Here is a 230,686-nt window from a genome sequence, read left to right on the forward strand (position 1 = left end):
AGCGAATGATTTAATCGGACTCATGCCAATAACCGTTTATCGAAAGAATTGGATCAATCCCATGATAATGCGGAAGGTGACTTGTAAATCAAAACGAGGGGCACCACTATATCTTACAGATAGAGGCTTAAAATACGTCACTAGGCTGTGCTATAATCATTGATTGGTCAGTGACCACATGAACGCAATACATTGCGACTTGGCTTCATGATGAAAAGCCATCAAACATAGAATACGTAACCAAAAAGACGTTAGCAGTAAATATGTCAGGACTATCCTGACCGATGAACGATTAAGCTAGTGCCAGTAGGACCTGTTAGCAGCCCTATTGTAAACCGAATTAGATATCAGTGAGAGCCGAAAAAGATGAGTGATTCACAAACCTCCACCTCGCAAATTGCCGCGCTCATCACCAAAGGAAAAGAGCAAGGCTACCTCACCAACGCCGAAGTTAACGACGCCCTGCCCGATTCGATTACCGAAAGTGAGCAAATCGAAGATATTATTCAGATGTTGAATGACGTCGGTATTCCGGTGCATGAACGTGCACCTGAAACTGACGAACTGATGCTTGAAAGTGCCCCTGAAGCTGGCGATGACGAAGTCGCAGCTGAAGAAGCTGCAGCCGTGCTTGCTGCTGTTGAAACCGAACCTGGTCGCACTACAGACCCCGTCCGCATGTATATGCGAGAAATGGGTACTGTTGATTTGCTAACCCGTGAAGGTGAAATCAGCATCGCGAAACGTATTGAAGATGGTATTCGCGATATTCTCCATGCCATGGCGTATTGGCCGGGTGCAGTTGAACTGGTCTTGAAAGAGTATAACGAAGCCGTCAATGGCGAACGTCGTCTCTCTGATATTTTGTCAGGTTACCTCGATCCAGAGACCGATGACATTCCAGAAGTCATCGAAGTTGCCGATGATGAAGAAATTATCCCAGAACTTGCTGTTGCTGAACCCGTTGCAAAATCAGATGATGATGAAGAAACTGCTGCGGATGAAGAAGAAGCTGAATCAGGTCCAGATCCAGAGATCGCTCGTGTGCGCTTTGCTGAACTGACCGAGCGTCATGCACTCTTGCAAGAAGCCCTTAAATTAGGTCGTCATTCTGAGCAAGCCAAAGCGGCTCTGCAAGAAATGGCAACCGTATTTATGATGTTCAAGCTGACGCCACGTCTCAGTGAAGAAATCAGCGCTATGGTCCGGTCGACGATTGATCAGGTTCGTGCGAATGAACGTGAAATCATGAAATTCTCGGTCAAAAAAGCCCGTATGGATCGTGATCACTTCCGTAATCACTTCCCAGGTAACGAATCTAATTTAGCGTGGATCGATGAACAAATTGAACGCGATAGCTTGCTTGCGACTGGTTTGAATGCTGCACGTGCGGATATCCTCTCTTTCCAACAAAACTTGCTGGATCTTGAAACCCTACTGAGCTTACGCGTTGCGGATATCAAAGATATTTCCAAACGGATGTCGATTGGTGAAGCCAAAGCACGTCGTGCGAAGAAAGAGATGGTTGAAGCCAACTTGCGTTTGGTTATTTCAATCGCCAAAAAATACACCAATCGTGGCCTGCAATTCTTGGATCTGATTCAAGAAGGTAATATCGGCTTGATGAAAGCGGTTGATAAGTTTGAATATCGCCGTGGTTATAAGTTCTCAACTTATGCAACATGGTGGATTCGTCAGGCGATCACTCGCTCAATTGCTGACCAAGCCCGTACCATTCGTATTCCTGTGCACATGATCGAAACGATTAATAAAATTAATCGTGTATCGCGTCAATTGCTTCAGGAAATGGGACGTGAACCTACTCCAGAGGAATTGGGTGAACGTTTAGAAATGGACGAGATTAAAGTTCGTAAAGTTCTAAAAATCGCCAAAGAACCTATTTCGATGGAAACCCCGATTGGCGATGATGAAGACTCTCACTTGGGTGACTTCATTGAAGATACCAACATCACCTCGCCTGTTGAAGCGGCGACCGCTGAAGGTCTCCGTGAAGCCACTCGCGAAGTGTTGGCGAACCTGACGCCACGTGAAGCAAAAGTATTGAAAATGCGTTTTGGTATTGATATGCCAACCGATCATACTTTGGAAGAAGTTGGTAAACAGTTCGACGTGACGCGTGAGCGCATTCGTCAGATCGAAGCCAAAGCCTTGCGTAAACTTCGCCATCCTTCTCGTTCTGAGCACTTGCGCTCATTCCTTGAGAATGATTAATCCCGCAATGTGACGCCAAATGTATAAAAGAATGCCTCAGCTAAACTGAGGCATTCTTTTTATAAGAACATCATTTATTTTACGTGATTCATTAATATTTCTACACAATATCACAAGCGATACTGATGAATACACACATTGTAATTCGATACAGTGGACACAATAATATATTCCAGATTAAATGAGGATTCACGAGGAGAAGATGATGACTGACCATACTGAGACAACTACCCCGATCGTTGAGAAAAAATCTACAGATATTCACAATGAAGAACTGTGGCAATTTCCAATGCAATACCCAATCAAGATCATCGGTCATGCCTCCCCAGAACTGCTTGGTGCGGTGAGTGATTTGCTTAAGCAACACTTCCCACTTCTTGATTTAGCCCACCTGACAGTGACGCAATCCAGCGGCGGGAAATATCATTCGATCGCAGCGGTACTGCCTTTTGAAAACAAAGAGCAAGTCAATGCTGTCTATGCTGATCTTGCTGCGTCAAAGCATGTTAAAACTGCGCTGTAATAGGCGCATATGCTTTACCGAATCCATATAAAAAAGCCGCCCATTTAGGGCGGCTTTTTATTCAACAGCTCAATCAAGAGTGATTAACATCTACACTCGGCGCAGTCTCTTTAGGCTGCTTGGCATACCAGCGCATTTCGTTATAAATCACAAAAGATGACAACGCACAAAGTACGAAGAAACCGGATGTAATCGGCACCAGCGTATTGTCATAAAGTTGACCAATAATTGTCGCCAAAACCAGTGATAAAATGGAAGATACTGCACCGATAATCGCAGAAGCCATGCCTGCAACATGGCCCATCGGCTCCATAGCAATGGCATTCAAATTCCCAAACATCAACCCAAAAGCAAAGAACAGGAGCGATGCATAAGCGATAAACATCCAAAGATCAATATGCACACCCGTGATCTGTACGAGTAAAAACAATAATGAGACCAATGTGATCACCAGCATCGCGCCTATACACACCGTACGCATCCCAAAACGCGCAACAATCCGTGAATTCACAAAAGAAGCCACGCCCATGAAGAAAGCCAGCAATGCAAAATAGAGGCTAAAACGCTGCCCAGATAAGCCAAACTGCTGCATAAAGATTTGTTGTGAACTTCCTAGATAGGCGATTAGCCCACCAAAACAAAGACCCGTACACAGTAGATAACTCATGGTGGTGCGATTGCTAACAACCTCTATAAATCCATGCTCAAATGCTTTGAGTTTGAGGGGAATACGATGACTCGGTGGCAACGTTTCCTCAAGACGCAGCGCAATCCAGCCGCCTACAGTTAATGCATAAATAATATAAACCAGAAAAATGGTGTGCCAACCCGCAAGGGAAATAATCAATTGACCAATGCTCGGTGCAATCGCCGGTGCGACCATAAACACCATCATGATGATCGACATCACTTTCGCCATTTGTGCGCCGCTGTATTTGTCTCGCACCACGGATATTGCAGTAATATACGGACCGGACACGCCCAGTCCCTGAATAAAGCGCCCAAGCAAAAACAGCTCAAAACTCGTCGTGAAATAACACAATAAGCTGCCCAAGAAATAAATCGCTATACCCGAAAACAAAATGCGTTTGCGGCCGATCGCATCCGATAATGGCCCTGCAATCAATTGCCCAATAGTCATTCCCGCAAAAATACAAGTTATGACCCATTGAATACGGTTATCCTGTACACCGAAATTCAGCCCAATTTGCCCTAAAGCAGGCAATGTCGCATCAATAGAAAATGAAACAACAGACATCAGCAATGCCATGAGCAGCGCGAATTCTCTAGAATGGATACCAGACATTAAAAAACCTCTAGGAAATAGGTGACTTTAAAATCATTAACAGGATGATCGTTATGATCAATTTAGATTCATCAAGTACAGTAGAGCAGCAGTCTCAAAACTGATGATGAGCGCTAGCCCCATCATAAATAACCGTTCGGTCAAATGCTATAAAAATACACAAGCATTCCCACTCTTATCAAGCCGTAAATTCTAAGCGCTTTTCTTAGATCAAAATTACGCGAAGTCCACAGATCAATAATCGTACCAGTACTACCATCAAAGTGAGATATCGATGAACTCATTTTTTTAATCTTAATGCGAGTATCTTGCATCACTGCTTCAATCTTATTGACAAGATCGATCTCTCGCACACTCTGGAGCATCTCATGTCAAAAAAGAAAGTCTCTGACATCATCATTGAAACATTGGAAGCTGCTGGGGTTAAACACTGCTACGGCATTGTTGGCGACACACTAAATCATATCACTGACTCTATCTCACGTAGCCAGATCAACTGGGTTCATATGCGCCACGAAGAAGTGGGCGCATTTGCCGCGGGCGGTGAAGCCTACATCACTGGAAATCTGACCGCATGTGCAGGCAGCTGCGGTCCCGGTAGTTTGCATTTCATCAATGGCCTTTATGAATCTCATCGTAATCGTGCGCCCGTCATTTTAATTGCAAGCCAAGTTGCAACCGCCGAAATGGGCATCGATTTTCCGCAAAACGTCGACTTTATGCCGATTTTTAAAAATTGTAGTGTCTACTGCGAGACACTCATTAACCCCAGTCAAGCACGCCGTATGACCACGCTTGCAGCACAAATTGCATTAACACAACGCGGCGTCTCCGTACTCATCGTACCTGGTGACATAAGCGCGATGGAGGTTGAGGATGGCCCCGGATTTCATGTCCACCTGCCCACACCCACTATTCAACCCAATGAAATCGAACTTGAGAAGATTGCAGATATTCTGAACAGTAGTCATAAAGTCGCTGTCTATGCCGGATTCGGCTGTGATGGTGCGCATGATGAGCTCGTCGCGCTCTGTGCTACATTACAAGCCCCAATGGCACATACCTCTCGGGCCAAAGACTTTGTGGAATATGACAATCCTTATAATGTCGGCATGACAGGCATATTTGGGTCAAGTTCAGGGTATAAAGCTGTGCTGGAGTGCGAAACATTGCTTTTACTAGGTGCTGATTTTGCATGGCAGCAATTCTATCCCAGCCATGCACGCATCATTCAAATCGATATTGATGCGACGCATCTTGGTCGTCGTCATCCCATTGAATTGGGTGTGGTCGGAGACGTTAAAGCGACGTTAAAAGCATTGCTCCCGCGCTTGCGGCCTCATGCGGATAAAGGCTTTCTGAATGAGTGTAAACATGAATTAGAGCGTGTTCATCAACACCGCACACATGAAGAGCGTGAAGGCAAAGATGGTGTGATCCACCCTCAGCAATTGGCGATGCTGATCGACAAGCATGCGCAACACGATGCTATCTTTACGGCGGACGGTGGTAGTCCAATGGTGTGGCTGTTGCGGCATGTCCATACCAATGGACAACGTCGCACCCTACTCAGTCTACTGCATGGGACAATGGCAAATGCCATGCCACAAGCGCTCGGGATTAAAAAGGCGTTGCCTGATCGACAAGTCATCTCCTTCAGCGGGGATGGCGGACTCACGATGTTGCTGGGCGATATGATCACGGCGGTTCAGGAAAATATTGCGATCAAAATCGTTGTCTTTAACAACGGTACGCTGGGTTTTGTCGAGTTAGAGCAGAAAGTTGAAGGGCTGCTGGATGCGTATACCGAACTTAAAAATCCTAACTTCGCCAAGCTTGCAGAAGTGATGGGCTATTACAGCGACCGTGTAGACCACAGTGATGATCTTGAAGAAGCAGTCAAGGCCTTTTTAGCCCATCCCGGACCTGCATTACTGGATGTGACCACCAACCGTATGGAACTCGTTATGCCACCCAAGATTGAACCAGCTTATGTCTATTCCACTGCACTCTCATCAATGAAAGCGATTGCTCATGGGCGTAGTGGTGAGGTCATTGAATTGCTAAAAAATAATTTTTTGAAATAAATTATGGATGATTTTTCAGCGGAAAAGATAAATTTATAGATCAGGATTTATGCGATAAACAATGATGATGACCCATAAAAGATCGATTTTATTCTGGTTTGATTTTGCAAGCACATATTCATATCCCGCAGCAATGCGCATAGCGACTCTTGCAGATTCCAGCAATATTCAGGTGATATGGCGCCCTTTCTTATTGGGTGCTATTTTTCAACAACAAGGTTGGAATGACTCGCCATTTAATATTTATCCTGCCAAAGGCGCATATATGTGGCGAGACATGGCTCGATTATGTATGCGCGAAAATCTTGATTTTAAGCGTCCGACCGTTTTCCCGAGAAATGGGCTGATGGCATCCCGTATCGTCTGTGCAAATCATAATGAATTATGGATCCCTGCCTTTGTACGTCATGTCTTTCAAGCCAACTTTAAATATGATTTAAATATTGCCGATCTGGATGTCATCACTAAAATCTTAAACGATTTAGACCTAGATGCAGACAAGATTTTAAACCAGATCAAACAACAGGAAATCAAAAATTTACTTAGGCAACAAACTGATGAAGCCATTCAATCGGGAGTTTTCGGTGCGCCTAGTTTTATCGTGGAAGGAGAACTATTTTGGGGTAATGATCAGTTAGAGCATGCACTTGATTGGTGTATAGACCACTAGATCATGACGAACATCATACTGTCCACCTGTCAGCATGGACACTTCCCCACCTTGCCACCCTTACTTGGATAACGCGCCTCTAAACAATAGCGATGAAACTCACGCTCGCTCATAGGCACTTTGTCAGGATGCTTTGAACGCATGTGCAGACAATAATTCTCGTAGTCTTGCACGCCGACCATCAAACGAAAACTCTGCGCAAAACGCTTCATAAGCAATAGAACCCATTGCCACTTTGTTTCAGGCAAAGTGGGCTCTGAAGTGGAATTTAACGGTATTGGGACGCACTTCTGGATAATCGGTAACGTCACTCTGGCTTTTTGATAGTAGACACTATTACCCATTTTGATGTTCCTCACGATACACGGTCGGCGTTTCATGCACTGTCGGCACTTTAGACTGAAGTGCACGGCGAATGGCAAAGCATGCGGAAATCAGCATCGTCACGGCAACAAGCATGAAGAAAGCACACAGTACGGCATTGATCTGGTTGCTAAAAACAATCTTTTGCATATCTGCAAAGGATTTGGCTGGCGCGATCAGCACACCGTGTTGAATACCATCAGCAAATTTATGAGCTTGCGCAAGGAATCCTATGCGAGGATTGTCACTGAATATTTTCTGCCAACCCGCAGTCATTGATGTAATAAACAACCAAACCGTCGGAACGATAGTGACCCAAGCGTAGTGCTGTTTTTTCATCTTAAACAACACCACGGTCCCTAGAATTAAAGCCATCGCCGCCAGCATTTGATTACCAATGCCAAACAGTGGCCACAACGTATTAATTCCGCCTAATGGATCGGTGACGCCTTGATAGACAAAGAATCCCCAGCCTCCAACGGCAATCGTCGTACCTGCCAGATTACCCAGCCATGAGCGATTATTGGCAAGACGTGGGATAACAACACCGACCAAATCCTGCACCATGAATCGACAGGCACGTGTGCCCGCATCGACCGCAGTCAGAATAAACATCGCTTCAAATAAAATCGCAAAATGATACCAGAACGCCATCATGGCCTTACTGTGAAAAACATCGGTAATAATATGCGCCATACCTACAGCAAAGGTCGGTGCACCACCCGCACGGGATAATATTGAATGTTCACCGACATCCTTGGCAATCATTGCCAGCGCTTCAGGCGTGATGACAAATCCCCAGCTATTAATCACTTGAGACGCACTCTCAACGGTCGTTCCAATCAATGCTGCTGGGGAATTCAGCGCAAAGTAAACTCCGGGCTCGATTACCGATGCACAAATCAGTGCCATGATAGCCACAAAGGATTCCATCAACATCGCGCCATAACCTATAAAGCGAATATGACTCTCTCGCTCAATCAGCTTTGGCGTGGTGCCACTGGCAACCAAGGCATGAAAACCAGAAATCGCACCACATGCAATGGTAATGAACAAAAACGGAAATAAGCTGCCTGCAAACACAGGACCACTGCCGTCAATAAACTTGGTTACTGCTGGCATCTTCATTTCAGGCATAGCAAAAACAATCCCGATCGCCAGCCCAATAATGACACCGATTTTAAGAAAGGTTGATAAGTAATCCCGTGGTGCCAACAGCAGCCACACTGGTAGAACCGAAGCGATAAAGCCATAGATCACCAATACCCACGTCAAAGTTGTTCCATGTAACGTAAATAGTGGTCCTAAAACAGAGTCTTGGGCAATCTGTCCGCCATACACGATCGCCAGCATCATGAGGACAAAGCCGATTAGAGAGACTTCGGCAATCTTTCCGGGCCGGATAAAGCGCATATAAACGCCCATAAATAATGCAATGGGTACTGTCGCAGCGATGGTGAATAATCCCCAAGGGCTATCAGCTAGGGCTTTAACCACGACCAGCGCCAAGGCGGACAGGATGATAATCATGACACCAAATGCACCCAGCATCACGATCACACCCGCAAACGAACCCAATTCCTGCTTGGCCATCTCCCCCAGTGACCGACCATCGCGGCGGGTTGAAATAAACAAAATCAGGAAGTCTTGAACCGCTCCTGCCAGCATTACGCCCACGAGAATCCAGATTGTGCCTGGTAAAAAACCCATTTGTGCAGCCAAAATAGGACCAACCAAAGGACCTGCACCCGCAATCGCAGCAAAGTGATGTCCAAAGAGCACCCACTTATTGGTCGGGACATAGTCTAAGCCATCGTTATTGCGCTCAGCTGGCGTCAGCCTACGATCATCCAGTTCAAATACTTTCTGGGCAATGAAAACACTATAGAAGCGATACGCAATGCTATAGCATGCAACAGATGCCACTACGAGCCATACGGCATTGACATGCTCGCCTCGACTTAAGGCCAGCATTGAAAAAGCAAAAGCCCCCACCACCGCAACCAATAACCAAGTTAATCCAGTTTTAATACTCTTCATTGAGGACGGCTCCATTTTATCTGCACACAGGGTGGATAGCTTTTTTTAAGATGCTGCATAGTGGCATAGTTCAGAATCGGTGACAATAAAAGACCCATCGAAATGGGCCTTTTTTTACACTTCAACACAATCAATCCATGACGGATTAACGTTTTTTTGCACGCTTTTTAAAGGCTTGTACCAAGCGACGTTGACGTTCAGCATCGCGATCACTAATTTTGTTCTTTTTATCCGCAAATGGATTTTCACCACTCTTGAACTCGATACGTACAGGCGTACCTTCCATCTTGAAGACTTTGCGGAAAACGTTCTCCAAATAACGACGATAGTCGTTAGGAACCTGATCCACTTGGTTACCATGGATAATAATCAGGGGTGGGTTTGATCCGCCCATATGCGCATAACGCATCTTAATACGACGACCCGATACCATCGGTGGCTGATGCTGCTCTACGGCATCTTGCAATACTTGCGTCATGCGATTCGTTGTGACTTTAAGCCATGCAGAGTTATATGCCTGATGGATCGAGGGATAAAGCTCGCCAACACCCGTTCCATGTAACGCAGAAATTAAATGAATTTTCGCCCATGGGATGAAGTCAAAGCGACGTTCAATATCCGCTTTGACTTGTGAGCGCTCATAATCAGTCATGCCATCCCATTTATTGATCGCAATGACAATGGCTCGACCCGCTTCCAGTGCAAAGCCCAACATATGCAAATCTTGCTCAACAATCCCCTCACGAGCATCAATAACCACAACGACAACGTGGGCATCTTTCATGGCTTGCAAAGTTTTAATGACCGAGAACTTTTCAACCGTCTCAAAAACTTTACCACGACGACGTACACCGGCAGTGTCAATCAACGTGTATTGACGACCTTGTCGCTCAAAAGGAATATAAATACTGTCACGTGTGGTCCCCGGTTGGTCATAAACCACAACACGCTCTTCACCTAACAAACGATTAACAAGTGTAGATTTACCGACATTTGGGCGACCAATAATCGCCATACGCAGACCCGGTGCGACCTTTTCCTCATCGAGAGGAACATCTTCAGGTAGATCGGCCAAAATGTCTTCAAGCAACTGTGATACACCACGCCCATGACTTGCAGCCACATGATGTGGCTCGCCAAAACCGAGTTTAAAGAACTCTGCAACGGCGGCTTCAGCGTGTACCCCATCCACTTTGTTGGCAACAATATGAATTTTCTTACCTAAAACACGCAATTCACGCGCTACTTGTTCATCGGATGCCAGCAAGCCCGCCTTTGCATCAACGATAAACAAAATGATATCGGCCTCTTCAATCGCCGTACGCGACTGTTCAGCCATATAAGAATCGATGCCTTGATCGTTCTCACCGATACCACCAGTATCAACGACAATAAACGACTTATTCTCATAGGTCGCATCACCGTACTGACGGTCACGGGTCAGACCAGGCAAATCCGCAACCAAGGCATTACGCGTCTTGGTAATTTGGTTGAATAAGGTGGATTTACCGACATTCGGCCGACCAATCAAAGCAATTACAGGTTTCATGAACACTCATTCATCTAAAAAATTCCCTTTTAACGATTGATACACATGCATGTAAAAAAAGTAAGGGACAAAAAAAGGGTTTGCATTGCAATGATAACAAAGATCAGCAACGCAAACCCTATATTATAACTGACTAATCATCTCTGTGAACGCCTAACCGCTCATCAAGATGAATTAACGCGCTTGCCAGATGCTCAAGTTTCCTTTCGCACTATTCACCAGCAAACGATCACCAACAACACGTAAAGTCGAGACTGCACCAGATGTACTAACGCGGCCAACAATCTTACCTTCGGTTTGCTCAATCAGATGTAGATAACCATCTTGATCACCCACGACCAAATAACGACCCAACACAACCGGATTACTCAACCCACGATACGCCAGACTATCTTGTGTCCAAGCGACTTTGCCAGTTTGCTCATCGATTGCGAGGATTTTACCTTCAGCAGTACTGACGTAAATATTACCCAGTCCTTCGGCAGGTGTTTTTAAACTACTGGCATCAACAATCCAATTCACTTGTTGATTGTCGATGTTCATCGCTGTTAACTGACCTTGATAACTGACGACATACAGCTGACGACCGGATACCAGCGGATCACCATCAATATCAATCAACCGCTGAACTTCAGAAGTTCCCGCGCTGACCGCCACACGACGCTCCCACTTTGGAACACCTGTCGCTAAGTCCAATGCATAAATTCGACCCGAAGCACCCGCAACAATCACTGTGTTGTCATCAAACAAAACTGGAGCCGAAGTACCGCGGACACTCAATGCTGGCATTGGAATATCGTAGGTCCAAACGGATTGACCTGAGGTCGTATCTGTCGCAGTTACCGTACCGTCATTGCCCAGTGCAACAACACGACCACCACTCACCAGTGCAGGAGACAAAATAGATGCCCCAGTGCTACGTGACCAGCGTACTTTTCCATCTTGAGCATCCAGTGCAACAACAGCACCTTTGCCAGTGCCAAACACCACAATGCCATCCGCAGCGGTCACACCACTGGTGATATCTTGCTTGGTTTTCACTTGCCAGAGTTGCTTGCCTGCGGCATCCCATGCATACACACGGCCAGAATGGCTTGCGGCGTAGACATTGCCATTTAAGACATCCAATTGCGGACGCAAAGGATCAACTTTATCTTCACCACCGATAGAATCTTTCCATACCAAACCCAACGACTGTGCTGGTGCAGTTAACGTCGGCAATTTGCTTGGCTTATGGACTTCAGGTTTAAAGTCTTTACTACTTCCACACCCTGTGAGTACCAATGCACTCACAGTCACCAAAGCCATCGCAGTTTTACTTGCACTGGACCACGACATTAGATTCGTTGGCAATGAAGCCTGTTTCACAGCACTCACAGTCGGCAATTTCATTACGAAGCAGCTCCATTTTCAATATTGGTAGTCTCGACAGGCGTATCACGAATCGGACTTGGTTCTTTGATCTCTTCTGGAGTCAAACCAAGTGCATTCATTTTAACCTTGAGAAGCTCGCGAGATTGTTGGCGTTTTACAAGTGCCGCCCAAGCTGACTCATAAGCTTTCTTGGCGCCTGCTTGATCATTTTTTTGCAAGAGTACATCACCCCGTAATTCATCGCGAGTTGCAACAAATGCAGGATCAGTCACATTGTTAAGTGAGGCGATTGCAACATCAAACTTATTTTGCGCAAATTGGGCACGTGCCAAACGAATCCAGGTGATCGCAATTAAACCGTCATCTTTAACTTTCAAGGTCGTCGCTTGCGCCAATGCCTTCTCAGCACTCGCCCACTCCCCTTGTGAACCTGTTACTTTTGCTTGAAGTAACAAGGCTTGCAGGGAAAATACGCTATTCGGGTCAGACTTGACCAAAGCTTGCACATTTGAAATAAAGCGTGATTGAGCTGCCTTATCACCGTCCAACTTTGCACTGTCATCAACAATACTTTGATATTGATTAATAGCCTGAAAACGTTCAACATCCTGACGATTTTGCCAGTATCTCCAACCGAAAAAAGCGATCAGAGCCAATAACACACCAGTGAGTGCTGCGCCTCCATACGTTTTAATGAGCTTCTTCAGGCGCTCAATTTGTTCCTCATCACTCAAATACTCACTCATTACCGATTCCTTTACACTTAATCTGAAAAACTATTTGTTTTAAAAAAAATCAATGACTCAAAGCCATCATATCCTTATTGGCGGCTTTCAAGGCGCGCGATTAGCTGTGTCGCCAAATCCTGTTGCGACCATGTTTCCTGCTCACCCGTTGCCAAGATTTTTACGGTGACTTGCCCCAATTCAACCTCACGCTCCCCCAGAATCAGCGCTAAACGCGCACCGGATTGATCCGCTTTTTTCATCTGGCTTTTAAGACTACCCAAAGAGCCCGTCTTCACCCGTAGTCTTTGCTTCTGTGTTGCAAAACTATCACGCAATGACTCGGCAAGTAATAGTGCCTTAGCTTGCTGCGCAGGATCCGCTAACAAAAATACATCACAATCGGATGGTGTGGTACTGCCTTCACCTAACTCTAAAAGGAGGAGTAACCGCTCCATCCCCATACCGAATCCCACGGCAGGAACACTTTGATCAGCTTTACCCTTGAGTTGACCGACCAGACCATCATAGCGACCACCCGCACAAACAGTGCCTTGAGCGCCCAAGTGCGTCGTTGTCCACTCAAAAACGGTCTTATTATAATAATCCAGACCTCGAACCAGTTTTTGATTGACCACATAAGGAATGTTGGCCGCATCTAAATACCCTTTCAATTGCTCGAAATGCTGCAAAGACTCCTCATCAAGGAAGTCATGCAGTTTCGGTGCATCAATTAACAGGGCCTGTGTTTGTGCATTTTTGCTATCCAAAATCCGTAAAGGATTCGTCGTCAAACGGCGTTGGCTATCTTCATCCAATTGATCTTTACGTGCCGCAAGATACTCAACCAGCGCAGCACGAAAACGTGCGCGAGACTCCACTTCCCCAAGCGTATTTAACTCAAGCTGGACTTTATCGAAGATATTAAATTGCTTCCAAAGACGTGCAGTCAGCAAAATCAGTTCCGCTTCAATATCGGGTGTCGCCACACCGAAGGTTTCTACACCAAACTGATGAAATTGACGATAACGGCCCTTTTGCGGTTTTTCATAGCGAAACATCGGACCGGTATACCATAAGCGTGGCGTGGTACCCCGTAGCAGGTTATGTTCAAGCATGGCACGCACACAGCCTGCTGTGCCTTCCGGACGTAAGGTCAACGATTCTGGCGGCTCACCTTTATCAAAAAAGGTATACATTTCTTTTTCGACGATATCCGTCGCATCCCCAATCGCACGTTTGAAAAGTGCTGTTTGCTCAACCAGTGGCAAGCGAATATGCTGATACCCATAGGCATCCATTAATTCAGCCAATACACTTTCTAGTTTGCGCCAACGACTGGCTTCACTCGGTAAAATATCATTAAAACCACGAATTGCATTAATTGTTGAACTACTCATACTGCTCATCTACTACTTATCTGACTTAATATCTATTTGTTTAAGTGATGCGAATAATTTCTTTCGCTTTGGCAACAGCTTTATCAGCTTCAATCACGGCAACTTTATTACGCACCATTTTTTCAATTTCATCGACCAGGTTATTGGTATCGATGAGATGACTCTTCTCACCATTGAGATACACCAGAGAACGAGGAGCCGCGCCGACCACACCAATATCGGCCTCTTTAGCTTCACCCGGACCATTTACCTTACAGCCAATCACAGATAGATCCAGAGGTGTACGAATATCCTCTAAACGCGCTTCTAAAGCATTCATGACCCGAATGACATCGAACTCTTGACGCGAACAACTGGGGCAAGCAATGAAATTAATGCCATTGGAGCGAATGTTCAAAGATTTTAAAATATCAAAGCCGACCTTCACTTCATCTTCAGGCTCAGCGGCAAGAGACACCCGTAAAGTATCGCCAATGCCATCCAGCAATAATCCACCCAGCGCAATCGCAGATTTCACGGTACCCGAACGAAACACCCCGGCTTCAGTGACTCCCAAGTGCAGCGGATTATCAATCTGTGCTGACAATAAGCGATAAGCATCTAATGTCAAAAACACATTACTGGCCTTTACACTGACTTTAAACTCATGGAAATTCAGACGGTCTAAAATATCAATGTGACGCATTGCTGATTCAAGCAGTGCCTCACCTGTAGGTTCTTTATATTTGATTTGCAGATCTTTTTCCAAAGATCCCGCATTAACCCCAATACGCATTGAAATGCCGTGATGACGTGCTGCGGCAACCACCTCACGGACTTTGTCATCACTGCCGATATTACCGGGATTAATTCGCAAACAATCCGCACCATAATCGGCAACGGCCAGCGCAATTTTATGATCGAAGTGAATGTCAGCAACTAATGGAACGCTGACTTGTTTACGAATTTTTCCAAAAGCCTCAGCTGCTTCCATACTAGGCACAGAAACCCGTACGATATCTGCGCCAGCATTGGCGCAGCGATTAATCTGATCTACAGTCGCAGCGACATCGCAGGTTTCCGTGTTCGTCATCGTCTGCACACTAATCGGTGCATCCCCGCCAACATAAACAGACCCAACCCGAATTTTACGCGTTAATTTACGAACGATAGGCGTATGGTGCATGAATACAATTCCTAATTCTCATCAAGCTTTAATCGCAGTACAGCCCATCCGTTTAGCGGGACAAACGAAATGCTGCACGACCATTTACAGTATAGGGTTTAAGATCAACTTGTTCGCCATTTAAGGCCAGTGAAACAGACGGCGCATCAGCCAACGTAATGCTAAATGGTGAAGTACCACTCAACGTTAAAGGCTCATCAGTATTATGTACGCCGCTCGCCAATGTTTTCCCACTCGCATCCTGCACGATAACATCGCTCGACTTATTAAAAGTCAGTACAAGCTGATCATTTGCAGGAGCAGCCGGACTAGGCAGGGCAGACAACGGTGCCTGGCTGGTAGGAGATGTAATGATATTACCTGTCGAATTTGAATCTGTGTGGGTATTTTCATTCAACACAACCGCATGAGTATCACTGCTAGATGGTGAATTCATCACACGCTTTACGAGTGGGCGGAGTAATAAGACGATGATCACCAAGACGACAGGTACAAGCAGCCATAGCATCCAGCGTTTACTCTTACGTGTTTTACTTTGCAACTTCGCTAATTGCTGGAGGGGTGAGTTTTCTAACGAATGGTTACTCGATAATCCGGTTGCACTGGTATAAATCTCATTAAACTGAGTGATCAAAATATCAGAATCTATGCCCAGCACACGTGCATAGCTACGTAAATACCCACGAATAAAAGCAGGCTCGGGTAATGACTTGTATTCATCTGCTTCGATTGCAACCAACAGACGCTCAGGAATATTAAGTTCACTGGCAATATCTTTTAACTCACGCTGTTTAAACAACCGAGCCTGCCTTAACCGCTCACCAGGTCGCTGGGCATTAGATGGTGCTTGCGCTTGTGTATTTGACAGTGATGAAGTGGGTGTAGACATCGTATTACCTGAAGAAGAATCAAAGACCGGGCTGGCATTGATGCCAGCAGTGTTTTCATGTGAACTATTTAAAGAATCTAGAGTCGCATCTTTTTTATCTAAACTATTTTTTTCAATCAAAGACGCTGTATCTGTTGTCATCGCGGTATGCGCTGGCAGAACGTCATCCTTCTGCGCACTTTCAGACAATGGATTATGATCCGCATCAGGTGTTTTAATCACGTCTGATTCTAACGGATTAGGTGTATCAGATGGTTTTAATCCCATGCCGCCCCCGTTTTCAACAGTTCGTTATAGTGCTGATATTCAGGACTATTTGGGTATGACAACTGCAAGCGCTCGGCCAAGGACTGTAAACGTCCCATATCTTGTGTCTGATGGGCAATCCGCATCCCCAACCACAATGATCGCGCACTTTGTGGTTGCCCGCCTAATAACTGTAAATATTCATCGTAAAGGCTACGCGCAGCTTGAACCCGATTCTGGCCCAAGAAGATTTGAGCCAATTCAAAGCGTGCAACCAAGGAGTTTCTATTGGCTTGCAGGGCTTGAGTGAAAGCTTGCTGAGCCTCGGCGGGTTTACCCAGTACCTCTGCCGTCAAGCCAAGATTTTCTAAAGCGGCATAGCGCTCTGTATAACCCAACTGCGAACCCGCCAGTTCGAACTGGGTATAGGCCTCGGCATAACGCTTACGACTACTCAAAAATACGCCATAGTTATTGCGCGCTTGGGCAAAATCATCTTTTAAAGCAATTGCCTTCTTAAAATACTCTTCCGCTTTGATCTGATTCGGCTCACTGCCCTCTTGCTGCAATAGTACGCCCATCATGTTATTTGCTTCAGGGAGTCTGGGTTCCGTTTTCAAGGCAATTGCCAGACTACGCTGGGCCGCATCGAGATCTCCACTTTTAATGTACTCGGCTGCCATAGCAGTTCGTGCACGTGCAGCAGCCTCTGGATTAGGCGGTGATTGTGCAGCCTTCATCATGGAGCCAGGCTCAGAAACAGTTGATTGGCATCCAGTAAGCACCGCTATAGACAGTAAAAGTGCAGAAACCACTCCCACAGGTACATTGTTACGCAATGAACCATTCCCTTCGCTGATTCGGCGTATATGCTGATTGAATGCAACCACTCTCTAACCTCGCGTTCTCAATATTTCACTCCGCCGTCCCTGATTGGAATGAGCGGTCTTCTGTTCGGTACTTTGTTGATCTTTATTCTTTTGCTCAACCACTTTTTGTTTCCAACGCTCCGCACGACGCGTCCGATCCGCAACCTGCCCCACCAATTGACCACAGGCGGCATCAATATCATCACCACGAGTCGCCCTAACTGTACAGACAAACCCAGCATCTGCTAATGTTTTCTGGAAGGTCATGATCCGCTCACGGCCAGAGCGCTCATAGGGTGCGTGTGGAAACGGATTAAATGGAATGAGGTTAATCTTACTGGGTAAATCACCTAAAAGTTGTATCAATTGTTTGGCGTGCTTTTGCTGATCATTGACCCCATCCAGCATCACATACTCAATCGTCACATGTTTCTTACGTGAAGGCTCAAGCACATCATCCAATGTGTCGTCATCATCTTCGAGTAAGGCACTGCTTTGCAATAGCTTATTTGTAGGGTTTGTTGCAGTATGCTTACTATTTTTTTGCGCCGCTTTGGTTTGAGCGGTTTTTTCAGACTCAGGTGCACCGCGCGCAACGTAACGACGAGCCGCCGCAATCAACTCCGCCAGAGGATATTTCTTATTAATCGGTACCAATTCATTGCGCAATTCATCGTTCGGCGCATGCAATGATATGGCCAAAGCAACATCAATCTCATCACCCAACTTATCGATCATAGGCACAATGCCAGATGTCGACAACGTCACACGGCGCTTCGACATGCCGTAGGCATGATCATCCAGCATCAACTGCATGGAGGAAACGACAGGTACAAAGTTTAATAAAGGCTCGCCCATCCCCATCATTACCACATTGGTGACGGTGCGGGTACGATCACCAACGGGTACATCTTCCATATAGGATTGGTTAGCGACCCATAGCTGGCCAATAATTTCTGCTGGCGTCAAATCGCGTTGAAAACCCTGTTTACCCGTACTACAGAAACTACAATCCAGTGCACAGCCCACTTGAGACGATATACACAACGTCTTGCGCCCCTCAGCTGGAATGAGTACGGTCTCTACCAAAGAGCCAGCGCCCTCACCGACACGAAACACCCATTTACGGGTTCCATCTTTGGCAAATTCGCGATGCACAACTTCCGGCGCAGCCACATAAGCCAAGCGGGATAACTTTTCGCGTAAAGGACCTGCTAAATTGGTCATTTCATTGAAATCAGTTACACCCAGTTGATGGATCCATTTCGTGACTTGCGCTGCACGAAACTTCTTTTCGCCAATACTTTCGAAATAGCCTTCAAGTTGCTTACGCGTCATCCCAAGCAGATTTACTTTCTCGTCTGATGCTTGATTTAAGCCCTTTGTATCCTGCTCGCTACTGGGTGCAAAAGGCTGAACAGCGTCACTTGCGGAAAACGACAAGGTATCGGCTTGCGCAAGTAAGCTGGGGGACTCAGGGGAAATCTGCGACTCTACAATCGCACTCACGTCTGAAATACTCATTACTTTTTTCCAAACAAAAACGGGGAATATGAAAACAGCAAAAACCAGATGTCGAAAAACATCTGGTTTCTTAGCAAAGTGCTATGCTAAACCTAACGCTTTGATTTTAACATGCAGCACACTCTAACAGTCATACAATTAGAGCAAATCACACATTAAAGCCAATCGTTATCACCGCAGATTAACGAGTACGTGTAGTCACTTCGTCTGCAGTGAAAAAGTAAGCAATTTCACGGTTTGCAGACTCTACTGAGTCTGAACCATGCGCAGCATTTTCATCAATGCTGGTTGCGAAGTCAGCACGGATTGTGCCTGGTGCAGCTTCTTTAGGGTTGGTCGCACCCAAGATATCACGATGTGCAAGAACTGCATTTTCGCCTTCAAGTACAGAAACCAATACTGGGCCTGAAGTCATGAATGCAACTAAATCACCGAAGAAACCGCGTTCTTTGTGTTCTGCGTAGAAACCTTCTGCGTCTGCTTTAGACAGTTGTTTCATTTTTGCTGCAACGATTTTCAAGCCGCCTTTTTCAAAACGTGCATAGATGTCGCCAATGTGGTTTTTGCCAACTGCGTCTGGTTTAACGATAGACAGGGTACGTTCGATTGCCATGCTGCAATATTCCTTAAGTAGGGGTTGAGTAGATAAAGCTAAAAAGTCAGGCGCGTATTATACCGACGCCTAGGCACAAAGATAGGGCATGTTTTGTTTTACAGTTTTTTATCTGACCAAAACCAAGATCAATCCGCAGAATAGTCACTGTAGACTGCAAAATAATGACGATCCTCGCAAAGATGAATTAATCGACTTCATCGAGCCATTGCATTTGAATCGCTTCAAGGATTTTTTCATTAGAACGATTAGGGTCATCTTGAAAATCAGGTAACTCGCGTACCCAACGATGTAAATCGGTAAAACGAATGGTCTTTGGATCAACATCAGGATGAGCATCGATCAGTGCTAAAGCGATATCCAGCGAATCAGTCCAACGTAACGGCATGATTTATTTCCAAGCTAAAGTTCAATGGCGGAACTTTAGCAGGTTTTTTGTTTTTTTAAAGTATTAAGACTGCCCGTTGGCATCCAATACTTGTCGGTTTTCAAGACGAACAAGCATTTTTGCAGACTTGCTGACTACTCATCTGGCCAATTTAATACGATAAAAGATCCACATGAGTAGCAGCCAAAATGGCATGACATAGACCGATATCGCCACACCGGGAATCTGAGTCATAATGCCGAGGATCAGCATCACAAATGCCAGACACAGATAATTTGTCCACGGATACCAAAACGCCTTGAAGTGTGGCGTGATACCTTCACGATTCTTTGCTGCGCGGAATTTCAGATGCGCCAAACTGATCATCGCCCAATTGATCACTAATGCTGCGACAACCAGTGACATCAACAGCTCCAGAGCTCGCTCTGGAATCGTATAATTGACGAGTACACAGACAAAAGTCATGAGCGCCGATACACCAATGGCCAGTGCAGGGACACCACGACGATTAACATGCAAAAATGCTTTAGGCGCATCACCTTGTACTGCCAGTCCATACAGCATCCGGCTATTGCAATACACACAGCTGTTATAGACTGACAATGCCGCAGTTAACACCACAAAATTAAGGATATTGGCAGCTAAATCACTGCCAATGATTGAGAAAATACTGACAAATGGACTACTTAAATAATTATCACCGCCCGCAGATAGACTTAATAGCAATTGATCCCAAGGCCGTAAAGACAGTAAAACAACTAAAGCACCAATATAAAAAATCAAAATCCGTAAAACGAGCTGGTTTATCGCTTTCGGAATTACTTTTCTCGGTTCGGAAGCTTCAGCCGCAGTAATGCCCACCAATTCTAACCCCCCAAAAGAAAACATGATCAAGGCCAGTGCCATCAAAAGACCATGCCACCCATTGGGCAAAAAACCACCATGCTGCCATAAGTTGCTAAAAGAAGCATGCGGCCCACCAGCTCCACTCAACAACAAATATCCACCTAGAATGATCATGCCAACAATGGCCGCGACTTTGATAATTGCAAACCAGAATTCAGACTCGCCAAACCAACTGACCCGCGTCAAATTAATCAGATTAATCAATACAAAGAAAACGGCAGCTGTGGCCCACGTCGGAATATCAGGCCACCAATAATGGATATACTTACCCACCGCGGTTAGCTCTGACATCCCCACCAACACATACAAAACCCAATAATTCCAGCCCGAAAGAAACCCGGCAAAACCGCCCCAATACTTGTGTGCAAAATGGCTAAATGAGCCCGCTACAGGCTCTTCAACAATCATTTCGCCAAGCTGACGCATGATCAGGAAGGCAATCAATCCGCCAATAGCATAGCCCAAAATCATCGCTGGGCCAGCCATCTTAAGCACACCAGCAGAACCTAAAAAGAGCCCAGTCCCTATGGCACCACCCAACGCAATGAGTTGGATATGGCGATTTTTCAAGCCCCGATTTAAGGACATTTCCGTTGGGTTATTCATATAGTGGAATCACAAGTTAATCTTGACGGTATCATAAAGGGAAAAAGGGATCATAAGGCATGTCGGATTAAGAATCAGATATACCTAAAACCCTTGTACGGGAATCATTGAATGAGAATATCATGCAGAAATCACTTTATCACTTAGGTAGATAACCTAAGCAAAAATTAGACCGATTGGATTAAACAACAAAGCTGCTTACCAGTCGAGACTTTTTAATGCCACGCCAGACCCAATGAACCTGACTGTCTTCAAAACGATCACCATCAAACCACAGAAATACGCCCTCCATCATTTCCGGCCAGTCTTCTGAAGTAATCTCAGGCTCGTCTTGCATCACCGCCAAAAATGCCGCCAAAATCGTATCATGGCTCACTGCAAGCAGAACGCTATTCTCAGCACTGGGTAAGTAGTCATACAGCAGACTCAGAATATCCAATACACCTTGGGCAGGGTGTTTCATGCCCTCAACTTGCTTGGATAGGAAGGCATTAATAAATTTAAGAGCGCCATATTGGCGAAAGACTGCGCTTAAACGCGCGGCATCGAGTACAAAGCTTCCAGGCTCGACGAGCAGTGTAGTTTCAATAATATCAGTACGATTTTCTTCATTTTCGTCCAGACTGCCCCCCAACATGCGCAGTGCCGTGTCCACACAGCGCCCGATAGGACTGGATAAACACGCACGAAACTCTCGTCCCGTCCAATTGCATAGATACTCACCCCACGCATACGCAAGCTCCCGCCCGACTTCAGTCAGAGGGAGGGCATAACTTGCAAAACCCTGCCCGTCTGCCGCGACACGCAGAGAGTGACGGGTAAGCAGCACGATCGGCTGCGCTACAGGCAGTTGCGCAAGGCTCGCATGCATGGATACAGGGAGATGCGTCAGTGTTTGGGTGAGTTCATCAGACATACAATATTCTAACACGCCACAACTCGTTCGTAGATCACTTGATCGCCTATCTTTATCTGATCGTCGCTTGCTAAAAAGATTTTAACTGCTCAGTTTGCCTTACCAGATCATTAAAAACATCAGCCGAGGATACCCCTGTACCCCTATAAACAGACTGTCCCGACCAAAGGTTCGTGAACTGGGCATTATTTTGCTTTTGTGACTCGGCTCTCAGAGCCGTCGTCAAACTATTCTGGATGGGATACTGAGGAATGATACGACCTGATTGCTTGACCTCAACATCCACTTCACGCATAAATTCATTTTGAATCCCTCGCGCGAAACGTCCCGAAAAATTCCGCGTCAGTACGGTATCGGTGTCTTTTGCAACCTTCAATGCCGCTTTATATGCAGGAATTGCACTGCTCTCACTGCTTGCAATAAAAGCCGTGCCGATCTGTACCGCAGCGGCCCCTAAAATGAATGCTGCTCGTATAGTACGACCATCATTGATACCCCCAGAAGCCAAGATTGGGATAGAAACCTGATCAGCCATTTGCGGAATGAGCGCTATAGAGCCGATCTGCGGTAGCTCCACGTCTGCCAAGAAACTTCCACGATGCCCACCCGCTTCGATGCCTTGTGCCGTAATGGCATCGACACCTTTTTCCTCTAAGATTTGTGCTTCTTTGACACAAGTTGCCGTACCGATGAGAACCACGCCTTTTTCTTTAAATAATGCGATGATTTCGTCTGCCAAAATACCAAACGTAAAACTCACGATTTGAATCTGCTCATCCAGCAACACTTGTACTTGATCGCGATATGAATAAAATTGGAAGTCGCTAATCGGCTGACTTTGAAATGCAACGCTATGCTTCTGTGCTAATTCTTCTAAATATTCCGCCATGCTTTGTGCATGAGCAAATGCTGAGGCGTCCGTTGGGACATCATGGGCAAAAAGATTAACCGCAAAAGGTCGCTGGGTCAGTGACTTGGTTTTCTTTATGAGGGCTAATGTTTTCTCGGGAGATAAGCCTCCAACAGGTAATGAGCCTAAACCTCCAAGATTTGAAACGGCAGCGACCATTTCAGGTGTAGTGACACCCAGCATAGGGGCTTGAATAATCGGATATGTAATACCTAATAATTGTGTTAACCCATTTTGCCAATTCATAACTCACCCCAGACCTCAGACGTATGCGATATCACAGGTCTAAACTTTAGTGTTTACACTATCTCAAAGTTATAGACCTAAAAAATAATAATCCATTCCTATCCCTAAACCTCATTCCAAAAATAAATAATGAATATGGATCGTAATCATAAAAATTAATCCATTCTTAAGTTAAGATTTTTTTGGGTATAATATCGTTCATTGACCCCACCCTACTCATCAAAAAGTATTCCATTGACCCAGCAGCTTAAATACCTCAATCACTACCCGACTCATCTTCAAGATCAAATCAGACAAATGCTGAATGAAGATAAGCTAGGACATTACTTGCAAAAGAAATATGCTGAATCGCATCAGATTCAAACGGACAAGGCACTTTATGGCTACGCCTTAGAGCTGAAACAAACCTATCTGAAGAATGCGGCGGCGATCGATAAAGTGATTTTCGATAATCACCTGACGGTGGATCATCATGCATTGGGTTTGAATACTGCGATTAGTCGAGTACAAGGTGGGAAGCTGAAAGCCAAGAAGGAAATTCGTATTGCTGCGCTATTCAAGCATACGCCCGCCGCTTTTCTACGCATGATCGTAGTCCACGAACTAGCGCACCTCAAAGAACGCGACCACAACAAAGCCTTCTATCAATTGTGTGAGCACATGCTGCCCGACTATCATCAATTGGAATTTGATCTCAGGGTCTACCTGACCTATCGTGATGCCATAAAAAACAAACCCTCAATATCATCATAATATTGAGGGTTTCATGCTGGCATGGAATGTTAGCGCCAGTAATCATCCGGTGGCGGCGGTAATGCCGCCAATGCAGAGCGCATACTGTCCGACCACTGCTGTCTAATCATAGAGAAATACGGATCGTTTTCAGTCAAACGACGGCCTTCCGGGAAGTCAAAACTGTCGTTTTTGTAAACGACCAAATCCAGTGGCGTACCTACTGAGAGATTAGAACGAATAGTCGAATCGAAAGAAATTAAGGCACAGCGCAGTGCTTTATCCAGCGGCGAGTCATAACTTAAAGCCCGATCGAGGATTGGCTTACCGTATTTGCTCTCACCGATCTGGAAATAGGGTGTATCTGATGTCGCCGCAATAAAATTACCTTGCGGGTAAATACTATACAACTCAGTCGGTTGCCCTTTAATCTGACCACCAAGCAGAATTGAGCTTGAAAACTCAAGCTCATCAGTGCCGGCAAGAACAGAAGCTGAGCTTTTCATAATGCTCGTCAAATACTGCCCAACCAAGCCTGCTGCATCAAAAATCGTTGAGACGTTGTTTAAGTGCGTACCGATATCCGCTTGAATACTATGAAATAACTTGGTCACCACTGCTTGCGATGTTGCCAGATTTCCAGAACTTTGGATCACAATCATCCGTTCGCCGGGCACGCCAAATCGATGCAACTTGCGGAACGTTGCAATATGATCCATCCCTGCATTAGTTCTTGAATCACTGACAAAAATTAGACCTTCTTTCAGTCGCATAGCAACGCAATACGTCATTTCATACCCCACCAAATCGCTCAAGCAATACAGCTACAACATCACTCATAAAGACAGAAAGACCAGATCATGCGTCTTTCCACATATCGTTATTTTAGTACATTATAGGTGTCTTTAGGGCATTAACTTGCCAGGACTTGCACCATCGCACTTAAACTTTCATTCCCTCCACCTTGGCGAACACCTCGAACTGGCGCTGCATCCAAATAATCCCGACCAACTGCGGTCTGAATATGCTGTCTTGGCGTAAAGATCTGATTACTGATATCAAACAAATACCAACGCCCATCTAATAACACTTCCGCCCAAGCATGGCTCGCCATGTGACTCGAAATCGGCGTGTATAAATATCCTGAAACATAACGCGCAATCAAACCACGATCACGCACACAGGCTAAGAATACATGGGTATGATCCTGACAAACCCCGTGTCCCAGCATAAATGCTTCACTTGCAGTTGTTCGCACCCCTGTTGCGCCTGGGGTATAAGGCATCTTGGCGACAACCGCTTCAGCAAAAGCAATCAGGCCACTCCGATCCAATGACTTCAGATGCTTCGCTGTAAATTCACGCATCGGCTCATCAATCAGCGTCATGTCCGTCGGATGTAAAAATATCTCAGGGGCAATACGCTCATCGACAATGTAATCAGCACTGTCATCAATCTCGATCTCACCCTGCGCCAATAAAAATAAATCACGATGTGGCTGATCAAGATAAAGTGTGGTCCAAACATTGCCAAAGCCATCCGCTTGTTCCAGTGTCTTGCCCGGCAAAGACAACTGCCAGCTCAAAACTTTCTGATGCGCAATGGTTTGTGGACTCATTCGAAGGTACTGCACACTGCGGCGCACCATTTGGTCATAGCGATAAATTGTTTGATGGTTAACTATTAACTTCATACGCCATTCCTAAAAAGCTCTTGCACACGATCACTCAAATCATAAAAAGCAACGCGATCATAGCGCTTGTTCAGCAGCATAATTGGCTCTTTCAAACGCTGCCAACCGATGGGGAGTGCATCCAAAATATCACTCAGCGCCTTAATATCGACCGCCGGACTTTTAATCAGTCGTAGCGCGATATCGATACGCTCGACAGCCTCACCCATTCGGCAGAACAACTGCACCATTTCACTTTCATATTTAAATGCCGACTGACAGTTCTGCAGCATGATATGCATGTCTTCAACGGACAGACGATTGAATCGGCCTAATGCATTAAACGCCTCGAAGGTTGGCGCCGTAAGTACGCCACGCGCCGCTTGAATATTTTGTTTAACGGCATCTAGATTTGAAGGCAGCGAACCTGATTGATTGGGATCGTGAATCAGGGCATTCAGCGTTTCAGCATTCCAAGCAGGTAAACTGAAAGCATGAGCAAAGGCCTGAGCCTCACCATCATCCGTAAAAGGTAACAAATGGAATAAACCATCGACACGGACCAAATAGCGGCCTAACCAATAAAGATTGGATGCGGTTGATAGAGGTAAAATCATACGTCTGCTCCTGTTAGAGTGGCCGTTTCTTTCCCTAAATCAGCACCAGTATGAGTATCGGAATCAAGATCAATAACCCAAGTATCTTTAATACCACCTCCTTGAGATGAGTTCACAACCAGCGAACCCGCTGTGAGCGCAACACGTGTTAAACCGCCGGGCGTGGTCCTGACTTGCGTTGGACTACTGAGTACAAATGGACGCAAATCAATATGGCGCGGTGCAACACCCTCTTCAACCAGAGTCGGGCACACCGATAATGCCAGTGTTGGCTGTGCGATATACGCATCAGGTTCAGCAATGAGCTTACGACGGAACTCCTCAAGCTGAGCCTTGCTCGCCTTAGGACCGATGAGCATGCCATAGCCTCCAGAACCTTGCGCCTCTTTGACGACCAGTTCAGGCAAGTGCGACAGCACATATTTGAGATCATCAGGTTTACGGCATTGCCATGTCGGCACATTATGCAAAATCGGCTTTTCACCTAAATAAAAATCAATCATATCCGTCACAAAAGGATAGACTGACTTGTCATCAGCAACCCCAGTACCCGGTGCATTGGCCAGCGTCACATTGCCCGCACGATAAGCAGACATCAGCCCTGAAACGCCTAACATGCTATCAGGCCTAAACGCCAATGAATCAAGGAACGGATCATCGAGTCGACGATAGATCACATCCACTTTTTGTTTGCCTGCGACACTGTTTAAGAAAACCTCCGCACCATCTACAAACAAGTCTTGCCCACTGACCAACGGCACACCCATTTCACGTGCAAGAAAAGCATGCTCATAGTAAGCACTGTTAAAGCGCCCAGGAGTCAGGACCACAATCATTGGATCTTCAACGTGTGTTGATTCGATTAAAGTTTGCTTAAGTAATGCAGGATACTGCTCAACCCCGAGAATATTGTTCTTGGCAAATAAACCGGGCATCAGTTGTTGACTGATAGAGCGCCCTTCTAGCATATAAGACACCCCTGACGGGGTACGCAAGTTGTCCTCAAGGACGTAATACATGCCATCGCCATGGCGGACTAAATCAATGCCGCTGATATGGGCATATATATGACCTGGTAAATCAACGTTGAGCATCCACGGCTGGAAGCAATCGTTCGCTAAAATCTGGGCGGCGGGAATAATCCCTGCACGGATAATATCCTGCTTGTGGTAAATATCATGCAAGAACGCATTGAGTGCACGGATACGCTGTGCGCAACCCGCCTCCATAACACGCCATTCTTTCAGCTCAATAATGCGGGGAATAATGTCAAACGGGATAACACGCTCAGTATTGCTAGCGTCAGTATAAACGGTAAAAGTGATCCCTTTTTTATAAAAACTTTCCGTTGCTTCATGATTGAGCGCAACGACTTTATCTGCACTCTGCGACTCGATCCACTCAACGACTTCTTTATATGTCGGTCGAATCGATCCATCGGTATAGCGCATTTCATTAAAGAACTCAGGGGCTTTATTGACTTCACCGATGAGATCATTTCCTGACTCATTTGAGGCTTGCACCTCTAGTGTGTCTTCCACACTTAAAAACGGAGAATTTCCCATAATGATTACGCCTCTTTAGAACATACAACTTAAATCATTATCAGAATGATGTACTGTTAACACTATGCAAAGTCAGTACCAGTCTTGACCTGTTATACCCCATTCTTGAGCAAAGACCGCGATGAAACACCAAATTTTACAAAGCATCGACGTTTCAAGGACGCCAAATCACGCAAAGATGTAGATGAGAGACGGGATGACATGCTGATCCGGTCAATTAAATACCCGATAAAGATATCATGAAGGAAATGAACAATAGACTTGTTTAGAAAAGAAAAATTGATTAAAAAAATAACTCGCACCAAAACAGCGCAATAAAAATAATAGTGACGCACCAGACTCTGCGGTACGCTACCCGAACCGCACTGTTTAAGTACAGTTCAGGATATCACGAGAGTAAACTCTTCTTAAATAATGATTAATTGAGCGCTCAATTAATCATGTAATTGAATAACACCTTCAAAAACTGTTGCTGTTGGACCTGTCATCCATACGACATCATTGGGACGCCAAGCAATCGTCAAATCGCCACCCTGCAAATGAACCACAACCTCTGGATCAAGCAAACCTTGACGAATTCCACTGACAACCGCCGCACAAGCACCCGTTCCACAAGCCAACGTCTCACCGGTTCCGCGCTCAAATACACGCAAGCACACTTCATGGCGACTGAGTACTTGCATAAAACCCACGTTCACACGCTCAGGAAAGCGTGCGTGCTTTTCAAGCAGTGGACCTAACGTCTCAACAGGCGCCTTCAAGATATCATCCACAACAATCACGGCATGGGGATTACCCATATTCACGACATCAAGCTGAACCTCACCCGTACCTACTTCCACTTGATAGACAGCAGCGTCAGCCGCTGCAATAAACGGAATCTCTGCAGGACGGAACTTAGGCGCCCCCATATTAACGCGTACCCAGCCTTGCTCATTGATCTCTGGTTCAACTATGCCGCTTTTGGTGGATACGCGAATTAATTTTTTACGGGTTAAGCCACGTTCATGGACAAAACGCGCAAAACAACGCACACCATTGCCACACTGCTCAACTTCAGACCCGTCGGCATTGAAGATACGATATTTAAAATCGACATCCGGTTGCTCAGGAGGTTCGACCAACAACAATTGATCAAAGCCAATACCAAAATTACGATTGGCCAGGCCACGAATCAGCGCAGGCTCCAGATTGACCTGCTGGCTGACTAAATCGATGACCATAAAATCATTACCCAATCCGTGCATTTTGCTAAATTCAACACGCATATTGGACTCCTCTTTCAATTGATGTTTACGATATTTTTTCAATGACTTAATTCAACGATCAAGGAACGAGAGACTCTAAGGCCCATAGCTCATTCACAATTTCACGTTGACGCACCACATAGGCCTGATCACCATCGACCATCACTTCTGCTGCACGTGCACGGGTATTGTAATTACTTGCCATGACAAAACCGTACGCACCCGCACCCATCACCGCTAAAACATCACCCGCCTCAAGCGCAAGCTCTCGCTCTTTACCAATAAAGTCAGTCGATTCACATACTGGACCCACCAAATCCCACACTTTGACGTCATCATGTCTAGGCTTTGCTACAGGCTGAATGTCCATCCACGCACTATAAAGCGAAGGACGAATCAAATCATTCATCGCCGCGTCCACAAGGGCAAAGTTGCGATAAGTCGTAGGCTTAAGCATATCAACTGTGGTTAACAGCACACCCGCATTTGCACTAATCGCACGACCCGGCTCCATGTAGACCTTCAGCCCCAGCGCTTGTAACGCAGGACGCAGAGCAGCCGCATATTCTGCCGGCGTTGGTGGCGTTTCATCACGATAGGTCACCCCTAAACCACCACCGATATCAATATGTTTGAGGGTAATGCCTTGTGTCTTCAAGGTATTAATCATCTCAATGATTTTATCAAGGGCATCATGAAACGGCGTTGTGGTCGTTAACTGTGAACCGATATGACAATCAATACCCACCACTTCAATCCCTTTTAGGCTTGCCGCAGTCGCGTAGATCTCATACACCGTATCATTCGGAATCCCGAACTTATTCTCTTTTAAACCTGTAGAAATATAAGGATGGGTCTGTGCATCGACATCAGGATTCACCCGCAAAGAAACCGGCGCACGCAGACCTAAACGTTGTGCCACTTGGTCAATACGCACAAGCTCAGCAGCTGACTCGACATTAAAGCAGGCAATACCCAATTTCAATGCACGTTCAATTTCTTGCTCAGTTTTACCTAAACCTGAAAACACAATCTTTGCAGGCTCCCCCCCTGCCGCAAGAACACGCTCGAGCTCACCACCGCTGACAATATCAAACCCTGCGCCTAACCTTGCCAAAACACCGAGCACGCCAATGTTTGAATTCGACTTCACGGCAAAGCAAACTTGATGATCAATAAAACTAAATGCTTGATCAAAAGCCAAATAATTCGCGGTCAAAGCTGCACGAGAATAAACATAAAGCGGAGTCGCATATTGGGCAGCTAAAGCCCCCAGTGATAATTGCTCAACACATAACGCACCATCGACACGACTAAAACTCATGACGCACTTCCTACAACTGAACTTGCAGGAACATCTTTTACCGGAACAGCAGGTGCAGCATCAGTTTTTTTATTCTCTTCAGACGCAGCATCAGAACCCAAAATAAAATGAGTTTTCTTGGCGTTTTGGGTGGTATTAGTATTGGGCAGATACAACGCCCCTTTTTGACCACAACCCGCCAAAACAAGACAAGCAGCTAGAGCAGTCGCAATGACGACAACGTTACCATGAGACATAAAAGACATCCTAAAACACGTTCATATATAAAAGACAGTATAGCCGAGTCAAACGACCAGCGCTGACCCGTTCATGGGAATAATTCATGCAAAAAAAACCGCCTCCAGTGAGACGGTTTTTTATCATCTGATTAACTTAAATCAGCTACCGAATCAACTTAAGCACTCGCTTCTTGCTTCGCCTTGTGCAGCGCAGCAACCAGTTGCGCTTTACGATCGCGTAATACCTGAGGCAAGTGAGTGCCGATTTTGGCAAACAGTTCTTCGTGGCTTTCTAACTCAGTGACCCATTGATCATGGTCTTGAGCCGCAACAAGATCAAACTCTTCGCGAGAGAAGTTCGTGCCAGTCCAGTTCAGATCTTCGTATGCAGGTACAAAGCCCATTGGGGTTTCTTCAGCATGGATACGACCTTCACAGCGATCAATAATCCACTCGAGTACACGGGTGTTTTGACCAAAGCCAGGCCATACGAAGTCACCATTCGCATCACGACGGAACCAGTTGACGTTGAAAATCTTCGGCATTTTTTCACCGCTTGCCGCAGTTGCTGCTTGCAGTTTTTCACCGATATTCAACCAATGCTGGAAGTAGTCACCCATGTTGTAACCACAGAATGGCAACATCGCAAACGGGTCACGACGAACTACACCCTGCTGACCTACTGCTGCTGCAGTGGTTTCAGAGCCCATCGTCGCAGCTTTGTACACGCCATCAACCCAGTCAAAGGCTTCAGTAACCAGTGGCACGGTATCAGCACGGCGACCACCGAAGATGAATGCAGAGATTGGCACGCCAACAGGATTTTCCCAATCAGCATCGATAGATGGACATTGGCTAGCAGCAACGGTGAAACGTGAGTTTGGATGTGCAGCTGGGGTACCTTTTTCAGGAGTCCATGCCTCACCTTTCCAATCTGTCAGATTCGCTGGTGCTTCTTTGCTTAAACCTTCCCACCAAACATCGCCATCCGCAGTTTGGGCAACGTTAGTGTAAATCACATTTTTGTAGAGCGTTGCCAAGCAGTTCGGATTGGTCTTTTCACTGGTGCCGGGTGCCACACCAAAGAAACCGGCTTCAGGATTGATCGCATACAAACGACCATCAGCACCTGGTTTCAGCCATGCAATGTCATCACCAACAGTTTCGATCTTCCAGCCTTCAAAACCAGCAGGAGGAATCAGCATGGCAAAGTTGGTTTTACCACAAGCAGATGGGAATGCCGCTGCAACGTAGTGCTTATCACCACGTGGACTAGTTAAGCCCAGAATCAGCATGTGTTCAGCAAGCCAGCCTTGATCACGGCCCATTGCAGAAGCAATACGTAGCGCTAAACATTTCTTACCGAGTAGCGCATTACCACCGTAACCTGAACCGAAAGACCAGATTTCACGTGTTTCAGGATAATGAACGATATATTTAGTGTCATTACATGGCCATTTTACATCTTCTTGACCATCGGCGAGTGGTGCGCCAACTGAATGCACACATGGAACGTATTCGCCATCAGTACCCAATACGTCGTAAACTTCTTTGCCCATACGCGCCATGATACGCATATTAACAACAACATAAGGAGAATCGGTCAGTTCGATACCGATATGTGCAATATGGCTACCCAATGGACCCATTGAGAATGGCACTACATACATGGTACGACCACGCATAGAACCTGCAAATAAACCATTTAAGGTTTCACGCATTTCTGCAGGGGCTGCCCAGTTATTGGTTGAACCGGCATCTTCTTTTGTTTCAGAACAAATATAAGTGCGCTCTTCAACACGCGCAACATCTGAAGGGCTTGATAAAGCTAAATATGAGCCAGGGCGTTTTTCTTCATTGAGTTTGGTCATCATACCAGTGCTGACCATTAAATCGAGAAGACGTTGATTTTCTTCTTCGCTACCGTCAACCCACTCGATACGATCAGGTTGAGTCAATGCGGCAATTTGCTCTACCCAGGCAATCAGCTTTGGGTGGCGGACAAATGTTGGAATATTAGAAGCTATCACTTGGGTCATGGTGAGGCCTTTCGTAAAAATACGAGCAAAGACAGTCCCGGATCACGGGCACTGCCGTAAAAAAATGAGGCTGTATTAAAGCATAATTGTGTTGCATTTAGAAGTCTGTATAACAGGCATAAATTTTCGTGATAGTAGTCACATCAGAAAATTATTTTGTTACACAACAAGGATTATTTATTAAAATATGTTTTGTTTTCAGAACTATTCACAATTTGACAACATAGCCCAATAAACAAAAAGTCGCACTGCAATGAGTGCGACGACTTCATTTCTCACCAGATACGTAGTCTTCGGCTGACAGAAGAACCTAATTCGTCATACCCAGTTTGGCGCGATATTTATTCAGCAAGTCATGGGTATTATGCTGCCAAGGATGAAAATTCGGACGGAAATAATCCCAAGTTTCAGGAATAATCTGCGTAAAGAAGCCTTCTCTGCCCCAGAACAATGAAAGCCCTTTTTTCCATGAGCTGAAATTGGTTAATTGACCATCACGATACATTAATGTAGTCAGGAAGCCGAACTTCACAGCGATAATCAGCGTAATTGCAATCGCCATGATCACCACACGATTTAAGTATGCCGCAGGACCCGTCCCATAGATTTTCTCATAGACATCATAGGCAACGGCTTTATGCTCGTTCTCTTCAACCGAGTGCCATAGCCATAAATGCTTCATGGTTTCATCTTGCATCATGTTTTGAATATCTTCGCGACGCATCAATTGCGCAGCGATCGTTCCAGTGAAATGCTCCAATGCACACGTCACCGCAAGCCGTTGTTGCTTACCATTTCTAATAATCAGTTTGGTTGCTTTATCTAATAAATTAAAGGTGAAACGCTCAAGCGACTCAGGATCTAAGCCATGCACCTCAGCGTTCAAATGAAATGAATGATGCTCTTTGGCATGCATTGCTTCTTGACCAATGAATGCGCTGATATCTTTTTGAAGTTGAGGATCATCGGTAATCATATCGCGGACTGCACGAACGCTATCGACAAAGTAACGTTCGCCATCTGGAAACATGACCGACATCGCACTGAACATATGCGTTGAGCAGGGATCACCATTAACCCAATACTTGAGAACATTCTTGAACTCAAAGTCCATACGACGGACTGGGAATGACGCTTTCAGTGTAGTTAAGAGATCAACTTTTGCATTCATGGAGTAAACTCCCGTTAAGATAGATAGTGATACCTACTGCTATATAGATGTATGGGGGCAGTAGATACCGTATCCAAGAATAGTAGTAGCCTGATTTATCGAATGGAAGTTGACCAGTGTCACAAAATGCCACTCCTTGATACTTTAGGCACATCGTTGTTTTTTATATCAATATAATTCATATATTTATAAGAATATCGACTCTAAAAAACAGACTCATATTTTTTTAATAAAATGATGGTTTTAAGTATCTACTCTGAACTTAAAATGATACCTAAAATGCAACTATCGCCATAAATATCAATATCTTATTTAATTAGAAATCAAACCCACACCCTTTAGAAATTGTCCTACATGATTATTTTATGTAGATGGATGTAATATTTGCCTCAACCCCAATAAATTATAGATAAAACAATAGGATAAATAAACATTAGAATTTACTTCTCCCAACGATTAACTACACACAAATACTCAAGTCATTACACTCACTCACAGATGAACTTGTCCACAACAAATTTCAACTCAAAAAAGTCATAACAATAAGATACTAAATGATAAAGTTGACTCCACTCATAACCTATCTCCTTTCTAAGGTTAATTATGTCGCAAGCATCAATCCAACAACAAAACGATCATCGCAAAAAGCTAATTTCAATCATCATGAACAAGGGATCAGGACATCGAACTCCTGAAGCGGAACCGATCCATGAGTTATTGGTTAATTACTTCACCAAACATGGCTTTGATGTTCAACTTCATCTTGCTGAACAGCCTCACGACCTGACTCGAATGACGCAAAAAGCTGTGGCACAACATCAACAACGCTCAGGTGTGATCGTAGCTGCAGGTGGTGATGGGACGCTCAATACAGTGGCACAGATCCTGCTCCATGGCTCTATTCCCATGGGCATTATCCCACTGGGCACGTTTAACTATGTTGCAAGGGCATTAGACATCCCTTTAGCGCCTCTTGATGCCGCGCATGTCATCGTGCAAGGGATACAAAGTGCCATTCATGTTGGCTGCGTCAATCAGTACATCTACCTAAACAATGCCTCTATTGGCCTCTACCCGCGTATGATTGAACAGCGTGAGCAAGACAATAGTCGCTTCGGACGCTTTCGCGCTGTTGCCATGCTCTCAGGCTTTGCCGTCCTGATGAGAGAACATCAAAAGCTAAAACTCAAGCTCTCTGTAGATGGACAAATTGAACCTATCGAATCTCCTCTCGTTTTCTTCGGAAACAATCAACTACAGCTTCAAGACTTTAAATTAGAACTGGCAGAATGTGCAGCGCAAGGTAAACTCGCAGCCGTAGCGATTACGGAAGTCACCCGCTTTCAAATGCTTACACTGATTGCACGCTTACAACTCGGAACCTTTGAACAAGCTCCGGAAGTCACCGCTTTTTGCGCGGAACAGATACGTATTGATTCAAAAGCAAGACAAATGAAAGTGGCAATCGATGGGGAAATCATTCAAGTTAAGACACCACTACATTTCTCTGTCGCACAAGATGCTTTACTTGTAATTATCCCTGAGCATAAAGCTCAATTAAAAAAATAAATGGCCGAATCCTATGCTTCTTCATCTCTCTGACGTGCACTTCGGCGCGGAACAAGACGCCGTCACGGATGCGTTACGTAAACTGTGTGACTCATTGCCACTTGAAGCCATTGCTATTAGTGGAGATTTAACTCAGCGTGCAAGACGTTCGCAGTTCCAGGCTTTTTTTAATTTCTTTAATACTCTCGGCGTTCCTTGGTTGGTCGTTCCCGGCAATCATGACATTCCGCTCTATCATTTACCCAAGCGCGTTTTCTCGCCATTTGGACATTATGAAAGTGTCTTTGGTGATACCGAAAAAATGTTGGAGACAAAGCACTTTCATCTGGTTGGGGTCAATAGCATTAGCCCTAAACACCATACCCGTGGACGCCTCACTCCCCACCAGATTGAGCGTATCGGTGAACGGTTAAAACTCGGTGCAGTGGGTAAGCATCGCGTGATCTTGTCTCACCAACCCTTCCGCGTCTTAAGACCTTACCAAGAGCGTGATATACCCACGCTGGTTGTTCATGCAGCACAGCATTGGGCAGACTGTGGGCTGGATGCACTCCTCCATGGGCACTTTCATGTCCCGGTCGTTTTGCCACTGCAAGCGCATTTTGACTTATCCAAAGAAGTTCTTGATATCCAAGCAGGAACTGCCGTATCGCATCGCCTACGCTATGATGTTCCGAACTCGGTCAATATTATTCATCCTGATTTAACAGTAGATCGCTACGACTATAATCTGCACACCAAGCAATTTGAACGATCCGGACAGCTTTGGCCTCTACAACATGACGCACACCAAGAATCCGCATAATGTCAGAAATTTACGGGTCTATAAGGTTCTGTTTTTTGAGCTTAAAATACCGCAAAACATCGCTTCACATGATCAAACGTTGCTATGCGAGCAAAAAAACGTCAAATAAGATTTATTTTGTCAAAAAAAGCCCTTGAAGCAAGTCATTCCACCCCCACTCTTTTGAGTAAGCATTTTACTGTGCGGCATAAGCAGTGCCATTTCGCACGCCTGCTGCACACTTTCACTCAACTAAACCATTAATCAAGGAGAAAACTGCATGAACATCCGTCCATTGCATGACCGTGTTGTTGTCCGTCGCGTTGAAGAAGAAACCAAAACCGCTGGCGGTATCTTGCTCCCAGGCTCAGCAGCAGAAAAACCATCACAAGGTGAAGTTCTTGCCGTTGGTAAAGGTCAAATCACTGACAACGGCGTACGCGCTCTTGATGTCAAAGTGGGTGACAAAGTGCTGTTTGGTCAATATGCAGGCTCAACCGTTAAAGTTGACGGCGAAGAATTGCTGATCATGAAAGAATCAGACATTTTTGGTGTTCTTGAAGCATAAGTCTTAAAGCATAAAGTCCAAAAGACTCACTGTTTAAATCATTAGATGCCTATTTCATGCCCATTTGAATGGAATGATCTCTAGGCATTAAACGTATATTAAATTTGAAAGGAGCGATTCCATGTCTGCTAAAGACGTAAAATTCGGCGACTCAGCCCGCGCAAAAATGATTGTTGGTGTAAACATCCTTGCAGACGCAGTTAAAGTCACCCTTGGTCCTAAAGGTCGCAATGTCGTTATCGATAAATCATACGGTTCACCACACATCACCAAAGACGGCGTAACTGTAGCGAAAGAAATTTCTCTGAAAGACAAATTCGAAAACATGGGCGCACAGCTCGTTCGCGAAGTTGCCAGCAAAACTGCTGACATCGCTGGTGATGGTACAACTACCGCAACCGTACTTGCACAATCCATTTTGAACGAAGGCATGAAAGCTGTTGCAGCTGGCATGAACCCAATGGATCTTAAGCGCGGTATCGACAAAGCAGTTCGCGTTGCTGTTGGTGAAATCAAAAACATCTCTACTGCTGCAAGCGATAAAAAAGCGATCGCTCAAGTAGGTTCAATCTCTGCAAACAGCGATACCACCATCGGTGATTTGATTGCAGAAGCAATGGAACGTGTAGGTAAAGAAGGCGTTATCACTGTAGAAGAAGGCTCAGGCTTTGAAGATACATTGGACGTGGTTGAAGGGATGCAATTTGACCGTGGCTATATCAGCCCATACTTTGCAAACAAACCAGACACCCTGACTGCTGAACTGGACAACCCACTGATCCTGCTCGTTGATAAAAAAATCAGCAACATCCGTGAATTGATCCCTACTCTTGAAGCCGTTGCAAAATCAGGCAAACCACTGCTGCTGATCGCTGAAGACATCGAAGGCGAAGCACTGGCAACGCTGGTTGTAAACAACATGCGCGGCATTATCAAAGTTTGTGCGGTTAAAGCACCAGGCTTTGGTGACCGTCGTAAAGCAATGCTGCAAGATATCGCAATCTTGACTGGTGCAACCGTCATCAGCGAAGAAATCGGCATGAGCCTTGAAACTGCACAACTGACCGACCTCGGTTCAGCACGCAAAATCACTGTTGGCAAAGAAAATACTGTGATTGTTGATGGTGCAGGTCAATCTGCTGAAATCGAAGCTCGCGTACAAACCATCCGTCATCAAATCGAAGAAGCTACTTCTGATTACGACCGCGAAAAACTCCAAGAGCGCGTTGCAAAACTTGCTGGTGGTGTTGCCGTGATCAAAATCGGTGCTGCGACTGAAGTTGAAATGAAAGAGAAGAAAGACCGTGTTGATGATGCGTTACATGCAACACGTGCTGCGGTTGAAGAAGGTGTTGTTGCTGGTGGTGGTGTTGCACTGGTTCGTGCAGTTGCTGCACTTGAAGGCTTAAAAGGCATCAATGATGACCAAACTGCGGGTATCAACATCCTCCGCCGTGCAATGGAATCACCACTGCGTCAAATCGTCACCAACGCTGGTGAAGAAGCATCTGTCGTTGTTAATGCTGTTAAAAATGGCAAAGGCAACTTCGGCTATAACGCTGCGACTGGCGAATACGGCGACATGATCGAAATGGGTATCTTGGATCCAGCCAAAGTAACACGTTCTGCACTTGAAAATGCAGCATCAGTTGCTGGCTTAATGCTGACCACTGAAGCCATGATCACCGACTTCCCAGAAGAGAAATCTTCAGCACCTGATATGGGTGGCATGGGCGGCGGTATGGGCGGCATGATGTAATTTGCTGCTTTAAATCGTTGTAAAAAGGCCCTCATCATGGTGACATGATGAGGGCTTTTCATTTAGATTAGAAATTAAAGTGGGATTATAAATTCAGGGAATATCAAATAATGAAAAGCATGCTCTTCATCTTACTTTTTATAACTACTCAAATCGTATCTGCAAATGAAAGATTGACTTCCCCTCAGGACCGAGAAAGTCGAGAAATTCAAATGGCAGAATCTGCTGTCTTGTTATCAATCATGATACCTACTAATGAAGAAGGGCGACTATATTTAGACAATACAGCCAGCGCAGGCGAACTTGGATTAGCATTGATAGCAGCAAAAAACTCCAAAGCATCATTGAACAGTTTGGCTAAGCTTTTAAGATATCGATTAGATGGTTCACTTGCTGAAGATTATCACTGTTTTATTCCTAAGAAAGGGAAACGCGTAATTAAGTACCTAAAGCAAATCAATCCTACGAAACTTGAGACACAGTGCTTAGGCGAGGTTAATAAATTGCTTACACTTCATCCAAGTTTACTGAGCGGTCAATCAATAATAAAATGTACACCCGAAGTAGAAATTAAAAGACAAGTCAAAGAACTCATTGGCTCTTTAGATATTCAATGTAATTCAGAAGATTTTTAAAAGATAGATAGGACTAAATATAAAAATCCGAATCTTAACTTGCTCCGTTGTGTTTATGTCACCGCCCGATCTGTATTCAATGATCACTCATCCATACCAATGTCAAATCTCCTATAATCAAATGCCCAAAAACTTCTTCAGTTAAGGACATTAGCAATGGCATCAGTTCTATTAGGCGGTAATGAAATCCCCTTGATCGGCAATCTGCCAACCCAAGGATCGCCAGCACCAGAATTCACCCTGACAACCAAAGATCTTAAAGACGTAACGCTTGCAGACTATGCAGGTAAGCGTAAAGTTCTAAATATTTTCCCAAGTGTGGATACACCGACTTGTGCAACTTCAGTGCGTAAGTTTAATGAGCAAGCTGGCAAGGTTGAAAACACAGTGGTGTTGTGCATCTCTGCGGATTTACCTTTTGCACAAGCCCGCTTTTGTGGCGCGGAAGGTTTAAACAGTGTTGTTACCCTCTCCACGTTCCGCCATCCAGAATTCATCAGCAACTATGGTCTGACCTTCTCTGCTGGGCCACTGGTAGGTTTAACCGCACGTGCAGTGGTCGTTTTAGATGAAAACAACCAAGTCCTGCACTCAGAGCTGGTTCATAACGTCAGCGATGAACCCAACTACACCACAGCATTAGCTGCGCTGTAATACTTGTTTGACGCAATTCTATCGCGGCACTAAAAATGCCACGATAGAATTGAAATCCCCACCGTCACATATCAAAACCAAGAATAATTAGAAACTTAAGCAAACCACACCAAATCCCTATATATTATTTCCCAGACTTGTTCGCATAATCTTGATCTCTTATTTCGTTCCGAGGAAATCAACATGAAAGCACCAATTAAAGGTCTCATCATTGCGGGTACGATGATTTTCGTTGCACAAAGCGCGAATGCCATTGGCTGTCTCAGTGGCGGTGCTGCTGGCGCAGTCGCTGGGCATTACGCCGGACATCATGCCGTACTCGGCGCAGTGGGTGGCTGCGTTGTAGGGCATCACTACGCCAAGAAACAAAAAGCAGAAAAGAAAGCCGCCGCCGCCGCAGAAGCCAATGCGCAACATGCCCCTAGCCACACTTAATCAGTACGCCGAATCTATGCCTAAAACCGTCACCAAAACCGAAGCGCTGATCTTAGAACGTCAACTCGCAACATATGCCAACATGATGGATAGTCTGGTACGCATCCCCTTTACCCGTCAGGGGGTCGGTCTGGATGGTGCCATTGGGACTATCCCAGTCGTAGGTGATATCGCAGGTTTAGGACTGACCTTAGTTGCGATCTTTAGAGCATGGCAAATCGGTGTGCCCATCAGTAAACTCCTTCCTGCACTTAAATTAGCGTTAGTCGATTTAGGTGTGGGCTGGATTCCGGTGATTGGGGACATCTCCGACATCTTTATCCGTCCAAGTCGTAAAGCACTGGACATTGTTCATGTCCATCTTCGTGAAGTCCACGGTATCCAAACTACGGATCACATTGACCACCCCATACTGCACCGCATGCTTGAAAAACGGCAACAACATTCAGCCTTTTGGCGCAATCCCGTCATCAGTTGGCTGTGGCTTAGAATCCCTGACTTGCTCGGTGTTTTTGTTTTATTTTGGCTGTGTGTCGTCATGTACTTCAGTGCTCGATTCGTGTGGGGACTTTTTCCACATTAGACGCAACGACTTTGTAAATCTTGCGAACTGCGCGCAAAGCATTCCAAGTGGTACAAAGTTACAAAAAGAAACAATCCAATTCACTGCTTTGATACGTTTTTTATATACTTATTATTATGATCAAAATTCGATTTTTACCATGAAGGTTTAAAATGAACGTCCACCCACAGCTCTCTGATCGTCATGATCAGCAAGAACTGGTTGAAACTGCATTAAACAATTCCTTAAGCTTAAATACCTCACATCCAACAGCGTTCATGCGCAGCGCCGATGACCATCAGATTGGAACACTCACAAAACTCAATGCACGAATGCATTTCACAGTTTCTGAGGATCAAGCGTTAGTCATGCGACGGGTATTGGTGAATGCTGCGGGTACGTTTTTGAAAGATCTGCGAATTACCCCGATTAAATCCAAACACATCGTTCAGATTGCATTGGATCTAGATTCAACCATCATTGACCATGTGATTCGTACAGTAATTCGATCAATGCAAAGCGCAGAAATGGGACGAATCATTCAGTTTTAATGATCTAAATTAAAAAAAGATATTTATAAGCAAAGCTCTAGTGAATGAACGCTCTAGAGCTTTTTGATTTTTGATATAAAAAATTACCGACTCTTCTAGACATGAAATCATGGTGACATTCTCCACTCGATACTTCGCTATAATGTCAGTTCTACATCCAATACAGTGTCATCATGCAACGTGAGTCTTCAGTATCGAGCCCCATACCACTCCGTGCGGGTCTAAGTCCCAGCTGTGTCTGGTTACCCAACGCCTCTCATACCCTTTTGCTCGACTTTCTCACGACACGTTTTAACGAAATTCCGCGTTCAATCTGGCAGGATCGCTTAGTAGAGGGCCTGGTCTTAAATCAACAAGGTGTGCCTTTTGATTTAGACAGCCCGTATATCGCTAATCAACATATTTATTATTATCGCCATATCGAAAACGAGCCTCAGATCCCGTTCATTGAACAAGTACTCTATCAAGATGAACATTTATTAGTAGCAGACAAACCCCACTTTCTACCCGTCATCCCGTCTGGCAAGTATGTCCAAGAGACACTGCTTACACGTCTTAAAAACAAGCTGGGTCTAGATGATTTGGCACCCATTCATCGTATTGATCGTGAGACAGCAGGAATCGTTTTATTCTCGATCAATCCAGAAACGCGAGATGCCTACCAAGCGTTATTCCGCAACCATAGCATTCATAAAACCTATGAAGCGATTGCATCGAATCGGGAAGACTTAATGCTTCCGATGACTTATCAAAGCCGGATGGTTAAAGGTGAGCCATTCTTTCGGATGAAAGAAATCGAAGGGGAATACAATGCAAAAACGGATATTGAACGTTTAGAAGTTAATGGGGATTTTGCCAAGTATCGCTTGTCACCCATCACAGGCAAACAACACCAACTGCGTGTGCACCTTGCTGCACTTGGCATCCCCATTCTCTTTGATCCTTTTTATCCCGCTCTGTCTGACTGGAAATCGGATTACAGCAAACCCTTACAGCTCCTTGCAAAAGACATAGCCTTCGTTGATCCAGTCAGCCAGCGATCTCATCAGTTTACGAGTGAACAGCGGTTATTGGATTGGGAATCGATTGTGCAATTGATGCATCGGCATCACGACTGATTTGCTCAAACCAAAGCTCATGACGAACCTCAGCAAATTCAGGATATTGCTCCAAACCTTCAAAGACAGGTTTCGACTCCATACGCTTTAAAACTTGCAGCCAACGTGTGAGCCAATGCTTGGTCAGCGCAGGCTTATTAAGTGCCGCATCCAAACGCGCCAACTGCATGAAAATCGGAGGATATTCTGCATTGGAGTGCGGTCTTAATATTTGCCCAGCCACGACCAAATATCGTGCTTCATGGGTCACGATATGGAATTGCAAATAAACCGCAGCCAATTGTGCCGAAAGCAAAACACTGGTCTCTTGATCTTCGATCTCCGCACCAGCCAGTTCTAAAATCACAGCGGCTTCGCTTAAAAAATGCAACTGCTCATTTTTGCTATTACTCAGCTTCACAAGTTCAAGACGAAGATAAGCGCGTTCAATGGCAAGCGTTGGCGTTGGTTGCGTCAAAAACAATTGATCCGTTTCACCGACACGGGCAATCAATTGGCTTACATTCATACGATCACTCATCATCTAACCCTCTTCACATTCATTTAAACGGTTGTATCTCTTCGTAACCATCCTGCGATAGAGCGACGTACCACCGTCGCAGGCAATACTTCATGGGGGAGATCACTCTGAAATACAACCAAACGATTACCGATTGGTAGAATATCCTGCACGGCATCACTTGCATCGACCAACCGCAGTGCACCCCCCCACTCTGCGCGCCAGTTGTTTGAATCAACTTGATTTATTCCATGATTTAAATACAAAACGGTAGAGATTGCACGTACATCAGAACCGGACGCATTATCACGATGCTGCGCATAGAATTGCCCGACTTGGTAACAGGCATAGTGCGCTTCGACCGAACGAATCCCTAGATATAACGCGCGATTAAGCACTAAGCTTAAAGCTTCTAATGCTTCTAAATACTCTGCGCCAGCCTGTCGATTTACAGTCGGGTCAGACTCAATCCAACGCGTAGAATCACTACGTACCGTCTCTAAACGTCCGCCAGTGCTGATCTTTGCCGCTTGATAGTGCTCATCCTCGCGACTTTCTAACACCAAAGCCATATAAAGGGACTCTGGCAAAGCATGATCAAGCACGACAAAACCTTGCTCGACCAAAGCCTCTAAATATTGAGAATCCTCAAAGTATTGTTGCCAATGCATCATCCAATTCATTCAATTTGAATTCCGTAAAACATCAAGGTTCATGCTAACATGTTGGCAGGAATTTGCCTTTTTTGCATTCCGCACTTTTTTATTTTGTTTTAGAGCGAAGTTTTATAACTTTCTGCTGTATTGACTGTGGGTTTTGAATTTACTGTATGAATTATCGTCATCATTTCCACGCTGGCAACTTTGCCGATGTGATGAAACATGTGCTTCTCCTCGAACTGCTCGAACTTTTGGGGCAAAAGGATAAACCTTATCGCTATATCGATACGCACGCAGGTGCAGGAATATACGACTTAGCGTTAGCACCCGCTCAGAAATCGGGTGAGTATCTAGACGGAATTCATCGCTTAAGTCAGCTTGAAGCCAGTGTCACGCGCCTTGCGCCACCGATGATCCAACGCTATTTAGAACTCGTTGAAAAATTGCGTAGTGAAAAAAGCCGTGGCTGGTATCCGGGCTCGCCGTGGCTCGCTCTCCAACAAATGCGCGACATCGACACAGGGACAGCATTTGAGATGCATCCTGATGTTTACGACCAACTCCGTCATTATGTTTATGATCGCCGCTTGGGTGTACATGAACGCGATGCTTATGAAGGGTTACTCGCGGTCATTCCACCGAAGGAAAAACGCGGTTTAGTCATGATCGACCCGCCTTATGAAGTGGAGCGCAAAGACTTCCCTCAATTGGTTGAGTTATTAGCGGCTGCACATCAAAAATGGCCAACAGGCGTTTTTGCAGTCTGGTATCCCATCAAAGATCGCCCGATGATTGAACGTTTTGAAAAGAAAATGATGAAAACGGGCATTCGCCGCCAACTGATTTGCGAATTATGCGTATGGCCAGATGATACCCCAGTCGGCTTAAACGGCTGCGGTTTGTTGGTTATCAACCCACCCTATCAGTTTGCTGACCGTGCTGACGCACTATTGCAGTGGTTATTCCCCCAGCTCAAAATGAGTGAGAATGGCGGACATGCTGCCGTAAGATGGCTCGTCGGAGAATAAGCCTTTTAGGTTTAATGGGTATACATTTCCCCACTGAACCAAAATGAATTAAATATATTAATATCTTGAGAAATGAGCTGTTCATAACAGCTCATTTATTCGTATCATCCAACTATCTCTTCATTTGCCTTTCATGGAGTCTGCCGTGGCTATACCAGAAAAACAACCAGAACGCCGTTCAGCGGAGCAGCCCGACTTACTATCAGTTGACAATCTTGCCTATGAAGATGATCTTCATGATGGACTGACTTTTGAAATTATTGAAGAAGAACGTACACGTGAAGGCAGTAAGGTTCGCAGTAAAGGGATCTACCTATTTCCAAATCTGATTACAACAGCCGCACTGCTTTGCGGTTTCTACTCCGTCATTGCCAGTACCAGTGGGCAGTTCGAAAAAGCGATTTATGCCATTTTCTTAGCCGCATTGTTTGACGGTTTAGATGGTCGTGTTGCACGTTGGGTCAATGCACAAAGTGCATTTGGCGAGCAATATGACTCTCTTTCGGACATGCTGTCCTTCGGCGTCGCCCCGGCCATTCTTGTCTACAGTTGGGCATTGCAACCCTTGGGCCGCGTTGGCTTAGCCTGCGCATTCATTTATACCGCTTGCGCCGCATTCCGCTTGGCACGATTTAATGTACAAATCGCTGTTGTCGATAAGCGCTATTTCATCGGACTTGCAAGCCCCCTCGCCGCACTCGTCGTTGCCAGTGGTATTTGGGTCGGCATCGACAATCCAGCATGGATTGATATCAGTATTATTGGCTGGAAAATTCTGTTTGCCGCGTTAGTCGTATTCGCTGGCTTGCTGATGATCAGTAATGTGCGTTATTTCAGTTTTAAAGAAATGGATCGCAAACGTGTTCCTTTTGCGATCATGCTACCGGTTGTTTTGCTGTTAATTGGCATTGCGTACAATATTCCGCTCGGTCTATTTTGCGTAGGTTTGATCTATGCCTCCTCAGGAATAATTGCACTGATCATGTCCAGAACCAAAAAAACCAGCGTCCAAAAAGAATCTGTCAACGACGCAATATAAGAAAACAATACGACTTCGCAAGGCGACACACCGCCTTGCGAAGCTCGAATACTTCAAAACCACAGCTCCCTTTCCCTTCTTTTATCTGACTAAATTCCTTATAGACGCAAACATTTTAAAAATGTTACAACCCTGTACGAATCCACCGTAAATCTCCTCAAAATCACAGCTAAATAATTCGCAGCTTTAGCTTAAAAAGCGCTACATTATATTCAGCGCGTTGTGATGATAAACGCAAACAAAATAGCTAAATATGTGAGTCGGGGAATACCGAAATGCTTATCCTAAATCGTAACCAAAACACGCCTAATCCCAGCGAAATAACACCCGAATCTCACTATTTAAATCGGCGTGCATTTTTAAAAACTGCGAGTTTGACCGGAGTCGGAATCGCAACGGGTACGAGCAGTTTGATCCTCCCCGCATCCGCACAAGCTCTGGCACTCCCTTATAACGTCGCCCCCGAGCGACCAGATGCGCCTGCATATATCAAACAGAAAATCGCGGCACGTAAAGTAGCGACTAGTAATCCAACCGGTGAAACGCTGACACCCTATGAATCAGTGACGACTTATAATAACTTCTATGAATTTGGTACGGATAAATCCGACCCCTCACAAAATGCTGGCACCATTAAAGTCTCGCCTTGGAGTGTCAAAATCGATGGGCTATGTGACAAACCGGGTACATACAGCCTTGAAGACATCCTCGCTCCGCATACTCTTGAAGATCGAATCTATCGTTTCCGCTGCGTCGAAGCATGGTCAATGGTTGTACCTTGGCTAGGCTTTCCTCTTGCAGACTTACTCCGTCGATTTGGACCCAAGACAACTGCAAAATTTGTAGTCTTTCACACCCTCATGGATCCTAAACAGTTACCGGGTGAAAGCGGCTCTGCACTGGAATGGCCTTATGTCGAAGGATTACGCATGGATGAAGCCATGAATCCATTAACCCTGATGGCTATGGGCTTATATGGCCGCAGCCTGCCCGATCAAGATGGTGCCCCCCTTCGTCTTATCGTGCCTTGGAAATATGGCTTCAAGTCGATTAAATCGATCGTACGCATCACTTTCTCGGATCGTGCGCCTGTCACCACATGGTTGGGCCGTGCACCGCAAGAATACGGCTTCTATGCCAACGTTAACCCCAATGTCGATCATCCACGCTGGACGCAAGCAACTGAAAGACGCTTACCAAGTACCCTACTCAATCCAAATCGACGCAAGACCCTGATGTTCAACGGCTACGAAAAAGAAGTCGCGGGTTTATACAAAGGCCTAGACTTAAAACGTTTTTATTAAACGTTTTATGAGGAAAGTTAATGACCATAAAAACACTGAAGATAAGAAGTGAAGAATGAGTGCAAGAAGCATAAAAATCGCCCGTAAGCTCAAACCGGCCGTGTTTGTATTACTACTCTGTCCGGCCTTATGGATGCTCTATCAAGCAATTTTTGCCCAGCAGTTACTTGGCGCTGATCCTGCCAAAGAATTGGTCGATCAAAGTGGTTCATGGGCAATTAAGGGTATTTTATTGGCATTAGCCATGACACCACTACGGATTGTTACTGATCAAACCTACTGGATTATCTTTAGGCGTATGACCGGATTGTTTGCATTTTTTTATGCAGCCTGCCATTTCCTCATTTACAGCGTACTGCTGCTCGGATTAGATTTATCACTCTTGACGACAGAGTTGACCAAACGTCCTTATATTATTGTCGGTTTCATCGCCCTCCTTTGTTACATCCCGCTTGCCATCACCTCGACTCATGGATGGCAAGTGCGTCTCAAGCGAAATTGGGCGCGCTTGCATAAACTGGTCTATGTCATCGGCATACTTGCCGTGATTCATATGACTTGGCTTAAAAAACTAGGACTAACTACGACATGGCCCTATGCTTTGGCATTGGTTATTTTACTTGGTATTCGTATCATCAATTGGCTACAGAAAAAGTGGCATGCTAAAAAAGTTACCCATATAAACAAGGCATTGTGATTAATGTTTTCTGGGCAACTGACGATTCACGCTGAACGGTTTACAAGATTTATTTGACCAACTGGTTCCATTAAATCTCAAATATGATAATCTGCTTGCAGTTTCAGCTCTTTGCAATCCTTTGAGTTGGTGCTACACATCCGCCCTGACAGCTCACGCTCTCGGGGCGTTTTAATAGATGGCTATTACGTATCAAACGACGAGCATCTACGTGAGATAACGATTATATCTCATGATATAAGCACCTTAAGCTTGAGCTAGTGCTTTAGAGTTGCTGCTTTCTACGATGGTTTTGTTGCATTCGATCAAAGATATCATCGGGCTCATCGATGGGTTTCCCTTCAAAGTCAACCCACAAGAACCCACAAATAGCGCAGAGCGTGAGCTTCTTCTCACCTTCTTTGCACAGCCCTTTCAGCGTATTTTTTTTGCCGTTAAACGATGCGCAGCTATAACAAAAATCCATTTTTGTAGCCTCATATATTGATTGAAGTTATTTGCCAAAAATCCTATTCGGCAAAAAAATTATAAAACAATCTATTGCACACTTAATCACACTTTCATGGATTTTAGTTTACATATTTGTTAAAAAACGAACAATGCCATGTCCAAAATCTGTTCAACTATGTTTTCTATTTTGTGGCGCGTTGGCAACTCATATCGGCCGTGTTATATACTGCATGAGATTATTTATAGTGAAATTGCATATGCGCGCTTTATTGATGCTGCTGATAGCTCTCTGTACAACACGTACAGCGCTAGGGTCTGATTGGCAGCAAGTCTCAGTCGATGAAGATGGCTACTATTTCCTAGATGCGGATTCGATCCAAGCCGTTAAGGGTAACTCGGGCATGATTCAAGTCTGGGTGAAGGCAATGTTTGAGGATAGTGACAAATTAAAAAATCCTGACGGACACCCCTATGAATTGAACAAAATTGTTGCTCAAGAAATTTTTGATTGTACGAAATCGCAGTACCGGATGGTGCAGGTGATTTCATATGACGAAACGGACACCATACAAGACAGTAATTACAGCAAAGATCCGATGAAGAACATTACTCCCAACTCCAATGATGAAGATGCTTATAAAGTGGCATGTAATCTTTGGGGGCAACGGAAAGCGGGCTAAGAATCTCTTTTAGAATAAATAAAACCACCTGTAGGGTGGTTTTTTAATTGGTGCGCCTGGCGGGATTCGAACCCACGACCCCTGCCTTCGGAGGGAAAGGGGCAATGGGAAAAGTAAAAAATAATTGTAATTTTATGTTAACAACCGTCATAAATTTGGCAGTTTTTTTACGGCATCGTGTAATTGCGGGTTTGCAAGATGAGCATATTTTTCTGTTTGCGTAATTGATGAATGACCGAGTAAATCTTTCACAACATACAAACTGACTCCTGATTGAACGAGCCAACTTGCGAAAGTATGGCGTAGATCATGAATCCTAAAATCAAAAATATCCGCTCTATCACATGCACGTCTAAAACTATTTTTCATACATTTGATGTGACTTTCACCATCTAAACCAGTCAGAACATAACGTGAATGTGGTGCGTTCACTTTATTCCAATACTGTAAATTCTCAAGTACTAACCTAGTATTTTCATTAATTGGTACATATCTTCTTTTAGCAGTCTTAGTATGTTGAGAGCCTAAAGTAATGATATTGTGATGAAAATCTACACGCGACCATTCAAGTTTAAACAATTCATTTTTACGGCATCCTGTATTCAATGCAAGGCTGATAAAGCAGGGAAGATGTGGACGTTTAGCATATTTTGAAGCCGATCTAATCAAGTCTTGAGCTTCAATAGGCGTGATAAAACGGACTCTTGAATCTGGTTCTTCAAGACTTAGGCTGGAAGCAGGATTTATGAAATCAAGCTTAAATTCTAATTTATAAAAATTGATAGCTGCCCTCATATAACGTAATTCACGATTAATAGTAGAGTTGCAAACACCTTGAGAGAGTCTAAGCTTCATATATGCACGAATATCAGAGCGTGATAATTCTAATATGTCAGTATTTTGAAAGAATGGTTTTAGACGTTTTAATGAGCTAATATCCCTTTGTTTGGATTTATGAATGGATTCTTGATCATAGAACAGGACAACATCATCAAACAGAAGCATATTAAATCCTTTTTAAACATAGATTTAATATAGGTCACAAGTTAAGTTTTTGCAAAATATTTTGGGGGAAATTATGAAATATATTAGTATATTTTTAACAAGTAGTCTTATTTTGAGTGGATATCTAATTAACTCAGCAATAGCCGAAAGTTACCAAGGAGTTTATCGTTGTCAAAATGGAAACAGTACTACCTTTAGTGATAAAGCATGCAATAGTAGTGGTCAAAGAATGAATTATATGAAAATTCAACAAGCTAATACTTTGAATAATGCTCAACCAGTATATGGACAATACAAAAATAACAGCCAAACTTATGCAAATACCAGCTATGAAAATAACAACTATCAAAACTATAGAAGACCTTGCCCAAACGTTTTTGAAGTAACTGAGCGGTATAACAAAGCAATTCAAGACCTACGATTTAATACAATGAGAAATGCTGATCAGGACTATCAAAAACAGGAACTAGAGAGGCTAGAGAGAAACAAACAAGCAGAATTACACGGATGCTGAAACGTATACAATTCTATATGACATTAGTGCTGCTACTTGAATGTGTCTAAATATTTCTTATCGATGCACTCAAAAATTGATCAATTACTGCGATCGCCAGAGAAAACACTATATCTAGTGGCTATGGATCTGAATCAGGTCACTACATATTGTATTTAACGAAAAACCCCATCAGATCTGATGGGGTTTATTTTATGTGAGAATCACCGGAAATCGTCGTTAGTCCATGCATAGTGAATACGCAAAATCATCATGACAACGAAACACAAAAGCACGAAGCCAAAATAAATGCCTAGAAATATTTGAATAACAGTATCAACGGAATTTTGCATAAACACCTCTTGATCATTTGCCTGTTCGACACTCACAGGCTGCATTTTGAGATCTCAGTTGAACTTAACACAAAAAACGGTTCACAGAGGGAAATTGAAGGATCGTTGAGCTGGGTTAAAACGGTTCACACCATGTGTTAATCCATGCGGCCGTTCAAAGCGTTTTAGTCGTAACAACAGGTTGTTGGGATTCGTGGCGCCACGGTTGATCAGGTTGAGGCATTCGAGAAAATGAAAGCATCGAAGGATGATCAGAATATTGCTTACAGGTGAGCATATCGATAGGCAGAATCTCACCGTAAGAGTTTTTGGCTACACAACCGCCACCGTTATAGATTACGAAAGCAACACGCTTATTCTCGATGGCTTGTAAGTCAGATTTATCGTCTTTTACCTCTTGTTTAACCTGACTATCAGGCGCTTTAACAGGATTAGCAACGATAGAACCTTTAGCAATTTCAGCTTGAGTCTTAGCAACTGGAGGTGTTGAAGATGTGGCGAAAGCTTTGTGATACAGATATGCAATCATGATAATAACAACAACAAGCATCCAGACAGCGTTGATAACCTTCATCGGTATAGCCAGCTTCTTTAAGCTATGATTATGAGCCGATTTATACAAAGCAAACAAATGCTTAGGATACGGGAAAAGAAATACATTCTCCGCTTCACGTTTAGCAGATTTAGTATGTGGATTATCCTGAGCATTACGCCAGAGCCAGATATTTGACATTTGAGCATTCATAGCACGTGCAACGTGATAATGCTCACCGACAACAGCGGTAACGTCGGTATTAAGGAATTTAGGGTGCTGTGTAATGATGATGATGTCATAACCGTAATGACCATGCGTTTGCAATGACTCGATAATGTCGTTTAAACCCCGAAACTTACGAGACCAGATATTACGCTTTTGAACCTCATCATAAACGATTACAGAGCCGTGAGGCGTTGTACGGTAATCGTCAGGCGCAGGCTGTAAACCAATGATATTAAGCCCTTCAATGTCAGAATAGACCGTCCTACCCTCACCGATTAAATCTATGATTTTTTTAACGGTAAACAAGGATTTGCCCGACCTAGGAACACCAGTAACCAAAGTAAGAGCCATGATAAAACCTCATCAACTAGACTTACGAATGGATATACCAGTTGAACTCATGGTCGCACGAGCAATTAAAGCGCCCATGATGACCGATAAGCCCTGATCAAGCCCAGAAACACCAATCAAGGCAGCAACATCACCAGCACCCGATAGACTGGCTTGCATTTGACCTAAAGCATAAGTAACGAGTGTCATGATGACGGCACTAGACGCAAGACTAAGACCCGCACCAGTTAGCACACGTTTAATAAGACCATCACCACTCGAATCTAAGGCTTTCCGGAAAAGTGATTGAATACCCATAATTAATTCCTCACTGCACCGACAAGTATGTAAGCAGCAGACAGATAGCTAATGCCCAAAAGCGCAGGACGTGCACGCGCTAAAATCTCGCATAAAGGCGATAGATCAAAACTAAAGGAAACTGTTGTACCGCCAACATCAAGTGATGACTGTGTCGGCGCTGGACACTGCGAAGGCATCTTAAAACGACCTGTATCAAAGACTTTAGCGACAGATAAATCAGGATTATCGCTGTCGTCTTTGGTCGGAGGCTTTGTATCCTCAGCAGCCGCAGTATCAGGCTGAAACTGGGATTTTGACCACGTAATTGCATCACATACAACAGACGCCCAAGTACAAAAAGCGGGTAATTTAGCATCTGTTGGTGTAGTTGGATTGTTAGGATCAACTGGAACACAAATACCGTCAGCTCCAGCAGCATAGCCTTGTCCGCATGTTGGCGAATCTGTTTTAGTACATAGACCTGATTGAGCATCAAGCTTAAAACCAGACGTACAAGTACGAGTCGCTGGAGGATTAGCAGCAGCAGCGGCGGCAGCAGCATTAGCAGCAGCGGTTTGTGCAGCAGCATCAGCACCAGAAGCAGCGGCAGCAGCGGCAGCAGCGGCAGCAGCACCCAAAGCAGCAGCAGCAGCAGGATTAGAACCAATGGCATTGCCAACATCAGAAGGAGAAGCAGGTTTAGTTTTAGCAGGTTGACCTTCAGTAACAGCTACAGCTATAAGTGTTGCCGCAGTTAGACCACCTGAAGTACTACTGCGTGCGTAAATCTTACTATAGGGTTCATGATCGCCTTGAATAGAATCAAATGTATATCGTTCTTGTGACGATTGATTAACGTGTGAATTAAGGTATTGCAAAAATGCAGCTATGAGAGCTGATAACGGTGCAGGGTTAGATGGACCAATGCCAAAAGCTGTACCATTATCACCAGCAAAATAATAGTAATAAGCACCAGATGTTGGCGGTGTATTAGGGTCAACAGATGTATCCGGAATATTAAAAGAACCATCTGAATTTGGAGAACAAGAAGTGACATGAATAGCACGTAAAGCAGAACAGATAGGATTATTAGGATCATTACAGGAATTGCCAACGAGTTCACTAGCGATGCAATAAGAACCAACACCAACAGCAACAGCAGCCGCAGCAGAAGCCAAACCAGCAGTACTAGAAGCAAAACCACCAGAACCACCAGCACCTAACGATGCCGCTACATCACCAGCACCAGCAGCAGATGTAAAAGGTGGGATAATTGGATCGATCGCAAAAACGGCAGCAGGCGCAAATGCAAGCACCAAAGACATTAAAAAAATATTAACTCGCTGAATAAACATGTTTTTAATCCTTCAATAGCCACATGAATGCAACGGTGACAGTAATCAAATAGAACCAAGCCATGAGAAGCCCCTAAAATAGAAACCGTGATGCGCTAACATCACGGTTGTATTGCAAAACGCTATTAACGTCCGAAAGCCTGCTTCACGTATCCCCAGACGGCAAGAGTCGCTTGGGGTGCGATTTTGGCAGCGCCAACAAGAGCAATTGCAGCAACAGCAGTACCGAGGACAGCTACACCAGCAGATACATCGATAGCGTCAGCATGAGCAAACATAGGCAAAGCAGCAGCAGTACCAATTGCTAATGCATTACCAAGACGAGCAGACTTGTTAACGGTTTTTACTTCTTGAACTTCAACAACTTCTGATTTATCCATGATGGATACTCCTTTATTTACGAGCCATAAACTTGCCGACAATCTTCCATGCAAAGACCACACAGAACATTGTGACAACAGGACCAAGTAGCTCATTAGCTTGGTCATTCGTTAAGTCTGGGAGAAACGGTTGATCGACCGCCCAGACGGTACATGTTGATATGCCATTGCCATCAGGAGCCGATAGCTGTGAGCAGACGTAGTTACTCATTTATAGGCACTCAAATAAGCCAAGACATGAGAGCAATGATCACCAGCTTGAAGCAGATCGATATAGCCGCCGATGATCATTAATCTCATGACCCAACAGCTCCACCAGCTACTTGATAGATCACTGTAGCTAAGATAATTAATCCAAAAATCATGATTTAACCCTCGTATATAAATTGGACTGTCCTAAATAAACTTCAAAAGCTCAGGTGCATAGCCATCCAGTTCAGCTAACCTAATCCAAGCATTTTCACGCTGGGCTTTACTGAAATAGACAGGCTTAGAAAGCACGTACATACAGTGAGAACGAGTCGTTAAGATACCGTTGAGTGCATCAATGCGAATTTGCTCACGCTGGAGGCGCTTGTAGTCAGTAGAACTCTTAGTCAAGCCTAAATTCGGTCTACCCGGGACTTTAGGAATCCCAGCTAAATCCATCGTCTTAAAGTCACGCTTATCTTTAGCCATTATTTGGACAGTCCAAAAAATTAAGATTGTTTAGGTGATGGTTGTGCCACAGGCTTAAGATCAACGATGATCATGCGAGTTGATTTGCCAGTGGTGATGACTTCGAGAGTTACATCGGCATTGAAAGGCGGGATAAGCCCCTGAATGCTTTTGTAGTTGTCAGATGTACCCCATCGATAGTCCGATCCAGCCGAGCCAATGGCATCACCATTTTTTTGATCTAATGAATCTTGCGTGTAGATCGTAGTGTGATCGTATGGCTTGCCTTCCATTTCGCCCTTAGAGCGTTTAGCACCGATCACAGTGATTGTTGATTTCAATTGCATGTTAGTGACTCCTTGATAGCGACCTGTGAACGTGCCCCCGATGCGGTCAAATAATCGGACGTTGATTGCATAGCCTCTTCAGTCCAACGCTTTGCGAGAATCTCGCAAGGAATCAGACGTGCAGGTGTTTGAGTGCGTTTATGAGTGAGGATGTCTAATAGCTCTTCGTCGCTATAGACCTGCCTGAACATGTTTATATATTTGCCATAGGAATGACGCGCGTTATGGACAGCCTTTTCCCATGTAATCTCGGCTTCTATCTGTTTGGTATAGATTTTTACAGGCTGAATAGAGTCTTGATTAAAGACGTTAAGACACTGATATTGCGCTAGAAAGTATTGACTTGGTGAAAGCAAAACTTCAAAAGGAATAATGCGATCAGTACTAGAAATCTCTATTTCTGAGCGCACCCAAGGCGATGATGGATCACCTAATTGCTTGCCTTTCTCATAAAAACGACCACATTTGCCATTTTCGCGTTTGCCTAATTGAAGGGTGCGCCCTTTGCCATCTGGACGTTTCCAGTTGCCAAAGTGTTGTACTGTAGGGAGGCGACCACCATTGCCAAACATCCCAAGAGTGTCTTGTTCATTAAAGAAATCAAGGTCATATATGCCTTCGAGATCATCATGGCATAGGTCTATGCGCGTTATTTTTGCACGCTCAAGCTCATTAACCATATAATTATAAAGACGTTTTTCCCATCCTTTAGAGGCGTAAGCTGTACCTGTACCATTAATTTGAATGGTGAAACGTCCAGTAGCATGACCGATCAACAACAAACCGAAATTATCTTCTAATTCCCATGAGTACTCATGAAAGTGCATGCCTTTGTCACGTTTCTTCAGTATGCCGAAACCGAATATATGCTTAAGGTCAGCATCAATCAGGTCAGCCATATAGTCGAAGGCTTTTTCACGTTGGGCAACATCAAGACCAAGATATTTATCGCCATAGGTTTCATAGCCACCTGAAACAGATATCCAGTCAATGGCGGCAATCTCATTCTCAGTAGGGCGGCTGATCAGTACAGGGAATGATTCTTTACCATTATGCAAAATCACATAGCGGTCGAGTTCCAGACTCGGTTTAGCTTGGCTACTTCCTAACTTTCCCCCCGTATTACAAACGGGGGAGAGAAAATCGACAGCTTCGCGCTTGCCGCGTACTGTCTCGTCGTACCTCCTCGGCAGTACTTGCGCGCGCTTAGACTGTTTTTTTACTACTGGCGAGATCACATCCGTGGTGTTAGTCATGATTGACACCAATTTCCTTTTCGTAGTCGCTAATGCGCTGATTCTCTTCAGCAAACAATTCATGAAGTGTGCTGATGTCTGATGAGTCGTAACCCCATGTAGAGCAGACACGCATTAATTGTTCTAGGCATTGCTCAGTATTAGGACTAGATGAGCCGCTAACGATGATCTCTTCACCGTAGGCTGCAACAATATGAGCCACTGTGATAAAAGCGGCTTGATTGAAGGTATGCTGATCTGGAAAGGTCAGTGCTGACATTAGGAGTAAACCTCACGTAGCTTGAAAGAATTCATCTCAGCTTGAAACTGAATGCTAGAAATGGTGATCCTGTCTGTATATGACTTGGCTTTTTCATAGCCGTAGCGCCACATGTAAAAATCTGGTGTGTTTTCTGGATGAGGATTAACGGTAGGTAAACGCTTAAGAAGATGATCTAAAAATGCGGCATTAGCGCCTTCACGCTCCATAACAAAGAAATACGGATGGTCTGAATGGAATTCAGCCTTTAATTTCGTATGAGCTTTATTTTTAGCCGTGTCCATCACACCACCTGACTTGAATTGTCACCAAAAAGGGCTTAATTTAATAAGCAACCAATTATGGAAGTTCTTCCAAAATTGGTAGATTAAATTTACCTTCCAAATATGGAAGAAGTCAAGGCAGCCAAATATGAACATAACTCAGTTAATCAGTCATGCTAAAGAGGCAAAAGGGAGTATTAATGAAGTAGCAGCGGCTATGGATATTAATCCAATAAGGCTCGCAGATTGGAAAGCTGGACGCAGAAAACCAGATGCAAATGAAATTGCACAACTAGCTGATATTGCAGGATTACCGATACTAATAACAGTCGCAGATGTGCAACGTGCTATGGGAGAAGAACACCAAGATATATGGGAAAAAGCGATACAACAAGAAGTGGTGCGCCTGGCGGGATTCGAACCCACGACCCCTGCCTTCGGAGGGCAGTACTCTATCCATCTGAGCTACAGGCGCATTTCGATGCGGCGCTCATGATAGGCAAAAAGCTGCGCAAGGTAAAGCAACGATTGTTATTTGAGTAAATGTTTATCCACAAATGACTATATATTCACCTGCTCACATTGTGGTGATGATCATATCGTTGCTTGCAACGCTAAGTTTCCCATTTAAGACATTTTATTTGCTCATTGCCTTGCATTCTTCGTTTAAAATACCATTTCTATATCATTCATTAGTAAATCAGATTGGCAGCTGTTTTGCCCTCATGCATGCATATTTAAAGAGAGATCGTAATGACGGATGCACTGGTTCTTCGTAACCTCACCAAAACCTATAAAAGTGGACTGCAAGCCCTCAAAGGAATTGATCTCACAGTTGCTCAAGGTGATTTCTATGCCCTGCTTGGCCCTAATGGTGCCGGCAAATCAACAACGATCAGCATCATCAGCTCGCTGACACTCAAAACCAGTGGAAGTGTAGAAATCTTTGGCTACGATCTGGATAAAGAGGCATCAAAAGCCAAACAGTGCATCGGTGTTGTTCCACAAGAATTCAACTTCGGCATGTTTGAAAAAGTATTTGATATTCTGGTCACTCAAGCGGGCTATTACGGCATCCCTCGCCCGCTGGCGATGCAGCGTGCCGAAAAATACCTGACCCAACTGGGTCTTTGGGAAAAGCGCAATGTGCAAGCACGTCTCTTGTCAGGCGGTATGAAACGTCGACTGATGATTGCCCGTGCAATGGTGCACGAACCACGGATGCTGATTCTTGATGAACCGACCGCTGGTGTTGATATCGAATTACGCCGTTCAATGTGGGATTTCCTAACCACCTTAAATGAACAAGGTACTTCAATCATTCTGACTACACATTATCTTGAAGAAGCCGAAGTTTTGTGTAAACGCATTGCGATCATCGATAAAGGTGAGATTAAAAAAGACACCGATATGAAGAGTCTGTTGGCGTCACTTTCAGTCGAGACTTTTATACTGGATCTGCGCTCACCGCTTGAAACATTGCCGCAAATCAATTTAGCCGGGATCACCCTTGAACAAATTGATGCCAATACTCTTGAGCTCTCCTTAGAGAAAAATCACTCGCTCAATGATGTCTTTGACGTACTGACCGCCCAAGGCATTACGATTTCAAGTATGCGCAACAAATCCAATCGCCTCGAAGAACTGTTCGTGGGTCTCGTCGAAAAGAACTTAAAAGGATAAGTCATGAACCGCTCACAACTTTGGATTGCCTTTACGACGATCGTGATTAAAGAAGTTCGTCGTTTTATGCGAATTTGGTCGCAAACTTTATTGCCTCCAGCAATCACGATGACTTTATATTTCGTTATTTTTGGAAATTTGGTCGGTAGCCAAATCGGCTCTACGCATGGCGTCTCTTACATGCAGTACATCGTCCCAGGTCTAGTGATGATGGCGATCATTACCAATAGCTATTCCAACGTCGTTTCCAGCTTCTTCGGTGTCAAGTTCCAGCGCTCTATTGAAGAACTCTTGGTGAGTCCTGTATCGCATCATGTGGTCTTGCTCGGTTTCGTCATGGGTGGCGTCGCTCGTGGGCTTCTGGTTGCTATCATCGTGACGATTTTGTCGCTGTTTTTCACCCATCTGGGTATTCAACATGTGGGTATCGTTGTCTTTACGGCCTTTGTGACCGCCGTCTTGTTCTCGCTCGGTGGCTTTATTAACGCCGTGTATGCGCGTACTTTTGATGATGTGAGTATCGTCCCGACATTTGTGCTCACCCCTTTGACCTATCTGGGTGGTGTGTTCTACTCCATGGATCAGTTATCTCCATTCTGGAAGACGCTATCTCTGATCAACCCTATTGTTTATATGGTCAACGCCTTCCGTTATGGCATCTTGGGTGTCAGTGATGTAAACGTTTGGGCATCACTAGGGTTCATTAGTATTTTCTGCGTGGCAATGTATTTCTTTGCTTATCGCTTACTGCATAACGGTACAGGAATGCGTGCATGAGTGTTAATGATTCTGCGCTGGGTCAAGAAACAGTCTATCCAGATCACTACAACCCCACTTTGCTTTTCCCGATTGCGCGTGCCGAAGGGCGCGCGTTATTAGGCGCTACTTATCCAGAGACCGTCAATCAAGGGGTAGATATCTGGCATATCTTTGAACTCTCTTGGTTAGATCGATCTGGTAAACCTGTTGTGGCGGTGGGTCGTATGACCTTGCCCGCAGACTCGCCCTATCTGATTGAATCAAAGTCTCTGAAACTCTATTTTAATAGTTTAAACTTTGAGACCTTTGCTGATCCTGATGCATTCCTTGCAGTCGTGATTAAAGACCTCTCTGCAGCAGCGCAGGCACCAGTGCAACTAGAACTTCTGGGTGTTGATGAACTTACCACTCACTTACCTCAGGGTATTTATCTTGATGGGTTAGCCACCACGCAATCACCCTCTCCCACTGAACCCGATGCCAGTTTATTGATGCTGGCTGAGGGTACATCCGAGATCGTTGAGGAAACGCTCTACTCGAATCTATTGCGTAGTAACTGCCCTGTCACTGGGCAACCCGATTGGGGCACCGTTTTTATACGTTATCGTGGAGCAAAGCTCTGTCAAAGTAGCTTATTGACCTATATCATCTCGTACCGTAAACATAGCGGTTTTCACGAGCAATGTGTTGAGCAAATCTTTGCTGACATTTGGCAATATCTAAAACCCGAAGCACTGGCAGTACACGCCCAATACACAAGGCGCGGTGGACTCGATATCAATCCTTGTAGGACCTCAGATTTGCGCTGGCTTCCGCAAGTGACTCGACTGGCTCGGCAATAATTTGACTCGACAAGCTCAGCTTGAAACAACAGAATAGCGTGCGCTTAAAAAGCTACCGTCACCAATAGCGAGGGGGCTCTATTTTTATTTGATACTTTTTATTTAAAATCAAGTATCTAAATTTAGAACAAGCTATATTTTTTATAAAGACATCTTTAAGAGGAAAGACTTATGACAGCTTATTTTGGTTTTACACCGTCAGAAACACTAAAAAGCAATATCGAAAAAGCGTTGGTACAGGCCAAAACACCGTCAACCGAACCTTTATATGTCATTCGTGACCTCGTATCACTCGGCATTACGGATGAACTGATTGACAACGTTCTCGTGCAATTGGTTCATATGCTTCCGCCTAGCGACAAAAAAGAAACCATGGAAAAGCTCGCTAACTTTATTAAAAGCACTGTTCACGTCCTCATGAAACAACTCCTAAATAAAGACCCGAATGAACAAGTGCTCAAATCAACTGAATTCCTGGCACTCAGCAGCAATACCCATGAAGGGCAACTTAAAGTGGGTACCGTTCTGCCAGATGCATTAGTTGCACAGATGAAAGCTTCATTTGCTGAAGTTTTTGCAGGCAATGGCAAAGCGGTACGTCCAGCTCTTGCGGAACAATTCAAATTGTTCTCTGATGTCATGATCAAGCACTTCATGGTTGATTTTAACCAAACGCTGGATCTGGGCATGTTCAAACGTAAAGCATCTAGCCTTGCACAAAGTGGGATCACAAAGGCATTGCACGTTGCGATCGATAAACTCGTTCCTAGCTTAACCCAAGACGAACTACTGGCATTCACTAAGCATTACGATGCGTTGATCTACACCGCGTAAGAACTCACCCACGGAAGTCGCTTTAGGTTGCTCAAACATGTCTGATTATCATCACTACCGCTTTTTGCGTTACGCGCCGCGCGATGGTACAACCATGCAAATGCAGCCTGGGCGATGGACGCGAATGCATCTCGACCCATGGCTATTGGGATTACTCTTAATAGCAGCAACTTTTGGTTTGATTGTCCTTTATAGTGCTTCTGGACAAGATGCAGACATGGTCACACGCCAAGCCATTAGTTTCGGCATGGCATTTGTGGTCATGATTACACTGGCCCAAGTACCGCCCAAGATGTATGAAGCTTTTTCTCCGTGGTTCTTCGCCATGGGGCTCGTTCTATTGATTATGGTCGCATTGATTGGACAAGTCTCTTTAGGTGCAAGGCGCTGGCTAGGTGTCCCCGGTTTATTTCGCTTCCAACCCTCTGAGTTTCTCAAACTCGCCATGCCGATGATGATGGCGTGGTATTTATCTGGGCGAGTTCTACCTCCCAGTTGGAAGGTCGTACTGACTGGCTTACTGCTCATCGCTATCCCTGCGGGTTTGATTGCCAAGCAACCCGACCTGGGTACAGCTATTCTGGTGAGCGCCAGCGGCTTGTTTGTGCTTTTCCTCGGTGGACTGCCTTGGTGGATGATTGGCGGCTGTGTCGTCGCTCTTGGCGCAGCATTACCCATCGCATGGGAATTCCTACTCCATGATTATCAAAAACAACGCGTTTTAACCCTATTCGATCCAGAAGCGGACGCCTTAGGTACGGGCTGGAATATTATTCAGTCTAAAACCGCTATTGGCTCAGGCGGTTTAATGGGTAAAGGTTACCTGCAAGGTACCCAATCTCACCTGCAATTCCTGCCTGAAGGACATACCGACTTCGTTATCGCGGCCTTTTCTGAAGAGTTCGGCTTAGTCGGCGTCACCCTCCTTCTTCTTCTATATAGTGCATTAGTAGGCCGCGCACTATTTATTGCTTTTGAAACATCCAGCACCTATGGCCGTTTGCTAGGGGGTGCGATTGCTATGTCGTTTTTTGTCTATGTTTTTGTGAATGTCGGTATGGTGAGTGGTATTCTGCCTGTCGTAGGTGTACCACTGCCTTTTATTAGCTACGGCGGTACGGCATTGATTACATTGATGAGTGGGTTTGGACTACTCATGTCCATTCGAACTCACCGCTAGTCATCGAAAAATCTCTAGTTAAGATTTTCATACGATATTTACAGCTTATTAATAGATACAGATAGCGGTGCTCGCCGCCTTTGAGGGATTCCAAATTGAATCACATTAAATTTATAACAACTATGGTTGCATCCGTTGCGCTTAGCACTAGTGCTTATGCTGGGGATTTTGATTCAGATCCCGCATATCCCGCCTTTCGCGATCAGATGGTCCGCCAATATCAATTTGCACCAGAAGATGTTGATAACATCATGATCAATGCCCATCTGAAACCCAATATTCTGGCGGTGATGGCAAAACCTGGCGAAAGCAAAGAATGGTATCAATACCAACCGCAATTTATTACCGAAGCCACAATTAATAAAGGCCTCGCATTTCAGACAACCTATATAGAAGCTTTAAATCGTGCTGAAAGCACCTATGGTGTACCTGCTGAGATCATTTTAGGGATATTAGGCGTAGAAACTGGCTTTGGCGGTCATAAAGGCTCTTTTCAAGCCTTAGACGCCTTGTCGACCTTAGCATTTAAGGATACACGTCGCCCCGACTACTTTAAGCAGGAACTGGCTGAACTCCTCGTCTTTGCACGAGATGAAAAAATTGATGTGACCACAATCAAATCCTCCTATGCAGGCGCGATTGGCTATCCTCAATTTATGCCCAGCAATATTCGCCAGTATGGTGTTGATTTTGACGGTAGTGGGCGTATAGACCTCGTTAATAGTCCTATCGATGCAATTGGCTCTATCGCTAACTATTTAGCCTCCCATGGATGGCAAAAAGGAAAACCGATCGGTTATCGCGCCAAGTATGAAGGCACTGATGATAATCTCATCATTACCAAGGATCTGACCCAGCCTCGTCCAGCAAGTGAGCTATTTGCACTGGGACTGACACCGATTACCGCACCAGTAGCACCGACCGATCTCGTTTGTGGCGTGCGCTTAATGGGGGATACAGGCCCGCTATACTGGTTTACCTATCCAAACTATCAAGTGATTACGACTTATAATCGCAGTCGCTTGTATGCAACAGCGGTTTGGCAGTTAGGTGCAGCCATCCGTGCCAGAGGAGCTAAACTGGTCATGCCTGACCTAGATGCGGCGAAAACGCCATAAAAATCTTCTCGCAGTCGGCCAAAAAATCAACAAATTTTGATTTTTGAAATATATTGTTACTATTTTGTTCAAAAAAACAGCACAAATGATGCCGTTATGTAAAAACATCCCATATTCGGGCATTTTTTTAGACAATTTCGGATTTGGACAGTAGGATGTGTCTTCATTGCTACATTTTATATTAAGCCAAACTTGAAGATGGTGGTTGATAGCAACATCCAGCAACCGCCTTCCAAAGGAGCATGTTTATGCGAATAACACTGACAACGCTAGCTGTACTCGTAACACTGACTACTTCTGCTCATGCAGAATTAGTACAATCGCAATCGCTGACAACGCCATTCGATGTACCGAGCCTTGCGTCCAATGCACTTTCACGTGATAGCAAAACCGTGAATGCAACTACACTCGCTCTCGCAACGACACCAACGCTTGCCACCACACGCGATACAACGAGTTCAGACAACGTCGCAGTTGCCGCAAATGCAAATACTGTGGTTAAAGTCACTAACATTGATTCATCATCCGATGACAATGATCAACGTAGCGACAATCTCAGCGTTTTAGATCGTTTGAGTTCTGTGGCTAACGACACCGTTCGTAAGTTTAAACAAACCGGTATTGCTTCATGGTACGGTCATCAGTTTAACGGTCGTAAAACCGCTACTGGTGAACGTTTTGACATGAATGCAATGACTGCTGCGCATCGTTCGCTGCCTCTTGCCTGTTTTATTCGTGTCACCAACAAAGACAATGGTAAAAGCGTTATTGTAAAAGTCAACGACCGTGGCCCTTACTCAGGTAACCGGATCCTTGACCTTTCTTATGGCGCTGCTGAAAAACTGGGTATCGTCAATAAAGGCATGGGTAACGTCACCATTGAACGTGTAAGCGGCCCTAACCAATAATTCAATGTAATAAGCGATTATCACGAAAACCGCCCTTTAGAGGCGGTTTTTTTGTATATGCGCTATGATAGAGCACTAAAGAATATAGGGATAGGGAGAATCACATGCGGACCTTACAGAACTGGCTTGATGAATACAGTATCAGCCACCAGAATTCGCTCAATAAAAAAATCCACTGGGTCTGCGTGCCGCTCATCACTGCAAGCTTAATTGGGATCATCTGGAGCATAAACCCCGTTGCAACACTCCTCATCCTCGTTTTGATGATGATATTCTATGCTCGCCTCTCTATCCCTTTATTCTTCGTTATGGCGGTGTTTTCGGCAATCGTTGTGGTGTTCATCACCATACTCGCTGGGCCGCTGATTACAGCCTTCTCATCACCAATTTGGTTTTATATCGGTCTATTTGTTATCGGCTGGATTGGACAGTTCTACGGCCATAAAGTCGAGGGCAAAAAACCCTCTTTCTTTAAAGATCTACAATTTTTGTTGATTGGACCGGCTTGGTGCGCAAGCTATCTCATGAAAAAAATTAAACTCACGCCCTAACTCCTAGAAACAACATTTGCAACCATAAAAAAAGACATCTAAATGATGTCTTTTTTATGCTCTGTACAGGCTATATATTAATTTGTTCGATGTGATGTCGCTTCAATACGAACAACTTGAGGTTTGGTCAGATAAAACTCCGCATCCGCACCATAAACACTCTGTAGATAATCGATATTCGTTGGTGGAGCGACATAAACCTGATCGACGTTACCCGCCCATTTAAAACTGTAATTTTCGGCACCAAATGGAATTTCTATACCGGAGTTAGCAACCCCATTAGGGACACCTGCGACATCAGAAACACCTAATGAACGAATCCTTTGCTCAACACCCGATAAAAGTGGGTTATTTAAGCCCTCTGGGGACTCTACCAACACTGACTGTGCATTTTCAAAAGCGGTCGCAGACGTAGCGTCTGAATTGCCAGCCGCAGCAGACTGACGGTCAGCTTCTTTCTTGGTGAGATAGGGAGACTTGATCGGCACATCCAGAAATTTGGTATCTAATTCAGCATCGGTCAATTGTGACGCAGCGTGAACGGGTGCGAACGTGGTTGCAGAAGCAATCATGACGGCGATAGATAACTTTTTCACGAATACGGAGTAGTTTTTTGATTTTAGAAAATCACTCTCCGCGTCCTTCATTCGAGGGGACACTTCCATTTTGCTAGACTCCTGTCCAAGCACAACAACGCTGAGGAATTATTATATTGTTTAATGAATCTATCAAATATTATACAAACACGCAACCGAAGAGATCATTATTAATGTAGCGTATTCTGAAAATAAAAAAAGACGAAGATCACTTCGTCTTTTCATTTGCTTCTAATCACTTAACAAACCAAATAGTTAACCATTTAGTTCATTAATGGAATCGAGCGCGTTCAAACTTTAATGAATTACTCTGATCCGAATCAGCACTGACAGTAATGGTATCACCAGCACCAAACTCACCCGATAAAATACGCGAAGCCAGCGGGTTTTCAATCTCGGCTTGAATCGCGCGTTTCAATGGGCGGGCACCAAACACTGGGTCATAGCCAACCTTAACCAATTGATCAAATGCAGAATCATCAAGCACTAAATCAATCTCACGATCCGCCAAACGCTGACGTAAACGATCCAGTTGAATATCCGCAATCCCTCTGATCTGACTTTGGCCCAATTGATGGAAAACAACCACTTCATCAATCCGGTTGATAAACTCTGGGCGGAAATGTTCCCCAACCGCCTCCATAACAACCGCTTTGACCTGATCAGCAGGAGCATCGTCTCCCAGCTCGCGTATAGCAGCCGAACCTAGATTACTGGTCATGATTATCACAGTATTTTTGAAGTCTACAGTACGGCCTTGTGAGTCCGTCAAACGCCCATCATCCAAAACCTGCAATAAGATATTGAAGACATCGGGATGAGCTTTCTCAACCTCATCAAGCAGCACGACACTATAAGGCTTACGACGCACTGCCTCAGTCAGCGTCCCACCCTCTTCATAACCGACATATCCTGGAGGGGCACCGACCAAACGACTGACAGAGTGTTTCTCCATAAACTCACTCATGTCGATTCGAATCATGGCATCATCGCTGTCAAACAAAAAGTTCGCCAAGGCTTTGCTAAGTTCGGTTTTACCCACACCCGTTGCTCCCAAAAAGAGGAACGAGCCACTAGGACGATTCGGATCTGACAATCCAGCACGTGAACGACGTACCGCATTAGAAACTGCAACAACAGCTTCGTTCTGCCCTACGACTCGTTTATGCAGCTCAGTTTCCATATGTAAGAGCTTCTCGCGCTCACCCTGAATCATTTTACTGACAGGAATACCCGTAGCCGCACTAACGACTTCCGCAATCTCCTGATCAGTCACTTTATTGCGCAGCAGGGTTGGTTTTTCTGCATCTTCATCTTTTTGCCCTTGTGCCAATTGTTTATTCAGCTCAGGAATCACACCATGTTGCAGACGAGCCATTTCGGCATAGTTGCCTTCCCGCTCAGCCTTTGCAAAAGCAATACGCGCATTTTCGAGGTCTTCGAGAATTTGTTTACCACCTTTATCAATTGCCTTTTCTGCAAGCCAAACCTCATTTAAATCTGCATACTCTTTTTCCAACTGTTCAATCTGAGTATCGATCAAACGCAATTGACTACGTGCATCCTCATCATTTTTGAGGACTTCACGTTCCATCTTTAACTGAATTAAACGGCGCTCAAGCTTATCCATAACCTCAGGTTTACTGTCCATCTCCATACGCAGACGACTCGCCGCCTCATCAATCAGATCAATCGCTTTATCCGGTAAGTTGCGATCGGTAATGTATCGATGCGACATCCGTGCAGCTGCAATAATCGCCGAATCTTGAATTTCGACTTTATGATGCAATTCATAACGCTCTTTTAAACCGCGTAAAATTGCAATCGTATCGGCAACGGAAGGTTCATCAACAATCACTTTTTGGAAACGACGCTCAAGCGCAGCATCTTTCTCAATATACTGACGATATTCGTCCAAGGTTGTGGCACCAACGCAGTGCAACTCACCACGTGCCAGTGCGGGTTTGAGCATATTGCCCGCGTCCATCGCACCATCGGCTTTACCAGCACCAACCAAAGTATGCAGTTCATCAATAAACAAGATGACCTGCCCTTCTTGTTTGGCCAAATCGTTTAAGACTGACTTTAAACGCTCTTCAAATTCACCGCGGAATTTTGCGCCTGCAATCAAAGCACCGAGATCTAAAGACAACACCTTCTTATTTTTCAATCCTTCCGGCACTTCACCATTGACGATACGTTGGGCAAGACCTTCCACAATTGCTGTTTTACCTACACCTGGCTCACCAATGAGCACAGGGTTATTTTTGGTGCGACGTGCAAGCACTTGAATGGTGCGTCGAATTTCATCATCACGACCAATCACCGGATCAAGTTTCCCTGCTAGAGCACGCTCAGTCAGATCAATCGTATATTTAGAAAGAGCCTCACGTTGATCTTCTGCATTATTGCTATTCACTTTGCTATCCCCTCGAACTTGCTCAATCACAGCACGTAAACGCTTGGCATCACTACCAGCAGCCTCAATGATTTTCTTGGTTTCACCTTGTTCAGCGAGTGCTAGCAGTGCCCACTCACTGGCAATATAATCATCACCAGCTTTTTGGGCAAAGCTATCCGCAAGATTCAAGATTCTGACCGCTTGAGGGGTCAAGTTAATATCGCCATTTGGTGTTGCTAATTTTGGTGCATCAGCAATGGCTTGACGCAAACGCGACTGCAGCGTTTGTATATTTGCACCCGCTTGAGTGAGCAAACTGACATTCGCTGGCTCGTCCAGCAGACTTGCTAAAATGTGTATTGCTTCAATCCCTGTATGATCAAGACCTGCCGCAAGGGATTGAGCATTGGATAACGCTTGTTGCAACCGATCTGTAAACTTTTCAAAACGCATATATTTTCCTCATCAGCTGTGAAGCGGTGCCACAATTGGACAACCGCACTCTTTTATGATTTGAGATAATCTATAAATGCGTAGTAATAGTGCTTTTTTCAAGCACCTATATATAAAAAAATTCAAATTTATACAAAAAAAAGAGCCATTGCGGCTCGATTACAGACTATAGATTTCGAAAGTAAAATAATGATTTCACGTATGAATAAAGATTAAATGCATTCAATATGTAAAAAAGACTGTTCGGTTCAACGAAGACTCATGACATAACGTTTTTTATCAATCTCAGGCTCGGTTGTTGTCGAGGCTTGACTTGGCTCTGGCTCTTTTGCACTCATCGCAGAAGCGACAGAATTGCCTATGGAACGTAGCAATGACACTGAATTCGTCGACGCAGTCGACGCAGCAGTTGGCTCAGGTGCAGGCTGATGAGTCGGGTGAGCATGATCCGAAGCAGGATGGTGTAGTACAGGAACAATGGATGCATAAGCCTCATCACCATGCCCTAAGCGACCAAACCGAGACCGTAAAGTAAGAGATAGCATGATCAACTCATCGTTCTCTAAATCCGTGTCATCAAACTCCTCAGCAATATCCAGCATTGCTGATTGATATTCAAAATCAGTCAGAAACCGTTCTATTTGTACTGATTGATTGTGCATCTTGCGCATCAACAACTTGAATCGTCCTAGTTCTTGCAATTGATCACGATTTAACATCAATATCCCCTAAATTTTGTTTATGAAGGATAAACAGTGCGTTACCCACACAAAAAATTTATATCACGGGAAACAACAAGCAATTCACATACCAACTATTGACTTTCTGTAATTAGTGATAATTAGTTCACAATTTCTCATAATTAACCACGACGATAGGTCATAATCTTGCCTTTAAAAAGCAGTCTATCGGTTTGCTCGATTGATGCTTTTGCCATGCTATAAATATAATTTAACCCCTCCATCGCACGCGTAAACTCACGCTGCTGACGACGATCAGGATCAATAATAATCACCTCAACTTGAGGCTTAGAATGGCGGTGGATAAATGCAGACAATAAAGCGGGATGATTTGGCTCATACAGCAAATCACTACCAATAATCAGATCGAATAAACCTAACTCAGGCTGTAACTTTTCCCAGTCACACAGTGCAAAGTGCATAGGCTCAAGATGATTAAGCATCACATTAATCGCAAAGAAATCTTGTGCAATCGGATGATAATCACTGGCCGTAATGTCTGCACCGCGCTGATGGGCCACTAAACTGGCAAGCCCTAACCCACAGCCCAACTCCAAAATACGTAATCCATCCAATTCATGAATACTGATTAATTCAGCGAGTATTACACCAGAAGGCCATAAGCTTCCAAACAGCGGCCATGTGGATGATGATATGCCTGCACGTTCAGCCACGCCTTCTGGATCTGAAAATTGTTGTTTATCTTTGAGTGATTGAAGGGTAAAAGCGTGATCACCTACAATAACTGTACTAATTTTGACTTCAACAGGAGGCGTCGGAGGGAGTATGGGCAGCAAATGCATAATATGCTCAATGATTTATAAAAAAGTTTATGAATCATGAGCACATCGGAAGGGGCAATGTGGATGCGATACGGCTGCATAACAATCACGCCCGCAAAAATGAACACATCCACAGAAGAACTGTAAGCGTACAGGATTATGCACCCAGCAGCCATGTTTGAATTGTTGTCACAACCTGTGGCCACAGACAGAGGGATCGCAGCTAGAAATTAAATTAAAAAGAAAATACGCTAACATAATGAATTTTAATAATGAATAAATGAAAATTTATCATCTCTAACGCCATAAATTAAATTCAGTCGTTCAAATCCTGTCATCCTAACTTGGCACTCTTCATGCTATATTAATCAAACTAATTACAATTAACGATGAATCAGCATTGATTGCTGCATTCCTAACAAGGAGAAGGGGTTATATATGCGTGCGCTAGGCCCAATTGATTTACTATTTTTAACACTAGAAAGCCGCAAACAACCCATGCATGTGGGTGGCTTATTTTTATTCAAACTGCCTGAGCATGCGCCTTCAGATTTTGTTTGGCAATTCGTACAATCTATTCGAGCATCCACAGAAAAACCAGTCCAACCTTTTAACCAAGTCCTGAATGGATATTTTTGGGACAAGGATGATGACTTCGATATTGATCAACATTTTAGACATATTGCATTACCGCAGCCTGGACGTATTCGAGAACTCTTGACCTACGTTTCTCAAGAGCATTCAGCACTGCTTGACCGTGCAAAACCACTATGGGAATGTCATGTCATTGAAGGTATTGAAGACAACCGCTTTGCCATGTACTTCAAAATCCATCATGCACTCACCGACGGCGTCGGCGGTATGAAGCTAATTCAGCGTGCTCTCTCCCCTTTCCCTGTCACCGAAGATATTGTTCCCCCTTGGGCAGTCAAAGATACACGGCATAAGAAAGTTGGGATTACTTTGAGTAAAACCACGCAATTTCTGAATACCATTGCCAAACAAATTCAAATTGCACCCAATGTCACCCGTGAAGTGTATACAGCCATTACTCAGCGTAGCGACCCAAACTACGTGTCAGTTTTTCAAGCACCACGTAGTATCCTGAATCAGCCTGTATCTGCATCACGTCGTTTTGCTGCACAATCCTATGATTTACAGCGCCTGCGCGATATCGCAAAAAAACTCACCAAGTTTCTAGGCGAAAGTGTGACGATTAACGACATCATATTGGCGATCTGTTCAGGAGCGATGCGTGCTTACCTCAGCAATCAAAATGCCCTGCCAGCCAAACCTTTAATTGCGATGGTTCCGGTTTCAATCCGTCAAGAAAATGATGACAGCGGTAATGCGATTGCCATTATTCTGGCCAATCTCGCTACGCACCTGAATGATCCACTTGAACGACTGAATGTGATACGCGCCAGTATCAACAATGCCAAACAGCGCATGAAACGAATGACCAGTGGAGAGCTGTTAAATTATACCGGCATCGTATTTTCCATGGCGGGTCTAAATCTGGTGACGGGTGCTGCACCCAAACTACAATCCTTCAATATCGTAATCTCAAACGTACCGGGTCCTAAAGAAACTTTATACTGGAATGGTGCCATGCTGGATGCGCTCTATCCGGTATCCATTGTTATGGATGGTCAAGCGACCAATATCACTTTGACCAGTTATCGCGATAAGCTAGAAGTCGGCATTATTGCATGCCGGAAGACACTGCCAAGCATCCAAAGTTTGCTGGGATTGCTAGAATATGAAATCGTGATTTTGGAGCGGCTCACTTCAGACATCTCTCTAGATGAGTAATATTTTGATTTTTAAATGAAATAACCCCAAGGTCATCAAGTATGCCCTTGGGGAATGAAATTCATAAAATGTTGTAAAAACCCCAACATTTGTCGTATTTTTTTGGTAGAATGCGCGCCAAGCTACAACTGCCAGGAATCCCCTAATGAGAGCTGATATTCATCCAGACTACCGTCCGGTACTGTTTCACGATACAACTGCTGACAAATTCTTTTTGATCGGTTCAACCGTCAAGACTGCAAAAACCCATACACATACCGATGGCGAAACCTATCCATATGTTTCTTTGGATATTTCCAGTGCATCGCACCCATTCTACACTGGCGAAACTCGTCAGATGAAGACTGAAGGCCGTGTCGCTAGCTTCAACAAACGCTTTGGTCGTTTTGCGAAGAAAGGCGCTGAAGGCGCAGCTGAATAATGTGACATGCTGCATTGCAGCATAAATCATAAAAAGCGCATAAAAACCGGACCACTTGAAGAAAGTGTCCGGTTTTTTTATTTCTCTGAAAACTTCAACTCTCCAGCCCAAGCAATCACCCTACATGCTAATCTCGTATATCCTACCGCTGAATTAACTTCCCCTCCTCTATTTCATCTCAATACGGATAATTGAAATGAATATAAAAGGCATTCAGCCAATTATAAGATTTTTGTCCTGTATACAAATTCACATCCTGTGTACTGTCTCGAATGCATCCCCGAGGACCACACAATGGCCCATAAGGTCCACTATATCCTTTCGGTGGTAGGATTGTTGCACGCATAGCATACGACAACCGCACGGATTTTCCTGATGGTGCAGCAGAAAGATTAAATTGCAAGCTATGATCACCGACTACAGATATAGAGGAAATTCTTGAAGAGAAATCTGAATAATCATCGAACCAAAAGCCTAAGCCTCCGCCCAGACCAATGGTCGAAACCTGAGTTGATGATGTATCGATTACAATGGGTAGGATCGGAACATCAAATTCTAAAATAAATTGCTTCTTACTGATCCAACGCAAAGAGTCCCTAATCGGCTTAAATGCACGCCAACCAGAACCAAAGCACTCTGCCAAAATTGCTTGAGCACAGCGCTGCCCTAATTCATTTTGCCCTTTATTATCCATATGAATCTGATTTAAGCCATTTCCACTAGTCGGCATCTGATAAAAAGGCCCAGCTAAGCGATTGTTACCATCCCCATCCATCTCGATAGAAGCCTGCTTGACGTGCTGATTAAATGCGCCGTCTGGCTCGACACGACTATTCACCGAACCCGCAATTTGTACCTCAAAAAAAATAATATCCTGAGTCTGACCTGTGATGGCCTTGATATCCGCAGTCATATCACGCTCACGCTGCTTAAGCATAGCCCTGCGTGCATTAACACTCAGATTAAGCGTATTTGCGTTATCACTTTCACCTTGGATCCAAAGCATGGCCAATTGTATATATTGCCTGCCTTCAGATTGTGCGATATCAAAAGCACTTTGAATCGCAATGAGCGTATTGGCATACCAACGCGAACCGCGCTTCAGATCGGCATATGAAGCCGAACCTTGTGCACAAACAAATGCTACAAACGTGGGGAGAAGATTAGTAGCCAGACTCATTTTTTGAAGAAGATGATTAACCAGACTTGTACATAGGGTCTCCCCGCCGATATCCGTGCGCGATTCTAGAAGAGGAATAAATTTTGTCGATATGGCACCAGACTGACGAGGATTCACGCCATCCAGCATCAGTGCATTCAAAGGATAGATCGGTTTCGAGGCCAATATAGGGTCATGGGCCAATAGCCACTCAGGATAACCTGCTGGCTGAGTTTCCAAATGCCCATTACTGGAACCATAGGCATTCGACTGGCCATTAACACCAATACCATAGATCACATTGTCCGAACTGATCGAAACGCGTGTCGGTTCCCCATATAAAGAGATGAGTGCGGATAGATCATAAGTGGGTGTCTTGCGGCTGGCTGCCATGAGTCATATTCCATATCAGCAAATGATTGACGATAAAGATAGGAGCTTTATCGATTGCATAAGTGCCAAAGCCCTATCCGTCAAACCATTGCTGAGTAGCCTAGCACCCCTGACGCACTTATCAAATATTGCATTTGTATGCGCTTGATCATCGCAACATGAGATGAAGAAAAAGAAATAATCCCCTCAAATCAACCGAAAACACCACTCATGGGTAAATACTCAATAAGATCACCAACATCAAATGTCTGACCAACCTCAACAACAGCAAAACCATCAGCCCAACTTGCAGACATCAACGCACCACTGCTTTGCATGCCGTGGGGTATCAATTGGCCATCAATCAAGCGCACCCGAAGATACTCACGCCGGCCTTGGCTTTTTAGACGTGCAAAACCCGCTGGCACTTTCACGCTTTGCGGAATTAATCGAACACGCTGGCCCTGCAAAGCCTTTAAATATGGTAAAACAACAATCAAAAAAGTAACCCAAACCGACTGAGGGTTTCCGGGTAAGCCAACCAAGGGAACGTTTCGCAGCCTAGTATTCACTTCGCCCCATACCAACGGTTTGCCAGGTTTGATAGCGATCTTCCAATTCTCAATACGACCAATTTGAGTCAGCACCGATTTTAAATGATCTGCATCACCGACAGACGCACCACCCGTAGTTAGAATGAGATCGCTGTCCGTCGCAGCAAGACTTAATATCTCTTGGAGCCGTTCAGGCTGATCCGGCACATGTTCAACCCGCATCAATTGAACGTTTAAAGATTTGAGCAATGCGGCAAGCATCGGGGCATTACTGTTATAAATCTGCCCTTCAACAAGAGGCTGACCGACTTCGATCAGTTCATCACCTGTTGCAATCACACTCACTTTAAGTCTTTGATACACATTAACAGTTGCTATGCCAAGGCTTGCCAGTAAGCCAATTTCTGCTGCACCTAAGCGTGTCCCTACAGAAAAAACCAATTGCCCCTTTGCAATGTCCTGTCCTGCACGACGTATATTCTCACCTTGAGCTGGTTGTTGATTGATTTGAATCGTAACCACATCATCTGTCACAGAATGCGTAACGTTCTCCTGCATAATCACCGTATCAGCACCACGCGGAATCGACGCACCCGTTAATATCCGCACGGCACTATCAGGCATGATTTCAGCTGATGCTTGACCTGCGTAAGTGGTATGACTCACCGTGAGAATTTGGTCTTGTAACTTGGTACTCCAAGCCAGTGCATAACCATCCATAGCGCTATTATCAAATGGGGGAACATCCATCCCCGAAATAATCGACTCCGATAAAACACGCCCTAAAGCAGCATCTAATGGACAGTTCTCATTTTCAGGTGCAGAAAGCTCCGCACTCGACAAAAGCTGAGCAATTAGGTCATCAACTGGTAGTAAATTTTGTGGGGAATAAGACATATTAAAAAAAGCATTATTTTAAGTGTGATTCAATTATAACGAGGTTTGTTTCACTTCATCAGCCATTTTGATCTAGGCATAAAAAAAGACAGGCTATACCTGTCTGATTAAATTAATTCTGAGTACACATACACTGAATACATTCACATCTTTAACTTTTCTATCCTTTTGCGTGACCCGCAAAGAAAAGTAAATCTTGATTGATATCAGTCGTATGGATTACTTATGCAGCGGCTTGATTGCAGCAACGCTTTTTCAATGACGCGAAAGCATCTAAAATCATCGCTTCGGTGATTTTGATTTCACGGCCTTGTTCATCGACCAAATGGCATACACCATAAGCGGCTTGCATATGAGTCACGCCCACTTGGACACTGTGGTTCGAATTACTTTGAACTGACTGTTGCATGATGAATCTCCTAAACTGGTGGAAATAACAAACTCTGTATTTCCGCTTCAAAGTCAGTATAGAAGTGATTCACCAAAGTGTACCGTGTTTTCGCATCGAACCTGTAACAGACTATAATAGATGAGAACAATTCCTAATTGCTTAAATTATCTCACTTTTCTATTTTAGTCCATTTATTTCAATAAAATATCAAACTAAAACAATATCATACTGCTCTTGCGTATAGAGGCTTTCTGCCTGAAATTTAATTACACGTTCAATAAAGTGCTCTAAATCAGCAACAGCTGCTGCTTCAGTCGATAATAATTTATCAATAATGGCATTGCTTGCAACTACAGTATAGCCACTAGGCGCTTGGTAAGCCCGTGCATAGCGCATGATTTCGCGGAAAATTTCATAACAAACCGTATCAGCAGTTTTCACATAGCCGCGTCCTTGGCAAGTGGGGCACATTTCACAGAGTAAGTGTTCTAATGACTCACGGGTACGCTTCCGTGTCATTTCCACTAAGCCAAGTTCAGAAACTTGCGTAATCTTTGTTTTGGCGTGGTCACGTTCAAGCATTTTTTCGAGTGCAGCAAGCACATCAGCTTTATGTGCCTCTTCCTGCATATCGATGAAATCGATAATAATAATCCCACCAAGGTTTCTGAGCCGTAACTGACGGGCGATAACATGCGTCGCTTCTAGATTGGTTTTGAATACGATGTCTTCGAGGTTACGTCCATTCACAAAGGAACCCGTGTTGACATCAATGGTCGTCATGGCTTCCGTTTGGTCGATCATCAGATAACCACCTGACTTCAAATCGACGCGCGATTGTAATGCCCGCTGTAGATCCTCTTCCACATTATGCAAATCAAAAAGTGGTCGTTCACCCGGATAGTGACTAATACGATCAGCAACCACGGGGACAAACTCTTTGGCAAACTCCATGATTTTGACATGTGCTTCGCGTGAGTCAACATAGATCTTAGCCGTTTCCTCACTGGCCAAGTCTCTCAAAATTCTTTCCGGCAGAGGTAACTCTTCGTAGATCAACGCTGTCGTTGCAGAAGTCCTACGCTCTTGAACATGTTTCCAGAGCTGCGCCAGATAGCGCATATCGCGTTCGATATCGGCATGACTCACCCCTTCAGCAGCGGTGCGTACAATAATACCGCCCGGAAGCTCACTGGCTTGTTGAATTTCTTCAATGGTCAATTTTAAGCGGTCACGCTCTTCGCTTTGTTCAATCCTTTGGCTGACACCAATATGCTGACCATACGGCATGAGTACTAAATAGCGCGAAGGAATGGATAAATCAGTGGTTAACCTTGCCCCTTTCGTCCCGAGCATATCTTTCATGACTTGCACTGTCACTTGTTGACCAGCATGCAGAAGTTCAAAAATATTCGGCGCAGGCTGGTTACGTGGCCAAACCATATCATTAACATGAAGAAAAGCCGTACGACTTAAACCAATTTCAACAAACGCGGCTTGCATACCTGGTAACACACGTACCACTTTACCGTTATAAATATTACCGACCAGATCGCGGCGAGTTGTCCGCTCGACAAATAGCTCTTGTGCACTTCCATTTTCAATGAGTGCAACACGGCACTCCATGGGCGTCACATTGATCAAAATCTCTTCGGTCATAACTTATTCAAGCCTTCGTTTCGCAACAAAAAATAGCAGCGTTAACAGTCCATATCACCTTTCTAAAGGTCTTTTAAAATGACTGATGAGTGCCAATGTCTCCACTAAAGGTAAACCCACAACATTACTATAACTACCATTAATGCGTGGAATATATGCAGCACCATAACCTTGGATGGCATAGCCCCCTGCTTTACCTATAGGTTCACCCGTATCCCAGTACTCTTGCATTTGCAGCTTATTTAACATCATAAAATCAACATCAGTTACAACGTTACATGTCACAATCTCTTCGCCACAAGCCACGGCTACACCCGTCATAACCTGATGTGTCCGCCCAGCCAGCAATTGCCACATCGAGAAAGCATGATCCCGATCAGTCGGCTTCGCAAGAATTAACCCATCAATCGTCACCGTTGTATCAGCAGCAATGATCAGCGTTTGTGATGAAAAATCAGGAACAGCCGCGAGTGCTTTTTGTTGTGCAAGACGAACCACATAATCTGCAGAAGACTCATCCGTATGCACTGACTCATCAATATCAATTGCTGCTGTCGTAAAGATAAGCCCAACTTGTTCAAGCAAGGCTTTACGCCGTGGAGAGGTCGAAGCGAGAACAATTAACCGTGACTCGCGATCAATATCAGCATCTGAACTTTGTATCGAGTGAGGCATTACACGCCTCGCCAGCGTTTGAGAAAAGTATAAATGAGCGGCCAAACAATGATACTGGGTAGCAAAGGGCCCCAGAACCAAAGGGATAACACATTACCGCTAATTCGCTGGAAAATAAAAAGGAGAATGAGATTCGAAAGCACGGCAACCGTCGAAATAATCCATAAATTCAAGAAAGTCAGCATACGCTTATTACGCATGAAAAACTTAGCAAGGAAGCTTAAGACCACAAAAACAAACGCATGCAGGCCCAACTGACTGTCCAGCATAAAGTCAGTCAATAACCCCACAAAAAAAGCGAACCAGATTCCACACCATTTCGGCTGTACCATCACCCAGAACAATGTGAGCATAAGCATCAGCTCAGGACGCCAAGCAAGCCAAGTATAAGGGACGGGATAAACAGTCAGAATTGTTCCAATCAACAGACTGACTGGAATTGGCAACATGGGGTCAGGCTTACTGAGCGAGCGACTGTCCTTGATCGAAGATGAGGGATTATTGCGCGACATAACGCGGTCCACTTGATTGCTGTTTAGTCGATTTAGGCTTAGCGGGTTCCGTATGCGGCTGCTCCTTTGCAAGCGGTGCTGAGAACAATAAGATCACATGATGTCCTCCCTCTAACTGAGCCAAAGGCTTGATCGCAATATCCGCAAATTCACTACTGCCATGATGCTGGATGGCGGACACGACACCCACAGCATAGCCTGCGGGAAAACGCTCGCCCAAACCAGATGTAAATAAACGATCACCGACTTGGACATCAGCAGTATTAGGTACATATTGTAGACTTAAGCGCCCACTATCCCCAGTACCCGCTAATATTCCGCGCATCCCAGTCCGCTCAATCCGCACGGATACAGCATTCTCTTTATCTGAAATCAGCAGGATACGTGCGCTATGCGCCAGCACCTCAACAACCTGCCCGACGACCCCTTTATCATCCAAGACCATTTGTCCAATAAAGACACCATCAACATCCCCGCGGTTAATCACGAGAATATGACGTAAAGGATCGGGGTCAGTACCGATAATTTCACTGATAATCATCCGACCATCAATAATCAACGGGGTATTAAGAAGACCGCGTAAGCGTGTATTTTCTGCAGAAAGTTCCGCCAATTTTTGCAAACGGACATTATTTTGCAAGCGCTCTGCTTTAAGTGCCGCATTTTCACGGCGCAGGACTTCTTCTGATTGAGCTTGCTCACTCAACCAATCGCCAGACAACACCGGGTAACTTGCAAAGACGTAGAGGGGATCAAGCGCAGCACGCGTCAACCTTCGGGCTGGGTCAAACCATTCGGGATGTTGCCAATCTGCAATCATCAGTACAATTGCAGCGACAGTCGCCAATACCAAAGGCCTAAAAGACTGGGCATCGCGGGCAAAAATATTCTGTTCCAACGATGAACGGCCTCACTTGCTATAAATCAAATTCGATTGAATAGCCTACTCAACGTGTAAACATACCGTTCAGTAGGCCCTACCTTGATCAATAAAAACGATCAAATGTTGTTTTTGTTTCTAATTAACCCACAAACAACATATCGTAGTTCGGGTTATCAAAGTGCTCCAGTACCTTGCCGCCACCACGTGTCACACAGGTCAGTGGATCTTCAGCGACAACAACAGGTAAGCCCGTTTCACGTGACAATAACTTATCTAAATTACGCAATAACGCGCCGCCGCCTGTCAACACGATACCACGCTCTGAAATATCAGCTGACAATTCAGGAGGCGTTTGTTCGAGAGCTGTTTTTACAGCGCTGACAATTGAAGACAATGGATCAGTCAATGCTGCTAGCACTTCATTCGATTTTACGATAAATGATCGTGGAACGCCTTCAGCCAAGTGACGTCCACGGACTTCGATTTCACGAATCTCGCCATCAGCATCTGGAAATGCCATCCCAATCTGTTGCTTGATACGCTCTGCAGTGGTTTCACCAATGATGCAGCCATGTTCACGGCGCACATAGTTGACGATACACTCATCAAACAGATCGCCGCCTACACGCAAGGAATCTGAGTAAACCGAACCGGACAATGAAATAATTGCAATTTCTGTGGTACCACCACCGATATCAACGACCATTGAACCTAATGCTTGCTCTACTGGCATCCCAGCGCCAATCGCAGCCGCCATTGGCTCTTCAATAAGGCGGACATCACGGGCACCCGCTTGCAATACCGCCTCACGAATCGCACGACGCTCGACAAGTGTAGATTTACACGGAACGCAAACCACGATACGTGGTGTCGGCGGAATCAAACGCTTTTCATGTACTTTATGGATAAAGAACTGAAGCATGGTTTCGGTGACTTCAAAGTCAGCAATCACACCGTCCTTGAGAGGACGAATCGCAGAGATATTGGCAGGCGTACGACCGAGCATTTGCTTGGCATCGAGACCTACGGCCGCAACGGTTTTATGGTGACCATTATGACGAATCGCCACAACAGTCGGTTCGTTGAGCACAATACCTTTGCCCGGCGCGTAGATCAGTGTATTGGCAGTGCCAAGGTCAATGGCTAAATCGGTTGAAAACAACCCAAACAGACGCTTCAGAATCACAGGACTTTCCAGAAAAATAGAGGCAAACAAGCAAGGTCGCAACTGTAACTAAAACTGGGCATTTGAACAAGACATGACTTGTGAATGACGTCTAACAATATCATCTTTTTTTATGTTTTTTTTAAAGCGAACTGAACAAGTCTTGCCAGAAAGGCTGATAAATTTGATGAAGTTTTATCAAAAAACAACAGCAAAGCCCCCAAAATACTGCTTAGATCACGCATAATATCGCATAATTTTTATTTCAATCATTTTTCTTAAATTTTAGGGAAATGATGTTTCACTCAATTGGTTTGTAAACAAGAGTATCGTATGACGGATTCAAACAGCGCTTCAACGAACAGCGCACTCAGCGCCACTGATATCAATAAAATTGCAAAACTGGCTCATCTGCAAATTACCGATGATGAATGTCAGCGTTATGCCGCCAGTTTGAATAATATCTTATCCCTGATGGATCATTTGCAAACCGTCGATACGACCAATATTGAACCGCTTAAAAATCCTTTCGATACCCCCCAACCACTACGTGATGATGTGGCCACGGAGCCCAATCGCCGTGATGTCTATCAAAGTGTTGCGCCTGCAACGCAGGATGGACTGTATCTGGTTCCCAAAGTACTCGACTGATTTTATTTTTCAAAGAGAATGCGATTTAAAACCAACTTCTCCAGTGAAATCTTTTATTTCTGCTTTTATTAAACGCATTAGACGAATTGGTTATGACTGAATTACATCGATTAGATATCCGCGAGCTTGCACAAGGACTCGCTAGCAAACAGTTCTCATCACTTGAGCTGACCCAGCATTTTTTAGCGCGTATTGATCGCCTAGATGCCAAGCTGAACAGCTTTATCACCGTAACACATGAGTCTGCACTCGCCAATGCACGCAGTGCAGATGCATTACGTGCTCAGGGCAATGCAGGCGTGTTAACGGGCATTCCTATTGCTCACAAAGATATTTTTTGTACTGAAGGGGTAAAAACCTCTGCGGGCTCAAAAATGCTGGATAATTTCATCTCCCCTTATAACGCCACTGTAGTGGCACAAGCCAATGCGGCAGGTCTCGTCATGTTGGGCAAAACCAATATGGATGAGTTCGCGATGGGCTCCAGTAATGAAAGCTCTTTTTACGGTGCAACACACAACCCCTGGGCCTTAAATCGCGTACCGGGTGGCTCTTCAGGTGGATCAGCAGCAGCCGTTGCAGCCGACCTTGCCCCCTTTGCAACCGCAACCGATACAGGTGGCTCAATTCGCCAGCCTGCGGCATTCTGCGGTCTCACAGGGCTTAAACCCACCTATGGCCGTGTCTCCCGATTTGGCATGATTGCGTATGCCTCTAGCCTAGATCAGGGTGGTCCCATTGCTCGAAGTGCAGAAGATTGTGCCTATTTACTTCAAGTGATGGCAGGGCATGATGCCAAAGATTCGACCAGCGTAGATCACCCCACTGAAGATTATGTGGCGGGTATCACTACAACCACCAACCCTGACAAACCGCTCCAAGGTTTACGCATCGGCTTACCGCATCAATACATCAAAGATGGCCTAGATGCAGATGTCAAAGCACGCGTGCTCGATGCGCTCAAAGTCTTAGAGGATTTAGGCGCAACACTGGTGGAGATCAATCTCACCACCTCCGATGCTGCGATTCCAGCCTATTACTTAATTGCACCCTCTGAAGCATCCAGCAACTTGTCGCGTTATGACGGCGTGCGTTTTGGACATCGCTGTGAGAACCCGAAAGACTTGATGGATCTATATACACGCTCACGCACAGAAGGTTTTGGCGATGAAGTGCAGCGCCGGATTTTAATCGGCACCTATGCGTTATCAGAGGGTTACTATGATGCTTACTATCTCAAAGCACAAAAAGTGCGTCGTTTAATTCAAAATGACTTCCTCAAAGCATTTGAACAATGTGATGTCATCGCAGGACCCACCGCGCCTACCGCAGCCTATGCCATCGGTGCCAAACAAGATCCGGTTGCGATGTACTTAGGCGACATTTACACCATCGCAGTCAACCTTGCGGGTTTACCTGCGATCAGTGCGCCTGTTGGATTTGATACCAGCTATAGCGGCCATGACAACTGCGCTCCCCTGCCTGTGGGACTGCAATTGATCGGGCCATACTGGTCTGAAAGCAAATTACTGTCGATCATTCATCAATATCAACAACGTACCGATTGGCATAAACAACGTGCGCCAATAGCAAGTGATGCAGGAGCAGCCCTATGAGTCTATTAGTCCAAGGCTGGGAAGTCGTCATTGGTTTAGAGATCCATTGTCAGCTAAACACACAAAGTAAGATTTTCTCGGGTTCGCCAACTGCATTCGGTGCAGAGCCCAACACCCAAGCCAGTTTGATTGACCTTGCCCTACCAGGCACACTGCCAGTGCTAAACCGTGAAGTGGTCAATAAAGCCGTACGCTTTGGTCTCGGTATCGATGCGGAGATTGGACGAGCATCGGTATTTGCACGTAAAAACTACTTCTACCCTGACCTTCCTAAGGGCTATCAAATCAGCCAGATGGATGATCCTATCGTCGGCAAAGGTCATGTCGATATCGTGCTGGAAGATGGCACAGTCAAGCGTGTCGGTGTGACCCGCGCTCACTTAGAGGAAGATGCCGGTAAATCATTACACGAAGACTTCGCAGGCATGACGGGTATTGACCTTAATCGTGCGGGAACGCCCCTGCTTGAAATCGTCAGCGAACCTGATATGCGCTCTAGTGCAGAAGCGGTTGCCTATGTGAAGACCATACACGCGCTGGTACGCTGGCTTGGGATCAGTGATGGCAATATGGCCGAAGGCTCTTTCCGCTGTGATTGTAACGTCTCAATCCGCAAACCTGGTGCGCCCGAATACGGCACACGCTGTGAGTTAAAAAACATTAACTCATTTCGTTTTATTGAACGTGCAATTGAAGCCGAAGTTGACCGTCAAATCGATTTGATCGAAAGCGGTGGGAAAGTCAAACAACAAACCCGCTTGTATGATCCAAACAAAAACGAGACGCGTGCGATGCGCAGCAAAGAAGAAGCGAACGACTATCGCTACTTCCCAGATCCGGATTTACTGCCAGTCGTCATCAGCGAAGCACAAATTGAACAGATTCGTAGCGAGCTCCCAGAGCTGCCAGAAGCTCGTAAATCACGTTTTGTCTCTGAATATCAGCTCAGTGATTATGATGCACGCATTCTGAATGGTGCACGAGAACTCGCTGATTTCTATGAAGATGCCGTCAAAGCGTCAGGCAACATCAGCCAAGCGAAAATCGTTGCCAACTGGGTCATGGGCGACTTGCTTGGCGCACTCAACAAGGCCGAGAAAGAACTGGCAGATTCTCCTGTGACTCCTGCTCAATTGGGCGGTTTGGTTGCGCGTATTGCCGATAACACCATCAGTGGCAAGATTGCAAAAGTGGTCTTTATCGACATGATGCAAGGCAATGGTGAATCAGCAGATGACATCATCGCAGCCAAAGGGTTGAAACAAGAAACCGATACCGGTGCCATTGAAGCCATCATTAAAGAAGTTTTGGCTGCCAATGAAAAAATGGTGGAAGAATATCGTGCAGGCAAAGAGAAAGCGTTCAATGGTTTGGTCGGCCAAATCATGAAAGCGTCTAAAGGCAAAGCGAACCCAAGCCAAGTCAATTCACTTTTGCTTGAAATGCTGAAGAACTAAGTCTTTTATTTTTAAATAGTTAAAAATAAAACCCGATTTAGTAAAAACTAAATCGGGTTTTATTCAATGGGGTTTGGTCAATAACAAATACACAATCATCTATGGACGAAGTGCAGGATGTTTTAAGGAGTGCCCTATTTCATAGACTTGCTCTTGATAGGCCGCTTTGTCCCGTGACAATCCCATTTCTCCATTCTGATAGGCCAATGCGAGTGTCTGAATCGCTTCAGGTAGCTCTAGCTCCGCAGCTTGTTTATATAAACTGAGTGCATCACGATCACTCTGCGGTACGCCTTCCCCATCACGATACGCGTTGGCTAACATAAACAAACTCACAGGCTGTTTCTGGTCTGCACCCACCTTAAACCACTTTGCAGCTTCTGCAGCATCCACAGGGATGCCATAACCATTTTTATAGATGACACCAAGGTAATAAGCCGCTGGTGCATACTTCTCCTCAGCAGCAGGTTTCAACCAAGTAAAAGCCTGATGATAATCCTGCGGCACTGAACTGCCTTGAAAGTACAACTTACCCAAGGCAAATCGTGCAGCATTATCCCCTTGAGCAGATGCTTGTTTAAGCCACTGAATTCCTTCAGCAACTTTATTCTGCTGAATAAGCGCTAAACCGAGGACACGTTGAGCCATCATCTGGCCGTCTTCAGCTGCGCTTGACAGACGCTTTACAGCCTCACTGTCTCGCCCGGCAATCGCTCTGACTTGCAGCTCTTCAATATCATTCGCGGATAATAGCGCTTCATGATGTTGCCATCGCCAAACAACTACAGCCATGACAATGAATGCCATGGCTGTAATGAAACTCATCCAACGTTTTTTTTGAAATCTCACTCAATCCATCCTTACTGTGCTTTAGATAGATCTAGTCCGTATACAGACAAGCCCTTGCCGCTGCCATCATCGTTCTGCAACACACTGATATAGTTCAAGCCAGCAGCCTGAGCCAATGCCAATTTATTTTGTGCAGAAGTAAAGGTAACAGGTCCAGCGGTCGTCACTTTAGTAAAGCTCCAGCTTCGATCCAGACCATTCTTCGCCCGTGTAATATTTTTGGCATTTTTGATATATGCAATCAACACATCGCGATTGGCATCAGGCGATGCATAGATGGTTTTACTCCCATCAATACCTGGGAAGTTGCCGCCACCACTCGCGCGGTAATTATTGGTTGCGACAATAAACTCTTGTGCTGAATTAATCGCCGCACCCTTATAGGTTAGGTTTTTAATCCGGCTATTAACGGGTTGAGTAACATCAATTTCATAATGGATGTCTGGGCTTGTAAACATATCAAAGTTATAACCGGGGAAATTACTGATTAAAGCTTGTGCTTGAGTTTTAGTTGGATCAATGGTATTAAAACGTTTTGCCGCTGTTTCAAGCCAATTTTTAATATCGCTTCCAGTTACTTTCACCGCATATACTGTATTTGGATACAAGTACAAGTCTGCAGCATTATTAATTGCAACAGGGCCCGCCATCACATCCGTGTAATCAGTCCCGCCTGCGAATCCGCTCTTGAACGGAGCACTCACCGATAGGACTGGTAGGCTGGCATATTGCGGCAGGTTTGCTTTGACATAGGTCGCCACATAGTCCGCTTGGGCTTGATTGACAATTTCAATGGCACCTGGATCGCCAACATCGGCAAAATAACTATTCATTTCATAATCAGAAGAACCGATCGGTGTCTTCACATAGGCAATCGTCGCCTTATGTTCAGCATCAATGGTCGCTCCGACTGTCGGATCAACAGCAACATAGGTCTTATCTGCGTTAATAATATTTCGTGCCTGAGTGACGGTCTTGGTCTTATCAACAACCCATGCCTTCCCATCATAATTCAATTCTAGTTTGATCAGACCTAGTGTCTTACCCCAGAAGTTCCCCATGACTGTCGGCACACCGTTTACAGTTCCAGCAGCCTTATCCACACCCGGTAAATTAAACTGACTGACCGTACTTGCTGCATCCGGGAAGGTTTGATGTGAATGACCAATCAACATGGCATCCACGCCAGCAACTTTCGATAAATAATAGCTGCCGTTTTCCATCGTCGGTGAATAAGGACCATTGTCCAAACCACCGTGAGAAATCACCACAATCAAATCTGCGCCTTTGGCTTTCATTTCAGGAATAAACTGTTCTGCCGCTTCCTTCACACCCACGGTATAGACTTTGCCATCCAACCAGCGCTTGTCCCAGCTCAGAATCGTAGGCGGTGTGAAACCAATGATTCCCACTTTGATTTCAGCATCAACGGTTTTGCCATCAGGCGTGGTTGCACTGACTTTCTTCGTCAGGATCTTATAAGGCTGAAATAAAGGTTGTTTTGTTTTAGCACTATAGACGTTTGCCAATACTTGCGGGAACTTTGGCCCTGCACATGCTTTTTGTTGACTTGGGTCAGCGATTCCATCGACATTAAACGTATTACCCGTCACTTGGTTCAAATAAGGCAGACCATAATTGAACTCGTGGTTTCCGATGCCACCACCCTCATAGCCAAATTGATTCATCACTTTGTAGATGGCCAATGTCTGATCGCAAGGGATAGGATTAACCAGCGCCTGATAATCAGACAATGCCGTTCCTTGTATGGTATCGCCATTATCAAGTAATAAGTTGTTTGGAAACTCCTTTCGTGCTGCGGAGATCAATGTCGCTGTACGCTCAAAGCCCAAAGATTTATCTTCGGCGAGTTTGAAATAGTCATAACTCATGACATTAGTGTGTAAATCGGTTGTTTCTAATAAGGCTAAAGTTGCTTTTGTTCCAGTTGCTGTTGTGCTTGCAGGCACTGGCACGCTCACAGGGCTATCATCACTACTTCCACAACCATGCAGCATTAAGCTTGTCACCATGAGGGCAAGGGGTAACAAAGGGAATTGGCGATTCATCATTGAATACTCAAAAAATATGGATGCAAGGAATGTAGAGAGTATTGATTACAACGCGATTACAATCACATTAAATATTCATGATCAAATGGATAATAAAAAAATGATTAAATTTACAAATAATTATTTATTTTCAGTAACATAAAAATACAGATAGATCAAATACAGCCAGACACTCACAATTACTTTCAACTTATTGGTAAATTTTACAACAACCTCCTTCACCAACGTAGACAACAAGATACTTGTCAAAATTTGTTAACCATTGAGTTATAAGTGACTCATGAAACCGTCATATTTTTAATGCACTATCCTATCTCTAGTTCACCTCCTTTGATGGAACCCTATCCTGTGCTCAAATATAATTTCCTCTTAGAAAAACAAGAAATTTCATTACTCAAAACCACTCTGCTGAGTGCTTTTATCTTTGCTCTGACGACACTCACAGGATGTGATGGTGAAGATGATATAAGCAGCGTTGCAAAAGATCCGATTTCCACACCCACCTTAACTGGCTTTGCAAGTCTTGCCGCTGCAACCTCTGCAGAAGGTCCAATATCGGGTCAATTTCTTGGAGGAACTTTATTTAATGGTGAGAAAGCGCCATTTGCCCAGCAGCCCGTTCAAGGCTTCTCAGGTGCCATAAAAAATCCAGATGGTACTTATACCGTACTGGCTGATAATGGCTATGGTACCCTACAGAATTCCGCAGACTTTCTCTTACGTCTCTATATTATCCAAACCAACCTGCGTACAGCGACTGGTGGAAGTGGATCGTTAAATGTACTGCGCCATATCCGCTTGCGAGATCCTAACAAGCGTATTCCATTTGCCATCGTCAACCACTTCACATCGGATCGTCTGCTCACAGGTGCAGATTTCGATCCTGAGTCCATTCAACGTGCGCCAGATGGCACATTCTGGATTGGTGATGAATTTGGACCATTTTTATTGCATTTCAGTGCGGATGGCATACTACTGGATGCACCCTTTGCACTACCCGATCCAACACATGAGGGAGAAATCCTGCGTTCCCCACAAAATCCCTATAGTGAAGAAAGCAGTGCCTTAAGAATCATGAATGCCGTTACGGCACATGCCAAAGCACATGGTGCCAAGTTCACGCCAGTATTCTCACCAGATGCAAGCTTACTCAAGTTCTCTTTTAAAGATGCCGCAGGAAATACAATAACCTCAAGTTCAGACGCACATGGTGCCCGCGGTAAAAACACCCCTGCGGGTATGGTCGTTGCTAATTCAGATATTTTTGATGTGACACAGATCAGAGCGGCTGGTTACGGGATTGTTCCCTACACCGTCAACAAAGAATCCGATATGCAAAAACTGCTAAAAGCAGGTGTTACAGGGATCATCAGCGATCGCGCGGATCTACTGTATAAAGCTGTCAGTGAGTTTGATGCCAATGGCGATGGAAAAGCTGGAGACTACCTCCTTGCCGATGGTCGTATCGATCCCGCCAAATTTGATGCACAAGGTCATCGGGGTAGTCGCAACTTACGTCCAGAAAACACCCTACCCGCTTTTGAAGCAGGTTTGGATAATTTAATGAACACGCTAGAAACAGATAACGGAATTACCAAAGATGGCGTTCCTATTATTAAGCATGATCCTTACATTGATTCAGTGAAATGTCGTCATGCCGATGGCTCACCCTATACAGTCACGAATGAAGTTTTGATTAAAAGCTTGACCCAAGCTCAAATCCAAAGTCAGTTCATTTGCGACTTAAATCCTGGACGAGGAGCGACACAGCTCAACGAGTTGTCACTCTCTCCAGTAGCCGTTCAATTTGCCACAAGTAAAGGCTATATCAGTCCTTATGTCATGCCAACCACTCAAGATCTCTTTGATTTCGTCAATGCCTATGTGGCGTACTATGAATTGGGTGCCGGAAAATCCGATCCTAAGGCCGCCGTACGTGTGGCCAATGCCAAAACCGTACGCTTTAATATTGAGACCAAGCTCAACCCACGTAGTGACAAAGACTATAAAGGAAACATCTACAAAGACCGTACCGTTGGATTTGAGCAGATGACCGATGCATTGGCGCATGTGATTATTAAAAATCACATGGAAAATCGCGCTGATATTCAGAGCTTTGATTTCCGTAGCCTTATTCGCACTCAAGAGTTGTACCCACAAATCCCTACCGTTTATTTATGGGGTGATTCCGTCCGCATGAATAACGGCTTGGGAACCGATGGAGATGGCGGCAATCTGCAAGACGAAGACGGCAAAAATACCCCCTGGCTTGCAGGCCTCTCTTGGCCCTATCGCGTTACTGCATTATCTGTACCTCAGCGCGTTCAAAGCAGCGGTGGCTTTGAGGGTATGGCAATTTCCCCTGATGGTCAGTTCCTCTATCCCTCGCTTGAAAAACCGTTAGTAGATAGCCCAGCCCGAGAAAATATCATTAGCCAATTTAATATCCATAAAAAAACAACGACGGGCAATTTCTATCGTTTCCCTTTGGATAGCACGTTGTCTGCTACACCAGCAGTCTCGATCTCAGACTTCCAGCTATTCAGCGCAACCGATGGTGTGGTCATTGAACACGACCTAAAAACAGGTAAAGATGCGGGTTATAAAAAAATTATACGCATTCACTTAGAGAAATCAGGTGATCTCGTCAGTAAATCACCAGTCATCGACCTCCTTAATATTGCTAACCCTCATAACCTGTACGGCCCCACCCGTTCTGGTGATATAGGTACTGGCAATCCCTTTAGCTTCCCATTCAATACTGTGGAAATTGTCGTGATTGAAAATGATCGTGAACTAACACTCATGGACGACAATAACTACCCCTTCTCAAATAGCCGTAATCCTGCATTACCGGATAATGATGAAGTGATCCGCGTACGTCTGCCACAAGCTTTGGTATTGAAATAATCATAGCTAAACGCCCTAATAAAAAAATGCTTGCCGTTACAGGCATTTTTTTATGCTTTGCATTTTGCTACAACTCTACTTTGCATGGAGTGTTAGTATCAGCGCCATCCAGAGAATCCTAATTTCACCCAGCATATTAATAATAAATATGAGGATATTATTTTGAAAAATTTAGCATTAACAACGCCTATAGCACTTATTCTGGCGTCAAGCATATTGCTCGTCGGATGTTCCCGAGCGCCATCTGAGAGCGATATTAAAACGGCATACACCAACGAAGTCGAACAAACAAATGCATTGACCCGCAAATTTGGTGGCGACAGTATGACCATTAAAGTCAACGGACTCAAAAAATTAGATTGCAAAGCATCTAGTAACAAAGGGCAATTTATTTGCCAAGTCGAAATTGATACCACGCTCCCAATTATCGGTGTCCACCATCAAAATACCCAACTCACACTGGCACAAGGGGATACGGGTAACGGCCAAGGCTGGGTTATCGTCCGAGGCGTAGATGCAGCACCCTAATTCCATTATTTAGTTTGATCGTTTAAAAGCTGAACACTGCCGCACCCAAACCCTCTCTCCTCAATTTTTTTTAAGCGGCATGTTATGAACAGCACTCTGCGTTTCTTCGCACACTTCCCCCTTTGGCTTTTGCGTGCGTTTGCACATTGCATCGCTACGCTCATGGTTCTCTTTCCCCATGGTGGAATGCGCTGGACCGCTCGAGTGAACCTATTACTGACGATGCCTAATCTCACGCTAAACCAAAGATTGAAACTGGAACGTCAAAGCGTGCATAGTCAATGTCTAACTGCGATGGAATCTTTAAAATGCTGGGGCATGCCCGCCTCATATAGCATCGCGCAGATCCGTCATGTTCAAGGCTTGGATATACTTAAAACAGCATTAAATGATGCCAATGGCATGATTGCCGTGGTGCCCCACTTCGGGACATGGGAGATGATGAATGCGTGGCTTAATCAATTTGGCGCACCAACAATCATGTATAAACCTGCAGGACATGCTGGACTCAATCGTTTTATGTTTGATGCCAGACAACGTCTCAATGCGACGCTCGTACCAACTGACGAGCGTGGTGTACGCGCTATCTTTAAAACACTCAAAAAAGGCGGATTTACGATCATTTTACCCGATCATGTTCCAGAGCCTAGTGGTGGGATTTTTGCGCCTTTTTATGGTCATGAAGTCATGACCTCAACCCTCGTATCAAAACTGGCGCAAAAAACACAATGCGCAGTGGTGGGTTTGAGTTGTAATCGACGGGCTGATGGGGATGGTTTTACGGTGATTTGCGAGCTGCTTTCTGACTCAATCCATAATCAGGATTTGAAAACCTCAGTCACCGCTTTAAATGATGGCATTCAATCTATGATTCAGCGTGCACCTGAGCAATATGTTTGGTCCTATCGCCGTTTTAAAGATGCGGCTGATTTTAAGAGAGTCTATCGGCTGGATGAGGCAGCGATTAGCAAGATTGCGACTGATGCCGTATTAAAGGCAGCAGGCTAATCCTAAGCTTAACGTTGCTCGATCTGCTGTAACCACTGCCAATGTTTGCTCATCCCTTGGGTTAAGGAAATTTCGGGCCGCCAATCAAAAGTTTCGCTGACATGAGCGACATCCAGAACGACAGCAGGGATGTCAAAATTACGACTAGGCAGATAATTCACTTGCGGGGTCTTTTCAGTAATTTGTTGCGCAGTGGCTAAAATATCGAGCAGTGAATGTCCTACCCCACTGCCTACATTGAAAGTTCCCACCGCTTGGCTATCCGTCACGAGTAAAAGTAAACGGACTACATCCTCAATATAAATATAATCGCGAATCACTTTGCCATCACCCCAGATGGTGATTGGTTTATCTTGTAAGATACTCATGAGCACGGTCGCAACCACGCCTTGCACGCCAATTTTCATTTGCCGTGGGCCATAGGGATTGGCTAAACGCAATACCACCGAGGAGACACCATAGAGTTCCCCATACATATGCAGATATTTTTCGATAGCAACCTTCACAATCCCATAGGAGCTTTTGGGGTCTAAAGGATGATTTTCTGCGATGGGAATATGTTGCGGTGTGCCGTACACCGTGCCACCCGAAGAAAAATAAATAAAGCGTTTAGGCGGTAGATAGCGCAGAATTTCTAATATTTTTACTGTGGAAATTAGATTTTCTTGAATATCTACTACTGGATATTGATTCGATGTCGCTGGAATCATCGTTGAAACCAAATGATAAATCACATCTGCTTGTTCAAGCAGTGGTTTTAAAGCATTCGTATCAACAAAATTAACCTGATAGTATTTAACCAATGCATGAGGAGGTTGTATTAGATCAGGATTAAATAAAGTCGGCGCACGCCCGACAACATCAACGGTATCTCCACGTGCAAGTAGCGCATCAACCAAATGTGATCCCAAAAAACCATTGCCACCTAAAATTAAAACTCTCATTAATGTTGACCTTGCTCAAAACGACTTTTCACTATCGCGTTATAGACATTCTCAACACGTAAGACCATATTCTCCAAAGTGAGCTCAGCATCCGCTTTGGCCCAAACCGGTTGCATCAGTCGGTCCCACTCTTGTGGTTCATTTTGAATAAAGTTTAGTTTTTCAGTGAGCGCGGCAACATCATCTACAGGCACAATCACTTCCCGTGGCAAGAAGTCCTGCACCATGGGAATGTCCGTGGCAATAATGGGACGATGAGCCAGCATGCCTTCGACAAACACATAGGCAAAGCCTTCATTACGCGAAGAAATCAGCATGCCGTCGCTCACACTGAGTAATGACATCCCGTCTTTGCGATAGCCTGAAAAGACGACCTTAGCGCCTGTTTTCTGCACTAAAGCTTCAAGTTCTGCACGCTCAGGTCCATCACCAATCAACAAACATTGCACGCCCGACGCTGCTATGGCCGGAATCAAGATATCAAAACCCTTGGCAGGAACAAAACGCCCAACCGCACAGTACACGAGGGACTCGGAATTAAAACCAAACTCTTGCACAAGCCTGTCACGCGTCCAACCCTGAGTGCCACTGGGAACAATGCCATTATAAATACAACTGACGGGTATCGATAACGTACGCCCACCCAGCAGTCCATCATTACCGCCCAGAATCAAATGATCCATCCGCGCAAAAGCCCACAGCGCAGACTTCTGATTATGCATGGATGCGACAAAACCTATTGTCTTCGGCAAGAAAGGACGAATCCGAGCCAGCAGGATCGTTGCCTTACTGGCTTGTGCATGCACAATATCAAAGGGATTATTTTTAAGGATTGACCAAATGTCATAGAGCAGAAATGGGTTCTGACGATTACGATCCATATTGACAGGAAAAACCTGAATGGCCTTTGCGAAGCGATCAATCATCACCGGATGGACAATGACGGAAACCTGATGGGTTAAAGACAGCGCATTCGCAAGCTCGATTGCATGGCGCTCAAGCCCACCTTCACCCCAACTGGCCAACACTAAACAAATACGCATCAATCATTCTCTAAGCTTATATTTTTAAAAAAAAATTTATGAATTTGTGAACAACGTCAATCACTCCATTGACCCTGCCCTATCCAAGTGCCCTCAATCCGATGGGTCAGGCAATCAGTGCATCCCGTGCCGCATCCAAGTGTTCAATTTGTACAGGTAAAGAAAAAACCTCACGCGCCCGTTGCTGACAACGATCAGCACACAACTGGCGTAAGCCGCTTTGCTGCATCAATGGAATGATGGCATCCGACAACGCCTCAATAGTCACCTGTGGAATCACGATTGCTGCATCACCCGCAACCTCTTTCAATCCACAACTCATTGAGGTCACCACAGCACAGCCCGCATCCATCGCTTCAAGCGTCGTCCGCCCAAAAGCTTCAGCACCTGTTGAGGGGCTGACGGCTATAGAAGACTGATTAAACACACTCATCACTTCGCTGTGTGGCACATGACCACGAAAATCGATCTGATCCGCAACATCCTTTAACGCCGCATAGACAGATTGCTCATAAGCGGACTTACCCGCTTCATGTCCAAACCCCCACGCTCCTAGAAATACGACACGCCAATCCGGAAACTGAGGCAGAATTTTGGCCAGTGACTGAGCAAGTTCGAGTACCCCTTTTTCAGGGATAAAACGTCCCGCGTAAACAATCCACGGCTGACGGACAGTGGGCGGAGTTAGTGTCAATTCATCATTGTTTTGTTGAGAAAGGATTGCATTGTAAACCACTTCGACCCGTGCACCGAGGGCAGGATCAACGCCTTCGAGTAAACGCATCTTAACGAACTTACTCACGCAATAAACATGGTCTACGGTACGCAAGAGTTTTTCACGGTCTGCAACCGTTTTGACTCCGGCCATCCCTTGAGGATCATTATGTAGATGGATGGTCACCCGACGATTCGGCAAGACCTTCTTCAATGCTAATGCTAAACGCGCTCGATTATGGACTTCAATGAGCTTAATCTCTGAGTGTTCACGAAGAATCTCAAGACACTTTAGACCATATGCCCGATTACGTCCGCGTAACCAAGCGAATGAAACAGCCACATGCTGATATCGAACCTCAGGGAAATGCTCGGCACAGCCGCCAAAAACAACGAGCTCATCCGCATAACGACTGGCTTTGCAAAACTCGTAGACCGTCAATGCCACAGCCCCCGCATCGCCGCTACGAAAACGCTCGCGCGAAGGCAAGATGATTGCAATTTTTGGTACCACGTTACTCTGCATAAGCCACTCAAATAATCTAAGACGCTGTTTTAGGTAACAGACGCTGAGCATCCATTACGGCAATCCCTGCTTGCCAATCCAGATGATGAATCGCACGCATGCCGATCTCATCACCACTGACTTTCCATACCAAGGACTCTTGATAAGTCGTCGGTGTTAATACGGTAATCTCACTCAAATTCAAGCCGTGTCCATAGCGGCGTAAACAATCCTGCGAAGGACGCAATAATCGACCTAATCCATCCCGAAAAATCCGACCCGCAGGGCGACCTAGACTAAAATCACGCACCAAGGGATTGGCTGCATGGGGTGTCCACTGACTCGATAATGGGCTATCCGCATAGTAAGCGAACAACGATTCATTAATCCGAATCTGGCCTTTTTTAGCCGCGCAGAATAACCACCAACGTCCCTCATGCTCGAACAATGTCGGGTCGGCAATCTTGACACCATCAATCAATGTCTTATGGAACTCCCATTTCAATGGGAACTCCACACAGCGATACAGATCAACCCGCTTCACTTCTGCCTTCTCAGGCATCATATACAGCTCACCCTGATATTCAAATAGAAATGGGTATGATAAATGATGCGTTTCGTCAACCACGGGTACAGGCTCAGTGATGCGCTGACCCGTCTCATCGATCTCAATGACGCTGATTCGCCCACGCCAAGTGTCAAAAGGAAAATCCTCAAAAAACACATAACGCTTACCATCTTTTACCCAGACAAAAGGATCGGCCCAAAATGCATTATCAGGCGGATAAATCGCTGTTAGATTTTGGGGTTTAGGGTGATCAACAATCTGATCTTTTGTCGCACTCCCCGCCAACAAAAACCACTGCTGACGAAAACCCTGCTCTTCGACCTGATCTGCTTTACGTCCCAGACGCCGAATACGGTTTTGCTGAAACTGGCTCCAAAGACCCAAAAAATAACGCACCAATGCTGTCATCACGGTAATCTGATTTAATCCTGTATTATTGATCCTGAAGGTCTGGCTTATGATCCAATACTTTTGAATCTACTGAAATATTTTTTAGATGATACTCATATAACTTTGCTTCTTTAAGAAAAGCATAAAAAGCATTAATCATGCTACTGATAAAACCACGCTGACCATTTAAAAAATCACGGCGCAGTACATACGATTTAAAGAAGACTAAAGGCATGACCAGTACAAGCTTGAGCAGCGAAGGTCGCTTGCCTTTTGCGTTCTTTTCTTTGGCTTTTAGGTCTGAATAACGATTATTCTTATCAACCTTGACACTGATATCGGTTAAACCATAGTGATAAATCACACCCCGTGCCGGCTGTACAATGCCATCCACCTGAACCTTTTCATGGGCTTCAATAGCGGTATCATAGCTGCCCTTTTCACGTCTAAAAAAACGAACCTTGGCGTGTTGTTTAGTATAGGTATTCGCGACCTTACCCATAAATGAATCTAAAATCGGCGTGATCAAGCCATCGATTTCATTTTGGGCAATGACACTCTGAATTTCATCGCGCAACTCTGCGGATAATTTCTCATCACCATCTAGGTTCAACGCCCAAGGCTGGCGGCATAAACTCAATGCTTTTGCTTTTTGCGCAGCATAGCCCAGCCAATCCTGATGCTGAATCGTGACATTATTGAACTGCTGTGCAATCTCATAGGTTGCGTCAGTACTGCCCGAATCCAGAATAATCACTTCGGCAAAATCACGCACACTTTCAAGCAGCGCTTTTAACCAAGGTGCACTGTTTAAACTAACAATATAGACACTACAGGCAATAGTCATAAGCGATAGCGTCCTCGGGCAAGTGCAATTCTCATTTGTAAGGCAGACATCTCTCCGTGTGTGCTGACACGTGGCAAACGATAAATATTCTCCGTAGATAAGGGCTCGATCTTCTTACGTGTACTGACCGCACTAGTAAACCCTAGAGACTTCACCATCGCTTCATGCTTTTCATTAAAACGCCCAAAAGGATATGCAAAGCTTTGGCATGAACCTACCAACTGCTGTACCAATTCTCGAGAGTGCTGAATCTCTTGGAGTGCTTCAGCATCATCCAATGTCGTCAAATTCACATGATGGACACTATGCGCACCAAACTCAATCAGTCCAGAATTTGCCATTTCCTGAATCTGCGCAGCACTGAGTTTTGCAATACCGGAAATATCTGGCGCTAAATAAATCGTCGCTTTGGCGTTGTATTTCTTGAGTAGTGGATACGCATATTCATAATTATCTGCAAAACCATCATCAAAGGTCAGGGCAACCTGAGAGGCTTTATTAACTGTTTCAGGTGATGCCGCTAATTCGGATACCGTCACAAACTCCCGGTGTTGACGCTGTAATAACTGCAGTAATCGCTCAAATTGCTGAGGGGGCATATTCATACCCGATGCAGGCGCATGCGGTGTTACTTGATGGAGCATGACTAATCGAGGCAAACGTCGATCCCGTATTGGCAACCAAAAGGTATGCCGACCCAGCGCAAATAAAACCAGCGCAGCAATCAACACACCCAATAGTATATAAAACAGCATCAACATAATGACTACCTCAATGGCGTTACTGATTAGACTTTAGTAATCGCAACCGTTGATCGACTTTGAACCATCGCCCGTGCCAACGCCCAGCCCAATAACAACCAAACCAGTCCAGCATAGTTATTGGTCTGCATACTCATTGACGAAGTCAATGGCCAAAACAACATGATCGGCGCAACAAAAACCACGACCGATTGCAGGAGATTATTTTTAAAATCTAAACCACGCCAAAGTACTCTAAAGATCAGGAATAAAATAATCAGAAAGATCGCCAAACCGATCACGCCGTTTTGTGACAACCATTCCAGATAAATATTATGGGGATGGACTTCACAACCCTCATCTGGATGGAGTACACGCGGTAATGCTTCGCAACCACGATTAAAATAACGCGTACCAATCCCAACGATCGGCGATTGTTCCCACAGAATTATCGCCGTATGAAAGACCTGATAATACGAACTATTCTGAAAATTAGACAATTGATCGAAGAAGCTCATCACGGTACGCGCGAACATTTTTGGCGCAAGAACCACCGCCGACACAGCAAGTGCAATGAACGCAACTGCTGCTCCACCGATAAATTTAAACGATAATTTTTCTTGGTAAATCAAGGCAATCAACAAAACAAAATTGATCATGCCAAATAATAAGAAAACGATACGCTCTCCAGTCAAGAAAGCAAAAACCTGCGATAGTGCAATCATACCCACCACTAAAGCCAAGAAGCGCGGCTTGGGCAGTTTGCTAGAAATCAATAGCAAAGCAACCAATGCCATCGGATAAATCCGCAAAGCATAACTACCCGGCATAAGCTTTGAGAAGGGTCCAGTCAAACGCGTTCCCACTGGCTGATGACCAAAAATATCCCGACCAAGGCAGTACTGCAAAATCGAATCCAATGCGATAAACAAAAAGAAAAAGAGTGCGGAACGTTCAAATATTCTCAAGCGATTGGCATCGGTAAACACCAGACAACACAATACCAGTCCAAACGCGGGCCACCGGATAAAGATGAGGGATTGCTCTAATGAGTAAAGCTGGTCAACGGAAAAGAATGAGGTCACGAAAATCATGAACGCCCATAACACCAACACCGCTTTGAACCACGCCTGTTTTCTCACGAGGCTTTCTGGACGCATGAACCAGAATACCGCGAGGAATAGTGCTGCAATTGATGCAGTTGCATCGGAAGTAACCCGCGAACCCAAAATCAAAAAAGGTAATAAAATCAAAAAAGCCAAACTCCACCGACTGATCGGTTGGTTGTCTGCCGATGGATGATTAATCGTTGGCGCTATTTGACCCATACAAACCTCAAGTAATTTTTTATAACGTTCATAATAAATGAATAACTTTCATTTAATACGACTATTTAATGAAGTACATCAATTTATCCTGTCTAATTTTGTGAGCAACCAATCGACTGCACGATCGGCCTCACGCAAAGGTTCCGCATTGTTAAAACCTTCACCTTTTAAATACTCTGCCAGCGGTAAAAAAATATGCTGCTCGGCCAGTAAATCCGTTGCTTGTGTCACGGTATCTTTTTTGATTTGTGGCATCTTTAACAAACCAACCTGACATCCTGCGGTCAATGCCTCAAACAACATGGACCCGCTATCTTGTGTCACCCAAACGATCTCGGCAAGTTGCAGTTGCTCAAATAGCCAACCCTGCGGTGTTTCAGAGACGGGAAAAATCTGAAGATGAGGAAGATTTTGCTGTGAAAGGTGTGATACGAAGGAATCCGGTGTACGTCTTGAAGTCGTCAAAATAATCGTTTGAGCTTGGTCTTTTTGACTTAAATTCGACACTAAATCATTAATCTGCTTGATGAGCTGCGCTTCAGACCAATCATAGCGCTTTGATGCACCACCAATTAAGATCAAATGGCGATGCGCAATATGACGGTGTTCGTTGATCAGAGGATTTAATACCCCTTTAGAAATCAGCACATGGTCGGGTACTGACGGATTTTGGTCAGAATAATCATGTGCAGGAACGATGGCATAATCAAACCAATTCGCAGGCAAGGTCGGTCTCATGAGAACGACACTTTTAGCAGCCGGAAAACATTTTTGCAGTAGGATTAATATCCAATGCGTTGCATGACCCACGCCAACGATCAAATCAGGCTCATGGAGTCTCATCAACGATTGAGGGAGCTGCCCTAAGCGGCCATGTGATAACCAATAAAGTAATAATGAAAACTTAGAAATGCCTTTGACCGAGATATCTTCGACATGAATCGTTATATCGCGACGCTCTAAAGCCACAAATAGACCACGTGCTTGTGCAACATGACCGGCTTTACCATCGGAGAGATGCCAGATATTCATAACCATGGAGATTTGTCGTTGTTATTGAAATCAGATGTGATGAATAAAATCATGTCATTCACCCAAAACCCTTCACTTTTAGTATACCAAGCTATCCATATTAAAAAGATGTGATTTGATCTTCAAACACACTGATCAAATCACATCCTATAGGCTTTTCTTTGACATGAAGTGAACGGTATTCGCTCACTTCATGTCGATCATGATGACTTATACGTAAGTCAGCCAATCTTGATGCTTCGGATTTTTTCCAGCAACCGTATCAAAGTACAGCTGTTGTAATTGTGCAGTAATCGGACCACGTGTGCCTGCACCAATTTGACGACCATCCACTTCACGAATTGGTGTCACTTCAGCAGCAGTACCGGTAAAGAAGGCCTCATCCGCAATGTACACCTCATCACGCGTTAAACGTTTTTCAATCACTTCAAAGCCTAAGTCATGTGCCAAAGTAATTAAAGTTGCACGCGTAATTCCGTTTAAGCAGCTAGTGACTTCTGGGGTATAGAGCACACCATCACGAACGATGAAAATATTCTCACCTGAACCTTCAGCCACATAACCTTCCGGATCAAGCAACAACGCTTCATCCGCCCCTGCAGAAAGTGCCTCTTGCAGTGCAAGCATGGAGTTACTATAGCTACCAGTCGCTTTTGCACGAGTCATGGTGATGTTGACATGGTGACGTGTGAAAGAGCTTGTGCGAACCACGATTCCACGCTCTAATGCCTCTTGACCCATATAGGCAGGCCATTCCCACGCGGCTACGCTGACACGTACAGTCAGACCCGTAGCACGGAGTCCCATCGCTTCAGAGCCATAGAATGCCAGCGGACGGAAATAAGCAGATTTCAGCTTATTTTCACGGACCACACTGATATGCGCAGCATTGATTTCATCTTGAGTAAAAGGAATCTTCATACCCATGATATGCGCCGACTCAAACAAACGACGGGTATGCTCTTTCAATTTAAAAATTGCAGTTTTCGGTGCTTCGTCTGTGCCCGTGTTATACGCACGCACGCCTTCAAACACACCCATACCATAATGCAAAGTATGTGTTAATACATGAACTTGCGCATCACGCCAAGGAACTAATTTACCATCAAACCAAATAAAACCATCACGGTCAGCCATACTCACGGCAGAATCTCCACAAAATTGAGAAAACAAAAAAGGTACTACTCCAAGGCAGCCGCTAATCAGCTGTTGGATCAATTAATTGTTGCCAGAGGGCGCGAACCGTCGTGCGGGTATCCAGCCAATCCGCCGCTTGGACTTGCAATGATTGATTTGCAAGAGCGAGACGATGACTTTCAAAACGTTCGCGTAAATACGCATCCGTCAAGGCATTCGCATCGGCGCGGGATAAGCGGCCAGCTGTTGCCAAGGCGTCTAATATACGTACATTGTCTGAGTAGTGGGCTAAAGCAGGTTCAGCATTAGCCCAAGCCAACACCCCATATTGTGCCATAAACTCAATATCGACGATACCGCCAGCATCTTGCTTTAGATGAAAAAAACCATTTTCTTGTTGTGTTTTTGATGATCCGAGATGATCTTGCATCTTTTGACGCATCGCCCGCACCTCTTCGCGCACAACCAGTGGATCACGCGGCAGTGTCAAGATTGCCAGTCGAATCTGCTCAAAAGCATCCCGTACAGTTTGATCCCCAGCCACACTTCTAGAGCGCGCCAGTGCCTGATGCTCCCATAGCCAAGCACTTTTCTGCTGGTAAAGCTCAAAAGCATGCAGACTTGAGACCAAAAGTCCCGCCTGTCCAGACGGACGAAGACGCGTATCCACTTCATAAATCCGTCCATCCAAAGTCTGGGTGGATAACATTGTCATCATTTTTTGTGCAAGACGCGCGCAGAACTGAAAACCGCTCAATGGTTTTTCACCATCGGTATCCGCCTGTTCATCCACATCATGCAAGAAAACCAGATCCAGATCGGAGCTATAGCTCATCTCAATGCCGCCCAACTTGCCATAACCGATGATGGCAAATTGCGGATGAGCACTGTTGGCCCGCTCGCCATTGAGGTTCTCTCGATAATTGGATGCACGTAGCGGCCAACCATGTCTTGCCACCAATGGCGCTAATGCCAGTTGCAATACGGTCTCCAGTACCACTTCAGCGATATCTGTCAATGCATCACTGATTTTCATGAGTGGCCTTTCAGCAAGCACATCACTTGCAGCGACTTGTAAAACATGACTCTTTTTAAATAAACGCAAAACACGCATCTGCTCTTCGACATCGTCGCGCTCAATACGCAGTAGCTCTTGACGCAGTGAATCCGACAAATCCTCACGGCTTGGCAATTGATACAGATCAACGGCCAAGAACTCATCCAGAAGAACCGGATAACGCGTCAGCTCCTCGCAAATCCATGGACTGGCGTGCACCATCCGAACAAGGTTCAGTAATGCTTTCGGATTTTCTAGTAAGAGCACCAAATACACACTGCGCCGTACAACCGCTTCAATGAGCGGCAATAAACGGAGCAAAGTCGTTTGGATTGCTTTTGGCTCACTCAATGACAATAAAGCATCAAGTAATTGCGGCCAAAAGGCCTGTAAGCGCTCACTCGCAAGCGTAGGCAAACCTTGAATCAAGCGACTATCCCAGAACGCTTGTAATTGAACTCGCGCCTCATCATCTAGATGACGATGTAACGTTTGACTAAGTTCTTCTAAATTTAAGCTTCGTTGCTGCACCCGTCTATCTGCAACAACATCAGCAAACTGAGCACGCACGCTATCGCGTACCTGTTCAAGAGACTCAAGCAACGATGCCCAGTCCGAGAAGTTTAGGCTTTCTGCCAATCGCTGCTGTAAAGCATGATCCACAGGGAGATGCTGGGTTTGTTGGTCATTTTGAGCCTGAATACCATGTTCAAGACGACGCAAGAACAGATATGCCGAACTGAGCTCTTCGACATCGTCAAGCGGCATGAGCTCTAACTGCCCAAGTTGATCAAGAGCAGATAAGCAATTGGCAACGCGTAATTCACGCCATGTACCGCCATAAATGAGCTGAAAAGCCTGCACAATAAACTCGATCTCGCGAATCCCACCTGAGCCCAGCTTGATATCACCTTGAACATTTCGTCTGATTTGCTCGCGCTCAATCAAACCTTTCATCTCACGTAATGCTGCAAATGCCGAAAAATCGACATAACGGCGATAAACAAAAGGTCGTGTCATTCTGAGTAAATTGTCACCAGATACGCCGCCCGTAATTATCCGTGCTTTGATCCAGGCATAGCGCTCCCATTCGCGACCATGTTGTTCAAGATAACGTTCAAGGGACACATAGTTACATGCCAGTGCGCTGCCATCGCCCCAAGGACGCAAACGCATATCTACCCGAAACACAAAACCATCTGGGGTAACCGTATCGAGTAAACGAATGACCGCTTGCCCCCACTGAACACAAAACTGCTGAATGCTGGTCGACCGTCGTCCGGTGGTTTCCCCAGACTCGTCAAAAGCAAAGATAAGATCAATATCACTGGATAGATTGAGTTCTCGTGCGCCAAGCTTGCCCATGCCAATGACAATTAAGTCCTGCACCTGACCATCATCACCGACAGGCTCACCATACTTTTCAACAAGCTGTGGTCGAGAAAAGTTAACGGCTTCTTGAATGGCAACATCAGCAAAATCAGATAACTCACGGGTCAAGGTCACCACATCAGTCAATTGATTGGCATCCTGCCATATCCAGCGAAACATCAAGCGTGCACGCAGACGACGGATGACTTGCATCCACTCAGGCTCCGTTGAGATGTCTTTTAAAACCTGCTGAGTGAGTGCACGAATGTCCTCAAGACTCAAACTTAGCTTGAATTGATCGATATTAAAATCGGATTGAATGGCTTCAGGCTGTTGTTGAAGAACTTGATTAGCGTAGTTACTTGCTACTAAAGTTTTACGTAACTCGACATCAGGAAGATGAGCAGGTGCGTTAATAGTCATATCCGTATGGTTTTCAATGTTGAATCAGCACTTACCATAACGTGAGGCGCTATGAGCAAGCAAGTGTAAAGTAGTGAGTTACACTTAAAGACTACTTCAAAATCTGCCAAGCTGCATTTTGAAGAACGACACGATATCCATCAAAATCAATAAACGTTAGACCTCTTGCATCCCAATAAGGATTGAATGAAGAAGCCTGTTTAAATCCTGCATCCAGCATCCGATCACAAGCACCTTGCCACTCCTCACTGTCATCAATATAAAAAACGATAAGATCTTCGTGGGTTGGCGAAGGATATACTGGGCTCTGGAGACAATGAGTAAACTCAAAATGGTAATCCATTCCAGGCATACCGAGCATCACGCCATCGAAGCCCTCATGATCTTGAAAGTCGCCAATAACATGCAATCCCAAACCACGGGTATACATTGAAATCGTTTGCTTAAGATTACTCACAGGACGAGCAAGCCTCAGATGATAAGGCATGGGGAATCTCTCACATATTTAAACAAGATTAAATTCGCGGTAATGATTGGAACCCAATCAAAAAGAATCAATTCAAGCTTGAAGCAAATCGCTCAAATCTTGGCTGCCAATTCTGGGTGATATCAGCCGATGCAATCACACCCACAGCACGACCAATTAAAAGTTCACGAGGAACCATGCCAAAATAGCGTGAATCCGCACTGTTATCCCGATTGTCACCTAACATTAAATAATGATCCGCTGGAATGACCATGGGCGCAAAACTATCGCGGGCATCACCTTGTTGTGGGCGGAGCCACTGAATCACATGCTTGGCTTGTCCGTCGCTCTCATCTAAACGAAGTGCATTCAGCGTCAGATTCGGCTTCACCTGTTCACTGACAATACCAATAGGCGCATATGTTTCTGGTTTTCCATTGACGATGAGAATCTTGTCTCGCATTTCAACGGTATCACCGGGTACTGCAACCAATCGCTTGATTAAACGTTTATCGTCCTTTGGCGAAAAGAAGGTGACGATATCTCCCCGTTTTGGATCACCGGTATGGGCTAACACCACGTTGGTCAGCGGGAATTTTAAATTGAAGGCTAAGCGATTCACCAAAACTACATCACCTTCAAGTAATGTCGGTCGCATAGATCCTGAAGGAATGGGATTCCAGTCTGCAACAGCCGTGCGAAACAAACCAAAGAGCATCAAAAAAATTAAGAATCCGCGATTATTTCGAATAAATGCCTGCATACGAACCTCTCGAAAACTGGAAACTATCTGCATCAAAATCGACTCATTCTTTATTACGGAATTGTGCTGAGCCACTGCAGGCAAGACTGGTAAGAAATAATCATGAATCACCATGCGCTTGAGCATGTTGTATCAAATTTAAAATGAAGTTTTGTGATTTTTTATACAGGATATGACAGCGATCATGTAAGCACTGTGAACTGATCTTTTATAGATTCTAAATACTTAAAAATACTGGATGATCAACTGATATACAGATCAATTCAAGAAAAAGCATGGCATCCCTAAACAAGCGCTCAATACTTAATGAGCACTTGTTATCTATTAGCAAATTAAGACTCTAACGAGATAGGCAATGAGGGGCGAAATTTAGGCAAGGGTACAGCAACAACTCCACGCAACGTTCCTTTTGCAATATTGAACCAATCAAAATAATCACGCCACAACACAATCTGGCCTTGCTCTACGCGAAATGTGCCGCAAACCCAAAATGCAACATGCAATGGCCCCACTTCGATCACATCAGTACGCTCGGTCATCACAACATTTCCATTGGTTGCTATCCGATGGATTTGAACTTGAAAGCCCGTTTTTTTGCCGAGCAACCGCTTAAATAAATTTGATACAACTCGCCCACCTTTGATGGTGGGTAGAGATACATTGGTATAGCGTAAATTTGGAGCCAAAAGTGCTGCAATCCGATCATGGTCCTGCTCCTCAAGCGCATGTAGGAAACTGGTCACAATCTCTTCTGGAGAAACCGTGGGTGCCGTATAAATAGTCATTTAAATTACCCTTTATGAAAATTGGCTATTGGATCAAAAACGTCTAAGATCCGAGCTGTTATTAACTGACCGCCTCAACTACGACAGCCATACCATTTAATACAGACATCCCTGTAATCGCATCAATGAATTGATCATCGGTAATATCATTCAGACTCACGCCTGATACTTTTCGCGCCGTATCTAAACGCACACCTTTCCGATCATGCCCCCAGCCATGAGGGACACTGACCACACCTGCCATCACCTGCTGCGTTATTTCCGCAGGTAACTCAATACTGCCCACCCGCGAACTGACGCGCACATGCTGCCCTTCACTAATCTGTAAACGCACGGCATCATCCGGGTGTAGCATTGCGGTACAACGCCCTTTACCTTTGATCAAACGATGTGAATTGTGCATCCATGAGTTATTACTCCGGACATGGCGACGACCAATGATTTGCATTTGATCAGTTGGCGTTTCTGACAATTTAATACGTGCGCGGTCTATATCCTTCAGGTATAAATCGGGAATGATGTTAATTGCTTGTTTACGCGCAGATAATATATTCGCTTTCAAAGCGCCTAAATCAACGCCATGAGGGTTTAAACGCAGCGTGTTTAAACTTAAGCCTTGCTTATCGGGAGACAGCACTGTTTTGATTTTTTGTAGCAACGTACTCTTCGGACGCAGTAAGGGAGAATGACTGCCATAAGGTCCTGTCCGTAAAATCAAATCGATTCCGGCATCAAGACCCAATCGATCAATGACTTGAAATACTCTGTCACGTACAAAACGTTTAGCCCCACTAGAATCTTTCAAACGCTGAGTGAGAGCCAATAGAATCTGCCAATCATGTTGACTGCCTGCTGGGGCTGCAAACAAAGCAGGCGACCACTTTGCGACATTGCGTACCGTCAGTGCGGCTAAGCCCACTTCCATGTGGGAGCGCTCAAGCGCACTTGTTGGTGGTAAAATAATATGGGCATGGCGCGTCGTTTCATTGATATAAATATCTATTGAAACCATAAAGTCTAGTGAGGCCAATGCTGTATCCAACTGGCGTCCATTGGCTGTGGAAAGAACTGGATTACCGGCATGGGTAAATAAAGCCCGAATTTTTCCTTTTCCTTCGGTTAATATTTCCTCCGCTAACGCTGAAGAGGGTAACTCACCGCCAAAAGAAGGCAATTGACGTACTCTAGAACGACGACGGCCATACTCTCCTTTTGAACCAAATTTCAACATATCCATGGGTGGTGTCGCGAACATCATCCCACCTTCCCGATCCAGATTACCCGTTAAAACATTGACAACATGCAACAACCAAGTGGTCAGTCCACCAAACTCCTGTACACAGGCACCTATCCGACCATAACAAGCCGCACGCTCTGCTTGAGCAAACGCACGCGTTAACTCGCGGATTTGATCCGCAGCAATTCCAGTCAAAGCCGACACGGCTTCAGGTGTAAACTCGGCAAGTGCTGCTTGTAACACGTCTAAATCGTCATTAGGAATCGACAAATCGCGTAAGCGAACTAATTTTTCGGCAAACAAAACTTGAATCATCGCCGCCAAGAAAAAGAAATCAGTCCCTGGACGAATAAACAGGTGCTCATCCACTTTTTCAGCAGTTTCGGTTTGTCGTGGATCAATCAGTACCACCCGGCCACCGCGCTCGCGAATCGCTTTGATTCTCCCCATAGGATCACCCGCACTCATCAAACTACCATTTGACGCTGCTGGATTGCCACCGACAATGAGAAAGAAATCAGTGCGGTCTAAATCAGGTACAGGGAATAAAAGCTGATGATTAAACATCTGTAAATTGGCCAACATCGTTGGCAACTGATCAGCGGAGGTCGCACTAAAGGTCTTCTTGGCCCCAAGGGCATGAATGAAAGAGGGTACAAGCAAAAGTGCGGGTGTATGGACCGTTGGATTCCCTAGATACGCGGCAATGGATTCACCACCATAGGTCTTACGAATTTTCTTCAGATTGTGCTCAATGGTCTCATAAGCCTCTTCCCAAGAGATTTTGACAAAGTCATCGCCCACACGTTTGACAGGATGTCTGAGGCGATCAGGATCCTCATGCAAATCTTTTAATGCGACTGCTTTAGGGCAGATATGGCCACGAGAAAAGCTATCGTCTTTATCCCCTTTAATCGACAGAATCTCGCCATCTTGGTGGGTAATCACAACACCACACATCGCTTCACATAAATGACATGTACGAAAGTGCTGCTCAGGGGCTTTTAAAACAGTCATGGCCTTGGCTCCGTGCTGTGGCTGAGTCGTTATATGACGACTAATATAGATATTGAACTTTAAGCATCATATATTGACAACAATTACTGTCAACATAATTTATCGACGCAACAGACATAGATTCCAGTAAAAAATTTTTATCAGAAACTCTATCATTCAGAAAACTAAATACGAATAAAGGCCAGATCCATTCACTGATCTGACCTTTATTCGTTTGAAATCCATATCAAACACGGCACAGCGCACTCAAGCCAAAATAAGATAAACATGCGCCATAAAGTACTATTAATCGACTTTTTCTGCACCCTTCAGCATACGAACCCCCAACTCATCAAGATCGATATCAGAGCGTTTCAATAAAGGAAAAAAGCAACTTTCCATATCACCAACATAGATCTCAAATCGCTGAGAAAGTACCTTAATGGTCGCATCAAAAAGCTCATCGTCAGGACTCATATTCTGCAACTTTGCAATCAGCTCTTTGAAACCGACATGAGCCACGATTGCCTCATCAATCAGGTCTTGTCCACGCGTAATTTTGGTTGCGATGAATGGAAAAAAAACATTCTCCTGAATAATCATATATTTTAATAAATCCCGACGTAAGAACTTGGCAAATTTTTCTTTTAATCGGGAGTCCCCTTCACCTAATTCTAAATAATCAGTAAATAGTTCACCAATTTTACGATGATCCGTTATCAATACATCAATCGCATTGGGCGAATTAACGATAACTTGAGTATTCATGATTGATCTCCTCGATTTCTTTTTAATCCAGAATATTGAACTACCCTTCATCCTATTGGCTCTATGGATCAATTCACGCCTGTTTATGTTTTCTATTATTAGGTTTAACGTATATTTCAAGACTTCAGTGCGCTTACCAATTCACATTTTGTACTTCTGCAACGCAATAGAGACACAAAAAAAGCGCAATCGTTAGCGTAATAAGTGAGTTCTGTATACCTTACTCGACTACATATTGATCAGTCGGCAGGGTCTGTAGATACTGTAAATGCCAGCTTGTTTTGGCAATTATGAAAATTAGTCCAATGGAGTTTCACATGAAAAGATTATTACTCGCAGCCCTCGTCGGTATTTCAATCAATGCTTTTGCCGATGATCCCCCTGCAACAACCAATCAAAGCCCTGTAAGCCAATCAAGTCCTACAGATAAATCCGCTTCCGAGCCCGCCCAAGAATCAAGCTCTCCTTATCAGAAAAAAGCTCACCAAGAGCATACCCCGCCTAGTTCGACTTTTCCTCGTCAAGATTCCACCACCTCACCTAATCCTCCGCCTATAAACCCGGAGCAAGCACCTCCCACTCCACCAGATACTCCGCGCGCTAAATACTAGTTGATATAGACGTAACGCTAGGATCCCGTCAATCTGGTTCTTAGCGTTAATTTAATATCAAATTAAACATATAGAAGGGAGATACATCATGAAAAGCATACTTATCGCTGTACTTATCGCATCCTGTGCGCTAATTCAAATCTCTTGCAAATATGATGGCAAGCCAACAACAGCAGAGCCTACAGCTCAAACTCCTGCAACTAGTACGAGCTGATCTAGTCACATCAATAAACCAGCACAAAAAAGCCCTTAAGCAATACTGCTTAAGGGCTTTTTTATCTACGGAAGTAGAGTACAACAATATGGCGCAGCGGACGGGACTCGAACCCGCGACCCTCGGCGTGACAGGCCGATATTCTAACCAACTGAACTACCGCTGCTAGGTCTAGCTAAACTTTACTGATATCACAAACTTGAGCAATATTGGTGGGCGTTGACGGGCTCGAACCGCCGACCCGCGCCTTGTAAGGGCGCTGCTCTACCAACTGAGCTAAACGCCCAATAATTGCTGACGTTGTTTGTGTTTCAGTACTCATTCAACGTGGGGGTATCATAGCATTAAGTTACTAATATTGCTAGTTTTTAATGCTACTACTTTATAAAAGAAAAAACCCGCTCAAGGCGGGCTTTTTCTTTTATATGGCGCAGCGGACGGGACTCGAACCCGCGACCCTCGGCGTGACAGGCCGATATTCTAACCAACTGAACTACCGCTGCTAGGTCTAGCTAAACTTTACTGATACCACAAACTTGAGCAATATTGGTGGGCGTTGACGGGCTCGAACCGCCGACCCGCGCCTTGTAAGGGCGCTGCTCTACCAACTGAGCTAAACGCCCAATATTGCTTACGTTGTTTGTGTTTCTGTGTTCGTTCAACGTGGGGTGCATTATAGAGAGTTCTTAGACAGTGTCAACGGTTTTAAAAGCTTTTTCCTAAAAAGACGCCTGACTGTTCAAAAGCCGTACAACTCGACATTCAAATGAACCATTAAATATACAATCGCCTGTTTTATATGCATTTTATTTAAACTTTCGTTTTAAAAAGAATATTGCCACTTCTAGACTAATTATTGACCACTCGGTGTACGTAGACTTTTCTAGCCGTTTGATGATGTCGCTCCGGCCACCGAACCAATGGCTTTTTCACCACCTAACGCTACTCTATAATATTAACAGTGACTCCCTCTTCGACTCGCACAAATAAATCAATGAGCTCGTGATTATGCATACGAATACATCCATGTGACTTAGCAACACCCATAGGTTCACTGTCAGGCGTACCATGAATATAGATATAGCGCTGATGAGAGTCCACATTGATGCCGTCATCATTCACGCCATGATTAAATCCCGGTTCACATCCCGTCAACCAAAGGATTCTGGTTAATATCCAATCCCGATTAGGGTGGGCTTCTGCAAGCAACGAATCATAAATCTCACCTGTAAATTGCCGACCACGCAGCACAGCATTGATTGGCAAGTCCTCGCCAATTTTTTCACTAATGACATGCAAGCCTCTCGGTGTTCTTTCACTGCCTTCAATTTCGCCCACACCATTTAATGCCGTAGAAACTGGATAAACCAATGCCTGCCCATCACCAAAAAAAGTCAATGTTTGCTGTGCGATATCAATCTCAATGTGGGGCATAGGACACTCTTTAAGACTCAATGAATAACAAGGTTAAAAATGGGGATACACCCTCTTCATTTCATCAATGTGGTAGGCTTTGCCCGCTATGAGATGCATACTTTTAAGAATTAAATATTCTCAAAAAATGTCTTCATCATACTGACCGCGAACAGCTATACTCATAGGTACATTAAATATGAAGAGGCACAAGGATAGCCATGAACAGCCCATTTTCACAAGAGCCGCTACAGGCCGATACTACAACTATCCAACACGCTTTTGCCGCTCAAGCAGCAACAGCTATTCGCTTACGCCAATCGACTAAGGCTGAGCGCATCGAGAAGATCAAAGCATTAAAAGCCGCGCTACTCACTCATCAACAAGAAATCATCGCGGCAGGTTTTGCAGACTTTGGTAAGCCTGCTACTGAAGTTGAACTGACAGAGATACTGCCCGTCGTCGCCGAGGCCAACGATGCCATTCGTAAATTAGGCGGCTGGATGAAACCCAAAAAGGTTTGGCCGTCACGAATGATGGTCGGTACGACTGGTTATACCCAATATGAGCCTAAAGGACGTGTGCTCATCATATCGCCATGGAACTATCCCGTGAACCTGACTTTAGGCCCCCTAGTTTCTGCGATTGCAGCGGGCAATACCGCGATCATTAAAACATCTGAAATGACCCCACACCTGTCGAGTGTGATTACACAGATTATCAAGCAAACATTTGATCCGAGTGAAATCGTAGTGTTTGAAGGCGATGCCAGCGTTGCACAAGCGTTACTTGAACTCCCCTTCGACCATATCTTCTTCACCGGATCGCCAAACGTTGGCAAAATCGTCATGGCAGCTGCCGCGAAGAACCTTACCAGCGTCACGCTAGAACTAGGTGGCAAGTCACCAACAATCATTGATGAAAGTGCTGATTTGGCTGTAGCTGCTCAAAATACTCTATGGGCAAAATACACCAACAACGGTCAAACATGTATTGCGCCAGATCATATCTACGTCCACAACAAGGTCAAAGATAAATTTTTAGAGCATTGTGTCGCCACCTTAGAAAAGACCTACGGCAAAAACACACTTCAGATTCAAAGTCCTGATCTGGCCCGCATCGTCAATGATCGTCATGTGAGGCGTGTCAAACATCTACTCGATGATGCAGTCACCCGCGGTGCCAAAGTGGTTACCGGCGGCCAAATCGATGAAACACAGCGTTATATCTCACCAACCATCCTAGATGGTATTCCGCAAGATGCAGATATTATGCGTGAAGAAATTTTCGGCCCCCTACTTCCCATTATCGGTTTTGATCAACTCGATACTGTCATTGCCAAGATCAACGCAGAACCCAAACCACTTGCGCTTTACGTCTGGAGCAAGAATAACGACAATATTCGTAAGGTCCTGCAACAAACGTCTTCTGGTGGTGCCTGCGTCAATCACAGCGTGGTTCAATTCCTACATGGCAACCTGCCATTTGGAGGCGTCAATAACTCTGGAATTGGCAGTGCGCACGGCTACCATGGTTTCCTTGCCTTCTCTCATGAGCGTGCGATTGTGCGTAACTGGCTGATGCTGGCAAAAATGTTCTTCCCACCCTACACCAACTTGACACGCAAACTGATTGCGCTGTTCATCAAAACGGTCTAATAGCAAAAATTTAATAAAAACAAGCCTCCATATTTGGAGGCTTTTTTACACTCCCGCCCCAAAACTCACGAATTGTTACGGAACTCTCTGCAAACTCGGGTGTTTTTTCATCAATACCAACCTCATGATTAATACAGGAGGCTGGTAAAACATTAAAAATATTTATTTTTATATGATTTGAACAGCCAAATACACATCATCAAAGATGCTCAGCTAGAAGAAATATGAATGCTGACTGGGCAGAGAATGATTGGAAATAGTGCGTTTCAATTGGAAACGACACGATCCACTTTATAAAAGGAATATCTTATGAGCTTTCTCTGGTTCTTATTGATTGGTCTAGTCGCGGGTTGGCTAGCTGGCTTACTGGTTAAAGGCGGTGGTTTCGGTATTATCGGCGATATGATCGTTGGTGTACTTGGTGCCTTCATCGGTGGCTTTATATTCACCAAACTGGGTGTTTCTGCTGGTGGCGGTACGATTGGCAGCATCATCGTGGCCACGATCGGCGCAATCATTTTGATCTTCATACTGCGCTTGATCAAGCGAGCCTAGCAAAGACCTAAGATCACATTCACTTAGTATGTGATTCTCATATTCAACAGATTCAAAAGAAAAAAAAGCGAACCTAAAGGTTCGCTTTTTTTAAGTTCCAAAATGGATTAATCCATTTTGCGACCTTTGCTTGCTGCGATACGTAAACGTAAACCATTCAAACGGATAAATCCTTCCGCATCTTTTTGGTTATAAGCGCCACGATCATCTTCAAATGTTGCAATATTGGCATCAAATAATGAATTATCAGACTTACGGCCAGCAACAATAACGTTGCCTTTGTACAGTTTGACACGCACTACACCATTAACCGGTGCTTGTGACTCATCGATCATCACCTGTAGCATTTTACGCTCAGGGCTCCACCAGTAGCCGTTGTAAACGAGGCTAGCGTAACGTGGCATCAATTCGTCTTTGAGATGAGCAACTTCACGGTCCAGTGTAATGGACTCAATCGCACGATGTGCACGCAGCATGATGGTACCCGCTGGTGTCTCGTAGCAACCGCGTGACTTCATACCCACATAGCGATTTTCAACCAGATCTAATCGACCGATACCATGCTTGCCGCCCAGTTCATTCAATTTAATCATCACTTCTGCAGGCGTCATGGTAACACCATCAATCGCAACGATATCACCCGCTTGGTAGCTGAGTTCAACGTATTGCGGTGCATCTGGTGCTTTCTCAGGACTCACTGTCCAGCGCCAGATATCTTCTTCCGGCTCCCAGTATGGGTCCTCTAAGCCGCCGCCTTCATAGGAAATATGCAGAAGATTAGCATCCATAGAATAGGGCGATTTTTTGCCTGATTTTGCAAAATCAATCGGGATATTACGCTCTTTTGCATAGGCCATCAGCGTTTCACGAGAGGTCAAATCCCACTCGCGCCAAGGCGCGATGGTCTTAAGATTTGGCGCAAGCGCAAAAGCGCCTAACTCAAAGCGTACCTGATCATTACCTTTCCCAGTTGCGCCATGGCTGATGTATTCAGCACCATGCTCTTTTGCAATCTCAACCAGACGCTTAGCGATCAAAGGACGCGCAATCGATGTACCCAGTAGGTATTCACCTTCATAAATCGCGTTGGCACGGAACATAGGGAACACATAATCGCGTGCAAATTCTTCACGCAAATCTTCAATGTGAATCGATTTCACACCCATTTGCTGTGCTTTTGCACGAGCAGGTTCAACTTCTTCACCCTGCCCGATATCTGCGGTGAACGTAATCACTTCCGCATCATATTTCTCTTGCAGCCATGTCAGAATGACTGAAGTATCCAAACCGCCCGAATAGGCCAGTACGACTTTGCGTTTTTCCGCCATGAATAATGTTCCAGTATGCATTAGAAAATTTAAACAGCACGACGAGCAGACTATCCCAGCGTATAAGAAAGCCCTGCTCTAGTATCAAATTCAGAATCGACGCATTCTACATGAAACCAACATGCCGCGCAGCACATCCAAGGCGCTTAAATCACATGATGGAGAAGAATATTGTACAAAGCGAGGCGTTACATTCGATGATATTCACGAACCCGGTGGCGACCATCAGCTTTGGCTTTATAAACCGCTTCATCGGCTTGATTGATTAACTCAGCAATCGTTACTTCAGAATCAACAAAGCTACAGGTCGATACACCAATACTGACGGTCACAAATTTAGCAGTTTTAGATTTTTTATGTTCAATGTTGAGTGCATCAACCGCAGCAAGCACTTTATCAGCAACAGTCTTTGCACCTGCGACAGGCGTATTGGGTAACAATACCAAGAACTCTTCGCCGCCATAACGCGCAGCCAAGTCGGTACTGCGATGCAAAAACAACTTCAGCGTCTGTGCCACTTGATGCAACGCTTCGTCACCTTGTAAATGTCCATAGGTGTCGTTATAAGTCTTGAAATGATCAATATCAATGAACAACACAGACAGCGGCTCGCCGGAGCGCTGTGCCCGCTCCCACTCTTCATCCATTCGTTCATTAAAATAGCGACGATTTGCAAGTCCTGTGACAGGGTCTTCGCGTGATAAACGCGTCAACTTATCACTCATATCTTCTGCTTGCAGTTTATCCAACTCAAGCAAGCGTGACTGAAGAAAGCTGACACGCTCTTTAGCAATATTCACAGTACTAACGACTAATCCGACTAAATTAATCAGCCCAACATAGTAGACATAACGCACTAACTCTTCGTTGGAATACCAGATAAAGTCAAAATTTGCAGTTCGGAAATAAGCGATTGCCAACGCGAGCAACCCGGCAGATAGCCCCACAGCAAAGATAAAGCGCGGTTTCATCCCAATGATGAAATAGACCAAAATATAAACAAGAACAACATCATAGGTCGCAGCTTGAGAGACCCACGGCGTTTTAAACTGTAATGAGAAATAGGACGTTGAGAGCACACCAAAGAAAGAAATGGTGCCCATAATGGCGTAGAAATACTGATGAAAAAAAGATCGCTTCAAAAGTGCAGGGAGCGTTCCTAAACATAAGATGCCAATCGCATACATATAGGCAAGGTTGTATAAATCCTGCGTCCGAAAATAGCTCCAACTGAAGTAATAGACGATTGGAAGGTTAAGCACTCCTAAAATGAGATAAACAATGGCACCAGGGAAAATAAAACCATTGATCATACTTGTCGAACGTTCGGCAAGGGTACGCCAGAATGCAGACTCCATTTCAGGTTGAAATGAACGCATGAGAAAACGTTGACCTGATAGCAATTCGCGTATCAGTACATCTTCTTTAGGTATTGGCGTGGCGGGTGGTTTATTTTTCAAGTCCGTCTCATCTAAAGAACTGAATCCTTATAAATCAATTTTTCATATTTCCTTGTTCACACATTAACAAAAAAAACGCCCTACCGATAGAATATTTGATAGCCCCGCAGCATCAAATTACTTGTTTTTTTTAGTAGCAAATGAATATCTTAAAGTTAATGCATCGATTTTGCCGTGTTTTACGGCGCTATTTCGACTATCATGATACAAAAGTTTTATGAGTATTTTCACCCGTGACAACACCTCGCACTGCCAATCTAACAACACTAACGATTACTCAACCAGACGACTGGCATATTCATTTACGGGATGGATTAGCACTCGAACGCACTGTGCCGGATATTGCAAAAACGTTTAATCGTGTCATCTGTATGCCGAATCTCGTGCCTCCTGTCAAAACAGTCGAAGAAGCGGAGTCCTATCGCGCACGCATCATGGCACATGTGCCTAAAGCCCATGGAGCAGAAGTCGCATTTGATCCTCGTATGGTGCTCTATCTCACAGACCATACTGATCCTGCTGAAATTCTAAAACTCAAAAACTCAAGCCACGTACAAGCAGTCAAACTCTACCCAGCAGGTGCAACAACTAACTCACACTCGGGTGTCAGCGACTTATCTAAAGTGTATGACGTGATTGCTCAAATGGAAGAACATGGCGTACCGTTCCTTCTACATGGTGAAGTGACCCATAATCATGTTGATATTTTTGATCGCGAAAAACGTTTTCTCGATGAAGTGCTTGAGCCACTTCTTAAACGCTTCCCGCGTTTAAGACTCGTCCTTGAGCATATTACAACGGGTGATGCTGCAGCTTTTGTGCAAGCACAAGGCGCCAATGTTGGGGCAACGATCACCCCGCAACATTTACTATTTAATCGTAACCACATGCTGGTTGGCGGTATTCGACCACATTTTTATTGCTTGCCCATCTTAAAACGTCAAAGTCATCAAACCGCTTTGATCGAAGTGGCGACAAGTGGTAATCCTAAGTTTTTCTTAGGCACAGATAGCGCACCACACGCACAGGATAAAAAAGAAAATGCTTGTGGCTGTGCCGGTTGCTACACTGCACCTTTTGCCATTGAACTGTATGCAGAAGCCTTTGAACAGGCAGGAAAACTGGATAAATTAGAAGGATTTGCCAGCTTCTTTGGTGCAGACTTCTATGGTCTACCGCGTAATACCCGCACAATCACCTTAGTAAAAAATGAACAGATTGTTCCTGAATCCTTTGCATACTTCGGGGATCAAAAACTGGTTCCACTCCGCGCCGGTGAAACACTCACATGGTCTATCCAACAAGATGCAACGCATGGATTCAGCTCATGAGTGAATTAACACAACCAAATAATGACGCTGCGCCAAGCAAACCACGCCCGATCATTGGACAGCGTTTTAGAGGATTCCTGCCTGTTGTGGTTGATGTTGAGACTGCAGGAATGGACGCCAAAACCAATGCATTGCTAGAAATCGCATGTATCCCGATCCTGTTTGATGAAAATCACCAGCTTGTTCCCGGTGAAGCCGTTCATGCACACATTAAACCGTTTGAAGGTGCCAAGCTTGATCAGCGCTCACTAGACTTCATTGGCATTGATCCCTTCAACCCTTTCCGCATGGCCGAAGAAGAAAAACCAGCATTACTACGAATTTTCAAATCCCTAGAAAAAACACGCCGCGAACAAGGTTGTAATCATTGTGTTTTAGTGGGACATAATGCCCATTTTGACCTTGGATTCTTACAAGCTGCTGTCGCACGTACTCATACCAAGAATCAAACACCGTTTCATAGTTTTTCGGTCTTTGATACCGTGACCCTTGCAGCGGCAGCCTATGGCCAAACTGTTTTGGCACGCGCCTGTCAGGCCGCTGGGATTCCATTTAGCAATGGCGAAGCCCATGCAGCACTGTACGACACCCAAAAGACCGCTGAGCTATTTTGTAAAATCGTCAATGCTTGGCCAGTCATGCAAGTGCTGGGTGCCGCAGAAGGCACTGAAGAAAATGCAAATGATGAATCGGAATAATCCATTTCCAGCAAGTATTCATAGTCGACTATTTTAGCCGCGTATGAAACCTGAATCTTTGATGGCGCTTACTGCTGAGGCTGGTTTTGTTTTTAACCAGCTATTAGATCTTCACGACTCACATGACGGTATAGACGACCTCAATCTTGATGAATTTCGCTATAGCAAAGATATTGCAATGCCTATCAAAGAGCACCTTCAATCTTCAGATCTATCAAAGATTGATGTGCTGCCTGAATACCTGCTGATCAAGCAGCTAATAGATCGAAACTTTCCGCTAATCTTTGTTACTGGCGGTGCAGGTACAGGCAAAAGTACCTTTATTAAATGGCTCATGAAGCAGTTTCGCGGCTCAGCACTGCTGAGCGCCCCGACGGCAATGGCAGCCATTAATATTGATGGCAAAACCCTGCATTCCCTTTGCCAACTCCCCCCTGCTTGGATTGTTAAAAAAGACATCAAAAGCACACCGCATCGGACTGACATCAAAGAAGCAAAGCTCCTGATTATCGACGAGATCTCGATGGTCACGGCTAACCTCTTGGACGGCGTCAGTGCTTTTTTAAGGCAAAATCGTGACGGTAATAGTGCATTTGGCGGAATGACCGTAATCATGGTCGGTGATCTCTTCCAACTCCCGCCAGTCGTTAGTGAGTCTTCAAAGCCATTATTTGATCGCATTTATGGCTCAGCCAAATTCTTTAAAGCCCGCTGTCTACGCAATACACCGTATTATGCAGTTGAACTTAAAAAAACATTCCGTCAATCCGATCAGGCATTCGTCAATATTCTGACCAAGATTCGTGAGGGAATTGACCTTAAAGAGTCTCTCGCACTGCTGAATGCTGGATGCACCATTACCGATACACCGCCTATAGATGCCGTTTGGCTCTCTCCGCGTAACGCCGAAGTTGATACGCGCAATCATCGCGAACTGAGTAAATTGGATGCCTCTGTACAAAGCTATACGGGACAATTAACAGGTCAATTTAAAGCGGACCGACTCCCCTCGCCGATGGAGCTGGTTTTAAAGATCGGCGCACAAGTCATGTTTACCAAGAACGACCTGAATCGACGCTGGATCAATGGTTCTGTCGGAACGGTTAAAAAGATGACCGCTGATAAAATTACAGTCGTCATGTCTGTTTCCAAGCAAACCGTGGAAGTCGAACGCGATGAATGGCAAGAATATCAATACCGTTGGGGGATGATCGACGAGGAAATTGAGCGCTATGAAACCGGAAGCTATATCCAGTTTCCACTAGTCTTGGCTTGGGCCATGACCGTGCATAAAAGCCAAGGGCGTACACTTGAAAAAGTTCACTTGAATCTCGGTGCTGGTGCCTTTGAAACAGGACAAACTTACGTTGCGTTAAGTCGCTGCCGCACACTTGAAGGTCTATCACTCGCAAGACCATTGACCGAAGCAGACATCATGGTAGATCAAGAATCCAAAGACTTTTACCAACACTTACGTGCAGTGATTCATAAGCTCCCTGCCGAAACCATGCTGGACAAAATCAAAGAGCAGACGAAGAAACCAGCGGATGCAAAAGACGATTCAATACCTGACTAATCAACCTCGGCATGGCGCTCGCAGTCAGGCCAATATCCCCTCGCGCTTGCTCGACATATAAATCACCCGCAAGCCCATGAATATAAGCGCCTAAACTTGCTGCTTCAAAATGATCAACACCTTGGCCCAACAATGCTGCAATCACGCCAGTCAAAACATCACCCTGTCCTGCAACAGCCAATGCTGGCCCGCCACTGGAATTAACAACATATTCACCGCTGGGATGAAAAACGATACTCTGATCGCCTTTCAATACAACAATACTGTGATAACGCTCGGCAATTCTTTCAGCGGCTTTCAAACGATTGTCTTGAATATCTGCCGCATCGCACCCTAGCAACCGCCCTGCTTCTGCTGGGTGAGGCGTTAAAATAGCCATAGATGTCCGATTGTGTAGCTGATTGCGATAGTTGTCTGAGCGTGAAATCATATTTAAAGCATCGGCATCGAACACAGTCGGAATATGACTTTGCATAAAACTGCGCTCAATGGCAGTGTGAGCAACGGTATCTGCACCCAATCCCGGACCTACGGCTAAAGCAGTCGCTTGTGTTAAATCTCCATCATAAGATCGAATCATCAACTCTGGTGCAAAAGGATCAACGGCAAGTCGCTGATCAACCACATTTAGCCAAACCTTCCCTGCACCCGCAGCAAAAGCAGCGCGTCCACTGAGTAACGCAGCGCCCAACATCCCGATGTTTCCTCCAATCACAGCAACACTGCCGTGACTGCCTTTATGACTATCAGGCGTTCTAATAATCTGCTTCAGTATCAGTATATTGACATCGCGCTGAGCCATCCGTCATTTCCTTGTTTACGCTTAGAGCATCAAAATCTGAGTATAACTGCTTTTAAATTAAGCAAAATTCAATTATTTTAGGTTAATTTCATTAAACGTTCATATCCTGATCAGCATTCTCTTGACTTCCCCCCGTATTTCTCTAAAATACGCGCCTGTTGTATGCATTGCCTTTAGTCCCCATCGTCTAGAGGCCTAGGACATCACCCTTTCACGGTGAGTACCGGGGTTCGAATCCCCGTGGGGACGCCAAATTCGAATGATGTTTAAATCGGCAGTATCAAAGCACGATTTAAAATCAGAAAAAAGCCTATCAGTTTAGCTGATAGGCTTTTTTTTATGGCCTAAAACCACCATCATAACAACCAGCTCTTTTTAATATTTTTAGATGATAGCCATGCTGCTGTATTTTCAATCATTCCCAATGAGTTCAACATGAGCAAAGTAAAAACCATCTATATCTGCCAACACTGTGGAACCAGCCATCCAAAATGGTCTGGGCAATGCAGTGATTGCGGTGAGTGGAATTGTTTGGTCGAGGCCCGACCAGAACCCACCACGACTCATCGTGCGAAAAGCATGAATAATGGGGGCTATGCTGGACAGGCAGCAACGGTGACGCGATTGGATCAAATTACAGTGAGCCGTGAATCACGACTGACTACAGGTATAAGCGAGTTTGATCGTGTGCTGGGCGGTGGTGTTGTGAATGGCTCAGTGGTGCTCATCGGAGGTGATCCTGGCATTGGAAAATCAACCATCCTTCTCCAAACAGCCACCCATATGGCACAAGGTGAAAAAGCTCTCTATGTCACGGGTGAGGAGTCTTTATCTCAAGTCGCCATGCGTGCCAAACGGTTAGAGCTTCCAACGGATCAACTCAAAGTGATGGCAGAAACATCTGTTGAAACGATCTGTGCGACCTTAACTGCAGAAAAACCCGCTGTTGCTGTGCTGGACTCTATCCAAACGCTTTTTACCGAAACCTTGCAATCCGCACCGGGCGGCGTCGCCCAAATTCGTGAGTCTGCAGCCATTCTCACTCGCTATGCAAAGCAAACAGGTACTGCCCTATTCCTCGTCGGTCACGTCACAAAAGAAGGTGCCTTAGCTGGTCCGCGTGTGCTTGAACATATGGTCGATTGCGTTCTTTATTTCGAAGGCGAATCGGATTCGCGATTTAGGATGATTCGTGCAATAAAAAATCGTTTTGGCGCAGTCAATGAACTGGGCGTCTTTGCCATGACCGATCGCGGTCTACGTGAAGTCGCTAATCCTTCCGCCATCTTCTTAAGTCGCTACGATGAGGCGATTCCCGGCAGTATCGTGATGATCAGTCGTGAAGGAACTCGTCCACTGCTTGTTGAAGTGCAAGCCTTGGTAGATGACACACAAGGCCAGCCACGACGCGTAGCATTGGGATTGGATCAAAATCGCTTGGCCATGCTGCTTGCAGTCATGCACCGCCATGGCGGAATTCATACCAATGGACAAGACGTCTTTGTCAATGTGGTCGGCGGAATCAAAGTTTTAGAGACAGGCTCAGACCTAGCCGTACTCCTTGCGATCGCATCAAGCCTCAAAGGTCGTGCGCTGCCGCAAGAACTCGTAGTCTTTGGTGAAGTCGGGCTTTCTGGTGAAATCAGACCTGTGCCGAACGGTCAGGAACGCTTGCGTGAAGCAGTTAAGCATGGCTTTAAAAAAGCCATCGTTCCAAGAGGCAATGCGCCGAGGCAAGCGATAGATGGAATGGAAATCATCAGTGTAGGTCGCCTACATGAGGCGCTAAGCGCTGCATTTGATTAAACATCTCCCACATGGGATTTGAATATGCTCTCTGGGTCGTATACATGTATTTTTCAATGGTCTGATTCAAATTCATACCAATTGCAACTTCATCACTACGATATTTTTTAAATTATATGTTAGGTTATGAACGGTATGAGGGAGGCTTGCAAAAGCCAAATCCCCTATGCGCACTACAACATTGTAGTCTTAGACTGTATTCAATAAATATCACATCATTTTTAGGAAATGATTAACATGAAATTAAATACTCGCACCGTTGGATCAATGCTCATGATGGCGACCCTTGCGTTGTCACCATTGGCTGAGGCGAAACGTATCGGTGGCGGTAGTAGTTATGGGATGAGTCGTTCTTCTTCAAGCCACTCATCAAGTTCATATGGCAGCTCAAACAACAGTGGCGGCACTGTAAGACCCTACCAGCAGCCTGCTCAACAGCAAGCCGCTCCACAGCGCTCAGGTCCCGGTTGGGGTGGCGTAGCGGCGGGTGTTGCTGGTGGCGCATTGCTCGGTTCCATGATTGGACACTCCAACAATGCCAATGCAAATACCACGGCAGCTCAACCCGCACAAACCGAAAATGGTTCTGGTGCTTGGAATCAAGCTCAGCCTGCTGAAAAGAAAGGTGGATTTCCTTGGTTTTTGCTGATCGTCTTGGCAGGTGTTGGTTATTTTGTTTATCGTCGTTTTGCAGCAAAAAAGCCCGCACTGGCGAGTAACGCCCCAGCTTCAGCAAGCCCATTTGGTTTCGGCAATAGCAATGCAACACCGCAACCGTTTCCATCAAGCGGTAGCAACACCAACATTTTTGGTCAAGCGGTAGGTGGTGGTGCAAGTAACGCTGGTTTCGGTTCGCCTGCACCGTTCACCAGTAACGGACAAACCCTGCCTGATGGTACTGAAAATGCGGTGTTCTTGCGCCAAGCACGTGCAACGTTCTTGCACATGCAAACCATGAACAGCTCAAGCAACTTGGAAGAACTCCGCCGTTATTTCACTCCTGAAATGTTTAATGCGGTGCAATCTGACATTGCGAATAACCATGACACTGCGGAGTTTCCACAGTTAAATGCTCAAATTGTGGACAGCGCTCAAGAAAATGGTCAGTACGTTGTCAGTGTCTTGTATAGTGGAACTGTCAGCGAAGATGTTAACTCTGCGCCTACGCCATTCAGCGAAACATGGCACTTCGTACAAACCATTGGCAGTACTGATCGCAAGTGGTTAGTGGCGGGTATTCAGCAAGGCTAAACCAAGCCTTCATCAAGCACTACTACTAAAAAATCCTCGTCAAGCATATCTTGGCGAGGATTTTTTTATGAGCGTTATAAAGAAAGATCGAGTCAATCGGATTGCCCCCGTTTATTCTTTCTACCCCCCAATAAGAAGCCCATTTTTAAAAATATGCTGTCTAAGCAATTTTGATGCCCACGTTATTTTTCCAATTGAAATAATTTTGTCATATTTAAGCATTATTCTTAGCCAGATTTTATTAAAAAAATACGGCTAAACATTTGATCTACAAGTAAAGATGATCACCACAAGCCCTCCACAGAACCTCCATCTTGAACGATTAAAATCGCCAGCAATCCAAACCCTGATAATTTATTGACCGTGATTAATCGAATGTCAAAAAAATATCGAAATCATTGATCTACTGAAAAACCAGTAGTGGAGATCCTAATGAATATTCGAGCATTCATTCACAGCATCTACAACTCACTGATCACTAAAAAAACAGCATTGATGTTGAGTTCAGTTGTCGTCGCCGTCCTGATCGCTGTTTGGATTATCAATCCAAATGCAAAAGCATCCAGCCCTGCTAAAGCGACGGCAGATGAGCCCATGTTCACCCATAAAGGCGATCAAATCATTGTTGCCAAAGACTCCCCCCTTCAATCCAGACTCGTAGTTACTCCAGTTTCAGATGCTGCATCCTCGAATGTCATTACCGTGCCCGGCGTCGTTGAAGCAAATCCTGCATCGACAGTGAATATCTTATCCCCGCTAACGGGTCGCTTAGTTGCACTCCATGTCAAACTTGGCGATGTTGTTAAAAAAGGGCAAGTGCTTGCCGTGATCAGCTCACCAGATCTGGCACAAGCACAAACAGACGCCGTTAAAGCCAAAGATGCGCTGGATCTTGCTAATCGCACACTTGTCCGCGCAAAGGGCATCAATAGTATTGGGGCCAATGCAACTAAAGACATCGAAGCAGCAGAAAGTGGTCGTGTACAAGCGCAGGCCGAATACGAGCGTGCTCAAGCACGTCTGACGACGCTGGGGTCAAATACCCATGACAAAGGTAGTCAATCCGCGTTGCTCACTATTACTGCCCCCACTTCAGGTGCTGTAACCGCGTTGAATGTGGGTAGCGGTGCATATTTGAATGATAGTACGGCAGCACTGATGACCATTTCCAATCTGGATCGCATCTGGGTCAGTGCAAATATTCCTGAAGACCTCAGCGCAAATATCCGCCAAGGTCTGAGTGCAGATGTAACTTTACCCGCATATCCAGATCAGACTTTCCACGGCACGATTGACTCTGTCAGCGCCGTACTTGATGCAGATACTCGACGCTCCAAAGCACGAATCTCCTTTGCAAATACCGATGGAAAACTAAAACCCAATATGTTTGCGGCGGTCAAAATTGCTATCGCTGCACAAAAGCAATTGAGTGTTCCCCCATCTGCACTGCTGATGAACAATGATGACACAACTGTTTTTGTTGAAGTACAGCCAGGTGTTTATAAGCGCCGTGTCGTAGAACTGGGCGTGGAAGATGCCAATAGGGTGCAGATTCTGTCTGGACTCACAGCAGGTGACCGGATAGTGATCCGCGGTGGAGTCTTGCTGAATGATTAACCAACTGATTACACTTTTTTTTCGTAGACGTCATCTTGCTTGGGTGATTGCCATCCTTGTTACATGTTACGGTTACTACTCATGGAAAATGATGGCGGTTGAGGCTTATCCAGATATTAGTGATCTCACCGTTCAAGTGACGACACAAGTCCCTGGCCTTGCCGCTGAAGAAGTGGAGCAGCAGATCACAGCCCCACTAGAACGGGCGCTAAGTAATACACCGGGAGTGGTAACAATACGTTCAAGCAGTACTTTTGCGTTATCGCTAATCACGATGGTCTTCAATGGATCGGATAATTACTTTGTTCGTCAGCGTGTGCTGGAGCGCATTGCGGGCGTAACACTCCCCGCTGGTGTACAACCGGGACTGAACCCAGTAACCAGTCCTTCAGGTGAAATTTATCGCTATACCTTAGAGTCCGATTCCAAAAACCTGATGGAGCTATCTGAAATCCAGCGCTGGATTGTGATCCCAGGCTTCAAACAAGTTCCCGGCATTGCCGATGTTAATAACTTTGGTGGATTTACCAAGGAATTTCGACTCGAACTCGACCCCATCAAACTACAGCAATATGGCGTTGTTTTGAATGATGTCGTTAGTGCAATTAACAGCAATAGCGCCAATGCTGGCGGTGGTCGTATTGCGCGCGGTGAACAAAGCTATGTCGTACGCGGTATCGGTCAGATTCACTCGCTGGATGATCTGGGGACCGTCGCCGTCAAACAAAGTAATGGCACGCCAATTCTAATCAAAGATCTGGGTAAACTCAGCTTTGGTCACCAAGAACGTGAAGGGATCTTAGGCAAAGACCGCAATCCAGATACACTTGAAGGCATCGTGCTGATGCTGAAATCAGAGAATCCATCACGTGTACTTGAAGGGGTACACGCGAAAGTCGCTGAAATGCAAAAGCAACTCGCACCTATGGGCGTGAAAATTGTTCCCTATATCGATCGCGATGATTTAGTGGAGTTGACTGTACACAAAGTCGCTCATACTGTGATTGAAGGTGTGGGACTCGTGCTCATTGTTCTGATTCTCTTTCTAGGCAGCCCACGCAGCGCCATTGTTGCAGCGGTTGCCATTCCAGCCGCGTTGGTTGCCGTATTCATCATGATGAATCTGTCCAATATGCCAGCCAATCTCTTTTCACTTGGGGCCATCGATTTCGGGATTATCGTCGATGGCGCGATTGTGGTCATGGAGGCCGTGCTCAAGCGACGTGAAGAGCAGCCCAATGACGAATTAACCGAGCAAGATATTTTAGAAACGCTGAGTTATGTAGGGCGCCCGATCTTCTTTGCCACATTAATTATTATTACCGCGTATCTCCCTCTCTTTGCTTTTGAACGCGCAGAAGGCAAGCTTTTTACTCCGATGGCTTATACCGTCGGCTACGCATTACTTGGTGCATTAATTTGTGTCATTACTCTGATTCCAGGACTTGCATTTACCGCACTGCGCAAACCACGTAAAGTCTTTGTTAATCGTCCTTTAATCTGGCTCACTCGCCATTACCAACGCATTTTGGTCATTCTACTGGCCCGCCCGTCAATCACCTATGTAATTGCAGGCATTTCACTCATCGCAGTCGTCGCACTTGGCGCGACCACGGGAAAAGAGTTTCTTCCCGACATCGATGAAGGGGCGCTCTGGTTACAAGTGCAGCTCCCCTCTGGTATTTCTCTCGATAAATCCAGTGAAATGGCCACTGAGCTGCGCCGCACCCTGCTCAAATACCCAGAAGTTTCTTATGTGGTGACTCAGTTGGGGCGAAATGATGATGGCACAGACCCTTGGACGCCTTCACATATCGAAGCCCCCGTCGGATTAAAGCCCTATAACGAATGGCCCAGTGGCGAAACCAAAGCAGCATTTATCAATCAATTGAATGCTGATCTTAAAAAACTACCAGGATTTGATATTGGCATCAGTCAGCCGATCATCGATGGCGTGAACGATGCTGTTGGCGGTGCGCATAGTCCACTCGTGCTGCGTATTTACGGTCCAGATCTCAAAGAAAGCCGCCGAATTGGCAACCAAGTCGTTGATATTTTAGATACGATTCGTGGCACGGCTTCTGCCTCCCTATTTCAAGAACCTCCTATTCCTCAAGTCGTCATCAAGGTGGATCGTGCTGCGGCAGCTAGATTTGGCGTGAATGTCGCAGATATTATAGCCATCATTCAAACAGGTGTAGGCAGTGCGCCGATCATGCCCGTTTATGTCGACGATAAAATCTATAACGTCACGGTTGGCTTCCCTAAAGCCGATAAAAGCAGCCCTGCTTCACTGGGTAGCTTACTATTAAATAGCTCTACAGGTGCAAAGATCCCCCTGTCGCAAGTCACCACAATCAAGCTCCAGACTGGTGAGAGCACCATCTCTCATGAGCATGGAGAACGACAAATCACGGTTCGTATCGATAACCGAGGCCGTGACCTGACTTCATATCTAGCAGAGGCGCAAGCGCGCATTAATAAAGAAGTTAAGCTTGATTCCGCTCACTATCGCTTTGAATGGGCGGGACAATTCGAAAGCCAGCGCCGCGCTGAAAAGCGCCTCGCGTTTATCTTGGCTCTGGTATTGATCTTGATGGGTGCCCTGCTCTTTTTCCAATTTGGCAAGATTCGTCAGGCGTTGCTCATTCTCGGCATCGTACCGCTTGCTACTTTGGGCGGCTTGATTGCGCTTCACGTTACAGGTAACACTTTGAACGTGGCGAGCGCTGTTGGATTTATTGCACTGTTTGGCGTCTCGGTACAAAACGGCATCATCATGGTCGCTAACTTTAGACGGATTAAAGGTGAAGGCTTACCGCTAAGCGAGTCGGTTATTGTTGCCGCAACTGAGCGCCTACGCCCTGTCTTGATGACCGCTACTGTAGCGTCTATCGGTATGTTGCCTGCGGCACTGGCTACCGGTGTCGGTACGGATGTACAGCGCAATCTTGCAACCGTCGTGGTTGGTGGACTTATTGTCTCGACGTTGCTCACGTTGTTCATTTTGCCTGCATTTTATTATGCGATGGAGCATTTGTTCGAGAAAAGACAATGGAGTCTGCCAAGATTACGGAGGAACCGTTAATGGCTATCAACAATCCTTCGCCACGCCTCGGCTATTCCATCACATTGCTTGCGGCGGCACTGTCTTCTTTACAGCTCAGTGGCTGCGCTGTTGGGCCGAACTTTGTTCGTCCTTCGACAGCATTGCCCAGCACCTATACCGAAAAACAAATCGGCACCGCCCAACGCGATGGATCGCAGCAGTTGATCGAACATGATATCCCCGCCCAATGGTGGGAGGTATTTCATTCACCGGCTTTAAATCATCTGGTTACAGCAAGCCTTCAGCACAATCCCAGCATCGATGCCGCACAGGCCGCTCTGCGCGGAGCACAAGAAAATGTAAAAGCACAGCAAAGTGCTTACTTCCCCACTGTCGGGATAGCCTATTCAGGAGCGCGTCAGAAAACACCAGCAGTGCTCGCAAGCCCACTAGCGTCGAATAGCTATATCTACAACTTGCATACGGCTCAAGTCAACGTGTCCTATAACTTAGACTTGTTCGGTGCCAATCGTCGTCAAGTGGAGTCCTTGAAGGCTCAAGCTGAATCCGAGCAGTTTCAACTTGAAGCAACTTATCTGACGCTTACAAGCAACGTCGTTAATGCTGCGATCTTGGAGGCCATGCTGCGCGAGCAGATTCGGGTTACCGATGAAATCATCGGCAGTCAACAAAAGCTATTAGACATGGCTCATCGACAATTTGATCTGGGACAAATCTCAACGGCTGATGTTGCAACTCAGGAAGCCTCATTGGCATCGGCTCAAGCGACACTACCGCCACTGCAAAAACAATTAGCCATTCAACGCGACCTTTTGAAAACCCTAGCGGGTCAGTTTCCCAGTGAAACACTAGATGCCGAGTTCACTTTAAATCAGCTCGAATTGCCGCAGCAATTGCCTCTGAGCCTGCCCTCAACCTTAGTTGACCATCGCCCAGATGTCCGCGCAGCAGAAGCCGAGCTACATGCCGCCAGTGCAGATATTGGTGTTGCGATTGCAAACCGTTTGCCCAATATCACATTAGGCGTAAACTCCTATGGAACATCGGCCAGTCGTTTATCTGATCTGTTCAAATCAGCAACCGACTTCTGGACCCTTGCAGGGGGTATCACTCAGCCTTTATTTGACGCGGGGGCACTCAAACATAAACAGGGTGCAGCAGAAGCAGCTTATGACCTTGCCAAGGCACAATATCGTCAAACGGTTCTTGGAGCATTTCAAAATGTAGCGGATGTCCTCCAAGCCATTCAGGCAGATACAACTGGTCTACAGGCAGCCGAAAAATCAGTCAACGCGGCAAGTCGTAGTGCGGGGATAGCCAGACAACAATTCAAATTTGGCGATATTAGTGCTTTGACTTTACTCGTTATTGAGCAGAATGAACAACAAGCTAAGTTGAACTTGACACAGGCTAGAGCCAATCAACTCCAAGATACTGCTGCGTTGTTTCAAGCATTAGGGGGCGGCTGGTGGAACCGCACAGACTCACTTGCAAGTCATGTCCAAAAATGAAAATAATTGATGAATAAAGGAGACGCTTTAAATGGAAATTACACGACACGAAATGGGACCCCGCTTTAGTGAGATGACCGTCGCTCATGTTGGTACGGCCAATCTCATCTTTATTTCAGGTCAGGTTGCAGAAAATACATCGCTGGATGTTACAGGACAAACCCGTGAAATTTTGCGATTTATTGATCGCTTACTGGCACATGTCGGTGCGGATAAGACCCATATCACTGCTGTGCGTATTTATCTTGCTTCTGTTGGTGATTATGCAGCAATGAATTCAGTCTGGGATGATTGGGTCCCCCAAGGTCATACACCTGCACGCTCAACGCTAGGTGCAAAACTCATTGACCCTGAGTATAAAATTGAAATCGAAGTGACTGCCGTAGCGGATCGTATTGTGACCAACCATCAGGCAGATGCAAATTGTGAAAAAGACGATCATCACAACCATCATCATGCCCATTAAACATTATCTTTACTTAGATGATTTAGGAAGCTGGAAACTAAAGCCGACCGTATATGAATTGGCATCTTTGTTGAGCTCTAAATCTTTGCCGTAGGTGAGGTCCATTTGCATAAGATCAGGGATTACGCTCATACTGATCCCTGTATGGAGTTTTGGATTTATAGCAAGATGTCCAAAAAGCTCAGCAAACACCATCAGTCTCGAATTGATGTTGTATGACGTCCCTGCTCCCCAAGTCAGTCGGTTCCTCCCGCTGGCTTCCTCGCGGATAAAACCGACATTGACGTTCGAATTCCATACCTGACTGGATGAAGCGTAGCTGATCGGCACATAAGCATATTCTCCACCATTCTGCCTGTGGTCAGAACGTGCCAACCCAAAAGCAACTGCAATTCCGTACTGATGATCAATCTCCATAGAGCGCAGTACTGTTTTGCCTTGCAGGACATAACCGCGTTCCTCCCCATTCCCGCCTTGATGGCTCAACTGCGTATAGCCTGCAGTAACCTCAAAATTGCCCGTCGGATTACAGGCTGGCATAACAGACAGCATGTCAGACTCCTTGGTTCCTTGATACCAAGTCTCAAGCTGACAACTGTGTGGATCAGTGAGTGATGCATCGTCGGTAAAAAAGGGGCGCCCTGCCCACGCCGCAATGGACACGCAGGACAACATTAATAACCAAACTATTTTCATCATTTTTTATACTCAGGAAAAGGCAGGAGCGCTTTTGTTCAGATCACTCGGCCTTCCATAATTAAAGGGAGACTAAATCCCTCCCAGTCATCTTTATAGTTATCGTGAAACTATTATCGCCATAAATCCTATAGATTATGCCGCTGATTTGATGAAGATTAAATGAATCGATTTTAAAACCCAATCCATTGGTATGATCTTTTATATAAAAACTCCCATTAAAACCAGCACCAACAGACTGTTTTTTTTCGGTATCATGGCACGAGCCCTTTATCGTAAAACTGATCATCCTCATGTCCGAACAAGAAAGCCTGCAACAAGACGCCATCATTGAACCCAGTAGCGACTTTGCATCCCACACCCCGATGATGCAGCAATATCTCAAAATGAAACGTGAACATGCACATGCACTCTTGTTTTATCGCATGGGCGATTTTTATGAATTGTTCTTTTCCGATGCCCATCGCGCAGCCAAACTGCTCGGCATTACCCTCACCCATCGAGGCAAATCGGGTGGCGAACCAATTCCCATGGCGGGGGTTCCATACCATGCGGCTGAAGGTTACTTGGCACGATTGGTAAAAGCCGGCGAAACCGTCGCCATTTGCGAGCAAGTGGGTGAAGTCACGGGTAAAGGCCCTGTAGAACGTAAAGTCGTTCGTGTGCTTACTGCTGGAACATTAACGGATGAAGCTCTAATGCCCAGCCATCGCGCAGTGCGTATGGCTGCGCTTTGTCTACAAAAAAATCGGATCGGCATTGCCGTACTTGAACTAGCGGCTGGCACGCTTACTGTGCAGGAGCTTGGATTTGATCAAACGCGCCTCGCCATTGAATTGGCTCGCATTGCACCCGCAGAACTATTGATTGACGAAAATACTGTTTCTGAGAGTCATGGCTTAAAAGATAAAATCAGCTTTGATGAACTAAAGTCTCTTGCAAACTCATCCACAAATACGGCAACGATTACGCGTCGACCCAACGTTGATTTTGATCTTAAAAATGCCAATGACACACTCTGCCGACAATTTGGTGTCAGCACCTTATCTGGATTTGGGGTAGATCACTTACCGCTTGCACAGGCAGCCGCTGCAGCACTACTCCACTACGCCCGCGAAACCCAGCAAAGTAATCTGCCGCATATCCGCAGCCTACGTTTAGAGTCCATGGACTCCTTTATCGCACTGGATCCGGTCACACGGCGTAATCTGGAAATTGTGGACCCCTTATTCGAAAATGGGACATCGCTACTTGCACTGGTTGATGACTGTCAGACGGCTATGGGCAGTCGCTTACTTGCCCGCACACTTATGCAGCCACTGCGGGATACCAAAATACTTGATTCGCGGCTAGACGCAATTGCACGTTTAAAAAATGGCTTTCATGATGAACCGATTCGGATCGTACTCAAAAATATCGGTGATGTGGAGCGTATCCTAGGCCGCATTGCCCTAGGCACCGCCCGTCCACGAGACTTAGTGCAACTCCGGCAAACCTGTGGTCAGCTTCCACTCCTCCACCATGCCTTAAAGCCTGCACTTCAAGGTAAAGGCTGGGAGCAACTGGATGACAAAAGCCTACTGGATGACCTCGCCAGTCAACTTGGACAGTTCAGCGAAGTCTATGATTTACTGACCAGAGCCATCCACGACCAACCGCCCGTGCTCTTGCGAGAAGGTGGGGTGATTGCAGATGGTTTCGATGCCGAACTTGATGAACTGCGCCAGATTCGCGATCATGCCAGCCAATATCTGCTCGATATGGAAACACGTGAACGTGCCGCAACGGGGATCAACACTCTAAAAATCGGTTATAACCGGGTCAGTGGCTACTTTATTGAGCTCACACGTGCACAAGCCGAATCTGCACCAGCACATTTTATTCGTAGACAAACCCTAAAAAATGCAGAGCGCTATATCACCCCAGAGCTTAAAACCTTTGAAGATAAAGTACTCTCCAGTGATTCACGTGCCCTGATTCGTGAAAAAGTCTTGTTTGAACAAATTCTTGATTATTTAAAACAACAGCTTGCCCCCTTACAAATGATGAGCTCCGCCATCGCTGACTTTGACGTACTCAGCAACTGGGCAAATCAAGCACGCTTGCGAAGCTGGGCACGCCCGACATTTACAGCTGAATCGGTGATTGATATTGAAGGTGGACGACATCCTGTCGTTGAAGCGCTTAGTCGTGCGCCGTTCACACCCAATGATGTGTTTTTAAGCCAGCAGAATCGTTTAATTCTCATTACTGGCCCGAATATGGGCGGTAAGTCGACCTACATGCGTCAAACTGCTTTGATTGCCCTACTGGCCTACTCTGGCAGCTATGTCCCTGCAAGCAAAGCCGTATTAGGACCCATCGATCGTATCTTTACCCGCATTGGTTCTGCCGATGACTTATCTAGCGGCAAATCCACCTTTATGGTTGAAATGACCGAAACTGCTCAAATCTTGCATCATGCTACTAGTCAGTCACTGGTGCTCATGGATGAAGTAGGACGTGGTACCAGCACCTATGACGGTTTATCCCTCGCTTGGGCATGCGTTTTAGACTTAGCAAAACGAATTAACTGTTTATGTCTTTTTGCGACGCACTACTTTGAACTCACTGAACTTGGCGAACAAGCTGGTATTGAAAACCGCCATGTCGCAGCGCGAGAAATTAATGGTGAACTGATCCTCTTGCACCAAGTCCAAGATGGCGCAGCCAGTAAGAGTCATGGGTTACAAGTCGCTAAACTTGCTGGAATTCCCGCTCCAGTTATCAAAGAAGCACGTGGGCGTCTCCGTGCACTTGAGCGCCAGCAAGCGTTGCATTTGGGTCAAAACGATTTATTTGATCAAATAGAAGAACCCTTCATCGCTTATGAGAAAAATGAAGATCTAAATCAGCAAAATAATATTTCACCCGAAAACACTCAGGTTTTGGATGAAATTGATGCCTTAAATGTAGATAATCTCACTCCTAAACAGGCGCTTGATATCTTATATCAGCTAAAGGAATTGGTATCGACTGCTAAAAAAGATTAAACTACTGCACATCCGATGAACCCACCGTTTTGATTCACGTTCCAAGTTTGGCGTGTGCAACGGTTTTAAGACCCATTTTTGACTTTTAGGTAGCCAGCCGCCATGACCTTTGTTGTCACCGAAAACTGTATCAAATGTAAATACCAAGACTGTGTTGAAGTCTGCCCAGTAGATTGCTTCTATGAAGGTCCAAACTTTCTGGTCATCAATCCTGATGAATGTATTGACTGTGCACTTTGTGAACCAGAATGCCCTGCCAATGCGATTTTCTCTGAAGATGAGTTGCCTAAAGGTCAAGAAAAGTTCCTCGAACTCAATACTGAACTTTCAGCAATCTGGCCAAACATCACTCAAATCGGTGAACGTCCTGCGGACGCTGCTGAATGGGATGGCAAACCGAATAAATTGGCACTGCTTGAGCGCTAATACTTAGACTCGCTAATAAAGTCTTTTAGCCAATGCTCGCTTAGGCTTGTTCTATAAAAACCGATCACCTTCTATGAAGTGGTCGGTTTTTTTATGAGCATTCCATGAGGAATTTTTACAATTTCTGACATAGTTGACGCCTTGATCAAGCAATTTATCCGAGTATTGATCGCAATTCTGCTAAGCTCAAACCATTGAATAAACAATGTAAACAGCTCAGGAAGGCCCATACATGTTAAATCCCTCTACCTACAACAAACCTAAAATTATTTTTTTCTCAGTCATTGCTGTGATCATACTGATGGTCATCTGGGGCTGCTTCTATACCGTGACTTCAGGACAACGCGCATTAGTCTTGCGCTTTGGGCAAGTACAAGAAGTAGTGTCGGATGGGCTTCACTTTAAACTCCCATTTGTTGAGCGAATCATTTTGGTCGATGTCCGAACCCAAAAAGCTCACTCACCCGCCAGTGCAGGCACTAAAGATCTGCAAACGGTCACAACTGAAGTCGCGCTCAACTACCATTTAAACGCGAATGCATTGCAGGACACATACAGTCGGATTGGCTTGGATGTCGAAGATAAAGTTATCGAACCCCGTATCCAAGAAATCGTCAAAGCCGTGATTGCCCGCTTTTCCGCAGAAGAACTGCTGACACGTCGAGATGCCGTAAAAGGTGAGATTGCTGCTGGCCTACGCAATGCCTTGGCAACCTATAATATCAATGTTGAAGATATTCAGATTACCAACTTTAAGTTTTCTCGAGCATTTGATGAAGCGATTGAAGCCAAACAAACTGCAGAACAAAATGCGCTAAAAGCCAAAAATGACCTTGATCGTATCAAGGTTGAGGCTGAGCAGAAAATTACCATGGCGCAAGCAGAAGCCGAGACCATTCGCATTCAAGCACAGGCCATTAAGGAACAGGGCGGTGAAGAGTATGTGAAAATGAAAGCTATTGAAAAATGGAATGGGACTTTACCGCAATACACAGGCGGCGGTGCAATGCCGTTTATCAGTATTCCTGTACAGAAGTAATATACGATATGAGAACCCGTCTATATCAAGGAAGGGTTCTCTGTGATTATGATTAGAAAGATAGAATTAACGAACTTGACCTGACAGCAAACGCCACAAGCTTCGTTTTTTTAATGGCGCTTGTAATAACTCGTCAAGAGACGGTAAACGTTCCAGATGTTCTGGAATAATGCTATCCGGCAACTCTCCCATAAGCCCTACGCGCCGATCTGTACCAAATCGTGTCAGGAACCCCATCAAGGCAGCTTGGGCACCGACATTATGCTGCCAGCGCGTGCCTTCAGCCAAAGGCCAATCTAAACGAAAAGCTTCCGAGCTACTTGAACTGTCGGCACGCTGAAATGCTTGATTGATGTTTTGCCACAAGGTACGACGATCAGGATGATTCAATGCTTGCACTGAAACCAGTACGACCCACTCCCCAATCACGCGCGCCTCTAAACTAAAACGCAGCACCTGCTCGACATGAACGGCCTCACTCGCAGCGATGGTTTGTGCAAAGGGCTGACGGGTTGGTTTTTCTGGGGTCGTCACTTTAATTTGAGGTGTGTTGGATGTCTGAAGCAATGACTCAGTACGGGCAATATGTGCTGATGCAGTCGCTTGTATCGACTGAATTGGCTTTGCTTCGGGAGTAGAAGATATAGGCTGGGACGCTATGGCTATACTTTGCGTCTTAGCTAAGATAACAGGCTGGACAGGGTCGATATGATTTTGTTCATTGGATACCCCAATCGCATCATCACCCCGTTTCCCCCAAAGCGACATGGCGGTGATGCTCTGAATGGATTCAGTACGTTCAGCCCATACAGAAATACCCAGTGCAGCAAGAACTGCCCGGGTATGTGCTTGACGATGCATCGGTGACACGGACAACTACATCACCTCATCAGTTTGCGGATTGGCTTTGCCTTGGGTAGCTAACCAATTCAGTGCATCAAGATAAGCTTTGGCACTGGCAATCACGATATCGGTATCAGCCCCTTGACCCGTAACGATACGTCCTTGCTGGTTCAAGCGCACGGCCACCTCGCCTTGGCTGTCAGTACCACTGGTAATGGCATTGACTGAATAAAGCTCGAGCAAAGCACCAGATTTGGCAACCACTTCAATCGCTTTAAAAGTGGCGTCCACAGGACCTGAACCACTGGCACTGACAGGGTGGATTTTGCCATCAACATTGAGTACCAAATGCGCGCGCGGTACTTGACCTGTCTTACTGGTCACTTCCAGCTCTTCTAACACATAACGATTGACGACATCGTCACCCTGATGACCACTGACCAGTGCGTGTAGATCTTCATCGAAGATTTCACTCTTGCGATCCGCTAGCTCTTTAAAGCGAACAAATAATGCGTTAAGAGCCTCATCAGAGTCTGGTGTAATGCCTAAAGCTTCTAAGCGTGAACGGAACGCAGCGCGACCAGACAATTTGCCTAAAGTCAGCTTATTCGCATTCCAGCCAACATCCTCAGCACGCATAATTTCATATGTTTCACGATGCTTCAGAATCCCGTCTTGATGAATCCCGGACTCATGTGCAAACGCATTGGCACCCACGATTGCTTTATTCGGCTGTACCACGTAACCCGTAATTGCGGAAACCAGACGAGATGAAGGCACAATTTCTTCGGTCCGGATATTGGTCGTCACATTGTATAAATCTTTACGGACACGGGTCGCCATCACCACTTCTTCAAGAGCAGCGTTACCCGCCCGCTCACCCAGCCCATTGATGGTACATTCGACCTGACGCGCACCCGCTTGCACCGCAGCCAAGGAATTCGCAACAGCCATACCCAAGTCATTATGGCAATGCGTAGACCAAATAACGCTATTGGCATTTGGGACACGTGCTATCAATTGCTCAAATCGCTGGGCATACAACGCAGGGTTTGAATAACCCACGGTGTCTGGAACGTTGATGGTTTTTGCACCGGCACGAATCACTTCATCGAAAATACGAACCAAGAAATCTATTTCAGAGCGTACGGCGTCTTCTGCAGAAAACTCAACATCATCGGTGAATTCGAGTGCGGTTTTAACCGCCCGCACAGCAGCTTCCACAACTTGATCTTCATTCATTCGCAATTTGTATTGCATATGAATCGGGCTGGTTGCAATAAATGTATGCACCCGCCCCCGTTTCGCATGGCGAATCGCATCACCAGCACGACGTATGTCTTTATCATTGGCGCGTGCAAGAGAACAAATGGTTGAGTTTTGGATAATGCTTGAAATCGTCGAGATAGAATCAAAATCACCTTCACTTGCAGCTGCAAATCCTGCCTCAATGACATCGACTCCCAGTTTTTCTAACTGGCGTGCAATACGAATTTTTTCTTCTTTGGTCATCGATGCGCCAGGGCTTTGCTCACCATCGCGTAATGTGGTATCAAAAATAATGAGTTGGCTAGGTGGATTAATGATTGAGCTACTCATAAAGCAATTCCTAAACTTAAAATAATCTAACTGCCTTGCTGCTTTATTTTTCTCTATGATTTCAATAAAAACAGCAAACAATATGCAAAAATAAAAACGTACGGCTCAGCAAAACTGTACGCTAAGTTCAATAAAAAATGATGGGTTTATTGTGAGCCAATCTGAGAGAAACGTAAACTTAAAATGTATGGTTTGCGTGCGTTTATCAAGTCTGATTTAAAGAGAAATCCTCATTGACCGACAAACGCATAATCACTCATTGAATGATGTGCCGTGAAAAAAAATTGAATCGTGATCTAGCAAGAGCTTGATCTGCATTTAAGAAAAATTTGCCCCAAGTGCCAACTTAAAAGCTTAATGCCCTTTAGCAAAGGGATCATTGGACAGCTCAGACTCGCGATGTTGCTGCGCAAGCATTTGATGCTCAGGCACAGCTGGCTTTATGCCTAAGAAAACCATAACCCCTAAAACGGCAAGCACCCCGAATACAACAATGATTAACCACATGATCATACTCCCTTGACGCTACTTATATTGGTTTTTTGCTCTGATTGTGTTGATTATCAATACCATAACCATACAGCAAGAACATAACTACACCAACTTCCAAATTCCTTTAAGAAAAGCAGCTTTTTGGATAAAGCCACGCTTAACTCAAGAAAAATACTGAACATCCCCGATCACAGCTTAGTCACTTAAGCTACCAATATAATATGCACCTAATTCTAAAAATTTACCAGAGACGACAGCACAAATTTAATGATTAAATCTTTAAAAACATTCTCTTTAGTTCAGATTCAATATTTGCCAACTAGTCATCTTTCTCTTGTAAATTCGTCTTAAAATTAGACCGTGATCCATTTCACATTTTTGCAATGTCCTCTATTTATTCTGACGGAATACATGATGACTTTTGTAGATGCTGTATTTTCGATTGAACTTGTAGGTTATATGAACACTGTAAGTGTGAAGGGTGTTGGAGATGGATTAGTTTTAAGTTTTAAAACAACAAGCTCCTATGACTACCCAGAGCAATGTTGTCTAAAACACTATCGTTGTAATTATGTGAACCAGTTCACATAAACTATATACCGATTTTCATTTTCTCCATAGAATCAGGCAACAAGCGTAACCGCATGTAAAAGATATTATCGATATATCGCTTACATACTTAAAAGTAGATCATCGATCCTCTACAGACTCATTAAAGGACATTAAAAAATGAAAAAATATGGTGCAGAGTTCTTCGGAACATTTTGGCTGGTGTTTGGTGGCTGCGGAAGTGCAGTCCTCGCAGCGGGTTTCCCTGAACTGGGAATTGGATTTGCTGGCGTGGCGTTGGCATTTGGTCTAACGGTTCTTACAATGGCCTTTGCAGTCGGTCATATCTCAGGTGGTCACTTCAATCCTGCGGTTTCTATCGGTCTTTGGGCGGGTGGTCGCTTCCCCGCAGGTCAACTCCTTCCTTACATCATTTCCCAAGTACTTGGTGGTATCGCTGCGGCGGCAGTGCTATGGGTTATTGCCAGTGGCAAAGTCGGTTTTGATTCTACTCAAGGTTTTGCTTTAAATGGTTATGATGCAGGCTCGCCAGGTGGATATTCACTGACATCAGCATTGGTTGCTGAAATCGTTCTGACTGCGTTCTTCCTGATTGTGATCTTGGGTGCAACAAGTAAGCGCGCCCCTGCTGGTTTTGCACCAATTGCGATTGGTCTGGCGCTGACACTTATCCATTTAATCAGTATCCCAGTGACGAATACTTCTGTAAATCCAGCTCGTAGTACAGCAGTGGCTGTTGTCGCAGGGAATGCACTGGCGATTAAACAATTATGGTTATTCTGGGTTGCCCCGATCATCGGCGCGCTTCTGGGTGCAGGTGTTTATCGTTTTATTGGCAATAGTGACGACTAATGTCTTGCGATCCACAATAAAAAAAGGCTGCCAAAAGGTGGCCCTTTTTTATTATGGGTTCTTATTGGTGATTAGATTTATTATTCACTACTCTTTTTTGTCTACAACCCATCGCTTCTTCATACGATTCCATGCATATAAACCCGCAGCAAAGCTATTGTATAACAACCGCGATAGAATACTCAGAACCGGAAACCGAACTAACCTGGCAAGCCATTTTTGTCGAGGAGTTTCGGCCCATAAAACAGCAAAAGCATCCGCTCCAATTTTAGTAATACCCTCTTGATCAACAACATGTAGTCGCTCTCTCACCGACTCTTGCTCGGCATCAATGTCCTTAACTACATCCGGATTCTCATCAATATCAATCCACTCAACCTGCGCTGAGCAGGACTCCATGCGACGACGCTGATCCTTAATCCCCGCATCGCAAACGGGACATGCACTGTTGTAGTAGACTTTGACTTTACTCATGCTTCACTCCCAATTCGCTATAGATTGAATGTAGTGTTCCAAACATCGATGCAGCAAGCCTAGGTGCATCATCAGTCGATAAAGCTTGATGCACAACTGGAAGATGGACACTTGGGCATTGTGGGAAAAGATGATGCTCACGATGAAAATTAAAATTTACATCATGCAGTAAAATCTGATCTAACCAACTGACTGCATGAGATCGAACGTGACCAGATTGCTGAGCAACATCCACTAAACCGTGTTCAGCAATACCACGAAGCTGGCTAAAAAAAAGTCCAAAAGTGATAGCTGAAACAAATGGCAGAAATGCCAGAATGAAATGGCGACCAAACCCTGTGACAATGAGCAAAATCAAGATTTGAACTGCTGCAATAATAAATATTTTTCCAGTCCGTACGAGTCGAAATAAATTATGCGGTGCGCCGATACTCTCATGGAAGGTATCTCGCAAATTAAAACCCAGCAATGGTTTAATGATATGGATACGCATTTTTGAAGGGGTCATTGCACCAAGGTTATAATAATGAAAGCCCTGTGGATCGTCGGATGTTCCGAAGGTTCGATGATGTATCCAATGTTGGTGAGCAAACTCTTGAAAATCTATCCCTGCAACGGCGCCGAGGATCAATCCAACTTTTTTGTTTAAATGTCTGCTTTTAAATAAAGTGTAGTGAACACAATCATGCATGATGAGTGTAATACGATAAATCAATAAACCTATGAGTGGCATAATTAGCAGAGGAGCCATGGGAGACCAATCTGCAATATAAGGGCTAAACCATAATAATAAGAAAAGAGGCACGACATTTCTAAAAATGGCTAACCAACCAAAACGATCTGATGGGATGAGCCAATCTGGGTGTATAGCACTCATGTTTTCTTGCATCCTATTTTTATTAAAATTTTCCACAACCAATATCGCATAATAGTTAGCTACGGCACTAACAATCAAAGAAAATTTCTTCAAATATTAGCATCAACAACACATGCAATTAATGTTTCTTGGCGCTATTAAAGCGATAAAAAGGCCACCCAATAGGTAGCCTTTTATTCTAAAGTGTAAAAAATGGATCAATTCTGATTAAGCAACTTTCTCTTCAGCAACTGGTGCCCCAGAATAAATCCCCTCCAGCCCCTTATCCTCCCGATAATACTGTTCAGGACTAAAGACATCGACCTCAATAGCCTCCAGTCGTGCAGCAAGCGCCAAAGCGACTAAACCAGCTTCAGTTTCACTGATAATACCGAGTTTCTGCGCTTCGTCTGCCAACTCTTCAACAGATCCTCTGCGCAGTTTGTGCAGTTTTTGAGCCTCGTGAATCCGAGCCAAAATAGGTTCAACTTCACTCAACAAACGGAATGACTTCAGCAGACGTCCCAATCCTAGACTCTGGTTATCAGGTAAATGAATGCCCTCAATTAAACGCAGATACTGTTCATTATAGCGTTGGATGGTTTTGGCAGCTTCATGACTCATCGCATCACTTGGCGGGGTCGCAAGTGGATTTAGGCGCAGTGGTAGCGTCATAAAGAAACGTAGAATGCTGCCTATAAATCCATCAAAATTGGCATAGATCCCTTCAAAAGCTTTTTGTGTCTCAGACAGCGCATGGGTCAAAGCATAATCCACCAAAGGTAAATCTTCCTGCTTACGTCCTTCAGCTTCAAAGCGGCGTAGTGTTGCAGTACCCAGTAACATCCAAGCAAGGGCATCCGCATAGCGCCCCGTCAACTTACCACGGGCTTTAAGCTTGCCCCCTATCGCAAACATCGCCATATTGGTGAGGAACCCAAAGCGTGCACCTGCCCAGATCAAACGGCGATAGTAGGTTTTAGTCTCGGGTGCTACGTCTGGCACACTCGCAAAAATACCGCGAGTTACGCCATGGAAAAGCACGCGGAAAACACCAACAATAAACTGAATCATCCACGCGACCAAACTGCTTCGGAACTGCTTCACATCATCTTTCTCGACCGCATCGACAACTTTAAGCGCATAAGGATGACAACGTGTCGCCCCTTGACCAAAGATGATCAAGGTTCGAGTCAAAATGTTCGCACCTTCCACCGTAACGCCTACTGGCGCTGAACAATAGGTCTTGGCAAGGATATTGTTGGGCCCTTGCATGACACCGGCTCCAGCGCAGACATCCATACCGTCTTTACCCAATGCTTGAGAAATCTCAGTGGTATAAGACTTAAGCACTGCGGAAACAACTGGGGGATGAATGCCAGCATTGAGCGCGGAACAGCTAAACACGCGAGAAGCTTCGAGCAGATAGCTCAGTGCAGCAATCTTACCGACCTTCTCCTCTACGCCTTCCATCAGGCCAATCTGAATACCAAACTGCTGACGCACCATCGAATATGCGCCTGTTGTTGCAACGACAGCCTTTGACGCACCAATCGCACCAGCAGGTAAACTGACAGCACGCCCTCCTGCCAGCTGCTCCATCAGCATCCGCCAACCATTACCCGCATTAGCTGGACCACCGATAATATCGTGGACAGACACAACGACATCTTTACCGATCAGAGGCCCATTATCAAAGGACTCGCCCACGGGGTCATGATGATCACCTGAGCTAAAGCCCTCCACGCCTTTATGAATCAGCACTGTGGTAATCCCGATATCTTCGCCTTTGCCCAATAGGTTGTTCGGATCCGTCAACTTACATGCCAATGTCACTAAGTTAGATACGGGCGCCAAGGTAATATAGCGCTTACGGAAATTAAGTCGAATCTTGATATCACCGTTATCATCACGGAAAACTTCACCTTCGGCCTTAATACTGGCTGCATCAGAACCTGCGGTCGGTTCGGTCAAGCCAAAGCAAGGAACGTATTCACCACTGGCCAGCTTCGGTAGATAATTATTTTTCTGATCTTCAGTTCCATAATGCTTAATCAGCTCTGCGGCACCCAGCGAATTGGGAATAACGACATAAGTCCCTACCGTGAACGAATGAACATTGATCTTCGCCATAATGGTTGAGATAGCGAGTGGTGAGAATTCTTTTCCACCATACTGTTTTGGAATCAAAAAGCTCATAAAGCCTTGTGCTTTGATAAAGGCCAATACGTCGTCTGGAACTTTTTTGGTTCGCAAAACTTCATACTGATCGACCATGGCGATTAATTCTTCACATGGACCATCCAGAAAAGCCTGCTCCTCGGCATTGAGTAAGGAATAAGGCTGACGCAAAATCTCGTCAAAATCGGGCTTACCCGCAAAAAATCCACCGTCTATCCAAACATGCCCCGCTTCAAGCGCCTGACGTTCTGTATCGGAAATTTTGGGTAAGATTTTATTAGACTGCATCCACTTCATGATGAGAGAGAACATCGCTACACCTCTATGTTGAATCACTAAGTCACAAGAAAAAACTTTTATTGCTAATAATAAAAACTTAAAGACCAAGGGTTGATCAAAATGAAGACTATGCTTGGTGCACGCCGTGTATATCTGGAAAATGTCACTCAAGCAGAGTACACACCACCGTGGGTGGTTTAAAGAATAAAGCGGGGTTACAGTATCTATAAATGTAAGAAATTCTGTCGAATCAATTGAAAGTATACTGCAATTGACTAAAGACTAGCCGACTTGATTGTATAGCTTAGGAAAATTGTTGATGTTTGTTGTATCAGATGGTCAATGAAGTCAATTTGAATATCTAAGGCTGTGCATGCTGATTTTCAATCTTGTATGCTAGGCTGTGCTCCTTCTTGATCATCATAATGCTTACCATGTCCCGATATCGTCCTCTTGTTCTTCTTGGCGGTTCATTCGATCCGATTCATAACGGCCATTTATGGATGGCACATGAGGTTAATCAAGAGATTACAACTCAAGGCATACAAGCTGAAATTAAATTTCTGCCTACAGCAGGTTCCCCTTTTAAAAATACGGCAACGAGTACCAAACATCGCTTGGCTATGCTCAGACAAGCCCTGCGTGACACACCATTTTCAATTGATCGTACCGAAGTTAATTCACCGCCGCCGACTTACACGCTTGATACACTCACACTAATTCGTCAGCGTATTGGTCCCGATCGCCCGCTTATTTTCGTACTTGGTCAAGATAGTTTCGATAGTCTGCCACGCTGGAAAGGCGGCTATGAACTCCTTGAAATGGCACATTTATGGGTCTTTCCTCGCATAGAACACCAAGAGCAAGCGGTCTTGACGCTACCTGATGCACTCTTAGAAAAAAAAGCTTTAACAACGGAACAATTATTAAAAAAACCTCAAGGACTTCTTTTTATTGATGAAAAAACGCCCCCAGAAATCAGTAGCACGCTGATTCGTCAACATCTTGCAACATCTGAGCAGGTAAAATTGCTTAAAAAATCGCTTCCAACGCGTGTTATGGGGTATAATAAGAGCACCAAACTATATGGATTTACCTCCCCGTATGAATCTTGAACCTACTACAGGTCATTCATCCCCTGCCTCGCAAAGCAATTTAAACGCGGGCAACTTGAAACAAAACTCTTTAAAAGATCGCACCTTAAATGAGTCTGCAGCACCTGCAACAAATACTGCAAACCAAAATTCTTCAATGACAAGCGCACAAGAAGTTGCAGCTTGCCTTGAGGTTGTTCGTCTCGCTCTGGCAGATGTCAAAGCACAGAATGTCGTTGAACTGGATGTCCAAGGCATCAGCAATGTGTCTGATGTTTTGGTTATTGCCAGCGGCACATCGACCCGTCATGTCAAAGCATTGGCCAACAATGTCTCTGAAGAATGCAAAAAAGCAGGCTTCCGACCAATCGGCATGGAAGGTGAGCGTGATGCTGAGTGGATTCTAGTCGACTTCGGTCTAGTTGTCGTTCATGTGATGCTGCCTACTGCACGCACATTCTACGACCTTGAGAGTCTCTGGAAACCTAAAGCCTAATCAAAGCGTTATCTTGATCGCTGATATCAAACATTGATTGTCATACGAGCCGCACACGCGGCTCGTATTGTTTTATATTGCCTCTTTAATTCAAAAGATTCCTTACTAGAGAATATCCATGAAAATTCGCTTACTCACTATTGGTCAAAAGATGCCAGACTGGGTTCAAACGGGTTTTGATGATTACTTTAAGCGCGTTCAGCCACTCATCACCGTGCAACTGGTCGAGTTGCCTATGGCTAAACGGGGAAAGTCCGACTCAGCGGCGGAAATACACAAGTATTGCCAGATTGAGGGTCAAACAATTCTGAACAGTTTACAGCCTAGAGAGCGCCTGATTGCACTCGAAGTCGGTGGGCGCAATCTGAGCACCGAGAAGCTTGCAACGACAATGCAAAGCTGGATGCTGGACGGTTTAGATATCGCCTTAGCTGTTGGTGGTCCTGATGGGCTATCTGACGAAGTGCGACAAAAAGCGGAATGGCATTGGTCATTATCACCACTCACCCTGCCTCACCCGTTGGTCCGCGTGATCATGATCGAACAACTCTATCGCGCCATGAGCATCAATAATGGTCATCCTTATCATCGTGCTTAACTGCTGAGATCGCCCTTATTATGACTTACGCAACACTACCCGCCCTTTTTATCTCTCACGGCTCACCGATGATGGCGGTCGATGCTGGGCAGGCCAGTGATGCCATGTTTCGACTCTCCAATAATTTGCCACAGCCCAATGCCATTGTGGTCGTATCAGCGCATTGGCTCAGTGATACACTGGAAATCTCAACGGCCATGCGTCCCGAGACCTGGCATGACTTTAGCGGTTTTCCACCAGAGCTCTATCAAATTCGCTACCCTGCGGCAGGAAGTCCTGCGCTTGCTGAGCGGATTATTCATATTTTGGATTTAGCAGGAATTACTGCACACGGCAATGCGCTACGTCCTCGCGATCATGGTGTTTGGGCACCGCTACGACATTTATATCCTGATGCCAATATCCCTGTCGTACAGATTTCTATTCCAACCCACTACAGCCCTGCACAGCTTCGTGATCTGGGTAGAGCCTTAGTCAGCCTACGTGGCCAGCAAATTTTATTGATTGGCTCAGGCAGCATTACGCATAACCTGCGGGCTTTGTCTTTCCGTGATCCTCATGCAATGCCTGAAGACTGGGCTAAAAATTTTAAAAACTGGATGATTCAAAAACTCGGATCTCACAGTTATGACGATGTGTTGAACTGGAAAAATGAAGCTCCCTATGCCAAGCAGAACCACCCTACGGATGAACACCTTTTGCCTTTATTTTTCACCATGGGCGCGGGTGAACGTTTTAATGTGGTGCACTCCAGTTTCTCTATGGGGTCACTAGGTATGGATATTTATCGCTTTGATTAAATCCGAAAATGAAGCCCCAAAAAACAACACACAAAAATTTCCACATGTAAAATAATCCCCTGATCAAAGCTGAACTCGTTAAAATACTCCACCTTAAATAACAACCATCGCTTAACCATAGGCTCAACGAACCATCATGCACGCCGACCAAATTCAGCTCATTGCCCTTATCGATGCCGCACTACCACAATGGCAATGTGCACAATGTGGCACTCCCGGATGCTTGCCTTATGCTGAAGCAATCGTCAAAGGTGAAGCGATTAATCTCTGTGTGCCTGGTGGCGATCCCATGGTCAAAACCCTTGCGGCATTGACCAATCGTCCCATTGAACCCGTGGCTCTAGGCAGTTATCCCCTACTTGAAGATGGTCGCCCACAAGCAGTCCGCGCTGTCATTCGTGCGGATGAATGCATCGGCTGCACCAAATGTATCGATGCATGTCCGGTTGATGCCATCCTTGGCTCAGGAAAAATGATGCATACAGTGCTCACAGACTTATGTACAGGTTGTGAGCTCTGTTTACCGCCCTGCCCAGTTGATTGCATTGATATCATTCCTGTTGATCTCAGTGCATATCAAGGCAGTGCATTAACAGAATTGCGTGATCAACAGTTTAAGCAAGAACAGATTGATTTACGTCAGCGCTTTACGGCTAAACAACTCCGTGAAACTGCGAAACAATCCATCAAATTGTCTGCCTCACGATTCGCAAATCAGAATGCCATCTTGCCGACTGTCGTTCCAAATGCTGACGTGCTCCCTGCTGTAAAAGAGCACATTGCATCTGCTGAAACGTTCTCGACAGACAACAGCACGTCATCTATTGTGTCTGATCCAATCACTCAAATTCAGCTCGCAACGCTGCGTAGCCAGATCAAAAAACTAGAGAAACAACTCAGTGTCATGCCCAATAACGAGAAGAAAAAATCCGATTTAATCCAACTGCAGACCAGGCTCAGTCAGCTTACTCAAGAGTCGACATGAGTACCGCATTATGAAAAAAGCCAATATTGAAGAATTTTTTGCACGACTCAAAGCCCAGCGTCCTGAACCTCGCACTGAGCTTGAATACACCACTGCCTTTGAATTATTGATTGCCGTTTTACTGTCTGCCCAAGCCACTGATGTCGGCGTCAATAAAGCCACAGCAATCCTCTATCCTATTGCTAATACGCCTCAAGCTATTTTGGACATGGGATTGGACACACTCAAAACGTATATAAAGACGATTGGATTGTTTAATACCAAAGCGGTCAATATCATCAAAACCTGTCAAATCTTGGTTGATAAATATCAAGGCGAAGTTCCCAATACGCGCGAGGGGCTTGAAGAACTCCCGGGGGTAGGACGTAAAACTGCCAATGTTGTCCTGAACACCTTTTTTGGACAGCCAACCATGGCTGTCGATACGCATATCTTTCGCGTCAGTAACCGCACCACGCTTGCTCCCGGCAAAACCGTCGAGCTGGTCGAAGATAAACTCATTAAGGTCATCCCCAAGCACTACATCATGGATGCACATCATTGGCTCATTTTACACGGTCGCTATACCTGTAAAGCCCGCTCACCACTCTGCGGCGAGTGTATCGTCAGTGACTTATGCGGCTGGAAAGAACGATTTGATTATGGCGTTTCTAACCCTATTGAATCTTAAGCTTTAGAAATAATAAGGCCTGTAGCCAAAATCAATGACTACAGGCCCGAGACTTACAATGGTTGTATTAACCCTCTTGCAGTTGCTTGATAATCGCTGGATTTTCCAGTGTAGAAATATCCTGCGTAATCGCATCACCACGCGCAATCGACCGCAATAAACGACGCATAATCTTGCCACTACGTGTCTTCGGTAAGGCATCACTGAAACGTATATCCGCAGGGCGGGCAATCGCACCAATCTCCTGACCGACAAAGGCTTTCAGGGTCTTGATCATTTCAAGGGCAGCATCACCCGTTGGTCGCTCACCTTTCAGCGTCACAAATGCAACAACCGCCTCCCCAGTCACCTCATCAGGACGACCAACAACAGCCGCTTCTGCAACGAGTGGATTGGCAACCAATGCCGACTCTATCTCCATTGTCCCTAAGCGATGACCCGAAACATTCAGCACATCATCTGTACGACCGAGAATCCAGAAATAGCCATCCTCATCGCGCATGGCACTGTCACCCGCGACATAGCGACCGCCAAATTCCTCTGGGAAATAGGCGGTTTTAAAGCGCTCGGGATCACGCCACAATGTCCGTACCATCGATGGAAACGGACGTTCAATCACTAAGGTACCTGCTTCGCGAGGTGCCGTTGGGTGCAAGGCTTCATCCAGAATGTTGATCGACAGGCCAGGCAATGGGAACGCGCAAGAGCCGGGCTTGGTTGCCACAGCGCCCGGTAAAGGCGTCAACATTTGACTTCCAGTTTCGGTCTGCCACCACGTATCCACGATTGGACAACGGCCACCCCCTACCACATTGTAATACCAGATCCATGCTTCAGGATTAATCGGCTCACCCACACTTCCCAGCAAACGTAGCGAAGATAGATCATGCTTTGCAGGTAAATCGGCACCTAACTTAATCAGTGAGCGAATGGCTGTCGGCGCGGTATAGAAGATCGAAACCTTGTGTTTCTCTATCATCTGCCAGAAACGTGAAGCATCTGGAAAAGTCGGAACCCCTTCAAAAACCACCTGCGTGGCACCTGCTGCCAATGGCCCATAGGCCACATAGCTATGACCTGTAATCCAGCCCACATCTGCCGTACACCAAAATACATCATTGGGCTGCTGATCAAAGGTCCATTTAAAGCTTTGCAGTGCGCCAAGCAAATACCCTGCGCTAGAGTGCTGTACGCCTTTAGGCTTACCCGTTGAACCGGAGGTATATAAAATAAATAATGGATGCTCTGCAGAAACCCACACCGGCGGACAATCTGTCGTTTGTTGTGCAGTTAAATCATGCCACCAGATATCACGTGCTTGCATGATTGTTTCGGTTTGATCACGCGCCCAGACCACCACATGTTCAACCAAATTATTGGACTGTGCGACCGCCTCATCCACGGTCTTCTTCAGCTCGATGGGTTTACCGCCGCGATAGCCAATATTGGCCGTAATGACCACTTTGGCTTCCGCATCGATGATGCGTTCTGCAAGGCTCTTGGAGGAAAATCCTCCAAAGACCACAGAATGGATGGCCCCTAGTCGCGCGCATGCTTGCATGGCAACCACAGCATTGGCCACCATCGGCATATAGATAATGACCCGATCACCAGCAACCACGCCCAAAGACTTAAGCCCATTGGCAAATAGGCAAACACGCTCGTAGAGTGTTTGATACGTAATATATTCGGCAGAACCATCATCCGCTTCAGCGATTAAAGCCACTTTGTCAGGTTGTGTCCCGAGATGACGATCCAGACAATTGAAAGAGACATTAAGCGTGCCATCCGCAAACCACTGATAAAAAGGGGCCTGTGTTTCATCCAAACCTTGAGTAAAAGGCTTCTCCCATGTCAGTAACTCACGTGCACGGTGACTCCAAAATGCATCCAGATCAAGATCGGCTTCACGCTTGAGCTGGGCAAAGGTATCGGCATTAAGCGTTGTTTGAGCAAGGTAAGCTGCGCTAGGTGGAAACACGCGGTTTTCATGAAGTACGGAGGCATGGCTTTCAGTATTGGCTGTGCTGCTGACGGCTGTCATTGTTAAATATCCCTTGTCGACGAGTCGTTATCGATTGGTTATAAATTACCATAAAAAAGCACGCTGAATGGCGTGCCCAATAATAAGACATCATGACATAACAATAACTCAACAGCAGTCGCAAAAACTGACAATTTGAATGACTTAGCACATTAAACTAGTGCGGATTTGCCAATTTTGGAGGCACATCGGACTGCCCACGCCAGCGTAGAACACGCTGACGAATACCATCCATGCCAATAAAGACAATGGGCGTGGTATATAGGGTCAAAAGCTGACTCAAAATTAAACCACCCACAATCGCAATGCCCAATGGCTGACGCATCTCTGCACCATCACCATGACCAAGCGCAAGCGGGACTGCTCCAAGCATTGCGGCCATGGTTGTCATCATGATCGGCCTAAAGCGTAACTGACAAGCTTCATAAATCGCATCCCGCGCACTTAAACCTTGCTGGCGCTGCGCTTGCAATGCAAAATCGATCATCATGATGGCATTTTTCTTCACAATACCGATCAAGAGCAGAATTGCGATTAAGGCAATAATGCTAAATTCAGTGTTGAAGAGCATGAGGGCTAGTAATGCCCCAACACCTGCCGAGGGCAGGGTCGATAGAATTGTAATCGGATGGATATAACTCTCATAGAGCACGCCGAGCACGATATACATCGTGAGTAATGCCGCCAAAATCAACATCGGCTGAGAGTTGAGTGAATCCTGAAATGCCTTGGCATTGCCCTGAAAACTACCATGAACTGATGTGGGAACGCCTAAACGCGCCATCGTATCGTTAATCACAGCCGTTGCATCCGATAACGACTTACCTTGAGGTAAGTTAAACGAAATGGTTGTGGCAACAAATTGACCTTGGTGATTTACGGTAAGCGAAGTAAATGTCGGCTCATAATGGGCTACGGCAGATAGAGGAACCTGCTTCCCTGATGATGTAATCATGTAAATACTTTTCAAGGCCTCAGGGCTTTGCCAATATTCTGGCGCGACCTCCATAACCACATGATACTGATTCAACGGCATATAAATAGTCGATACCTGACGTTGACCAAAGGCATCATTGAGCGTTGAATCAACTTGTGAAACCATCAAATTAAGCCGCGCCAGCTCATCCCGATTCATTACCAGCGTCGTTTGTGAACCTTTTCCTTGCTGATCTGTGTTGACATCGGCAAGCACTGGAGACTTCGCTAATTCGGCTTGAATCTTTGGTGCCCACTCATTCAAGGTCGCAATATCATCCGCTTGTAAGGTGTATTGATACTGTGCCTGACTTGCTCGTCCACCTACTCGAATATCTTGTACGGCTTGCAAAAATAAGGTCGCACCCGGCTCATGGGCCAGTTTCTTACGTAGCCGTGCGATTACGGCATCCGCACTATCAGTGCGCTCGGACAGCGGCTTTAAGGCAATAAACATATTGCCGCCATTCACTTGCCCCCCTCCGGTAAAACCGACTACCGTATCTACATCGGGATCTTTTTTGACGATCAACATGAAGTCTTGTAGTTTCTGACGCATGGCCTGAAACGAGATACTCTGATCCCCTTGAATCTGCCCCATCAACCGTCCAGTGTCTTGCTGGGGAAAGAAGCCTTTGGGCACGATCACATAAAGATAGACATTCAAACCGACAGTAATGAGTAAGATCAAAAGCATAATGCCACGGTGCACAAGCGCCCAGGCCAAAGACCTGCGATAGCCATCGAGCAGATAGTTAAAGAAATTTTCACTAGCCTGAAAAAGCTTACCGTTTGGCTTCTTTTCCTTAATTGGGCGTAACAGCCGTGAACACATCATCGGTGTCAGTGTGAGCGACACAATGAGTGAGACCAAAATCGCCGCCGATAACGTCACGGCAAATTCATGGAAAAGCCGACCAATGATACCGCCCATCATCAGAATAGGAATAAATACGGCAATCAAAGAAATGCTCATCGAAACCACGGTGAAGCTGACTTCACGGGCGCCTTGTAAGGCAGCCGCCATCGGTTCCATCCCCTCTTCAATGTGACGGGTAATATTTTCCAAAACCACAATTGCATCATCGACCACAAAACCAGTGGCAACCGTCAACGCCATAAGTGACAGGTTATTCAGACTAAACCCTGCCATATACATAATGCTGAAGGTCCCGAGCAATGAAATGGGCACAGCCATGCTGGGAATTAAAGTCGCACGACCATTACGCAGGAATATAAAGACCACCATGATCACCAGACCAATCGAGATGATCAGCGTCTCCTCAACACTCTCTAACGAAGCTCGAATGGTCGGTGTGCGATCATTGGCAACTTTGACTTCAATTGCAGCTGGCATGGACGCCTGCATTTGCGGCAACAAGTCGCGGACACGTTGTACGGTCTCTAAAATATTTGCACCGGGCTGGCGGTTAATAATCACCAGAACTGAAGGTTCGCCTGCTGACATCCCCGCATTACGGATATTTTCAACCGAGTCGGTCACATTAGCGACATCCGATAGCCGGACAGCATTACCATTTTGATAGCTGATAATCAGAGGCACATATTCTTTTGCAGTTTTCGCTTGATCACTGGCATAAATCTGCCAATGTTGATCACCTTTTTCCAGCGAACCTTTAGGTCGATTGGCATTGGCACCTGCAAGTGTGGTGCGAACGGTCTCAAGCGCAATACCATATTTATTCAGCGCTGTTGGATTAAGCTCTACCCGCACGGCCGGCAGTGAACTCCCGCCCACACTCACTTGCCCCACCCCTTGAACTTGAGCGATCTTTTGCGCAAGAATCGTAGATGCCGCATCATACATTTGACCTTGGCTCATGGTTTTTGAGGTCAGCGCCAAAATCATGACCGGGGCATCGGCCGGATTAACCTTACGATAGCTTGGGTTACTCGGCATCCCTGAAGGCAGTAAGCTGCGTGCAGCATTAATCGCTGCTTGCACATCCCGTGCGGCACCATCAATATCACGATTGAGATCAAACTGCAGCGTCACACGGGTTGAACCCAGCGAACTGCTCGATGTCATCTCTGTAATACCCGCAATTCGCCCAAGCGATCGCTCTAGCGGGGTCGCAACCGTTGAGGCCATCGTTTCAGGTGATGCGCCAGGCAAAGACGCTTGCACAGATATGGTCGGATAATCGACCTGTGGCAGCGGGGAGACAGGCAGTAAATTAAAGGCCACAATCCCCGACAATGCGATGCCGAAGCTCAGCAGTGTAGTTGCCACTGCCCGCTTGATAAAAATCGCTGAAAAACTCATAGTGCGCTGCCGCCTGATCGTACCTGAGCATTTGATCGTTTCTCACGCCATGCGACAACACGTAAGCGAGCACGCTCAAAGGTCAGATAAATCACTGGGGTCGTAAACAAGGTCAACACTTGACTCACCAGCAGACCACCAACCATGGTAATCCCAAGTGGATGACGCAATTCTGATCCCACACCACTACCAATCATCAATGGCAAGGCACCAAGCAATGCAGCTAAAGTCGTCATCAAAATAGGACGAAAACGTAATAAACATGCCTGATAGATCGCCTCCCGCGGGGATTTCCCTTCGACACGCTCCGCCTCAACGGCAAAGTCGATCATCATAATCGCGTTCTTTTTAACAATACCGATCAGCAGAATCACGCCAATAATAGCAATGACGCTTAAGTCAGTCCCCGATAATAATAATGCTAACAGCGCACCAATCCCCGCCGAAGGCAATGTCGAAAGAATAGTCACTGGATGAATATAGCTTTCATACAATACGCCAAGCACGATATACATCACCACAATCGCCGCAAGAATCAGCCACAATTGATTGGAGAGTGCTGCCTGAAAAGCCAACGCTGCGCCTTGGAACTCCGTTTGAATGCTGGTCGGCATTGCAATCTCTTTCTCAGCGGCTTCGATTGCTTTGACGGCATCCCCAAGTGATGCGCCCTTGGCTAAATTAAAAGAGATTGTATTTGCTGGGAACTGACCCAAATGGTTAATGACCAGCGAGCTAGGCTGCTCAACCACGTGAGCAACAGTAGACAAGGGCACTTGACGACTGGATACACTCGTCGTTGTGCTGGTGGTCCCTGTGCTTCCCGATGAGGCGGATTGATTTGATGTTGTCGTGGTATTTGCAGTGACATACAGATCATTGAGTGAAATGGGACCGTTTCGGAATTCAGGCTTCACTTCAAGCACGACACGATACTGATTCGACTGTGTGAAAATTGTCGAAACCAGACGCTGTCCATAAGCACTGTACAGCGCACTATCAATGGTCGCTGGGGTAATCCCCAAACGCCCTGCGGCGTCACGATCAATATCGATATATGCTTGTAAACCTTTGTCTTGCTGATCGCTTGCCACGTCAGCCAGTTCTGGGATCTGACTTAAACGATCAACCAGCTTAGGCACCCAAGTTGCAAGTTCTGCTGGATCAGCATCCTGCAACGTGAACTGATACTGTGTCCGGCTCACCCGATCTTCAATGGTCAAATCCTGCACGGGCTGCATAAACAAGGTAATGCCTGAAACCTCGGCAATTTTAGGTTGTAGGCGACGGATCACATCCGATGCTGAGTCACGCGTACCATGCGGTTTCAGATTAATGAGCATCCGACCGCTGTTAAGCGAGGTATTGGTCCCATCGACACCAATAAATGAGGTCAGGCTGTCTACCGCTGGGTCTTTGAGGACTACATCCGCCAAAGCCTGCTGCCGTTCAGCCATTCCTTCAAAAGAAATAGATTGCGTGGCATCAGAAATGCCTTGGATGACACCTGTATCCTGTAAGGGAAAAAATCCTTTAGGTACGACAACATAGAGTAATACCGTAATCAACACGGTTACCGTTGCGACAATCAAGGTGAGCCCTTGGCGATCCAGCACCCAGGTCAACATCTTGCCATAACGGGCAATCACACGATCAAAGAAACGGCCACTGGCATGATAAAACCGCCCCTGCTCTGCCTCCGGCACATGACGGAGCAGCTTGGCACACATCATCGGTGTCAGTGTCAAAGATACAACCGCTGAAATTAAAATCGCTACCGCAAGGGTAATCGCAAACTCACGGAATAAACGTCCGACCACGTCACCCATAAAAAGCAACGGAATCAAAACAGCAATCAAGGAAATGGTCAGAGAAATAATCGTAAAGCCAATTTGCTTGGAACCTTTGAGTGCGGCTTCAAGCGGCGTATCGCCCTCTTCAATATAGCGAGAGATATTCTCGATCATCACAATAGCATCATCGACCACAAATCCCGTTGCAATCGTTAGTGCCATTAAAGTCAGGTTATTAATGGAAAAACCTGCCAGATACATGACACCAAAGGTACCGATCAAGGATAAAGGCACTGCAATACTGGGAATAATAGTCGCTGAAACGCTTCTTAAAAAAACAAAAATCACCATAACCACAAGCACAACAGCCAGCATCAACTCAAACAATGTATCCGTGACTGATGCACGAATAGTCGTGGTTCGATCGGTTAGGACTTCAACATCCAGTGACTGTGGCAAGCTTTGCTTGAGCTGAGGCAGTAATTGATTGATTCGATCAACCACATCAATCACATTAGCACCGGGCTGGCGTTGAATGTTTAAAATCATCGCTGGCGTCTTATTCGCCCATGCAGCTAGATGCGTATTTTCAGCACCATCAATCGTATCGGCGACATCGGATAGACGTACTGGTGCACCATTACGATATGCAAGGACGAGATTCTTATATTCTTCTGCTGATTTGAGTTGATCATTGGCATCGATCGTTGAGGCCCGCATTGGCCCATCAAAACTCCCTTTCGCCTGATTGGTATTGGCATTTCCAATCGCGGTACGCACATCATCAATATTCAAACCATAAGAAGCCAGTGCTGTCGGATTGGCTTGAATACGAACAGCTGGACGCTGCCCGCCCGATATACTCACCAAACCCACACCCGGAATCTGAGAGATCTTCTGCGCCAAACGTGTATCGACCATATCCTCAACTTGCGGTAAGGTTAGCGTTTTTGATGAGATCGCGATGGTCAGTATCGGTGTATCAGCTGGGTTGACCTTACTGTAAATCGGCGGCATCGGCAGATCAGTTGGCAGTAAGTTGTTACCCGCATTAATCGCTGCCTGTACTTCTTGCTCAGCAATATCAAGACTCAAAGACAAATCGAACTGCAAGGTAATCACCGATGCACCGCCTGAACTGGTCGATGACATCTGTTTTAAGCCGGGCATTTGTCCAAATTGGCGCTCAAGCGGCGCCGTAATTGAAGACGTGGTGACGTCAGGGCTTGCACCCGGATATAAAGTCACCACTTGAATCGTCGGATAATCGACTTCCGGTAACGCAGAAATTGGCAATAAACGATAGGCCATGAAGCCTGCAAGTAAAATCGCAAGCATCAACAGGGACGTCGCTACAGGACGTAAGATAAATATGCGTGATGGATTCATATCAGCCTCCGACTACGAGGCTGTCTGATGACGATGACCGTGGTGCGCGCCGCCACCCGCTGCGCCTTGAGCTTCCCCTCCAGTCTGAGGCTGGATGACTTTAACCTTGCCACCATCCTTCAACTTGTCCGCACCGTCAAATACCACCTGCTCTCCAGCTTTAACGCCGCTGATCACACCGGTATTGTCACCATCCACTGAGCCAAGCGTTACAGGGCGGGCTTCTACAGTGCTGTCTCCATTTACCACAAAAACAAAAGTCCCTTTGGCACCGCGCTGAATCGCGGCAGAAGGCAGTAACGTTACATCATGCTGTGTTTCAACCAGCATGCGAACATTCACAAATTGGTTGGGATATAAATTCTCAGAGGTATTGGCAAACTCAGCTTTGAGCTTCAATGTGCCTGTCGTGGCATCGATGCCATTGTCTAAACTTTTAAGGACACCACTGTCTAACTTATTTTTCTGAGCACGATCCAAAGCATCCACGCTCAGTGTTTTCCCATTATGAACTTGTTTTAAGACGCTTTGGACATTGTCTTCAGGGATCGAGTAGGTCACATTAATAGGCTGAAATTGATTGATCACCACCACCCCATTCGCATCTGAAGCATGAACAATATTACCCACATCCACTTGGCGTAAACCCAAGCGACCACTAACTGGTGCTGTCACACGAGAATAGGTCAAATTCAAACGAGCACTATCCACTTGGCCCTGATCCGATTTAACCGTACCCTCATATTGTTTGACTAATGCCTGTTGTTGATCGACTTGTTGTTGGGATACTGAACCTTGTTTAACCAATGATTGATAACGTACCAGATCCTGACGCGCACCAATCAATTGGGCTTGATCGCGAGCCAGTTGTCCTTCGGCTTGAGTTAGAGCGACCTGATAAGGACGTGGATCAATTTGTAGTAGTAAATCCCCTTTTTTGACGATCTGACCTTCATTAAAATTAACTGAAATCAATTCACCATCCACTCGAGGATGGACTGTCACTGAACTCCGAGGCACGACACTGCCCAATGCTTCGATATACACATTCAAATCACCAGAGGTCAAAACCTTGGTTTGTACAGGCATCGGTTGATTCATGCCTGGCCCACCTCGTTTTCCTTGACCACCAGCGGCTTTATTTGCAGCTCCCGCAGGATGAAAATGGCGCCAAGTGAAGCCAATAATCAGCACAACGATCAGGACAAATAATGCCCATTTAGCCCATCTTTTCCAAGCAGGCTGTGGGGCTTTGGACGGGAGATTCGATGGAGAATTTGGCTGTGGTTCAATAGACATAATAAGTCCAATTAAAATCGGTCGGGTCAAAAATTTAGAATGAAACCGTTCTTATGCTTCGCAATCAAATCGAAGAAAATAGGGCAAAAAAAGAAGCAGGCCACAATAAAATTTCTTTAAAAATAGTGCAATCCAGAATATAGACTCGCTTTACACAATTTTATCAATTCAATATGACTGTAAGAGCTTAAGAAAAAAGAGGTCTCTTGTACTCACGAGATACGGAAAACCAGAATGTGCTCCCTGCAGAACACACAAAATTTCAAACAAGATATATCATCTGCCAATCATGACAACACAATCAGCAGAAAATATGGAGAAGGCTTAATGTTATGTAATATCAAGCCTTAATCATTATTGTAAGTCGTAACATTAAGCAAAGTTTTATGCTCAATGATTAAGCAAAACGTCCTAACCCCACAGCCTTACGAAGACGAGCCATAAACGGTGTGGCTTCATCACGGGCGCGCTCAGCACCACGAATAAGAACTTGCTCAATATAAGCAGGATTTTGCATCAACTCGGTATAGCGAGCACGCGGCTCACTCAATACGCCATTCAGATATTCAAACAATTCATTTTTGGCTGCGCCCCAACCGATCCCCTCTAGATATTTCACTCGCATTGCTGCAGTTTCATCTGCTGTCGCAAATGCAGAATAAATCTCGAAGAGAGAACAGGTATCAGGGTCCTTTGGTTCACCTGGTTCAAGTGAGTTGGTTGTAATCTTACGTACGAGCTTCAACAATTCTTTTTCGGTCGAAAACAGTGGGATGGTATTGTTATAGCTTTTAGACATTTTACGCCCATCGAGTCCCACAAGCACATCGGTCGTTTCATCGACAACAGCTTCAGGGAGCGTAAAAAACTCTTCTTTGAACAAATAATTAAAACGCGTAGCAATATCACGTGCCATTTCGATATGTTGAATCTGATCACGCCCAACAGGAACTTTGTGCGCATTGAACAGCAGGATATCGGCAGCCATCAACACGGGGTAGCCAAACAGACCCATGGTGACGCCCTTATCGTCATCCTGTCCCTCGGCCTGATTGTCTGCAACTGCGGCTTTATAAGCATGTGCGCGATTCATACGACCTTTATCACAGACACAAGACAGTAACCACATCAGCTCAGTTGTCTCAATCACATCAGATTGACGATAAAAAATTGCATTATCAGTATTTAAACCTAATGCCAACCAAGTAGCAGCGATCTCTAGACGTGACTGTTGTACACGTGCGGGGTCTTGGCTTTTGATCAAGGCATGCAAATCTGCCATGAAATAGTAAGACTGAACATTGGGATCAAGACTGGCTTGAATTGCGGGGCGGATAGCGCCGACATAATTACCGAGATGAGGAGTACCCGTGGTGGTGATACCCGTAAGAACACGGGTTTTGCTTGCTGTATTGGTCATGGAAAGTCGGATCTTTATCTATCAAATTTCAAGTCTTGCAAGTGTAGCCTGAACTCGAAGCGAAGGCGATAACTAGTCCTCAGCATTTCTGTTGATTGTCTCCCATGCTTTGTATACAGCGATCTCTTCTCTACCATCTTTTCTATATCAAAAATAAACAGTTTACTCTGCTAAAGCTTGAAAACATCACATCGAACCCCACCCTTATAGCAACCCAAATTTAAAGCGGGTGCTTAGCCGCCCGCATTGATGTCAACACTACTTAAAAAGAGGTCGTTCAATGGATACGTCAAACGAAACTACTCCTTCCAATAAAAGTAAGAGCTACAGCTTTCAAGCTGAAGTCGCTCAATTACTGCATTTAGTCACCCATTCGCTCTACTCCAACCCAGAAATCTTCCTGCGCGAGCTGGTTTCAAACGCGTCTGACGCGTGCGACAAACTGCGCTTTGAAGGCATTAACAATGCGGCACTGTTTGAAGATGCGCCGAATCTGTCTGTACGCGTGTCATTTGATACTGAAGCCAAAACCATCACCATCACCGACAATGGCATTGGTTTAAGTCAGCAAGAAGCAATCGACAATTTAGGAACTATCGCTAAAAGCGGTACACGTGACTTTGTCAGCAAACTCAGCGGCGATCAGAAATCGGATGCACAACTGATTGGTCAATTTGGAGTTGGTTTCTACTCTGGATTTATCGTGGCGGACAAAATCACTGTCGAGTCGCGTCGTGCAGGCTTAAGTCATGCCGAAGGTGTGCGCTGGATCAGTGGTGGAACCGGTGATTTTGATGTTGAAACCATTGACCGTGCTGCTCGCGGCACCAGCATTACGCTGCATCTACGCGAAGACGCACTGGAATATTTAAATGGCTGGAAACTAAAAAGCATCATCAATAAATACTCTGACCACATCAGCCTTCCTATCCTGATGCAAAAAGAGGTCTGGCAAGAAAGTGAAGTCGAGGGTGAACCTGGTCATATGGTCAAAACGGATGAATGGGAAACCATCAACTCCGCAAGCGCGCTATGGACCCGTAATAAAAAAGACATCACTGAAGAACAATACATTGAGTTCTACAAACAGCTTAGCCGCGATCAAGAGGCACCACTAAGTTGGAGTCATAACCGCGTCGAAGGCAGCACTGAATATACGCAGTTGCTCTATATCCCAGCAAAAGCACCACATGACTTATTTAGTCGCGATGTCAAAACTGGGATTAAGTTGTATGTCAAACGCGTCTTCATCATGGATGAAGCAGAAAGCTTGATGCCGATGTACTTGCGCTTTATTAAAGGGGTCATTGATAGCGCCGACTTACCATTGAACGTTAGTCGTGAACTTTTGCAAGAAAGCCGTGATGTCAAAGCAATTCGCGAAGGCAATACCCGTCGCGTTTTATCCATGCTCGAGACACTATCCTCAAGCACTGACTCTGCAGACCAAGAGAAATATGCGAAATTCTATGCCGAATTCGGTTCAGTACTGAAAGAAGGTTTAGGTGAAGACTTTAGCAATAAAGATAAAATCGCGAAACTACTGCGCTTTGCCTCGACTACGCATGATGAAGCCAGCGTTTCATTTGCTGACTACAAAGCGCGTATGAAAGAGGGTCAAGATGCTATCTACTACATTACTGCTGAAACGCTTGCTGCCGCAAAAAATAGCCCGCAACTTGAACTGTTCAAGAAAAAGGGCATTGAAGTTTTGCTCATGGCAGACCGTGTCGATGAGTGGGCGCTGAACTTCCTTAATGAATTTGATGGCACTCCACTGCAAAGTGTCGCAAAAGGTGCGGTTGATCTCGGCAAACTGCAAGATGAAGATGAGAAAAAAGCTGCGGAAGAAGCTGCGGAAACCTTCAAGCCTTTACTTGAGAGATTATCTACATCTCTGAAAGATAAGGCTAAAGAAGTGCGTGTCACGACACGTCTTGTTGATAGCCCCGCCTGTTTGGTTGGAGCAGATGGTGATATGTCCAGTCAACTAGCACGTATGCTGAAACAAATGGGACAACAAGCCCCAGACATCAAACCCATTCTTGAAATTAACCCAGAACATGCTCTGGTTAAAAAACTGGAAGGTTCTACTACTCACTTTGATGATCTTGCCCATATCATTTTTGATCAGGCATTATTGGCCGAAGGTGGATTACCTGAAGATCCAGCCGCCTACGTCAAACGCGTGAGTGCATTGCTGGTTTAAATCTTGTGATCATAAAAATGCCGCTTCATTAAGCGGCATTTTTTATTTAGAACAATGACTTAATCCATTATGGATTGAGGAAGATATTCACGGTCACGATCTTAGTTTTATCAGATACCAAAGCAGCTTTGAATGTCAAATTGACCGTATTTGGCAGCTTGGCTGGATATGATGTCGATACGATTAACGATGTACCTGTGGTCGTAACTGAGAAAGAAACACCGTTATAACTGATCGTTGTATTGCCACCAGACAGATTAACCGTGTTAGTGCCGGTGATCATCGACCAAGCCACAGGTTGTGTGGTATCAAGCTCAAAGTTTTTCCCGACATTTGCTGCAAGCAGGGTCGTGTAACCTGGGATAGCGTATAAATAAGCAGAGGGATTACCAGCAGTACTGCCCGTTAATGTAAAGGCTGCGGCAGATGCCTGACTCACTGATGTTAATTGAATTGATGATTTTGCAAGATACGTTGATGAAATAGCTGGTGTATAGGTATTAACCAGATCACATTTAACATTGACACCCGTAACAATATCCACCCAGCAGGTCCGGTCCTGAGTATGGGGATCAATTGCTAACCCTGTCCCCACCCCATTGGTAATCACAACTTTGTTTTGAACTTTAAGGGTATTAAATGTTCCAGCAGGAACAGTAATGTTTTCGTAAGACAGCACTTGCCCTGAAGCATTAAAATTAATAATTTGGTTGGCGGTTGAATTTTGGAGTGGACAAGTATTTACTGCCGTTTGATTAAATGTTTGCCCCACATGTGCAGGAAAAACAACTTCTTTGATTGATGGAGAAATTGTACAAGCATTATCAGTTAGTTGTCCATTTGCAGCATCATAAACTCGAATCGAGCTCAATTCTTTGTTGTTATCAAATAGGTTCTTAACATAATTTCCATTAGCAGGATTAATACTGGCAACTTGTTCAGTTGAAGTACTACTTCCCGTCGTTCCATCACTGGCTGTACCGACTCCACTGAATGTATACGTATCACCCGATTTAACAGGAACAGGCGTATAACTAGTAGGGGGTGTAACGGGTGGCGTGACAACGGGGGCTGGTGAACTGTCACCCCCTCCGCCGCCGCAAGCAACTAAACTTAGTACAGATAAGCTTACGACTGCTAATTTTAAATTCATCAAGATATACTCTGCGTAATTATAATAAACAAAGAAAAACGAACCAGTTGGTTCGTCTTCTGAGCATAGTTCATCAATTACAAAAAATATACCATTGGAGCCAATTTAAATCATATTTAAATATTGGCCAATCAATCGGCAATAAACTGCGGGTCAATAGAAAGACTACTTACCACCAAACAACGGTCCTGCACCGCCGCCCGCTCCACCAGCACCGCCCATGCCTCCCATCCCACCAAAGCCACCGCCGCCGCCCATATTCTTCATGGCTTTCATCATTTTCATCATGCCAGCCGGATTAGCTAGTTTCTTCATCATTTTTGCCATTTGCTCATGTTGTTTAAGCAAGCGGTTTACATCTTGAATCTCTTTACCACAGCCTGCTGCAATACGACGCTTACGACTCGCATTAATCAGCTCTGGATTACGACGCTCTTTGATGGTCATGGATTGGATAATGGCTTCCATACCTTTCATAGCCACTTCAGGCTTCGCCTGATCCAAAGCTTGCTGCATGCCTGAACCGCCCATGCCGGGGAGCTTATCCAGAAAGCCTGCCATACCGCCCATGGAACGCATTTGTTCAAACTGCAACATCATATCTTCAAGATTGAATTTGCCGCCTTTTTGCAGCTTCTTCGCCATCTTCTCGGCTTTTTCTTTGTCGATATTCCTTTCGACTTCTTCAACCAACGATAGCACGTCACCCATGCCGAGGATACGCTGGGCCACACGCTCTGGATGGAATGGCTCAAGTGCATCAAGCTTCTCGCCCATACCCAGAAATTTAATCGGCTTACCGGTAATCGCACGTACGGACAATGCCGCACCACCGCGCGCATCACCATCAGTTTTAGTCAGGATCACACCCGTCAGCGGCAAAGCATCGTTAAAGGCTTTTGCCGTATTGGCCGCGTCTTGACCCGTCATCGAGTCAACAACAAACAACGTTTCAGTGGGATTAATCGCAGCATGCAGCGCTTTGATTTCATCCATCATCGATTCATCAACATGTAGACGGCCTGCGGTGTCGACAATCAATACATCCGCAAACTGAATTTTGGCTTGCTCAATGGCACGTTGAACAATCGCTAAAGGCTTTTCATCACTAGATGAAGGAACAAAAAGCGCGCCTACATCGGCGGATACGCTACGTAACTGCTCAATCGCGGCCGGACGATAGACGTCGGCTGAAACAGTCATCACTTTCTTTTTTTGACGCTCTTTCAAAAACCGTGCAAGTTTACCAGCGGTGGTCGTTTTACCAGCCCCTTGCAGACCTGCAAGTAAAATAACAACCGGCGGCTTCGCTCTTAAATCGAGACTTTCATTCGCCGAACCCATCATCAAGGTCAGCTGATCAAAAACAATTTTGACGAACGCTTGACCCGGTGAAAGTTGCTTGAGAACCTCCTGTCCAAGGGCCTCCACTTTAACTTTTTCTATAAATTCACGCGTGACTGCCAATGCCACATCAGCTTCTAGAAGGGCCATGCGCACTTCGCGCAACGTGTCTTTAATATTATCTTCAGTCAGTTGACCTGAGCCTGAAATATTGCGCAGACTTTGGGTTAAGCGGTCGGTTAATGTATCAAACATAATGTGCTACGAGCCTATAACGAATCGAATAACGAATAATGGTAAAAAGTGCTATCTACACCGTGATTTGAACAAGCTCCAGAAGTGCAGCCAGAAATGATCGCGCCATGTATATTGTTTATTGAGGATCAACATAACTTTTAAAAGGCTATTTTAACGTATTCATCGCGGATTAAATAGCAACGCTATCGACAATGTCATCTTAAAGGATGACCTTATTGTTTAATTTTTCATCTCAGTTATCGCAACTCATCACGAATTGGCACATTTTCATCTGGTGATTGACTCATCGCCTGATCCTCTAAGGAGACGCAAAACTCTTTAAAAAAAGAGATCATGTCATAAAGCTCTTGGCTGCTATATTGCGTAACATCACCAAGCCCTTCACGCATTTGACCCAAAACATGCTCAACATGACGGGAGCGCTCTAGGGCACTTGGATGTGAATGTGCCTGTAGTGAGTGATTTGGTTCTAGACTCATGGAAAGTCGCCTCGATGAAAATATCAGAATATGGCTTAATCGCCTGTTCACAAAATCATTTGACTCTTTATACTACCCATACTATTCGCTTGCTGAGCTAATTTTCTGAGTGTATTTGGTAAAATACATATCGTAAGAAGGGAATGCCGTATTACTATGTTGCTTGAATCCTATTTTAGTTTAGACGATGAATCAATGGCATGAGTGCCCTCACTGAAACGCTGAATACACAGGGGTATCACCCAGAAATGACAACCGTGCAGATTGTTGCACTTGTGGTTGCACTCATTGCCTACGCGGGTACTTTCTGGCATTTGCTATCTCATCTGCTGAATAAAAAAGTCCCGCGACGCATGGCCAGTTTGACGATGTTGTTGATTGGTCTTGTTCTTCACGCTTTTATTCTGTTACCTGCTTTGATTACGCCACAAGGCGTAAACTTTAATCTGTTTAACATCTTGTCACTCACCAGTTGGTTGATGCTGACGCTGACTCTTGCCTTCAGTACCTATCGCCCAGTACTTGGTCTGAATTTACTGGGCATTCCTGTTGCTGTGGCGGGTCTCTTAGCTGGCGCTTTATGGCAAGCACCTTACCAGCCTTTGGCAACCATCGGGCACGGGTTGGAAGGTCATATTATTTTGTCGCTTGCTGCTTATTGTGTGCTGCTGATGGCTGCGATTCAGGCAATTTTGCTCCATGTCCAGAACCGTGAACTCAAGCATAAAACTGAACGTCGAATTTGGGTGTCCATTCTCCCCCCTTTACAAACCATGGAATCACTGCTCTTTGATATGTTATTACTCGGTTTTGTTTTACTGACTGCAGCCTTACTATTAGGGGCGGTTTCAGTTGAAAACCTCATGGCGCAGCATCTTGTCCATAAGACGGTACTGAGTATTTTATCCTGGTTAACGTTTGGTATTTTGTTAGTGGGTCGCTGGCGTATGGGCTGGCGCGGACAGCGTGCAGTGACGTTCACTTTATGGGGTTTTAGTTTATTGCTCATAGGATTCATTGGCAGTAAGTTTGTACTTGAGATGATTTTAAAAATCGCCTGATCCTCAAACGCCAATTCCATAGAATAAAAATAGCTTCCACAGCATAAAAATTCGATAAAAGAGCTTTCTTTAATAATTTGCGATCTACAGGCTTCATGTCATCAAAGATTAATGCTGATCTTTGACACTGATCACCTACCATTTAAGGTCTTGAAAGCGACAACAGTTTGTATTCTAAGTGAATGAAACCTTTTAACTGGCATAAGACTTGCTGCATGACATTAGACGATCTTGATGAATGAATGCACAACCTATTCTAAGACTTTAGGAAGAAGCCCATGTCAAAACCCATTCCCAAGCACGCACCCGATAACATGACCGCTCTCGTATTAACGGCTGGTGGAGCACGCGGTGCCTACCATGCGGGGGTATTGAAGCGAGTCAGCGAGATTCCTGCTTTTGCAGGCAAGCCCTCGCCCTTCAAGATTATAACTGGTGCATCCGCTGGCGCATTGAATGGTGCGGCCATGGCGGCTAATAACTCAAACGTCACCGCAGGTGCAAAACTGCTGGTCAAACTATGGTCTAATTTAAATTCATCACAGGTCTTTCGCTACGATCCTGCTTCTCTTGCTCGTACAGGCGCGCAAGCGGTATTGGACTTTACCTTGGGCGGTTTACTGGGAGCAGGAAGACTAAAATCCTTTGTTGATGCATCGCCATTACGTGCTTTTCTAGAAAACAGTCTAGAGTTTGCGGGAATTGATCAAGCCATACAGCGTGGCGACTTATACGCATTCGGTGTGACAGCGACAGGCTATCATTCAGGCAAAGCCTTTACTTTTATTCAAGGTCAACTCGGTCATCCTTTATGGAATAAAAGCCGCCGTGTGGCATTGCCCACACATCTATCCGTCGATCACATTCTTGCATCTGCCGCAATTCCACTGGTGTTTCAGCCCATCCCCCTTAAAACAGGTGACTCTGTTGCCTACTTTGGCGATGGGGCAATGCGCTTAACCACACCACTGAGCCCAGCCATCCGATTGGGTGCTCAACGTTTATTTGCGATTGGTGTACGTTGTCAAGAATCTGCTGACAGCTTGCTCCGTTCTGAGCTTTCAACCGATGATGATTATGTGACTCAATTACAGCGCCCACCGCTGTCACAAATCTGCGGAACGCTCATGAATGCCATCTTTCTGGATCATCTTGATGCTGATCTTGATCATTTAAAACGCATGAATGACTTTGTCAGAGCCTATCAGGAGCTCGAGAAACAAATCCCTGAAGGACATCGGATCGCATCACCGCTTTCAGAGCCAATGCGGATCGTCAATCCTTTAGTGGTTTCCCCATCTGCTGATATCGCCATTATTGCCAAAACACTAGAACATCGTATGCCGAAAAGCATCCGTTATTTGATGGATGGCTTGGGGCGCCCCGATGCTCAGAGTGCGGATTTAACCAGTTTCCTACTCTTTGACTCCTCATTCACCCGAGAGTTGATTCAATTGGGATATCACGATGCAGGATTACGGGTCGATGAAATCGAGCACTTTTTGCGAGATGATGTTAAAGTTAAGGACTGATTAATTTTAACTGACTGGACAAAAATTTTGAGTGCAGCAAATCATCCTGTGGACTACACCATCACACTGACTGATGCCGTCACTGCTGAAATGGAAAAAGCCATTGCGACGCCACTGATCCAATACAATATAAGTCAAGCAGGACTCAGTAGCACTCGCGCTTTAGCGATTTTGATCAAAGACGCAGATGAACAAATTATTGGCGGACTATGGGGAAAAACAGGCGGTGGCTGGTTATTTACCCAGCTGTTTGTCATCCCAGAATCGCTACGTGGTCAAGGGCTTGGCACAAAGCTCCTGAATCTTGCAGAGCAAGAAGCAATAGAGCGCGGCTGTCATGGGGCGTGGCTCGATACCTTTGAGTTTCAGGCACGCGCATTCTATGAGCGCCTAGGTTACAGCTGTTTTGGGCAACTGGAAGATTACCCGATGGGTTTTTCCCGTTTCTTTATGAAAAAATCACTGCGCACTCAATAACCCTTCATCACTTCTTTACTCTTTGCCTGATAAGCTGTTGCCTGAATGATCTCAACGTACCTCCCAGAATTTCTCACCATTGCTTTGGTTCATTTCTTAGCACTCATTGCTCCTGGCCCAGACTTTGCGGTGACGATTAGTCAGACTATCCGTTATGGTCGACGCGTGGGTCAACTCACTGCGCTTGGCATCGGCTCTGCAATTTCAATCCATGTGCTTTATACCCTACTGGGTGTAGGCGCTCTGATGCATACCTCACCGCAAATCTTGCACGGCGTCAAAATTCTAGGGGCCATCTATCTGCTTTATTTAGGTTGGAAATTGATCCGCAGCCAAGCCAATACAGGCTCTGAGAGTGACTTGGACAATCTCGCCTTAGCCAATCAGGCCAAGCGTGGCGCATATTTAACAGGCTTTTTTACCAATGCCTTAAACCCAAAAGCGACGTTGTTCTTTCTCGCCATCTTCACCACACTGATCAGTGCCACTACCCCGATGTCGGTGCAGATTTTTTATGGGGTCTGGATGTGTATCGTGACTGCGCTATGGTTTATATTGGTCAGCATCTTGTTTTCGCAAGATAAAATTCGCCAAGCATTTTTAAAACAAGGTCACTGGTTTGAACGCATCATGGGTATCGTGCTGATCGCATTTGCACTCAAGCTCGTGTGGCAATGGTAAGTGATGATTCAATTCGTTATCGTAAATGGATTAAAGACAAACCATGATATTGAATATATAAAAGAGAGATAGTGATGAAACTCATTGGAATGCTGGACTCCCCTTATGTCAGACGTACAGCCATTACGTTCGATCTACTTGGTATTTCTTTTGAACATCACGCCATCTCGGTATTTAGCACATTTGAGCAATTTCAACAGATCAATCCCGTCGTTAAAGCCCCTTCCCTCATCTGTGATGAGGGGACTGTGCTGATGGATTCCTCGCTGATCATCGAATATGCAGAAGCCGTATCTGGTCGCTCATTAAAATCCACTCAGCTTCATCCACTGCAAAAAGAACTACAAATCACTGGACTGGCTTTGGCTGCCTGCGAGAAAACGGCACAATACGTCTATGAGAAAAGCTTACGTCCGACTGAAAAGCAATTTCAGCCATGGCTGGATCGTGTACAGGGCCAACTGATTGCCGCAATGACTCAGCTGGAACACTTAATTGCGGGGCTTCATGATCCTGTTGAACAGATTGAAAGAAACCAGTCACTGCTTACATCAGCGGTTACTTGGCAGTTTATTTATAGCATGTTGCCAGATATTTTGATTGCAGCTGATTACCCTGCGTTAACGACACTCTCGACTAATGCCGAACAATTACCTGTCTTCAAAAAATACCCACCCGTTGGACCCGGCGTTCAAACACAGGCATAACCTGATTGAGTGTTGATTGATTCAATTTACACCACGTTAGTCTCTAGACTGGCTTGGAATTTGCTTTATAATAACTATGAGAGGACACATTTGTGGTCTTCTGCTTCAAAAAAGGTCGCTAGGGTTCCGATTTAATATGATGCCTTCAATCTGCTTAAGCAGAAAAGCAATCATGCGAAATGACTGGTCCGAGAGCAACCGATGTGAATGAAGCATTGCTCAATAACATGTTTGTTTAGCACTGTTTATCGCACATTACACGGCGGGACAAAAGCCCGGGAGATTAACGTCATTCATCGAATGTTTGTTATGTAAGTCGTATGCGATTTTTTACATGTCAAATGTCTGAATGGCACGTCCTCTCTCATGCTAACGCTTTGGAGTCTCGCCATGTCATCACGTTCATCTCTTACAACTGCTGAAAAAGCTGCTTTATCTATTATTCCTGCGAATCAAAACCCTTTATGGGAAGACCTACTTCCTGGCGGTTTTCATTGGTCCGCACGTATCCGCCGTGGCACAGTACTCCGTCTGACGGCTCAAGCTGCAGATGCTAACCTTGCTGCTCTCTTCTTCAATGCCGAAGAAAAACTCGAACGCTACAATGCACCAGACACCCTTAAAGCCCAGCACACTGCGTTTTTAACCCGTGGTCATGTCTGCTATTCAGACATGGGACGCATTCTCTGTTCGGTTGTCACAGACACTACTGGCTGGAATGATGCGTTCTGCGGGGTCAGTGATGCAGAACAGATCAAAACCCAATACGGTTTGCGCGATTTTGGTGCAGCGCGTAACGGTATGTATCGTAGTGGACGCGAAGGTTTACTGATCGAAATGGGTAAATGGGGACTCGGCAAACGTGACCTTGTCACCAATGTCAATTTTTTCAGCAAAGTCTCCGCAGATGATACGGGTAAACTGATTTGGAATGCTGATCACGCTCAAGCTGGAGATATCGTCGAACTGCGCTTTGAGATGGATACTCTGGTGATTCTCTCCGCTGCACCCCACCCGCTAGACCCTGCGACAACTTATGATCCTGCCGCCATTCTTTTGTCTGCCTTTGCGGCTGCACCCGTCGCAGCAAATGATGTCTGTCGCACCTCATGCGAACAAAATGGACGCGGCTTTCAAAACACGGAACGCTATTTTGCCGCAATGCCAGCCAGTAGCCTTCATTCGTCTAACCAAGCAGGAGCATAAGAAAATGGAAATTAAATCAATCACCAGCCCTGCATCCTTTAAACTTTCTGCACCATTGAAAGAAAGTCCCCTGACCGAAGCAACAGCCATCAACAGTGAAATCTGTGCTGCCGGTGAACCGTGGATGGGACGGGTCGCAAAAGGACAAACCTTTAGAATTGTGGACCTGGAAGGCAATCAAGCGGTTGATACGCTATTCTTTAATGCCAACAATCTGGAAGAGCGCTACAGCCCTGCGCATACCGTGCAAAAATCTGGGCAACTCTATTTAGGCTTAGGCTCCAAACTGTATTCGAGCAATGCACAAGTGATGGCGACAATCAGTGCGGATACCTGTGGTCGTCATGACACGCTAGGCGGTGCATGTGCAAGTGAAAGTAACACCGTGCGCTACGCCATGGAAAAACGCCCCATGCACTCATGCCGTGATAACTTTATGACAGCACTGACCACCTTCCCCCTTGCAGAAGAAATTGGTTTAGATGTGCGTGATATTGGTGCAAATATTAATTTCTTTATGAATGTCCCAGTGCTGCCTGATGGAGAACTCTATTTTGCCGATGGCATCTCTGGTGCTGGGAAATATGTGGAGATCGTCGCTGAAATGGACCTCATCGTGCTCATTTCCAACTGCCCACAGCTCAACAATCCCTGTAATGGTTACAACCCGACACCGATCAAGCTTTTGACTTGGGAGGCGACAAACCATGCCTAACTCGCCTAAAAGTAAATTTACCAAAGTTCTGATTGCCAATCGCGGTGCTATCGCCTGTCGCATTATTCGCACCCTCAAACTGTTGAGTATTCAGTCCGTCGCAGTCTACTCTGAAGCCGACCATGATGCGCTGCACGTGAGTCTGGCGGATGAAGCCGTTTGTATCGGACCTGCACCCGCTAGCGAAAGCTATCTGCAAGCAAGCAAAATCTTAGCAGTTGCGAAGCAGACTGGCGCACAGGCCATCCATCCCGGCTATGGCTTCCTGTCTGAAAATGCCGCTTTCGCAGATGAATGCGAAGCCAATGGCATTGCGTTTATCGGTCCAACTGGCGATCAAATGCGGGCTTTCGGCCTTAAGCACACAGCTCGCGAGCTCGCCCTGCAAAGTAACGTACCACTGCTCCCTGGAAGCCAACTCTTAGCTGATCTCGATGAAGCTCGTACCGAAGCGACACGAATTGGCTATCCCGTTATGCTTAAAAGTACTGCAGGCGGTGGTGGTATTGGCATGCGCTTGATCTGGGCAGATAGTGAACTTGATGATGCCTATGCATCGGTTTCCCGACTGGCTAAAGCCAACTTCAAAGATGCTGGCCTTTACTTGGAAAAATATGTCCAAGCTGCGCGTCATATCGAAGTGCAAATTTTTGGAGATGGTCAAGGCAAGGTGCTGGCTTTGGGAGAGCGCGATTGCTCCGTGCAGCGTCGTAATCAAAAAGTCATTGAAGAAACCCCTGCTCCGCATCTGTCTGATGTACAGCGCGCGAGTCTTCAAGCGACGGCAGTGCGTCTTATGGAGTCCATCGGATATCGTTCAGCGGGTACGGTTGAATTCGTTATGGATGCCCAGAGTCAGGAGTTTTACTTTCTCGAAGTTAATACGCGCTTGCAGGTCGAACACGGTGTCACGGAGGAAGTGACGGGCGTTGATTTGGTCGCGTGGATGGTGCTTCTTGCCAGTGGCGACTTACAATTACCGGCTATTGCGCCACAGCCTAAAGGTGCATCAATTCAGGTCCGCGTCTATGCCGAGGATCCTGCACGTAATTTTCAGCCCTCATCGGGTGTACTGACTGAAGTAATCTTTCCAGACCCATCCGCTGCACGGGTTGAAGCTGCGGTCATGCGCGGATCAAATGTTCCGCCTTTTTATGATCCCATGGTTGCCAAAATCATTGTCTATGCTGAAGACCGCGAAGCAGCAATGACCAAACTCCAGCATGCGCTTGCCGATACCCATTTGTCCGGTATTGAAACCAATTTGGATTACGTCAGTGAAATTATCGCGGGAGATATCTTTCAAGAAGGATTGCAAACAACGCGTTATTTAAACGACTTTAGCTATCAGGCAAAACGGATTGAAGTCTTGGAAGCGGGTGTACAAACCTCAGTACAAGATTACCCTGCACGACTGGGGTATTGGGATGTCGGCGTTCCGCCATCAGGCCCGATGGATTCTCTTGCGCTGCGCGCTGCCAATTTACTTTTAGGTAATCCCGAGGGGACAGCGGGTTTAGAGTGCACCATGAGTGGGCCAACGCTTAAGTTCTATACGGATAGTCGCGTGTGCATTACAGGTGCACCGCTGCCCGTATTTCTTGATGATGTTGCCATACCCATGTGGACGGCTATCGCAATCAAAGCAGGCAGCGTCCTTAAACTCGGTCGAATGGTCACCGGATGCCGCAGTTATATTGCAGTCCATGGTGGCATTGATGTGCCTGATTATTTAGGGAGTAAATCGACCTTTACGCTGGGTCAATTTGGCGGACATGCAGGGCGTAATCTGCGTTTGGGTGACATGCTACCAATCAAAGCACTGCCTATTGCTCAAACGACAAAATCGACCGCTCTACCCTTAAGTTTACAACCTACGTATGGTCATCACTGGGAAATTGGCGTGCTTTATGGACCGCATGGCGCACCTGATTTCTTTACCCCTGCAGACATTGAGATGTTCTTTGGTACGGACTGGGAAATTCACTACAACTCCAGCCGGACTGGCGTTCGCTTAAATGGCCCTAAACCCGAATGGGCGCGCCGTGATGGGGGTGAAGCTGGGCTGCATCCGTCTAACATCCACGATAACGCTTATGCTATCGGCGCCATTGATTTTACGGGTGATATGCCCGTTATTCTGGGACCAGATGGCCCAAGCTTAGGTGGTTTTGTCTGTCCTGCCGTAGTGGTCAAAGCTGAGCTCTGGAAGTTAGGACAACTACGCCCCGGTGATACGGTACGTTTTATCCCCATCAGCCAAGCACAAACCGATGCACTGGAAAGTCAACAGCTCCAAGCACTGAGCAGTCTCCAAGAACCACTCCATGCCACGCTCACGGCTGAACTTGAAACGCTTCAGTCGGCTATTCTCAGTACTTATGACGGACATGATGGTGCACCAGATGTGGTCTATCGTCCGGCTGGAGATAACTATCTACTGGTTGAGTACGGTGCGCTGGTTTTAGATCTGAACTTACGTTTCCGCGTTCATGCCTTGATGCAATGGCTCTATCAGCAAAAAGATGCAAATCTGATCCACGGCATTATTGATCTGACACCGGGTATCCGCTCGCTACAAATTCACTATGACGCCGTTTTGCTTCCGCAAAGTGAACTGCTGACCCGACTCAAACAAGCAGAGCACGAACTCCCCGCGATTGATGAAATGGTCGTGCCATCGCGTACAGTTTGGTTACCACTGGCCTGGGACGACTCTCAAACCCGTCTTGCGATTGAAAAATACATGCAATCGGTTCGACCTGATGCGCCATGGTGCCCCAGTAACATCGAATTTATCCGCCGCATTAATGGTCTAGACTCCATTGATGATGTCAAAAAAATTGTCTTCGATGCCCGCTACTTAGTCATGGGACTCGGTGATGTATATTTGGGTGCCCCTGTTGCGACCCCACTTGATCCACGTCACCGCTTGGTCACTACCAAATATAACCCTGCCCGGACATGGACCCCAGAAAATGCCGTAGGCATTGGCGGTGCCTATATGTGTGTCTATGGCATGGAAGGTCCCGGCGGTTATCAATTTGTCGGTCGGACCATTCAAATGTGGAATCGCTATCGCGAAACCCCAGAATTTGAAGCAGGTAAACCGTGGTTACTGCGTTTCTTCGATCAAATTCGCTTTTATGAAGTCAGTGAAGAAGAACTACTCAACATGCGCCGTGAGTTTGCAGCAGGACGCATGCGAGTAAAAATTGAAGAAGGTGAGCTTAGCCTCCGCCAATACAATGAATTCTTGACGCAAAATGCAGAGAGCATTACCGCATTTAAAACGGTGCAACAAGATTCATTCTATGCTGAGCGCGAACGCTGGCGTGAAAGTGGTCAAGCGGAATATATCAGTGAAGCAGACGCGCCGATACCCGATAGTGATGCACTCAAGATTCCAGACGGGGCTGATGCCATTGCCGCACATGTGCCCGGCAATATCTGGCAGGTTCAAGTCAAATCAGGAGATACTGTCCGCGCAGGCGATACACTGCTGATCATAGAATCCATGAAAATGGAATTTCCGATTGTCGCCGCGCGTGATGGCATCATCGGTCAGGTTTTAGCACAGCCCGGTGTACAAGTCGGTGGTGGACAAAACTTACTGGTTCTTCTGGAGGCTGTCTAATGACAATTAAACAAAATCGTCTAACGCTCGAGATCGTTCCCGATCTGAGCATTAGCACGCTTCAAACTGCCTATGCCAAAGGACTTAAACCCTCTGAACTCATTCAGGCACTGTTGCCATTACTTGCACAAGATGACTGCACTATCACTGATAGCAGTAGTCATAATGTCTGGATCAGTCGTTTTGATGATCAAACACTGATAGAAATCGCGAAGGCTTTAGACGGTAAAGACCCTGCAAGCTTACCGCTCTACGGTATCCCTTTTGCGATTAAAGACAATATCGATGCCGTAGGACTTGCCACCACAGCCGCTTGCCCGGCATTTGCCTACTCGCCTGAAAAGAACGCATTTGTCGTCCAGAAGCTGATTGATGCCGGCGCCATTCCTCTGGGTAAAGCCAATCTTGATCAGTTCGCAACAGGACTCAATGGCACTCGCTCACCCTATGGCATTGCGAAAAATAGCATCGATACCCGCTATATTTCTGGTGGGTCAAGTTCAGGATCGGCATTGGCCGTTGCACTCGGATTGGCCAGTTTCGCGCTGGGAACCGATACCGCAGGCTCAGGGCGCGTTCCGGCTGCCTTCAACGAACTGATCGGTGTCAAGCCGAGTTGTGGTTTACTTTCCAGTTCTGGGCTTGTACCTGCCTGTCGTACGCTTGATAGTATATCGATCTTTGCGCTAACGACTGAAGATGCCGAAAGCGTCCTCAACGTCAGCGCTGAATTTGACGCCGCAGATAGCTACAGTAAACCATTTGCCCACACGACCCAGTCAGTCATCAAAAGAATTGGCGTGCCTCGTGCAGATCAGTTGAATTTTTTTGGTGATGATGGCTATGCGCAGCTTTTTGAACAAGCCAAAATCGACGGGATGACCAAAGGTTTTGAACTGGTTGATATTGATTTTTCGCCATTCATCACCGCAGCCAATCTGCTCTATTCCGGCCCATGGGTTGCTGAACGCTATCATGCGATTGCAGATTTACTGACTCAAAGACCCGAAGAAATACTCCCCGTCATTCGCCAGATTGTTGAACCCGCACAATCCATCACCGCTGTGCAAACTTTTGATGCATTTTATAAATTAGCCAGTTTCAAACGGCAGTGTGATGACATCTTAAATAGCGTCGATGCCATTCTGACTCCAACGACAGGAACGATATACACCATCGATCAAATGCAGGAAAACCCCTTGGTGCTCAATAGTAATCTGGGTTATTACACCAACTTTATGAACCTACTCGACTACTCAGCACTCGCCATTCCCGCTGGTCGTCGTGAAGATAACTTGCCTTTCGGTATCACGTTCTTCGCTCAGGCCGGACTGGATTGGGACTTATTGGATCTCGCTAAACGCTGGCAGGCTTAGTCTCCCATACGCGTTGCATAGAACTCACCCTTAACGTGGAATTATTTATGACAGACTTAAACATTCAAATCGTTGTCTGCGGAGCACATCTCTCTGGGATGGTCTTAAACCCGCAACTCACCGAGCGCGGGGGAGTGCTGGTTAAGGCTACTGAATCTGCGGCCAAGTATCGCTTCTATGCACTCGCTGGTGGCCCACCATTTCGCCCTGGCATGGTACGTGTAGTCAAGGACGGTGTTGCTATACCCGTCGAGGTCTGGTCACTGCCCGCAGCGGGTTTTGGGGATTTTGTGAATAATATCCCATCCCCTCTTGGTATTGGTAAAGTAGAACTTGCAGATGGCTCACTCGTATCGGGCTTTGTCTGCGAACCCTTTGCTTTGGATGGTGCAAAGGACATCAGCGATGTTGGTGGCTGGCGAAACTATATTCAATCCTTGGGATAATTGACCGCTCTGATTGCTGCCTTATGCAAATGCTGTGCATCGCAGGTCAAGCAAAAGGATAAGGTCCGGGATATACACCTATATAGCTTGTATGGCTGACCAACCCTGATTCAGGATGCCAAAGGTGCAACATACAGGCTGGTGGCCCACTATAGGATTGTGGCTCGGCATCGGGTTTTAACTGTAAAGCTATCTCTGTCGTGGTGCTGGGACAGGTCACGACCATTGTCCCAGCCCAGCGCTTGGCCATAGACCGATGGACATGACCACACAACACGGCCTCAACATTGGAAGAACGGCGCAGAATCTTGGCTAAAGGCTCGGCGTCTATATAACGATAAACATCCATATAAGGAATACCAGAAACGATGGGAGGATGATGTAGCGCAATAATCGTAGGCTTATAGGCATCCTCGTTCAAGACTGCAGAAAGCCAGCTTAAGCCCTCAGCATCAATATGACCATAATCCTCCCCTGTCACACAGGAATCCAAGACGACTATTCTCACAGGATAATCATCAATACAGTAATGCAGTGGACCTGACTGAGGTAAATACGAATGTGCTGAGAATGCCGCACGAAAATTTTCTCGGTGATCATGATTGCCCATCACCACTGCATAAGGAATGCTTAGCTCACTCAGCAACTCAAGCAAATGTGAGTACTCTGCGGGATCTCCTTCATCCACCAAGTCTCCAGTCAGTAAAACAAAATCAGGACGCTGATCAAGGTGCTTTAAATGTTTGATCGCATCGCTAAACATTTGGTTCGAGTCTGCCACCCCCTTATATAACACTCCTTTCGGTCGAACATGAATATCTGAGAGTTGTGCGATAAGCATGGGATACCTCTGCTTGATTGGAGTCGTCAATTGAACGCCGCAACTATTTGCTTGCACAGCGATGTACTCAATCATTGCAAAACGCGCACCAAAACAAACCGCCGCGACCCAATTCAGATTGACTCAACGACAATTCATGACTTTTTACCTGAAATATCGACGGTTAAAACACTAATCGTCGTTGGCATAGCCTTTGCTTACTAATATTACTATTTTATATTTTAGTAATACTGGCTGTTTTACGGGGAGTCACTGTCATGTCTTTGCTGAGTCCAAAATTTACACGGCGCACATTCTTGATCAGTGCCATTTTATGCTCGACCATAAGCACCGCCTATGCCGCACCGCTTAAAATTGGCTATAGCGACTGGCCAGGATGGGTTGCATGGCAGATTGCGATTGATAAAGGCTGGATCAAACAAGCAGGGGTCGATGCATCCTTTCAGTGGTTTGACTACTCGGCTTCGCTTGAGGCATTCGCAGCAGGAAAACTAGATGCAGTACTCGCAACCAATGGCGATACGCTGGTAACAGGATCTGCTGGTGGTAGAGGAACCATGATTCTAGCCACTGACTACTCTAGCGGGAATGACATGATCATCGGCAAAGCCGGAATCAAATCGCTAAAAGATCTCGTAGGTCAATCGGTCGCCGTCGAAACTGGGCTAGTCGATCATCTGCTCTTAATCAATGGATTAAAAAAAGCCGGGATTGCAGAAAATGCTATCAAGCTCGTCAACGCAAAAACCAATGAACTGCCACAAATCTTAGCCTCTGGCAGTGTCTCAGCCATTGGCGCATGGCAACCCGTCGCAGGGCAAGCACTCAAAGCCACAGCCGGTGCTCACCCTCTCTATACCTCCGCTGATGAGCCGGGATTGATCTACGATGTGCTGGCTGTCAGCCCGAATAGTCTGAATAAGAATCGTGCCGATTGGATCAAACTGACTCAGGTGTGGGATAAGGTTGTGACCTACATCAACGATCCCAAAACTCAGTCCGACGCTCTAAAAATTATGGCCCAGCGCTCTGGTGGAGGCATCACGCCTGAATCTTATAAGAAACTGCTGTATGGCACCCACCTCTTGAATCTTGCTGATAATCAAGCCGTCATGGTGAAAGCGAAAGGCTTTAAATCCCTCTATGGATCAACTTATTTTGTCGACAAATTTAATGTGAATCAGGGGATTTATCGTACGGCTCAAAACGTAGATAGCTATATCGATCCCAAGCTCGTCCAAGGAAAGTAATCAAACTCTCTTTGGAAATTATGTTTCATAAAACATTTTGTATTTAAAGCCTTAGGACATTTTTATATCATGGCTCGTGCATTTAATCCGCATTACCGATTACCGCAAAAACTACGTTGGCTATTGGGTGCTGCATCATTTTTACTCCCGGTACTACTCTGGTGCGCGGTTAGCTATTTGCCTTTTGTTTGGCATCCGCAAATCAAAATCACCGATCCAGGCGGCGTAAGCTATTTTGAAGCAGATATGCGCACGGATCGTGCGACCTTCGAGCTTGAAAAAAGCAACATGACTGCGCAGCACCTTGCCATGCCTCAGGGTATTGCTGCCAATCCCGTTTATTTGCCTGCACCTCATGAGGTGGTCAGGGCATTTTATACTGCATTCACCACACCACCGGCCCAAGCAGATGATCCATGGCTCCATCAAAGCCTCTGGCATAGTGTGAAACTGGTGTTTTATGCCTTCTTTATTTCATCGATCATCGGCGTACCGCTAGGGATTTTAAGTGGGACATCGCCAGTGATTTCGCGCTTAACCGAACCCTTTGTCGAGTTCTTTCGCTATTTACCTGCCCCTGCCTTTGGTGCGCTCATGGTTGCGATTTTGGGTATTTACGATGGCCCTAAAATTGCGATTATTGTCATTGGCACGCTGTTTCAACAAATCCTGATTATTGCCAATACGACACGTAAACTCGATGTGGGCTTGATGGAAGCTGCCCTGACTTTAGGCGCAAGCCGTCGCAGACTGCTCACCCGTGTCGTTGTTCCCGGCATTCTCCCCGACTTGTATCGTGATCAGCGCATCCTTCTGGGCTGGGCATGGACCTATTTGATTGTCGCGGAGTTGATTGGTACCAGTTCGGGGATCACCTGGTTTATTACCCAACAAGCTCGCTATCAACATTTTGATAATGTTTATGCAGCCATCATCATGATCGGGCTTATTGGTCTGGGCATTGATCTGCTGCTGGCTTGGCTAGGTCATCGTTTATTTCCATGGGATAAGAGTCGTTAAGGAGTAGAACATGAGTGAATCCATTACCAACAGTTCAAATGCAAGTGATCAGTCGCTTTCCACCTTGCCTTTACCAGACTTTTTACCGGACTACCACGTGCAATCCCCAGAGGTTAAGGCACGCTTTAAAAAGCTATATCAGCGCAAAATCATTTTAGAGATTCGCGACTTGGTGAAGCATTTCGAGACGCCGCAAGGTAAAGTCTTGGCATTAAATAAAATTAACTTTGATATCTATCGCCGTGAATTTGTCTGCGTGATTGGACCCTCTGGTTGCGGTAAGTCAACCTTGAGTCGGATTCTGGCTGGATTAGAAAGCTACGATGGTGGCACCGTTTTGCTGGATGGCAAGGCCGTAGAAGGCCCGAGCCGAGATCGTGGTATGGTCTTTCAAGGCTATACCTTATTTCCATGGCGGACAGTGAAACACAATGTCATGTTTGGTCTGGAGATGAGTGGCAAAGGCAAGCATGAATCCGAGCAATCCGCACTGCAATGGCTTGACTTGATTGGTTTGTCTAACTTTGCCGATGCCTATCCGCATCAATTGTCTGGCGGAATGAAGCAACGTGTGGCCATCGCAAGAGCATTGGTCAATGAACCGCGTATCTTGCTTATGGATGAGCCCTTCGGTGCATTAGATGCACAAACGCGCTGCAAAATGCAAAAACACTTACTCGAAATCTGGCGCAACATCGACATCACCATCTTGTTTGTCACCCATGATCTGGATGAAGCCATACTGCTTGCAGACCGCATTTTAGTTCTAAAAGCGCATCCCGGCGAAGTACAAGAAATTATTGAAGTGCCAGTTCCGCGTCCAAGATCAGAACGTCAAATCAATAGTCCTGAATTTTTGGCAACCCGAGCACGTCTGGATCAATTGATTCATGGCAACAACGCCCATGATGACACTGACGATGAACCCTTATCGCCTTTTGTACGCCTGACATCCGTCGATGACAATGTCGAATAAATAAAAATGGATCCAATCTATGAACATTACATTGCCACCAAAAACCATAACTAACAAAACAACAGAGAAGTCGGCCAATCAGTCCGTGAGTCGGATCAGTTTATCTTTATCACAAGAATTATTGACTGAACTTGACGACATGGTCGAAAGTCGAGGCTTCGATAGCCGATCACAAGCTGTTGCCGATATGCTGCATCAACATATCACTGAACATAAGCGCAATCTCGGCAATGATGTGATGGTTGGCACGATTACTCTGCTCTACGATCGATCCGTTCCTAATTTGCAGCATCAATTGGCTGATCTGCAATATCACCACTTGGCAGAAGTGATTAGCTCTTTGCATGTGCAATTAACCGACAATCGTGTGATGGAAGTCATACTTGTGCAAGGCCCAGCAAAGCAGCTTGAGATTATCAGTGATGAACTGATTACCTTACGTGGGGTGATTACTGGAAAGTTACAATTAATGACCGCGGTTATGCCGCCTGTTTATGCATAATCCTGCTTGATCTCTGTAATAACATCACAGTACACTCGTTTTCCAAATGATCCATGCCGCTTTTCCAAATGTTCCGTACTAGCCTATGTTTTCTAAAACAATACATAAGAAGTACATGATGTGGCATAGGCTTTGCTTGAACGAAATAGTGGTGCTGTAAAGTGGGGTGCGTAAACAAAATACTTAACTTTTTGTTTTTAAAGATAACTCTTCTTTTCTACAGATTTTATGAGTAATTCCAAGGATTTTCAAAATCATTGGAATTCATTTACTCTGTAAGTCCAGCTACAACTATTTCCATACTTTTTTCTAAATGGTGAAAAACTTCATCAATATTTCGCAATCACAAATTAACCTTTGATTGTGAGATAACTGTGCGCCCCGATCTTGAGCACAGATTGATGAGATTTAAGGAATTATGAAGGATAAAAGTAGCGGTAAATATCAACATGAATAAGCTATAAACCGTCATTAAAAATTGAAAATACTACTGGAATAATGAACATGCTGCGTTTGAAATCTAAGCCAACTCTTATCATTGCTCTTATTGTCCTCATCATTGGCTTAGTTGGAGGACTCTTTGTTTTCTCCAAGCACGATGACCCCAAAAAGTCCACAAAAGATGAGGCTACCAAGAATGATAAACCCGCGTTATCTGTTGACCTCGCCAAACCACGTATGATGCAAGTACCAGTGACGATTTCAGCGAATGGGAACATTACGGCATGGCAAGAAGCGAGTATCGGCAGCGAAGCAAATGGCTTACGCCTAACTAATGTTTTCGTCAATGTTGGCGATGTCGTGCATGCTGGCCAAGAGCTTGCCCGTTTTGCACCGGAAACAATTCAAGCCAACGTGGCACAGTCAGAAGCATCTCTACTCCAAACCCAAGCAAATGCTGCTCAAGACTTTGCGAACGCCGAACGCGCTAAAAGTCTTGATGCTGAAGGTGCCTTGAGTAAGCAAGACATTAGCCTCTATATCACCAATGCCAAAGCAGCAAAAGCAAAAATTGAAGCAGCCCAAGCTGTTTTAAATGCACAGAAACTTCAACTTAAATTCACTAAAGTCATTGCTCCAGATGACGGAATTATTTCTTCCCGTACAGCATCTGTCGGGGCAGTGGTTATTGGGGGAACTGAATTATTTCGCATGATTCTCAAGAGCCGTTTGGAATGGCGTGCCGAAGTCACCTCAGATGAAGTCCATAAAATAAAAATTGGTGATATTGCAACCATTGACAGTATTGATGGTACTCAAATCAAAGGCAAAGTCCGTATGATTGCACCAACTGTCGACGCTCAAACGCGTATGGCTCTGGTTTATATCGACTTACCGATTATGCAAAATACAAACTCCCCTATTAAGGCGGGAATGTATGCGCGCGGAAGCATTAACCTAAACAAGTCGTCTGCACTCACCTTACCTCAAACTGCGGTGATCATGCGTGATGGCTTTAACTATGTTTTTGCATTGGTAGCAAACAATAAAGTTGAGCAAATCAAGGTTAAAACGGGTCATCTCATTGATGATCAACTCGAAATTCTTAGCCCACTTCCTGCCAATGTTCAAGTTGTAGCAAATGGTGGAACCTTCCTCAATAACGGAGATACTGTGCGTGTCGTAACAAACACAAATGCCAAAACGGCAGATCTGATCAGTCATCCTCTTGCCAAAACTGCACCATAGGATATTGCAATGATAAATGTCTCATCATGGTCAATCAAAAATCCTATTCCTGCAGTGATGCTGTTCGTATTTTTGACATTTGCGGGTCTACTTTCTTTTAAGGCAATGAAAATACAAAACATGCCGGATGTAGAAATTCCGGTTGTTGTCGTTACTGCATCTTTGCCTGGAGCAACACCATCTCAGCTAGAAACGGATGTCTCACGTAAACTAGAAAACTCTATTGCCAATATTGCGGGGATTAAGCATGTACGCTCAGTTGTCGAAGATGGATTAGTCTCTATATACGCAGAGTTTCAACTCGAAAAGCCCATGCAAGAAGCTGTGGATGATGTTCGTACAGCGGTATCCCAGGTCAGAGCTGATCTTCCCAGTGATGTACGTGATCCGATCGTCACTCGTGTGAATAATTCAGATCAGCCTATGCTGGGTTACACGATCGCCTCGGATACCATGGATACTGAGGCACTCAGTTGGTTTGTCGATAACACGCTTACACGCCAACTCCTTACCCTTCCTGGAGTAAGCCGTGTTCACCGCGTAGGCGGGGCAACACGTGAGATTCATGTTGATCTTGACCCTATACGCTTACAATCACTGGGTGCGAGTGCCGCCGAAATATCGCGACAACTCGTACAAGTCCAAAATGAAAATGCGGGCGGTAGAATCGACCTCGGCAGCGGAGAACAGCCGATTCGGACCCTTGCAACAGTCAAATCTGCACAAGAGCTTGGGCTATTGGACATTGCATTATCGAATGGCCAACACATTCGTCTGGATCAAGTGGCAACGATCAAAGATACCATCGCAGAACCTAGAAGTAGTGCTTTCTTCAATGGTAAACCTGTTGTTGCATTTGAGATCACTCGCGGTAAAGGCGAAAGCGATGTTTCAGTAGGTGCAGAGGTAAAAAAAACGCTTGAAGAGTTCAAAACCAAATATCCAGCAATCAAAATTCAAGAAGCCTATGACTATGTCAAATATACAGAAGATGACTATAAACAATCGATGTCATTACTTTTTGAAGGAGGCTTTCTTGCCATTCTGGTAGTCTGGCTTTTTCTTCGTGACGCGCGAGCGACTTTTGTTTCCGCTATTGCCCTGCCCTTATCGATACTACCAACGTTTATTGGAATGTATTTTTTTGAGTTTACACTCAACGGTATCAGCTTATTAGCACTATCGCTGGTTATCGGTATTTTGGTCGATGATGCCATCGTTGAAGTTGAAAATATTGTTCGCCATCTGCGTATGGGCAAAACACCTTACCAAGCTGCAATGGAGGCTGCTAATGAAATTGGCTTAGCCGTAATTGCCACCACATTTACTTTGATCGCAGTTTTTCTACCGACCGCGTTTATGAGCGGGATTGTTGGTCGTTTCTTTAAGCAATTTGGTTGGACAGCCGCATTAGCAGTTTTTGCATCACTCGTCGTTGCTCGCTTACTGACGCCAATGATGGCGGCATATATGCTCAAACCAACAACGACTGTACATAAAGACCCTTTCTGGATGGCTCGATATTTACGTTTAGTTGATTGGTGTATCACGCATCGCCTGCGTACGATGATTGCTGCGACAATCTTTTTCTTTGTGTCTTTCGCCTTAGCGATAACACCATGGGTTCCCAAAGAATTTATTCCCGCTAACGATGCATCCGAAACTCAAGCCAAACTCGAACTTCCACCAGGTTCAACACTAGCTCAGAGCCAAAACGCCGCAACGCTTGCTCGCCAGTTGTTGATCCAAATTCCATCCATCAAAAATATCTACACCGCGATTGGCAATGAAGGTGATCCACGAATGGTGTCACTTAATGTGACTCTCACACCACGTGGGGAGCGTCCTAAACTTCAAACCGTAGAAGATCAAATGCGTAAAGCACTTGAGCAAGTTCCTGGTGCGCGTATCAATATTGGCCAAGGTGGCGATGGTTCAGAATACAACCTCATTTTAGCAAGTGATGACGCAGAAGCATTACAAGCAGCTTCTCTTGCCTTAGAAAAAGGAATTCGAACCATTCCCGGGATTGGTAACATTTCTTCAACCGCAAATCTCAACCGACCAGAAATCGCAGTACATCCAGATTTTGCTCGAGCTGCAGAATTGGGGGTGACCAGCACAGCAATAGGCCAAACTCTTCGTGTCGCCACTCTGGGTGACTACGATACCAACTTGCCTAAGCTCAATCTGGCAGAACGACAAATACCCATTGTCGTGAAACTAGAAGATCATGCTCGCAAAGACATTGATCTTCTACAGCGACTCAGCGTCCCCAGTACTAAAGGGCAACCCGTTATGTTAGGACAAGTCGCTAAGCTCGAAATGAGTAGTGGACCCTCTCTCATTCGTCGTTATGATAGAGCACGCAATGTCCGCATCGACATTGAGCTTTCGGGCCTGCCGCTAGGGGACGTTATGGATGCAGTGAAAAAGCTTCCAGCAATGCAGCAACTTCCCCCAAGTGTCAAACTGATTCAAATTGGGGATGCAGAGGCACAAGGAGAACTGGTCGTCGGCTTTATTCTTGCCATGTTCACGGGAATCCTCTGTATCTACGCGGTATTGGTATTGCTCTTTAAAAACTTTTTGCAACCCATCACCATTTTATGCGCGTTACCACTGGCGATTGTAGGGGCTGTACTTGGATTGTTGATTGCGCATAAAAGCCTCTCCCTTCCTTCATTCATCGGATTGGTGATGCTTATGGGTATTGCGACTAAGAACTCTATTCTTCTCGTTGAATACGCGATTGTTGCGATGCGCGATCATCATTTGAGTCGTTTAGAAGCATTAAGAGAAGCTTGTCATAAACGCGCCCGCCCGATCATCATGACCACTATCGCTATGGGTGCTGGGATGCTCCCCGTCGCCATAGGTCTAGGTTCATCAGATCAAAGTTTTAGAGCACCGATGGCCGTTGCGGTTATCGGGGGGCTGTTGACCTCTACAGTACTGAGCCTATTGGTGATTCCTGCGGTATATACTTATATCGATGATCTTGGAATCTGGTTCAATCGCAAAATGAAAAAAATGCGCCACCAACCTTGATCAGCCTCCCCCCCTCTAGAAGATATTTTAGAGGGGGCTTTTAATAAATCATCTCCCGAATTAAAGATCCAATGATCCATTCAATAGAGGTACTTTTTGAATGAGGCCCAAATAAGGACAGTCACGAATTGAGCTTCAGAATTTCCACCGACAAAAATAAGCTGGATCTTGTACTCATCCACAGCTTCCTCAATAACCATGCTCCATGGGCGATTGGCATTTCTGTAGATACCGTGGAAACGGCTATTAAAAACTCCTTATGCTTTGGTGTGTTTATCGACGAGCTGCAAATCGGCTTTGCTAGACTCATCACTGATCAAGCAACATTCGGTTATTTGTGTGATGTCTTCATCTTGCCCGCCCACCGTTCAAACGGTTATGGCAAACAGTTAATCCAGCATATTTTTGCGATGCCCCAGCTCAAGCGCTTACGCAGAATTGTACTGGTAACCGCAGACGCTCATGAGCTCTATCGCCTTGCCGGCTTTGAGTCTCTTGCACAGCCAGAGCGCTACATGGAAATACATCGACCTCAAATCTATCAGCAATCCCCTAAGCATTAGACCCAACGTTTTAACACGTTTTAAAAGAGTGATACACAGGCTCCACACGTACATCAGTTTTAACCGAATTGGCAATAAAGCACTCTTCATGCGCCTCATGATGCATCTGATCTAACTCTTGGTGCGATGGTATTTTCTCTTGTGAAAAATGAACATCTGTTTTTAACGTTACTACTGTCATTGCAAGCTTATTTTCGGCATTTTTTGCCATGATTCCGATTGCTGCATCATAATAATGATCGATAATAAATCCACGTTTGGCGGCTATAGCCAAAAACCACAACATATGACAGCTTGAAAGCGCTGCAACAAAACTCTCTTCAGGGTCTACTGCCGCTGTCTCAGAATACGGTAATGGCACAACATGAGGGGATGATGATCCTACGACATCAACCCCACCATCAAAGCGAAGAATGTGCTTACGACTATAGCGGTTGTCGAGAAAGTTTTGATTATCTCGACTCCAGATCACCTCAACGCCATACTGTGCCATTCCTCTACTCCTTGATTTGTAGTCTATGAAAAACAAAAAAGGAAAGCACATGCTTTCCTTTTTAAATATCACACCATCACATCACTGACCAAGCACATTGATCAATTGCGCTTTTACGCTGTCAATATTATCCAGACCATTCAACTTGGTATAGCGCGGTGCATTCTCACCAGATGCAGCACGTTTTTGGTAGAAACCAACCAGTTGAGCGGTTTCTTTATGATAAGAAAGCAGACGCTTTTTAATGGTTTCAACTTCATCATCTGGACGGATAACCAAAGGCTCGCCCGTTACGTCATCCACATTTTCAACTTTAGGTGGATTATAAATAACATGATAAATACGACCTGATGCTGGATGTGAACGACGACCTGACAAACGCTTAATGATTTCTTCATCGGGCACATCAATCTCAATCACGTGATCAATAGTCACACCTGCAGATTCCATCGCTTCAGCTTGAGGAATCGTGCGCGGGAAACCGTCAAAAATACAGCCATTGGCACAGTCGGGTTGGCTAATACGCTCTTTGACTAGATTAATAATCAAATCATCAGAAACCAGACCACCCGCATCCATCACACTTTTTGCTTGTAGACCTAATTCAGTTCCTTCTCGGATCGCTGCGCGCAGCATATCACCAGTTGAAATCTGAGGAATCTGATAACGTTGATTGATCAACTGAGCCTGAGTCCCCTTTCCAGCTCCAGGTGGTCCTAGCAAAATAATACGCATAACAAATCCTCAAATAACCGAAAAATAAAAACGAGAAAACCTTAAATTCAAAAATTCTTTTATTGGCGTAACCATACCGTTCTACAAGTTTGGACTCAAGCCATTTCTGTACTTGAGTCGGTCACAACAAATCCTTGATTCGTGCCAATCAAGGACGAACTTGATCCACATCAACCGTATAGCGGAGACGATCATCCAGTGGTACTGGTAATGACTCTAAATCCCCCGACTCCCCCGTAGGGTTACTGCTTTTGCTTACACGCGCCGCAACCACCAGTGGGGTCCCTTGACGATGCGCCGATGAAATTGTTCGATCAGCCAACATGCTATCTTGATCAGACAGTGTTAGTTCTATAGGCTGATGATGACTCAATTGATTCATCAGCATTGATCCCGTCAATTTCTTGACCGCATAAGGCGCAGGCATCCCTTCAGCCGCACGGATATAAACAAACAAAGTATCACGTGCAGTGATTTTTGAAACTAGACGATCTGCTAATTGTACAGTAATTGTGAGTGTGCTATCAGCTTGACTTTTCGCAACTTGCATCCTTGCCTGTTTAGCATCTTCAATTGCTGTATTTAATTGCGCCAAAATCGCAGGACTAATCGGCTGATCAGGAGTTGCACGTGCAATCCGAACCGCCTTCAAACGCTGTAACCAATTAATAGCATCATCATACAGATGCGCGCGATAAGTTGCCATCGCCATCAGCATCAAAGCCCCTTCATGATTCGGGTTTTTACTTAAAATATGGCGAACCAGATCTAACGCGACATCGTCTATTTTACCTTGTTCGCTGAAAAAACGCATCTGTGCATACGTCATTGCAATATCATCATCTTCAGGATTTAATCGATATGCATGCGCCAAAGTTGCAAGTGCAGGTTCCACTGCTTCAGCTGCCATATAGGTCTGAGATAAAACGACCCAACGCTTTGCTTCTAGTGGATGCTGATAAATATTGGCCTGTAATGCCTGTAATAAGGCAATACCGTGCTCTGTTGCATCTGCAGGCGGTGTACTGATTTGTCCTGTCATCAATTGTTCAGCAACTTTGCCATATTGATCTTGCGCGCTCCAATAACCCACCAAAGCGGTATGCTCAGCGCGTTTATGGAGTGACCATAGGAAATAAGACCCTAGCGTAAAGATCGGCACCCAAAGAAATACAATACATATAATAATCCTAGGCAGTCTTGCAGAATGTTGAACCGATGTGCGGCCCAATTGATCCTTTTGAACACCCGATACATCATGATCCGCAGCAGCAATCAGTTGACGTTCTAAATCTACTTTCTGGTCCTGATACTCATGTATATCAAGCTTCGCTTGTTGATAATCCGATTCGAGTTCTGCCAGCCGCTCACGAAATACAGAAATATTTAGATCAATCATTGTCTGCCGTGATTTGGTACGCCTTAGCCATGGTGAGATCACAATCAATCCCAGCAGCAATGATAGGATCAAGGCGACTCCCCAAAACATGATCAATGTCGAATTAGCGGCCATGGGGTTGTTCCTGATCATTTTGCTGTGGTGTTTGCGGATTAACACTCGACCCATCTAACAGTTGTTTCAAGCGCCATGACTCCTCACTACTCAGAGGTGCAGTAGATACGCCTTGGCGTTGACGCGCTCTTAGCAACCACCCCATCAGCCCCAAAGCCAAGAGCATGGGTGGCGTAAACCAGAGCAACCATGTTGAGGGTTTGATTGGGGGCTTATAGCTTATAAACTCACCATAGCGAGTGACCATAAAATCCCGAATCTCTTGATCGGTACGGCCATTCTGGACAAGCTCATAGGTTTTCTGCTTCAAATCTTGTGCAATAGGAGCATCTGAACCCGCTAGATTGGCGTTTTGACATTTTGGGCAACGGAACTCTTCAATCAAGCGATGATATTGTGTCTCTTGCTCTGAACTTTTAAACGTGAGATTGCCGTCTGCAGCAATGACCATCGTTGTCGCAAGAGCACAGGCCAGCAAGAGTAATCGAGGGAAAGAAAGCATAGAATGCATTATTGGCATCCTGCACCTCCACCCACTTTAAGGCTATCCAAGCATGGCTTAAGCTGTGTTTGCCAAACGCTATCATCGACCTCCCCGATCACATGCAAACGAATCTGCTGATGCTGATCAACAATAAAAGTCTCTGGCGCACCCGTAAGCCCCAAATCTAGACCTAAATCTCCTTTGGAATCCTGTAGATTAATACTGAAAGGATTACCGTGCTTTTCCAGATAAGCCAATGCAGCACTCGGCTGATCTTTGTAGTTGACCCCGACTAAAATCACGCCTTGGCGCGCCATTTTCATTAAATAGGGATGTTCAACAGCGCAGGTGGGACACCATGAGCCCCAGACATTGAGTACAAAAGGCTGTTTTGGCAAGTCAGCTACTGTTTGCAAACGACCATCCGCCAGACTCGGCAAGTTGAATGTGGGAAAAGGTTTCCCTGTCGTTGCTTGAGGAACAATCTTAGGATCTACGCCTAAACGCGTCCATAGTAATACCGCCAATCCGATGAAGATCAGCAATGGAATCAACCAAAAAAACTTCTGTCGATTCTGATTCATCACGTAATCTCCAAATGGGGAGTTGCAGTACCCGAATTTTTACCTCGCTTAGATAAACGATAACGTCGATCCATAATCGCAAGTCCACCGCCAAGTCCCATCATTAAAGCCCCTAACCACAACCAACGGACAAACGGTTTGCAATAAACCCGTACTGCCCATGCACCCTCGGGATGATTCGGATCTAGAGGCTCACCGAGCGCAACATACAGATCACGAATAAAAGTGCCATCTATCGCAGCTTCAGTCATCGGACGATTCTGCGCAACATAAAATCGCTTCTCTGGGTACAGCATGCCCACAACTTCGCCTTCTTTACGTACACTAAAGGTTGCCAGTGTCGCATCATAGTTTGGACCTTTGAGACCTTGTAACGAATCAAAATGAAAGTGGTATCCGGCTAAATCCACAGACTGCCCTTGTTTTAGTGCAACATCACGCTCAATGCTTAAATGGGTCGTCAGGGTAATGCCCATAATCACGACCAGCAAACCTAAATGTGCAAACACCATCCCCCAATAACTCAGGGTTAAACGACGTAAACCCCGCCATAGGTTTGGCGCAGTTTTCGACTTGTTCCAGATATCCCAAAGCAAAAAACCACAGACCCATAGGCAGAGTGCCACAGTGAAGCCCGTCATAGCCGCATGCTTCCCTGCCACAATGAGCCAGAGCCCACCACCTGCAAGTAGTGCAGTCAAGCCGACCGTGATCGCTGGTAACACCAACTCTCGGCGTAAACGATCCGACTGCTGTTTCCACGCAGTTACCGGCGCAATCGCCATGAAAACCAATAGCAACCATGAAAGGGGAACAAATAATGAATTGAAGTATGGAGCGCCCACTGAAACACGCCCCAGCGCGAAGGCATCGGCAATGAGTGGATAGAGCGTACCCAAGAGCACAACGGTGGTGGCAACCACCAAAATCAGATTATTGACCACCAAAAAGGTCTCACGCGACCATAACCGATAGCGACTTTCAGTCGTCAGCTTCCAACCGCGTAACGCGAATAACAATAAACCACCGCCCACAACAGCTATCAGAATTCCGAGTACAAATAATCCGCGAGAAGGATCTGCTGCAAAAGCATGGACAGAAGTTAAGACCCCAGAACGAACTAAAAATGTACCTAACAGACTTAAAGCAAAGGCCAAGATCGCAAGCAGAACTGTCCATGCTTTAAATACACCGCGCTTCTCACTCACCGCCAGCGAATGAATCAGCGCAGTTGCAGCAAGCCACGGCATAAAAGAAGCATTTTCAACTGGATCCCAAAACCACCAGCCGCCCCAACCCAGCTCGTAATAAGCCCACCACGACCCAAGTGCAATACCCACTGTCAAAAATGACCAAGCTGCAAGCGTCCAAGGTCTAGACCAGCGCGCCCAAGCCGAATCCAGACGCCCAGCCCAAAGTCCAGCCATAGCAAAAGAAAACGGAACCGCCAATCCCACATAACCCATATACAGCATCGGAGGATGGATGATGAGGCCAACATCTTGCAGTAAAGGATTTAAATCAGCACCATCTACGGGCAACATTGGTAGCGAGCGTAAAAAAGGATTTGATGTAAAGACAATGAATGCAATCATGGCGACCGAGACCATGCCCAATATAGACAACACTCGAGCAATCATATCGAGTGGTAGTGCGCGACTAAACAGCGCAACCGCCCCACTCCACAGCCCCAGAATCGTCACCCAGAGCAATAAAGACCCTTCATGACCGCCCCACACCGCAGACATTTGGTAATACCAAGGCAGTAAGCTATTTGAGTGATCTGCAACATAGATCAGACTAAAATCATTGGTCAGAAAGGAAGCCATCAAACAAAAGAAACTGACCAATAGCGAAAGCATCTGTGCAAGCGCTAAAGAGGGTGCAAGCTGCTGCAAGAGCGGTTGACGACTTATGACGCCAAGTAAGGAAACGACCCCTTGTAACAGCGCGATCATCAGAGCGGCTATCAGCGCAAAAAAACCTAACTCACCTAACATCTGCACACCGCTCCAATGCCGTGACCTGCATATCCAACATCACTAGAAGATTGAATTTCTCTCAAATAACAAGCAATTCCTATACTTGTTCTTCAAGCAAATTATTTGCATAAAAAAACCCGCAATTACACGTTGCGGGTCTTTTTATTATGTAATGACAACAATTCGTCTGTAAAACTTTAGCTTAGTGAAAACCAAAGATCAACTGAATGAAACCTGCAACAGCACCTGTTACACCACCCAGTACAATCAAAATCCATTCATCCTCATGAAAAGCAGGACGCAATAAGTTTTGGAACTCTGGCGGTGTCAATTTCAGGATACGCTCATAGAATATCTGATAAATTTTATGACCACGGCTTTGATTCAGTACGGGATTAGAGACGGGCTTCATTGTGACTTCAATCGACTTATCGATCATATCATTTTTAAGCTTGGCGTATTCTGTAGGTCCGAGACTGACTTGTAAGACCGTCCGCAACAAGGGCGTTTCCATCACTAAATTAATATGACGTTTGATGATACGACGTGTCTTTTGAGCACGTGAACCATACATCATTTCAGTCATGATACTTTTTACGGTAATCAATTCTTGCGTCACCACCTCAGCAAACACGGCTGAAACTTCAGGCTGACGACGCATAAAAGCGCCCTGCCATGGAAACGTCCCAATCTTAGGAATGGTCGGTACCACATAAGGAAACTTACGTATAAATCTAAAAATTTGCGGAAAACGAATGTTGATCGGCTCGATAGGGTTAAACACCATCATGATGGCGATCCAGTTGGTGAGGAAGCCCCACAAGGCGGCCCAGAACACAATTGTCCAGTGCCAAGGCACGATCAAGAAGATGACCATCTGAATCATACCGAAAATCAATCCAATCAAAGCACTGATATGCCAGATAAAATTAATTTCCTTTTGACCGACTTTCAAAAACATTTGCACCATCAGCGCGCGATCGCCTTCCATTTTGTTGACGACCATCTCGCGCATATCGACCAAGCTTTCAACATTAAAGGTTAGCTCAGTCACCACATCATGCATAACCAAGGGCATTTGTTTATGCGCTTGCTCATAGATGCGACGCTTAATGGAATAAGGCAAATTTTCCCAAAGTGTCGCATTACGGTCCAGCATGACTTCATCGATTAAATATTCCAGTTCTTCACCGATTTCATCGCCAATCATCTGAGCCATTTCAGCGGGATCCATCGCATAAAAGAACTCTTGCAACGACCCTAATTTAGATAAGGTTTGATCAACAATAATGCCAGATATCTTTCCAGCTTTACGCGGCACAATCCCCTGCCAGCCGATCGGTAGTGGCCCTAAACGAATACCCCAAAACTTAATGGGATAAAACATCATGTTTAGCGCCATCCACACATGCATCCACGTCACAATGGCGGCAACTGGTGCAATGGTGATATAGACCCAGAAATGTTCGCCATTAAGCACATCATGCAAACGCATAACGAGAATTTGCCAAAAATTGTATAACATGCAGAATCCTATTCGACTGGCTAAATCAATATTACTTTATTATCAAAAAGATGAGTAGTGACGACGTCACTACTCATCATTAAAAAAACGATTAGGACAATCCTAAAATACACGTTCAGTAACGCGGCTTAGAATACACCAAAACCCCAACTTAATCCGAACATCACGGTCGGTGTGACTTTTTGCTGATCAGGATTACCATCTTTATCACGTTGTGCTGCACCGACAGAAACACTAATCGCAGTCAAACTGGCTTGATTCATAAACAAGTAAGACATTTCTAACGCACCGCCTAAACGGTTTTTGTGCTCACCGCCAATGCCGCTATTCATGATATGTCCTGCATATGCCCCAAAATAAACGCCATCGTTATCTTTTTCATTGGTATACAAATAAGGCATTCTAAAGCCCACTTGCCCCGCAATGTTCTTGCCATCCGCGAATTGCCCTACTTTGGCATATACATGACCAAAACGTGTCGGTGCTTCTACATTGACGTGTAGTAAAGAGTTCGTGTCACCAACTCCAACATACAAGGTATGTAAACCTTCTACTTTGGTGTGGTTAAATCCAAACCAATCTAATGTCGAATCCATCGCAGAACCGACCATACCCGGTTGATTCGAAGTTGCTGATGCAGACTCTTCTGCATACGTCGTACCGACATAAGCAAAACTACTGGCGATTAATAATACTTGCAGCACAGAAAAAATCTTTTTGGGCTGCATTTTTTGTTTATCCAGAGTCATTGACTGAGACTCGATCATTCGTTCCATGAGTTTCCTCTTCTCCACGTCACATCGCTATATTAACGAATCTATATTGTTGTTGCTGTGTTGATCGCCACAAGTTGTGATGTCATCAAATAAGCATTCACTTTGCCAGCATTCACATACTGACCGGTGAAGTGAGACTTTGCACACATTTAAAGCAAGTATGATCTTGGTGTGAACTTTAACAGAAAAAGTGCGGCATAGAAGCACAAAAACTGCCATCCCGAATGTAAAATGTGAATCATTACACACCTTATGAGAACCAGTTTTCACTTCAGTACGATTGAGACATCAATTTGCTAGCGATTAAGCCCCAGTTTAGTCGCCAAAGTTGAGTGCTCATCTGTATACTGCAACGAAAGTTGATTGTCAGCACCAGCATGGATCGTTACACTCGCAAGCCTTAGATTCGTCCTGCACACCTTTTAGTTTTTGCGACCACTCATGACGCGTTTTTCCAGATCAAAAAATCCTATTCCACTAAAAGACCTTGCAGGTGAGCGCAATCTTTTTCGTTCGCGTATTTTTACAGCGGCGATTTTGGTGGTGTCCTGCTTCTTACTGCTTTTGTTCCGTTATGCGCATTTGCAAATACAGCAGTACGATCACTTCACCACCGAATCAGATAAAAACCGGATTAAACTCCAGGCCGTGCCCCCTACCCGCGGCTATATTTATGATCGCAATGGCATTTTACTTGCGGACAACCATCCCATATTCACTGCGATGGTGAATCTGGATGACATCAGTGATCTGGATGCAACGCTTAAAGCACTCACCCCTGTGCTCGACCTGTCACAAGAAGATCTTGATCGTTTTACGAGTCGTGCACGTGTCAGTGGTAAACTCAATCCAATCGCCCTAAAAATCGATCTCACCGAGCCGCAAATTGCTCGCTTTAGTGAACGTAAACAAGAATTCCCGGGCGTCTCTATTCAAACGAAGATGACCCGCTTTTACCCACATGGCGACTTATTTGCCCATGTAATCGGTTATGTTGGACGCATCAATGATAAAGAACAAGCCACGCTGGATAAGGTTGCTTACGCGGGAACTGATCTAATTGGCAAAATTGGCATAGAAAGATCCTATGAAGATCTTTTGCATGGGACACCTGGTTATCAGTATATCGAAGCGAACGCCCATGGCGAAGTTCTAAGACAATTAGGCAAAACTGACGCCAAACGCGGTAATGACCTCTACCTCTCCATTGATTATGGCTTACAAAAAATAGCTCAAGATCAATTGGCCGGCCGCAGGGGTGCTGTGGTCGCGATGGACCCGCGCACAGGCGAAGTACTCGCATTTGTCAGTAACCCCTCTTTTGATCCCAATCCTTTTATTGCAGGAATCAAATCCGACCTTTATGCCCAACTCCGCGATAGTCCAGATCAGCCTCTCTTTAATCGCGCTTTGCAGGGTCTATATCCACCGGGCTCAACAATTAAACCTTTTGAAGGGCTAGGCGGTATTCATTTTGGACTAATTGACTGGAGCTCTCGGATTTTTGATGGCGGTTCATTTCATTTACCCGGTGACTCTCATCTCTTTCGTGATGATGCAAAACGAGGTCATGGGATCGTCGACCTTGATAAAGCCATCGCTGTATCTTGCGATACTTTCTTCTATGTTTTAGCTTATCGCATGGGCATTGATCGCATGCATGAGTGGATGACCCAATTTGGCTTCGGCAGTAAAACAGGTATCGATCTACCTGGAGAAAAAAGTGGTCTTTACCCATCACAAGAATGGAAACGAGAGCGCCGTAAATCAAACTGGCTACCCGGTGAAACAATCTCTTTGGGCATTGGGCAAGGCTATTTCTTAGCTTCTCCACTACAATTAGCCATGGCAACATCGATCATGGCTAATCAAGGTAATCATGTCAGACCCCATTTACTATTAACGACCAAGGGTCCAATCAATTATCCGATCAACAATAAGCCAGACGGTAAAATTAATTTTAATGGTGTCGCGGAAGACTGGCTGCACATGCGTGATGCAATGGTTGGTGTGGTGATGCATGGTACTGCGCGTCGAATCAGTTATGGTCTGTCGTACCAAATTGCCGGAAAAACAGGTACCGCACAGGTGGTGAGTATCGCTCAAGGCAAAAAATACAATGAAAGTGCGCTCAACCATCGCCAATATGACCATGCATTATTCACCGCATTTGCCCCTGCGGATGCGCCTCGTATCGCAGTGGCCATCATTGTGGAAAATGGTAAGCATGGCGCCAGCGCTGCGGCACCTATAGCGCGGGCAATGTTTGACTACGCAGTACTGCATATGGACAAAGATCCGATAAAACCTGAGCCTGCACCCGTAGACAGCGGTCTCATGACCGCTGGTCAACCGATGCAACAAGTTGTCGCACCCGCCTCTACCCCCAAGCCACAGCCCATCGTCGATAGTGCAGGAGATGAGTAAGCAAAAATGAATCAACTACGCATTATTGGTGGAGAGTGGAAGCGACGTATCATCCGCTTCGAAAGTATAGATGGATTACGCCCTACCCCAGATCGCGTGCGTGAAACACTGTTTAATTGGCTGATGTGGGATGTCGCAGGTCGACGTGTGCTTGACCTTTGTGCAGGGAGTGGCGCCCTTGGTCTTGAAGCACTTTCTCGGGGTGCTGCGGAATGTACGTTGATTGAACCGCATAAGAAACAAGCACTTCAACTTTCTAAATCGCTCAGCGAGCTGAAAGCAGAAGGTGCACAGGTCATTAACTTGACCGCACAAGCAGCTGTAAACCGCATTGATGGGCTATATGACCTGATGTTTCTTGATCCACCGTATAGCTTAAATCTATGGGCGGATTTAGCATCCATCTACGATGCCAAGTTGAGTGATCATGCATTGATTTATGTCGAAGCAGATCGCGCTCTAGACAGCTTAGGCCTACCTACCCACTGGACACTGACCAAAGAAACAAAAGCAGGCAGTGTTAGGGCTGGGTTATTCAAAAAAACTTAAGCGCTGGTCTTAAAGCTGCATAAGATCACGCAGCTTTAATAGCTCTTAGCCAACTTGCACCGATAGCATCGTAATTGACCCCATCTCTCCGCCATCGACAATAATCTTGAGTGGATCATCATCAGTCATAAGCGCTGCGATATAGAGAAAAGGCAAAAAATGCTCAGCGGTAGGCACACTGAGTTTTGCGCCTTCTAATTTCATATAGTCGATCAACGCTTCTATATTTCGATCTAAGAAATGCCGCTTAACACTTTCATTAAATTGCTCCGCCCAATCAAATGAACGACTACCAACATTCCAATCCATGACCCGTAAATTATGGACGACATTACCACTGCCCATAATCAATACCCCCTGCTCACGCAAAACAGCAAGCTGACGGATCAATGCAACATGTTGTTCAGCACTGAGTGTCGCATCAATACTGAGCTGCAATACGGGAATATCTGCATCGGGATAAACATGGGTTAAGACCGACCAAGTGCCATGATCTAAGCCCCAACCATGATCTAATGTCACAGTTGTCGGTAGTAACAATTGGGAAATCTGAGCAGCCAGCTCGGCATCGCCGCGAGCTGGATAACGAAAATCAAATAACGCCTGCGGAAAACCACCAAAATCATGGATGGTCTTTGGATGCTGCATCGCCGTCACACCTGTCCCGCGCGTATACCAATGTGCAGAAATCATCAGAATGGCTTTGGGACGAGGCAAATCTTGCCCAAGGTGTCGCCAAGCCTCAGTGTAGCGGTTTTGCTCAATCGCGTTCATTGGGCTGCCATGACCCAAAAATACCGCAGGCATTTTTGCAATAGAAGAATTTGTTTCGAGCGTCATCATCATTCCCACCCAATTATTCAAATTATTAGATCAATGTTTAACAGGATTGATCGAATTAAATCGAAGCATAACTCAGGTTGTTTAGGCTGATAACTCGGATAAAGCCACAATTATTGTTAAGATATAGTTAACAATAATCTAGAAATTCTCACATTTAAAATAAATCTAGTGCTTTAAATAGCTTTAGAAAATCGGGGCAAGTTATCGACTTTAACTTCAAAAGAAAGAGGGATAAAAGATACTCTCTTTTATCCCTCTTTCTTTATTAAACGACACACGCTTTCCTTTTAATATAAAGGAAAACCTGACACCATAGGTTTACCCTCTTTACGCTCCTCATCCACCATCTGTCTGGCGACAAAGAGAATCAACTGACGTAACCAGCGATGCGCTGGATGATGATGCAGGAGTGGCCCCCATGCCATCTTCAGTTCAAACTCTGGAATATAAAACGGAGGGTCTTTAATCACTACGCGTGGGTTATTCGCTTGTAATCGTGCGACTCGGGTTGGCAAAGTTGCAATCAGATCTGCGTTAGCAGCGAGTAAGCCTGGGGTTTGATAATGACGCGTAAAAATACTGATTTTACGTTTTTGCCCGATCCGCTCTAGCGCTTGATCAATCCAGCCGAGTCCTCCCGATTTCTCAGGATTCACTCCAAATCCAACTCCCATACCCGTTTTACTGACCCAGATATGCTGCGCCTCTAAATAACTTTTGAGATTAAACTGTTCCAGACTCGGACTCTTGTCATTCAACAAACAACTGAAACTATCACGCCAGACTAAGACCTGGTGAAAACTTTGCGGAATTTCATTAAAGCGGTTAATTGCCAAATCGACTTTACCTTGCTCCATGTCCCGATAAGAAACATCCGAAGGGGTTAAAAAGTCGAGTACCACATTCGGTGCTTCAGAGCGCATCGCCTTCACTAAACGCGGCACCAATGTTGCTTCAGCATAATCGCTTGTCATAATGCGGAAAACACGCGCACTGGTATAAGGGCGAAATTCGGTCCTTGGCTCCAAAATCTGAGATAAATCAGCAAGGGCCTCACGAATAAGCGGCTGTAACTCGAGTGCGCGCTCAGTTGGAGTCATCCCTTCAGACGAACGAATCAACAGCGGATCATTGAACAATGTGCGTAACCGACGCAGAATATTACTCATCGCGGGTTGGGTTACACCTAACTGTTCAGCCGCACGTGTGACATTTTTTTCTCTCAATAAAACATCAAGATAGATGAGAAGATTAAGGTCGACACGCTCAAGATTCATGAAATAAATACCGAAGATTAAATTGATAAATTAGCTAAATTATGCCATAAAAAGTAGACTCTGCGCATTGTTAAAGCACACTTAATATCTATTTTTTATTAAGCCTTGCTTTAATTTTCCCTCATTCAAGACAGGAAAATGTCATGACTACGTACAGTACTGCTATTGATGCCGTTCGTGCTATTAAAGCGAAATTCGGTGATACTTGGAACGCAATCAGCCCAGAAGATGCAGCACGCATGCAAATTCAAAACCGTTTCAAAACCGGTTTAGACATTGCTAAGTATACCGCTGCCATCATGCGTAAAGACATGGCTGAATACGATGCCGACAACAGCAAATACACCCAATCATTGGGCTGCTGGCACGGTTTTGTTGGTCAACAAAAAATGATCGCCAACAAAAAATACTTCGGCACCACAAGCAAAAAATACTTGTATCTGTCAGGTTGGATGGTTGCTGCACTACGTTCAGAATTTGGCCCATTGCCAGACCAATCAATGCACGAAAAAACTTCTGTGCCTGCATTGATCGAAGAACTCTACACCTTTTTGCGTCAAGCTGATGCTAAAGAACTGAACGACTTGTTCCGTCAATTGAAAAAAGCTCAAGAAGCGGGTCAAGACACCAAAGCAATCGAAGACAAAATCGAAAACTTTGAAACGCATATCGTTCCTATCATTGCCGACATCGATGCTGGTTTTGGTAACGAAGAAGCAACTTACCTGTTGACCAAGAAAATGATCGAAGCGGGTGCTGCATGTATCCAAATCGAAAACCAAGTTTCTGACGCTAAACAATGTGGTCACCAAGCTGGTAAAGTAACTGTACCACATGAAGACTTCTTGGCAAAAATCAACGCAGTACGTTATGCATTCTTAGAACTCGGTGTAGACGACGGTGTTATCGTTGCACGTACCGACTCTGAAGGTGCTGACTTAACTCAAAAAATCCCTGTTTCTAAAGTAAAAGGTGATTTGGCTTCTCAATACATCAGCTACCTTGACACTCAAGAAATCGATATTTCTGAAGCGCAAGACGACGAAGTATTGATCAAGCGTGACGGTAAATTGCATCGTCCAAAACGTTTGGCAAGTGGCTTGTTCCAGTTCCGTGCTAACACTCAAATTGACCGTGTTGTACTTGACTGTATCACCAGCTTGCAAAACGGTGCTGACTTGCTCTGGATCGAAACTGCAACACCAAACGTTGCTGAAATCGCAGAAATGGTTAACCGCGTTAAAGAAGTTGTTCCAAATGCTAAGCTGGTTTATAACAACAGCCCATCATTCAACTGGACACTGAACTTCCGTCAACAAGCTTACGATCGTTTTGTTGCTGAAGGCAAAGACGTATCTGCTTACGACCGCGCGAAACTGATGAGCGTTGACTACGATAACAGTGAATTGGCTAAAGAAGCTGACGAACGTATCCGTACATTCCAAGCTGATGCATCACGTGAAGCAGGTATTTTCCATCACCTGATCACTCTTCCGACTTACCACACCACTGCTCTGCACATGCATGAGTTGTCAAAAGGTTACTTCGGTGATCAAGGTATGTTGGCATATGTTGCTGGCGTACAACGTAAAGAAATCCGTGAAGGTGTTGCTTGTGTTAAACACCAAGCAATGGCGGGTTCTGACATCGGTGATGATCACAAAGAAATCTTCGCTGGTGAACAAGCGCTGAAAGCTGGTGATGACGCTAAAAACACCATGAACCAATTCTCTGCATAATTTGCAGTAAGTTGGTTGTGAAAAAGCCCCACTCTTTTGAGTGGGGCTTTTTTTATTCGTTTGGAATGATCCGTAAGCCTGCTTTTCGATATTAAATATCGTAATTTTTCGTAATTCATTTATGCACACAAAATAAAAACTAATAATAACAAAATCTTAATTAACATAATTTAGAAAATAAATACCAAAGATCATCCTGATAAACTGGCTAAATTATGCAAGGAATCCTAGAATCATTTCACAATATCTGTATAAGGTTTTCCAAAATCAATCGTCGAACCCTCACCTATTCATCAACCTGTCGTTTCCTTATCCGGATGCTGACTGGTGCTAAGTGAAGTTCAGCTCCTATCAGAGTGATTGAATCCAAGAAAACTTTAAGTAAAGCGGTTTAGTTTTATTTCTTCAATGTGGTCACTAATGATTTTTGATTAATCTGGAGTTTCACCATGAGTACAGGTAACTATGATCGTCAGGCAGAAATTGCTGCCATCGAAAAAGACTGGGCAGAGAACCCGCGCTGGAAAGGTAAAAAAAGAGATTACACCGCCGCTGATGTCGTACGTCTGCGCGGTTCGCTCAAACGCGAAAACACCATCGCCAAACGCGGTGCAGAAAAGCTATGGGATATGGTGGTCAACGGTGCAAAGCCCGCTTTCCGACCCGATAAAGATTTCGTCAACGCGATGGGTGCATTGACGGGTGGTCAAGCGGTTCAGCAAGTTAAAGCGGGTGTTCAGGCGATCTACTTGTCAGGTTGGCAAGTGGCGGCAGATGCCAATACATCAGAAACCATGTATCCCGATCAATCTTTGTATGCCGTCGACTCAGTTCCAACCGTTGTTCGCCGCATCAATAATGCCTTTGAACGTGCAGATCAGATTCAGTGGAAATCAGGCAAGAATCCAGGGGACGCAGGTTATATCGACTACTTCGCCCCGATCGTTGCCGATGCTGAGGCTGGCTTTGGCGGCGTGTTGAATGCGTATGAGTTGATGAAAAATATGATCCGTGCTGGTGCCTCAGGTGTTCACTTTGAAGACCAGTTGGCATCAGTCAAAAAATGTGGCCACATGGGTGGTAAGGTTTTGGTTCCGACGCAAGAAGCGGTTCAAAAACTCAATGCTGCACGTTTGGCGGCTGACGTTGAAGGGGTTCCGACCATTGTTCTGGCACGGACTGATGCAAACGCGGCAGACTTGTTAACCTCGGACTTTGATGCCAACGACAAACCATTCATCATTGGTGACCGTACTGCTGAAGGTTTTTATCGTGTTCGCGCAGGCATTGATCAAGCGATTAGTCGTGGCCTAGCATATGCACCTTATGCGGATTTACTGTGGTGTGAAACAGCGAAGCCTGATCTTGATGAAGCGCGTAAATTCGCCGAAGCAGTGAAAGCGAAATATCCTGATCAGTTACTGTCTTATAACTGCTCCCCTTCTTTCAACTGGAAGAAGAATCTGGATGATGCGACGATTGCCAAATTCCAGCGTGAGCTATCTGCTATGGGCTATAAGTTCCAGTTTATTACCTTGGCAGGTATACACAGCATGTGGAATGGCATGTTCAACTTGGCATATGACTACGCCCGTACCGATATGACAGGCTATGTCAAACTGCAAGAGAAAGAGTTTGCCGATGCCGAAAAAGGTTATTCCTTCGTTGCGCACCAGCAAGAAGTCGGTACTGGTTACTTTGATGATGTCACAACTGTCATCCAAGGTGGTGCCTCAAGCGTCACAGCTTTGACAGGTTCGACAGAAGAAGAACAGTTTCACTAAGCATGATCGATGAACTTAAAATCCCTCTGCAAATGCAGGGGGATTTTTATTGGACTACCAATAAACATGTCCTGTGGCCTTCAAGAATCAGACGTCTCACTGAACTCGTGTTTTGCACAGTCGATCACACAATTACTTTTGATTACAAAGTGTCAATTATTTCTCCATACTTTTTAGTTTAGCTACTTGCTAATCCGCTTTTTAACAACAATAATCGAGATGGATATAGGAATTTTTCATAAATATAGTTGTTTTTGTGATTTAGGTAAGTCGAAAGCGACGTTACTTGAACCGGACTCATCGCGTTATTGGTATTAACGCAGTTTCTATTTCTTTTTACTTCACATATAAGTCCAAACCGCCAAGGTAGGCTGGTTACAAGTTGTCTTTCTGGAACGTTTTTCCGTTTGATATATATTTAAAAAAAGGAATCTAAAATGGACATGTCGAAAAATGAGTTTGTAGCCACCCCTTCACATCATTTTGCTTATAACGCCGATGAACTCCCTGATAACCCACCTTGTTGTATTTGGTTAACAGGTCTTTCTGGTGCAGGTAAATCAACGATTGCCGCTGCACTGCATTTTGAACTCTCACAGCTCGGTCAACGTGTCGTGATTTTGGACGGCGATGTTCTTCGCAGTGGACTCAATAAAAACTTAGGCTTTTCACGTGAAGATCGTGCTGAAAGCGTACGTAGAGCTGCTGAAGCTGCAAACTTGATGATGAGTGCAGGATTAACTGTCATCGTTGCTTTGATTTCACCGTTCCGCGATGATCGCGAAAAAGCAATGAATGTCTGCCCTACGGGTTCGTTCATAGAGGTGTATGTGAATACGGACTTAGAGACATGCGAACATCGAGACCCTAAAAATCTCTATAAAAAAGCTCGGCAAGGACTTATCCCTGAATTCACGGGTATAGATAGTCCATACGAGCCTCCTCTAGCTCCGCACATCAACTTATCGACTGATGGTCAGACGCCCTTGCAGTCTGCTCAAAAGATTATAGATTTTTTGGCTGCGCGTAATATCTAATTCAATCGGCCCGATTAAAGGGCCATTTTTCTTGTTTCTGACGAATGACAAGCCGAGATTGTTCGGCAGACATTTGATTAAAAACCATAGGAAGACCACATTTGAACACGAAATTCATGCCAAAGACTCAAGTCATATTTAATAGACGGATTATCTTTGATCATCTTCCGAAAACAGCAGGACAAGCCGTCAATACTTGGCTGTCCCGTGTATTTGGACCAGCAACCGTAACCGAAAGCTTGATCGGAGACCATCGTGACTTGATTCAAACGCATGGTGGAAATTTCAACATTATTTCTGGTCATGTTTCTTTTCGCGGTGATGGCTTAGATCCTCGTTATGGCTATTTGACCTGCTTGAGAGAACCCATCGATCGTGCGATTTCCTGGCTATTCTTCGTCAATAAAAATTTTGATAACAGCGTATTACCAGGAGTCTGGGAAAAAGTTGATCGCTTCATCAAAAGTGATGGCGAAGATATGGATGATGAAATTAGAGACTATCTCGAAAACCTGTATGTCAATCATTTTGCATCCGTCATCAGCACCTGCCCAACATCCAATGATGATCAAAAACTGGAGGATGCCTTCTTCGCAATCTCCCACTACGACGTCGTGGGCGTATATGAATACTTAGATGACTTCTCAAAAGATGTCGTCGAATTCCTTAATATTGCGAACCCTCCACCCATTGAATCGGTGAATGTCACAGTCACGCGTCCACGGGTTAATCATATTTCTGACAGGCTAAGGCAGCGCTTGATTGCGCTCAATCAGTTAGATCTAAAGTTTTATCACGCACTCAAAGAACGCAAAGAAAATGCCCGCACATTACAAAAACACTCTTCGGCTAAAGCGACAACCATGTCGTGGATGCCTTATTGGCGTCCTGAATTAAGCATTATCAACATAGGTCAAGTCGTGAATACACTGGACAATCAAGAATATCCATCTGAAATTAAGCTGATTGCTTATTTGACCTTGAGTGGACCTGTCACAAAACTAAATACACTGATCAATGTTTATGACCACGAGAAAGCGCTAATTCTCAATTTGAGTTCTAGCGTTGAAGAACAATCTCTGTATCAACTAAAAGCTGGTTTTTATGAGATGCAATTCAGCATCAAGAGTCATCTCCCCGCTGGGGATTATCAGATCAGCCTGATATTTTTAAATGAGCATGTCAAAGCACATCATGAATTGGCTTGGCATTCCTTAGCCATCAATATCCCTCAAAAGTCGACTCTAGACGATGAGCCCAAGAAAATAGTTCGCAAAACAAAGGGTAAGCCACAACACCCCTCACTCAATATTACTTATGAATACTTTAATGAAGCTGTCGCTCAAAAAATTGACAATGCGCTGGGGTCTATTACATGTAACATCCCGCTTACCGAAGTAAAAAGTGCAACCTCTTTTGCATTGGAGGTTAACGTGTCGAATCAATCACCCACAAACTGGATGGGCTCTCTTAAAAACCCTATTAATCTGTCCTATCGATGGATGAATGCGAATAATGAAGTTGTTATTTTCGAGGGTGAACGGACACCACTTCCCTGCATGTGCCTCTTTACTGGTGAAAGTATTGAAGTTCAGATGTTCATTATTTCTCCTGAGGTTCCCGGAAGTTATCAACTTGTACTCGTCCCTGTACAAGAGTGCGTAGCTTGGCTTGATAGCAAAGGATTCAAACCGCTTGTACTTACAATCAATGTTATCGAATAGATATTGACAACGAGCTGTTAAAACCGATCATGTTCATTAAAAAAAACCAGCAAATGCTGGCTTTTTTTAATCACGAAGGAAAAACTTACCAGCGATAGTTCACCTTCCCGTAATAGAACGCACCATTAAATCCATTCGGAGAGAACTCACTATATGGGATACTCCCCCCTACCGTTCCAAACTGAGAACGTGCGGGATAAGAGTTCGCGACATTGTCACTTCCCAATGTAAACGTCCAGTTCTGTAAACGATAATCCAGTGCCAGATCCAGTGTCCATTGTGCACCAAACTTTTGGTCTTCCTGCGGACCAACATTGCTATACGACACAAAGCTGCCATATCGAACCAGATTGGTATGCAGAGTCCAATTGTCGAGGCTGAAATCATTTCCTAACGTCAGTTTCGTTTCTGGCGTGCTCTCACCGAGTAAACCCAATGTTTCACGACGATCTAAACGCAGTAAATTAACGCCCAATTGATTCAGGATAGTTGGGTTAGCTTTGATTTTTGTGACTTTGGTTTGATTAAAATTTAGCCCAAGCGTGCTATTCCATTTGAGGCCATTATCAAAGAGGAAGCGATAGCTGGCGACCAAATCAACACCTTTGGTGCGGGTATCACTGGCATTATTGAAATAACGCACGCTACTATAATTCACATTATTGATGCCATTCGCGGCAAGATATGCGAGGACCTTCGGTGTGCTGGCATTGATTGCCGATGACAGGCTGATTCGGTCCGTGATATCAATCAAATATCCATCAATGGTGATATAGAGCCGATCAATCGGGTTAAATGTGAAACCTAGGCTATAGTTGTTTGACTTTTCAGGTTTGAGATCTTCTGCACCAAACAATTTGGCTACACTGGAATTTGCAGGGAACGTTCCTGCATTCTGCAAAACGCCGTTCACCAATTGCAGGGATGTTTGTGAGAAATACTCTTGAGCCAGTGAAGGTGCTCGGAAGCCATTTGAAATATTGCCGCGGATCGCGATGCGTGGAGTAAAGTCATAACGTCCGGCTAAAGAGGCCGTTGTCGTCGAACCAAAATCACTGTAATTCTCGTTACGCACAGCTAAAGACGTGGTCAGCTTATCCGTGAGTTTAGTCTCTAAGTCCAAATACTCTGAATAACTATGGCGATGGTGATCACCGGCATCACCAGCACTAAAGCCCGCTAAACCTGATGCTCCTCCCTTGTAATAAGATTCCGGCTGACCTGCTTCGACTTTATATTGCTGATATTTATACTCTGCACCAAAAGCCACAGACAATGGGTGGGGTAACCAACTTAAGGCTATGCTTTTACTGATGTCGATATTCAACAATGTTTGTGAGTTCGCCAAGGTCCCATTATAAAAATTAAACGGTGTAGAACCTGTATCTCGATACAAACTTGGATTAATGGTATCGATATTCACTTCATAGTTATTCTTGCCATAATTGGCAGATGCATCGTAATGCCAGTCATCCAAAAACTCTCCGCGCACACCTGCAACCAATGTCGTGTCTTGGACAATGTTATGGGTTAAAGGCAAATATCCATTGGGGAACAATGCTTTGATATTATTACTAGAGTTACTTTGACGATAGAATTCAGCATTTTCACCCTGTGTCTGGCTAAAAGTTCCGATCGCATAAAGCTGTGCATCGTCACGGATATCGTATTGACCATTGAGTAGAATCTTACCGTTATTGGTTGCTGGATCTCCAAAACGGAAGTCACGCTGACCATTGGTCGTTGCAAGAGGGCTTTGAAAGTCAGCTCCTGCACGGTTGGTATAGCCGTTTTTGCCACCTTCAGCGGTAACATTCAACCAGCCACTTTTCCCCAGCGAAAAACCAGAATTGACCGAGAGCTCACGCTGAGTGCCATCACCTTTTTTATATTGACCGACTTTGGTAGTGACCTCACCACCCTCTGGACCATCTTTCAAAATGATATTAATCACGCCCGCAATTGCATCAGAACCATAACGTGCTGACTGACCGTCACGTAGTACTTCAATTCTTTTAACAGCAGATATAGGAATAGAGTTTAAATCTGCTGGTGCAGAACCACGCCCAATTGCACCGCCCAGATTTATAAATGCACTGGTATGTAGCCGCTTGCCATTGACGAGGACCAGCACTTGATCTGGAGACAATCCGCGTAACTGTGCAGGGCGAACCAGTTCAGCCCCATCCACCACAGCAGGACGTGGAAAATTAATTGAAGGAATTAAACGTGCAAGTGCTGAACCCAATTCAGACGAGCCACTGCCTCGTAAGGTGTCGCCAGAGATCACATCTACAGGCTGGAGTGATTGATGGGCCGTTCTGTTTTTTGCCCGTGTACCTGTAACAACGACTGCCGCAGTTTCATCTACTGCTGACACTGTACTCTGAGAGGCGTCATCTGCGGCATGCGCTTGAATCGAGAGAATGCTGACTATTGCCAGTGAAAGTGCGGAATATTTATGCATGAATAACGTGTCCAAAACTTAAAAATCTTGAGAAAAGCAGGGCGAAAAGAAAACCATCCACTTTTCATGTTTGTTATTTCATGAAAAGTTTTGTTAATGCATGGTACGCAATAATGTATTTTTGACTAACTAATAAATTTAACTTTATATATCTAAAAATAATTATTAAGAGCGCTGCTCATCTAAAAATTACATAAGCAGAAAATCACAACAGTTCGACACTCCTCGTCATTAAAATACCGCATGTAAAAAAAAGCCCAAATCAATCGATTTGGGCTTTTTTTAATTGAGATAACGTTAAAACACGATCAGCAATTGCCTTTTTTAGCCTGACCAGGCGGGCAGAAATCACGGCCGCCACCATCACCACGATCACGGTCTCGATCGCCGTGATATCCTGAATGTGGATCAACCACAACAGAACCTGCTGGGGTATACACAGCACAGCTTGAAAGCCAGATGCATGTGGTCGTTAAAACAAGCATTTTGAGTAATTTCATGACAATCTCCATCATTCGTTAGGCTATCATGCCCTGATTAGACATATCTTTCCAGCAACTAAAGTATGATCGGCATCTTTAACACGACGAATGATTTATATTTCTAGAATAATCAATGGAATGACTTATTGGCGGCTTCGATCTTCATGTCCAACCGAAGTCAACTCGCCTCAAAATTTGTGTTTTGTTCAAGCGAATACATATTTTTAAATGAATCAACGCTTCTCATATTATTTCGACATCTATGACCATTTAAACAAAATTATAGTGCGACGGTATCTATGTATAAAAATTTCCAACTCACTCCTTTTGGAAAAGCATCAACTGAATTCGCTGTAGAAGTAAAAGTACAGCGTATCGGAAACCTGCTATTACTGTCCTTTTCTTTATACGATATCCAGCAAGAAGTATTCTGGCCAGAGCCAAGTCAAATTATGCGGCAGGACTTTCTCTGGGAAAGCACATGTTTTGAAGCGTTTATTGGTTCGCCAAATCGCACAGAGTATTTTGAATTCAATCTATCCCCGTCTCTGTCTTGGAACCTCTATCAATTTAAAAACTACCGCTCTCCAAAAACATTGCCACCGCCACATGCCAATGAGTCAGGGGTCATAAACGTTCAAGTTATAGATAGGACACTCCATATCATTCTCTCTTTAGGCGCTATGAATCTCGCTGAACAGGAGATCCAACTCGGTCTTGCTGCCGTCATAAAAACAGAGGACTCTCTACATTACCTTGCCTTAGAACACCCAAGAAGAGAGCCTGACTTTCATGATTCAAGGTACTGGACAATCAAGCTTCCTCCATACGAAGAATTCCACGATAGTCATGGACAATAACGCCCAAAATCCGTAGAATATCCACCTAATCTCAAACGAGCAGACTAGAAGGCTAACATATCAAAATAAGCCTTCCCTTTTGGCGCGTCTAATCCATAGCTTTCATCCAGCGATGGGTATCACGCATCAACAGGTCACAGTAACTGCTCGTTTTTTACAACCGCAATTTAACATCGCCGTCCTTGCATGTTGATGCGGATGCTCTAGTAGCAAAAGACAGAATCGGAGGTTAGACTTGCACACGCCCGCCATATTAGCCCTAGCAGATGGAACCATTTTTCACGGTCAATCCATTGGCGCAGAGGGACTCACCACTGGTGAAGTTGTTTTTAATACTGCCATGACTGGCTATCAAGAAATCCTCACCGATCCCAGCTATGCACAGCAAATCGTTACGCTGACTTATCCGCATATCGGAAATACCGGCACCAACGATGAAGACTGTGAATCTGGTCGTATCAGTAAAGTATGGGCAGCAGGTCTAGTCATTCGCGACCTCCCCCTCATGGCAAGTAACTTCCGCTCTACAAAATCTCTCGCTGACTATCTTAAAGACAATAATGTTGTTGCGATTGCAGATATCGATACCCGCAAGCTCACTCGCATTCTGCGTACCACCGGAGCACAAAGTGGCGCGATCCTCACCGGACCTGATGCCACTCCAGAAGCGGCACTTGCGGCAGCACGCGGCTTTGCGGGTATCGACGGTGTCGATCTAGCCAAAGTATGCTGCGACCCTGAAGGCTTTGAGTGGACTTCTGGCTCATGGCAACTCAATAAAGGTTTTACACCTTTGAGCAATGAGCAATTCCATGTTGTCGCTTACGACTACGGTGTCAAAACCAACATTCTGCGTATGCTCGTGGATCGTGGCTGCCGCTTAACTGTTGTTCCTGCACAAACTCCAGCTGCGGATGTGCTTGCCATGAATCCTGATGGCATTTTCCTCTCTAACGGCCCAGGCGACCCAGCAGCATGTACATACGCTGTTGAAGCCGTTCGTACTCTGGTCGATAGTGAATTACCTCTGTTTGGTATTTGCTTAGGACATCAGATCTTGGCTCTCGCCTCTGGCGCACAAACACTGAAAATGAAATTTGGGCATCATGGCGCAAACCATCCTGTACAGGATGTCGAGAATAACACCGTGATGATCACCAGCCAGAACCATGGCTTTGCTGTCGATGAAGCAACTTTGCCTTCTACGCTGCGTGTCACCCATCGCTCGCTGTTTGATGGTTCAAACCAGGGCATCCATCGTAATGACAAGCCTGCGTTTAGCTTTCAAGGACATCCTGAAGCCAGCCCCGGTCCGCACGATTGTGCACCGCTGTTCGATCACTTTATTGACCTGATGCAAGCTCATGCTGCGAAACATACACAGAAGGGAGCTTAATCATGCCAAAACGTACTGACATAAAATCGATTCTGATTATTGGTGCCGGACCGATCGTGATTGGTCAAGCCTGCGAGTTTGACTACTCCGGTGCACAAGCCTGTAAAGCGTTACGCGAAGAAGGCTACCGCGTGATCTTGGTTAACTCCAACCCTGCAACCATCATGACTGACCCATCGATGGCCGACTCAACCTATATTGAGCCGATCACATGGCAAACCGTTGCACAAATCATTGAAAAAGAACGCCCAGATGCAGTATTGCCAACGATGGGTGGTCAAACTGCATTGAACTGCGCATTAGCCCTCGATGCCAACGGCATCCTCGAGAAGTTCAATGTAGAACTGATCGGTGCGAGCAAAGATGCCATTGAAATGGCTGAAGATCGCAAACTGTTTGACCAAGCCATGCGCCGTATTGGGCTTGAATGTCCACGTGCAGCGGTTGCTGGTGACATGGATGAAGCATTCAAAATTCAAACAGACATGGGCTTCCCTTGTATCATTCGCCCATCATTCACCATGGGTGGATCAGGTGGTGGTATCGCTTACAACCGCGAAGAGTTCATCGAAATCTGTGAACGCGGCTTTGATCTCTCTCCAACCAAGCAATTATTGATCGATGAATCGCTGATTGGCTGGAAAGAATACGAGATGGAAGTTGTGCGTGATAAAAACGACAACTGTATCATCGTCTGTGCGATTGAAAACTTTGACCCAATGGGTGTCCATACTGGTGACTCTATCACCGTTGCCCCAGCACAAACACTGACCGACAAAGAATACCAATTGATGCGTAATGCATCGATCGCAGTATTGCGTGAAATTGGTGTAGAAACAGGTGGCTCCAACGTTCAGTTCGGGATCAGTCCTGTCGATGGCCGTATGGTCGTCATTGAAATGAATCCGCGTGTATCTCGCTCATCTGCACTGGCATCAAAAGCAACAGGTTTCCCGATTGCCAAGATCGCTGCGAAGCTGGCGGTAGGTTACACGCTTGATGAACTTAAAAATGACATCACTGGCGGCAACACTCCAGCGAGCTTTGAGCCTTCAATCGACTATGTCGTGACCAAAATTCCTCGCTTCAACTTTGAGAAATTCCCACAAGCCGACGCAGTACTGACGACTCAAATGAAGTCCGTCGGTGAAGTGATGGCGATCGGCCGGACTTTCCAAGAATCCGTTCAAAAAGCACTGCGTGGACTTGAAGTCGGTGTCGATGGTTTCACGCCGAAGATCCCTCTGGGTACCGAAGATGCATTAGACAAACTTCGTCTTGAATTGAAAGTCCCCGGCGCAGAGCGCATTTGGTATATCGCCGATGCTTTCCGCCACGGCTTAAGCCTTGAACAGGTTCATGAATATACCGCGATTGATAAATGGTTTTTGATCCAAATCGAAGACATTATCAAAACCGAAGCGGAAGTTGAGCAACTTGGTGTTGCAGGTCTGACCTATGACAACATGCGTCGTTATAAACGCAAAGGCTTGTCGGATCTACGCTTAGCTACCCTGCTCGGCATTTCGCAAAAGCAATTACGTAAGCAGCGTTGGTCACTGGGTGTTTATCCTGTCTACAAACGCGTTGATACCTGTGCGGCTGAGTTCGAAACCAGCACGGCATACATGTATTCAACCTATGAAGAAGAATGTGAAGCCAATCCATCAAACCGTGAAAAGATCATGGTACTGGGCGGTGGACCAAACCGCATTGGTCAAGGGATCGAATTTGACTATTGCTGTGTACATGCGGCGCTTGCCATGCGTGAAGATGGTTATGAAACCATCATGGTCAACTGTAATCCTGAAACCGTGTCAACCGATTACGACACCTCAGATCGCCTGTATTTTGAACCGGTAACACTCGAAGACGTTCTCGAGATTGCGCGTATCGAAAAACCAAAAGGCGTGATCGTACAGTATGGCGGTCAAACCCCATTGAAGCTGGCGCGTGCGCTTGAGGAAGCTGGTGTGCCCATCATCGGAACCTCACCGGATGCAATTGACCGTGCAGAAGACCGTGAACGCTTCCAGCAAATGGTGATTCGTCTCAACTTGCTTCAGCCACCAAACCGTATCGTGAAGAGCGCAGAAGAAGGCTTACTGGCTGCTGCGCAAGTCGGTTATCCACTCGTTGTTCGCCCATCCTATGTTTTGGGTGGTCGTGCGATGGAAATCGTCTACAACGAAGAAGAGCTCAAGCGCTATCTGCGTGATGCCGTTCAGGCTTCTAACGATGCACCTGTACTACTCGACCGCTTCCTTGATGATGCGATTGAAGTCGATGTGGATTGCGTCTCTGATGGCACCAATGTGGTCATTGGTGGGATTATGCAGCATATTGAACAAGCAGGTGTGCACTCTGGTGACTCGGCCTGTTCATTGCCGCCCTACTCGCTCTCCGCTGAAATTCAAGATGTCATGCGCGCACAAACTGTGGCGATGGCACGTGAGCTAGGCGTCATTGGTTTGATGAACGTTCAGTTTGCGGTTAAAGGTTCTGATGTCTACGTGCTTGAAGTAAACCCTCGCGCATCTCGTACCGTACCGTTTGTCTCTAAAGCAATTGGCACCAGCCTTGCCAAAGTCGCTTCACGCTGTATGGCCGGTCAGACACTAGAGAGCCAAGGTTTCACCACCGAAGTGATTCCAGACTTCTACTCGGTTAAAGAAGCAGTCTTCCCATTTAACAAATTCCCAGGTGTTGATCCGATTCTCGGACCTGAGATGAAATCTACTGGCGAAGTCATGGGCGTGGGCAAAACTTTCGGTGAAGCCTTCTACAAAGCCGTACTCGGTAGTAACGAGCGCCTTCCAGGCAAACCAGTTGCGGGTGAAATCAAACGCGCGTTCTTATCCGTTCGCGATAGCGATAAAGCGGCATTGCCAGAAATCGCGGCGAAACTGATTGCACTGGGCTTTACTTTGGTTGCGACAGGTGGTAGTTATAAACTTCTGCTTGAGCAAGGAATTGAATGTGAGCGGATTAATAAAGTCACAGAAGGTCGTCCGCATATTGTAGACCGCTTGAAAAATGGCGAAATCCACCTCATTATCAATACCACTGAAGGTAAACAAGCACAGCAAGATTCGTTCTCGATTCGTCGTAGTGCCTTGCAAGGCAAGGTGTATTACACCACGACAATCAGCGGCGCTGATGCGGTCTGTCAAGCCATGAACATCCCTCTGCCAATGGATGTATACCGTTTGCAAGATTTACATCAAGGCTAAACAGCTCTTTGATTAGTGATATCGTGAATGGCGAGAGTGAAAGCTTTCGCCATTCCTTTTTATTTTTGAAAGTGCTTTCTTAACTTGTACTGCTTGAAAGCCACTTTTTGTTAAAAATGGAAATTCTGATTATGGTTCAACGTTATCCGATGACCCCAGAAGGTCATCTTGCACTCACTATTGAGTTACAAGAGCGTAAAAGTGTCGAACGTCCACGTATCATTGCAGCGATTGCTGAAGCACGTGCCCATGGCGACTTAAAAGAAAATGCGGAATACCATGCAGCGAAAGAACAGCAAGGTTTTTGCGAAGGTCGCATTCAGGAAATCGAAGCCAAACTTTCAGCGGCCGAAGTCATCGAACTGTCTAAACTTGAGCAAAATGGTCGTGTGGTTTTTGGAGTGACCGTTGAAATCGAAAATCTGGACACCGAAGAGCGTAAACAGTACAAAATCGTTGGTGATGACGAAGCTGACTTTAAACTCAACAAAATCTCGCTCAACTCTCCGATTGCGCGTGGCCTGATTGGCAAACGTGCTGGCGATGAAGTCAAAATCGAGACACCAAAAGGTGTCGCTGAGTATGAGATTACTCAGGTTCTGTACATCTAATCATCAATATACACCATAAAAAAGACCGAATAATCGGTCTTTTTTATTAACTAATCCTTAGAGAGATTAGTCCGCACGTACACCTTCCACTTGAATTGCAAGACCAACACCCAGATCAAAACCATAGGCTTTGCCGTAATCTACGCCAAAGTCACCGCGGTTAAATGAACCATAAGCATCTGCACCACATGTTTCTTTTTTGAGCATAGGATTGATGTAACATTTCCATGACTTGATATCCAACTTCACGGGCTTCGTCACGCCATGGAAAGTCAAGTTTCCATCTACAGCAACAGGCTTATCGCCGTCAAATACCAGCGTCCCTTTGTAGTTTGCAGTTGGGTATTTAGCCGTATCAAACAATTCTGGTTTTTTAGCATGGTCATCCATCGGTTTGAAACCAAAATTAACGCTATCCATTTGCATCGTTACGTCCACGCTACCTTTTTTTGCTTCTCTATCTAGGATCACGGTACCGCTTGATTTATCAATCTTACCGCGCCATTTAGAAGCACCGCCCATATGATCAGCCTCAAAACTAGGGTAAGTATGGGTTGGATCAAGGTTATAAGTAACTGGCTTAGCAAATGCGGTAGTAGCCAACATTGTGGTCATCGCAGCAACAAGAAGAACTTTCATAATAACGCCTCAAAAATTAAGTTTAGGAACAACACGAAAAAAGCACATCAGATTTCTACAAATTCGATATTACCCAACCACTGGTAGCGACATCACGTTACTTCTTAGCAGGTGCAACGATATGAAATTTAATCGTAACATCATCCGCAACTACAGAAGTATCTGCCCAATCACCTGAGCCAACGCCAAACGCAGTCCGCTTAACCTGCAAGACACCATCAAACACTTGGTTGGCACCTTCGGTTTTCACACTTACAGGGAACGAAACATTTTGCACACGACCTTTCAGCGTAAATTTACCAGTGACCGTAAAGCCCGCGCCTGCAGCTTTAATGCCTGTAGAAACAAAGCTGGCTTTAGGGAATTTAGCTGCATCAAACCACTCAGGACCGGTGACATTCTTGTTGTAATCGGCCATACCCATATCATAACTAGCAACATCAATCTCAACTTTCGCTGTGGACTGTGCAAGCTGCGCAGGATTGAAAGTCACGTCACCAGTGATTTTCTTGAATTGACCCGTCACTGGCACTCCTAGCTGTTTCCCTGTCGCTGATACAGTACTTTTTGCACTATCAATGGGTGCTGCGGAGGCACTCGTTGTTGCAAGTACAGCAACCAAAGACAAGACGGTCAGTGCACCCTTACTACCATTTAAATTCAACATCACGATATACTCTCTTGTATTCACTGTTAAATAAATGCTTCAAAAACGCAAATCACCTATCTTTTCAAAAAAGGTAACATTCGCGTCAAAGTCGCATCACGATCAATAATATGATGCTTTAACGCACCCAATATATGTAGTCCAACTAATCCTGCCATCGTGTAATCTAAAACGACATGAATCGTTTTCAGTGTATCGGCGATCTCTAAGTTGCGGTCAATCAGCGATGGGATCGGAATAATGCCGAGATAAACAATTGGAAAACCCGCCGCTAGACTGTAAAAATATCCAGATAACGGTACGGCGAAGATCAAGAAATACAATAACCAATGCACTCCACTGGCAATCAATTGCTGCCCACGTGGGATTGTAGCGATCATTGCAGGTGCCGGATGGGTCAAGCGCCAGAATACTCGAACAAATGCTAATGCGAAAACAGTCACACCTAACCACTTATGCCAAGAATAATATTTCAGCTTCATCATGGTAAATCCGGGAATATCTGTCATTACCCAGCCCAAACCAAACGCAGCAAATATCAATAAAGCAATAATCCAATGCAAGCCTATTGCTGTACGAGTATATTGTTGAGCCATTCAATTCTTCCCCAATTTATTGCTAAATACACGCATTAAAATATTCATAAATTTTTGACCAAGACAGTATCTGATAGTTTATGGTTGCAATCTATTTCTAGATTGTTAATCTATTTTCATGAAGCCTACATTAAACTTAATAATAGAATTAACAATATTCACTAAACAGTTTATTTAGCACTTTAAAAATAGTCTCACTTAACTATGAAGCCTTAATGATCGATCTAAACTATACCAATCATGTGGTACTGGCTACTGTAATCGTTTTATTATCCGTGTTAAACATCAAATATGACGACACAACGTTCTACTTATAGAACAGTGAGTAAATGTAGAACTCCATCCAGATTGTGCAGATGCATAGCTTTGACGCATAAAATTTAGATACAAACGTCAAAAATTCTGCAAAAATACGCATTATCTTTTTTTAAATTCATACATTTCAGCAAAGGCAAACCATGACAGATTCTGTTCAATTCGCAGGTCAACTTTACCCTGAACAAATGGCCGAAGCCGCTGAGAAAGGCTTTAAATCCATTATAAATAATCGCCCAGACCTTGAAGGTGGTCCTGTTCAACCGACTTCTGCTGAGATTCAAGTTGCCGCGGAAGCTGCAGGTTTGGTCTACGTGGCACAGCCCGTTATCAGCGGGCAGATCACCGAACAGGATGTACGCACTTTCGCTGAACACCTCAATCAACTCCCCAAGCCCGTTTTAGTCTTTTGCCGCAGTGGTGCACGCTCAAATAATCTCTATCAGTTGGCTAAACAAATGGATTTTTTGGATGACTAATCCTCATTAGAAAAACAAAAAAGATGCTCATCGATGAAAATTGAGCATCTTTTTTTATTCTAAATAGGCGTAAATATTAGAAATAATCGGTTCACGCGCTTTATTTACTAGAAAATATAGAACTTGTCTTGACGAAAGACTAGAGTATGACGGTATCTCGCGCTTTCTGAATGTCTGGAAACCCTATGCCGCAACACAACTTGCCTCGCTCCAAGCCCCAACAAAAAAACAAAAGTACTAAGCCCGTCATAACAAGACACGTCCACACCGTCATTATTGGCGCAGGTACTGCAGGTCAGACGGCTTATCATGCCGCAGTTAAAGTCACAGACAACGTTCTTCTGATCAATGGCGGTGAATGGAATACGACCTGTGCTCGTGTCGGCTGCATGCCCAGTAAACTCCTAATCACCGCCGCAAACCGGGCATATGACATCAATACTTCAGAAGTCTTTGGACTTAAAAGTACCCTCAAAGTCGATGCCAAGGCGGTTATGAAACGCGTGCAATTAGAACGCGATTTCTTCGCCAATTCGGTGCTAAAAACCGTCAGTCTTTTTCCTGATCAGCATAAGCTTTCAGGCTATGCCCGCTTCATCAATAAGAATACCGTGCAAGTCGGTGAGGAACGCATTCAAGCCCAGAGAATTGTGATTGCTACAGGTGGATCACCGCTGATCCCTGAAGGCTGGGCAGGAAAACTTGGCAAACGCTTACTCACCAATGAGTCTATTTTTGAAATTAAAAAACTACCTAAATCACTCGCGGTTATTGGCTCAGGTGCTCAAGGACTTGAACTCGCACAAGCCTTCCATCGCTTAGGCGTTCGAGTAAAATTATTCAATCGCAGCGAAAAGGTAGGTTCATTAACTGATCCCGCATTGCAACAACATGCAGTAGACGTGTTTAGTCAAGAATTAGATTTAGCGTTGGGAACAATCATTATGAATGTTGCCCTAACAGATTCACCAAAATTACAGAATCGTACCAACAGCAAAAAAGCGCAAGTGCAAATCACATTCAAAAATAAATCCGGCGTAGAGCAGCAGGATACGTTTGATTATGTGTTATGCGCGATCACCAGACAACCTAACCTCGGTGCTTTGGATTTACCCACCGCTGGCATTGATTTAGATCAACGAGGCATTCCCGTTGGCTATAACCCGTTAACAGGGCAAATTGGCAGAAAACCGATCTTCATCGCAGGAGATGCTGATCTTTATCGACCCATCATGCATGAAGCAGTATTTCAAGGACGACTCAGTGGATTTAATGCCGCTAGAGAGACTGGGGTAGAAAAATCATTGCCAATGAGCCCACTTGGGGTAATCTTTTCTGAGCCGCAAATGGCCATAGTCGGACTTAATTATCGACAATTAACAGATAGTCAGCAGCTTTTTCATATTGGAGAACTTGATTTTGCACACCAAGGCCGTGCACGCGTCATGGCAGTGAAACATGGAAAGCTCAGATTATATGGAGATGCTAAAACAGGACGGTTACTGGGTGCGGAAATGTTTGGCCCTCATGTTGAGCATCTGGCTCATGCCGTTGCTTGGATGATTCAGCACGACATCTCAATTGAACAGATGATTCGCAATCCTTACTATCACCCAACTCTTGAAGAAGGCCTAAGGACTGCACTGCTCAGGCTCAAACATGCGATGCAGCAAACGGCATAATCAAAGTAATGTACGCCTATATTACAGGGAGAATGACCTAAAGTTAGGAACAATCTGATAACCATGAGCTGCAGATACTGCTGCCCCATCTTTCCACTCACTTTCCTCTTGGACATAAACAAAATCTAACGCAAAACTTTGTGCGGCAACGAAATCGGACTGTGAATCTCCAAACATCACACCAGAACCCTTCATAAATCCGGCACTTTTGAGACGTTCCATGTTGTTATGCTTAGTGGATGGTGAGCCAAAAATATGTTCAAAATACTGATCCAGACCGCGAACATGGAAGACATGATGCAATTCAAGCTCATCACCACCAGAATTGACAGCGCATGGTAGACCTTGTGCATGTAGCTTTTGAATAAATGCCAACACACCAGAAATCATCTCGCAAGACGAAAGCGCATCACGCACAATGGTTGCATAACGATCAATCGCTTGCTGAGTAAGGATCGTGGTATCCGTATCCGAACTCTGGTCGGCGCGCATATGATTGTAGTAATGGGCAAATTTTTGGTAGCGTGACACACCACCATTAGCCTTGTGGTATTCGACAAACTCGGCAACTAATTGCTCAGGCTCGCCTTGTAAAGCCGATGCAAAAGCATCGGATTTAATCTGATTTGATCGTAAAATAACGCCATCACAATCGAAGACGTAAAAATCGTAACTCCGCATAACATGTTCTACTTGCTCTAACCTCATCATTGTTTAAAAAACTCATTGCACAATGATCAGTCATGTAAATGAAAAAATGTACCAGCTTCAAAGACAACCTATAACAACCAAAATATAATTGTAATCATGACAGGTCTTTATAAAAATCTTTCAGAGCTAATGACATCTCATAGTCTTCATACTCATCAATGTCGACACCAGCAATTTTACAAACTACATGTCGGCATGGATTCCTACCTAAGAAATAGCCTTCTTCAATAGTAGCTGCTTTAGAGCGCATATATAATCCATTGGTTACACGATAAATATTTGGCAAGTCTTGGCTAATCGTATGATTTCTATCAGCCTGATAATTAATTGGGCCTTCATCATTCCAGAGATATTCTTTCATTAAATTAACAGAGACCAAACTGTCATATGTGCCTGTATTGACCACTTTATCGAGATACATCTGAAAACCTTCTCGATACTCTTTTGGACTCATTAGAGGGACGACAACTGGAACCCAAGCAAAATGCTTAGTTTCAATATCTTTGACAACACCAGTTATAACCTCAGTAAATGATGCATCATGACCAGTACTAAGGTAATCATTACGCGGTAGAAACTCTACACCATGGTGATAGGCTGTCTCTTTGACGCGATCAGAATTTGAACTTAAGAAGATACGATCCGATCTTTGTATGCGTTTTAATTGCTCAATTTTCCACTCAAGCAGATTAAGCTCTTCATGAAATGGCAAAAAAATCTTCTGCTTAACACGACTACTGCCTTCTCGTACCGGAATAATGATAGAAATATCCGAAAAATCATTCATCGAATCATCTCCACCAAATCACTACATGCTTGAGAATAAACATTTATATCAACAGAATGTGCAATATAAACAAAACCTTGCTCTTTTAGGGCACGGCTACGTCTAGGGGTATCAGAAAAAGTTCCTAAGACAATTCCTTTAGCTTTCGCTTTAATCTCAATCGTACGCATTAACTCTATGACTTCTGGAGCCTCAATTTCTCCAGGTTTACCAACTGATTGAGACAAATCATATGGACCAACAAACAAAATATCAAAACCGACTACGTCTAGAATCTCATCTAAATTAGCAATCCCTTCCAGACCCTCCACTTGCAAAACTACAAGTTTACGATTCGCTTCTGCAAAATACTCAGTCCGATCCTGCGTTCCAAAACCTGCAGCTCTGACAAAACGACAAACACCACGACTACCTATCGGAAAAAATCGTGCCGCTTGAACAACCTCCGCAGCCTGTGCAGCAGTTGCGATATTTGGAACCTGAATACCATCCGCCCCAGTATCCAAGGCACTACCAATCGCATGCGCATCTACTCCCTTGACTCGAATAATAGAAGCCATGGGAGTCAATTTTGCCGCACGCACGTGGTTATGTAGTGTTTCTAAGCTTGATGGGCCATGTTCAGTATCTAAAATTATAAAATCTAGCCCACCTAGACCTGCTGCCTCAACAAAAGCACTATCGGTTGTTTTACTAAAGATACCAATACAAGATTTTGTTGCCAGTTTCTCTTTCAGTCCAATTGTTTTCATGTTGCCCTTTTTTTGATGCCTAAACTATTAAATTTTAATAATAAATCTTTTTTGCCGATTACTCTCAAAGAATGAAGCCCTAAAAAAAGTCTAAGGCTCCTTAAGTGAAAAACTTAAAAACTATAGATCGATCGTTGAGGAATATCGTAATGTGTTAATGTCAAAGAATGGATCGGCGTATTTCCTGCAACTTTCAACAGCATTGCAAATACATCATTCACTTTATGGAAACGCTCATCACGACCATCAAAACCATCAAAACCAACGAGCTCAATCTTTGTTGCACCACCTGCCAAAGCCGCACATATAGCATATGGTGCTACAAGCGCATCACTGACGATACAACCCGTATCTTGCGGCACCATGCGCGTTGGATCAACTTGCATACCATAATCATATATCGTGGAAGAACTTAGAGAATTCGTAATAGTACTTGGTAAAGACTGAATCGGCGTAATTAAAGGAACTCCAATAGAATTATTCATCAAAGGAACTAGGCGTCCAGGATGACAAACCGCAATAGCAGACAACAAATTCAGCGGAACAAAATCTAGTAAATTTAAACTAATAACGATTGGTTTATTTTCTTGAATATAATTCTCTATTGCTGTCCAATGACGATGTGCAGAAGGGCCACCCGCAACAATCAAAACTGGACGATTTTCAAACAATTGACGCGAAGACCAACTGCCTTCGGCACGCTGAAAACGAGCAGTCATCAAATTTGCAACACCTTGTGACTTGTATGATGCACCTGTATTCTCTCCCAATAAATCAATTAAAGTAACAACGTCATTTGGAGAAAATATTCCCTGTGCAAGCATATCTTGTACATAAGTCGGATGGACTTTATGTTGTGCACCCAAGTAGTAAAAGACATTCATGCCCCAGCCATAATGCTTCTTCATAGCCTCGAAGTCATTACATGCAAGATCAATTACTTGAGCAGGATTTACGGATTTATGAGAATTTTTCTCAATTTCGACCAATAAATACTCCATTTGAGTATTACCAGCACCACGCCCCATGCCCGTAACAGTTGCATCTAACCAAGATACCCCATTACTTAATGCTGTCATGGTATTGCCCAGTGCTTTACCCATATTATCGTGACCATGAAACCCTAATGGACCATCCCACTCTAGACGCAAAGTCTGAATAATACGCAAGGTCTCGGCATCATCCATATTACCCAATGAGTCTGCAAAATAAAGAACTTCAACATGCTCGAACCCACGAATCGCACGTACAAGCTCCGCAAGTTTTTCATCAGTGCAGCTATTAGACTGCATAATGTTAAACCCAACACGATATCCAAGCTCATGCAGTGTTGACACTAAGCCACCACATGTAGCTACTTCCGCCACATGAGCGGCAATACGAACAAGCTGCACTTTTGACTCTACTTTAGGAGCAAAAAAGTTACGAATCGCCGCAACATCACCTTCGGGGGCCTTCAAATAGTCTGCAGCATTTACCATTACGCCCAAAATCAGTCCTTCCGGAACATGAATCTGATTTAAGAAACGATCAGTCGTATATGCATATGGCCCTAAAAATTTTGCCTTATTGGCAAAAGTAAATCGAAAACCCAGCTCTACTATGTCAACACCACTACTAACCATGGATTGAAGGTAACGCTCAACGAGATCTAAATCAAAATCCCAATTGTTGTAATATCCGCCATCTCGTAATGTACAATCCAGCAATGTTAGTTGACCAGCACTCATTTTTTTGCCTCTTCATAATTTGAATTCGGATACCTAAAATTTCTTAGTCCGCCTAAAAAAAGTCTAAGAAATATAGCTTTTACTCATCTAAATTGAGTAGGAAACTTAGCTTAATCTGTAACGAAACAAAGAATTACTTTCAGTAACCAACAATTTACAAGCACCATAAGCACCTGAATTATTGTAAATATTGTAAAATTAAGTACTTTAAAGATTTTGAAACTTTAACAACTACCTCTAAAGCATGATCTAAACTTTATATACAACCAGCGAACCCAATACTTCAGCCCTCGCTCACCTCGCCTTAACATCATCAAGATTCTATTTTTAACGTATTTCAAATAACTTTAATAGACACTGACATCCACGCTACCTGCTTATAAATGTAATATTACTATTTTTCAATTGTTTGATTGCACAAAAACAACACTACTTTATAGTCTTTACCAAACAAATGATTGATTGTGGCGCCTACTGACCAATATCTCCTCAAAAAGCATGTCCATCGTCATGTTAGCTCTTTATAATAGCCGACTAATCGGAGAGAAAGCCACATGAGCGGTACGCATACATCACAGAAGTTATCAGCGCTTAATCCTCGTCAGCAAGAAGCCATGGAGTATGTCAGCGGTCCACTACTCGTTTTGGCTGGCGCTGGATCAGGCAAAACCGCGGTGATTACACGAAAAATTGCTCATCTTATTCAAAACTGTAATGTTCCTTCACACCGTATCGTGGCAATGACGTTTACCAACAAAGCCGCACGTGAAATGAAAGAGCGGGTGAGTAAACTGCTGCCTAGTGACAAAATGAAGGGCATTACCGTCTCCACATTTCATAACTTCGGTCTGAATTTGCTGCGTCTAGAACTCAAACATACGCCGCTTAAAAACAATTTCTCCATTCTTGATGCTGACGACTGTAAACGATTACTCATGGATCTGATGCAGCGTGACAATCTGTCCGGCGCTGATAGTAAAGAGTTAATCGCTAAAGCCATGAGACGAATTTCGGACTGGAAAAACGATCTCTTAATGCCAGCTCAAGCGATTAGCACCGCCATCGATAACGAAGACTTGCAGCTCGCACATTTATACGAACTTTATGAACGCAATATTCGTGCCTATAATGCTGTTGATTTTGATGATTTGATTGCCCTACCCACCCGCTTATTACAAGACAATGCTGAGCTTCGTGATAAATGGCAGAATCGCGTGCACTATCTGCTCGTCGATGAATATCAAGATACCAATACAGCACAATATATGCTGGTGAAATTATTGGTCGGTGTTCAGGCTCGGTTCACAGCAGTTGGTGATGATGACCAGTCCATTTATGCATGGCGCGGAGCCAAACCTGAAAATATGGCACTTCTTGCCGATGATTTTCCAAGACTCAAAGTCATTAAGCTTGAACAAAATTATCGTTCGACCAGCCGTATCTTAAAAGCGGCCAACAAGGTCATTGAAAACAACCCACATCTTTTTGAAAAAGCCTTATGGTCTGATAAAGGTCATGGTGACGTGATTCGTGTTATGAATTGCCGAAATGATGATGATGAAGCAGAACGCATTGTCCATGACATCATGACGCATAGACTGATGAATGGCAAAACTTGGCAAGATTACGCGGTTCTCTATCGAGGAAATTTTCAAGCACGCGTACTCGAGACGCAATTACGCCAACTGCAAATCCCTTATAAAGTTTCAGGAGGAACCTCATTCTTTGCACGGGCTGAAATAAAAGATGTGATGAGCTATTTACGACTCATCATCAACCCAGATGACGACAGCGCATTTCTGCGCATTATCAACACACCAAAACGAGAAATTGGACCTGCAACACTCGAAAAACTGGGGCTGTTTGCACAAGAATTTAGCATGTCTTTGCTATCCGCTGCAGGTGACCTACGTTTAAATATGGTGGTGAGTCAACGCAAAGCGGTGCTTCACTTGCACGAATTTGCCCAGTTTATTGATCAATATACCCGTGATCTGCATGATGATGACAACCCTGTGCCGCTCGTCCGCCAGATGATCAATGAAACAGGCTATATTGATTACATAAAAGAAAATGCACCTACGCCGCAGAATGAAAAGAATAAGCTCGACAATTTAGAGACTTTGTTCTCAAGTATTCAAAGTCTAATTAACCGTGCAGAAGATGTAGACGAGAAAAATATTGAAAGTGTCATCCGTAAACTGGTACTACTCGACTTGCTCGATCAGCAACAGGAAGAAGAAGATACCGACAAAGTTAATCTCATGACTCTGCATGCCGCAAAAGGACTAGAGTTTCCCTATGTCTATATTATGGGTCTAGAAGAAGAGTTATTACCGCATAAAAACTCAATCGCGGCTGAAACCGTCGAGGAAGAACGTCGACTGATGTATGTGGGCATTACACGTGCCCGTCAGGGTCTGACCCTAACACTAGCTGAGCAACGTAAAATGGGCGGCAATTTACGCCAAACAACGCCCAGCCGATTTCTAGATGAACTGCCAGAGGAAGAAATTGAATGGTCAGGTCGTAAGAAAAATAAAATCTCTAACGTTGATCCCAAAGCGCAAGCTGCAGCGTATCTTGCAAATTTGAAGGCGCTGATGAAATAAAGTCTTATATACTCGTCGATTGAAAGGTTACACCCTTTCAATCAGGAATCACTCAGCGATGAATGATTTCTTGACAAGCGTCTGTCACCGAACTGACATGATTATGCAATAAAACTGGTTAGGACACTTTAATCATTTATTATTCGGTTTATAAAACGTGAGCTCTAGAATATGACAATACAGAAAAAAACCGTTGCAATCGTAGGTTTAGGCTACGTCGGTTTGCCGCTCGCGCTTGCATTTGGACGTCAGCTGCGCACCATCGGTTTTGACATTAATGCCGACAAGATCAGCGCCTATCAACAGAAAATCGATCCGACAGGCGAAATGGATGCCGAACATTTTGTCGCATCGACACAGATTACGTTTACCCATGATGCCGCTGATCTTGCAGCAGCAGACTTTATTATTACGGCAGTACCGACCCCCATCAATAATGCAAAGCTCCCTGATCTGTCCCCAGTAGAGTCCGCAAGTCGGCTGATCGCGACCCATATGAAAGATGGTGCAACGGTCATTTTTGAATCGACCGTGTATCCCGGTGTGACAGAAGAAATCTGTAAGCCTATCCTTGCCGCATCAAACAAAAATTTTCGTTTAGGCTACTCCCCAGAGCGAATCAATCCTGGTGACAAAGCACGCCCACTTGAATCGATTATGAAAATCGTCTCAGGACAAGATGCAGCCACATTAGCGGATGTTTCCGCGTTATATCGCTTAATTATTACAGCCGGAGTGCATGAGGCACCTTCGATTAAAGTCGCTGAGGCTGCAAAAATTCTTGAGAACACGCAGCGCGATGTGAATATCGCACTCATGAATGAGTTTGCGTTGATTTGTCAACGTGCCGGAATTGATACTCAAGAAGTCTTGGAAGCGGCAGGAACAAAATGGAATTTCTTAAAATTCTTTCCTGGCCTCGTTGGTGGACATTGTATTGGTGTTGATCCTTACTATTTAACTTTTCGCGCAGAACAGCTCGGTTATCACGCTGACTTGATGATGGCGGCGCGTCATATTAATGACAGCATGGGCATTCATATCGCCCAAAACTGCATCAAGATGCTCTGTCAGAACGGTACACCTGTCGGCAAAGCAACCGTATTGGTGCTGGGTCTGACTTTTAAAGAAAATTGTAGCGACACGCGCAATACGCGCGTCATTGACATCATCCAAGAATTACAGAGTTATGGCGTTACCGTCCATGTTGTTGATCCCGTTGCGGATGCCGCAGAAGTGAAACATGAATATCAGCTCGACCTGATTGATTTTGACCAAATCAATCACGTCGATGCCGTTATTGCAGCGGTCAGCCATGATCAGTTTAAATCGCTTTCTATTGAACAACTTAAACAAAAAACAGTGGGACACACCCCATTTTTAGATGTTAAAGGCAGCTTTAATCGTGCACAGCTTGAGCAAGCAGGCTTTAAAGTTTGGCGGTTATAAAAGATACGCTATTCGACATCAGCGGCAAGTGGTCTTGCCACACACCCTTTGACAATGGATTAGTACAGGTTAAATCTCGTTATGAAGTTACAGCTTAAAATTTTAGATCCTCGTATTGGTACAACGTGGCCTCTACCTGCACATGCAACCAGTGGCTCTGCGGGGATTGATTTACGCGCCTGTTTAGCAGAACCCGTTGTACTTGAACCGAACACGACACTACTCGTCAAAACAGGTATGTCTATTTATATTGAAGATACTCACTACGCAGGTTTGATTTTACCGCGTTCGGGCCTAGGTCATAAACACGGCATCGTTTTAGGCAATCTCGTCGGTCTGATTGACTCTGATTATCAGGGTGAACTTATGGTTTCGGTTTGGAATCGTGGTACGACTGCATTCACGCTTGAACCGGGTGAACGTATGGCACAATATGTTCTTGTTCCGATTATGCAAACATCATTTGACATTGTTGATGAATTTGTTGAAAGTGAACGCGGTGCGGGTGGATTTGGTCACACAGGGCGACAATAACCCCACTTCTCTTTTTAAGCTGATTGAGCAACCCTCAACCAGCTTAAAAGCATAAACCACATGAAGTGGTTTATATGTCTAAACTGCTTGTATTCATAGCAAACTATGACTACTGTAGATGCAAAATTGATTTGATTAAATGGAAGTATTTTCAATGAAGAAATCGGCAAAGACGTCAGCGCAAAGTAATAGTAAAACTCAGCATACTCCACGAAAAAACGCGCTTTCCATGCCGAATCCCCATTTAAAACCTTTTATTCTGCATGCAGCCATTGTTCTCGCGATCAGTTTTAGCAGTTATGGCATCGTTGATCACGTGATTCAACAGCAAAGTAATCAAGCTCTCACTCAAGCGGGTCAACAAACCGCAACAGTAATCAATCGTCAAATCGACAATTGGAAAATCGAAGCGAGCCATCTTGCAGAACTACCCACGCTAAAATCTTTGGCAACTGTAAAAGCGATTGTTCCTGCTGGTGGAGCCGTACCAGCCTCGCTCAGTTTTTCCGATCAAGACCTGATAAATCGTGCACAGACTTCAAAAGGCATTCTCGAAATCACGCATATCGGCAGTCAAGCCAAAGTCAGCATCGTCACTGAATTGCCTGCCGGCGGGTATTTGATCAGTGAGCGTCCTTTTGCTCCCCTCGCAAGGGATCTACAACAGATGACCCCCTCTAATCTGTTGATTACGCTCACACAGAAGGTGGGTAATGAACAACCAGTCGATATCTTTAAAAGCTCAAACAACACCGATGCCTCCCTTACAACAATTCCTCTAAATGTAAAAGGATGGCAACTCAACATTGGGCAAATCAAAGCACCCATGTCGCTAAACCCTTTAGAAAATATTCCTTTTTTGGCTGCACTGCTTTCTTTAATCGGTGGACTACTCCCATTATTGGTCTGGATGGCGGTGAAGCCCCAGTTCAGTCATTTAAAAGTTCAACCCGTCGACTCTGAGGAAGAACAACTCAGAAAACTGAATGTTGTTGCTGAAGAGCTAACACCCTCTCCACAGATACAGCCGATTATCGAAACCACTATAAAGCCTGAACCAAAACCAATCAGTCCCCCTGTTCAAAGTACTATCCCAAATACAGCCCCAAATATTGAAGTCAATGAATTAGATATTCCTGATATTGCCTCAGAAAGCACAGGGCCTGTTGTGACCCAGTCTTCTTCTTTAAACCTTGCGCCAGAATTTTCACTTGATTCAGAAGCGCTCACAGACCTTGAATTCATTATTACCAAATCGATTCCCAAACATATTTTTAGAGCTTACGACATACGCGGTAAAGTCAAAGATTTGACTGCACAATGGATGCTTCCCATTAGTCGCGCACTGGGCAGCGAACTTCGCAACCGTGGACAACTTGAAGTTGTTGTAGGTTATGATGCTCGTGAAACCAGTGAAGAATATGCGCGGATTATGCGAGATGCGCTTGCTGAAAGTGGTTTGCACGTCATTGATATCGGTCAAGTACCTACTCCTATAATGCATTATGCGGCAAGACAGTATCAAGGCAACGGCATCATGATCACGGCCAGTCATAGCCCTGCTGAATACAATGGCATCAAGTGGATTACTCAGCGACAATCACCGCTTCCCGAGGATATTCAAAATATTTATGACCGTGCTGAAAAGCGAACGTTTACTGAAGGCAAAGGAAAGATCACTCAGAAATCCTTTACCCGCGATTACCTCGACGAAATGCTCAGTGATGTAATTTTAAGTGATGATGTCACAGTCCAGATTGATGGCATGAATGGTGTGATGGGCAAACCCGCCATGTATGCCATAGAAACATTAGGCTGTCATGTCACAGGCATTGATATAGATCCGAATGGTTTATATCCTCATGGAAATCCAGATCCATGCGAGCCTGATCGCCTCAGTAATTTGTCCACTCAAGTCATTCAGAGTAGTGCAGATATTGGCTTTGCTTTTGATGGCGATGGGGATCGTTTAGTGGTCGTCAATCATGACGGCACTGTCGTAACATCAGATCAGTTGATCGCAATATTTGCAATCATGGTGCTAGAGTCCAGACCCGGCACAGATATCGTTTATGATGTGAAGTGTAGTCGCATGGTCTCGCAAACCATTACTGCACATGGTGGACGACCCATTATGAGCCGCAGTGGGAGTACTTTTATCCGTCATGCAGTCATGTCAAAACGCAGCGAAGTCTCTTTTGGCGGTGAATTCTCTGGTCACTATTTCTTTAATGATGGACGTGGCTCCGCAACAGATGATGGCTTGTATGCTGCGATGAGACTGCTAGAGTGGCTTACACAACGCGGACAAACATTGAGTGAAGTCTTACAAACACTGCCACCCCGAATTGGTACGCCTGATATATACCTCCCTATTGATAGCGATCTACCCGAAAAATTCTTCCAAGAACTCGCGATTGATGCTGCGCTGGTTGAAAATGCGACGTTGACAACTATTGACGGTGTACGCCTTGATTTTCATGATGGATTTGGCATCATACGCGCATCAAACACTGGTGCCTTTGTGACCTTGCGTTTTGAGGCGGACAATGCAGCCTCCGTTCATCATATCCGCCAAGTTTTTTATGATTTGATCGCAAAGCAACTGCCCAATCTTGCAGCCAGCATGCCTAATCCTCAATTGACTTAAACTCCGGATACTTTTTAAAAGTGATTTCGCACCCCAATTAGAGCAACTGATTATGCCTTTGAATAAAGACCAAGCCCTGAATGTTGCTAAAGTTCTGACTGAAGCACTACCGTATATTCAACGCTTTGCAGGCAAAACACTGGTCGTGAAATACGGTGGTAATGCCATGACAGATCCAGAGCTTGAGCGTTCCTTTGCACGCGACATCGTACTGTTAAAGACCGTGGGCATTAACCCAGTGATTGTTCATGGCGGTGGCCCACAAGTGGATAGTCTCCTTCAACAACTTGGTCGCGTCTCTGACCGCATCGATGGTATGCGTGTCACCGATGAGCCGACCATGGAAGTCGTAGAAATGGTCCTAGGCGGTAGTGTGAACAAATCGATCGTCAATCTG

General features: G+C 45.1%; 202 protein-coding genes, 6 tRNA genes, 1 pseudogene and 1 riboswitch (2 of these 210 only partly in view). Of the genes and pseudogenes, 97 read left to right on the plus strand and 112 right to left on the minus strand.

Translation table 11 applies throughout. The features are described 5' to 3' along the window. From HYN46_RS09285 to HYN46_RS09295, 3 genes are all read left to right on the plus strand, one after another. Nucleotides 1–9: the final stretch of a hypothetical protein gene (locus HYN46_RS09285; protein ID WP_162818140.1), read on the plus strand. The gene continues 510 nt to the left of window position 1, outside the view; the window shows 9 of its 519 coding nt (coding positions 511–519); its start codon lies off the left edge, out of view; it ends in the stop codon at nt 7–9. A 357-nt stretch (nt 10–366) separates the two neighbouring features. Then, the gene (gene rpoD / locus HYN46_RS09290) at nt 367–2,232 is read left to right on the plus strand and encodes an RNA polymerase sigma factor RpoD (RefSeq protein ID WP_114899126.1); all 1,866 of its coding nucleotides are present in this window, start codon (nt 367–369) and stop codon (nt 2,230–2,232) included. A gap of 202 nt (nt 2,233–2,434) precedes the next feature. Then, nucleotides 2,435–2,755 (plus strand): YbeD family protein, encoded by a 321-nt coding sequence (locus HYN46_RS09295; RefSeq protein ID WP_228254786.1) that lies wholly within the window; start codon nt 2,435–2,437, stop codon nt 2,753–2,755. Nucleotides 2,756–2,828: 73 nt separating this feature from the next. On the opposite strand, the gene HYN46_RS09300 is transcribed toward HYN46_RS09295, so the two are convergent. Then, entirely contained in the window at nt 2,829–4,061 is a 1,233-nt protein-coding gene (locus tag HYN46_RS09300) for a multidrug effflux MFS transporter (protein WP_114899128.1), read from the minus strand. Between the two features lie 368 nt (nt 4,062–4,429). Between HYN46_RS09300 and HYN46_RS09310 the strand changes: the two genes are divergently transcribed. Then, nucleotides 4,430–6,148: a thiamine pyrophosphate-dependent enzyme gene (locus HYN46_RS09310; RefSeq protein WP_114899130.1), complete on the plus strand. Its 1,719-nt coding sequence runs from the start codon at nt 4,430–4,432 to the stop codon at nt 6,146–6,148. A gap of 61 nt (nt 6,149–6,209) precedes the next feature. Beyond that, nucleotides 6,210–6,818, plus strand: coding sequence for a 2-hydroxychromene-2-carboxylate isomerase (locus HYN46_RS09315; RefSeq protein WP_228254787.1), 609 nt, complete (start codon nt 6,210–6,212; stop codon nt 6,816–6,818). A 29-nt stretch (nt 6,819–6,847) separates the two neighbouring features. On the opposite strand, the gene HYN46_RS17580 is transcribed toward HYN46_RS09315, so the two are convergent. The 15 genes from HYN46_RS17580 to HYN46_RS09395 form a co-directional block, all read right to left on the minus strand. Further along, nucleotides 6,848–7,162, minus strand: a complete 315-nt coding sequence (locus HYN46_RS17580; protein WP_114899131.1) for a YbdD/YjiX family protein — start codon at nt 7,160–7,162, stop codon at nt 6,848–6,850. Continuing rightward, nucleotides 7,155–9,221 carry a carbon starvation CstA family protein gene (locus tag HYN46_RS09325; protein ID WP_114899132.1) on the minus strand — a complete coding sequence of 689 codons (2,067 nt, stop codon included), beginning with the start codon at nt 9,219–9,221 and terminating at the stop codon, nt 7,155–7,157. Before HYN46_RS09325 ends, HYN46_RS17580 begins: the two co-directional genes overlap by 8 nt. 145 nt (nt 9,222–9,366) lie before the next feature. Continuing rightward, on the minus strand, nt 9,367–10,770 hold the full coding sequence (gene der / locus HYN46_RS09330; protein WP_114899133.1) for a ribosome biogenesis GTPase Der: 1,404 nt from the start codon (nt 10,768–10,770) through the stop codon (nt 9,367–9,369). A 174-nt stretch (nt 10,771–10,944) separates the two neighbouring features. Then, the gene (gene bamB / locus HYN46_RS09335; RefSeq protein WP_114899134.1) at nt 10,945–12,162 is read right to left on the minus strand and encodes an outer membrane protein assembly factor BamB; all 1,218 of its coding nucleotides are present in this window, start codon (nt 12,160–12,162) and stop codon (nt 10,945–10,947) included. After that, entirely contained in the window at nt 12,162–12,890 is a 729-nt protein-coding gene (locus tag HYN46_RS09340) for a YfgM family protein (protein WP_114899135.1), read from the minus strand. Before HYN46_RS09340 ends, bamB begins: the two co-directional genes overlap by 1 nt. A 74-nt stretch (nt 12,891–12,964) precedes the next feature. After that, nucleotides 12,965–14,269: a histidine--tRNA ligase gene (gene hisS / locus HYN46_RS09345; protein ID WP_114899136.1), complete on the minus strand. Its 1,305-nt coding sequence runs from the start codon at nt 14,267–14,269 to the stop codon at nt 12,965–12,967. Nucleotides 14,270–14,309: 40 nt separating this feature from the next. Then, a complete protein-coding gene (ispG, locus tag HYN46_RS09350; RefSeq protein WP_114899137.1) occupies nt 14,310–15,434 on the minus strand; it encodes a flavodoxin-dependent (E)-4-hydroxy-3-methylbut-2-enyl-diphosphate synthase in 1,125 nt (374 codons plus the stop codon). Nucleotides 15,435–15,486: 52 nt separating this feature from the next. Next, the gene (locus tag HYN46_RS09355) at nt 15,487–16,590 is read right to left on the minus strand and encodes a helix-turn-helix domain-containing protein (RefSeq protein WP_114899138.1); all 1,104 of its coding nucleotides are present in this window, start codon (nt 16,588–16,590) and stop codon (nt 15,487–15,489) included. Beyond that, entirely contained in the window at nt 16,581–17,459 is an 879-nt protein-coding gene (gene pilW / locus HYN46_RS09360; protein ID WP_228254788.1) for a type IV pilus biogenesis/stability protein PilW, read from the minus strand. The genes HYN46_RS09355 and pilW overlap by 10 nt, the downstream gene beginning before the upstream one ends. 3 nt (nt 17,460–17,462) lie before the next feature. Then, nucleotides 17,463–18,962, minus strand: coding sequence for a 23S rRNA (adenine(2503)-C(2))-methyltransferase RlmN (gene rlmN, locus HYN46_RS09370; RefSeq protein ID WP_407640757.1), 1,500 nt, complete (start codon nt 18,960–18,962; stop codon nt 17,463–17,465). Between the two features lie 181 nt (nt 18,963–19,143). Then, entirely contained in the window at nt 19,144–19,575 is a 432-nt protein-coding gene (ndk, locus tag HYN46_RS09375; RefSeq protein WP_114899139.1) for a nucleoside-diphosphate kinase, read from the minus strand. A 187-nt stretch (nt 19,576–19,762) separates the two neighbouring features. Then, nucleotides 19,763–19,963 (minus strand): Fe-S cluster assembly protein IscX, encoded by a 201-nt coding sequence (iscX, locus tag HYN46_RS09380; RefSeq protein ID WP_114899140.1) that lies wholly within the window; start codon nt 19,961–19,963, stop codon nt 19,763–19,765. 138 nt (nt 19,964–20,101) lie between these two features. Next, on the minus strand, nt 20,102–21,475 hold the full coding sequence (locus HYN46_RS09385) for an amino acid permease (RefSeq protein ID WP_114899141.1): 1,374 nt from the start codon (nt 21,473–21,475) through the stop codon (nt 20,102–20,104). A 181-nt stretch (nt 21,476–21,656) separates the two neighbouring features. Continuing rightward, the gene (locus HYN46_RS09390) at nt 21,657–22,391 is read right to left on the minus strand and encodes a histidine phosphatase family protein (RefSeq protein WP_210009123.1); all 735 of its coding nucleotides are present in this window, start codon (nt 22,389–22,391) and stop codon (nt 21,657–21,659) included. Nucleotides 22,392–22,461: 70 nt separating this feature from the next. Continuing rightward, nucleotides 22,462–23,547 (minus strand): NAD(P)H-dependent flavin oxidoreductase, encoded by a 1,086-nt coding sequence (locus HYN46_RS09395; RefSeq protein WP_114899142.1) that lies wholly within the window; start codon nt 23,545–23,547, stop codon nt 22,462–22,464. 201 nt (nt 23,548–23,748) lie between these two features. Between HYN46_RS09395 and HYN46_RS09400 the strand changes: the two genes are divergently transcribed. Beyond that, nucleotides 23,749–24,300 carry a M48 family metallopeptidase gene (locus HYN46_RS09400; protein ID WP_228254789.1) on the plus strand — a complete coding sequence of 184 codons (552 nt, stop codon included), beginning with the start codon at nt 23,749–23,751 and terminating at the stop codon, nt 24,298–24,300. A gap of 29 nt (nt 24,301–24,329) precedes the next feature. Here the strand turns inward: HYN46_RS09400 and HYN46_RS09405 are convergent, their stop codons facing one another. The 9 genes and pseudogenes from HYN46_RS09405 to HYN46_RS09445 all read right to left on the minus strand — a co-directional run bounded on the left by HYN46_RS09405 (nt 24,330) and on the right by HYN46_RS09445 (nt 34,132). Then, a complete protein-coding gene (locus HYN46_RS09405) occupies nt 24,330–25,070 on the minus strand; it encodes a proteasome-type protease (RefSeq protein WP_114899144.1) in 741 nt (246 codons plus the stop codon). A 122-nt stretch (nt 25,071–25,192) separates the two neighbouring features. Continuing rightward, nucleotides 25,193–25,972 (minus strand): transglutaminase family protein, encoded by a 780-nt coding sequence (locus HYN46_RS09410; protein WP_114899145.1) that lies wholly within the window; start codon nt 25,970–25,972, stop codon nt 25,193–25,195. Beyond that, on the minus strand, nt 25,969–26,568 hold the full coding sequence (locus HYN46_RS09415; RefSeq protein ID WP_114899146.1) for an alpha-E domain-containing protein: 600 nt from the start codon (nt 26,566–26,568) through the stop codon (nt 25,969–25,971). Before HYN46_RS09415 ends, HYN46_RS09410 begins: the two co-directional genes overlap by 4 nt. Before the next feature lie 68 nt (nt 26,569–26,636). Next, nucleotides 26,637–28,133, minus strand: a pseudogene (locus tag HYN46_RS09420) (circularly permuted type 2 ATP-grasp protein); the annotation flags it as partial. 434 nt (nt 28,134–28,567) lie between these two features. Continuing rightward, nucleotides 28,568–29,401 (minus strand): diaminopimelate epimerase, encoded by an 834-nt coding sequence (gene dapF / locus HYN46_RS09425; protein ID WP_114899147.1) that lies wholly within the window; start codon nt 29,399–29,401, stop codon nt 28,568–28,570. 58 nt (nt 29,402–29,459) lie between these two features. Beyond that, on the minus strand, nt 29,460–30,704 hold the full coding sequence (gene lysA, locus HYN46_RS09430; protein ID WP_114899148.1) for a diaminopimelate decarboxylase: 1,245 nt from the start codon (nt 30,702–30,704) through the stop codon (nt 29,460–29,462). Beyond that, nucleotides 30,701–30,940 (minus strand): LPS translocon maturation chaperone LptM, encoded by a 240-nt coding sequence (gene lptM, locus HYN46_RS09435; RefSeq protein ID WP_114899149.1) that lies wholly within the window; start codon nt 30,938–30,940, stop codon nt 30,701–30,703. Before lptM ends, lysA begins: the two co-directional genes overlap by 4 nt. A 158-nt stretch (nt 30,941–31,098) precedes the next feature. Beyond that, nucleotides 31,099–32,961 (minus strand): phosphoenolpyruvate carboxykinase (GTP), encoded by a 1,863-nt coding sequence (locus HYN46_RS09440; RefSeq protein ID WP_114899150.1) that lies wholly within the window; start codon nt 32,959–32,961, stop codon nt 31,099–31,101. Between the two features lie 310 nt (nt 32,962–33,271). Continuing rightward, nucleotides 33,272–34,132, minus strand: coding sequence for a metal-dependent hydrolase (locus HYN46_RS09445; protein ID WP_114899151.1), 861 nt, complete (start codon nt 34,130–34,132; stop codon nt 33,272–33,274). 603 nt (nt 34,133–34,735) lie between these two features. On the opposite strand from HYN46_RS09445, the gene HYN46_RS09450 reads away from it, so the two are divergent. The 10 genes from HYN46_RS09450 to HYN46_RS09495 all read left to right on the plus strand — a co-directional run bounded on the left by HYN46_RS09450 (nt 34,736) and on the right by HYN46_RS09495 (nt 42,767). Beyond that, nucleotides 34,736–35,701: a diacylglycerol/lipid kinase family protein gene (locus tag HYN46_RS09450; RefSeq protein ID WP_114899152.1), complete on the plus strand. Its 966-nt coding sequence runs from the start codon at nt 34,736–34,738 to the stop codon at nt 35,699–35,701. A 13-nt stretch (nt 35,702–35,714) separates the two neighbouring features. Beyond that, nucleotides 35,715–36,506 (plus strand): metallophosphoesterase family protein, encoded by a 792-nt coding sequence (locus HYN46_RS09455; protein ID WP_114899153.1) that lies wholly within the window; start codon nt 35,715–35,717, stop codon nt 36,504–36,506. Between the two features lie 259 nt (nt 36,507–36,765). Next, nucleotides 36,766–37,053 carry a co-chaperone GroES gene (locus HYN46_RS09460; RefSeq protein WP_114899154.1) on the plus strand — a complete coding sequence of 96 codons (288 nt, stop codon included), beginning with the start codon at nt 36,766–36,768 and terminating at the stop codon, nt 37,051–37,053. Nucleotides 37,054–37,174: 121 nt separating this feature from the next. Next, nucleotides 37,175–38,812 carry a chaperonin GroEL gene (gene groL / locus HYN46_RS09465; RefSeq protein ID WP_114899155.1) on the plus strand — a complete coding sequence of 546 codons (1,638 nt, stop codon included), beginning with the start codon at nt 37,175–37,177 and terminating at the stop codon, nt 38,810–38,812. A gap of 110 nt (nt 38,813–38,922) precedes the next feature. After that, the gene (locus HYN46_RS09470) at nt 38,923–39,447 is read left to right on the plus strand and encodes an Imm57 family immunity protein (RefSeq protein ID WP_114899156.1); all 525 of its coding nucleotides are present in this window, start codon (nt 38,923–38,925) and stop codon (nt 39,445–39,447) included. 156 nt (nt 39,448–39,603) lie between these two features. Beyond that, nucleotides 39,604–40,101, plus strand: coding sequence for a thiol peroxidase (tpx, locus tag HYN46_RS09475; RefSeq protein WP_114899157.1), 498 nt, complete (start codon nt 39,604–39,606; stop codon nt 40,099–40,101). Between the two features lie 183 nt (nt 40,102–40,284). Then, nucleotides 40,285–40,536 (plus strand): hypothetical protein, encoded by a 252-nt coding sequence (locus HYN46_RS09480; protein ID WP_114899158.1) that lies wholly within the window; start codon nt 40,285–40,287, stop codon nt 40,534–40,536. A 16-nt stretch (nt 40,537–40,552) separates the two neighbouring features. Beyond that, on the plus strand, nt 40,553–41,119 hold the full coding sequence (locus HYN46_RS09485; protein ID WP_114900703.1) for a DUF4112 domain-containing protein: 567 nt from the start codon (nt 40,553–40,555) through the stop codon (nt 41,117–41,119). 152 nt (nt 41,120–41,271) lie between these two features. After that, nucleotides 41,272–41,649 carry a hypothetical protein gene (locus HYN46_RS09490; protein ID WP_114899159.1) on the plus strand — a complete coding sequence of 126 codons (378 nt, stop codon included), beginning with the start codon at nt 41,272–41,274 and terminating at the stop codon, nt 41,647–41,649. A gap of 173 nt (nt 41,650–41,822) precedes the next feature. Beyond that, entirely contained in the window at nt 41,823–42,767 is a 945-nt protein-coding gene (locus HYN46_RS09495; RefSeq protein ID WP_114899160.1) for an RluA family pseudouridine synthase, read from the plus strand. Here the strand turns inward: HYN46_RS09495 and HYN46_RS09500 are convergent. Together HYN46_RS09500 and HYN46_RS09505 are read right to left on the minus strand one after the other, a co-directional pair. After that, nucleotides 42,700–43,290, minus strand: a complete 591-nt coding sequence (locus HYN46_RS09500; protein WP_114899161.1) for a hypothetical protein — start codon at nt 43,288–43,290, stop codon at nt 42,700–42,702. The genes HYN46_RS09495 and HYN46_RS09500 overlap by 68 nt on opposite strands. Before the next feature lie 20 nt (nt 43,291–43,310). After that, entirely contained in the window at nt 43,311–43,949 is a 639-nt protein-coding gene (locus HYN46_RS09505; protein WP_114899162.1) for a 2OG-Fe(II) oxygenase, read from the minus strand. A 146-nt stretch (nt 43,950–44,095) separates the two neighbouring features. Between HYN46_RS09505 and HYN46_RS09510 the strand changes: the two genes are divergently transcribed. The 4 genes from HYN46_RS09510 (at nt 44,096) to HYN46_RS09525 (ending at nt 47,993) form a co-directional block, all read left to right on the plus strand. Next, entirely contained in the window at nt 44,096–44,953 is an 858-nt protein-coding gene (locus tag HYN46_RS09510; RefSeq protein ID WP_114899163.1) for a 23S rRNA (adenine(2030)-N(6))-methyltransferase RlmJ, read from the plus strand. A gap of 151 nt (nt 44,954–45,104) precedes the next feature. After that, complete coding sequence (gene pssA, locus HYN46_RS09515) at nt 45,105–45,992, plus strand: CDP-diacylglycerol--serine O-phosphatidyltransferase (RefSeq protein ID WP_407640800.1); 888 nt, start codon at nt 45,105–45,107, stop codon at nt 45,990–45,992. A gap of 275 nt (nt 45,993–46,267) precedes the next feature. Then, the gene (gene msrP / locus HYN46_RS09520; RefSeq protein WP_114899165.1) at nt 46,268–47,296 is read left to right on the plus strand and encodes a protein-methionine-sulfoxide reductase catalytic subunit MsrP; all 1,029 of its coding nucleotides are present in this window, start codon (nt 46,268–46,270) and stop codon (nt 47,294–47,296) included. A gap of 55 nt (nt 47,297–47,351) precedes the next feature. Continuing rightward, the gene (locus HYN46_RS09525) at nt 47,352–47,993 is read left to right on the plus strand and encodes a protein-methionine-sulfoxide reductase heme-binding subunit MsrQ (protein ID WP_114899166.1); all 642 of its coding nucleotides are present in this window, start codon (nt 47,352–47,354) and stop codon (nt 47,991–47,993) included. A 265-nt stretch (nt 47,994–48,258) separates the two neighbouring features. On the opposite strand, the gene HYN46_RS09530 is transcribed toward HYN46_RS09525, so the two are convergent. After that, nucleotides 48,259–48,459 (minus strand): hypothetical protein, encoded by a 201-nt coding sequence (locus HYN46_RS09530; RefSeq protein ID WP_114899167.1) that lies wholly within the window; start codon nt 48,457–48,459, stop codon nt 48,259–48,261. Between the two features lie 241 nt (nt 48,460–48,700). Here HYN46_RS09530 and HYN46_RS09535 point away from each other — a divergent pair, with 241 nt between their 5' ends. Continuing rightward, nucleotides 48,701–49,123: a surface-adhesin E family protein gene (locus HYN46_RS09535; protein WP_114899168.1), complete on the plus strand. Its 423-nt coding sequence runs from the start codon at nt 48,701–48,703 to the stop codon at nt 49,121–49,123. A gap of 147 nt (nt 49,124–49,270) precedes the next feature. On the opposite strand, the gene HYN46_RS09540 is transcribed toward HYN46_RS09535, so the two are convergent. Continuing rightward, nucleotides 49,271–50,128, minus strand: coding sequence for a tyrosine-type recombinase/integrase (locus tag HYN46_RS09540; protein ID WP_114899169.1), 858 nt, complete (start codon nt 50,126–50,128; stop codon nt 49,271–49,273). Between the two features lie 73 nt (nt 50,129–50,201). Between HYN46_RS09540 and HYN46_RS09545 the strand changes: the two genes are divergently transcribed. After that, nucleotides 50,202–50,642, plus strand: coding sequence for a hypothetical protein (locus tag HYN46_RS09545; protein WP_114899170.1), 441 nt, complete (start codon nt 50,202–50,204; stop codon nt 50,640–50,642). 486 nt (nt 50,643–51,128) lie between these two features. On the opposite strand, the gene HYN46_RS09550 is transcribed toward HYN46_RS09545, so the two are convergent. From HYN46_RS09550 to HYN46_RS09595, 11 genes are all read right to left on the minus strand, one after another. Beyond that, complete coding sequence (locus tag HYN46_RS09550) at nt 51,129–52,085, minus strand: zonular occludens toxin domain-containing protein (protein WP_114899171.1); 957 nt, start codon at nt 52,083–52,085, stop codon at nt 51,129–51,131. A gap of 12 nt (nt 52,086–52,097) precedes the next feature. Beyond that, nucleotides 52,098–52,382 (minus strand): DUF2523 family protein, encoded by a 285-nt coding sequence (locus HYN46_RS09555; RefSeq protein ID WP_114899172.1) that lies wholly within the window; start codon nt 52,380–52,382, stop codon nt 52,098–52,100. A gap of 2 nt (nt 52,383–52,384) precedes the next feature. Beyond that, complete coding sequence (locus HYN46_RS09560; protein ID WP_114899173.1) at nt 52,385–53,719, minus strand: virulence factor TspB C-terminal domain-related protein; 1,335 nt, start codon at nt 53,717–53,719, stop codon at nt 52,385–52,387. Nucleotides 53,720–53,844: 125 nt separating this feature from the next. Then, on the minus strand, nt 53,845–54,099 hold the full coding sequence (locus tag HYN46_RS09565; protein ID WP_114899174.1) for a major capsid protein: 255 nt from the start codon (nt 54,097–54,099) through the stop codon (nt 53,845–53,847). 13 nt (nt 54,100–54,112) lie between these two features. Continuing rightward, a complete protein-coding gene (locus HYN46_RS09570; RefSeq protein ID WP_114899175.1) occupies nt 54,113–54,310 on the minus strand; it encodes a hypothetical protein in 198 nt (65 codons plus the stop codon). 185 nt (nt 54,311–54,495) lie between these two features. Further along, on the minus strand, nt 54,496–54,777 hold the full coding sequence (locus HYN46_RS09575; protein WP_114899176.1) for a hypothetical protein: 282 nt from the start codon (nt 54,775–54,777) through the stop codon (nt 54,496–54,498). A gap of 20 nt (nt 54,778–54,797) precedes the next feature. Continuing rightward, the gene (locus HYN46_RS09580) at nt 54,798–55,103 is read right to left on the minus strand and encodes a hypothetical protein (protein WP_114899177.1); all 306 of its coding nucleotides are present in this window, start codon (nt 55,101–55,103) and stop codon (nt 54,798–54,800) included. Next, nucleotides 55,094–56,359: a replication initiation factor domain-containing protein gene (locus tag HYN46_RS09585; RefSeq protein WP_162818141.1), complete on the minus strand. Its 1,266-nt coding sequence runs from the start codon at nt 56,357–56,359 to the stop codon at nt 55,094–55,096. Before HYN46_RS09585 ends, HYN46_RS09580 begins: the two co-directional genes overlap by 10 nt. Then, entirely contained in the window at nt 56,352–56,618 is a 267-nt protein-coding gene (locus HYN46_RS17260) for a hypothetical protein (RefSeq protein WP_162818142.1), read from the minus strand. Before HYN46_RS17260 ends, HYN46_RS09585 begins: the two co-directional genes overlap by 8 nt. Next, nucleotides 56,618–56,902 carry a hypothetical protein gene (locus HYN46_RS09590; protein WP_162818143.1) on the minus strand — a complete coding sequence of 95 codons (285 nt, stop codon included), beginning with the start codon at nt 56,900–56,902 and terminating at the stop codon, nt 56,618–56,620. Before HYN46_RS09590 ends, HYN46_RS17260 begins: the two co-directional genes overlap by 1 nt. 377 nt (nt 56,903–57,279) lie before the next feature. After that, nucleotides 57,280–57,356: transfer RNA gene (locus HYN46_RS09595), tRNA-Arg, on the minus strand. A gap of 278 nt (nt 57,357–57,634) precedes the next feature. Between HYN46_RS09595 and HYN46_RS09600 the strand changes: the two genes are divergently transcribed. The 8 genes from HYN46_RS09600 (at nt 57,635) to HYN46_RS09635 (ending at nt 64,756) form a co-directional block, all read left to right on the plus strand. Further along, nucleotides 57,635–58,564, plus strand: a complete 930-nt coding sequence (locus HYN46_RS09600; RefSeq protein ID WP_114899180.1) for an ABC transporter ATP-binding protein — start codon at nt 57,635–57,637, stop codon at nt 58,562–58,564. A 3-nt stretch (nt 58,565–58,567) separates the two neighbouring features. Then, on the plus strand, nt 58,568–59,341 hold the full coding sequence (locus HYN46_RS09605; RefSeq protein WP_114899181.1) for an ABC transporter permease: 774 nt from the start codon (nt 58,568–58,570) through the stop codon (nt 59,339–59,341). After that, nucleotides 59,338–60,165 carry an NADPH-dependent 7-cyano-7-deazaguanine reductase QueF gene (gene queF, locus HYN46_RS09610; protein WP_114899182.1) on the plus strand — a complete coding sequence of 276 codons (828 nt, stop codon included), beginning with the start codon at nt 59,338–59,340 and terminating at the stop codon, nt 60,163–60,165. Before HYN46_RS09605 ends, queF begins: the two co-directional genes overlap by 4 nt. 171 nt (nt 60,166–60,336) lie before the next feature. Next, complete coding sequence (locus tag HYN46_RS09615) at nt 60,337–60,999, plus strand: hypothetical protein (RefSeq protein ID WP_114899183.1); 663 nt, start codon at nt 60,337–60,339, stop codon at nt 60,997–60,999. Nucleotides 61,000–61,036: 37 nt separating this feature from the next. Continuing rightward, nucleotides 61,037–62,179, plus strand: coding sequence for a rod shape-determining protein RodA (gene rodA / locus HYN46_RS09620; RefSeq protein ID WP_114899184.1), 1,143 nt, complete (start codon nt 61,037–61,039; stop codon nt 62,177–62,179). A 122-nt stretch (nt 62,180–62,301) separates the two neighbouring features. Then, nucleotides 62,302–63,297: a lytic murein transglycosylase B gene (gene mltB / locus HYN46_RS09625; RefSeq protein WP_114899185.1), complete on the plus strand. Its 996-nt coding sequence runs from the start codon at nt 62,302–62,304 to the stop codon at nt 63,295–63,297. Between the two features lie 248 nt (nt 63,298–63,545). After that, nucleotides 63,546–64,205, plus strand: coding sequence for a septal ring lytic transglycosylase RlpA family protein (locus HYN46_RS09630; RefSeq protein ID WP_114899186.1), 660 nt, complete (start codon nt 63,546–63,548; stop codon nt 64,203–64,205). Between the two features lie 104 nt (nt 64,206–64,309). Next, entirely contained in the window at nt 64,310–64,756 is a 447-nt protein-coding gene (locus HYN46_RS09635; RefSeq protein WP_114899187.1) for an Mpo1 family 2-hydroxy fatty acid dioxygenase, read from the plus strand. Nucleotides 64,757–64,833: 77 nt separating this feature from the next. Here the strand turns inward: HYN46_RS09635 and HYN46_RS09640 are convergent, their stop codons facing one another. From HYN46_RS09640 to HYN46_RS09655, 4 genes are all read right to left on the minus strand, one after another. After that, nucleotides 64,834–65,421 carry a hypothetical protein gene (locus tag HYN46_RS09640; protein WP_162818144.1) on the minus strand — a complete coding sequence of 196 codons (588 nt, stop codon included), beginning with the start codon at nt 65,419–65,421 and terminating at the stop codon, nt 64,834–64,836. A gap of 202 nt (nt 65,422–65,623) precedes the next feature. Then, entirely contained in the window at nt 65,624–68,206 is a 2,583-nt protein-coding gene (clpB, locus tag HYN46_RS09645; RefSeq protein ID WP_114899189.1) for an ATP-dependent chaperone ClpB, read from the minus strand. 248 nt (nt 68,207–68,454) lie between these two features. Further along, entirely contained in the window at nt 68,455–68,925 is a 471-nt protein-coding gene (locus HYN46_RS09650; RefSeq protein ID WP_114899190.1) for a hypothetical protein, read from the minus strand. A gap of 143 nt (nt 68,926–69,068) precedes the next feature. After that, complete coding sequence (locus HYN46_RS09655) at nt 69,069–69,749, minus strand: class I SAM-dependent methyltransferase (RefSeq protein WP_114899191.1); 681 nt, start codon at nt 69,747–69,749, stop codon at nt 69,069–69,071. Between the two features lie 417 nt (nt 69,750–70,166). On the opposite strand from HYN46_RS09655, the gene HYN46_RS09660 reads away from it, so the two are divergent. Next, on the plus strand, nt 70,167–71,543 hold the full coding sequence (locus HYN46_RS09660) for a WS/DGAT/MGAT family O-acyltransferase (RefSeq protein WP_114899192.1): 1,377 nt from the start codon (nt 70,167–70,169) through the stop codon (nt 71,541–71,543). A 145-nt stretch (nt 71,544–71,688) separates the two neighbouring features. Beyond that, the gene (locus HYN46_RS09665) at nt 71,689–71,964 is read left to right on the plus strand and encodes a type B 50S ribosomal protein L31 (RefSeq protein ID WP_114899193.1); all 276 of its coding nucleotides are present in this window, start codon (nt 71,689–71,691) and stop codon (nt 71,962–71,964) included. Between the two features lie 178 nt (nt 71,965–72,142). Here HYN46_RS09665 and HYN46_RS09670 read toward each other — a convergent pair whose 3' ends face one another. From HYN46_RS09670 to HYN46_RS09705, 8 genes are all read right to left on the minus strand, one after another. Beyond that, complete coding sequence (locus tag HYN46_RS09670; protein ID WP_114899194.1) at nt 72,143–73,516, minus strand: sialate O-acetylesterase; 1,374 nt, start codon at nt 73,514–73,516, stop codon at nt 72,143–72,145. A gap of 191 nt (nt 73,517–73,707) precedes the next feature. Continuing rightward, nucleotides 73,708–74,946, minus strand: coding sequence for a molybdopterin molybdotransferase MoeA (locus HYN46_RS09675; protein ID WP_114899195.1), 1,239 nt, complete (start codon nt 74,944–74,946; stop codon nt 73,708–73,710). A 223-nt stretch (nt 74,947–75,169) separates the two neighbouring features. Beyond that, nucleotides 75,170–75,355, minus strand: a complete 186-nt coding sequence (locus HYN46_RS09680; protein WP_114899196.1) for a PA1571 family protein — start codon at nt 75,353–75,355, stop codon at nt 75,170–75,172. A 189-nt stretch (nt 75,356–75,544) separates the two neighbouring features. After that, on the minus strand, nt 75,545–76,996 hold the full coding sequence (rng, locus tag HYN46_RS09685) for a ribonuclease G (RefSeq protein WP_114899197.1): 1,452 nt from the start codon (nt 76,994–76,996) through the stop codon (nt 75,545–75,547). 54 nt (nt 76,997–77,050) lie between these two features. Then, the gene (locus HYN46_RS09690; protein ID WP_114899198.1) at nt 77,051–77,671 is read right to left on the minus strand and encodes a Maf family protein; all 621 of its coding nucleotides are present in this window, start codon (nt 77,669–77,671) and stop codon (nt 77,051–77,053) included. Beyond that, nucleotides 77,671–78,183 (minus strand): rod shape-determining protein MreD, encoded by a 513-nt coding sequence (gene mreD / locus HYN46_RS09695; RefSeq protein WP_114899199.1) that lies wholly within the window; start codon nt 78,181–78,183, stop codon nt 77,671–77,673. Before mreD ends, HYN46_RS09690 begins: the two co-directional genes overlap by 1 nt. After that, nucleotides 78,170–79,081, minus strand: a complete 912-nt coding sequence (gene mreC / locus HYN46_RS09700; protein WP_114899200.1) for a rod shape-determining protein MreC — start codon at nt 79,079–79,081, stop codon at nt 78,170–78,172. Before mreC ends, mreD begins: the two co-directional genes overlap by 14 nt. A 124-nt stretch (nt 79,082–79,205) precedes the next feature. Then, nucleotides 79,206–80,252: a rod shape-determining protein gene (locus HYN46_RS09705; RefSeq protein WP_114899201.1), complete on the minus strand. Its 1,047-nt coding sequence runs from the start codon at nt 80,250–80,252 to the stop codon at nt 79,206–79,208. A gap of 312 nt (nt 80,253–80,564) precedes the next feature. Here HYN46_RS09705 and gatC point away from each other — a divergent pair, with 312 nt between their 5' ends. From gatC to gatB, 3 genes are all read left to right on the plus strand, one after another. Next, a complete protein-coding gene (gatC, locus tag HYN46_RS09710) occupies nt 80,565–80,882 on the plus strand; it encodes an Asp-tRNA(Asn)/Glu-tRNA(Gln) amidotransferase subunit GatC (protein ID WP_114899202.1) in 318 nt (105 codons plus the stop codon). Nucleotides 80,883–80,974: 92 nt separating this feature from the next. Continuing rightward, entirely contained in the window at nt 80,975–82,498 is a 1,524-nt protein-coding gene (gatA, locus tag HYN46_RS09715) for an Asp-tRNA(Asn)/Glu-tRNA(Gln) amidotransferase subunit GatA (RefSeq protein WP_114899203.1), read from the plus strand. Beyond that, nucleotides 82,495–83,955: an Asp-tRNA(Asn)/Glu-tRNA(Gln) amidotransferase subunit GatB gene (gene gatB, locus HYN46_RS09720; protein ID WP_114899204.1), complete on the plus strand. Its 1,461-nt coding sequence runs from the start codon at nt 82,495–82,497 to the stop codon at nt 83,953–83,955. Before gatA ends, gatB begins: the two co-directional genes overlap by 4 nt. A gap of 99 nt (nt 83,956–84,054) precedes the next feature. Here gatB and HYN46_RS09725 read toward each other — a convergent pair whose 3' ends face one another. Together HYN46_RS09725 and HYN46_RS09730 are read right to left on the minus strand one after the other, a co-directional pair. Then, nucleotides 84,055–84,804: a tetratricopeptide repeat protein gene (locus tag HYN46_RS09725; protein WP_162818145.1), complete on the minus strand. Its 750-nt coding sequence runs from the start codon at nt 84,802–84,804 to the stop codon at nt 84,055–84,057. 11 nt (nt 84,805–84,815) lie between these two features. After that, complete coding sequence (locus HYN46_RS09730; protein WP_114899206.1) at nt 84,816–86,876, minus strand: bifunctional 2',3'-cyclic-nucleotide 2'-phosphodiesterase/3'-nucleotidase; 2,061 nt, start codon at nt 86,874–86,876, stop codon at nt 84,816–84,818. A 348-nt stretch (nt 86,877–87,224) separates the two neighbouring features. Here HYN46_RS09730 and HYN46_RS09735 point away from each other — a divergent pair, with 348 nt between their 5' ends. From HYN46_RS09735 to HYN46_RS09745, 3 genes are all read left to right on the plus strand, one after another. Further along, nucleotides 87,225–89,786 (plus strand): esterase-like activity of phytase family protein, encoded by a 2,562-nt coding sequence (locus HYN46_RS09735; protein WP_228254791.1) that lies wholly within the window; start codon nt 87,225–87,227, stop codon nt 89,784–89,786. A gap of 162 nt (nt 89,787–89,948) precedes the next feature. Further along, nucleotides 89,949–90,314, plus strand: coding sequence for a hypothetical protein (locus tag HYN46_RS09740; RefSeq protein WP_114899207.1), 366 nt, complete (start codon nt 89,949–89,951; stop codon nt 90,312–90,314). An 84-nt stretch (nt 90,315–90,398) separates the two neighbouring features. After that, the gene (locus HYN46_RS09745; RefSeq protein ID WP_114899208.1) at nt 90,399–91,322 is read left to right on the plus strand and encodes a lysophospholipid acyltransferase family protein; all 924 of its coding nucleotides are present in this window, start codon (nt 90,399–90,401) and stop codon (nt 91,320–91,322) included. 8 nt (nt 91,323–91,330) lie between these two features. Here HYN46_RS09745 and HYN46_RS09750 read toward each other — a convergent pair whose 3' ends face one another. From HYN46_RS09750 to HYN46_RS09820, 15 genes are all read right to left on the minus strand, one after another. After that, entirely contained in the window at nt 91,331–92,266 is a 936-nt protein-coding gene (locus HYN46_RS09750) for an NAD-dependent epimerase/dehydratase family protein (protein WP_114899209.1), read from the minus strand. Beyond that, nucleotides 92,266–93,309 (minus strand): glycosyltransferase, encoded by a 1,044-nt coding sequence (locus tag HYN46_RS09755; protein WP_114899210.1) that lies wholly within the window; start codon nt 93,307–93,309, stop codon nt 92,266–92,268. The genes HYN46_RS09750 and HYN46_RS09755 overlap by 1 nt, the downstream gene beginning before the upstream one ends. 106 nt (nt 93,310–93,415) lie before the next feature. After that, nucleotides 93,416–94,549: a glycosyltransferase family 4 protein gene (locus HYN46_RS09760; protein WP_162818146.1), complete on the minus strand. Its 1,134-nt coding sequence runs from the start codon at nt 94,547–94,549 to the stop codon at nt 93,416–93,418. Between the two features lie 16 nt (nt 94,550–94,565). After that, a complete protein-coding gene (locus HYN46_RS09765) occupies nt 94,566–95,504 on the minus strand; it encodes a glucosamine inositolphosphorylceramide transferase family protein (protein WP_114899212.1) in 939 nt (312 codons plus the stop codon). A 25-nt stretch (nt 95,505–95,529) separates the two neighbouring features. Beyond that, entirely contained in the window at nt 95,530–96,333 is an 804-nt protein-coding gene (locus HYN46_RS09770; RefSeq protein WP_114899213.1) for a glycosyltransferase family 2 protein, read from the minus strand. Beyond that, nucleotides 96,330–97,094, minus strand: coding sequence for a polysaccharide deacetylase family protein (locus tag HYN46_RS09775; RefSeq protein WP_114899214.1), 765 nt, complete (start codon nt 97,092–97,094; stop codon nt 96,330–96,332). The genes HYN46_RS09770 and HYN46_RS09775 overlap by 4 nt, the downstream gene beginning before the upstream one ends. A 26-nt stretch (nt 97,095–97,120) precedes the next feature. Continuing rightward, a complete protein-coding gene (locus HYN46_RS09780; RefSeq protein ID WP_114899215.1) occupies nt 97,121–98,401 on the minus strand; it encodes an O-antigen ligase family protein in 1,281 nt (426 codons plus the stop codon). Between the two features lie 78 nt (nt 98,402–98,479). Continuing rightward, the gene (locus HYN46_RS09785; protein WP_114899216.1) at nt 98,480–99,439 is read right to left on the minus strand and encodes an ELM1/GtrOC1 family putative glycosyltransferase; all 960 of its coding nucleotides are present in this window, start codon (nt 99,437–99,439) and stop codon (nt 98,480–98,482) included. A gap of 204 nt (nt 99,440–99,643) precedes the next feature. After that, nucleotides 99,644–100,576: a branched-chain amino acid transaminase gene (locus HYN46_RS09790; RefSeq protein ID WP_114899217.1), complete on the minus strand. Its 933-nt coding sequence runs from the start codon at nt 100,574–100,576 to the stop codon at nt 99,644–99,646. A gap of 55 nt (nt 100,577–100,631) precedes the next feature. Next, complete coding sequence (glnE, locus tag HYN46_RS09795) at nt 100,632–103,421, minus strand: bifunctional [glutamate--ammonia ligase]-adenylyl-L-tyrosine phosphorylase/[glutamate--ammonia-ligase] adenylyltransferase (protein ID WP_114899218.1); 2,790 nt, start codon at nt 103,419–103,421, stop codon at nt 100,632–100,634. A gap of 91 nt (nt 103,422–103,512) precedes the next feature. After that, nucleotides 103,513–103,908 (minus strand): VOC family protein, encoded by a 396-nt coding sequence (locus tag HYN46_RS09800; RefSeq protein ID WP_114899219.1) that lies wholly within the window; start codon nt 103,906–103,908, stop codon nt 103,513–103,515. Nucleotides 103,909–103,975: 67 nt separating this feature from the next. Beyond that, nucleotides 103,976–104,776 (minus strand): signal peptidase I, encoded by an 801-nt coding sequence (gene lepB, locus HYN46_RS09805; protein WP_228254792.1) that lies wholly within the window; start codon nt 104,774–104,776, stop codon nt 103,976–103,978. Between the two features lie 206 nt (nt 104,777–104,982). Further along, nucleotides 104,983–105,435, minus strand: coding sequence for a limonene-1,2-epoxide hydrolase family protein (locus HYN46_RS09810; protein WP_114899220.1), 453 nt, complete (start codon nt 105,433–105,435; stop codon nt 104,983–104,985). Nucleotides 105,436–105,496: 61 nt separating this feature from the next. Continuing rightward, on the minus strand, nt 105,497–107,689 hold the full coding sequence (locus tag HYN46_RS09815) for a molybdopterin-dependent oxidoreductase (protein ID WP_114899221.1): 2,193 nt from the start codon (nt 107,687–107,689) through the stop codon (nt 105,497–105,499). Between the two features lie 285 nt (nt 107,690–107,974). After that, nucleotides 107,975–108,436: a hemerythrin domain-containing protein gene (locus tag HYN46_RS09820; RefSeq protein WP_162818148.1), complete on the minus strand. Its 462-nt coding sequence runs from the start codon at nt 108,434–108,436 to the stop codon at nt 107,975–107,977. Between the two features lie 317 nt (nt 108,437–108,753). Here HYN46_RS09820 and HYN46_RS09825 point away from each other — a divergent pair, with 317 nt between their 5' ends. Together HYN46_RS09825 and HYN46_RS17530 are read left to right on the plus strand one after the other, a co-directional pair. Then, nucleotides 108,754–109,047, plus strand: coding sequence for a hypothetical protein (locus HYN46_RS09825; RefSeq protein WP_114899223.1), 294 nt, complete (start codon nt 108,754–108,756; stop codon nt 109,045–109,047). Between the two features lie 88 nt (nt 109,048–109,135). Next, a complete protein-coding gene (locus HYN46_RS17530; RefSeq protein ID WP_265935976.1) occupies nt 109,136–109,261 on the plus strand; it encodes a hypothetical protein in 126 nt (41 codons plus the stop codon). 89 nt (nt 109,262–109,350) lie between these two features. Here HYN46_RS17530 and HYN46_RS09830 read toward each other — a convergent pair. From HYN46_RS09830 to HYN46_RS09850, 5 genes are all read right to left on the minus strand, one after another. Further along, a tRNA-Asp gene (locus tag HYN46_RS09830) sits at nt 109,351–109,427 on the minus strand. Nucleotides 109,428–109,471: 44 nt separating this feature from the next. Continuing rightward, nucleotides 109,472–109,547: transfer RNA gene (locus tag HYN46_RS09835), tRNA-Val, on the minus strand. A 140-nt stretch (nt 109,548–109,687) separates the two neighbouring features. Further along, nucleotides 109,688–109,764, minus strand: a tRNA-Asp gene (locus HYN46_RS09840). Nucleotides 109,765–109,808: 44 nt separating this feature from the next. Then, nucleotides 109,809–109,884: transfer RNA gene (locus HYN46_RS09845), tRNA-Val, on the minus strand. A 319-nt stretch (nt 109,885–110,203) separates the two neighbouring features. Then, complete coding sequence (locus HYN46_RS09850; RefSeq protein WP_114899224.1) at nt 110,204–110,695, minus strand: L,D-transpeptidase; 492 nt, start codon at nt 110,693–110,695, stop codon at nt 110,204–110,206. Between the two features lie 200 nt (nt 110,696–110,895). Here HYN46_RS09850 and HYN46_RS09855 point away from each other — a divergent pair, with 200 nt between their 5' ends. Together HYN46_RS09855 and HYN46_RS09860 are read left to right on the plus strand one after the other, a co-directional pair. Beyond that, a complete protein-coding gene (locus tag HYN46_RS09855; RefSeq protein ID WP_114899225.1) occupies nt 110,896–112,332 on the plus strand; it encodes an aldehyde dehydrogenase family protein in 1,437 nt (478 codons plus the stop codon). Nucleotides 112,333–112,641: 309 nt separating this feature from the next. Continuing rightward, complete coding sequence (locus HYN46_RS09860) at nt 112,642–112,887, plus strand: GlsB/YeaQ/YmgE family stress response membrane protein (RefSeq protein ID WP_114899226.1); 246 nt, start codon at nt 112,642–112,644, stop codon at nt 112,885–112,887. A 107-nt stretch (nt 112,888–112,994) separates the two neighbouring features. On the opposite strand, the gene HYN46_RS09865 is transcribed toward HYN46_RS09860, so the two are convergent. Continuing rightward, nucleotides 112,995–114,215, minus strand: a complete 1,221-nt coding sequence (locus HYN46_RS09865) for an argininosuccinate synthase (RefSeq protein WP_114899227.1) — start codon at nt 114,213–114,215, stop codon at nt 112,995–112,997. A gap of 188 nt (nt 114,216–114,403) precedes the next feature. Further along, the gene (locus HYN46_RS09870; RefSeq protein ID WP_114899228.1) at nt 114,404–115,675 is read right to left on the minus strand and encodes a GGDEF domain-containing protein; all 1,272 of its coding nucleotides are present in this window, start codon (nt 115,673–115,675) and stop codon (nt 114,404–114,406) included. A gap of 233 nt (nt 115,676–115,908) precedes the next feature. Between HYN46_RS09870 and pyrC the strand changes: the two genes are divergently transcribed. The 3 genes from pyrC to HYN46_RS09885 are packed head-to-tail and all read left to right on the plus strand — an operon-like array spanning nt 115,909 to nt 119,280. Then, nucleotides 115,909–117,006 carry a dihydroorotase gene (gene pyrC / locus HYN46_RS09875; protein WP_114899229.1) on the plus strand — a complete coding sequence of 366 codons (1,098 nt, stop codon included), beginning with the start codon at nt 115,909–115,911 and terminating at the stop codon, nt 117,004–117,006. Further along, entirely contained in the window at nt 117,003–117,704 is a 702-nt protein-coding gene (rnt, locus tag HYN46_RS09880; RefSeq protein ID WP_114899230.1) for a ribonuclease T, read from the plus strand. Before pyrC ends, rnt begins: the two co-directional genes overlap by 4 nt. 43 nt (nt 117,705–117,747) lie before the next feature. After that, the gene (locus tag HYN46_RS09885; RefSeq protein WP_114899231.1) at nt 117,748–119,280 is read left to right on the plus strand and encodes an ATP-dependent DNA helicase; all 1,533 of its coding nucleotides are present in this window, start codon (nt 117,748–117,750) and stop codon (nt 119,278–119,280) included. On the opposite strand, the gene HYN46_RS09890 is transcribed toward HYN46_RS09885, so the two are convergent. Beyond that, nucleotides 119,225–120,082: an NAD(P)H-hydrate dehydratase gene (locus HYN46_RS09890; protein WP_114899232.1), complete on the minus strand. Its 858-nt coding sequence runs from the start codon at nt 120,080–120,082 to the stop codon at nt 119,225–119,227. The two genes, HYN46_RS09885 and HYN46_RS09890, sit on opposite strands and share 56 nt — an antisense overlap. 176 nt (nt 120,083–120,258) lie before the next feature. Between HYN46_RS09890 and HYN46_RS09895 the strand changes: the two genes are divergently transcribed. The 7 genes from HYN46_RS09895 (at nt 120,259) to HYN46_RS09925 (ending at nt 129,803) form a co-directional block, all read left to right on the plus strand. Further along, nucleotides 120,259–120,334, plus strand: a tRNA-Glu gene (locus HYN46_RS09895). A gap of 183 nt (nt 120,335–120,517) precedes the next feature. Then, nucleotides 120,518–121,888, plus strand: coding sequence for a DNA repair protein RadA (gene radA / locus HYN46_RS09900; RefSeq protein WP_114899233.1), 1,371 nt, complete (start codon nt 120,518–120,520; stop codon nt 121,886–121,888). A gap of 237 nt (nt 121,889–122,125) precedes the next feature. Then, nucleotides 122,126–123,139, plus strand: a complete 1,014-nt coding sequence (locus tag HYN46_RS09905; RefSeq protein WP_114899234.1) for a Tim44 domain-containing protein — start codon at nt 122,126–122,128, stop codon at nt 123,137–123,139. A gap of 432 nt (nt 123,140–123,571) precedes the next feature. Next, nucleotides 123,572–124,756 carry an efflux RND transporter periplasmic adaptor subunit gene (locus tag HYN46_RS09910; RefSeq protein WP_114899235.1) on the plus strand — a complete coding sequence of 395 codons (1,185 nt, stop codon included), beginning with the start codon at nt 123,572–123,574 and terminating at the stop codon, nt 124,754–124,756. After that, the gene (locus HYN46_RS09915; RefSeq protein WP_114899236.1) at nt 124,749–127,844 is read left to right on the plus strand and encodes an efflux RND transporter permease subunit; all 3,096 of its coding nucleotides are present in this window, start codon (nt 124,749–124,751) and stop codon (nt 127,842–127,844) included. Before HYN46_RS09910 ends, HYN46_RS09915 begins: the two co-directional genes overlap by 8 nt. Next, the gene (locus HYN46_RS09920) at nt 127,844–129,337 is read left to right on the plus strand and encodes an efflux transporter outer membrane subunit (RefSeq protein ID WP_114899237.1); all 1,494 of its coding nucleotides are present in this window, start codon (nt 127,844–127,846) and stop codon (nt 129,335–129,337) included. The genes HYN46_RS09915 and HYN46_RS09920 overlap by 1 nt, the downstream gene beginning before the upstream one ends. A gap of 31 nt (nt 129,338–129,368) precedes the next feature. Further along, a complete protein-coding gene (locus HYN46_RS09925) occupies nt 129,369–129,803 on the plus strand; it encodes a RidA family protein (protein WP_114899238.1) in 435 nt (144 codons plus the stop codon). A gap of 9 nt (nt 129,804–129,812) precedes the next feature. Here HYN46_RS09925 and HYN46_RS09930 read toward each other — a convergent pair whose 3' ends face one another. Further along, on the minus strand, nt 129,813–130,502 hold the full coding sequence (locus tag HYN46_RS09930) for a porin (protein ID WP_114899239.1): 690 nt from the start codon (nt 130,500–130,502) through the stop codon (nt 129,813–129,815). 290 nt (nt 130,503–130,792) lie between these two features. On the opposite strand from HYN46_RS09930, the gene mutS reads away from it, so the two are divergent. From mutS to HYN46_RS09950, 3 genes are all read left to right on the plus strand, one after another. Then, nucleotides 130,793–133,531 carry a DNA mismatch repair protein MutS gene (gene mutS / locus HYN46_RS09940; RefSeq protein ID WP_114899241.1) on the plus strand — a complete coding sequence of 913 codons (2,739 nt, stop codon included), beginning with the start codon at nt 130,793–130,795 and terminating at the stop codon, nt 133,529–133,531. A gap of 102 nt (nt 133,532–133,633) precedes the next feature. After that, the gene (fdxA, locus tag HYN46_RS09945; protein ID WP_114899242.1) at nt 133,634–133,957 is read left to right on the plus strand and encodes a ferredoxin FdxA; all 324 of its coding nucleotides are present in this window, start codon (nt 133,634–133,636) and stop codon (nt 133,955–133,957) included. A gap of 232 nt (nt 133,958–134,189) precedes the next feature. Further along, on the plus strand, nt 134,190–134,996 hold the full coding sequence (locus HYN46_RS09950) for a prohibitin family protein (protein ID WP_114899243.1): 807 nt from the start codon (nt 134,190–134,192) through the stop codon (nt 134,994–134,996). A gap of 66 nt (nt 134,997–135,062) precedes the next feature. On the opposite strand, the gene HYN46_RS09955 is transcribed toward HYN46_RS09950, so the two are convergent. From HYN46_RS09955 to HYN46_RS17265, 3 genes are all read right to left on the minus strand, one after another. Next, nucleotides 135,063–135,872, minus strand: coding sequence for a hypothetical protein (locus HYN46_RS09955; protein WP_162818149.1), 810 nt, complete (start codon nt 135,870–135,872; stop codon nt 135,063–135,065). Next, entirely contained in the window at nt 135,873–137,438 is a 1,566-nt protein-coding gene (locus HYN46_RS09960; protein ID WP_114899245.1) for a 2-isopropylmalate synthase, read from the minus strand. Between the two features lie 354 nt (nt 137,439–137,792). Further along, nucleotides 137,793–137,945 carry a hypothetical protein gene (locus HYN46_RS17265; RefSeq protein ID WP_162818150.1) on the minus strand — a complete coding sequence of 51 codons (153 nt, stop codon included), beginning with the start codon at nt 137,943–137,945 and terminating at the stop codon, nt 137,793–137,795. 714 nt (nt 137,946–138,659) lie between these two features. Here HYN46_RS17265 and aqpZ point away from each other — a divergent pair. Beyond that, on the plus strand, nt 138,660–139,352 hold the full coding sequence (aqpZ, locus tag HYN46_RS09965; protein WP_114899246.1) for an aquaporin Z: 693 nt from the start codon (nt 138,660–138,662) through the stop codon (nt 139,350–139,352). Between the two features lie 87 nt (nt 139,353–139,439). Here aqpZ and HYN46_RS09970 read toward each other — a convergent pair whose 3' ends face one another. From HYN46_RS09970 to HYN46_RS09980, 3 genes are all read right to left on the minus strand, one after another. Next, nucleotides 139,440–139,826 carry a thiol-disulfide oxidoreductase DCC family protein gene (locus HYN46_RS09970; protein ID WP_114899247.1) on the minus strand — a complete coding sequence of 129 codons (387 nt, stop codon included), beginning with the start codon at nt 139,824–139,826 and terminating at the stop codon, nt 139,440–139,442. Next, complete coding sequence (locus tag HYN46_RS09975; RefSeq protein WP_162818151.1) at nt 139,819–140,796, minus strand: fatty acid desaturase family protein; 978 nt, start codon at nt 140,794–140,796, stop codon at nt 139,819–139,821. The genes HYN46_RS09970 and HYN46_RS09975 overlap by 8 nt, the downstream gene beginning before the upstream one ends. A gap of 114 nt (nt 140,797–140,910) precedes the next feature. Continuing rightward, complete coding sequence (locus HYN46_RS09980; RefSeq protein WP_210009129.1) at nt 140,911–143,175, minus strand: acyl-CoA dehydrogenase; 2,265 nt, start codon at nt 143,173–143,175, stop codon at nt 140,911–140,913. Nucleotides 143,176–143,567: 392 nt separating this feature from the next. Here HYN46_RS09980 and nadD point away from each other — a divergent pair, with 392 nt between their 5' ends. The 6 genes from nadD to nth all read left to right on the plus strand — a co-directional run bounded on the left by nadD (nt 143,568) and on the right by nth (nt 147,785). Further along, complete coding sequence (nadD, locus tag HYN46_RS09985) at nt 143,568–144,257, plus strand: nicotinate (nicotinamide) nucleotide adenylyltransferase (RefSeq protein WP_114899249.1); 690 nt, start codon at nt 143,568–143,570, stop codon at nt 144,255–144,257. Nucleotides 144,258–144,393: 136 nt separating this feature from the next. Beyond that, nucleotides 144,394–144,732: a ribosome silencing factor gene (rsfS, locus tag HYN46_RS09990; protein ID WP_114900707.1), complete on the plus strand. Its 339-nt coding sequence runs from the start codon at nt 144,394–144,396 to the stop codon at nt 144,730–144,732. 118 nt (nt 144,733–144,850) lie between these two features. Continuing rightward, nucleotides 144,851–145,330, plus strand: coding sequence for a 23S rRNA (pseudouridine(1915)-N(3))-methyltransferase RlmH (rlmH, locus tag HYN46_RS09995; RefSeq protein ID WP_114899250.1), 480 nt, complete (start codon nt 144,851–144,853; stop codon nt 145,328–145,330). A gap of 20 nt (nt 145,331–145,350) precedes the next feature. Then, nucleotides 145,351–146,130 (plus strand): DODA-type extradiol aromatic ring-opening family dioxygenase, encoded by a 780-nt coding sequence (locus HYN46_RS10000; RefSeq protein ID WP_114899251.1) that lies wholly within the window; start codon nt 145,351–145,353, stop codon nt 146,128–146,130. Nucleotides 146,131–146,266: 136 nt separating this feature from the next. After that, nucleotides 146,267–147,115, plus strand: coding sequence for an RnfABCDGE type electron transport complex subunit B (locus HYN46_RS10005; protein WP_114899252.1), 849 nt, complete (start codon nt 146,267–146,269; stop codon nt 147,113–147,115). A gap of 10 nt (nt 147,116–147,125) precedes the next feature. Continuing rightward, nucleotides 147,126–147,785: an endonuclease III gene (nth, locus tag HYN46_RS10010; RefSeq protein WP_114899253.1), complete on the plus strand. Its 660-nt coding sequence runs from the start codon at nt 147,126–147,128 to the stop codon at nt 147,783–147,785. Between the two features lie 67 nt (nt 147,786–147,852). On the opposite strand, the gene acs is transcribed toward nth, so the two are convergent. From acs to trpS, 5 genes are all read right to left on the minus strand, one after another. Next, a complete protein-coding gene (gene acs / locus HYN46_RS10015) occupies nt 147,853–149,829 on the minus strand; it encodes an acetate--CoA ligase (RefSeq protein WP_114899254.1) in 1,977 nt (658 codons plus the stop codon). Nucleotides 149,830–149,986: 157 nt separating this feature from the next. After that, the gene (locus tag HYN46_RS10020; protein WP_114899255.1) at nt 149,987–153,091 is read right to left on the minus strand and encodes a multidrug efflux RND transporter permease subunit; all 3,105 of its coding nucleotides are present in this window, start codon (nt 153,089–153,091) and stop codon (nt 149,987–149,989) included. Continuing rightward, a complete protein-coding gene (locus tag HYN46_RS10025; protein ID WP_114899256.1) occupies nt 153,088–156,273 on the minus strand; it encodes an MdtB/MuxB family multidrug efflux RND transporter permease subunit in 3,186 nt (1,061 codons plus the stop codon). Before HYN46_RS10025 ends, HYN46_RS10020 begins: the two co-directional genes overlap by 4 nt. Before the next feature lie 12 nt (nt 156,274–156,285). Then, nucleotides 156,286–157,572 (minus strand): MdtA/MuxA family multidrug efflux RND transporter periplasmic adaptor subunit, encoded by a 1,287-nt coding sequence (locus HYN46_RS10030; protein WP_114899257.1) that lies wholly within the window; start codon nt 157,570–157,572, stop codon nt 156,286–156,288. A 397-nt stretch (nt 157,573–157,969) separates the two neighbouring features. Further along, nucleotides 157,970–158,992 carry a tryptophan--tRNA ligase gene (trpS, locus tag HYN46_RS10035; protein WP_114899258.1) on the minus strand — a complete coding sequence of 341 codons (1,023 nt, stop codon included), beginning with the start codon at nt 158,990–158,992 and terminating at the stop codon, nt 157,970–157,972. A gap of 280 nt (nt 158,993–159,272) precedes the next feature. On the opposite strand from trpS, the gene htpG reads away from it, so the two are divergent. After that, nucleotides 159,273–161,201, plus strand: coding sequence for a molecular chaperone HtpG (gene htpG, locus HYN46_RS10040; RefSeq protein WP_114899259.1), 1,929 nt, complete (start codon nt 159,273–159,275; stop codon nt 161,199–161,201). Nucleotides 161,202–161,268: 67 nt separating this feature from the next. On the opposite strand, the gene HYN46_RS10045 is transcribed toward htpG, so the two are convergent. The 3 genes from HYN46_RS10045 to HYN46_RS10055 all read right to left on the minus strand — a co-directional run bounded on the left by HYN46_RS10045 (nt 161,269) and on the right by HYN46_RS10055 (nt 164,435). Beyond that, complete coding sequence (locus HYN46_RS10045) at nt 161,269–162,354, minus strand: hypothetical protein (protein ID WP_114899260.1); 1,086 nt, start codon at nt 162,352–162,354, stop codon at nt 161,269–161,271. Between the two features lie 165 nt (nt 162,355–162,519). After that, on the minus strand, nt 162,520–163,953 hold the full coding sequence (gene ffh, locus HYN46_RS10050) for a signal recognition particle protein (protein ID WP_114899261.1): 1,434 nt from the start codon (nt 163,951–163,953) through the stop codon (nt 162,520–162,522). A gap of 239 nt (nt 163,954–164,192) precedes the next feature. Beyond that, nucleotides 164,193–164,435, minus strand: a complete 243-nt coding sequence (locus HYN46_RS10055; RefSeq protein WP_114899262.1) for a hypothetical protein — start codon at nt 164,433–164,435, stop codon at nt 164,193–164,195. A 248-nt stretch (nt 164,436–164,683) separates the two neighbouring features. Between HYN46_RS10055 and HYN46_RS10060 the strand changes: the two genes are divergently transcribed. The 10 genes from HYN46_RS10060 to HYN46_RS17475 all read left to right on the plus strand — a co-directional run bounded on the left by HYN46_RS10060 (nt 164,684) and on the right by HYN46_RS17475 (nt 176,273). Next, nucleotides 164,684–165,496: a cytochrome C assembly family protein gene (locus HYN46_RS10060; RefSeq protein ID WP_114900708.1), complete on the plus strand. Its 813-nt coding sequence runs from the start codon at nt 164,684–164,686 to the stop codon at nt 165,494–165,496. Between the two features lie 278 nt (nt 165,497–165,774). Further along, nucleotides 165,775–167,028: a patatin-like phospholipase family protein gene (locus tag HYN46_RS10065; protein ID WP_114899263.1), complete on the plus strand. Its 1,254-nt coding sequence runs from the start codon at nt 165,775–165,777 to the stop codon at nt 167,026–167,028. Between the two features lie 27 nt (nt 167,029–167,055). Further along, nucleotides 167,056–167,505: a GNAT family N-acetyltransferase gene (locus HYN46_RS10070; protein WP_228254793.1), complete on the plus strand. Its 450-nt coding sequence runs from the start codon at nt 167,056–167,058 to the stop codon at nt 167,503–167,505. A 45-nt stretch (nt 167,506–167,550) separates the two neighbouring features. After that, nucleotides 167,551–168,186: a LysE family translocator gene (locus HYN46_RS10075; RefSeq protein WP_114899264.1), complete on the plus strand. Its 636-nt coding sequence runs from the start codon at nt 167,551–167,553 to the stop codon at nt 168,184–168,186. 74 nt (nt 168,187–168,260) lie between these two features. Further along, the gene (locus HYN46_RS10080) at nt 168,261–168,893 is read left to right on the plus strand and encodes a glutathione S-transferase (protein WP_114899265.1); all 633 of its coding nucleotides are present in this window, start codon (nt 168,261–168,263) and stop codon (nt 168,891–168,893) included. A 107-nt stretch (nt 168,894–169,000) separates the two neighbouring features. After that, nucleotides 169,001–169,177: riboswitch (guanidine-I (ykkC/yxkD leader) on the plus strand. Between the two features lie 106 nt (nt 169,178–169,283). After that, nucleotides 169,284–170,099: an urea amidolyase associated protein UAAP1 gene (locus HYN46_RS10085; RefSeq protein WP_114899266.1), complete on the plus strand. Its 816-nt coding sequence runs from the start codon at nt 169,284–169,286 to the stop codon at nt 170,097–170,099. Nucleotides 170,100–170,103: 4 nt separating this feature from the next. Then, entirely contained in the window at nt 170,104–170,814 is a 711-nt protein-coding gene (locus HYN46_RS10090) for an urea amidolyase associated protein UAAP2 (protein WP_114899267.1), read from the plus strand. Next, nucleotides 170,807–174,451 carry an urea carboxylase gene (uca, locus tag HYN46_RS10095; RefSeq protein ID WP_114899268.1) on the plus strand — a complete coding sequence of 1,215 codons (3,645 nt, stop codon included), beginning with the start codon at nt 170,807–170,809 and terminating at the stop codon, nt 174,449–174,451. The genes HYN46_RS10090 and uca overlap by 8 nt, the downstream gene beginning before the upstream one ends. Then, nucleotides 174,451–175,827: an allophanate hydrolase gene (gene atzF / locus HYN46_RS10100; RefSeq protein WP_228254794.1), complete on the plus strand. Its 1,377-nt coding sequence runs from the start codon at nt 174,451–174,453 to the stop codon at nt 175,825–175,827. Before uca ends, atzF begins: the two co-directional genes overlap by 1 nt. 47 nt (nt 175,828–175,874) lie before the next feature. Then, nucleotides 175,875–176,273, plus strand: coding sequence for an allophanate hydrolase-related protein (locus tag HYN46_RS17475; protein ID WP_228254795.1), 399 nt, complete (start codon nt 175,875–175,877; stop codon nt 176,271–176,273). Nucleotides 176,274–176,319: 46 nt separating this feature from the next. Here HYN46_RS17475 and HYN46_RS10105 read toward each other — a convergent pair whose 3' ends face one another. Next, complete coding sequence (locus HYN46_RS10105) at nt 176,320–177,189, minus strand: phosphodiesterase (protein ID WP_322887808.1); 870 nt, start codon at nt 177,187–177,189, stop codon at nt 176,320–176,322. 182 nt (nt 177,190–177,371) lie between these two features. Between HYN46_RS10105 and HYN46_RS10110 the strand changes: the two genes are divergently transcribed. The 7 genes from HYN46_RS10110 to HYN46_RS10140 all read left to right on the plus strand — a co-directional run bounded on the left by HYN46_RS10110 (nt 177,372) and on the right by HYN46_RS10140 (nt 186,165). Beyond that, nucleotides 177,372–178,364, plus strand: a complete 993-nt coding sequence (locus HYN46_RS10110; protein ID WP_114899269.1) for an ABC transporter substrate-binding protein — start codon at nt 177,372–177,374, stop codon at nt 178,362–178,364. Between the two features lie 69 nt (nt 178,365–178,433). After that, entirely contained in the window at nt 178,434–179,384 is a 951-nt protein-coding gene (locus tag HYN46_RS10115; RefSeq protein WP_114899270.1) for an ABC transporter permease, read from the plus strand. Nucleotides 179,385–179,394: 10 nt separating this feature from the next. After that, nucleotides 179,395–180,360, plus strand: coding sequence for an ABC transporter ATP-binding protein (locus HYN46_RS10120; protein ID WP_114899271.1), 966 nt, complete (start codon nt 179,395–179,397; stop codon nt 180,358–180,360). Between the two features lie 19 nt (nt 180,361–180,379). Further along, entirely contained in the window at nt 180,380–180,862 is a 483-nt protein-coding gene (gene nikR / locus HYN46_RS10125; RefSeq protein ID WP_114899272.1) for a nickel-responsive transcriptional regulator NikR, read from the plus strand. 504 nt (nt 180,863–181,366) lie between these two features. Next, nucleotides 181,367–182,551, plus strand: a complete 1,185-nt coding sequence (locus tag HYN46_RS10130; RefSeq protein WP_162818152.1) for an efflux RND transporter periplasmic adaptor subunit — start codon at nt 181,367–181,369, stop codon at nt 182,549–182,551. Between the two features lie 12 nt (nt 182,552–182,563). Beyond that, a complete protein-coding gene (locus HYN46_RS10135) occupies nt 182,564–185,602 on the plus strand; it encodes an efflux RND transporter permease subunit (RefSeq protein WP_114900711.1) in 3,039 nt (1,012 codons plus the stop codon). A gap of 128 nt (nt 185,603–185,730) precedes the next feature. Further along, complete coding sequence (locus HYN46_RS10140; RefSeq protein ID WP_114899274.1) at nt 185,731–186,165, plus strand: GNAT family N-acetyltransferase; 435 nt, start codon at nt 185,731–185,733, stop codon at nt 186,163–186,165. A 10-nt stretch (nt 186,166–186,175) separates the two neighbouring features. On the opposite strand, the gene HYN46_RS10145 is transcribed toward HYN46_RS10140, so the two are convergent. The 8 genes from HYN46_RS10145 to HYN46_RS10180 form a co-directional block, all read right to left on the minus strand. Further along, nucleotides 186,176–186,658 carry an OsmC family protein gene (locus HYN46_RS10145; RefSeq protein WP_114899275.1) on the minus strand — a complete coding sequence of 161 codons (483 nt, stop codon included), beginning with the start codon at nt 186,656–186,658 and terminating at the stop codon, nt 186,176–186,178. Between the two features lie 81 nt (nt 186,659–186,739). Beyond that, nucleotides 186,740–187,393, minus strand: a complete 654-nt coding sequence (adk, locus tag HYN46_RS10150; RefSeq protein ID WP_114899276.1) for an adenylate kinase — start codon at nt 187,391–187,393, stop codon at nt 186,740–186,742. 148 nt (nt 187,394–187,541) lie between these two features. Continuing rightward, complete coding sequence (gene ccmI, locus HYN46_RS10155) at nt 187,542–188,906, minus strand: c-type cytochrome biogenesis protein CcmI (RefSeq protein ID WP_162818153.1); 1,365 nt, start codon at nt 188,904–188,906, stop codon at nt 187,542–187,544. Further along, on the minus strand, nt 188,896–189,384 hold the full coding sequence (locus HYN46_RS10160) for a cytochrome c-type biogenesis protein (protein WP_407640801.1): 489 nt from the start codon (nt 189,382–189,384) through the stop codon (nt 188,896–188,898). Before HYN46_RS10160 ends, ccmI begins: the two co-directional genes overlap by 11 nt. Before the next feature lie 32 nt (nt 189,385–189,416). After that, nucleotides 189,417–189,974 carry a DsbE family thiol:disulfide interchange protein gene (locus HYN46_RS10165; RefSeq protein WP_114899278.1) on the minus strand — a complete coding sequence of 186 codons (558 nt, stop codon included), beginning with the start codon at nt 189,972–189,974 and terminating at the stop codon, nt 189,417–189,419. Beyond that, on the minus strand, nt 189,974–191,974 hold the full coding sequence (locus HYN46_RS10170) for a heme lyase CcmF/NrfE family subunit (RefSeq protein ID WP_114899279.1): 2,001 nt from the start codon (nt 191,972–191,974) through the stop codon (nt 189,974–189,976). The genes HYN46_RS10165 and HYN46_RS10170 overlap by 1 nt, the downstream gene beginning before the upstream one ends. A gap of 184 nt (nt 191,975–192,158) precedes the next feature. Further along, nucleotides 192,159–193,451 (minus strand): hypothetical protein, encoded by a 1,293-nt coding sequence (locus HYN46_RS10175; RefSeq protein WP_114900713.1) that lies wholly within the window; start codon nt 193,449–193,451, stop codon nt 192,159–192,161. Between the two features lie 158 nt (nt 193,452–193,609). Next, entirely contained in the window at nt 193,610–194,257 is a 648-nt protein-coding gene (locus tag HYN46_RS10180; RefSeq protein ID WP_114899280.1) for a hypothetical protein, read from the minus strand. A gap of 441 nt (nt 194,258–194,698) precedes the next feature. Here HYN46_RS10180 and mrdA point away from each other — a divergent pair, with 441 nt between their 5' ends. Together mrdA and rsmD are read left to right on the plus strand one after the other, a co-directional pair. Next, nucleotides 194,699–196,684 carry a penicillin-binding protein 2 gene (gene mrdA / locus HYN46_RS10185; RefSeq protein WP_114899281.1) on the plus strand — a complete coding sequence of 662 codons (1,986 nt, stop codon included), beginning with the start codon at nt 194,699–194,701 and terminating at the stop codon, nt 196,682–196,684. A 6-nt stretch (nt 196,685–196,690) separates the two neighbouring features. Next, the gene (rsmD, locus tag HYN46_RS10190) at nt 196,691–197,233 is read left to right on the plus strand and encodes a 16S rRNA (guanine(966)-N(2))-methyltransferase RsmD (RefSeq protein ID WP_114899282.1); all 543 of its coding nucleotides are present in this window, start codon (nt 196,691–196,693) and stop codon (nt 197,231–197,233) included. Nucleotides 197,234–197,278: 45 nt separating this feature from the next. On the opposite strand, the gene ygiD is transcribed toward rsmD, so the two are convergent. Both ygiD and HYN46_RS10200 read right to left on the minus strand, forming a co-directional pair. Then, nucleotides 197,279–198,079 (minus strand): 4,5-DOPA-extradiol-dioxygenase, encoded by an 801-nt coding sequence (gene ygiD / locus HYN46_RS10195; protein ID WP_114899283.1) that lies wholly within the window; start codon nt 198,077–198,079, stop codon nt 197,279–197,281. A 284-nt stretch (nt 198,080–198,363) separates the two neighbouring features. Beyond that, entirely contained in the window at nt 198,364–199,353 is a 990-nt protein-coding gene (locus HYN46_RS10200; protein WP_114899284.1) for a LysR family transcriptional regulator, read from the minus strand. Between the two features lie 143 nt (nt 199,354–199,496). Here HYN46_RS10200 and HYN46_RS10205 point away from each other — a divergent pair, with 143 nt between their 5' ends. From HYN46_RS10205 to HYN46_RS10220, 4 genes are all read left to right on the plus strand, one after another. Continuing rightward, nucleotides 199,497–201,092: an isocitrate lyase gene (locus HYN46_RS10205; protein ID WP_114899285.1), complete on the plus strand. Its 1,596-nt coding sequence runs from the start codon at nt 199,497–199,499 to the stop codon at nt 201,090–201,092. Between the two features lie 449 nt (nt 201,093–201,541). Continuing rightward, entirely contained in the window at nt 201,542–202,876 is a 1,335-nt protein-coding gene (gene aceA / locus HYN46_RS10210) for an isocitrate lyase (protein WP_114899286.1), read from the plus strand. A gap of 437 nt (nt 202,877–203,313) precedes the next feature. Next, entirely contained in the window at nt 203,314–203,913 is a 600-nt protein-coding gene (gene cysC, locus HYN46_RS10215) for an adenylyl-sulfate kinase (protein ID WP_228254797.1), read from the plus strand. Nucleotides 203,914–204,014: 101 nt separating this feature from the next. Next, nucleotides 204,015–205,637: a sulfotransferase family 2 domain-containing protein gene (locus tag HYN46_RS10220; protein ID WP_162818154.1), complete on the plus strand. Its 1,623-nt coding sequence runs from the start codon at nt 204,015–204,017 to the stop codon at nt 205,635–205,637. 85 nt (nt 205,638–205,722) lie between these two features. On the opposite strand, the gene HYN46_RS10225 is transcribed toward HYN46_RS10220, so the two are convergent. Together HYN46_RS10225 and HYN46_RS10230 are read right to left on the minus strand one after the other, a co-directional pair. Then, nucleotides 205,723–208,104 (minus strand): TonB-dependent receptor plug domain-containing protein, encoded by a 2,382-nt coding sequence (locus HYN46_RS10225; protein ID WP_114899288.1) that lies wholly within the window; start codon nt 208,102–208,104, stop codon nt 205,723–205,725. 308 nt (nt 208,105–208,412) lie between these two features. After that, on the minus strand, nt 208,413–208,604 hold the full coding sequence (locus HYN46_RS10230; protein ID WP_114899289.1) for a hypothetical protein: 192 nt from the start codon (nt 208,602–208,604) through the stop codon (nt 208,413–208,415). Between the two features lie 281 nt (nt 208,605–208,885). Here HYN46_RS10230 and HYN46_RS10235 point away from each other — a divergent pair, with 281 nt between their 5' ends. The 4 genes from HYN46_RS10235 to greA all read left to right on the plus strand — a co-directional run bounded on the left by HYN46_RS10235 (nt 208,886) and on the right by greA (nt 214,686). Beyond that, nucleotides 208,886–209,446: a DOMON-like domain-containing protein gene (locus HYN46_RS10235; protein WP_114899290.1), complete on the plus strand. Its 561-nt coding sequence runs from the start codon at nt 208,886–208,888 to the stop codon at nt 209,444–209,446. Nucleotides 209,447–209,681: 235 nt separating this feature from the next. Further along, complete coding sequence (gene carA, locus HYN46_RS10240; protein ID WP_114899291.1) at nt 209,682–210,842, plus strand: glutamine-hydrolyzing carbamoyl-phosphate synthase small subunit; 1,161 nt, start codon at nt 209,682–209,684, stop codon at nt 210,840–210,842. 2 nt (nt 210,843–210,844) lie between these two features. Then, complete coding sequence (carB, locus tag HYN46_RS10245) at nt 210,845–214,075, plus strand: carbamoyl-phosphate synthase large subunit (protein ID WP_114899292.1); 3,231 nt, start codon at nt 210,845–210,847, stop codon at nt 214,073–214,075. Between the two features lie 131 nt (nt 214,076–214,206). Further along, complete coding sequence (gene greA / locus HYN46_RS10250; protein ID WP_114899293.1) at nt 214,207–214,686, plus strand: transcription elongation factor GreA; 480 nt, start codon at nt 214,207–214,209, stop codon at nt 214,684–214,686. Between the two features lie 66 nt (nt 214,687–214,752). On the opposite strand, the gene HYN46_RS10255 is transcribed toward greA, so the two are convergent. The 3 genes from HYN46_RS10255 to HYN46_RS10265 all read right to left on the minus strand — a co-directional run bounded on the left by HYN46_RS10255 (nt 214,753) and on the right by HYN46_RS10265 (nt 216,588). Next, nucleotides 214,753–215,325, minus strand: a complete 573-nt coding sequence (locus HYN46_RS10255) for a YceI family protein (protein WP_114899294.1) — start codon at nt 215,323–215,325, stop codon at nt 214,753–214,755. A 97-nt stretch (nt 215,326–215,422) separates the two neighbouring features. Next, nucleotides 215,423–215,992, minus strand: coding sequence for a YceI family protein (locus HYN46_RS10260; RefSeq protein ID WP_114899295.1), 570 nt, complete (start codon nt 215,990–215,992; stop codon nt 215,423–215,425). A gap of 56 nt (nt 215,993–216,048) precedes the next feature. Beyond that, nucleotides 216,049–216,588 (minus strand): cytochrome b, encoded by a 540-nt coding sequence (locus tag HYN46_RS10265; RefSeq protein ID WP_114899296.1) that lies wholly within the window; start codon nt 216,586–216,588, stop codon nt 216,049–216,051. 458 nt (nt 216,589–217,046) lie between these two features. Between HYN46_RS10265 and HYN46_RS10270 the strand changes: the two genes are divergently transcribed. Next, entirely contained in the window at nt 217,047–217,382 is a 336-nt protein-coding gene (locus tag HYN46_RS10270; protein WP_114899297.1) for a TIGR01244 family sulfur transferase, read from the plus strand. A gap of 185 nt (nt 217,383–217,567) precedes the next feature. Beyond that, nucleotides 217,568–219,064, plus strand: coding sequence for a dihydrolipoyl dehydrogenase (locus tag HYN46_RS10275; RefSeq protein ID WP_162818155.1), 1,497 nt, complete (start codon nt 217,568–217,570; stop codon nt 219,062–219,064). A gap of 21 nt (nt 219,065–219,085) precedes the next feature. Here the strand turns inward: HYN46_RS10275 and HYN46_RS10280 are convergent, their stop codons facing one another. The 4 genes from HYN46_RS10280 to HYN46_RS10295 form a co-directional block, all read right to left on the minus strand. Further along, a complete protein-coding gene (locus HYN46_RS10280; RefSeq protein WP_162818156.1) occupies nt 219,086–219,745 on the minus strand; it encodes an HAD family hydrolase in 660 nt (219 codons plus the stop codon). 124 nt (nt 219,746–219,869) lie between these two features. Continuing rightward, nucleotides 219,870–220,562, minus strand: coding sequence for an acylneuraminate cytidylyltransferase family protein (locus tag HYN46_RS10285; protein ID WP_114899300.1), 693 nt, complete (start codon nt 220,560–220,562; stop codon nt 219,870–219,872). Further along, nucleotides 220,559–221,314 carry an HpcH/HpaI aldolase family protein gene (locus HYN46_RS10290; RefSeq protein WP_114899301.1) on the minus strand — a complete coding sequence of 252 codons (756 nt, stop codon included), beginning with the start codon at nt 221,312–221,314 and terminating at the stop codon, nt 220,559–220,561. Before HYN46_RS10290 ends, HYN46_RS10285 begins: the two co-directional genes overlap by 4 nt. Before the next feature lie 113 nt (nt 221,315–221,427). Next, the gene (locus tag HYN46_RS10295) at nt 221,428–223,044 is read right to left on the minus strand and encodes an aldolase catalytic domain-containing protein (RefSeq protein WP_114899302.1); all 1,617 of its coding nucleotides are present in this window, start codon (nt 223,042–223,044) and stop codon (nt 221,428–221,430) included. A 554-nt stretch (nt 223,045–223,598) separates the two neighbouring features. On the opposite strand from HYN46_RS10295, the gene HYN46_RS10300 reads away from it, so the two are divergent. The 5 genes from HYN46_RS10300 to argB form a co-directional block, all read left to right on the plus strand. Next, entirely contained in the window at nt 223,599–225,656 is a 2,058-nt protein-coding gene (locus tag HYN46_RS10300) for a UvrD-helicase domain-containing protein (RefSeq protein ID WP_114899303.1), read from the plus strand. Nucleotides 225,657–225,827: 171 nt separating this feature from the next. Beyond that, complete coding sequence (locus HYN46_RS10305) at nt 225,828–227,105, plus strand: nucleotide sugar dehydrogenase (protein ID WP_114899304.1); 1,278 nt, start codon at nt 225,828–225,830, stop codon at nt 227,103–227,105. 81 nt (nt 227,106–227,186) lie between these two features. Further along, complete coding sequence (gene dut / locus HYN46_RS10310; protein ID WP_114899305.1) at nt 227,187–227,639, plus strand: dUTP diphosphatase; 453 nt, start codon at nt 227,187–227,189, stop codon at nt 227,637–227,639. A gap of 154 nt (nt 227,640–227,793) precedes the next feature. Next, nucleotides 227,794–230,289, plus strand: coding sequence for a phosphomannomutase/phosphoglucomutase (locus tag HYN46_RS10315; protein WP_162818157.1), 2,496 nt, complete (start codon nt 227,794–227,796; stop codon nt 230,287–230,289). 52 nt (nt 230,290–230,341) lie between these two features. Continuing rightward, nucleotides 230,342–230,686, plus strand: the start of a protein-coding gene (argB, locus tag HYN46_RS10320) for an acetylglutamate kinase (protein ID WP_114899307.1). The gene runs 564 nt beyond the window's last position; only the first 345 of its 909 coding nucleotides appear in the window; its start codon is at nt 230,342–230,344; its stop codon lies beyond the right edge, outside the window.

It is taken from the genome of Aquirhabdus parva (assembly GCF_003351745.1).
Taxonomy (GTDB): domain Bacteria; phylum Pseudomonadota; class Gammaproteobacteria; order Pseudomonadales; family Moraxellaceae; genus Aquirhabdus; species Aquirhabdus parva.

Bases quoted from the DNA above. Each gene is read 5' to 3' on its own strand.
- rpoD (WP_114899126.1), top strand. From the start codon at position 367: ATGAGTGATTCACAAACCTCCACCTCGCAAATTGCCGCGCTCATCACC.
- HYN46_RS09295 (WP_228254786.1), top strand. From the start codon at position 2,435: ATGATGACTGACCATACTGAGACAACTACCCCGATCGTTGAGAAAAAA.
- HYN46_RS09300 (WP_114899128.1), bottom strand. From the start codon at position 4,061: ATGTCTGGTATCCATTCTAGAGAATTCGCGCTGCTCATGGCATTGCTG.
- HYN46_RS09310 (WP_114899130.1), top strand. From the start codon at position 4,430: ATGTCAAAAAAGAAAGTCTCTGACATCATCATTGAAACATTGGAAGCT.
- HYN46_RS09315 (WP_228254787.1), top strand. From the start codon at position 6,210: ATGATGATGACCCATAAAAGATCGATTTTATTCTGGTTTGATTTTGCA.
- HYN46_RS17580 (WP_114899131.1), bottom strand. From the start codon at position 7,162: ATGGGTAATAGTGTCTACTATCAAAAAGCCAGAGTGACGTTACCGATT.
- HYN46_RS09325 (WP_114899132.1), bottom strand. From the start codon at position 9,221: ATGAAGAGTATTAAAACTGGATTAACTTGGTTATTGGTTGCGGTGGTG.
- der (WP_114899133.1), bottom strand. From the start codon at position 10,770: ATGAAACCTGTAATTGCTTTGATTGGTCGGCCGAATGTCGGTAAATCC.
- bamB (WP_114899134.1), bottom strand. From the start codon at position 12,162: ATGAAATTGCCGACTGTGAGTGCTGTGAAACAGGCTTCATTGCCAACG.
- HYN46_RS09340 (WP_114899135.1), bottom strand. From the start codon at position 12,890: ATGAGTGAGTATTTGAGTGATGAGGAACAAATTGAGCGCCTGAAGAAG.
- hisS (WP_114899136.1), bottom strand. From the start codon at position 14,269: ATGAGTAGTTCAACAATTAATGCAATTCGTGGTTTTAATGATATTTTA.
- ispG (WP_114899137.1), bottom strand. From the start codon at position 15,434: ATGCACCATACGCCTATCGTTCGTAAATTAACGCGTAAAATTCGGGTT.
- HYN46_RS09355 (WP_114899138.1), bottom strand. From the start codon at position 16,590: ATGGGATTAAAACCATCTGATACACCTAATCCGTTAGAATCAGACGTG.
- rlmN (WP_407640757.1), bottom strand. From the start codon at position 18,962: ATGAGTATTTCAGACGTGAGTGCGATTGTAGAGTCGCAGATTTCCCCT.
- ndk (WP_114899139.1), bottom strand. From the start codon at position 19,575: ATGGCAATCGAACGTACCCTGTCTATCGTTAAACCAGACGCAGTTGGC.
- iscX (WP_114899140.1), bottom strand. From the start codon at position 19,963: ATGCCGTTACGTTGGACTGATTCGCTGGATATCGCTTTAGCACTGATC.
- HYN46_RS09385 (WP_114899141.1), bottom strand. From the start codon at position 21,475: ATGAATAACCCAACGGAAATGTCCTTAAATCGGGGCTTGAAAAATCGC.
- HYN46_RS09390 (WP_210009123.1), bottom strand. From the start codon at position 22,391: ATGTCTGATGAACTCACCCAAACACTGACGCATCTCCCTGTATCCATG.
- HYN46_RS09395 (WP_114899142.1), bottom strand. From the start codon at position 23,547: ATGAATTGGCAAAATGGGTTAACACAATTATTAGGTATTACATATCCG.
- HYN46_RS09405 (WP_114899144.1), bottom strand. From the start codon at position 25,070: ATGACGTATTGCGTTGCTATGCGACTGAAAGAAGGTCTAATTTTTGTC.
- HYN46_RS09410 (WP_114899145.1), bottom strand. From the start codon at position 25,972: ATGAAGTTAATAGTTAACCATCAAACAATTTATCGCTATGACCAAATG.
- HYN46_RS09415 (WP_114899146.1), bottom strand. From the start codon at position 26,568: ATGATTTTACCTCTATCAACCGCATCCAATCTTTATTGGTTAGGCCGC.
- dapF (WP_114899147.1), bottom strand. From the start codon at position 29,401: ATGCGTGTTGAATTTAGCAAAATGCACGGATTGGGTAATGATTTTATG.
- lysA (WP_114899148.1), bottom strand. From the start codon at position 30,704: ATGAGTTTTAGTCGTGTCGATGGTGCGTTATGTGTTGAGCAATTATCA.
- lptM (WP_114899149.1), bottom strand. From the start codon at position 30,940: ATGTCTCATGGTAACGTTGTCGTCATTGCGACTGCTCTAGCTGCTTGT.
- HYN46_RS09440 (WP_114899150.1), bottom strand. From the start codon at position 32,961: ATGACCCAAGTGATAGCTTCTAATATTCCAACATTTGTCCGCCACCCA.
- HYN46_RS09445 (WP_114899151.1), bottom strand. From the start codon at position 34,132: ATGAATGCAAAAGTTGATCTCTTAACTACACTGAAAGCGTCATTCCCA.
- HYN46_RS09450 (WP_114899152.1), top strand. From the start codon at position 34,736: ATGTCGCAAGCATCAATCCAACAACAAAACGATCATCGCAAAAAGCTA.
- HYN46_RS09455 (WP_114899153.1), top strand. From the start codon at position 35,715: ATGCTTCTTCATCTCTCTGACGTGCACTTCGGCGCGGAACAAGACGCC.
- HYN46_RS09460 (WP_114899154.1), top strand. From the start codon at position 36,766: ATGAACATCCGTCCATTGCATGACCGTGTTGTTGTCCGTCGCGTTGAA.
- groL (WP_114899155.1), top strand. From the start codon at position 37,175: ATGTCTGCTAAAGACGTAAAATTCGGCGACTCAGCCCGCGCAAAAATG.
- HYN46_RS09470 (WP_114899156.1), top strand. From the start codon at position 38,923: ATGAAAAGCATGCTCTTCATCTTACTTTTTATAACTACTCAAATCGTA.
- tpx (WP_114899157.1), top strand. From the start codon at position 39,604: ATGGCATCAGTTCTATTAGGCGGTAATGAAATCCCCTTGATCGGCAAT.
- HYN46_RS09480 (WP_114899158.1), top strand. From the start codon at position 40,285: ATGAAAGCACCAATTAAAGGTCTCATCATTGCGGGTACGATGATTTTC.
- HYN46_RS09485 (WP_114900703.1), top strand. From the start codon at position 40,553: ATGCCTAAAACCGTCACCAAAACCGAAGCGCTGATCTTAGAACGTCAA.
- HYN46_RS09490 (WP_114899159.1), top strand. From the start codon at position 41,272: ATGAACGTCCACCCACAGCTCTCTGATCGTCATGATCAGCAAGAACTG.
- HYN46_RS09495 (WP_114899160.1), top strand. From the start codon at position 41,823: ATGCAACGTGAGTCTTCAGTATCGAGCCCCATACCACTCCGTGCGGGT.
- HYN46_RS09500 (WP_114899161.1), bottom strand. From the start codon at position 43,290: ATGATGAGTGATCGTATGAATGTAAGCCAATTGATTGCCCGTGTCGGT.
- HYN46_RS09505 (WP_114899162.1), bottom strand. From the start codon at position 43,949: ATGAATTGGATGATGCATTGGCAACAATACTTTGAGGATTCTCAATAT.
- HYN46_RS09510 (WP_114899163.1), top strand. From the start codon at position 44,096: ATGAATTATCGTCATCATTTCCACGCTGGCAACTTTGCCGATGTGATG.
- msrP (WP_114899165.1), top strand. From the start codon at position 46,268: ATGCTTATCCTAAATCGTAACCAAAACACGCCTAATCCCAGCGAAATA.
- HYN46_RS09525 (WP_114899166.1), top strand. From the start codon at position 47,352: ATGAGTGCAAGAAGCATAAAAATCGCCCGTAAGCTCAAACCGGCCGTG.
- HYN46_RS09530 (WP_114899167.1), bottom strand. From the start codon at position 48,459: ATGGATTTTTGTTATAGCTGCGCATCGTTTAACGGCAAAAAAAATACG.
- HYN46_RS09535 (WP_114899168.1), top strand. From the start codon at position 48,701: ATGCGCGCTTTATTGATGCTGCTGATAGCTCTCTGTACAACACGTACA.
- HYN46_RS09540 (WP_114899169.1), bottom strand. From the start codon at position 50,128: ATGCTTCTGTTTGATGATGTTGTCCTGTTCTATGATCAAGAATCCATT.
- HYN46_RS09545 (WP_114899170.1), top strand. From the start codon at position 50,202: ATGAAATATATTAGTATATTTTTAACAAGTAGTCTTATTTTGAGTGGA.
- HYN46_RS09550 (WP_114899171.1), bottom strand. From the start codon at position 52,085: ATGGCTCTTACTTTGGTTACTGGTGTTCCTAGGTCGGGCAAATCCTTG.
- HYN46_RS09555 (WP_114899172.1), bottom strand. From the start codon at position 52,382: ATGGGTATTCAATCACTTTTCCGGAAAGCCTTAGATTCGAGTGGTGAT.
- HYN46_RS09560 (WP_114899173.1), bottom strand. From the start codon at position 53,719: ATGTTTATTCAGCGAGTTAATATTTTTTTAATGTCTTTGGTGCTTGCA.
- HYN46_RS09565 (WP_114899174.1), bottom strand. From the start codon at position 54,099: ATGGATAAATCAGAAGTTGTTGAAGTTCAAGAAGTAAAAACCGTTAAC.
- HYN46_RS09570 (WP_114899175.1), bottom strand. From the start codon at position 54,310: ATGAGTAACTACGTCTGCTCACAGCTATCGGCTCCTGATGGCAATGGC.
- HYN46_RS09575 (WP_114899176.1), bottom strand. From the start codon at position 54,777: ATGGCTAAAGATAAGCGTGACTTTAAGACGATGGATTTAGCTGGGATT.
- HYN46_RS09580 (WP_114899177.1), bottom strand. From the start codon at position 55,103: ATGCAATTGAAATCAACAATCACTGTGATCGGTGCTAAACGCTCTAAG.
- HYN46_RS09585 (WP_162818141.1), bottom strand. From the start codon at position 56,359: ATGACTAACACCACGGATGTGATCTCGCCAGTAGTAAAAAAACAGTCT.
- HYN46_RS17260 (WP_162818142.1), bottom strand. From the start codon at position 56,618: ATGTCAGCACTGACCTTTCCAGATCAGCATACCTTCAATCAAGCCGCT.
- HYN46_RS09590 (WP_162818143.1), bottom strand. From the start codon at position 56,902: ATGGACACGGCTAAAAATAAAGCTCATACGAAATTAAAGGCTGAATTC.
- HYN46_RS09600 (WP_114899180.1), top strand. From the start codon at position 57,635: ATGACGGATGCACTGGTTCTTCGTAACCTCACCAAAACCTATAAAAGT.
- HYN46_RS09605 (WP_114899181.1), top strand. From the start codon at position 58,568: ATGAACCGCTCACAACTTTGGATTGCCTTTACGACGATCGTGATTAAA.
- queF (WP_114899182.1), top strand. From the start codon at position 59,338: ATGAGTGTTAATGATTCTGCGCTGGGTCAAGAAACAGTCTATCCAGAT.
- HYN46_RS09615 (WP_114899183.1), top strand. From the start codon at position 60,337: ATGACAGCTTATTTTGGTTTTACACCGTCAGAAACACTAAAAAGCAAT.
- rodA (WP_114899184.1), top strand. From the start codon at position 61,037: ATGTCTGATTATCATCACTACCGCTTTTTGCGTTACGCGCCGCGCGAT.
- mltB (WP_114899185.1), top strand. From the start codon at position 62,302: ATGGTTGCATCCGTTGCGCTTAGCACTAGTGCTTATGCTGGGGATTTT.
- HYN46_RS09630 (WP_114899186.1), top strand. From the start codon at position 63,546: ATGCGAATAACACTGACAACGCTAGCTGTACTCGTAACACTGACTACT.
- HYN46_RS09635 (WP_114899187.1), top strand. From the start codon at position 64,310: ATGCGGACCTTACAGAACTGGCTTGATGAATACAGTATCAGCCACCAG.
- HYN46_RS09640 (WP_162818144.1), bottom strand. From the start codon at position 65,421: ATGGAAGTGTCCCCTCGAATGAAGGACGCGGAGAGTGATTTTCTAAAA.
- clpB (WP_114899189.1), bottom strand. From the start codon at position 68,206: ATGCGTTTTGAAAAGTTTACAGATCGGTTGCAACAAGCGTTATCCAAT.
- HYN46_RS09650 (WP_114899190.1), bottom strand. From the start codon at position 68,925: ATGTTAAATCGTGATCAATTGCAAGAACTAGGACGATTCAAGTTGTTG.
- HYN46_RS09655 (WP_114899191.1), bottom strand. From the start codon at position 69,749: ATGCATTTGCTGCCCATACTCCCTCCGACGCCTCCTGTTGAAGTCAAA.
- HYN46_RS09660 (WP_114899192.1), top strand. From the start codon at position 70,167: ATGCGTGCGCTAGGCCCAATTGATTTACTATTTTTAACACTAGAAAGC.
- HYN46_RS09665 (WP_114899193.1), top strand. From the start codon at position 71,689: ATGAGAGCTGATATTCATCCAGACTACCGTCCGGTACTGTTTCACGAT.
- HYN46_RS09670 (WP_114899194.1), bottom strand. From the start codon at position 73,516: ATGGCAGCCAGCCGCAAGACACCCACTTATGATCTATCCGCACTCATC.
- HYN46_RS09675 (WP_114899195.1), bottom strand. From the start codon at position 74,946: ATGTCTTATTCCCCACAAAATTTACTACCAGTTGATGACCTAATTGCT.
- HYN46_RS09680 (WP_114899196.1), bottom strand. From the start codon at position 75,355: ATGCAACAGTCAGTTCAAAGTAATTCGAACCACAGTGTCCAAGTGGGC.
- rng (WP_114899197.1), bottom strand. From the start codon at position 76,996: ATGACCGAAGAGATTTTGATCAATGTGACGCCCATGGAGTGCCGTGTT.
- HYN46_RS09690 (WP_114899198.1), bottom strand. From the start codon at position 77,671: ATGCCTCACTCGATACAAAGTTCAGATGCTGATATTGATCGCGAGTCA.
- mreD (WP_114899199.1), bottom strand. From the start codon at position 78,183: ATGTCGCGCAATAATCCCTCATCTTCGATCAAGGACAGTCGCTCGCTC.
- gatC (WP_114899202.1), top strand. From the start codon at position 80,565: ATGACGGATTCAAACAGCGCTTCAACGAACAGCGCACTCAGCGCCACT.
- gatA (WP_114899203.1), top strand. From the start codon at position 80,975: ATGACTGAATTACATCGATTAGATATCCGCGAGCTTGCACAAGGACTC.
- gatB (WP_114899204.1), top strand. From the start codon at position 82,495: ATGAGTCTATTAGTCCAAGGCTGGGAAGTCGTCATTGGTTTAGAGATC.
- HYN46_RS09730 (WP_114899206.1), bottom strand. From the start codon at position 86,876: ATGATGAATCGCCAATTCCCTTTGTTACCCCTTGCCCTCATGGTGACA.
- HYN46_RS09745 (WP_114899208.1), top strand. From the start codon at position 90,399: ATGAACAGCACTCTGCGTTTCTTCGCACACTTCCCCCTTTGGCTTTTG.
- HYN46_RS09750 (WP_114899209.1), bottom strand. From the start codon at position 92,266: ATGAGAGTTTTAATTTTAGGTGGCAATGGTTTTTTGGGATCACATTTG.
- HYN46_RS09755 (WP_114899210.1), bottom strand. From the start codon at position 93,309: ATGCGTATTTGTTTAGTGTTGGCCAGTTGGGGTGAAGGTGGGCTTGAG.
- HYN46_RS09760 (WP_162818146.1), bottom strand. From the start codon at position 94,549: ATGCAGAGTAACGTGGTACCAAAAATTGCAATCATCTTGCCTTCGCGC.
- HYN46_RS09765 (WP_114899212.1), bottom strand. From the start codon at position 95,504: ATGACAGCATTGGTGCGTTATTTTTTGGGTCTTTGGAGCCAGTTTCAG.
- HYN46_RS09770 (WP_114899213.1), bottom strand. From the start codon at position 96,333: ATGACTATTGCCTGTAGTGTCTATATTGTTAGTTTAAACAGTGCACCT.
- HYN46_RS09775 (WP_114899214.1), bottom strand. From the start codon at position 97,094: ATGTTGATGCTGTTTTATATACTATTGGGTGTGTTGATTGCTGCGCTG.
- HYN46_RS09780 (WP_114899215.1), bottom strand. From the start codon at position 98,401: ATGGGTCAAATAGCGCCAACGATTAATCATCCATCGGCAGACAACCAA.
- HYN46_RS09785 (WP_114899216.1), bottom strand. From the start codon at position 99,439: ATGGTTATGAATATCTGGCATCTCTCCGATGGTAAAGCCGGTCATGTT.
- glnE (WP_114899218.1), bottom strand. From the start codon at position 103,421: ATGACTATTAACGCACCTGCTCATCTTCCTGATGTCGAGTTACGTAAA.
- HYN46_RS09800 (WP_114899219.1), bottom strand. From the start codon at position 103,908: ATGCCTTATCATCTGAGGCTTGCTCGTCCTGTGAGTAATCTTAAGCAA.
- lepB (WP_228254792.1), bottom strand. From the start codon at position 104,776: ATGCTCAAGCGCATGGTGATTCATGATTATTTCTTACCAGTCTTGCCT.
- HYN46_RS09810 (WP_114899220.1), bottom strand. From the start codon at position 105,435: ATGACTATTTATACGGCACCCACGGTTTCTCCAGAAGAGATTGTGACC.
- HYN46_RS09815 (WP_114899221.1), bottom strand. From the start codon at position 107,689: ATGACTGTTTTAAAAGCCCCTGAGCAGCACTTTCGTACATGTCATTTA.
- HYN46_RS09820 (WP_162818148.1), bottom strand. From the start codon at position 108,436: ATGAATACTCAAGTTATCGTTAATTCGCCCAATGCGATTGATGTATTG.
- HYN46_RS09825 (WP_114899223.1), top strand. From the start codon at position 108,754: ATGAAAAGATTATTACTCGCAGCCCTCGTCGGTATTTCAATCAATGCT.
- HYN46_RS17530 (WP_265935976.1), top strand. From the start codon at position 109,136: ATGAAAAGCATACTTATCGCTGTACTTATCGCATCCTGTGCGCTAATT.
- HYN46_RS09850 (WP_114899224.1), bottom strand. From the start codon at position 110,695: ATGCCCCACATTGAGATTGATATCGCACAGCAAACATTGACTTTTTTT.
- HYN46_RS09855 (WP_114899225.1), top strand. From the start codon at position 110,896: ATGAACAGCCCATTTTCACAAGAGCCGCTACAGGCCGATACTACAACT.
- HYN46_RS09860 (WP_114899226.1), top strand. From the start codon at position 112,642: ATGAGCTTTCTCTGGTTCTTATTGATTGGTCTAGTCGCGGGTTGGCTA.
- HYN46_RS09865 (WP_114899227.1), bottom strand. From the start codon at position 114,215: ATGGCGGAAAAACGCAAAGTCGTACTGGCCTATTCGGGCGGTTTGGAT.
- rnt (WP_114899230.1), top strand. From the start codon at position 117,003: ATGAGTGAATTAACACAACCAAATAATGACGCTGCGCCAAGCAAACCA.
- HYN46_RS09885 (WP_114899231.1), top strand. From the start codon at position 117,748: ATGAAACCTGAATCTTTGATGGCGCTTACTGCTGAGGCTGGTTTTGTT.
- HYN46_RS09890 (WP_114899232.1), bottom strand. From the start codon at position 120,082: ATGGCTCAGCGCGATGTCAATATACTGATACTGAAGCAGATTATTAGA.
- radA (WP_114899233.1), top strand. From the start codon at position 120,518: ATGAGCAAAGTAAAAACCATCTATATCTGCCAACACTGTGGAACCAGC.
- HYN46_RS09905 (WP_114899234.1), top strand. From the start codon at position 122,126: ATGAAATTAAATACTCGCACCGTTGGATCAATGCTCATGATGGCGACC.
- HYN46_RS09910 (WP_114899235.1), top strand. From the start codon at position 123,572: ATGAATATTCGAGCATTCATTCACAGCATCTACAACTCACTGATCACT.
- HYN46_RS09915 (WP_114899236.1), top strand. From the start codon at position 124,749: ATGATTAACCAACTGATTACACTTTTTTTTCGTAGACGTCATCTTGCT.
- HYN46_RS09920 (WP_114899237.1), top strand. From the start codon at position 127,844: ATGGCTATCAACAATCCTTCGCCACGCCTCGGCTATTCCATCACATTG.
- HYN46_RS09925 (WP_114899238.1), top strand. From the start codon at position 129,369: ATGGAAATTACACGACACGAAATGGGACCCCGCTTTAGTGAGATGACC.
- HYN46_RS09930 (WP_114899239.1), bottom strand. From the start codon at position 130,502: ATGATGAAAATAGTTTGGTTATTAATGTTGTCCTGCGTGTCCATTGCG.
- mutS (WP_114899241.1), top strand. From the start codon at position 130,793: ATGTCCGAACAAGAAAGCCTGCAACAAGACGCCATCATTGAACCCAGT.
- fdxA (WP_114899242.1), top strand. From the start codon at position 133,634: ATGACCTTTGTTGTCACCGAAAACTGTATCAAATGTAAATACCAAGAC.
- HYN46_RS09950 (WP_114899243.1), top strand. From the start codon at position 134,190: ATGTTAAATCCCTCTACCTACAACAAACCTAAAATTATTTTTTTCTCA.
- HYN46_RS09960 (WP_114899245.1), bottom strand. From the start codon at position 137,438: ATGAGTAGCTCAATCATTAATCCACCTAGCCAACTCATTATTTTTGAT.
- HYN46_RS17265 (WP_162818150.1), bottom strand. From the start codon at position 137,945: ATGTGGTTAATCATTGTTGTATTCGGGGTGCTTGCCGTTTTAGGGGTT.
- aqpZ (WP_114899246.1), top strand. From the start codon at position 138,660: ATGAAAAAATATGGTGCAGAGTTCTTCGGAACATTTTGGCTGGTGTTT.
- HYN46_RS09970 (WP_114899247.1), bottom strand. From the start codon at position 139,826: ATGAGTAAAGTCAAAGTCTACTACAACAGTGCATGTCCCGTTTGCGAT.
- HYN46_RS09980 (WP_210009129.1), bottom strand. From the start codon at position 143,175: ATGTTCTCTCTCATCATGAAGTGGATGCAGTCTAATAAAATCTTACCC.
- nadD (WP_114899249.1), top strand. From the start codon at position 143,568: ATGCTTACCATGTCCCGATATCGTCCTCTTGTTCTTCTTGGCGGTTCA.
- rsfS (WP_114900707.1), top strand. From the start codon at position 144,394: ATGACAAGCGCACAAGAAGTTGCAGCTTGCCTTGAGGTTGTTCGTCTC.
- rlmH (WP_114899250.1), top strand. From the start codon at position 144,851: ATGAAAATTCGCTTACTCACTATTGGTCAAAAGATGCCAGACTGGGTT.
- HYN46_RS10000 (WP_114899251.1), top strand. From the start codon at position 145,351: ATGACTTACGCAACACTACCCGCCCTTTTTATCTCTCACGGCTCACCG.
- HYN46_RS10005 (WP_114899252.1), top strand. From the start codon at position 146,267: ATGCACGCCGACCAAATTCAGCTCATTGCCCTTATCGATGCCGCACTA.
- nth (WP_114899253.1), top strand. From the start codon at position 147,126: ATGAAAAAAGCCAATATTGAAGAATTTTTTGCACGACTCAAAGCCCAG.
- acs (WP_114899254.1), bottom strand. From the start codon at position 149,829: ATGACAGCCGTCAGCAGCACAGCCAATACTGAAAGCCATGCCTCCGTA.
- HYN46_RS10020 (WP_114899255.1), bottom strand. From the start codon at position 153,091: ATGAGTTTTTCAGCGATTTTTATCAAGCGGGCAGTGGCAACTACACTG.
- HYN46_RS10025 (WP_114899256.1), bottom strand. From the start codon at position 156,273: ATGAATCCATCACGCATATTTATCTTACGTCCTGTAGCGACGTCCCTG.
- HYN46_RS10030 (WP_114899257.1), bottom strand. From the start codon at position 157,572: ATGTCTATTGAACCACAGCCAAATTCTCCATCGAATCTCCCGTCCAAA.
- trpS (WP_114899258.1), bottom strand. From the start codon at position 158,992: ATGACCAATACAGCAAGCAAAACCCGTGTTCTTACGGGTATCACCACC.
- htpG (WP_114899259.1), top strand. From the start codon at position 159,273: ATGGATACGTCAAACGAAACTACTCCTTCCAATAAAAGTAAGAGCTAC.
- HYN46_RS10045 (WP_114899260.1), bottom strand. From the start codon at position 162,354: ATGAATTTAAAATTAGCAGTCGTAAGCTTATCTGTACTAAGTTTAGTT.
- ffh (WP_114899261.1), bottom strand. From the start codon at position 163,953: ATGTTTGATACATTAACCGACCGCTTAACCCAAAGTCTGCGCAATATT.
- HYN46_RS10055 (WP_114899262.1), bottom strand. From the start codon at position 164,435: ATGAGTCTAGAACCAAATCACTCACTACAGGCACATTCACATCCAAGT.
- HYN46_RS10060 (WP_114900708.1), top strand. From the start codon at position 164,684: ATGACAACCGTGCAGATTGTTGCACTTGTGGTTGCACTCATTGCCTAC.
- HYN46_RS10065 (WP_114899263.1), top strand. From the start codon at position 165,775: ATGTCAAAACCCATTCCCAAGCACGCACCCGATAACATGACCGCTCTC.
- HYN46_RS10075 (WP_114899264.1), top strand. From the start codon at position 167,551: ATGATCTCAACGTACCTCCCAGAATTTCTCACCATTGCTTTGGTTCAT.
- HYN46_RS10080 (WP_114899265.1), top strand. From the start codon at position 168,261: ATGAAACTCATTGGAATGCTGGACTCCCCTTATGTCAGACGTACAGCC.
- HYN46_RS10085 (WP_114899266.1), top strand. From the start codon at position 169,284: ATGTCATCACGTTCATCTCTTACAACTGCTGAAAAAGCTGCTTTATCT.
- HYN46_RS10090 (WP_114899267.1), top strand. From the start codon at position 170,104: ATGGAAATTAAATCAATCACCAGCCCTGCATCCTTTAAACTTTCTGCA.
- uca (WP_114899268.1), top strand. From the start codon at position 170,807: ATGCCTAACTCGCCTAAAAGTAAATTTACCAAAGTTCTGATTGCCAAT.
- atzF (WP_228254794.1), top strand. From the start codon at position 174,451: ATGACAATTAAACAAAATCGTCTAACGCTCGAGATCGTTCCCGATCTG.
- HYN46_RS17475 (WP_228254795.1), top strand. From the start codon at position 175,875: ATGACAGACTTAAACATTCAAATCGTTGTCTGCGGAGCACATCTCTCT.
- HYN46_RS10105 (WP_322887808.1), bottom strand. From the start codon at position 177,189: ATGATTGAGTACATCGCTGTGCAAGCAAATAGTTGCGGCGTTCAATTG.
- HYN46_RS10110 (WP_114899269.1), top strand. From the start codon at position 177,372: ATGTCTTTGCTGAGTCCAAAATTTACACGGCGCACATTCTTGATCAGT.
- HYN46_RS10115 (WP_114899270.1), top strand. From the start codon at position 178,434: ATGGCTCGTGCATTTAATCCGCATTACCGATTACCGCAAAAACTACGT.
- HYN46_RS10120 (WP_114899271.1), top strand. From the start codon at position 179,395: ATGAGTGAATCCATTACCAACAGTTCAAATGCAAGTGATCAGTCGCTT.
- nikR (WP_114899272.1), top strand. From the start codon at position 180,380: ATGAACATTACATTGCCACCAAAAACCATAACTAACAAAACAACAGAG.
- HYN46_RS10130 (WP_162818152.1), top strand. From the start codon at position 181,367: ATGCTGCGTTTGAAATCTAAGCCAACTCTTATCATTGCTCTTATTGTC.
- HYN46_RS10145 (WP_114899275.1), bottom strand. From the start codon at position 186,658: ATGGCACAGTATGGCGTTGAGGTGATCTGGAGTCGAGATAATCAAAAC.
- adk (WP_114899276.1), bottom strand. From the start codon at position 187,393: ATGCGTATTATTTTGCTAGGACCACCTGGAGCTGGAAAGGGGACTCAG.
- ccmI (WP_162818153.1), bottom strand. From the start codon at position 188,906: ATGGCCGCTAATTCGACATTGATCATGTTTTGGGGAGTCGCCTTGATC.
- HYN46_RS10165 (WP_114899278.1), bottom strand. From the start codon at position 189,974: ATGAATCAGAATCGACAGAAGTTTTTTTGGTTGATTCCATTGCTGATC.
- HYN46_RS10170 (WP_114899279.1), bottom strand. From the start codon at position 191,974: ATGTTAGGTGAGTTAGGTTTTTTTGCGCTGATAGCCGCTCTGATGATC.
- HYN46_RS10175 (WP_114900713.1), bottom strand. From the start codon at position 193,451: ATGCGTTTGCATGATGTGCTTAATGGCGAACATTTCTGGGTCTATATC.
- HYN46_RS10180 (WP_114899280.1), bottom strand. From the start codon at position 194,257: ATGGAACGAATGATCGAGTCTCAGTCAATGACTCTGGATAAACAAAAA.
- mrdA (WP_114899281.1), top strand. From the start codon at position 194,699: ATGACGCGTTTTTCCAGATCAAAAAATCCTATTCCACTAAAAGACCTT.
- rsmD (WP_114899282.1), top strand. From the start codon at position 196,691: ATGAATCAACTACGCATTATTGGTGGAGAGTGGAAGCGACGTATCATC.
- ygiD (WP_114899283.1), bottom strand. From the start codon at position 198,079: ATGATGATGACGCTCGAAACAAATTCTTCTATTGCAAAAATGCCTGCG.
- HYN46_RS10200 (WP_114899284.1), bottom strand. From the start codon at position 199,353: ATGAATCTTGAGCGTGTCGACCTTAATCTTCTCATCTATCTTGATGTT.
- HYN46_RS10205 (WP_114899285.1), top strand. From the start codon at position 199,497: ATGACTACGTACAGTACTGCTATTGATGCCGTTCGTGCTATTAAAGCG.
- aceA (WP_114899286.1), top strand. From the start codon at position 201,542: ATGAGTACAGGTAACTATGATCGTCAGGCAGAAATTGCTGCCATCGAA.
- cysC (WP_228254797.1), top strand. From the start codon at position 203,314: ATGGACATGTCGAAAAATGAGTTTGTAGCCACCCCTTCACATCATTTT.
- HYN46_RS10225 (WP_114899288.1), bottom strand. From the start codon at position 208,104: ATGCATAAATATTCCGCACTTTCACTGGCAATAGTCAGCATTCTCTCG.
- HYN46_RS10230 (WP_114899289.1), bottom strand. From the start codon at position 208,604: ATGAAATTACTCAAAATGCTTGTTTTAACGACCACATGCATCTGGCTT.
- HYN46_RS10235 (WP_114899290.1), top strand. From the start codon at position 208,886: ATGTATAAAAATTTCCAACTCACTCCTTTTGGAAAAGCATCAACTGAA.
- carB (WP_114899292.1), top strand. From the start codon at position 210,845: ATGCCAAAACGTACTGACATAAAATCGATTCTGATTATTGGTGCCGGA.
- greA (WP_114899293.1), top strand. From the start codon at position 214,207: ATGGTTCAACGTTATCCGATGACCCCAGAAGGTCATCTTGCACTCACT.
- HYN46_RS10255 (WP_114899294.1), bottom strand. From the start codon at position 215,325: ATGAAAGTTCTTCTTGTTGCTGCGATGACCACAATGTTGGCTACTACC.
- HYN46_RS10260 (WP_114899295.1), bottom strand. From the start codon at position 215,992: ATGTTGAATTTAAATGGTAGTAAGGGTGCACTGACCGTCTTGTCTTTG.
- HYN46_RS10265 (WP_114899296.1), bottom strand. From the start codon at position 216,588: ATGGCTCAACAATATACTCGTACAGCAATAGGCTTGCATTGGATTATT.
- HYN46_RS10270 (WP_114899297.1), top strand. From the start codon at position 217,047: ATGACAGATTCTGTTCAATTCGCAGGTCAACTTTACCCTGAACAAATG.
- HYN46_RS10275 (WP_162818155.1), top strand. From the start codon at position 217,568: ATGCCGCAACACAACTTGCCTCGCTCCAAGCCCCAACAAAAAAACAAA.
- HYN46_RS10280 (WP_162818156.1), bottom strand. From the start codon at position 219,745: ATGCGGAGTTACGATTTTTACGTCTTCGATTGTGATGGCGTTATTTTA.
- HYN46_RS10285 (WP_114899300.1), bottom strand. From the start codon at position 220,562: ATGAATGATTTTTCGGATATTTCTATCATTATTCCGGTACGAGAAGGC.
- HYN46_RS10290 (WP_114899301.1), bottom strand. From the start codon at position 221,314: ATGAAAACAATTGGACTGAAAGAGAAACTGGCAACAAAATCTTGTATT.
- HYN46_RS10295 (WP_114899302.1), bottom strand. From the start codon at position 223,044: ATGAGTGCTGGTCAACTAACATTGCTGGATTGTACATTACGAGATGGC.
- HYN46_RS10300 (WP_114899303.1), top strand. From the start codon at position 223,599: ATGAGCGGTACGCATACATCACAGAAGTTATCAGCGCTTAATCCTCGT.
- HYN46_RS10305 (WP_114899304.1), top strand. From the start codon at position 225,828: ATGACAATACAGAAAAAAACCGTTGCAATCGTAGGTTTAGGCTACGTC.
- dut (WP_114899305.1), top strand. From the start codon at position 227,187: ATGAAGTTACAGCTTAAAATTTTAGATCCTCGTATTGGTACAACGTGG.
- HYN46_RS10315 (WP_162818157.1), top strand. From the start codon at position 227,794: ATGAAGAAATCGGCAAAGACGTCAGCGCAAAGTAATAGTAAAACTCAG.